Genomic DNA, 230686 nt, shown 5'->3' with positions numbered 1-230686 from the left:
AAATATCCCAGAAGGTTTTTCAATTGATATTGATGAAATAAATGATTATCCACCAAATGAAATAACTATAATAACTACAGGTAGTCAAGGAGAGCCAATGGCTGCATTAGCTAGAATAGCTTATTCTTCTCATAGGAAAATCACACTGTTGCCTAATGACTTATTTATTTTATCTTCGTCTCCTATACCTGGAAACGAAAAATTAATTTCAAGAATTATAAATGAACTATTAAAAAAAGGAGCAGAAGTTATATATAAGGATTTAGAAGATGTTCATGTTTCTGGTCATGCATGTAAAGAAGAACTAAAGCTAATTCATAATTTAGTTCATCCTAAGTTCTTTTTACCTGTTCATGGTGAGTATAGACATTTAAAACATCATGCAGAATTAGCTGAAGAATTAGGAATGAAAAAGGAAAATACTTTTATTATTGACACTGGTGATGTTTTGGCTTTAAAAGATGATAAAGCCGCTGTTATTGGAAAAGTCAAAACTGGATCTGTCTATGTTGATGGTCTTGGAATTGGTGATGTAGGAAGTCTTATTATTCGAGATAGAAAAAATCTTGCTCAAGATGGAATGATTAATATAGTTGTCACATTACATAAGGAAAGCTACAGCATTATAGCAGGCCCAGATGTTATTACTAGAGGTTTTGTATATGCAAAAGAATCTGAAGAGCTAATTAATGAAATTAAAGCTATTGCTACTAAAGAATTAAATAACTGTTTAGAAAAGAAAATTATTGAATGGTATGTTCTAAAAAATAATGTTAAACGTGCTATTGATAGATTTATTTATGAAAAAACTAAGAGAAGACCTATTGTTTTTCCAATGATAATGGAAATATAATTCTGTATAAGCCACGTAAATCATATGAAAACACTTTAGAATGAACAGATTAATTAAATATACTCAATAACTAAAAAATTGTGGATGTTCTATTTACATAGTATCCACAATTTTCTTTTCATCATCATAACAATTTAAATTTACATATTTAAGATAAGTAAACCACATATCATAGAATAGATATATCATCTGTTATGATATCTTCCTAATGTCATAAAACTTCATAAAACTAGCTATAAAAGTTAATGCTGTAATAACTAGTAATGCAATTCTCAAAATAATACTACTATATCTAACTTCAAAATAAATTAATAATATTGTAATTAACGGTATAACATAATATATTCCACTTACTATTATACCTAATTTATCGTAATAATACTTTTTACTCTTCCTATTTTGAAATTTTCCCTTAAAAATTTTTGATGTTATAAGGAATTCTACAAACTTATATACTATAACAATAATAAAATAAGAATCTATCTTACTATACTTAATCAATATAGATATAGCTATAAATATATATGCAAAATCAAAATATATATCAAAGCTTTGTCCAATTTCTGTAGAAACACCATACCTTCTAGCAAACTTTCCATCTATAAAATCTGAAAGAATAATAAGTATTGAGATAATCATTGAGCAAAAGCTATAAGCTTGTATACCTGTTGTTAAGTACTGTATCAATTGATATGAAAAGAATACTGTCATTGGTCCTCTAGAAAGAGTTATGAAGTTTATCAATAAAATTGCTACTATATTTCTATTACATTTATTTGGTACCATTTAAAATTCCTCTCAAATATTGATTATAGATTAAACTTTATATTAATTATGGCTACTAAATAGCTTTTGTATATATGTTTAAAGTTTATTTATAAACTCTAATTTAAAAGCCATAACTTATTTCAGTTGTGGCTTTAATAAATGGTTTTATCGATCTCTTTTAGCTATAAACTACTACTTTTCTATATAAGTCTTCTTGGTATTGCAAACTTTATTTCTTTTTCTATCTCTTCTAAAAGCCTTAAATCTTTTGGATCTACAAACAAGCATGTATATCCTTCTTCCCCTGCTCTACCAGTTCTACCTATACGATGAATATATGTTTCCACCTTTTCTGGAATATCATAATTATATATATGACTTACCCCACTGATATCTAAGCCTCTGGAAGCTACATCTGTAGCAATTAGATATTGAATATCTGCGTTTCTAAATGACTTCATAATTCTTTCTCGTTTATTTTGTGGTATATCACTATGAATAACCTTGCAATTATAACCTCTCTGGTGCATTACTATTTCAAGTTCGTTGGCTCTTCTTTTTGTCCTGCAAAATATGATTGCCATAAACGGATTATCTTCATCTAATACAGTACATAATGCATCCTTTTTCCACCTATCTGTAGTTTCTACTACTTCTTGTTTTATATTTTCTAAAGTTACTTCTTTTTTCTTTATAGATACTATCACCGGATCATTCATATATCTATAAGCTAATTTTTTAACGGCAGCATCCATTGTTGCAGAATAACATAAAACTTGAACTTTTTTAGGTCTTTCTTTCATAATCGTATCTATTTCGTTTCTAAAACCCATAAGTAACATCTGATCAGCTTCATCAATGACAATAGTCTTAAGTTTCTTAAAATCAACAGTTTTTCTCTTTATATGGTCAAGAAGCCTTCCTGGCGTAGCAATAACCATTTGAATATTTCCTTGTAATTTTTTTACTTGGGAACCAATATCCTTTCCTCCATACATAGCTAAAACACCAATGTCTTTTCCTTCTTTAAGCTTCATAGCTTCTTCAGTTATTTGTATAGCCAATTCTCTTGTAGGCGTTACTATTAAACATTGAATATCCTTAGAGCACGGTGAAATTTTTTCGAATATAGGTAAAAGAAACGCTAAAGTTTTACCAGTTCCTGTTTGTGCTTCTCCTATAACATCTCTACCATTTAATATCTCTATAATACTTTTATCCTGAATTTCTGTAGGTACTGTAATTCCATTGTTTTTTAATATTTTTATTAGATTATCACTTATTCCTAATTGCTTAAATGTCATAATTTATATTTACCTCATCTTATATATTTCGAATAATTATAACATAAAAAATTTTAAAAAAAATATTTTAATATATAAAAAAAGATTTACTTATAAAAAGTAAATCTTTTACTGAAAAGCTTGTTTTATTTTTTTACTACTAAATTAACAACTTTTTCACCGTATGGTAAACAAAGTTGTATAAATGGTCCTATTGCTAACATTGCAATTATTGTTCCTAACCCTATAGTTCCTCCTAACAAGAAACCTGTTACTAGTAAAATTGCATCCATTGAAATTCTGATCCAACGGTATTGAAATTTTGTTTTATCTTGAATAATAAATGGAATAATATCATTTGGTGCCACACCTATGTTACTAGCTGATGCAATAGAAAATCCTACAGCAATTATAAAACAACCAACTAAGACTAATACTGATCTAACTAGAAATGGGAATGTGTCGATCTGGAAATATGAAACTACTTTCATTGATAAATCAATTATTGGTCCAACTCCCGCAACACATATCAGTGTTCCTATTTTTATACGTTTCTTATCAACCAATAGAATAATAATAAATAAAACTATTAAAATAATCATATTGGCTATTCCAGGTGTCACTTCATGTTTCCCTGCCATCATTTCAACTAACGCAGTGTTTGCTAAAGGCGTTTTACTCAATACCTTTGCTAAACCTTCTGTAAAAACTGTAAATGGATCAGATCCTATACTTGTTTCTAAAAATATTGCTACTCCAAATTGAATAACACTTATTCCTAAGAAAAACAAGATTAATCTTTTAATAAAATTACTTAGATTCTTCAAATTTTTTCACCCTTTACTAAAAATATTTACTACGATTAATTTCTAAATTCATGAATCATCTCAGTAATTTTTTAATATACAATATGCAACGTTTTCTGTCAAGTTATTCTGATCTTCTAGTGACCTTTATGTTTTTCTTTCCTCTTTCTTTTCTTCAATTGAAATTTTCTTCTTTCTTCAGCTTCCTTCTTTTCCTTATTATTTTTCTTATTCTGTATTTTACTTTCTTCATGCTGTTTTTTTATTGCAATCTGTGCTTTTGTACCAATTTCTTTGTTTTTTAACTGTCTTTTTATATTTCTTTGTTGCCTTTTGGGATTAATATTGTTCTTTAAATTTCTTGTTTCATAGAAATCTTCTTTAAAGAAATTCATCTTATAATAATTTTTTAAAATAAATTGATAAATATCTGATTCCTTAGGTTCCGCACCAAAAGTGACCTTACTTACTTTATATTCACCTTCTTCTACTTCAAATACACCAACCCAAAAAGGCTCCTCAAAAAATACAGTTAATTTTACTGACGTTAACATATAACGTTCCCTCCCTAAAATAAAAACTTCAAGAGAATGGACAACCCAGGAGGGCAGGTTACTGCTATAAATCTATTATAGGTTCTGACTACCAACAGAACTGTGTTTTTATCTCTACTTTATATTATACCTAATTTTTGTATTATTAAATATTCAAATAAAAATCTTGTTACTATTCATATTTCCATCTATGATGGAAGATAATGAAAAATCATTATTTTTATGATAAAATATCCTCAAATAAAATATTAATTTGATTGGAGTTTATAATGAGCAAATTTACAGAATATATAGGTTCACAATTTGGAAATCCACGAGGTGTTCTTGGTAAAGTTTGTTGTTTACTTATGAATATTATTAATAAAGAAATGTATAAAAGAACAGTCTCTCTTATTTCTATATCATCAAATGCAAACTCTCTAGATATTGGATATGGTAATGGCTATTTTCTAAAACAATTGTATAAAACCCATAGACCAAATATGTATGGAATTGATATATCAGAAGATATACAAAAACAAGCATCAAAGAGAAATTCTCTTGCAGATGGTGCAGGAAAATTGCATTTAACCGTAGGAGATTGTTGTTATTTACCATATGACAATAATTATTTTGATGTAGTAACATCAATAAATACTATTTACTTTTGGAATGACACTGTGAAAGGCTTATCAGAAATAAATAGAGTCTTAAAGCCAAGAGGTAGTTTTTTTAATGTAGTATATACAAAAGAATGGTTACAAAAGCTATCCTATACAAAAAAAGGATTTAGATTCTTTGAAAAAAATGACTTTTTGTCAATGGGAAAACAAGCTGGATTTTCAGATATTAAAATCCAGGAAATTGTTAAAAACAAAAGCTTTGTGGTTATTTTTTCATCAAGTGAAGATAAATTATAAAAAATGCAGGTATGATTTATAAAATCATTCCTGCACTTTTTAGTAAGTAGTTTGTTTTATTTCACAATTATCAAAATATATCATTATTAATCAATATACTAATAAATCCATTTTTTAATACGATCAGCTACTTCCGGATTAGTTTCCTTTAGAATATCATATTGCTTCTTTCTATGCTCCATAATATATTTATGTAATTCTGGATTTTTCTTTTGTAGTAACTTTTCATACTTTTCACGTTTTTGAACATATACTTCATAAAATACTCTATTTTCTTTTTTCATCTTTTCTTCTAATCTAATTCTATGTTCCATAATATTTGCTTCTACGGCATCAACTGGCTGACCTAATCTTGCTGCAAATTCATTTAGATGTCTTTCTAAATGTTCTAGAAGTCTATCTTGATCATAGCTATCCAAATGTCTCCATGCCTTTGTTTTAAGATCTATTTCAGTTTCTGGAGTCAACTCAGATGTAAATATTGATATATTAGCTATTATTTCTTCTACATGCTTTTCCATCTGCTCCTCTGCATCTTCTCCAAATGCCCATTCAAATTCTTGAAGAATCTCTTCTTGTATCATCAAATTTTTCATTTGCGATTCATTTTGTTTTTCTCCATCAATAGAATATGGATAATGAATACCAGCTTCTCTTAATGCAGACTTAATAGTTCTACGTACTACTCCTTCTTCAACAAGATGGCCAAGATCAAGCTTTCTCATCTCATCATTTAACTCTCCAATATGCTCAGTAATATAAAATTCAATTCCTTTATCATGGAAATTTTTATTAATAATCTCTAATCTATCTGCAGCAGTAATATCAATACTACCAATTCCACCAGCATCTATAATTACAACTTTAGTATTCTCATCTACTGCCTTATCAAGATCATTTTGAAATGTGTTTATATTAGCAAAAAACAAACTGCCACTGAAGCGATAAATTACAGTTCCTGAAATTGGTTTTGCATCACGATTTCTATGTAAATCATAAAATCCTTCTTTACCTTGTATAACTCCTAAAAAACTTCTTGGAGGTACTGCTGATTTTATTATCATTGCTGCAAAGGATAATACCACCCCTATTACAACACCATATATTGTTCCAAGAACTAGCACTGCTGCAAAAGCTCCCATAAAAATAAAAAACTCTGTTTTATTAATTTTATATAAACGCTTTGCAAGATGTATCTCTAACACACCTATTAATGCTGAAATTACTATAGCAGTTAGAACCGGTACTGGTAAATAACTAATAAATCCAGTGGCAAATACTAATACAACTGCCATTACAATTGATGCAGTAATTGAAACAATTTTTGTCTTTGCTCCATATTGCTCCATCATAACTGTTCTTGATACACTACCATTTACTGGACAACATCCAACTATTGCCGCTGATAAATTACTTAGAGAAAATGCTAAAATCTCTCGATTATCTTTAATTTTATAATTATTCTTGTTTGCAAAACTTGTTTCAGCCAATAAAGACTCTGCCAATATAACTACTGCAATTGGAAGGCTTAACATAAATCCATCTTTAAAATGTATTAACGAAAAATCTGGAAATACAAACTTTGGAAGCCCACTTTCCACCTGTGAAAGTAATGCAACTCCATATTCATCTACATGTAAAAATGCTGTAGATAAGGCTCCTAGTGCCATAACAACTAAACTCATAGGAAACTTAGGTGCAATTCTCTTACTCACTAATATTATCGCAAGAGATCCAAGTCCCATTGCAAATGAAATCCAATTTATATGTTCTACTGCTATAATTATATGCTCTACAAGTTCAAATAGCTCACCACTACCTGCTGCACTTCCCATTAATTTAGGGATCTGCATTAATATAATAGTAGTTCCTATTCCAGTTATAAAGCCACCCATTACAGGTGTTGATATATAATTTACTAATTTTCCAGCTTTAAATATATAAAATGCCAAAAGCCATATAGCAGTATATAGCGTTAACACAGGTATTATCTCAACAGCTTCCTTAGTACCTGCCTCTATACCTAAAGATACTAAAACTCCTCCAATTAATGCTGCTGGTGCCGCATCTACCCCGAATATAAATTGAGGAGAAGATGATATTAATGAAAATATCAAAATTGGTAGCACTGATCCATATAATCCATATACTGTTGGAAGCCCTGCAATTTGTGCATATCCCATTCCTATTGGAATAGATATAGCCGCTATAATAATACCTACAAAAATTTCTCTTGATACTGTTTTTATATTTATTTCTTTTTTCATTATCTCCCTCCTTCTTTATTATCTACAATTTATATATCGTAACATGTAAATGTGATTTTTAACATATTAATAACTTCTACTATTGTTATTATGTGTATTATTTCTTATAAAAATCATAAATAATATAAAATTTCAACACTATCCTTCAATTTCTTCAGTAAGTTTAACTATCTCATCAATTATACTACCGATATACTCAATAGTATCAAGAAGTGGTTTATCTGTAGTAATGTCTACCCCAGCCATTTTTGCAAGTTCCACCGGTGTTTTAGTTCCACCTGCTTTAAGAACTTCTATCCAATCATCAATAGCCGGTTGCCCTTCTTTTAATATTCTCTTACTTACTTCTGTTCCAATAGTTAGCCCAGCGCTATAAGTATATGAATAAAGTCCCATATAATAATGAGGTTGTCTCATCCAAGTTAACTCAGCACCATCAATTATTTTCACATCATCTCCCCAGAACTTTTCAAGTACTTCTTTTTTAATACTATTAAGGGTAGCTGCTTGTACAGAGCCTCCTTCATCTATTATTTTATAAACTTCTCTTTGATAAGCCGCTTCTAAAAGATGTGTTACAAAGTTATGATAATAAGTATTAGTAATCATAGATGATAAAACCCATCTTCTAAATCTCTTATCATCACTTGTACTTAGAAGATAATTTGCCATAATAAGTTCATTCATTGTTGAAGGCGCCTCTACAAAATAAGTTGAAACATCAGTATCAAATATATTTTGATTTTCATTACATAACTTAAAATGTCCTGCATGACCAAGTTCATGTGCTAAAGTTAACACTTCAGCCATCCTATCAGTCCATGATAATAATATAAAAGAATGACTTCCATAAGGACTTGCACAGAATCCACCTGTTGATTTACCCTTATTTTGAGCAAAATCAACCCATCTCTCATCATAAGCCTTTTTCACCATATCTAAATAATCATCACCAAATATAGATAAAGCGCCTTCTATATACTTTTTAGACTCCTCAATGGTAATACGTGGATCATATTCTGGATCAACAGCAATCTTTAAATCTGCAAAAGTCATTTCATCAAGATTATGTATTTTCTTGAGTAGTTTTGCATATTTTCTCATATGTGGTGCTAATTTTTCCATTATCAAATCTATCTGTCTATTATATAAATCTCTATCTACTTTTTGAGAAAATAATAAACTATCTATAACAGAATCAAAGCCTCTTAAATCTGCCAAAGTCTTTTCCTTTTGCACCTGTAGTTGATAGGCTGTGGCTGTAGTATTTTGATATTGTCTTAATTTGTAAGAAAATACCTTAAATGCTGCTCTTCTAACTTCTGTATCATTCTCATATTCATATTCATTTTCAAAAAGAGCATACCCGAGAGGATATTCTTTTCCACCTACGATAAAAGTATTAAAGTCCATATCTGCATGTTTAGCTTGCTCATACACTTGATAAGGACCTTCTAAAGTTCCACTTAAAGCAGCTAAAACTCTTTCTACCTCTGGATGAAGTGCATGTTTCTTAGCTCTTTTCTTTTCCTTTAAAAAATTAGTATTTTCTTTAGAATTTCTTATTGCCTCTTCTAAAACTTCATCTTTGACTTCAATGATTTCACTTTCTACAAAACTCAATCTGCTTTCTATATCAGACACCATATTCATAGCCTTTGAATACTTATCTTGATTCTCATTATTTGTATAATCTACAGATACTAAAAGTTCAACATAAGAACCTATAAGTACTATATATTCATATAACTTTCTAAATTCATCTAAACATTCATTTATCTTATCTGCAGTATTCAATTCCCCTTTATAAGTTTTTTCTATCTTCAAAGCAAGTTCTTTCATCTTCTTTATATCACTTTGAAATTCTTCTTCTGTGGCATAAATTGCTGATAAATCCCAAGTAAGAGCTTCCTCTACATCTTTTCTTTCTTTTAATGCTTTTGACATTACCCTCTCCCCCTTTTAATTATGTTTAATTACAATAAATATTTTATACTTCTATTCTAATCTTGTCCATTTTCATTGCTTTATTAATTAAATTCAATTTTTTCTACATCAATACTTTTAACTATTATTATCTATTCATTAATCTTTCTATTCTTTTACATACAATACACATCTTTATCTCTCCACCCTATATAAACTTATCATTATATTGCACCATTTATTACCATAGAGCGAATCCATATTCCATTTACACGCTTCTATGTATACATAAAAATAGCACTTATAGAATCTATTATTCTATAAGCGCTATCTCTTCTTAGTAAAATAATATATAAATATATTCTAATTAATACTTTTTGTTTATACTATCCTTATATAATCTAGATGATTTACAAATAAAATAAATATAGATAATTATACATATAGGAAAAACAATCCAAACAAATCCTCTGCCTAAAGCAAATGGTGTTTCAAACAAAAAACTTCCTAAAAAGTCTAAACCTGATTTCTCCCATAAGCCAGGTGTATAGTATAATGCTTTAGGATTAATAATTGTTTTTATATTTATATCATTATTACTTATAATTGAAATAAATATTGTAAAATAGCACAAAGTCATTGTAATCCAAAAATCAGATAATCTCTTATATCTAGCTGCTTTTGACAAGTCGTCAGAAAATATATCATCATTACAATTATCTGATATTTTCTTGAAATACTGATTTCCACTTGATTTAGAACCTGCAATATGCTTCCATCCAGAATCTTCAAACAAAGTGCAGTAATCAATAAAATCTTTTTTAGTTTTAAATGTTCTATAAGTTATATCCAAAAGTATTTTTAGTTATCTCATAACCCTTTTTAGCCATTTCATTAAGCCACTTTTCTTCTTTAGTACAATCAATAAAGAATTTTAAAATATACATACTTTTACCCTCCTAGATTATTTTAAAGCTTCTTCAGTAACTTCAGCCATATGCTTAATTCTATCTAAATCAAGTTTTAGTATTTCACGGCCTTTATCTGTGATTTTATAAACCTTTCTTCTTTTATCATTGGTAGGTACTAGTACTATAAACTTTTGTTTTATTAAATTTTCAAGCGCCCCATATAGAGTACCTGCTGCTATTCTAACATGGCCATCACTTAATTCTTCAACCTTCTGCATTATAAGATATCCATGTGCTGGTTCTAATAATGCTAAAAGGATATAAAATGTTGTTTCTGTTAATGGTAAATTCTTATCTCTTCTCATAAGCACCTCTATATATAGTTCAACTTTATACAGTTTAACTGTATAGTTTAATTATATATAGTTAAACTATATATTGCAATAATAATTTTGATATTTATACCAAATTATTATATTTTTTAAAACATAACTATTAATTAATTTTTACTTTTATTCTTTGTAAAATATTAATCTCTTCACCCTATATACACTTATTATTTTAGTTATATCATACCATTTATCCTGCATATAATTTATAATGAAAATTTATTGGAGGGTTTATAGATATTTAACAAAGAAAAACGATTTATAACTAAGGAAGATTACTCATTAGGATTAGGTGGTGGTATATATATTATTGTGGATGTTAAAACAAGAGTTAATTATTTATTAACTCTTGGAACTGGATTTAATGGGATTACACCATTATTAGATTTAGATGGCAATGTTGTAATTAGTTAACAATAATGTATAATCATCACTTTCCACAAACTCTTACATATATCTATATAAAAAATCTGAATTCAAATAGCTAATGCTTATCTGAATCCAGATTTTATTAATTATTTAACTTTTATATATATACCAATTCCAACTGTTAACGTAATAATTGCTCCAGCAATATAAATTATAAAGTTATTTGATTTAGACTTTTCTTTATTTAAATCAGCTTCATCATTTACTTGGCTAATATGATTCTCATTATCTTCAGATAGAATCTCATTTTCAACATCTTCAAAATCATTGCTATCATTTAACATATGATCCTTTTCATTAGATGAATCAATATTTTCTATCATTTCATTGTATCTATTACCATCTGAAGAGTTTGTTCCTGAATTTGCTTCAGTATTATTATTTAAAGCTATAGTATTCTTGTTTTCTTCTGATGTACTACTTCCTAATTCATTTGAATCCGAAGGTTGTCCACCATCTTCCGGAGTATTATTTTCAGGTTTATTTGAATCTATTGATGGAGTATCCCCAGGGAACACAAAATCACTTTCTCCTGCTATTGCCATATCTGATATAACTATTTCTTTATGTCTATTTGAAACTAACTTTAAGGCTCCAGTAGCTTTCTCTAAATTAGGAACAATATTAAAACTTCCCTTTTTAGTTCCTGCTACTTTTAATGTTCCTATTACTATTTCACCACTTTTACTTACTAAGTTTTCTTTTGATGTAACATAAATATCTAATATATTATCATTGGAATTATATTTAAAGTTTGTCTTAACATTTTTATTTAATTCCTTGCTCCAAACTATATCCTTTAACTTTACACTTCCCTCAAGTCTTAAGCTAAGTTGAAAGGAACTAACAATTGTGTTTACATTATCTATTGAAACCTCAACGCTATCTGCACTTGTATAAATTCTCTTTAATGATATCTCAGAATCTGCTTTAGCTACTACTGAAGTTAAAAGCATAAATGTAATTGCAAAAATTACAGACTTTATTAAATTCTTCATCATTTGTTTTCTCCTCTGTTAGTTTTCATCTTTATTGAAATCTATTTCTGGCAGCTTTAATGGAACTTTTACATATAAACTATCACTTACAAGTCTTTGTCCTTCTAAAGTTATTGCATCATTCACTCTATATAACTCTGCCATAACCTTAGTAGTTAATGATGATACTTCTGATGGTGAAACCCATGATATCCAAGTACCACTACTTATTTCTCCTAAATGAGCATTTGTAGGAATCTCTGCTAATAAGATAGTTTCTGAATTTATTACGTATCCATACTCATTCTTTAATACTGGAATATTATATGCTGGATTTCCTCTGTACTCACCAGTTATTACTACTGAACCTGCTGGTATTACTTCACCGTCAGCATATTCATAATCTGATTTTAAAGTTCCAATTACATCAATATCAATATTATCTCCTGGAGGTGCTAATATATCAATTTCCGCTACTGAAATAGTTGATTTTCCTTTAGCTACAACCTTAACATAAGATGCTTCATAAGTATAAAGTTGTCTTCCACCTTCTGAATCTTCCTTATTAAAGTACACTATTGCTGAATTTTCATCATCGCCATTAGCTCCAAATTGGAACTTACCTGAAGAAGCTAAAGTCCATTCTTCCCCATTATTACTTACATAAACTTCATAATCTTGTATCGTAGAAGATGAATTTTTATCGTCAGTGGTATATTTAATACCTACAATTGAATTTATCTTATTCATATCAATTACTATTTCAGGGTTGTTATTACCACTCTTATATCCAACATAAACCGTATCACTTTTATTATCTATTACCTTATCTATTGCTGGATTTTGTATTGGTCCAGTTGTATCCATATTATTGTTAACATCTTCATCATTACTAGTATTAGTTGAAGCTATCCATGAAGTTTTGCTCATTGAACCATCATGTGATATCTTTAATGAACCAACCTCATACTTTTTAGTTACATTTAGTAAATAATCATATGCTACTACTTCATATTTAAATACTCTATTATTTACTGCCCCTAAAATATCTGTATAAGTATCTTCTGTTGTGAATCCTACTGGAACTCCATTCCTATATATTTCGTATCCTAAAATCTTGTCATTATCTCCTGATATTCCAAGATTTAAGGTAATATTTTTAGCATTCTTTACATAGTCTCCATCATTATATCCATCAAAGCTAGCAATAACTTCTGTTGAACTATCCATGGCAGTAATTCCTGATAATCTCTGTCTTCTAGCTTCATCATTTAAATATTGAATTTGTCTAGTTTCTTTTTCATAACCTTTTGATTTGATATATTCGTAAGTTTCTTCTGTAGGTCTAATTCCCCACTTATAGAAGAAATCTGTTAAGTCTTTATTGGCAGCATCTGATGCTAATCTAACTAATATTTGATCTTTATCTAAATTTTCCATATCAGATGGCATATCTCTATAAAGCTTATTCAATCTTCCATAATAAGTATCATTATTCCATAGCATTTCATATGTATGATTATCTTCATAAGCTAAGTGTAACTGCCAGAACATACCTAATGTTGTAAATACATCTGATGATAATGATATAGTATCTGATGTTACCTTATTATAAATTTTTTCATACACATTACTATCTTCTAATCTTGAATGATTTTCATCATTAAATGTTTGAATTATTAAAGATAATATATTATTAGTAGTTTCTGAATATGTTCCCTTTGGTTTATCTACTACATGTCCTATTTCATGAGCTATACCCCATCCAAACAAGCTACCATTTTCCTTAATAGTTCTATCTTCATTAAACACATATGGTTTTCCATGCATTAATGGCGCTGATGAATCAAATTCAATACCAACATGATTGCTAGATGCATACATAAACGCTTTCGCAAACATTCTTTGATATTTAATATTCATTCTACTTCTCGGTTGTAATTCTGTACCTAGTACTCCTTTTTTAGCAAAAGTAATTTCCATAACTTGTTCCCAAGCAAGTAATGTATTATATAATCTTTCTACCTCTTCATCTTCTGATTTTAAACCTTCTGTAATTCCTTTTAAAATCTCTGTTGCTGGTAGATTTAAAGTAACTTTATCAGTCTCAATATCAGTGGTATTTAATACACTTGCTTTTTCATCATATTTATAAACATTATTACTTCTATTGGTAAAAATTGATGGATACATATCTTCTATATTATCAACATAAGTTTTAAGTTCTCTAATATAAGTTCTTGCAAGATCCTTAACTTCATCAACTTTACTATCATCATTTATTAAGCCATAAACATTAAGATGAGGAATTTTTACTCCACCACTTACTCTTACCTTTATTTCATTATTTGATGCTGAACTATTAGGATATCTAATATAAATACTTCCACCTTTTTCAACATCTAAATCATGTATTTGAGGTACTTCAATGACATTTCTACCTTTTTGAAGTTTAATAGACTTCGCAAATTTTCCGCTTTCTCCATAGAACTGTGTAAATATAAGTTCAGGAAGTATATTTCCTTTTGTACCTACATATACAACTATCTCTTCACCAGCTCTAACTGAATATCCAAGAGCCTGATAGTCATTTCCCATTCCTAGATTAAACGTTCCATTACTTATATTTTGCTCTACTGTAAATACTTCTTCTGATAATCCTTTATCATTTAAAATATCTTCTGCAAGCTTTAGTTCTTTTTCTAAAACCTCTTTATTCCAATGGTATTCTCCACTTACTTCATCAGCAGTGTTTAATCTTTCTTTAAGTTCATCAATTATCTTTTGATTAACTGACATTTTAAGTTCTACTTGCAAGTCATCTTTAAATAAATTCTTTATATCATTTTCTATACTATCGTAATTATATAACTTTAATTCTGATATACTTACTTTTTGGCCACCATAAACACTTGGGTTAACCTGTATTTTTCTAGCAGTAATAGGTTCTTCAAGCTTTAATAATGCATATTGTCCATTATTATTTCTACCTTGAACACTAGCCTCTATATAAGTCCATTTGCCACTTACTTCATCATATACACCAATATTTGCTCTATAAGGAATTGTGAATCCTGGTTCTTGCCTTGGTATTAAAGCAATTGTGTCTATTGTGTATTCCTTATCTAAAGTTAAAATTGGTCCTCTTTTTGAATATACACCTGAATCCCAATCATTTAGATACCAATATGTAGAATAGTCATTATCTACAACTCCTATCTTCCTTGATGGATATGATTCTTCACTTACACCTTTGTCATAATCAACATCAACAATATGATTAGTTATCTCTCCAATAGCATCTGCTGTGTTAATTAATTTATAATTAGGTGAAATTGGAGGATCTATTGATAAAGTCTTACCGCTATATATATTTGATTTGTTACTAATACCAATATCATTATAAGCAGTTAAATAAATTTCATATGTAACTTCGTCTTCTAAATCAGCTATAGTATATGATGTTCCAATAATATTTTTAATTTCTGTATAACTATCTTCTGATCCAGCTATTCTATAATAAAGATTTTGTCCTATAGCCATATCATTCTTTTTCCATGTAACCTTTAACCCCTTATAAAGACTTTCAACTGTTATACCTTCCGGTACTGTTGGTCTTTCCTTAGGCTTCGGCACTGCAATAATTGGTGTTGAGTAATCACTAGACCACTCACCATTTACTGATTTTATACTAATTTTATATTCTTCATAATTAGTTAAATCACTAAACTCTACAGTATTACTTGTTGTTTCTCTTACATATTCTTTACCGTCTTTAACAGCTACGCAACGAACTTCATATCCTGTTACATTTGCTTCATGGTTCCAAGAAACAGTAAGCTTTTCATGATCTGGATTAATCTCTCTAATTGTTGGTATATTTAAAACTGGTTCTGGAATTTCTTCATATACATTATTCAAAAATTCTACCTTTGCAATTTCTGCAAGCTTTGGATCCTTTGTAGTTTCTTTAACTACGATAGTGATTTTTTTAACAGCAACTTGCTTTCCTAAATCAATTTTTATAGTTCCTTCATCACTTGTTGCCACTGATCTAGATAATAAACTATATCCGAAGGCTTCTCTTAAAACCTCTTTATTATTTTCATCAAATAGTACAATCTCTCCACTTGCTGGAGCACTTCCATCTACTGGAACCTTTATAACTATTTGCTCCATTAAAGTAGATTTGCCTAAATCCATAGTTAATTCTACTGGATTTTCTGGAGTAATATCAATGTTATTATCATTTTTATCTTTAGCAGAAATCTGGATTATTCCTTCTTCTTTAAATAAATCTGCAATTGTTCCTATAACTTCTTGTCCTTCTTTTGTTTCTAAAACAACATTAGATGGATTGATAATAACATCTGTATTTATAATTTCACTATTCACTTTTTCTAAAGATAGATTTTCATGAACATAGTGCAAATCTAAAATATCTACTATTCCATCTCTATTAAGATCATATTTCTTTATTAATTCATTATCTTTTGTTTCAATATTATCAAATAAATCTTTATAATCTTCTTCATCTATCTTATTATTTCTATCAAAATCTCCAAATAGCATTGAGCCATGATTACTTAAAATAACTCTTTGCGAATAATCTTCAATTTTAATATTCTTTTCTACAACATCAGAAAATCCGTTACCACTAACTTCAATATCATAGTTACCTTGAGGCAAGTTACTAAATACAATGTTATAGTAGTATACTTCTGTATCTGTTAAAGTTGTTAACCCTCTATTAGAGTTAAGCTTTTTTACTGTGTAATTAATGGTATGTCCATCTATAATTGCATCTTCTTTTTCAATAGCTTTATCACCACCAAGCTCTATAGATAACTCGCTGGCTTTACCTCTTAATAATACTCTAATTTCAGTTTCCTCTTTCGTTGTATTCTTAATTGGCATATCTAAATTAATATCAACTTCCAAGTTTCCTGAAACCGATGCCATAGTAACTGATGATTGATAATTATCATTTAAACTTTCAGCCCCTATTGCAAAAACATTAATTTGCAATGCTAGCATAGTAATCAAAATGATTGCTGCTATTAATCTTCTCAAACTTTTCACTTCCTTTATCTTTTGTTAATAAAATAATTTTTCCAATCTTTAGACTACAATAATAATTATCGTTTAACAAGTATTACTTTTAAGGTTTGTTTATAAAAAAAAGCATATCAATTTAAAATTAATATGCTTTATATATACTATTTATTAATTCTTATGAGCATCTCATAAGTCATTAAGGCTCTTATGCCCAACTATTTCATATTTTTTAATGCTTCTATGTTACCAGACTGGATATACTGAATACTATTTGATATTTTATCAACAGACCAATTCCACCATTTAAGTTCAAGTAGTAATGCGATGTCTTCATCTGAAAACCGTTTTCGAATTGGTTTTGCCGGAACACCACCAACTATTGTATAAGGTGCTACATCTTTAGTGACAACTGCTCGTGTACCGATAATGGCACCGTCACCAATGGTAACACCTGCTAAAATAACAGCATCATAACCTATCCATACATCATTTCCAATAATAATATCCCCTTTATTGTCCCATGCTTCTGTAAGATTCATTTCCTGTTCCCATTCCTCATAAAACAGCGGGAAAGTATAGGTTGATAAAGACTGTAACCTGTGATTTGCGCTATTAAATAAAAACTTTGCACCACAAGCAATGGAACAAAACTTTCCAATAACAAGTTTGTCTTTATTGATAGGATAATGATACAGAACATTATTCTTTTGAAAGTCCCTTGGATCATGAACAAAGTCATTATATATTGTAAAATCACCAATTTGTATATTGGGGTTTTCTATTACATTTTTTAGATATACAATTTGTGTATCACCAGTTCTTGGATAAATCTTTTTACTATCTGGAATAGTCATAATATTTTCCTTCTTTCATCATATTATTCTCTTAAACTATTCCAGCTAATACAATGCAACGTTTCATATATATCACCTCTCCCTCTTTATTTCTAAATTTTACCATTACATAAATTATCACATAATATTATTACAAAAATCAAAAATAGAAATTGGCCTTTTCCAAAATCCTTTATACCCATCTTCATATGGTAATGGATATTTTAGAATCTCATATCAGTATAAAACTCTTCACCATATTTAAGTATTACGCTTTTCAAATCTTTCCCACTAAAAATCTTACTTAATTTATAATCTTACTTCAATTATGATAATAGCCACTTTTCTGCATCTTCTAAAGTATAATGAACCCTAAAATTCTCTCCTTTATTTATATCTTCTAAATCTATAACACTTGATACTTTTATTGAACTATTTTTTCTTTTTCAATGTATTTGTTTGAAAACTCTATTTCTTCACAATTACTAAAAACTTCATTCTCCATAATAGTTTTTTATCAATAGCAAATAAATCTAAATCAACTTGTGATATCCTCTACTGTTTACCTACCTCATTAGCTTTAAGTTTCCCTTCTTTTATAAATTTCCTTACTTATGATACAGTTCTCCGTAACATCACTAAGTGAGTTTTTTTATATCTTAAATATTATAAAATAAAAGAAAAGTCCCATCTTTTATTTGAACATCGTTCTCCACTTTATATAACAATTTTAGAAATCAGTATATTAACTTTGTTTAAATAAATTACTAGTATTTATACCTTCATTCATTAATAGTAGATACTAATCTGCTTCCACTATTTTTTTACATTCATTCGATTCCAAATAACGTTCTTTTAAATTCAAAAATTTCGTTAACCATCTTTTTCGGATCCTTGCATCTGTTTCAATATAAATATTATCAACAATTATATGTATTAGCTGTATAAATTGAATTTTATTTAAATACTCTATTTCATTTAATTCTGTATTTTTATTTAGTACATATGATAAATATTCATATAAATCATTATATATTTTGCCTTTTGAATTTCCCCTCATTTTAGTATGTTCATTACTATTTCTCATAAGATATTCGAAATATTCCATCGGTAATAACTTCTCAGGATTTGATAAAATATTATTTTGATTTCTCAATATCTGTAATATTTCTTCAATAGCTTCTCTATTTTCATTTATTTCAGTAGTCTTTTTGGGGTTCTTTATTGATTCTGAATCATATTCTTTTATTAAATTATTAATTGTCACATTTATTTTTTCCCACATGACTTCAAATGTTCTTTTTAATATTGACTCCTCTAATTTTGTATCATTATTATTATTTATCGTTTCTAATAATTTATAAAAATCTTCTTTAGTAAATTTAGTTGCTTGAAATCTTGATAAAGGTCCTTTTATATCAGATGGATTGACATTTAACATTAAAGCTGAAACTTTATCATCTAAAGCTTTACTTAATGCTCCTGCTTCAAAGTGAATCCAAGGTGCACTCACATTTTGACTAGTTAAACATACAATTCCAAATTCGCTTTCACTTAATTCACCTGATATTTTACTATCCCATTTTTCACCTTTTTCTATATCCTCTGTAGAAAAAAATACTTCAATTGATTGAATAACACATGGCAACCATTCTTTTAATGCACTTGCTACTTTTTGACTAAATTCACCTGACCAACTAATAAATATTTTCATGTAATTAAATCCCCCTTAAACAAAAAATAAAAGCGTGCTAAATCTATAATATTGATTATAAATCTTCACTTTAAAGTATCCTAATTTAATACTTTATTATATTTTATCATTTTAATCAATTACTTCCTATAGCCTTCTGTTATAAATTTGTAAATATAACAAATACTTATATTAAAGTATCAACAAAACAAAGATATTATATAAATTAAATTTCATACTCTAAAAAACAATCAATTGGTCTATACTTAAACAAATTTACATTGCTCTATTGCTAGCTTTTATGTATTATTCATTATATTTTGTATTTGTAATTCTTAATATTATGAACTATTTCCTATATTAAAGAATTTTTATTTTAACTTTAATTTTATTCATTATAATCATTCAAACAAATATTAAAGTTTAGATTATATTAAAATCCAACTTTAATATAAACCTTATTTACTTATTATACGGTTCTCCATATAGTAATCAAAAAATTAATAGTTTCCCATCATGTACTCATCTTACTTTTTATAAAAAGTAAATAGTAGAATCCATTAAAATTCTACTACTTATTTTAAATTAATATTTAACCAATTAGGTATTTTCTTATCTTTCCAAATCATTTTACCATCATTAAAAACCATTACTAATTTAAACATTTATGCATTATTTAACCACCTATCTTAAAGTATGGATTTTTATATCTTCCCTTTTTAATAGTTCCATCTCCATATTGAATTGCTTTCTTTGGGCATAGGTGAATACACGCTAAGCATTGAATGCATTCTTTTCCCCAAACTGGCTTTTTGTCTACTAGCTTTATAGTATTACAATTACATACCTTTTCGCAAAGACCACATCCAATACAAGAGTCTTCAACATAAAACTTAGATGAATCTGCTGCATACTTAGTAAACATTGGACTAACTAATGCTGTTAATAACGGCCCAATCAAACCTTTAGATAATTTAAATACATTATCCTCTTTATTTTTGATAACTGATAATATTTCATTTACAGTTTCCCTTGATGCCTGAAGCTTCTTATCTTCGACCTCTTTAGAATCAACATCTCCCATAATTATATAATTATTAGGCATACTTATTGAATATCCACAATTAAGCTTTAACCCCTTTCCCTTAATAGCTTTATCTATTATTTTCATAGTGCCACCAATATTTCCTCCACAAGTTGCAACTGAAAATATATAGTTGTTTTTATAATTTTTAAATTTTACCTTATTAATAAAATCAGTTACCATAGTTGGAGGTGCCCAAGCATACACTGGGAAAACAAATCCTATATTTTCTCCATCTTTCAATGTAAATTCTAGATTTTCTTTATTGTTTATAAGTTTCGATATAGAAACTATATTATCATTAGTTCCTTTAGCAATTTCATTTGCTATATATCCTGAATTTCCTGTTCCAGTAAAATAAAAAATCATTTTTCTAATACTCCTTAAACTATTTCGCTTCTTTTACTAATACTATTTTATTTTTAGTACAAAATACACTTAATAAAAATAATACTAAAGTTAATAATAATAGACAACCTAACAATGGCAATATGCTCATAACACCTTCATTTGCACTTAATTTTTCAAGTATTATATAAAACCATCTTATTGGCAATACATTACCTACTCTTTGCATTCCTTTGCTCATCATTTCAAAAGGCCAATATGAGCCACTTAGCATAAACACTGGTATAGTAAAAGTAGTCATCACTAAAGAGAATATCATTTTATTTTTTATAATCGAAGAAAGGAATAAGCCTAATGAGATTGCCATTAATACTAATATAAACAACAGTAATAGTACAATAAAATCATTTTTAAATCCAAAATCAAAGTTACCTAATTTACAAATAATATAGTATTCTATTGCAGGTATACAACATGTTAAAAAATATACTACTAATTGCGCTCCATAATATTGTCTTTCACTTACTTTACTTAATAATATTCTTTCTTTAGTGTTTTGCCTTTCATCTTCCAATATAAACCCACAACTCATTGCTGCTGTAATAAATATAATATATAAAACCATCCCCATAGCATTGTAAGGATTTCTACTTTTATTAACTTCACTTATATTATTATATTCTGGTTTAGAAGAACTAAAAGTATCTAAAACCTTCTCTATTCCTTCTTTTTCAACATCTACATTATTGCATATCATTGCTAAAGAAGAAACTTCCCCTTCTAAGTATGCTGTTACTATAGGTGCCGCTTCTCCAGCATTAATTGATTTTACTTTTATTATATTTTCTTTTCCATTTATAATATCTTCAGTAAAGTTTTCATCTATTATTACAACTACTGAACATTCTTCAAAAATTAAATTGCTAATATATTCCTCTTCACTATCTACAAAGCTTATATTAGCTCCATTCATCTTTTCTAATCCCTCTTCTATAGCTTTACCAAAGTCACCTTTGTCTTTATTATAAATACCAATATTAATAGAACTCATTACCTCCCCAGCAGATGAAAAGAAAAATATTAAAATAGCAGGTAAAACAAAGGTTACAAATAAAAAGCTTTTTCTCTTTAATAATATTTTTAATGTATTCTTAATTATTCTAAACATCTATTGTTCCACCTTTCTTCTTCATAACTACACTATAAAAAATTAATAATAAAAATGACAATATAATTGGAATCATTATTGCTATTAAATATAAGTTAGATTCTAATCCACATATCATTGTACTTGTAGCTGTATTAATCCAATAAATAGGACTTAAATACATTAATTTATTCAGTACAGGTACTGTAGTAATCATTGATCTTGTAGAATAAGAACCTCCCAAAGCACAAATTACAAAAGTGGCACCACTTAATATTCCACCAGTTGCAGTATCTGTCTTACAAGCTATACCTACAATAGCTCCAAGCATTGATGAGAATAAACCAAATACAACAAATAGTAATATAAATTTCAAAGTATTTTCTCCCCAATTAACTTTCAGAATTAGAGTTGTATAAATATAAACTAATAATGTTTGTAATATACTAATTATTGTTCCTAATGCTATCTTAGAAAATATCATAGTTCTTTCACTAGCCTTAGACATTTTTATTCTATTAATAGTATTTAATTGCTTTTCCTTATAAACTAATTCACCAATTACACCGGCTAAATTTAAAATAATTAATGCAAGTTCTGCAAATGTATAATATTCTGCTGCTGTTACTGTTCTTTTACCATTAACATCTTCACTAACTACATATTCATCATAAGTATTTTCCACTAAACTTCTCAATGCTTCTGGGTTAAACTCTGCTATAGTTTCATAAGCACCATACTTATTAAATAGTGATTCTAGCATACTTTTAAATACTTTAGACTTCATTGTATCGCCATTTTTTGATGTATATATATCAAAATTATTTTCATATAATGATACATAAGCAATAGCTTTCTTTTCATCTATATTGGCTCTAACTTCATCCAAAGCATCTACTTCTTTAAACTCTATATTAATTTCTTTTTCTATTTCTTCAGTGAACATTAAAAATCCATCTTTATATTTTGAATCCTCATTGACTGAATAATAAACCATTGAATCTTTGTCATTTTCTCCAAATATCTCTACTTCTGCACTCATTATATTATTTAAACTTAAACTTAAAGTAGTTATTAATACTATTGGAAAAAGAAAAAGCATCATTACATTTCCTTTTGATCTAAAGAACATTTTCAGTTCCTTTTTTAGCATTACGAGAAACATAGCTTCACCTCCTAGTCTCTAAGTTTTTTACCTGTTAATGCTAAGAATACATTTTCTAATGTTGGTTCTAAATTCTCAACATTAACAATTTCCCCGCCTAAACTTAATGCAGTTTCTATTATTTTAGTAAGTAAATTGGCATTTTTTATAGTTGATATCTTATATTGATTTTCACTATAAGCGACTTTTTCTATACCGGTTATTTCTAATAGTTTGTCCTCAAAATTATCTATTTTTTCTTTAACAGTTATATTTAAAACCCTCTTATCTCCTATTAAATTTTTAAGCTCTTCACTAGTGCCTTCTGCAATTACATTTCCCTTATCAACGATTGCAATTCTATCACAAATATCATCTACCTCTTGCATATAGTGAGAAGTATAAATTATAGTTGCCCCTTCATCTCTTAACTTTAAGACTGATTTTAAAATATGATTTCTTGACTGTGGATCAATCCCTACGGTTGGCTCGTCCATAATAATAAGCTTTGGAGAATGTGCTATAGCGCAACCAATATTTAACCTTCTCTTCATACCACCGGAAAATTCAGATGCCTTTTTCTTTCTTACATCAGTTAACCCAACAAAATCTAAAACCTTATTAACTCGTGTTTTTAAATCCTTCCCTCTAAAACCATATAGTGAACAGAAAAACTCAATGTTTTCTTCTGCTGTTAAATCCCAATAAAGTGCAAAATCTTGAGGTACTATTCCTATATTTTCTTTAAACCTTCTTGTATTAGTTTCTTTTTCTTCATAAATTATTTCTCCTGAAGTTCTTTTTATTAATCCACATATCATTCCAATTAAAGTACTTTTACCTGCCCCATTTGGCCCTAATATTCCAAAAATTTCACCTTTATTTATCTCTAAATCAATATCATTTACAGCTATCATATCTCCATATTCTTTAGATATCTTTTTTATTTCAAGCATTTTCATAAATACTTACCTCCACCACTCTTTATATCTTTATTATATAAAAAAAGGTGATACCTCCATACTGAAGAATATCACCTTTCTTATATTACATTTGTCATATTTATAAATTTCCTTTTAGATAATTGACTGCAATAGCTGTTCTATGCTCTAAATCTGTTTTATCTAATATCATAGTTATATAATTTCTAATAGTACCTTCTGAGATAAATAACTTTTTACTTATCTCTTTATTGCTAAGGCCTTCACTTATTGCAATAATAATATCTTTTTCTCTTTCCGTAAAATCATATTTAGTAAATTGTGGTCCACCCTTGTTACCTTGAAATTTATTTAACACATTTTCATTCATCACAATAGTATTGTTATAAACAGAAGTAATACTTTGAACTATTTGATCCGGTGTGCTATTTTTTAAAATATACCCTTTAGCACCATACTCCATTGCTTCATTAATATAATCTTCTTCATCAAAGGTAGTCAAAATCAAACATTTTGTATCTGTTTTACTTGCGATTTCCTTTACTGCTTCAACACCTGACATCTTAGGCATTCTTATATCTAAAAGTGCTACATCTATTTCTTCTGTAGCGCAAATGCTTACAGCTTCTTCTCCATCTTCAGCAACAGCTACAATTTCAATATCGCCTTTTAACGGTAACAGTACTTTTAAACTTTCTCTTATTAAGCTATCATCATCACAAATCAATACTTTAATGCTCATTTTTTTCTCCCCTTATTTATAATCATATTTACTACAAATCCATTATCATTATAATATTCAACTCTACCGTTTATTTCTTCTAATCGTTCTTCTATTCCTCTTAACCCTAACCCCTTAGATAACTTTTCTACACCTCTGCCATTATCTCTTATTTCAACTCTATAAAACATATTAAATACTAATATGGATACAGTAATTTTTGTTGCATTAGAATACTTAGCTGCATTAGTTAATGCTTCTTTAATGTTATCTTCTATAATTCTAAGCTCCATTAATTTAATAGTTGAAGTATCTCCATCACATAAAAATGCTGTTTCTATTCCAGTAACATATTGAAATTTTAATACAAGTTCCTTTATATTCTCAATTCCTATAACTGATTGACCTGGCTTAACTTGTCTTAAAAAATCTCGTATTTCTTCCATCCCTTCCCTTAAATTATCCATTGCTGTAACTAAAGATTTTTTTGCTATTTCATCATTGTTTCCTATCATTTCTTTAGTGACTTCTAACTGCATAATAGAACTTGTTATTCTATGACCTAAGTGATCATGAAGTTTCTGCGCTATAAAATTACGTTCCTTTAATACTGTAATAATATTACTTTGATCTAAGTATTTCTCTAACTCATCAATCTTTTTTTCCATAACTATTTTACTGTTACTACTGTATTTATTTAATCTCTTATACTTTTCTTCCTCATTTAATTTATCCTTAATTTCATATAAATATAAATTAGTAATAATTATAATTATGCTTATAATTATTAACTCTTTAATACTAATATACTCTAAACTAGTAAGATACAATGTAAAAATTGATATGGCTACATTTGTATATAATTTAAGATTATCTTCAAATAAATCAAATAATAGTATAGTGAACAATAAAGCTGTATATGTATGTCCAATAAACATACTAAAAACAATCAGCACAAGCTCTATTAGTGTTATTATTTTATAATTTATTTTAATTATATTTTTGATAAGATGAATACAATCTATTAAAAGCATAAATAATATTGAATAAATAGTATATTCAGTGCTTGTCCACGACACTCCTGTTAATATAATAATTCCAATTGATATTAGAATTATAAATGCAGTTATTGACTTTTTCATATGAAACTCCTATTTTCCCATTATTATCATTATATTAACGCAAACTTGTCATTTATCTATTATTTTTAAATTCACTCCTCAATAAAGAATAGTACATTCTACCAACATATTGATTATCCATAAAAAAATAATCTCGTAAAGTACCTTCATAAAGGAAACCACATTTTTCGATAACACGTTGTGAAGGCTTATTTATTGTCTTTGTGCATATCTGTACCTTGTGCAGATTCATTCTTTCAAATCCATATTTAATTACTGCTTTTGTAGCTTCTGTTGCTAACCCTTTGCACTGAAAAGCAGAACCAATGCAATACTCAATTTCTGCAAAATGATTCTTACTATCAACAAGAAAATATGCAATTTGACCAATACATTCCTTTGTTACTTTATCAATAATTGCCCATCGATAATAGTCACTATTTTCATAGGAAGATATATATTTATCCAATAGCCCCCTTACTTCATCTTTTGTGTTATATGTTGGTTCTGAGTAAAGTGATTGGATTTTTTCATCAGCAACCCAATATTTCAACATTGCATCATCATCACTGTATTTAAAACGACGCATAATCAATCTTTCAGTTTCAATGACCTGTGTTCCCATATGTGTCAACATTATCTTTCTTCCTTTCAAATTCTTATTTTAGTTACCAACTTTCTAATCACTAAAATTACATATATCAACAAGTTTATGATTTATACATTTTATTATACATGCCTTTACTTTCCTGGTAAATAATAAAACTGTTTATCTAGGAGGGAGCTTTTGTATGAATAAATATTCTCCATAAGAAAAGATTAAATTAGTGATGGTCATATATTTTTTTATTTCAAATAACAAACATATAATGCCAAATTGTAATCTTTACCCACTGAAACACTTTCTACATATTTAAATCCTTGCGCTTCGTACAAGTTACATAACTTTCTTCCATTTACATTACAATCAAGTCTTATCTCATTAATTTTTTCTGCATATGCTTTTTCTTTTATAAAATCAATCATCTCTTTAGAAATTCCATTTCCTCTAGCTTCTTTTTTCACTGCTAACTTATGCAAATATAAAGATGAATTTTCTTCTACATTGGGCCAATACTTTAAATCTTTATTTGTTATCGCCATACATGCAACAGGTTTATTTTTATCAAAATAAATATAGAAATCATCAATTTTGTACTCTCTCGATAAAGCGACCCATTTTACACTTTCTAAACTCCAAAGATTTGAAATACCATTAGATTTCATCCATATAACTGCATCAAACAATATCTCTTCAACAGTGCTAATATCTGTATTTTTTGCCCTTCTAATCATTTTTACACCTTTTTTCTCAAATTCCTATTTAGCTGTAGTTTTTATCGCCACTGAAATTTTATATACATTAATCAATTGGTAATTTATACATTTAATTATATATCGCTTTAATTACTTGGTAAAAATCTCTTTATTTATGATCAAGTTCTCCACAACACAGTAAGTGTGGTTTTGTACTTCTGTCCTTCTGTGCATATTCTACATAATTTCATTCTTAAATATTATCCCAAGTACTAATTAATACTCTAGTTTTTATTTGAATTTTTTTTTGAGTACTTTACCCATGTATAGAATATAAGAATTATTCCTAAAACAAGACAGCAACCACTTATAGCTTCAATAAATCCCGAAAAAAATTGTTCATAAGCCTTTCTTCCCGGTTGCCATATAGCAGAATAAATTGCTGTAATAAATGATATTGATATGGCACATAAAGCTCCTATCAATGATTCATTTCTTTTCAGTTTTTGAATTTCATAAAGTAACGAGTTTATAGTTTTATTACTTTCTATCTCTACATTTTCTTGTTCAATATATTCTCCCTTTAATAATTCATTCATTGAAACCTCCAACACTTTACTTATCTCTTCAAATAATGAACTATCTGGTAGACACTTTCCACATTCCCATTTGGAAACTGCTTTATCAGTTACATTTAGATATTCTCCAAACTCTGCCTGTGTATAATTTTTCTTTTTTCTAGCCTCTGCTATGAAGCGTCCAATTTTTTGCGTATCCATAATCGCACCCCCTTTAAATAGTATTATAATTTCAAAGTCACTATATCTAAACCTACTACAGGTAGAATAGGTAGAGTAAATGTAGAATATGAATATTTTAGTAAAAACTCATTTATTTGTGGTATTATTCTCCATATCATAAGTTAAATATAATTCTATTCATAAGGTAACCTTATTAATATCTCAGTATATCTTCCAAGCTCGCTATCTATATGTATTTCTCCTTTTGACAAATCAATTATTCTTTTACAAATAGATAATCCTAATCCGTACCCTTCACCTTTTCTAGAACTATCTCCTTGATAAAACTTATGGAATGCCCTCTTTTTAGTTTCTTCATCCATTCCTAAGCCATAATCTTTTATTTTCACAAAAGCATACTCCGAGTTTCTATAGCAACAAATATCTATATTACTATTTTCTTTTGAAAATTTTATAGCATTATTTATTAGGTTTATCCACACCTGCATTAAATACTCTTCTTTTCCGTAATATGATATACTTGGTAGATTTAAATTGAATGATATATCTTTATTAGTCCATTGTTTCTCAAGCAATATAATGGTTTTTCTAATTTGTTCATCTAGAAAGAACTTTTTATTATCTTTAAAGTTATCTATATTGTCAAGTTTTGAAAGTGTTAGTATATTAGAAGATAATTCTGATAATCTGCTAGCTTCATCAGATATAATATCTAAATATTCTGTCCTTTCTTCTTCTGATAATTTTGTATTTTTAAGTATTGTCGCAAACCCAGCTATAGCTGCTATTGGCGTCTTAAATTCATGAGATACATTATTGATAAAATCCGTTTGCATATATTCTATATTCTTTAATTCTTTAGCCATAGAATTAAATTTTTCTACAAGCATACCTATCTCATCATTACTTTTAATATCAATATTTATATCAAAATTACCTGCAGATATTTCATTTGTAGCATCTGCTAACTTTTCAATTGGCTTTGTCATCTTTCTTATTACAAAACTTATTATAATTGAACAGATTAATATATTAATAAATAGTATCAATTTATTTAGTCTAGCAGCGAAAAATTCCAAATCTGAAAAATGCTTTAATTCTATTGTAATATAAGTATCCTGTATCTTTCCTACTGCCTTTGCACGAGTTTTTTTACTTAGTAAACATATAAATTTATTATTTTCACTCAACTTCTTTTTTTGAAATTTTGTCAGATTTAATTCATCTATATTTTTATTTACCGTTAAAATATATCCCAATTTTTCACAAGTATCTATTAAGCTATCTAATTTCTCTTCATAATTTTCCGCATTTTTTAATTCAGAAACAATTACTTCATATCTATTAGTTAATACTTCTTCTATCTTGTTATCTATATAAGGCAATAATATTAAAAATGATATTATATTTCCTACTATAATAGATATAATTAAAGCTAATATAAATTTGAATTTTATTGTATTTTTTAATTTTCTAGAACACTTAGTCATCTTTTCTTACCGCCTTATAACCAAGCCCTCTTACTGTTACTATTTCAAATTCATTGTAATTTGAAAACTTTTCTCTTAATCTTCTTATATGAACATTTACCGTTTGTTCATCACTTTTTACATCCATTCCCCATATATCATCCATCAATTGCATCCTGGTGAATATTTTGTTAGGATAGCTAAGGAGCTTGTATAACAAATAAAATTCTTTCTGTGGAAGTTCTATTTTTTCATTCCCTTTTGTAACTGTAAGCTTGTCATAGTCAAGCACAACATCTCCTATAGTTAATTTATGTTCATTATTTATATTTGCCCTTCTGAGTAATGCTTTCACCCTCATTAATAGCTCTTCTAAATCTATAGGCTTTACCATATAGTCATCACTGCCTAGTTTAAATCCTAATATTTTATCTTCTTTAGATTCTTTTGCTGTAACTATAAGGATTGGCAAATTAGTATATATTTCTCTTAATTCTTTTATAAGTTCAAATCCATCCATATTGGGCATCATGATATCACATATTACTAAATCTATCATATTATTATTTATTATATTCAATGCCTCAAGTCCATCTGTTGCATTATAAGTTTTATATCCATTGTGAGTTAAATATACATCAATTAATTTTCTTAGTTTATTGTTATCTTCAACTATTAATATCTTTACCACTCTACCACTCCTAAATTATATATAATAGGATTTTACTATATTTTATATCTAATATTAAGAGGCTACCTTAATTTATAACTTAAGATAGCCTTTATAATTACTTTCTATTCACTTCTAAGTGCTTCTACTGGATTTTTTCTAGCTGCCATTTTTGATGGTATCCATCCACCTATCATTGTAAGTGTAAGATTTATTAATAATAGTGCTACTGCATGTACTGGATTTAGCTTTGCTATTGACTCTAAATCTGTCATTTTGTATAAAATATTATTTATTGGTATAGTAAGTAACCATGCAATTGATATACCTAATATTCCTGAGCTAGCTCCTATTATAAATGTTTCAGCGTTAAATACTCTAGTAATATCTTTTTTTCTAGCTCCTAACGCTCTTAATATACCTATTTCTTTAGTTCTCTCTAATACTGAAATATAAGTTATAATACCAACCATTATTAAAGATACAACTAGTGATGTAGCAGCAAATGCAACTAAAACTATAGTTATTCCATCCATAATACCACCAGTCATATCTGATATTGTCTTCGATAAATCAGTATATACTATTTTATCCTCTGAAGACTTATCTTCATTATAATCATCTAAATATGATATAACTTGATCTTTTTCTTCAAAACTAGTTGGATATAACATAATTGCATATGGAGTTGCATCCCCTCCAAAATGTGCTACTAAATTATTTTTAGTTTCTTCATCAACAGATTCTCTTGTTATTACATTATAGTCTGCATCTTTTTGAGCTTTTACTATATCAGATTCTTTAGCCCTTTCTATAACTAATTCAGTTAAATCATCACTATATGCTATTCCTTCATTAATCAAAGACATACCTACATCATCTTTAATACGTACTATACCACTTAAAGTTAATGTAACTGTATCATTTGAGTTATACATTTTTTCATAATCACTTGAAGGCATATATGTATTAAATTGTGTTTTTTCATAGTAATCATTGTTTGATATTAACTTGAATTCCATACCTACTAAGTCTTTAAATTTAATACTCTCTATATCTGTTGTATCTATTCCAAGATTTTTCATAGCATTTACATCTACTCTATTATCAGAATCTACTATAAGTACTAAATCAGTTTCTGATTTAGGATATTCTCCTTCTAATAGATCATAATTTTTTTCTATAAAAGATGCACTATCACCTTTTATAGAGCTTGGATAAGAAGCTAACCCTGATGACATTTGGCTATGTTGTGATGAATTACTATTGCTTTTATCATCAGCACTAAATGTTATCGGCTTTATCTCGTCACCAACTTTTCTTAAAAGATTCATAGATGCTATTCTTGTGTAACCTATGCTATCAACGATTTCAGGGTCAATATTTTTGATATATTCTATATAATCATCTGATATGTTATTTGTATGTGTTATCATATCCTCACTTGAATCATATAGATAAACTTCATCTGAATCAACCTTTTCAGATGATCCACTAAGTTTTTTCTTCATTTCTTCTCTTCTAGATTCAATAGCCTCCTTACTTATTTCTTGAGCTTGTCTAGAAATAGTAATTGGATATTCTGATAGTGTATCTTCCTGCGTTTCTGCTATCTTTTTATCAAATCCATTTGATAAACTAAGTATAACAGCAATTCCTATAATACCAATGCTTGATGCAAGGGCTGTTAAAAAAGTTCTTCCTTTTTTAGTTTTAATATTCATTGCAGATAATTTTAAAGCTGTGAAAAAACTCATACTAGTTTTCTTTAATGAATATTCCTCTTTTTTTGTTTCACTTTTTAGTGGATTTGAATCTGATACTATATTTCCATCCCTAAACTCTACAATTCTATCTGCATAATCTTCAGCTAATTCTGGATTATGCGTAACCATTATAACTAACTTCTCTTTTGATATTTCTTTTATCAATTCCATTATTTGTACACTAGTTTTTGTATCTAGTGCACCAGTAGGTTCATCTGCAAGAATTATCTCTGGATCATTTGCCAAAGCTCTTGCTATTGCAACTCTTTGCATCTGACCACCTGATAGTTGATTAGGCTTTTTATGTATATGATTTTTTAAACCTACTCTTTCAAGAGCTTCAAGGGCCTTTTGTCTTTTTATTTTAGATGATATTCCACTTAAAGTCATCCCCATTTCAACATTTGATACTATATCTAAATGTCCTATTAAATTATAGCTTTGGAATATAAATCCTACACTATTATTTCTGTATGAATCCCATTCGGAATCTGAAAATTCCTTTGTTGATTTTCCATTAATTATTAAATCACCAGAATCATACTTGTCCAGTCCACCAATAACATTTAAGCATGTTGTTTTTCCTGATCCACTTGGTCCTAATATAGCTACAAATTCATTTTCTCTAAAATTTAAAGATACTCCATCTAATGCTACTTGTGTAAAATCACCTGTAGTGTAGCTTTTTTTAACATTTTTTAACGTAAGCATGCATATACCTCCTCTAACATTTATAAATATACACATGCTACATTAACTGAACATTAACTTTTTCATCAAAACTATGTTGCTTATCTAGTTAATGATGAAATCACTTTTTTATATGCTTTAGGCAATGCTTTCTTTATGATTTTATCACTAATGTTAATAGAATTTTTAGAAAGTCTATTATCAAATTCATTCCACATTGCTGGGTAAACATATACTTCTTCTAATAAATTTCCATGCTCAATATAAAATTTATTATTTTTACTTATTAATTTTATATTAGTATCTAGTTCAACAAGTTCTTTTAAAGGTTTAATGAGCTCTTTTTGCTTTGTAAATGTTAAAGGTAAAGATAATTCATTGTTCATAGCCCAATTTAATAAATCAAGTGCAGCAAATCTATCCAGATTATCTTGAATTCTTTGATTCCAATAATGTTTTAAGCAATCATGACATGCTGTATCACAATTATTTTTACAACTTATTAATGTTTCCTTTGTTAATTCAAATAACTCTATGCTTCTATTAGCAAGAGAAGAACTATAACCAGCTCCACTGGAAAGACTATCAAAAATGAAGATATCTATAAATGTTTTATTTTCATCATATCTCATTCTATAACCGCTCTTTATATCCTTAAAGTCTATATCTAACAATCTACCAGCAGATAAGATTAAAGCTTCTGAAAGTGTTTGTGCTGCAGATTTAATCCATAAACCATCAAAACTAATATTAATTTTATCTGGATCTAATGCTATTTCATAAACAACCATATCAGTTAAAAATTGATGACCTAAAAAAACATTTTCTATTACATTATCAGAATGATAGCATCTCTGTTTATTATTTGGATGTTTAAATGGTTTACCTATGCCTTTTAATTTATTTATATCATCACCTGGAATTGCAGCCCCACAATCTTTACAAACCGTGAAACCTTTTGACTGTGGTCCTTTATTTAAAATAATTAATGGTTGATCCGAACGATTAGCAAATCTAATGTTAAATAAACCGTCACATGTTTTCATATCATCATCATTAGGAGTAGCAGAATAACAAGGTTCTTCTGCATAAGATACTTCATTTTCAGCTTGTGATTCTTTTATGGAAGCACCATCTTGTGGTGAAAATCCCCATGGCTTAACTAAAACATGAGATTTTACATCTGACTTTCCACAAAATGGACATTTGTTTTCAGAAGGCTCCTTTAATCCAAACCAATTACAAGAAGCATTATTACAATAAAACAGAGATCTACAGTAATCTTTACTATTAAAATAATGCCTAGCTGGAGTGTAACTATTTTTAGTAGAAAACTTTGAGTGGAAATTATAAATACCACCAGATTTATAAGTTTTCTTATCAACAACAATGATACGTCCAGGTGCATATTCAGTAATTGCTCTATCTAGTGATTGTTCAGGTTTTTGTTCTATTTTACTACCAGTATAGTCCTCAATATAGAAGCCCACTACATCTCTTGGAAAAGAATATGTTGGGAAAACCCCTTCCTCTAACATAACATCTAAAACAGATTTGTCTTTCCCAGTAGAATTCTTATAGTTTTCAGGAAAATCACTAACTTTTAATCTAATAGTTTCTAAATCTTTAACAAATACACTTATATAATTATTAAATACATAATCCATTTTACTTGGTACTAATTGAGTTATATCCTTGTCTGTTAATTTTCTGTTATTGAGGAAATCTACAAACTGTTCATAGTAGCTATCAAAAAATGTATTTATACTTAAATTATTAATATCTTCTGAATTATTCATAATGAACTCTGCAAAATCTACAACATGTAGATGGCGATTTATTAATTTTTCATTTTTTATATCAATCCAAGGTAAGCTGGGAGATCCTGATATTATTTTTTCAGGATTATTAAAATAATAATTATCATGTGGACCATTATCAGTATAAGTGACAATAGTAGATATTGCAGCACTTCGTCTACCAGCTCTACCAGCCCTTTGTTGGTAATTTTCACGCATTGGAGGAACATTTCTAAGTCCCACAGCTGTTAATGAGCCAATATCTATACCTACTTCCATAGTAGTAGTACAACTCAATACATCTACTGGTTTTACATTACCTATATATATATCTTGAAATTTCATTTCATAGTCTTCAGTAGTAGACCACATCTTTTCTTTTTGGTCTTTATGTGAAAGTTGAGCTGTATGTTCTTCAGTATTAATTCTTGTCATTAAAACACTTTTATCACCATGAAGTGCTTTAATTACTGGAACTCTCCAAAAATTAACACCTTCAAAATCATCAGAATTCATTAATTTAGGTGTCGAATTACAACAAATAGCACATTTATCATATAGCTTGAAAGGAAATATACGCCCACATTTATTACATTTATACCATTCGTGTTTTTCTTCATATTTTAATTGAATTTGTGATAAATTTAAGTATGATGAATTATTTTTATTACCATTAGCTAAAAATATTTCCAAATTTTCCGAAATAACTTTTATATTATCATCAGTAAATCCGTTATTTTTTAATAGTTTAATATATTTATCTGGGAGTTTTAGTGGAAGTTGAACACCAAAACGGTCAAAACCAGTAATATTTTTCCTAATATCATCTTCAATATCGTTGCCTAAAGCATAAGAGTCAGTAAGAATTTCATTGCACCATGCTGCAAAGAAAACTTTAAAATCTGATATACTCATATTAACATTATTTTCATTAAAACTATCTTCAACATCATCTAAGTCATCGTCATCACTAGGTTCTAACCAACATAATCCTATATCTGTTAATGATCTAAAGTTACTGCAAAGTTGTTTTAATAATTGTTCCTTATATAATCCTGGAACATGAGTAAATTTGCTTTTTTTATTATCATAATCTATATTTCCATTAGTTCTTTTATAGAGTTTCTCCATTTTTTCAAGGGCTTTTCTTAAATCATCTTCGTCTTTACCATAAAAAAATCTTAAATTATTTTCATAAGCTATTTTTAAAAATACTATATATAATAAATCCATAGATGCTTGTTTATTATTCTTTTTAGCCCATGATTGTAATTCACTTGCAGCAACAGACAACGCTTTCTTCATAGCATCTTCATCAGCAGCACGAGTTAAGTCTTTTGCAAGCGTTGCAGCCCGTTGACGACTATCTGAAAATAGAAGGACTTTCCTTCCAGCATTAGGAGTTTGTTTTATTTGACTTTCATCAAACATAGTTGGTGGTTGAATATATAATTGTTCTGATACTAAATTAAAAAATGGTTCATTACCCTTAGTAGAAAAATCTGTTACTTTTAATTTGTGCTTTTTACATTTAGGACAAGAGTTAAATGTATACAATGTTGGATTTTCTTTATTTTCTTCCTCATTATAAGCAACTTGAAGATAGTTTAGTTCATTAGCATGAGAATCGTCATAAAAAATCTTCCCAGTGATACTATTTATCCAACAAATTTTAATTTTCTTTTTTCTGTTAATGTCTTTGATATCGTTATTTTGAACGATATAAAAATGAACTTCTTTATAGAATTCATCCGTTAACTCACTTTTTTGATTCCATACAAATTTATCTCCAACTTCTGAAGTATCTAGATATCCTCTAAAGAATAATGCACCACATGTTCTATCATTTAGTAGTTCATAAATCTTACCGCCACATTTACAAGTAGATTTACTCGAATTAATATATACTTTACCAATGTTTAAATTGTTAGTAGGATGTTTCTCACTACAATTTGGATTACTACAAGCATATATACCAGAAAGGCCTCGAAACATAAGATGCAATCTAGAAGGAAAAAGCACTTCCTCTTTATCTTTTGCTAAAGGTGCTATTGCAAGAAAGGCACTAGTAGCTTTTTTTGCTGATCTCTTATCATCATTAGGAAATGCTATGTAAGCTAAGTTATCGAATTGCGTTGCATTGCCTCGACACTTTTCCATGATTCTAATCATTGGTAACGAAGACTTTAGCTGATCATAAAGCCAACTTTGAACTGCATTGTTATCACTAAAATCACAAGTGTTTAAATTATAGCCGGCACAACATGAAAATTCTTTTATTGCCTCAATTTGTTCATGTGAGAGTCCTTTTCCTGTTTTAGTTTGCAATGAGCTAATATCAAAGTCTTTAAAATTAGAAGCACTAATATCATTGGCATTTTCATATTGTAATTTTTCCTTTTCTCCAGTTAATAAAATAAAATTGTTGTTTGTATATTCATTAGCACTTAAATTATTAGCAAATTCTAATATTTCTTTTTCACTATTTTCTGGAATAGAAGCACTGGTCATGATGAAACGTATTTTAGAGCGATCTATATCTAACTTATGCATCAGTCTTCTTATTAATAGAGCAACTTCTCCACCAGAACACCCGCGATACATGTGAGCTTCATCAATTATAAATAATAGTTTATTATCAGGCGATAAATTTAACCATTTCTTTGTTTTATTCCATATATCTGCTTCTGTAGATCGAATAAGCATAAATTCTAACATAGAGTAATTGGTAATTAAGATATCAGGGCAACATTTTTGCATTTCTTGCCTAGTAATTAACTCTGTATCATATTTATCAGTAATATGATTTCCACACCTAAGGTTATCAACAAAGGATTCTAAATTAATTTTAGATGGATATTTACCTAACTTAATTAATTCCTTTTTTATATTATCTTTTAAATCTGGATTATTGAGTTTTAATTCCTTTGTTAAAGTATCTGCTAATTCAATATCTCTTTTTTCATTTTGTTCACCAGCATAGGGCGTACGACCAGTATACATACCAAATTTTGGAACACGCTCGCATTCAGTCAATTTTTTAAACATATTATGAAACTTTTTATTATCGTCCCCAATCATTTTTCTAAGTCTTCCAAGCTGATCAGAAACTAAGGCATTCATTGGATAAAGCATGAGAGCTCGTACACCTTCTTGCTGCCAAGTAGATTTATTATTAATAGCTTCTGAAACAATACTACTTACCATTGGCCACATAAAACACTCTGTTTTCCCTGAACCAGTCCCCGTAGCAATAAATAAGTCTTTATTATCACAAAATCCTTCTAATGCAGCTATTTGATGTTTATATGGTGAGCTAAATACACCTATATCAATTTTTATCATTTCTAATAAAACATCTTTTATTTCTGGTGTAATATAGGGACTATTTTTTATGCCGCCTTCTATTTTTAAATATGCTGGATTTCCTTCAATATAAGGTTCTTGAAATAAAATTCCTGGTTTACTTAATTCTTCATTACAAGCTTCCAGTAAGTCTTCATTTTTTCCGAGGTATATTGTTTTAATATAGTTAATCATTTTATTTTTTAAAGCTTCATGTGTACTTTCAATAGTATATTTATCCATAATACTCCTCCATAATTATATTTAAACCTTCAAGGATAGTTTTTATATATGGCCATATATCTGAAGTAAATAACCAACAGAATTCATCATCTATACTTTTACATGGCCATCCTAGAGTATATAAGGAGATTTCTTCACTTAAAGGTAGTTTCGCTTTAAGATGAATCATTATATAATCTCCATGAAATTCATAATAGGCTTTAATTGGATTCTTGTATATTGCACGAAGTCCATACATAATTTTAGTAGGTATTCTTTCGTGAACACTTAATTCGTCTATTCTATAAATAAATGTAGATGAGTTATGCTCCTTTTTTATATAGTAATTATAATTATAAGTATAATCATATACTTTTTCTCTTAGTAAAGTATATTTTTCTGATATCAAAGAAGGTTTATCCTCCCAACAATTATACATATTTGATGATTGTTTATGAGGATTAAAAAACTCGTATCCTTCAATAACATTTTTTTCAGTATATCTTAATGAATTAAGATAATTATTAGTAAAGTTAATTATATTTTCATTATTATTAATTTCTACCACATTATTATCTTTTACAATCCATGTTAAACCAGACATTTTTCCATTTGCAAAATCTAAAGGATATCCATATAATCTAGAGATACCATCAATCATTTGATTTAAGTAAGGCTCTTGAGTAGCTACATTGGTAGAAAATCCCACATTAATCAAATTGCCACTTTGAAGTAACCTTGTCCTAATAATTTCAATTGGATTGCACTTGGAATTAGGATAAAACCATTGTTTAGCATCAGAATATAGTAATAAATATTCATTAAGTAAATTCGATGATTTATTATATAGATATCGTTTACTAACACCAATAGTATCTTTATCAAAAGGGCTCTCTGAGTCAAATGTACATGCTAACATAAGTAAAGAAATTGCTGAATATATAATCCGACCTCTATATTGATATACTGGTTCACTTTCATATGTTAAAATTTTCAAATCTTTACTAACTGACGATAATAAATCTATGTTATTCATTCATCAAACCATCCTTTAATGAATTTATATAATCTTTGATAATAAGATTATTAAAATCTATAGAAATATTTTTCATACTTAAAACTTTAGAAAGTGTTACTAAGGATTTATTTGATAATGTTATATCATTACCAAAGTTTCTTTTTATAACTTTATAAACATCAGATAATTTATCAGCTGAATACTCATTACGTATTTTATTATAATCAAACTTATATTTATATAAGGTGTTATCTGTTGGGACTTCAAGATAATTACTTGTATTTATAAATAAAGAATAATTTGAAACTATATTCTGTATATACTTAATATCTACAGAGTTATTAACAGTAAATATAAAAAGCTTATTTTTACAATGTTTTGTTAAAATACTATAAGCATTAATGTTTAAGCTATCTAAAACACCTTCAATAAGTAATACTTTTGAGTTAATTGAATTTATACGATCTATAAGTTGATTAAGATTGTTGTAATTACTTGGAAAATACAATTTTGAACTAGGTTTCCCATCAATTACATATGAAATAGCATCAGATAACTCATCAGCAGAATCATTAACAATCAAGCTAGTATTTGTTGCAATAGAAGCAATAATTATATCTGCTAAAGGATAATTGTAATCATTAGATACTCCCATTATTCTTAGATTATCTGCAAGGTCATCTACTAAATCATCGATATCATTTCTAACTTCTAGATTAACCATCGTATCAATATCCTCTATTAAACATAAATCACTTTGAACTGAAGATATTTCAATATTATTTGATGTAGGAATTATGCTTTCAATTATTCCAGTCATAGCAACAGAATGAACTATATTATCTTTAAATAGCTTTAATTCATTATCTATATCCTTTTCTATTTTATTTTTTTTTTGATTTAAGTTCATTATGTTCTAAAGTTAATTTCTTTATAGAATCTTCAAGTTTGGATGAATGAGTTTTACACCTTTTTAGTTTATCATTGTTAATAACTATTTCTTCTTTTATCTTATTAAGTAATAGAGTATGTTCGTCTATTTCTTTTTCAATAGTATACCTTTCTGAATCTTTTTCTTTTAGCCATATTTTTTTAGCTGCTTCAGTACATTTTTCAAAGATATTTTCTTGTGATAAGAGCCATTCTTTAATAAGAATATCCATATCATTATCCTGTAAAAAATCATCTTTAAAACTAGCTGTCAATTTTTTGATTGTAAATGATAAATCTTCTGGTGAAATGAATGAAGAAGAAAGAAAATCATTCATTTCCTCATTTTCTATACAGAGATCCTTAAAGGTATTTATAAATTTCTTTATTTCTGACATAGTTAATTGAAAAATATCTTTTTTTTCTTTTAATCTTTTTTTTATATATACTATGGCATATTCACTTAAATCCCTTAAATAAAAACGTTCATTTGATTTATTAAGTTGTAGATATTTATAGAAAAATCTATTAGGTATATCATACCTTTCTATAAAATGATCTATGTTGAGAATATCATTTTCATTTATTATATGAACATTAAAATAATGTGTAGTATGCGCCATATCATTACATTCTTTATTTATTGAAAATATATGTTCTTTTTGTAAGAAATTGTTTATATTGCATTCTAATGTAATATATTGAGAATTGTTTTTTCCAACAACTAATAAAAAATTATTAGTAATTTCATGTGGAATAGAGATACCTTTATACAAAAAATCTCTTATTTTAGATTCATTTTCTTTTAGAGAACCTAAGAATAGATTATTTAGAAAAATTATTTCAATTGGTGAGTATATACACTCTTTTGAATAAGATTTTGTAATATCATTCTCATAAGAATCCCATTCTCTACATTCTGCTTTTCCAGTCCAAGTAGCTACTCCGCCTATTATAAATGGATTATATTTATTAGAATATTCATCATATCTTGAACTATATTCTGCTATATAGAATTCAGACTTATCTATATTTAGATCTGCAATTCTGTAAAATTGACATATTTCATTTTTAGGATTTTTAAGATTTAAACATAATGAATATCTTTTGTTATTCATGTAACCCCTCCTTAAATTCTTGTTTAATAATATACCATGTACCTATTGGAATTTTACCTTCATCAGAATATCTTTTAATTAAGTAATAACACATAGGATAATTGGATAATAAAATTAATATTTTTTTTATTTCTATTGGTATTGATATTTTAACAGTATGCGAAGTAAGTAATAACTTATGATATAAATCTGAATCTATAATCTTTTTAGATATAATTTTATTAACAAAGCAAATTTTTCCAATCAACTTATAGGAATTAAAGAAAAGAAGTTCATCATTTAATTGTATGTTTGATATTCTTAATTCCTTATCGTTTAATAATTCATATTTCCTATAAAGATAATTAGTTTTATGATATATGTTCAATTTATTATTTGATTTAGCAATCAAATCAACGTACTTTTTTGATAGAGTATATTCAGTATTAATATTAATTATATTATTAGTATTATCTATATCATAAAGTATGCAGTTAAGCTTGCCATATATTAATTCTTGATGTATATTTGAAAAAATAACTTCGTTACCAATATACTTTCTATCTACAGATAAGAATTTATTTGAGTTAGGATAAACTTTAATCTTAAAACAATTATCCCCAAATGAAGGAATAAACAATTCAGTTACTTTATCTTCAATATATGAATATATCTTTGGCACATCATTACCAGTTTTCACAGTGCAAATTAAATCTTTATTACTATGAATTAAATTAAAATTACTATCTTTCTGCACCACTGGTGGCCATAAAGGAATTATCTCTGGTTTACAATATAATAAACCTATTTTGAAGTTTAGAAGTAGATATTCTGCTATTCTCTTAAATTCAATATCATCATAAGGTGTAATTTGAATTGTGTAGACGTTATAGTTTAAATTATTAATAGGTAACGAACCAATATATTCTTTTTTCATACCTGGTGGAATATTAATGAGATTATTTTTTGATACCATATAATATTTTTTTTCAGTATAAATTGAATCATTTCTATGAATTTTCTTTCCACCACTTTCTCCATATGAAAATATTGCATTATCTTTATAGAAACCTTCAGAGTACTGTGACCAGTATTTAAGTATTTCTTCATTATATTTTGAAGTAGAAAAATCAATTATAAAGTTCGAGTTATTTTTGGGTATAAAATTAATAGGAAGTAAAGTTGATGCATCATTTAAAAATCTATTAATTGCAAATTTTTGTTGTTTATTTTCATAATATTTATCTGTATCTTTTATTGTAATATATAATTTCTCTTCAATGAGTTTATCTAGAAGATTATCCTTTAAAACAGGAAAAGAAATATATAATTCAAATGAACTATTAGATCTTTTAATGTATAATGGTAGTCCTATCCTCTCATATAGATAAGTTTTTACAAATCCATCAACTCTCTTCTCACATTCTGGAGAGATTTCAGTTTTTTTATAGTGTTTAAAATGCGGAAGTTGTTTCATACCAGAAACAAAGCGTACTTTCTCACCACATTCAGGACATATAAACAATTTTAATCCGTCAATCTTGTTTACTTCTGAAGCATCAATTTCTTTTTGCTTTCCAGTTGCATAATTGTGAATAGCTTTTCTCATAAAATCACCATACTATTATTGGATATTTTGCTATTATATTTCTTAATAATATAATTTTACATATATCTAAATTGTTATTCAACATTAAGATAACTCAATATATTGTTATCTTCTATCCGATATATTCCTCTAAATAATTTCTCTTACATATTTATAAGTAACATGAATATAATTGCTTTAGTAAACTTTCGTAGTCTAAGATTTTTTATACTATTCTTATTGATTTTTTTCTCAATATTAAAATTTCATATTATAGAGAAGTTTATATTAGATATTTTAATAGTTTCTTGTATTTCCTCTCCCTTCTATGTCTATATTTTCACATAAAGGTTATAATATAACATTGAGTAGTGAAATATTATGTGACGAAACATTTAAAATAAATCATGCAAGATTGTTTATCTAACTTTTATATTCCTAAATAATTTTTTCTAATTTTATCTTTGCATTCTTCACCAACTTTATCGAATATATCTAGTAATTCACTATACGTATTATCATCCATACCAATTTTATTCCATAAATTTTCTCCAATTAATACATTATTATCACAATCCATATCAAATAGTTTATAAGGTATAGAATGAATAGACTTATAAGACTTGTCTTCTCCTGCTGGATTGTAAGGTAGAGCAAAATATGCTTGTGCATTTTTCTCAGATGTCATTAACCTTAATATGTCTTTTTTTGCAGCTTCCGTCTGATCTAAATTAGGTTTTACAGTTTTTAATGAATAATATTCTTCTGTTCCATCTTTACGTTTTATATATAAGTCAAATAGTACATTTACATCTTGATATCTATCAGTATCTAATTTTCTTAGAAACTCTAACTCTTCACTTATTGTCTTTAATTTTATACTATTTTTAGATTTAGTTTTTAAATTTTTCTTTCTTTGATTTTCTAATATATTATCTATTCTCTCTAATTGCCAAGAGTTTAATCTTATTATTTTTTGATATTGGTTTATAGCAATAGCACCAGATCCTTCAGCTATAATTCTAGCTATCTGCTCAAAAATACCTTGTCCTAAAGAAGTTACAAATGAACGTTCAAACTTAGAGCCTTTCCATACTTCTATTGGTACTAATCTATATCCGAATGGATTTTTTCTTTTTATTTCATCTTCATTAAATGGTTCATAAATTGTTCTCTTTTCAATAATTCGATTCATTACTTCTCTTAAATGTTCCTCAATCTTGCTTTTTGTTTCAATATTCATATATTTCTCCCATCCCCATTGCTAAATATAATTATATTATACATTAAAATTACCCAATTAAGATAATAAGTAGAAGATTATCCCTTCTACTTATATAATATTTCTATTAATTTACGTCCTAATATTTCAGCTAATTTTACAGGAACTGCATTTCCTATTTGAGTATATTGATCACTTATACTCCCATTTATCTTATAATCACTAGGAAATCCTTGTATTGCTAAGTATTCTTCTATACTTAATGGCCTATCTTCATATGGATGACCTATATTTGTACTCTTTTGTATAGGAGAGGTTAATAGTGTAGGACTAGGTTCATCAGCTTTTATTCTTCTAAAATACCCGGTTTTACCACCACCAGATTTATATGCTCCTCCCATAGCTTTTTCTATTATAGATTCATCTAAATCTCTCCAATTACCTCCACCCAAAGGTATTAATTTCATATATTTTAATCGTTCTTCTGAATACTTTACATAATTGTGCTTTATATTTCCTAAATTTTTTATTACATCACCTACTGTATTAAATGGATTTCCAGTACCATTTCCATGAGTTACTTCTGGAAATATATATGTTTTATTTAGATCTTTACGTATTCCTACAAAAATCACTCTTTCTCTTTTTTGCGGAATACCATACTCGGCTGAATTTACCACTTTATATTTTACATCATAATCCCTAACTTGACTTAGTAAATATTTTAGTGCGCTTCCCTTCTCTTCGTCTTCATGTAGTGGTGGAAACTCTTTACCTCTCTCATTTAAAGGTCTATGCTTTAATGGTGCAGAAAGTAACCCTTTTACGTTTTCTAGTAAAAACGCCTTAGGTTGAACTTCTTCGATTAAATCGATAAATTTTAACATTGCTTTTCCTCTTTCATCCGAAAAAGCTTTCCTCTTTCCCGCTGTACTAAAACTTTGACATGGACTTCCACCAAAAATTAAATCTATCTCATCAGTATCTTTTAACTTAGCATCTTGATAAATTTTTTCTTTAGAATAATCCATAATATCTCCATTTACTACATTAAATGTAGGATTATTTTGTTTTAGTGTTTTGCAGTATTTTTCTTCTAATTCTACACTTAATTTTACATCAAAGCCTGCTTCATGTATTCCAATATCTAATCCACCAGCTCCTGCAAAAAAAGAAATTGCAATTTTACTCATTTTTACACCTCTTGTTATTTCACGTCTTTGTAATTATATCATTTTTCTTATTATCGGTCCATAATTTTTGTTATGAATTATTTTATAAACTATAATAATTTACCTTGTTAGATAAAGATTTATTTCTTGCCCATATCCATTATGTAGTTACCCACTAGAAGCTCTACTATATATACTATTTAGTTTATATAGTATACTTTTACCATCACAAAGCATTTTAAACTCCTATCAATCTATCCTGATATTTTTAGTATTAAACTAAGCAATGTATAAATATGTTAATATCTTTCTCTATTTACTGTATAAGAATAATATATACAACAAGTAAATTATTGCATTCATTTCCACTATGTTTTGTTGTTATCTTAAACATCATTGAATTTTACTTCTCTTATTCTCTTATGTGATTTGCAATTGTTTCTCATTTAATCCAACTATAATTCATAATATCCATCAGACTAATACTGCCAATTCTAAAATTCATATTCCGAATTTAATACCTATAAAATATCTCATAAATTGAGATATACCAAGTTTAGGTTATATACTTACTAGCATATCTACATTATCTTTACATGCATTTGCTTCTATTATTTCTACTCCTTTATATTCACATAGCTTTCTTAATAACTTTCCTATATCCGCTTTTTCTTTCGATATATTATTCGTCTTATATACGTTGATCGAAATACTGTATGATATTTACAATTTCATTTACTGTGTTATTAATTACTGTTATCCATATGAATAGCATCCTCTGTAATTATAATTATAGTCAGCAACCCTACTATTATTTTATATTGAAAGTTTTCTTTTTTCTACTCATTGCTAAAAGCTATTTTAAATCAAAAATATACCCTATGATATTCATAATATAAATAGAGCCACCGCAATATTAAATAAAAATTTCTTTTGCAATGGCTCTTGAATTTATATCTCTATCTATTATATTTAAGTGTTATTATATTAATTTATGACTTCCTTATCTATATATTTTCTAAATTCTCTTAATAATGAAACACCTATTATAAAATTAGATGAAAAAAGAGCTGTTGCACAATAGATTAACCTTGTGCTTCAGACTCCTTTTCTTATGACCTTTGTTATATAAAAATCTATTCTGGTAACCCTAACCTTTTAATAGATAATAAGCATCTATAAATATCATTAAATGCCTCATACTCTTGTTTTAAGGTACTACTTAATATTTGTTGTGTATCTAGGGTGCCATATAATACACCTTCTGTAATTTCGATTTTTATATCTTCTACTTTATTACTTGAAAATATCATCAATTCTTCAATTCTTTCAGTACTAACATTTGCTAATAATTGTTCTAAAATTTCTTTTTTACTCATATCTACAGTTCCCCTTATACTATTTATAATAATAAACTAAAAAGTTCCCATAATAGTATTATATCATATTTTTACATAATTTTATTATTTTTTACAAAAAATTATTAATATTTTATTTTGAACTGCATTTTTTTTATGATTCAGATTAAGTTTTAAGCTATTTTCTATATGATTTATAATAAAATTAAACAACAATTTCCCTATCATAGAAAATCATTGTTTTGATAATTAATAATTTAAAAATTCTAACTCGTCAATTATTTTAATACTTTGTCCCTTTTCTTTAAGATCAACAGCTTTTCTAAGCTTATTACTCATTTCATTTCTTCTTAAATTTTCTATATCCTTTATATTTGTAACAAGAATAGTAGTTTTTTTAGTTACAGAAGTTCCTACTGTCCCTCCTAACCTTCTTACTAAAATCATTGCATCAGATCTATCCATACTTGATAATTTACCAGTAAAAACAACTACCTCATTTTCAAAAGCCCCTGGCTTAAAGTTATCTAGAATATTTCTGCAACTTCTCACTTCTTCTCTGCAAGAAGTTCTATAAACTCTTCCCTTAGTAGAAGAAGGCGTATATCCTGAATTATTAACAGTACCTATCGTAACACCTAGTAATCTTGATATTTCATTAATATCTTTTATCTCTAATTCATTACTAATATTTAATAATATATTGCTACAAGCCAGTGCATCATCTAAAGCATCATGGTGCTTAAATTCATATCCTAAAAAGTTATTTACTGTATTTAATTTTGCATTATCAAGATCTCTATAGAAGTTTCTAGCAAGCTTCATTGTACAAATATAATTGAACTCCGGAGCTTCTATTCCATATAGATCTAATGTATTTCTAAGTACAGAAATATCAAAAGAAGCATTGTGAGCTACTACTAAGTTATTATTAAAGTGATGCTTAACTTTATCCCACACTTTATCGAATTCTAATTCATTTTCAACCATAGCAGGTCTTATACCATGTATACCAATATTTATTGGCATAAACCTCATTTCCTTTGGTCTTATTAAATGATGTATTTTTTCAACGACATTTCCGTTCTTTACAACTATAATACCTATAGAACATGGACTATTTCTTTTTTCATTTGCTGTTTCAAAATCTATTGCGATAAAATTCATTTATTTTCTCCTATAATTCCTTAATGTTTAATTTCCTAATTAGTACTATCAAAGTTTTTCAGAAATATTATATCATTATTCTTTTTAATATTATATCTATTAACTTCACTTTCTTCCGCTTTTGTCTGTGTAACTTAATTTTCATAAATGTACGTGACGTAAATAAAAAAATAGAAGCTATTGTAACAGCTCCTACTCTATTATTTATTTTCTATAAATTCTTCACATACAACTCAATAGAATTGACTATTTTAACCTTCATTAGCTTATTACTACTGTTGCTATTTATATATCCATTATCTATCATAAATTTAACCTTACTTCTAGATAAATTCAAATTATCACTAAGAAACTTGTCCATCCTTATTTCTAATGGAAATTTAGTAGTAATAGTTATTATTGAATCTGCATTAATAAAACCTTCTTCTATAATATATTTATTAACCTTATATGAAATATTCTCTAATATTACTTCAGCTTTATTTTTTCTATATATCCCTATATCAAAACTATACATTTTAACTAGGTCTTTATCATTAGAAAGAAAACTTTTATACTCTTCCTTATCTATTTCTCTAGGATTTACTCTTTCATAAATAGCCATATTCCATGTAGACTTACATTTCTCACATTGGTATATAAGCCATACATCAATATTATTCTTATTTGCATTTACTCTAAACTTTTCTGTATTTATAAATGAAGTCTTACATTTACATTTAGGACAACTTCTTTTTACTACTGGCAAATTATTCGGTACCAGCTCCCATCTATATCTATTAAAACAGCTCATTTTGCATCTCCATATTATTTATTTTTTATGGATTTAGCAAAGGCCATTTCATTATAATATTTATTTAATGCAATAACCTTCGCTATGCATTAATAGTGATTTCTTTCATAATCTAAACCTCCTTTTCCTTATCTAAGATTAATTTTATCATTACTATATTACAATATATACCTCATATTCTTTTTATAAACAAAAATAAGGCATATAAAATAAAAAAGCTGTAGTAAAACTAACTTTACTACAGTAATTTTCAAATATAATTATAAAGTGTCATTTGGATCAATAACTAAGAATTTCTCAAATATGTTTTTAATTAATCCATATCCATTTGTAATAAACCAAATATAAAGAGCCCCCAAAATATTAGCAATAATACGTAATAATATTGCATTACTCAAACCAAATATAGTTACTGCAGCAGATAGCGCTCCAAATGTATTAAACACCACTTGCCATCTATATGTTGCTGAAAATCCAACCATAATACCACCTAACATTCCAATGACAGCAACAGACTCCTTTGGAATAGCAAAGTAAATAACAGTAAATACTACACATCCTAATATTGAAAAAATTGGTCTCTCTATCATTCTACCTATAACTTTATCTTTTTGTGGTTGCATAATGGACATACAAGCAAAACCTATCCACATCGTTCTTTCTAAATGAAGTAATTCACCAATTAAAATACCTGTGGAAATTATTATACTAATTTTTATTTGCCATCTTGTTCTAGGATCTCTTATATCTATATCTTTTAAAATATCTAAAAACCTATTTTCAAATTTCTTTTTTCTCTGTTTAAAATAGAATATAGAAGCTACAATTAGACCTCCTAAAATTAAGGCAAAAATACGATTTATATAGACCTCTTTACTATTAACTTTATATCCATATAGTAATAAATATGATAATACTATAGTAGATTGATTTGATAATTGAATATTATGACAAGATATAATAATCAAAATCAGAATTGAAATAAAGTTAATCATTAACGCCAAATACGGATTGCTTATAGATGCTAAATATGGACAGATAGCATAAATCGCATATATTCCCAAAATAGCAAAAACAGTTTCTTTTACATTAAAATCTAAATTAGAAAATCTAAATGTTAATAATAATATAACAGATACCACACCAACTATACTATTATCTTCTCCAAAAATTGCCGAAAAGATAGATACAAAACTAATGCAAAATATCAAACATAAAACAGATTTTAATATAAGTGCAGCAATATATTTTCTTTTTTCTTTACTATCTTCGCTTTCTTTTATCTTTGGCTTTAAAACTGCCGGACCTAATTGCATCATTTGATAAAATGACATATCTTTCCCACCTTCCAATATGAAGTTTTACTCTTTTGTTTCTTTATCTTTATGATAATATGTATTAGCTTTTTCAATATATTTCATAAGATTTTCAAAATCTTTATCTCCCAGATTTCTATATAATTGATATATAGGACTTAAATAATACTTATATATATCTTCAATTTTTTTCTTTCCTGCATCAGTTATAGAAACGTAATATCTTCTCTTATCAATCTCATCTTTTTCTTTTACTAAATAGCCACTTTTATTTAATTTCTCAATTACTCTACTAATAATAGCTTTATCTAGACCCATATAATCACTTAATTCCATTGGCGTCATTTTCCTTTTACTTATTGCAAGTTGAGATAGTAAGTCAAGGTGTTGAGCAGGTATTTCATATTCTTTTTTATTACGAAGAATTAGATTTCTGCTAAAAAATCTTATTTCTTGCATATTCTTTATCATATTAACCCAATTAGGATCTTTCAATTTATCACCTCATAAAATTAATTTAGTTGACTTTATCAACTAAATTAATTTTATTATATTTACAAATTTCAGTCAATTATTTTCATGAAAATAATTGTTAACAATTTAAGTACACTAATTTCGTAATAAAAAAATAGGGATCATTTCTATTTTTGATCCCTATCTCTTTAATTGTTGTATTAATTCCTTTCTAATACAGCTCTTTTTTCTTGTAACACTATTCTTTCTATGCTTTTCATTGATAAGAAATATTTTTCAGCTATTGCTTTTATTTTCATCCCTGCTAAATAATCTTTATAAATATTTTTATTTCTTATCTTTAACGTTTCCTTTGTAGAGGTATTACTTCCCCATGATAATTTATTCTCATCCTTTTTAGGTATATAAATACACTGTCCATCAATATATTTTTGAATCAATTCTATTACCTCTATTGGTAAAATATCTTCTGCTTTTTTATAGCTCATTTTGCCCTCCTAAATAAATTAATATTTTAGGAATAGCAAAGGCTATAACTATTTACTTCTTAGTGTTTGCTATAGCCTCTACTATGCAAACAAAAAATCTCTACCCATAAAATACTTCCCTCCTTATATATTTCTTAATATATCACTTTTTAATTTTCTTGTATATGATACTAATTAATTTTTATTTCAACTTTATATCAATATATTTAATTACGTAATTTTCACTATTACATAAATTCTTTTCATATTACACCGCTTCTCTTAATTTATTTTTCATATGATTCTATGCATTTTTCAATGCACTATTTATAATTATATTAAATTGTATACGTATTCTTTTGTAATATTATCTAGTTTTTTCACTTTATTTACATTATTTTCTTCTTTTATGATAAAATTTATTACTAAGGAGGGGTTTAAATGAAAAAAAGAGTATTATCAATTTTTGTAACAACTGCAATGGTTTTTTCACTTTTTTCTACAGATATTCAAGTAAAAGCTGCTGAAAAAACTAACATTTCTATTGAAAATTCTAAAAACAATTCAAACAAAATCTGCTTAGATCATGGAAGCTTTGGTGCTACTGATCTCACAAAAGAAGAAGAAAAACGTATTGAAGAAAATTATGAAAAAACTACTACTGAAAATTTAAACGATTTAGGTCGTGAAAGATTAGCTGAAGAATCACCGAATTCTTCACTTTTTAAATCAAATGATTTTGATACTACAACATTACCGCAATCAGTAGATAACAGTGAGGAAATGTGGTTCCCTGAAATAGGTAATCAAGATCGTATTGGATCATGCACTAGTTTTGCTAGTACATATTATCAAATGACTTATACTGTAAACAAAACTGAAAATAGAAATGGAAAAGATTCCGCTAATGTCTGTTCTCCAAAATGGACATATAATCTTATTAATGGCGGAGACGATAACGGAAGCTGGATTTCAAGTAACTTTGCAGCAATCAAAAGTGTTGGAGTCGCTTCTATGAAAGACTTTCCATATATAGGTTCAAAGTCTGATCCACGTAATTATCGCCAATGGTGTACTGATGAAGCAACTTGGAAAGATGCTCAAAAATATACAATTGATGAAATGGGATATGTACCATTATCTAATCATATTAGTGGTCCCGATGATGAAGATTTACAACCTTTAAAAACTAAATTAGCAAATGGAGAGATTTTAACTTTTTCAACCTACTGGTACTCATGGAATTTTTCTTATATAGATGATATTGAAGATGATAGCTCAGATGATGACCATGTCGGTGAACTAATTGGAATCTATTGTGACAATACCTATTCTGGTGGACATGCCCTAACTATAGTAGGTTACGATGATAACATTTGGGTAGATATTAATGGTAATAATAAAGTTGATCAAGGTGAAAAAGGTGCCCTTAAAATTGCAAACTCTTGGGGATCTAATTGGGGAAATGATGGTTTTGTTTGGGTAGCTTATGATATGCTAAACAGATATACTGAAGTTCCAAATAACCCATTATCAGATAATAATCGTCACCAACTAACAAAAGATATAAATGGTGCATATTGGATAACAACAAAACCTTTTTCTGAAAAATCCAATTTATTTGCAAAAGTTAAATTAAATACAGCAAAAAGAAGTGATATCCAAGCTACAATAAAAGCAAAAAATAAAGAAACTGGTACTGAATATACATATACACCATATCCATTAAATCGTGTCGGTGGATCTTATTCTTTTGATGGAACTACTTCAGCTAGCGATTGTACTTTTGTTTTTGACTTATCAAAGTTAATAGATGGAGTAACAGAAGAAGATTTATATAAAAATGACTGGTCTATTGATATTCAAGACTGTTCCAATAACAATAATCCCGTTATAGTAGAAGACTTTAAAATTCTAGATGACTTTTCAGGTAAAATCTACAATTCTAATATTACTTCTTCTATAAAATTAGATGGCAGTGGAACCACACTAAAAGTTGAATTCAACAAAACTTCTGCACCAACAAACTTATATGCTACAAAAGTAGATAATTCAAATATTAAATTACAATGGACAGCACCTAAAAGTGATAACACTTCAATATATGAAGTTTATTGTAATGATTCTTTATTAGGAACAACTAACGAATTATCATATATCGATAAATATAGCAATGATGGTTCTATAAAAAAATATGAAGTAATAGCTGTCGACAATAATGGCAATAAATCAAATAAGTCATCCAAAACAACAATTGGTGGAAAATCAGTAACTATTTATTATAATAAATACATAAATCCTAATATTCATTATTCCATAGAAAATAACCAATGGACTACTGTTCCAGGAGTAGCAATGAATCCTTCAAACACGTTAAATGGATATAGTGAATTTACTATAGACTTAGGTGATGAAATCTCTGTAGAAGCATGTTTTAATGATGGTAGTGGAAATTGGGATAATAATAACTCAAAAAATTATATATTTAATAGTGGTTCTTATATTTTAAATGATGGTAAAATAACATCATTTACAGTTCCTTTAAAGATAAATGAATTTAAAACTGTTAATTACTATAATCCATCGGAAGACAAGTCATGGGGATACATTTATGATTCTGTAGGTTTTTCTGTTAATACATCTGGCGGATATGGTAAGTATAAATATAGATTTGGATACAATATTCTTGGTACATATTATATGATTCAAGATTACTCTGAAAACTCTTCACCATATTTCTACCCCACTAGGGTATTTCCTTATACAATGATTGTTGATGTAATGGATGAAGAAGGAAATGTTACTACAAGTAACTATATCTACAACTCATTTGATCATCTAACTATGGAAGATCTATCAGTTGAAGGAGAAAAAGTAGCTCATAAACCTCTCACTATTACTGCTACTACATCTGGTGGAAGTTATGGTGAAAATTGGGGACGTAAATATACCGTATACACTATTTTAGGTAACACAAAAACTATACTATCAGATAATTCTTCAGATAGGACAAAGCACGAATTTAACTGGACTCCAACTACTGCTGGTGATTATATAATAGGGGTAGAAATAACTGATACTCTAACCGGGGAACATGTAACTAAAGAAACTAATATTACTGTGAATAGCGCAACATATGAACCATTAGAAATAAAAGACTTTAAAACAGTTTCTTTTTATGATTTTTCTAAAGATCAACCTTGGGGCTATACTAATGGTAAAGTTAGTTTTTATGTAAATGCTACTGGCGGTTATGGTTCATATAAATATAGATTCGGATACAATAACAGAGGTATTTATCACTTGATTCAAGACTATTCAGAAGATACTTCTTTATATTTTGAACCAAATGAAGTATTTCCTTATACAATGGTTGTAGATGTAATGGATGAAGACGGTAATGTTGCTACAAGTTACTGTACATATAATGTATATGATAGAATGAAAATAGATGATTTTACAGTACAAGGATCTAATAAAGTTAATAGTCCTGTTTCACTTACAGCAAATATTAGTGGTGGCGGATATACTGCTAGCGATAAACACTACTCATTCTACGTAATCCATAACAATACTAAAACTTTCATTGCTGAAAATTCTTCAGAGAACAATACATCATGGATACCTACTAAATCTGGTATCTATACATTAGGTGTTGAAGTAACCGATACTGCAACAAATTCTACTGTAACTAGCGAAACTCAATATACTGTAGAAAGTGATAATATAGCTGTAATATATTATAAAAATTCTTCAAATTGGACCAATGTATACTTCCATTATAAAAAAGGAAATGGTGAGTGGACTACTGCTCCAGGAGAGTTAATGAAGGATTCTACTACTAAGCCAGGTTATAAAGAAATCACTATAGAACTAGATGATAGCTCAGAATTAATAGGTTGCTTTACTGATGGTTATGGTAACTGGGATAGTAAGTATAGCGAAAACTACTCCTTTGGAAAAGGATCATATATATGCGAAAACTGGGAAGTTACCAAAATTGATTAATAAATAATAATAAAAACCAGCGAATTTACAATACTTCGCTGGTTTTTTATACTACATATTCTATGTTCCACAATAAGTTCTATACTTACAGCCATTTGACTTCGGCAACATCGAATAATACTCATTTATATTTGAATAATCATAAGGTCTAGTAATAGCATCTAATAAAGATTTCATTACAGTGAAGTCATTATTTTCTGTGGCAGCTTCCAAAGCTTCTTCAACTCTATGGTTACGAGGTATCACTATAGGATTATTTTCTTCCATAAGTCTCTTTGAAGCTTCTTCATCTTCCTCTTGTCTTGATAACCTTTCTTTCCATAAATTATTCCAACTTTTAAATTCTTCCATCTTAAATATGTCCATTCCTTCTAATTTACTAAGTGTTAAACTACGAAATGTATTAGTATAATCAGCTTTAGATTTATACATTATTGCTAATAAATCATCAATTAAATCCTTATCTTTTTCTTCTTCATTAAAAATACCAAGCTTCTTTCTCATTCCTTGGTACCAATATTTCTTATATAAGTTACCAAAATTTGAAATAGATTTTTCCGCTAATTTAATAGCTTTCTTTTCATCTTCATCCAACAATGGTAATAATGATTCTGCAAATCTTGCTAAGTTCCACATTGCAATATTAGGTTGATTACCATAAGCATATCTACCATAGGTATCAATAGAACTAAATACTGTTTCCGGATCATAAATATCCATAAAGGCACAAGGTCCATAATCTATAGTCTCACCACTAATAGTCATATTATCAGTATTCATAACACCATGTACAAATCCTACAAGTTGCCATTTTGATATAAGACTAGCTTGTTTATCTACCACTTCATTAAGAAGATATATATACGGATTACCTTCATAATCTTCTTTTTTATAATGCCTATTTAAAGTATAGTCTGCTAAGGTTCTCAGCTCTTCTACACTTCCCCAATTTGCTGCGTATTGAAAAGTCCCTACACGAATATGACTACTGGCAACTCTAGTTAGTATTGCACCGTCTAATATTTTTTCTCTAATTACCTTTTCCCCTGTAGTAACTACCGCTAAACTTCTTGTAGTGGGTATACCCAAAGCATTCATTCCTTCACTTATAATATATTCCCTAAGCATTGGTCCTAATGCTGCTTTTCCATCTCCACCACGAGAATACTTTGTTACTCCTGAACCTTTTAGTTGTATATCATATCTATTTCCATTTTTACTTATATATTCACCAAGTAGTACTGCTCTACCATCTCCTAGCATAGTAAAATGACCAAATTGATGACCAGCATAACTTTCTGAAATAGGTGTAGAGTCTTCTAAAATCTTATTTCCTGATAGAAAATCTACTCCTTCTTTACTTTTTAAGAAGTCTTTATTTAACCCCAAATCATCAGCTAAAGAATCATTAAATATTACTAACTTAGGTGAAGGACTATCACTTGGCTTTTGCCTAGAGTATAATTTTTCTGGAAGATTTGAATATGTATTTTCTAATTCAACACACTTTGTTATAATAATATCTTTATCTTTCATGATATCTCCTTTTATCTTTTGTAATTAATTTATTACTATTTAGTCTATACCTTGAAAGCTTAAATATTCTAAACTATTACTTTTTCATAAGGAACAGTAACCTTAAAAACTTCATATGCCCCATAAAAATCTTCTTCAGTTAATTCTACTATTTTAATATTCTTCATTTTGTTCTCCTTATAATATTGTACGTGACGTATTTTTATTTCATTTTAATCTTAATATTCTTTGTTACTTAAATGACGATTTTATTTAAGATTTTTTATAATCTGTAATGTTTTTTCTACTGGATCGTCATCAAAACTTACTTCTATATCAGGCTCTAATACTAACTCATTCTCTTTACTAGTATCAGGTCTAATAAATTTCTTATGCGAAACCTGACATTCTATATTAGAATTTGGCAATTGAAAATTTATGACGTCTCCATAATGTGAAGACCTATTACTACTAGCAGAGCCAACTATTGTCCCTAAACCTCCATCTCTTACCAATGTAACTAACATTTCTGCAGAACTAAAAGTAGCACCATTATTAATTACATACAAATTTATGTTTTCATTTTTCTTATAATGATTATTACTTGTATAATTTATACTTCCTCTACTTCTTAAATAGCCACGCCTCTTTTGCGCTAGCGGTGAAAATCTTGTTGTTCCTCCAAAAGAACCATATTCCATATCCATAGCCTCTAATAAATTATCACAAACCATAGAATTACCACCAGCATTATCTCTTACATCAATTATTACATTTGATGCACCTTCTTTTATTGCCTTCTTTAAATCTTTCACTATAGCATCTGAACTATTGTCTACGATACAAGCTCCTAATCTAATGTAAAATGTATTATCATCAATTTTCCTATCACTTATCTCATAACTTCCAACACCGTCATTATTAACATATTTTATAAAAACATCACTAAATTCTTCTTTATTTTTTATTGTTAATTTTACTTGATTTTCATCTTGAATTCCTAAACTTTTTAAAATGGATTGATTTTTTAAATTTATAGTTATATTCATATTCTCAGCTACATAGTTTTCTGCCGGAAATATCTCTTTAATCCCTTCAACTAGATCATTAATACTTATATCATTTATTTTTACTACTTCTTTATCCGTTAACTTTTCATTCTCATCTAATAATATAAGCTTTCCTTCTAAATACACCCACTTTATATCTAAAACACTGTTCTCATTCCACCAAAGTCTAGTATGTCCATCTTCTATTGATGAAAGATATTTACTTACTTCAATTTGAAGCTTTTCTGTAGTCATTTCACTGTTACATATCTTCATTAAATTTTCCTTAGCAACTTTGTATTTACTACTTTCACCTTCTAAAAAGATTGGATGAGTTTTTTCAATATTGCTAATTAAAATATTAACATCTTCTTTTATTTCGCCTCTTGTCAATTTTTTATCTAAATCAACTTTCCCTTTTGATTTATACTCCTCAATTTCACGTATTTGAATAGGCATAGTATAATATAAATATATACAACTTACAGCAAAAATAAATACTAATATTAACACTATGTATTTTCCTACTTTATAAGCTATTTTCATAAGTAAGTTTCCTCCTTGTATTATTAATTATGTGGAATACCTTAATAAAACGTTAAATTGGTAATCTTTTTAAATTATACCATATAAATCAATTGCTTTTCTTACTTTATAATAGCTATATATAGTTATTTTTATTTAATTAATCCACCATGAAAATAACATTCATAAACTTTAATATTATCAAAATATATTTCTTCATATCCTTGAAACCACTTAAATTCACCATTTATCATACAATGATATTTATACTGTCCATTCTGATAAATAATAGGACCTCTATATGGATTTTCTTTCTCCACTAAACTCAAAGCTTCTTTTTAGAAAACTCACTTTTAATCACCTCAATTTTTAGTATACCAGTTATATAATTTTAGCTCTATCAATTAATTGTAACAAATTAGCAACTATGAGTTGCTTAAGTATCAGAACATAAAGCAAAACACCAATTCTATAAAAATTGGTGTCTAAAGCATTATAAAAAGAAAACACTCTTTAAATCTTCTCAACTATTAATATTTATTCTATATATGAAGATATATACTTAGCAGTTACATCTGTGATAAATTCTCCTATCCTTGTATATATGCCAGCTACCTTATCACCAGCTATGTAAGCTCCTATTATCGGAAACTGAAATTTTTCTTCTTTTCTTATACTCGAATATACATTCATTCTAAGAGGTTTTATATTAACTCTATCCTGAAATATATAGTCTTTGTCATTATCAATAGTTTCAAAATTACTTACTATTCCTTCACCTTCCCTAGATAAATAAGGCTTGGCTAAATAATCATTAGAAAGTATTGCATCTTTTTCTAATGATGTATATGGTATATATTTCTTTATAAATGCCTCTTCATCATTGTTCAATACTTCTCTACCAACAATCTCATATAAAACTGCAAATAAAGCCTTAGATTGAGTAATAATAGTATGTCCTGGATTTATTAGATATTCCTCAACACTCAAAGGTTCTATTAACTTTCTCATTTCTTCCTCATAATAAAACCAATCTAAGGGATAGTATCTATAAATAGCATCTATCTCTTGACCATATAGGTAGATCTTTTTATCTTTTACCTTCATATCATATATATTCCCAAATATCACATGAAAATCTCCACATTCTTTTATAATATCACTTATTATTTTGGTATTATAAATATCTTCATAATACCAAGAAGTAACCACTGCAATATTTTTTACACTTTTATTTTTCTTGATTTCTTCTATAATATTTTTAAGAGTACTTTTGATACTCTCTCTTAAATTTTCATTTGGATTATCATATGGTACATCAAACCTTGTTTTCAATATAGAATTTATACCTATAGATTCTACAATCCCTGCTGGTGTTTCTGAATTAAATTCTAATATCTTTAAGTTACCAAAATTATCAACTACAAAATCAATCCTTCCAAGAGCACATAGCTTTGAAATAGAAGACTTTGTTACTACATTGTACAAACTTTCTGGTATACCAAGTATAGGTCCAAAAAGCTCTAAATTGCTTTGGATATGAGGATATATTTTCTTTAATATTTCACAAAATTTTGAACCTACATTCTCTATTTCATTAAATAAACTTCTTTTTATTATCATCTTATCTAATGAAATATACTCATTACTATTAGTATATGCTCCTGTAAAGTCATATTTAAAAGAAAGTTCTTCGTTTAACTCCTCATATATTTCCTGTCTTTTTTCTTCATTGATAATATTACTTCTTTCTATTTTTAGAGGATATTCATCTTTTCCAAGTGGTGACATCCATGTATAATTATCATCTGTTAAGAGCTCTCTGCTCCATCTTACAAGATAGCCTTCCACTTTCCTATCCATAATATAAACACCAAAATTTCCGTAAGCTAGTATAGGAGTATTTCTATTTTTATAATCCGGTCCATAAGTATATTCTTGCCTTATATTAATAAGATCCTGAACTATATGAATTTTCTTTGATTCTAATATATATCTAATTTGTTCTTTCCATTCATCTTCTTCATAAGATTTTCCTATATAAACTTCCTCACTATATCGTCCAAGAGATGATTTAATTACATATCTATCTTTATTTTGTAATACTTCTTTAGCATTTTCTTTATCTAAAATTTCAGTATATGGAATACATCTTCTTATTATATCCTTATCATGCTCATTTAGTGTATTAGAATCTTTCTTAATTAAATCCCAAAGATAAGCAAAAAAACCCTTTGATTGAATTGCGATTATCCTAGGATCATTTAAAATAAGAACTTTTCTATTATTAAAAGAATCTAAAATTTCTTCAATATTATTAATTTCATGAAAAAACTCTGTTGGAAATAATCTCAAAATAATTTGAATTTTTTCCTTTGAAAATCCATATACATATCCATCTTTCACAGATAAATTATTGTTTCCAACTGGAATAATATTTATTTTACTTTCTTTAAAAATTTCTTTAAAAAAATAACTGTGGTGCAACTCTTCATAATGACATGGATCAATTAAAAATCCAACATTCATCTTTTCACTACTATCACAAAATTCTTCACTTATATCTAAAAGAAATTTTATTAGTCTTTCTATGAATCCTTTATTTAGATTTCCTTTAAAATCACACTTTTCTGCAATATTTATTTCCTTCTGTCCACATGGTTTATCATAATTAAATTCTGAAAAATAAATATTATCTTCTTTATCAATGAATGTATCATATCGTGTCCAATACATTGGAGATAAAGAACATCGTAAACTAAAAATCATTTTCTTTAAAGGAAAATCATCAAAATACTTTAATAAATCTTTATGTTTTCCATTTATATTATTTAATACTTCTAAAGATATCCTATTAACTTCTTCTGCATAATATTTCATATTTTCACATAACTTTTTTTCAATAAAAAAAGGAATCTGTGAATGTACATATTCTTCTCCTAATGCACTAACCATATAATTATTAAACAAGATTTCTTCTGTATATTTAATTTGATTTTTCATACATTATCTACCACCCGAACTCTTAACTTGACGCACTTCCACCCTTAACACCTGAATATCCAGAAGACTTGCTTCCAGTTGAAGACTTTGAGTTGCTACTTTTACTTTTTGAATTAGAGTCACTTCCACTAAAATTGTACCAATGACTTCCGCTACTTCCAGAAGAACTAGTAGTATTTGTATCATCCTCCTCGTCCTCTTCTTGTTTCTGAGATCCACATCCAACAAGTATACTAGGTGCAGATACTGAAAAAGCTACAGTTACTGCCAATGCTAAAGCTCTTTTTTTGTTTTCCTTTAATATTTCCTTAAACTCATTCATTATTTATCCACCCTCACTAAAATAACTTCAGTTTTTTCATTAATAGAATTTATATACTCCATTAAATCATCCTTAACTCTATCTCTAGTAATTACTTTTACACCTTTATAACCTAATTCACTTAAAAATTCACTATCTGGGAAATCTTCTTCACCAACTGCATACTGATTATTTAATTTATCATACACTTTGGTTACATCAATGTCCTCTTTATACCTGTCATAAGGAATCATCATAATATATCTATTGCTTTTTATATCTATTAAATTTAGTCCACAATTAATAAGTTTACTTATATTTTTCTTACTTCCTATAAGTCCAAAAGTATTAAATAATAGATTAACATTAAGAATTGGCTTAATATTATTTTTATTATTAAGTTCCAATGCTAAATCAATTATCTCATCTAATTCTAAATCTACTATAGTAAAATAATCATCTTCATACTCTTCTAATACTTTTTTTACCAAACAGCCATTAACTTCGTTTTTATATTCATAAAGAGTAAAATCATCATATGTCTTTAAAGAGACAAATGGTGTACTTCTAAAAAAGCATCTAAATACACCTAAATTTCTCTTCCATAATCTGTATATTTTTCTCAAATCTATTTTCTTTAAATTCATAGTCATTGCCTTTCATAAGTTACTGCATAAATATTATCAAGCGACACATAATGTTTATATCCATTTTCATCTATAAACACACATCTTCCTTCACTACATTCATCTTCACATATTTCTCCCTTAAAAGATATTTCCGGTTTAGATTTTTTCCATGAGTCGACTTCAGCATAAATATTTATTTCTTTTGCAAAAGATAAAAATCCATAAGGAAGTTTATATAGCATTGCAAAATTATTCTTCGTAGAAAATAGCTGCCTATAGCTTTTCCCATCGATAAATGTATCAATTGCTATAAGCCCATTGTACAAATTTACAATCTCGCCTTCTATAATTTCCGTGGGCTTATCCCTATACCAATCATTATAGGTTTTATAAATAAATAATTCCATATTTTCCTCCTATTTTAACTTATTTATATATTATACATATTTTTATATGTATACACAAATATATCATATCTACAATTCGATAAAATATCTGATTAAAACCGAAAAGGTACTATAAATTTACCAGCCATATCAAAACTTCTATTTACAATTCAAAAAAATTCAGGCCATTGCAAAAACCTAACTAAAAAGTTAATTTTGTAACAGCCTTTTAAATTTCTTAATTTATATTATTTACTAGATTTTTTAATTGGAATCCATATTTCACTTAAATAATTGTCACTGTTCATATCTCCATTAGAATACCATTCTATTTCTGGTCCTTCATCATGGTCATAACCTGAATTAGGAAGCCATTCTGTAAATATTCTCTTCCATACATTTTGTTGCGCTTCTGGCATTTTACCTCTACATTCAAACTTAACCCAAGTAAGTTCTGGTACATCTAACACTTCATATTTTCCTTCAACATTTTTATTACTGTTAACTGCTATCATATAATCAAATTCATCTGTTCCAAAATTATAGCAAACTCCGTACATAATTTTATTACTATCATCACATAATTCCATTAGCTTATCACAAGTACCATCCTCACATGATTCGTTCCAAAACTTAGGTATTTGTATAAAGCTTTCTCCATTTTTTGTAGTAACATTCTTTTTCTTCCCTACTAACTTAAATCCTTTTCCTTTTTCAATACGATAGTTCATTTCCTCTACCCCTTTTATAGATATTTTGAAAGAGATTCTTGGATAAGATTTCAAAGTAACACCTTCTTTCTTTGCTTCACTTGGTTTTATACCATGCAAAGCAGTAAAAGCTCTTGAAAATGAAACTGGAGAATCATAATGATACTTAAGCGCTATATCTAAAATTTTACTATTTTCTTGTTGAAGTTCTAAAGCTGCTTTAGTTAATCTCCTACGTCTTATATATTCCCCTAACGAAACATCGGCTATAAAAGAGAATATTCTTTGAAAATTATAAGATGAGCAACAAGCTTTCATTGCAATAACATCATAATCAATTTTATTCTCTAAATTATCTTCTATATAATCAAGAGCAGCATTCATTTTATCTATCCATTCCATATTTCCATCCCTTTCATAAGTATATTCTATAGAATCTTATAACTTAATTCTCAACTATCTCTGCACATTTAAGTCTCTATCTAATATTAATCTCTTGCTAAAAAACAAATAAATAAATGCCAAACCAATGTAATATAGCACCTGCTAAAACAAAAAAGTGCCATATAAAATGATTATATTTTTTATCTTTTAAAAAAGGTATCATACCAACAGTATATATAACCCCACCAATGAAAATCATCCATAACAATGGCAAATTATTTTTATAAAAATCTGGCATAAGTATAAGACCGCTCCAACCGATAATGAAATATAATGAGAAATGTAACCATTTAAATCTTCCTGGTCCAAATACACCTAACATTGTGATTCCAACAACAATTAATGCCCAGTCAATACAAAAAAGTACTATTCCTAAAGTATTTCCCCAATATACTAAATATAATGGAGCAAAAGTGCCTCCTATTAAAAGATATATTGAAGAGTAATCAAATCTTCTCCACAATCGTTTTACTGTAGAACCACTCTTAAATGCGTGGTATAAACAACTCATTAACATTAGGAAAAATAAACTAATTCCATAAAAACATGATGCCATAACCTTCATTCCAGTATCAGATTTCAATAAAAGTAATATAAATCCTACTAAAGCTAACGCTGCTCCAACTCCGTGAGTTACTGCATTTCCAACTTCCTCTAAAATAGTAAGATGTGGTGGCTCATTTAATTCCCTAATATACTGTTTTCTCTCTTCTTTATTATTCAATTTATTTTTCATACCTCACTCCCCTTTATCTCTATCTCTTCCACCCCTTAAGTGTCTTTATTGTTACTTTTAAAAAACCAGAAATTTTTCTTAAATTTCTGGTTTTTTATATTCTATTTACTGTTTATAAAAATTTATATAATGCTTTTTATTATGTTTTAAGAATACTAGTAATCCATTCTATTTAAGTTGTGTTCTATATGATTTATATACTTATATTTTCTATTTTACCTCTGTTCCACCCCATTCAACTACAGCAAAGCCTTTTCTTTCCCACTTTTCTAACTTTTGCTCTTTTATTTCTATAGGTTTATCAAGTGGCTTATACACCATCATTACCCTTAGTATAGAGTCTGGTGTTGGCGTTATCTCAAGTTTTGCATTTTCATTATATTCTTCCCCAGCAAAATATATTAAATTATATTTGTTTTCTTGAAGCTTTGGTAACCAATATACTATAAACTCATTGTATTCCTTCGCTGTTAATCCCATGTATTCTAATTTTTCTTGTAGAAATTCCTTAGTATCCTCACCTTTTACAACAAAGCCTTCTGACATGTCCCATTTTTCCCTTGAACTTCCTTCCCAATACAAATATGAATATTCTCTACCCTCTTCTATATTGGTTAATTTTCCTTCTGGTGTTGCTGTTACACTCCATACATCATTATAATCTGGATATGTACAAGTGAGCTCTCCTTGGAAATCTAATTTTACTTCTACATCTGTAACCTCTGTTGGATATAAATATATCACTGGCTTTTCTTTACAATTATTGTAACATCCTGTTGTTATAATAATTGTCATTATAATTAGTAGTGTTAATAAAGCTTTTTTCATCACTTCACCTCACTTATGATATAGGTATTAATTTATCTAATTCTAGTCTAAGCTTTTCTTTAAATTCTATCACATATAAAACACATATTTACTCTCCTTTATCATCTCACAAATTGTTATCAAAGGCTTTTTACATATTATATATTATTTTTTCATAGCAAACTTTATACTATCATCTTTTCATATATACACTATTCCAATTTCTCTATAGCATCCTCATATAAATTTATTTAGTTTTCTTTATTGAGTAGTAAATGCAATGATGTAACTTATCGTGATAAAACATATCTTCTTCTTTATCTATTCGTTCCATTCCGCATTTTTCCATTACACGACAACTTGCCTTGTTACTTATAAAAGCCCCTGTTATTACCTCACAGAATCCTTTTTTAAATAAATCCTCAATTACTGCAGCTAGTGCTTCTGTTGCATATCCTTTATTATGAAAATCAGGATGAATAACATAACCTATCTCAATTTTAACATCATCCATATCAACATCATTGATAAATCCAATTAAATGTTGATCCTTATAAATTCCAAGCTCATAATGGTTCTCTGAAAGAGAATACTCTTGTAGTTTCTTAAACATAGATACAGCTTCATCCCTCGTATTAAAGTCAGGAATTATAAATGTTTCCTTAATTTTCTCGTTAGTTAATAATTCAATCATGTCCTCTTGATCTCTTTCACTATAAGGTTTTAATACTAATCTTCTAGTGGTAATCATATACTTCACTCCTAAATTAAAATTTATCTAGCTCACGCTATAAAATCTTAACTAAATCCTCAGTCTCGCATTATACATTTAAATAATTATCAATAAAATTACTTAATCTATTTCTTAAACCAGGTACAAATAAATCTGTTTTATAGAAATCTAAAAACTCCTTCTTCGATACCCATCTATAAGCAATAGTTTCACCTTCCTGTAAAACAATACTGCTTTTATCTATATCAACTTTACACATAAATCCAGTATAAATTGTATTATCTGTTATAACATAATATATTTCCCTCATCTCAGTACAATTAATCCCTGTCTCTTCTTTTAATTCACGAATTGCCCCTTCTAAGAATGACTCTCCTTTCAAAAGGCTACCACCAGCTCCACTTTCAAAAAGTCCTGGAGAATTAGGCTTATTTAAATCTCTCTGCATAAGTAGTACACTACCATCAATGTGTGAAACAAATACCTCTGCTACTCCATGATATAATCCTTTTGGGATTTCCTTTCCACGAATTAAATCAATTCCTGCCAATGATCCATCCTTGTTATATGCATCCCATATTTCCATAACACACACTCCTTTAAATATAAATGTTATAACTATACATGTAATCTCATTTATCTAATACTTCTTATGCAAATTATAAAATTCTTTTAATTCTGCCTTCCGTTTATCACTTAGTTGACTTTTTTTAATACCATTCAAAGCTCCTTCTAATGCTAGTAATCTATTTATACAAGCTGATTCATCAATTTCCTGTATTTTAAGCCATGCCTTTTCAGCTCCTAACTCTTTCAACTCCTCATATGTATTTATACCGACTTCATTCAATTGACGTTCTACTTCTTTACCTATATTAGGTAACTTTGATAACTCACCCATTATATATACCCCCTCTACGAATTCTTATATACCTTTTAATTTACTAAATAGTATTTGTATATCACATCTATATTATACAATATTTTCTATGCAGTTTGTATGTCTCTTACCAGCTACCGTACCGATTCCTACCTAATCTCTACTATTTCTTTACATGAATCCTATACTTATAAACTTCAAGAACTCTTTATCCAAAGTTTCCTTTTACCTAAACAAAAAAAGAATGGTTACAGCATACCATTCTTTTTACAAATAAAAAGGGAAATAATTTGAAAAAACTAACTACTATTATTAACTACACTTATAATATATCAATCTTTTGTGACAACTCTATGACCATAAGAAGGATTTCATGTGAATATAAAAAGTTATATCATATACATTAAAATCAGTTCTTATAATTGCACTATATTAATTTCAAATTCTTTCTACTCTATATCTCCCAGAAACATATCCTCTAATTCGCACATAAACTTCATATATGTTAACATAAACTTAAGCCATGCATCGTATCTTCCAACTCTTAAAGATGATTCTATAGCATCATAATAGAAACCTTTGTCTTGATTTCTAATAATTATTCTAGGATATCCCTTAGCAGTTAAAAGGCCGTTCATTATAAGTCTTGATAATCTTCCATTACCATCCATAAACGGGTGTATCCTAACAAAATCTAGCTTAAACTTTAAAATATCTATTAATTCTCTATCACTATTATTGAACCTATCAATAGCGTCATTGAATTGTTCTATAACTTTATCTGGACTCGGAGGCACTATGGAACTGTTGGAAATATATACTTGTTCGTTTCTGATTTTACCTTCCCAATTACTATTTTCTAATGTATTAAATGTAATATCCTTATGAATGTCCAAAATAAGTTTCATACTTAAGTCATCTTTGATAGAAAAATTATCCCTTATTGCTCTATTTAATTGTATAACTTCTGTCTGAGACCTTAAATCAGCATCTTGAGCTATTCCCTCCAGAATCGCCTTAGTCTGACCTTTCGTTAATGTATTTCCCTCTATCTTATTAGATGTATATACTTCTAAATATGCTACTCTATCATTAAACGGTCTGAATTTATAACCTTCAATAATTTTTATCATTTCATTCTGTGAAAGGCTACAATTTTTTGCATTATAGCTTTTAAATTTAACTTTTTTGAAATTAGTAAAAAATTGAATGTCCTTTGCTTTGAAATCATCCATTCTGGTACTCGCCTCCTAACTATTTATCTTATGAAAAATTGTTCTTATATCCTAATCTATACATAAACTACATATTTTATATTGCTAAAATAATTACTATACATCTTATATTTTAATTATTATCTCTATTTATTTCATTATAACATCAAGAAGTCAACTTATTAATTATATTTTTTTATTTTCCCTTCATTTCTTTTTTGCTATTTCATTCATAAAATAACTAATATAACAATCGCATCTTCTAAAATGTACGTGACGTATAAATTAATTTATACTAATAATTTATACTAATAATCTATTCTATAATTCTAAATTATTAACAAAAGTATTATAAGGAGAACTACCATCAAGTATATTACCATATGTATCAATCCAATATGGTATATAACCACTACGATTAGCAACCATCTGAGAACCAAGATTAGTCACTGAAGCAGAGTAAAAAGGAACAATACCTTGTTTAATAATATCTACTGTTAAGTTAGAAACTAATTTTGTTCCTAGCCCATTGTTACGATATCCAGATTTCACATCTATTCCTATTTCCCACAGCTTTTCTGTCTCCACTGCTGCACTTGCTAATCCAATAATTTCATCACATTTTTTAGCCAGAAAAACATCTTTGTTGATGTATTACCGTCGCAATCAAAAACTAGAGAATTATCAAACCCACTAATACCTCTTAATTTATAAATATCATTTCCTTGTAATAATTCATATGAATACCCATCGGGTAGTGATAATCTTTGAATCTTTTTAACATCGGGTATATAATGTATTGTTTGTCCATATATAAATGGAAACTCAAATATCTCATCTCTATTTTTGCCAATCAATGCTGACTTGACTTTTAAATGTATAGATTCAGACGTATTTATAATTACACATTTATTAAATGCCATAATTTTAATAAATGGTAATTTACTTAAACTATTTATAGTAAAGATAATATTATCCTGATCTAATACTGATAAATGACAAAAAAACTGTTCTGCCAAATATTCCTTAATTGTACTATCTATAAATGATCTTTCCATAAGACATATACCCTAAAGTAATTAATTCCTCCATCAAAATGTACTATTAACCCTAGATGTCATAATAGTTAAGCATTCGTATAGCCTCTTCCACATTTTCTTTTGTTAAGCCTCTAACTCCATCTGTCTTTATCTGAAACATTTCAATTCCCTTATTATTTAAATCTAAATCATCAAGAATTACGTATTTTTCAATATTATCATGTTGGTCTAACCATAATAAAATTTCTTGTGCCTTTACCATACTAAATTTTTTAGATTTTCTAATTTCAACAGTTGTCAAATCTGGTGTTTTATCATATATATTTAAATCATAATTCTTAAATACTTCTACAATATATTCTGCTTCTTTTCTTAATGGCATTATATTGCCATCAAACCAAAATCTCCAACCAGAATGTAAAACAATCTTAGCTTTTGTTTCATTAATAATTTTAGATAAGAGTCTAACCTTTTCCGAATCAATAAATTTACCTTTGCTAATTTCCATTTCGTTGTCTTTATTCCAAAGTTCAGAGTTCAATACACCATCAATATCTAGAAATATTATTTTCATTTCTGTTCCCCATTTCTTTAATCATCAAGTAAGTAATTAGTCATATTTTTCTTAGTTATAATCTCTTTGTTTCTAAAATAACAAACAAATCACCTAACTATACTTATAATTCTTGTATATTTTCTATCTGAATCTTCCACTATTTTAATCTTATTATCTTTTATCATTTTATCAATCCTTGATGCATACCACCAATCACTAATTCCTAAACGATACTGTCCAAGAATATCACCAATTAGTCTAATTTCTTTCATAGCCCTTTTTGAGAGGCTTTTATAAATTAAATAATCATAAAAATCTTCCGGTACTCCTATCAATTGACCATTTACTACTGCTCTCAAAGGACTATTGTCATTTTTAAGTTCTAGCCAATAGTTGCTAAATACCTTCTTTTCTATTTTAGATATCTTCTTCTCATATTTAAGAAATATATCAAACTTCTCCAATGGAACTTCTCCCCATCTTTTATATTCTATAACTGTATTCTCATTTTCTTTGGTATAATCAGGTAACTTAACTGCAAAAATTTCATTAGAGATATCTCTTAATAAATTGCATACATAATAAAAACCACAGATTGAATATGGTGCATTACTATACCATATTCGGATTTGCTCTCCTTTTGATACATACTCCATAAACCTCTTCTGTTCATTAGCATATATACTTCCAATTTTCTTTAGTCCTTTCAATGTTTCTGGACTATTATCATAATTATCTTGTGTATACATTTCATAGATCAGATTTCTTCTATACTGGCTATCTATACTTTTTCTAATATCGCCAATATCTAACATCAATGCAAGACAAATCACTTTTTCTCTATCACCGTTTATAATACCTTCTTTTTTTACCATTTTCATAGTTGCAGCTGCACTTTCATCAAATAATACTTCAATCATAGATTTCCTCCTCAAAATTAGAAACAGAACAGTCTGTTGAATTTTAAAATAGTTTTATCGCTTTCAATCCTTATTTTTTTAATTATACCATACTTTGTAAACGATTTATTATTCTTACTATGTTTTTATATTAAAACATAAAAAAGATTCTTTAGATTTTAAAAATTCTACATACCGAGGAGTTTCTTATGCATATCCTCTACCCATGAAATATATCTGTAAGCAAAATCATTATTTGACAAGATAAAACTTAATCATCAATATCCTCTTAATAAAAAATAGTTAGTAAAATTTAATATATTTCACTAACTATCATTACAATATTATTTTTGCCCAAAGCGGAACATTATCGGCTTCATTTATATTTATTCTCTTTTCATCTTTATTTTCATTATAATAAATAGATTTATATATTGATGTTTTACCTACACCATTAACACCAGCAAAAATTGTACATCTTATTCCTACTATATAATAATTTCAAAATCAAAATATTTTTCCTGAAAATACACTTGATTTTTTATTTCATCAACTGTAAATTTCATGCCTTTCGGAGCTACTACCCACTTATCTTCGATATCATTTTTCCTATGAATAATAGCGATTACTTCTCCTGTAAATTGTTGTACTGGTTCTGTTACTCCTAAAATATATGCATCTTGTTCCTCACCATCTGGTGCGATTATACCTTCAATATACCCATAATTAATAGGATAATAAATATCACGATGTTTTGGATGATATGTTCCAAGTTCTCTATCAACTATCACTGTAACGGTATCACCAATCATTTATTAACCACCTCTCTTAACTCTAGATTACTATTATTTTATCCATAGTTAATCTCGTATAAACGGTGCCTTTATTTCTGGATTAAGCAATTCTGAATAGGCCTTCACCTTCCTAAAAGTATTACCCATCATTTCAGAACTTCTATATTTACGAAGTCGTTCTAAATCAAATTCTGCATAATATATTTTTGATGTTAACTCATCACCGATGAATATTGTATTATCAACACAATTTCCATCTTCATCCCAACATATTGGAGAAAATGCGCAGGAACATCCAGCATTTTCTTCTGGTGGATTTGCCATTATTACACCAACCATATTTTCATACGCTCTTGTTGATAATGCTTGAATACGAGGTCTCATTGCACCACAATAATTTTTATTTTCCAAGAACAACTAAATCTCCAAGCATCTTAAAACCATTTTTCTCGTAAAACTTCCTAGATGGATAATCTTTTTCAGTATTTAATATCATTCCATCCATTTCTCTATGTTTAATGTCTTCCTCTATTGCTTTTATAAACCAACTTCCTATACCTTTACCTTGCATTTCATAGCTGACGCAGAATTCATCTATGTAATACTCAAATCCTTCTATCCAAGGTTTCTTCATACCAATACTTAAAGCTACTACTTTCTCATCTAACATAGCTACATAACCTACAAAATAATTATTATTTAAATGATTATTAAATAATTTAACTACTTGCTCTCTAGATTCGTAAACATCATTCCAAGGTTCCTTAGAAAAGGTTTCTATATATAAATCTACACATTTATCAACGAGTTCCTTATTTATTCTTTGTAATTTTAATCTTTCCACTTTATCTTATCTCCATTGTGTAATTTAATCTATTTTATTATTTTTTCAAATGTTACAACTTCAACTTTGCCATCCATTTGTTTACCAGTAATACTATAACCACATTTTTTATAAAAATAATGATTTCTTAATTTATCTGCTGGCGTTACCAAATACCAACTTTTAATACATTTGTAGTAGTTTTCTATATATCGCATAGCTTTCTGACCTATCCCTAGATTTTCGTATTCTGGAATTATACAAAGACATCCTAAATAATTTCTTTCTCTATTTTCTTTCACTACACTAATCTTACCGACTACTTCACCATCACATAAAATTGCAAATACATCTCTTTTCGGATCAACTATTGTTGTACAAATTTTCTCAATGGTTTGTCCATACCCTGGGCATTCTCCATATTTTACATAATCGGATAAAAATGCTTTATCAGAAACTTCTTTTAATTTCTTTGCATCTTCTTTATTAGCTTTTCTTATTGTAATCATCATATAATTTTCCTCACATAACGTTCCAATTCTAATTTACTTATTCAATATTAATCACTAAAGTTTTTTCTTTTTTAAGTTCTTAATTCTATAGTAATTTATTTCATGTTACTTCATAGAAATTTCATTACTACAACTTTTTAACATTACCATCCTTTAGAAAATATATATCCCCATAATAAACACATTGATTATCACGAATTATAATAGCACTTTCATCACACATTGCATAAATAGAATAATCATATGATAACTTTTTTAATTCATCAGTATAATTATCTAATGTAAAATGTGGCTCTACACTTTTATCAACAATTCCTACACCTTTATAAATTTCTTGTTTATCATGACCACACGTCATTGTCAAAATTGAGATTTCAGCCATATTTATTGCTCCAGCACTTAATCCCATTATTAAGCAATCTACATTACGTATCGCATTAACTAATTGATTGTCTAATAGAAATTTCATTTGTAAAGGTGTTGTGCCACCCATTAAATAAATTAATGATGCATTATTAATTGCATCAATCATCTTTTCAGAATTTATACGATTATCTAATACAACTTTACTATTAAAATGTATACCAATTCTTTCAAACCACTCCAAATACTTTTCTACGTATTTATCAGTTACTTCACTAGCTGTTGGGCATGATGCAATAAAGACAATCTGATTATAATTTTTAATATCTTTCTTAAAATCATCAGCTACTAATGAAAACCCATTTTCTTCACTAAAATCACTAAATAAATAATATTTGCCCATTTTATCTAACCCCTTTCTACAAACTTGGGTCTATTAAAACACTAGTTCATTATACTCTCCTCAAATGTTCATTATTGCATTTTATTCTCATTCTTCTTACATTATCAAAATATCATCTTTTTATGAATGTTCTTCAACATATTTTAAAAATTCCGGTGTCTTTGACCAATATTTCACTCCCCAGTTTTCAAAATTCCACTCCTCCATATAATTATTACACTCATAATCTATATAAAACATTTTCTCTTGATTTACTACAAAATTAGTTGGAAAATAATCAATATTAGTATTAGCTGCATACAATAATTTGCACATATTCTTCATCTGATCTATATAAGCGTTTTCCATTTTGTCATTTAGTACCAATTCATAAATCGTTTCACCTTCTATATACTCCTTTAAAATTCTTTCATTTTCCATATCTACATCTAGCATTTTAGGCATCCTTATTCCTATTTTTTTAAGTTTCTCATAATCAGTCAATTCTGCTTGAAGCTTATTTCCAAAATTATAATATTCACAAGGTTCATGATGTATTTGTTTCAATACAAAAAAGTTTTTTTCATCATAAACTAAATAAGAATATCCACCTTTTCCCTTACCCAATAATCTATCAACTGTGTATTCTCTATTATTCACCTTAAATTTTTCCATTATTAATATTTCCCCCTATTTCTTCTACTTTAACTATTAATATAACTTATATTTTTATTACCTATATGAAAATTTTACCACCTACAATTACTATAAACAACACACTTGTTATATTTATCTAAAAATATACAGTTATTAGTTGACTTTCTGTAAAATAATATTGTATATTTAATAAAGAATTAAATAAGAACTTAACTAGAAACGACACATGTAGTGCTTTGCACGTAAATCTGATTACGGTACAAGCACTACATGTGTTTCTTTTTTATGGAGGAACTTTATGATTACATTTGAAAAAAATAAAGAAATAGATTTATCAATGAAAAACCTCTTACTATCAATGTTTGAGGTCAATGAATATCTTTCATCTATTCTTGATTATAATGAGAAATTCCTTAGCACAGAAAATGAAAAAGAATTAATGCATATATTAAAAAAATATAATATTCCATATAACAATTTGAAATATGACTCTAAAATTCTCACTGATAATCCCTACTATAAAAATATTAAACTTGAGAATGTTCATTTTGGTAATGTTAGATATGAGAAAACAACTATTAAAAAAAGAACTTTGATGAGTATGAACTTTCATAATCCCCTAGGGAAATACCTGTTCCACTATCATCCTATAGGACATTTTGAAACAGATGTTGATTTACCGGCATTAAAAGAAGATGATAAAGTTTGGATGTCTCCAGCTGTTAGTGAAATAGAGAGTATGAGAGATGGCATTGATAAGGGTCATGGGAAATGTCTTACTATGGGTCTTGGAATAGGAGTTCTCCCTTACCTTTGGCTCCTTAAAGATGAAGTTGAAAGTGTAACTATAGTTGAGTTTAATAAAGATATTATTAATTTATTTGATACTTATATAAGACCACAGTTTAAAATTGATAAGAAACTTAAAATTATTCATGGTGATGCTTTTGACTATTACAGAGAAGACTTTCTAAGCCAATTTGACTATATATACGTAGACTTTTGGGAATCTACTGAAGATGGCTTAGATTTTTATACAAAACTTATGGAAAAGAAAGTTGATATATCTAATATTGATTACTGGATAGAAGATTCCATATTATATGATGTAAAATACATTGTAGCTTTATATCTATTTGCAGTGTATGAAGGAAAAAGTATATTGGATTTTATCTCCTCTATCGATGAAGATTTTAAAGCAATTGCTAAGAAAATTAATAAATATTTTAAAACAAGAAATGATATTATTAAGACTGAAGATGAATTATTAAACATTATACATAGTAAAGAAATTCTTAAAAAGATATTATCTATTTAATATATTTATAAGATTATCAAAGATAACCTCAAGCAAATATGCTGAGGTTATTTTTTTAACATAAGTAATGTACTTATATCATCTATTCATTCTCAAATGATCTTCTTTAAAAAATAAATAAATTCCTTCATATATTAGAAAAGAAAGTAAATATGGAAAGTATGATGAGTATGAAGATTACTATTTAGATGTAAATAAATTAGATAGTTGCTCTGCATATACATCTGAAGAATATGAATTTTCAAATTAATGATCTAATAAAATATCTTAAGGAAGGACCTCAAAAATTTAACTTTTGAAATCTAGAAGCTTCGCATTCTGTTGTAGCTCAAAGGTTGCTTCAAGATAAGAAAAATCCTAATATGTATTACTTAGAGATATATGATAGTAATTCCCCATATAATTCTGTACTTGGATATGATATTAGTTATGTGACTATTGAAAAATATCATGAAAATGAAAATCGTCCATGTTATAAATATGATGCGGTAGATTATAATTTTGATTATATGTTTGGGATTACTAATGTAAGAAACTTAGAAGAGTATATTAAAAATTACTAATATTGTTAGTTGATAAACTAGTTGCCTAATAATTAATATTATTAGGCAACTTTCGTTTATGAAATAGATATTAATGTATTAATAATAGAAACAAAAATAGTAGTATTATTATTGTAAAAAGTAAAAATAATATTGATAATAATATCATTAATACTGTTTTAATTTTTCTATTTATATATTTAAATTTAGTTAGAATGTATACTAATATAATATTTATAGTGGGTAAAAAAATAAAGAAGTCCTGCAATCTGAATGTTGATCCGGCATAACATATAATTGTAGAATAAATAACCAAAAGAATTATTATAGTAAAAAATATATCCTCAACTATAGATTTCTTTGTTTTCTTTATATAATATCTTATAATAAAATATATAATTATATTAAAAAAAGCTAATAACAATAAGTAATTATCTGTACCATCTATTTTTTTTGATGCTTCAAGAAATAACCCCAAAAAGTTACATGACATTATCCAAGAACAATTTATTATTCCAATTTTCTTTATTATTTCTTTAAAAAAAGTTTCTGTATATTCTTTCTTAAGGTATTCTCGTAGCGATTTTATAATCAATGTGCTTGATGCTATTGCAGCATAAATAGATATAGATATTATCCCAAATAACATTAAAATAAATGCAAACATATTACTATTACCTCCTCAGCACATATCCTTTAAATAGTTTTCTTAGTATATAATAAAGTAATTACATTCTAAGTATATATGAATTTCGATTCAAATACCATAATATAGAAATAAGAATGTACGTGACGTACATTCTTATTTCTATATATCCATATTATTAAGTAACTCTTTTAATGCTTTTAACTCGTCTACAGTAAGCGTACATTCTGTAAGTAGTCTTTCTTTAAGAATTTTTTGACTATTTTCTGTACCAAATAAAAAGTTATCAGGAAGGATTATTCCTACTTTACCGTTTTTCTTTAATCTATAAAGAATTAATGTCACAAATAAATCTGCTGTTTCACTTGTTTGAAGCTCTGTTGGGAAATTCATTTATATAGCTTTTTCTTCTGTTCCACCATAAGGAGGATTCATTAAAATTTGAATTAACAGCACATTCAGTTGTTGCACAAAGACTGTTACAAGATAGAGAAAATCCTAACATATACTATTTAGAAATATATGATAGTAATTATCCATTTGATAAAGATCTTAACTATCATAGAGAATATGTAGTTATTGAAAAATACTTTATAAATCAGAATACTACTCCTAATTATAAATATGATGCTGTTAACTATACTTTTGATAGTGTTTTTGCCATAACTGATATACGTAAATTAGAAGAATATATTAAAAACCATTGATTTAATATAAATGCTATTGATGCTGTTACAAAACTAATTTTTTAGTTTTGTAACAGCATTTTTTTATGATAATATCACTTAATTTTGATATAAAACAATTATATTTAATTTTAAGGTAAAAAAAATATATCAGTAATTGCTATTAAAATAGCAATTACAAAATACAATAAAGAATATTTTAGAAAATACTTTTTATTGTAACCATTTGATACGATATAGCTAATAGGTATTATTATTATTGGTAGATTTAATTTTATTGTAAATATAAGATCTTTTAGACTGACATTAAATAATGGCATGTATCTTATTATAATATAAATTTCTGTAATAAAAGCTATGATAAACAATATATGATTTATAAACATACGTTGTGGATTTTTTATAGATTTAATTAGAAAAATACTACAGAAAATAATAAAAAGAAGTGTTAACAAATTAAGTTGATTGTTATGTATTTTCATACAAACAAAATAAGGTATATTAATTCCAGAAATCCAAATACAACAAAGAATACCAGCTTTTTTTAGTTGTTCTTCATACAATTCTAGAGATGAGCCATTCCTTTTATAATCAATAAATAGATTCTTAAGCCATAAAATAAAAGCTATTACTACATATATATAATCAATAACCATAAATGGAAATGTAAGAGCAATTGCACCCATTAACATAGCCCCCCTCTATTAATAAACAAATACACATATATTATATCAAAAATGTAAATTCTACCTAAGAGTTAATTAAAAAATCATTCATTTTAAAATGTATACTTTCTTGAACCACTAAAAATATATCGAATTTTTGTACATTATTGTATACATACGCACTTTGCGGGCATCCGAAAAATTCTTTATATTTATGTCCACCTTTGATAAAAGATTAGTATTAAAAATATAATTATGAGGCACTTTCAACTCTATCTGAAAAATTTCCTGTATCTTTATATATATGTTGCTTTTGATTCAACTTTAAATAATGCCCAATCTACTTTAGATCCTTCTTCGCTTTTTAAGATAGTTAGTTCCAACGTTAACTTCCCATTATCCAATTATATCCTTTATTGGATAATGTTATTATATCACATAAATTATAAGGAGGATTTTTATGTATATAGCTGCTATAATTCTTGATAAAAATATATTTAACAAAGAGATTTCTTTAGGGTTAATGTATTAAAAAATTTTCGTCTTGATAAAAATATATATTTAAAATATAAAAATGAAGATAAGTTTAAAACAATAACAATTAAAGACACACGTTATTATGGAAGAAGACTTCCATTAAATTTCTGTGAATGTGGTTATACATTTGAAATGTTTTTATAAAAAATCTTCATATGAAATTTAAATTTGAAGATAAAAAAATTAAAAGTATAGATATATGGAAGCACCTAGAGGAAGATGATTTACATTGGAAGTCTTGGAACAAAGATAGAATTAACACCGAAGTTAATTCATTAATAAATTGGTTATTCAAAAACTTAAAATCCACAGGCAATATTATACATTTATCAGATAATAAAAAGGGTTATGAATTCACTTGGGGAAATATATGGTGTGCAAACTATTATGAAGTTGGAGAATATACGATTATGATTAAGTACAACTAAAAAAATCTGATGTTTTTAAAGATAAGAAGATTAGAGTTATGATCTAAGAACTGCTAACAGCACTTTATATGTATTATTAATATATACTTCCTTCTACTATAGTAAATGTATATTTTTTATCAAATATTTGAATGCTTAAAAAGATATAATAAATGATGTAAAAAATATAATTCCAAATTTACTTAATAACTTCTTTAAATTAGATTTCATACTTTTTTCTCCCTAGTGTAATTTATATTCAATTATATACTTTCATATTAAGAATATAATATCAATAAAACTGTAATATTGATAACTATTAATTTAAATAAGAAATAGATTTTAATTTTCCAATTCTATTAAAAGGATATACTATAAATTGTGCTTTACCTTCTATATCTTCACCTTTTATATATGGACTTGTTTCCCACTTTCTAGAGTCCTTAGAAATATTTCTATTATCGCCTAAAAAGAAATATGAATCTTCTGGTACTTCATATTTTTGATACACATCAGTAACATACTCTCTTTCATATATATATGAGTCATCTAATAATTTACCATTAACTTTAACACTACCATCCTCAAAAATCTCTACTGTATCTCCTGGTGTTCCAATAAGCCTTTTTACAAATTTCTCATTTTCTTCTTTAAAATCAAAAACAACAATGTCGCCTGTTTTTAACTTTTCTGGATTATGTGTCCTCGTCACAAGTAACCTATCACCTTCCATTATCGTTGGTCTCATAGATGAACTAGGAACAGTAGCTATCATAAATACATATTTATTTATGATAGTACTTAAAACAAGAGCCGCTATTATAGGCAAAATCCAATTTATAAAAATTTTTTTCATCTTATATCTCCTTACATGTTATAAGTTTATTAATTTTTTATATTAACTATATATAATTTAAATAAAGTTTCTTTATTTATTATACAATATTTTACAACTGAAGCAATATTTTATATTGCGACTTGTAAAATTTAATAATGCATGGTGTCATACTTATATGACAATGCCATTATATAGTCATAAATATATGCTTATTGAACTTTATGCAACAATGACACAAGCAGAAGTAGAAATGATAAAGGGAAGTAATTGAATCAATGAAAACACGAGGTGAATGGGATAGGTACGGTAGACCAAAGATACAGCTACCTGAAAACTTTGATAAAGTAGTAGGAAGATGGAAAGCTGGTGAGATAACAGCTGTAAATGCTATGGAGCTTACAAAATTAAAGAAGACTACTTTTTATAATATAGTAAAAAATCGTTAAATACCTAAAGTTCATTAATATCTACATTTTTTGAGTAAAACTCCAATATTTTAATATTATGTTCATCTTCTAAAACGAACTTTATTTTTTCATTATTTTCTCCTGAATAACTAACCTCAAGTATTGTATCATAATCAATATTTCCCTCAATAAAATCAAATTTACAACACGATACATCTTTAAAAATTACTTCAATTTCTTTCATTTCTGGCTCATTTTTTAAGTATCCTTTTTGTTTCCAATTACATAATTCAATATTTATCTTTACTTCATTGTTACCAGAACTTATATTAGTCACTAAACTATCATGAAAATAATATTTATTAATCAGCTCGTTAATTTTCATTTTGTTCATACCTCAATTCTCTATAACTATATGTGATACATTTGATCCTTTTCCTACAGGATTACCATCTATATCAAAATAATAATCAACTTTTTTAATAATACATTCTGAACGATCCTATTTCCCTCATATATAGGGGTTCGTTATCATAAAAAATCCTTCGATACATTTTGATCACAAAATTTAACAAAGGATTTTTATCTTATATAGTTTTATTATTGTCTTTTTCCCTAATATTACTAAGTTGCATAATTAATATAATAATTAATTTTATTCTAATATTTCTTTTACCTTTTCTTCAGATATTTCACATATCTTTGCAATGTTACTTATAGATTCACCTTTATTAGCAAGCTTAAAGACTTTTTTAGTAAGATTAATACCTTCTTCTCTACCTTCTTCTTTTCCTTCTACCCTACCCTTTTCTTCTAAATATTTTTCTCTTATCTCATCAATACCCATTTTAATAACACCTCCTGCACTATCCTTAATTTCCTTAAACTTATCAGATAAATTGTCATCTTGTATTAAAAATAAATATTCTAAAAAATATGTTAATGCTTTTCTTTGATCTATTGTTTTTACCTTATTGTAATTAACTAGCTCATTAAATAATTCTACCTTTGCTAAGAATATATCATTATCATTTGCATCAGTATATAATAGCCTTTTTGCAATTTTGAAAACTAGTTTTAATGGATTATCATCATTAATATTATTTAAATCTAATTCTTCTACATCCATTGTTCTAAAATTATATACTAAAATATCATCATCTAGATCTGGAATCTTATATACATATCCTTTATCCTTACCAGCAGAACCTTTATAAGTATATATTGCAGAACCTACAATATCAGATTTATCTTTGTACTTATATCTAAATTTGTCCCAAATTCTATAGAAATACCTAAACATTCTTTCAGCAAATATATTTTCATTACTACTATAACTTTGTACCTCTACATGAATAAATAGTATCTTGCTGTCATTATCCTTCATTGTTACTTTTATAATTTTATCAGATATTATCTTTTCAGCTTCTTCCTTACTGAAAATTTCCTTTTGAATTTCTAAAAGTTCATTATCTAATGCTTCACTTTTAATTTCCCAATTTATTTTATTATATATTTCAGGAAATAAAAGCTCTACTATTTCTTCTTCAAAAGCTTCTAATATGGTTTTCCAAGCAGCATCATAGTCGTGTTTCTTTGTCATTTTTTCACCTCCAATACTATTTAACGTATATATAAGTATTTCTATTTATCTGTAAATTTAATGATATTATATCATACAGAAATATTACTTTTAATATATAAATTAAGTCTTCTTAAATATTGTTTTAAGCTCAAAAAATGAATTGCTAGATTTACGACCTTTAGAATATTTCTTAAAGAATATAATTAGTTTACATTTCATAAATAAGATTATGTTAACTAATATGATATTAAAACTTTTTCTCGCACATAAGTTAAAAAAAATCTTACGTCACGTAACTTTTAATTTTTATATTAAGAAGAATTCTATGAAAGAAACAAGAAATCTAAATATAATCTTTTGTCAAAATGGAAAAAGTACTAGACAAAAAGAAAATAACAGGCATTTTCAGCCTGTTATTGGTAAGATTTATTGTATGAAATGCGACACAATACTAATTAAAAAGAATAAATCTTAATTATTTTTCTTTTTATCCCCTCCCATTTTCCCACCTTCCATCTTCTAACAATTCTTTTATTTGCTCCAAATCATAGCAGATGAAAAATTGAAATACTATATCCCTATCTCTGTTAAAGTATGCTAACAATTCTATAAAATCTTGTCTACCATCATTAGTATTCATATCTGCTTTAACTTCTACGCGATATATATTATCTTCCAAATCATCGTTATCAATTTCTTTTGTGTCTACCAATTCCACAACATTAGTTCCATCTTCATATTTATCTGCACATGTTATAATTACAGAATTACTTTTAGAAAAGTCCATGCTTTTTACTTTTTTAACTAGTGCTAAATCGTTAAAAAGATCTGATTTTTTAAAATTAGCATCTATAGCTTCAGTGTTCACAATGTTAGCCGGAAATATGTATCTATCTTCATCTATTTTCACAGCCATAAATTTGTTATATGCTTCTCTTTCTATTTCTTCAATTCTTTTACCATTTAAATCTAATATATTATCCATTAGTAATACCTCAATACATTTTTTGTACATAATATCATGCTAATATATGGTAAGTCAATATTTTTAAATGTGTACTATAATACCTGTATTTTTGTATGCATGACTATATCTTTAATGATGAAATAACCTTACATTTGTAAATGCCATAGCTATATCATATTTATCACAGACTTCAATAACATTATCATCTCTAATTGATCCACCTGTTTCTGCTATATACTTAACGCCACTTTTCCTCGCACGTTCTATGTTATCTCCAAATGGAAAAAATGCATCTGATGCTAATGAAACATCATTTAGATTCTTTAACCATTCTATTTTTTCTTCTCTACTTAACGGTTCTGGTTTACTTGTAAAAATATTCTCCCATACTCCATCACTTAATATATCCATATAATCCTCTGATATATATACATCTATAGCATTATCTCTATCTACTCGCTTAATATTTTCTTTAAAAGGCAAATTTAATACCTTTGGATTTTGTCTTAAAAACCATATATCTGCTTTATTTCCAGCTAATCTTGTACAGTGAATTCTTGATTGTTGTCCTGCCCCTATTCCAATTACTTGTCCATCTTTTGCATAACATACTGAATTAGATTGAGTATATTTTAATGTTATTAATGCAATAATTAAGTCTCTTTTAGCATCCTCTGTTAATGTCTTATTTTTAGTTGGGAAATTACATAGTGTATCCTCAGATATCTTTACATCATTTCTTTTTTGTTCTAAAGTAATCCCATAGACATCCTTTGTCTCTATATCACTTGGTTCATAATTGCTATCAATTTGCATTATAAGATAATTACCTTTTCTCTTCTTTTTCAATATCTCTAAAGCTTCTTCAGAATAAGATGGAGCTATTATCCCATCTGAAACTTCTCTTGATAAAATTTTTGCTGTTTTTTCATCACATTGATCAGATAGTGCTACAAAATCTCCATAGGATGACATTCTATCTGCACCTCTTGCCCTTATATATGCAGTGGCTATATCTGACAAATCATTATCATCAACAAAATATACCTTTTTTAATGTCTCTGATAATGGTATAGCTACAGCTGCTCCGGCAGGACTAACATGTTTAAATGAAGTTGCTGCTGCAAGTCCCGTAGCAACCTTTAATTCCTTTACTAATTGCCATCCATTTAATGCATCCAATAAATTAATATAACCGACATCTCCATTAAGAATTTTTATAGGAAGGTCACCTTCCCTCATATAAATCCTAGCTGGTTTTTGATTTGGATTACATCCATACTTAAGATTCAATTCTTTCATTATTACACCTCTTATAAAACAAAAAAGCCCACCATCTGGACTTTGCCCAGACGGTCGGCTTATAATTTGTTATACTTCATGTGGTTAATTCCACTTCCGTCAGTCATATAACTCTAAGATGAAAATACCACCTAACAATTACCTTGTCAAACATTTTTTAATGACTATTTTTTATTTTGATAGTATTCTTCTCTTTTCTTATTCCAATAAATTTTATCCTCTTCAGTTATTTTTCTTAATACTCTACAAGGGTTTCCAACAGCTATAACATTATCAGGTATATCTTTTGTAATAACAGAACCCGATCCAATTACAACATTATTTCCTATAGTTACTCCAGGATTTATAACAGTATTTCCACCAATCCAAACATTATTTCCTATAGTTATTGGTTTCCCAAATTCCAATAATTCATTTCTAACCTCTGCATCAATTGGATGCCCTGCTGTAAAAACTGATACCCTTGGAGCAAACAAGACATTATTACCTATATTAACATCACATACGTCTAATATTATACAGTCATAATTTGAATAGAAATTATCCCCTATAGATATATTGCTACCATAGTCACATCTAAATGGAGGCTCTATATATATGTTTTTTCCTACAGATTTAAAAAGCTGTTTCAATAAATCTGTTCTATATTCTAAATCCTCTTCATTAGAATTATTAAATAAGCGAGTTAATCTTCTAGATTTCCTACTATCTTTGAATAATTCATCATCAAGTGCTTTATATAACTCACCTGATAACATTAATTCTTTTTCACTCTTCATCTTTTATTCCTCCTACTTAATTTCTAATACTACGACACCACATGACTCTAACTTAACATTATTATTATTTATTGTTATATTATCCATATTACTCAATAGTATTTTATTTTCTTTATTTTCCAATTTTATTATAGCTTCTTCTTCACCAAAATTAGCTATTACAATCACTGTCTTATTATCTAATTTTCTATAGTAGCTATATATATTATCTTCATCTTCATAAGCTGCAACAAAGTTACCATAAGTCAAAACTTCTTTATATTCTTTAGATTTTCTTAATGATATCAATTTTTTGTAGTAATTTAACACAGAGTTTTCATCATTAAGTTCATCTTCAACATTAATACAGATATAATTTGGATTGACTTTAAGCCATGGTGTTCCAGTAGTAAATCCTGCATTTTCACTATTACTCCATTGCATTGGTGTTCTAGCATTATCTCTACTATGATGATAACATACTTCTAGTGCTTCTTCTTTACTAAAACCTGCCTTCAAAGCATTATCGTATTCGTTTACTGTGCCAATATCATTATACTCTTTAATATTATTCATTCTACAATTTCTCATACCAATTTCTTGCCCTTGATATATAAATGGAATCCCTCTAAGCAATATATTTACTGTTGCCAGCATCTTAATCCCTTTATCATTTTGCCCATAACTAGGTAAATAAGTAGACGCTCCTCTTGGCTCATCATGATTCTCAATAATATTTGCTAAAAATCCAATATCATTACATTTTCTTTGTGCATCAAAAGTTGCTTTTCTATAGTTTTCGAATTCCACAGGTTTACTATCATACCAACCATGCTCTCCATTAGTTAATAAATGAGCTGAAAAATCAAACATTGTTGAAAAATGACCATTTTCACCTATAAACTCTTTTAAAGAATCTTCTTTCATATTAAATACTTCTGCCACAGTAAATGCATCATATTTTTCAAAAGTGTTTTTCTTAAGATCCTCTAAAACTTCTCCTATGCCATAGGTACTGTCTATCATCTTTGTCACTGAAGTTAATCCATCATCTCCATCTGCTGCAAAACTAGGAAATGATAAATCTTTTTTAACATTTATTATTGCATCAACTCTAAATCCAGCTAAACCTTTATCAAGCCACCAATTAATCATTTTATATAATTCATCTTTTACCTTTGGGTTATTCCAATTAAGATCTGGTTGCTCCTTTGCAAATGCATGAAAATAATATAAATCAGTGCCTTTTACTGGTTCCCATACACTACCTCCAAAATATGAACGATAGTTACTTGGCGGATTTCCATCTTTTCCTTTTCTAAAGTAGAAATAATCAGCATATTCACCATATGGATCTTCTAACGCTTTTTGAAACCAGATATGTTTATCAGAACAATGATTAATAACTAAATCCATTACAATATACATATCTCTTTTCTTTACTTCCACAAGCAATTCATCAAATTCCTCCATAGTACCAAACTCTTCTGCTATACTATAATAATCTGATATATCATAACCTTGATCTACAAAAGGTGATTTATATATCGGTGAAATCCATATAATATCTATCCCTAAATCTTTTAAGTAATCTAACTTTTCTATTATTCCTCTAATATCTCCAATACCATCCCCATTAGTATCATTAAAACTCTTTGGATATATTTGATACGCTACTTTATCATGCCACCATTTCTTTTCCATAATAAAACCCCTCCTTATTGTTTATACTTGTATTATATATACATAAGGAATGGATTTCTTATATAATTTTGATAAAAAGTTGTACTATTTTGACTTTCTATATTCTGACGGTGACATATGCTTTTCCTTTTTAAAACGTTTTATAAAATAGCTTATATTATCATAACCACAACTAATAGCTATATCAATAATTTTCATATCACTATTAACTAAAAGTTCCGTAGCCTTACTTATTCTAATATCATTTATATATTCTGTTGGTGTCTTTCCTATAAGCTTTTTAAAATAACGACAAAAATACTGCGGGTTCATAGATACCTGCGATGATAAATCTTCTGTAGAAATCTTTCTACTATAATTATTATGAATAAAAGATAATACCTTTTTAACATTTTCAACCTTATATATATCAGCATCTTCCATATCTTCTGAAGATATAAATCTCTTATTCTCGTAAAGTAAAGCAATAAACTGATAAAAATATCCTTTTACCCTTAAAAATGAAGAAATATCTTTCCCCTTTGATTCTTTTAATATCTTCTTATAAATCCTTTCAGTATCTTTCCATATTTCATCATCTATAAAAATAAACTGTGGAAATTGAATTTTACCTTCTATTAACGGTCTTATGACTTTATATTGTATTCCATCAAAATACTCAAAACTAAGCATTTTAAGATCAAAAACAACAACACTTTCCCTACAGCCTTCTTCTCCTACAATTGAGTGAATATCTCCAGAGCTTATAAATACAAAGGCTGGTGCTAAAACTTTATATTCTTTCATGTTTATATGAATAGTAAATTTGCCTCTTTTTAAGTAAATTAATTCAGTCTCATCATGCCAATGAAGATTAACAATAAATTTTTTATCGCTATTCCATCTGTAAGTAGCTAATGGAAAACTTACATTCCCATGAGCTATATCTTCTTTAAGTTCTTCTTTCCCCATATTTCTTCTCCTCTACTACATATACTGATTATACAACAATCTCTAGAAATTATCATAAAAAAAAGAATAGCCCATTTCTAGAGGACCATTCTTTTATATGTTTAAAAAGGAAAATGATTTGAAAAAAACTAACTATTATCATTAACTACAATTATAATATATCAATTAATTGTGTCAGTATTATGGCAAAATTAGAAAGTATTTATGAATACGTATTAAAAAATTAATAGCAACTCTTTATACTTCTTATTCCATAAACATCTTAAGATCATCTTCTACATTTGTTATTCCACCGATACCAAAGTTTTCAACTAAAACCTTAGCCACATTTGGTGATAAGAATGCTGGTAGAGTTGGCCCTAAGTGAATATTTTTAACACCAAGATATAATAATGATAATAAAACTATTACAGCTTTTTGTTCATACCATGCAATATTAAATGCTATTGGCAATTCATTTATATCTTCAAGTTCGAATACTTCCTTAAGCTTTAATGCTATTAATGCTAATGAATATGAGTCATTACATTGCCCTGCATCTAATACTCTTGGAATTCCACCAATATCTCCTAAATCAAGCTTATTATATTTATATTTTGCACAACCTGCTGTAAGAATCACAGTATCCATTGGTAATGCTTTTGCAAAGTCAGTATAATATTCTCTTGATTTTGCTCTGCCATCACATCCTGCCATTACAAAAAACTTCTTAATAGCACCAGATTTAACAGCATCAACTATCTTATCTGCAAGAGCCATAACTTGATTATGTGCAAATCCTCCAATTATTTCTCCTTCTTCTATAGCTGTTGGAGTTTGGCATCTCTTTGCAATTTCAATTATTTCTGAAAAGTCTTTTTTACCTTCTGCATTAGCCTCTATATGCTTACATCCTGGATATCCAGCAGCACCAGTAGTGAACATTCTCTCTTTGTAACTATCTTTAGGTGGTACAATACAATTTGTAGTCATAAGTATAGCACCATTAAAGCTTTCAAATTCTTCTTTTTGTTTCCACCAAGCATTACCATAGTTACCTACAAAGTGTGAATACTTCTTGAATGCAGGATAATAATGAGCTGGTAACATTTCTGAGTGAGTATAAACATCTACCCCTGTTCCTTCAGTTTGTTCTAATAATTGTTCTAAGTCTCTTAAATCATGACCTGATACTAATATACCTGGTTTACTTCCAACACCGATATTTACTTTTGTCATTTCTGGATGTCCATAAGTTTCAGTGTTCGCCTTATCTAAGATTGCCATACCATCAACACCAACTTTACCAGTTTCTAATGTTAATGCAATATATTCTTCAACTGTTAAATTATCATTTGTTGTAGCTGCTAAAGCTTTTTGCATAAATGCGCATATTTCTTCATCATTATATCCTAATGCATTAGCATGCTTCATATATGCTGATAATCCTTTAATACCATAAGTTATTAATTCTCTAAGACTTCTTATATCTTCATTTTCAGTAGCAAGAACTCCTACTGTTTTGGATTTTTCATCCATTTCTGCTTCTGATAAAGTTGTCCATAAAGCAGCCTCACTTAAAGAAGATTTATCACATATTTTTGCTAATAATTCTTCTTTTTTTACTAAAGTTTCTTTAACTCTATCATAAAAAATATCATCATCAAAATTAGCATTTGTAATTGTTGTAAATAAGTTCATAGTAACTAGTGAATTGATTTCATTTGAAACTACTATTCCTTCTTCTCTAGCTTTTGTTGCAACTTCAGAAAGTCCTCTTGTTGTATATATTAATAAGTCTTGAATTTTTGCAAGCTCTGGTGTTTTTCCACATACCCCTCTAACTGTACATCCAGAGCAACCTGCAGTTTCTTGACATTGATAACAAAACATAAGTTTATCCATACTTGTTTCCTCCAAGTTTCTAATTTTATACTATGTTCACATTATATATGGAGGCATAAAGAAAGTCCGTAACATATGTTACGGACTTTTATTTCTTTATACAATTGTTGATATGCAACATAAAATAAGGTAGTCATCTAGCTTATTTTTTACTTTTAAACCTATTTCCTGTATTTGAATATATTACTGCAAATATTACTGAACCAATTATTATTGTGACACCAATATTAAGCAATATCTTCATCATCAATATATCACTTAAAACAAATAATGATATAGAAAAAGCAATTACAAACATAAGTTTTCCCATGAATTTACACATAGCTTTTACATCATATTTTTCTTTTTCTTCTTTACTCATTGTATTAAATCCTGCTATCAAAAATGACCCTTTACCTAAAGATAACATTGTCCCAATAAGTACAAATAAAGAAATCATTAATATCTTACCAACCATAAAATCACCTCACAATAAATTATATTTCACTATATAGTTTTATATAACTTATTATAACTTATTTTATATCATATTCCAATCATTTTGAAATATTGTAAGTTTAATTTTCTTATTTTGTATCCCTCTATTTTAATATCAATAACATCCATAGATACTTATTTAAACTATTTCTGCTCCAATAATCTAATATAATGATTTGCTTCTCTTAATACATGGTCTGCTAACAATGGAACTATTAAACTACGAATTGTGCAATCATTAATTCCCTTTGTACCAGCTAATTTAAAATCACGATACTTTATAGTCTCTTCAATTGTCTTATCTGTAACACTGCTAATCGTCCTATCTGTCATATTCCTAGCATCACACAATAACTTAGCATATTGTTGTGCAAAATTATCAGCAGTCATAATCAAATCATTTTCTGTCGGATCCAACAATCCTCGAATAAACAAAGCGTGTTCCATCATGATTTGATTCCAAAATAACTCGATTTCCCTCAAATCTTCCTGGTTACACCTGTTCCCCTCTTCTAAGTTCATAATATATTTTTGATACAATTTTGCTTCACGGATAATGTGCTCTATTAATAATGGATAATTCATTGTAAACATCTTACATTGCAATACATTCTCTAATGTCTGCTCTTTAAAGGAAATTAATCCTTCCAGCAATTCTAAACAACGTTGATTAATTCGTTCTACTCTTTTTACCAATCCACTATCGATTTTACTTCTTTGGTACCCACTCTTTTCCCATAACTTCGCTTCGAGCTTAGTTATATTTTCATCAATCTTACTTCCTGTAAGATGGCTTGTTTTTACTTCAGAAGGAAGGGTATATTCCGTTATTACCTCACCTGCTTTAAATATCGTGTCATCTACAATACCTTCACTACAGCTGATTACATCATACAATAATTTTTCAAATGCTTTTTTAAATTTATTTGCTTCTTTTATATAATTACAATTAGCTTGTGTATATCCCACTTCTAAAAAAAATGAATGTTCTTTCATGATTCTTCCAAAAAATAAATGTAGTTCTAAAGATGATTTTACATAATAATTCATAATTACTCCTTATTTAATATAATCATTCTTTATAGCATATGCATATAATTACCTTTTGTTATCAAGTTTCTATTAATTTTTTCCCCTGAAATGGATATGCGAAATAGAGGTAGACCCCCTTACTAAGTCCATTCTTTAAGCTAATAGTTTCATTAACTACGACTTTATCATTTTATTATCTTTCTCCAATATAACGTAGATCTATCCTATTATTTCGTTTATACAAATACATAGTAATACCTGCTATTATCCCAGTAATTATTGAGATAATCAACTGCTTATTAACGCCCTTAAAAACTACAATGATAACAATAGGAGCAATAAAACTAATGCCCCCTATTATCATACCTACTAAGGTAGCGATACTTTGTTTTACAACAACAACCTCATTATTCCAATTAAATTGAGGTAGTTTTGCATTAATAGTTATTCCTACCACAGCTGCGAATATACAATATACTATTGGTGTTACATAAAGTAATATATACCCAACCATATTAAAATCTATTGTTAATGCAACTATTGTCGACGTAATAATACTAGTTGGAATTGATAATGTGAGATTCACTAAAATCTTACTATCAAATATTAATTTTGTTGGCACTGGCATCGTCAATGGAATCCACCATTGTTTTCCTTCTAAAGAAATAGAGCAAACCGTTGTAGAAGTTATAGAAATCATTGCTGCAATTACTAATGGTTCAAACTGTCCAATTATATCTGAAACATTTGGTAATTGTAATATTTCTGCAATTCGATCCTTTCCCAGTATCAACAAAGCAATGCTGGCAACTAATAACATAATATATCCAATTCCAGTATTCATTACATAAATAGATGAAGAAAAATATCTCCTTATTTCTTTTTTATATAATGCTTTTAAAGGAGATGAAGTTAATGCTTCCTTTAAAATATAATTACTTTTTGTTCTATGAGATTGTAAAGCTGTCATAATCCATGAATATTTCCATGCAACAATAGCTATAAACACTATAAATACTCCAAGTGAAATTCCAATAAATTTAACAAAAGCTATAAAGTCGCTATATACTATTGCTTTTGTAAAAATACTAGCTACTGGATATACCTGATTAATTTGTTCTGACATAATCTTAGAAATATCCCTAATTTGCTGTGGCTCACTATTCTTAGTAAAAAACGAAAGCCCAAATACAGCAATAATCAGTGCGATTGATAATAAAACACTTACTATATTTTTATGCTTTATTCGTGCAGATACTGCAGTGATTAACACACCTATTGTTGATGCTATTGTCATTGGGATTAATGGAATAGCTACTATACTTATAAATATATATAGATAAAATATTGGTGATGGATTAGCAAAGATTATATAAACAACTACACTAGGTAACATTGTCAGTAATGTAAATACAAGATTTCCTATATACATAGATAAAAATCTACTTGCAATGATTGTACTCCTCCTTATTGGAAATGACATTAACATATCATAATCCTTTGTTCCAAATAATACACCACTTGCCTTAAATATAGTGAATACTAATATTATTATACTTGTATTGGCAAGGATACTTGCTGGAATTAACTCTGTTAACTGTAATATTGCTAAGGAATAAGCTGAACTAGCACAAAATCCTATCAATACAACTGCTAAAATAATAAAAGTAACTCCAAGGAGAATTCCATTGTTTCTTCTTTTCTTGTCTTTAGTGTATCGAAGTTCATTAAAATTGAAAAAATCAAGCAACTGTACTGATAATAATCTTATACAATCTTTAAACATCTTTGGCGACCTCCATAAACACTTCTTCTAATGAACTATTCTTCACTACATCTGCTGTTTTTCCTGCAACTATTAATTTTCCACCTTTAATAATTGCAACTTTATTACATAACTTTTCTGCTACATCCAGTACATGAGTAGAAAAGAAAATTGCACTACCCTCACTGCATAACTCTTTCATAAAATTCTTTAACAACAATGAAGCTTTGGGATCTAATCCTACAAAAGGTTCATCTAATATTAATAACTTTGGTTTATGAATTAATGCTGAAATAATAGCTAACTTTTGCTTCATACCATGAGAATAAGAAGAAATCAAATCTCCTAAACTACTAGTTAATTCAAAAGCATCTGCATATTTTTTTATTCTCTCTTCCCTATCTTTCTTATTAACACGAAATATATCTGCAGTAAAACTCAAAAACTGAATTCCTGTTAAGTGCTCATATAAATCTGGATTATCTGGAATATATGCAATCTTTGATTTACAAAGAATCGGTTCCTCTTTAATAGAATGTCCATCAATAAATATTTCCCCTTCTTCAAAATCTAATATCCCTACAACGGATTTAATAGTTGTTGTCTTTCCTGCACCATTATGTCCAATAAATCCATAAATATCACCTGATTCAATCTCTATATTCAAATTAGATACAGCTGTTTTACCACCCTTATAGATCTTAGTTAAATCTTTAATTTGTAGCATATGTTTCACCTTCCTCTTGCTTATATCCTACTATCTAAATCATAAGTTTTATTAAAAAAAACATTAAGAAAGTATTAAGTTTATTATTTTATCCTTATATTCTTTTATGATTCGTTTTTATAACTACAATTTAAAACGGAAATAGTTCACAATAAGATAAAAGCTATTTAAAAATATTTTCACTAATATCTTTAAATAGCTTACTTTAATATTATACATTTAACACATTGATCGATACTTTTCCAGCAATTGTTTAAACTCTGGGACATGACGCAAGAAATCATAACTTGCACTATTTTCTAATTCTTGAAGTAAAACTGGAATCATTTGCTCTCCTAAATTAGTTTCTGTTGGTTTCTGTTGAATATGTCTACAAATTGGTGATTTTTTCATATCCCAAGGAATCAATAATGCAGAAATCATAGCTTGCAATACTTCTAAAGTTTCATCTATATCTTCATTTAAAACTGCATTTTCTAGTGGAACAAGAAAAGATGAATATTCCCATAATCCAAACATTTCTGCTACTTTTTTACCACACTTAGCAAGATAATTACCGTTCTCCTTATCCCCTTCCTGAATTGCTATGTTAACCAAGTTTGTTAAGATAATTTGTATATCTTGAATATTTGCTAATAATTTATATTCATATATTTTAGCTGCTTCTTCTATTTTTCCTTCTTTTAAGTAAAGACTTCCTTGTAAATTTCTCTTATCTAGAGCATTATATTTTGGTAATTGATCCAAAAGCTCTTGTGCCTTAGTGTATTCATCATTATTTATTAACCTTGATGCAATCATATACTTAGCATTATCAGAATACTTGGAATCTCCACTTTCAGCAATCCGTTCATACAATGAATTAATTTGTTCATCATAGAATTCTTTTTCCTCACTACTTATTTCTGTCATAATCAAACACCCCTGTAATACCAACGTAAGAGAGTTAATTAATTCTATACTTGATGGATATTCTCGTATCTTTTCCATTGCTATATCAAAAGCTAACTTGAAACCCTTCTTTCGGAAAATCTCAGTAACTCTATTTATAAATAACCCAATTTCTTTTTCTGAAAGTTCTTCTTCATAACAAAGTAATGTATTTAAATCTGTTTTTAATAATCTAGCTAATGCCGGTAAAAGTGTTATATCAGGGTAAGTTAAACCAGCTTCCCATTTATTCACTGCCGGAGTAGAAACTCCAAGATAATCTGCAATCTGTTTTTGTGTTAAGCCAAGTTCTTTTCTTTTTTCTCTAATAGTTGTATTCATGGGCATTTAGAATCATCCTCTCAAAAGTATATTAGAAAAGCTTTCCTTTGTATAATTTTATCAAAGCAATTACTCCTTCACAATTGAGAGATAGTTAAATATTATGTAATATAATTAACTTTAGGTTAATAGTCAAAATTCACATAATTAATTCTTATTTATCTTTAAACATATTACCCGATAATTTATAGTTCTATCTTAGAAATTGGATTTTATATCATATTGACGTTTCTATTTCAAATCCAAATTCATGTAATACAAGATCATCGTCAATTATTTCATCATAGATTCCATCAACTCTTTTAAATCCATTTTTTATATAAAGATTTATCGCAGGTTCATTTATATCCACAACAAAAAGCCTTAAATATTTAGCCCCATTACTTCTTGCAAGAGTAATTGCCTTATTAAGCATTAAACTGCCAATTCCTTTTCTCAAATAATTGACATTAACTCCAAACCTATCAATATATACTGCTTTATCATACTTGTTTTCCCATTTAACGTACTCCGCTCCTGCATTTGAATTACATAAAGCAAAAGCGGAAACTATCTCATTGTTTTCCTCTAAAACATAAAGACGATTATTTGCAATATCATCACCAAAAAACTCGCATGGATAAATTTCATCCCAAATCTGGATATTGTCTTTATTCATATTGTCAATTATTTTTTCATATACAGCCTTAAGCTGTGGCAAATCATCCATGTTAGCCATTCTTAAATTCATATTAACACCTCTGCAAATTCCTATTTATCCATTACTCAATATTAATAACTTATTAATATCCCATTGCTTCTTTTACAAGTTTCATTTTTTCTTCTGATGTAAGCATTTCAAGTAATCTAAAAGCCACATCTGGTACTGTCTGAGGACAATAAGATGTTATAATATTTCTATCTACTACGATAGGTTCATTAATAACATTAACTCCAAATTTAGCTAATTCTTTTTGTTTATAACCACCTCTTAGATGATATGTAGTAGCATTTCTTCCTTTAAGAACTCCACTTTTAGCTAATGAGAAAGCTGCAACACAAACTGTAGCTATTGGCTTATTTAGGCTATCAAAGTCCCTAATTAATTTCAGTGTTTTCTCATCATAAGCTTCATCATAAAAACCATACTCTTCGAAACCTCCTGGAATAGCTAATGCATCATATTCTTCAGGACGAATATCATCAATAAGTCTATCAACAGTAATTGGTATTCCAAATGTACTAGTTACTATCTTATTAAAACCACATGTTTCTACTTCAATATCACACTGAAAGTCGTCGTGAGCCCATCCCATTACATCAACAAATACACTAAACTCCATTGTTTCAAAAGCCTTTGCACATAAAAGTAAAATCTTCATAATACACTCCTTTTTATTACAAATTCTATATACCATTTTAACAATTCTGTAATATTATATATGTTGATTGTACACTATAATTTTATCTATTACTATAATAGAAAAAAAGAACGATCTCTAATAAAGACCATTCTTTCGACAAAAAGACTATTTAACTGCAATCATTTCATGATAAGTTTGCTATTCCGCTTGTTCATATTCATAATTTCCACTTTCACTTCTATATCATTAACATCTATGTAATGACGCGGTATATCACATATTATACTCATTTAATACCTATAATCCACTAATAATATCCAAGGACTTTTGAATATCTTTTACAACTAATGGCTGCATACTTTCTTTATATTTTTGCGGATTCGCTTTATAAAGTGCACTTATAACATCTTCCTTTAAGTCTGGCTTATATTTTACCATCAGTGGTAATGATTTGATACATTGCCTTGCTGTAATAGGTTTGTCATCCATAATATGTTTTAAATATTTATCTATAATCTCATCAATCTTATAATCAATATCCCACTTTGCATTGGCAGCTATAAGAATAATACCCCTTGTTCTTATATAGGAGTTTACATTATCCAACATCTTTACAAAAGTTTCGAAAAATTTATAGACAATATCAGAATCATTACTCTCAATTTCAAGTTGTTTTAAGCATTGATACGCCTGCTTATCATCACTGCTCATTAAGCCATTAACTAAACTCTGAATATCTTGCACCCTCATTCACCTCACAAAATATAATCACTAATTAATATGATTACTTAACCAATATCTAAATGCATTTAATTGTTCTTCTGTATGAAAATAATGCTCTCCTACCTCCACAATTTCTAAATTACAATGAAACTTTTGAACAAAATTATTAATCATTTCAATTTCACATAAATTATCCTTCGCCCCATACATAATACATGTATCAATATTCCACATGTCAATAGGATGCTCTTTTACATAACATAAGTAATCCCAATATAATTTCTCACCAACTGGCGTCTCTATCATAATTTCTTCCTTTAAACGTTCTGGTGTTACATTAAACCATTTCATCATGTTTTCAATAATTCTTTCCATATTAACTACCGGAGACAAAAATAATGCTTTTTTTATAATATCATTTTGATAAGCTAGAAGACTAAAATAAGCTCCCATACTACAAGCAAATAAACTTATCTCCTTCCAATGTTCTTTTGCATACTTCCCAATTATAGTTAAATCCTCAACGCAAAATTGTACCTTACAAGGAGTACTATCACTTTTTCTTTCTCCATGTTCTGGTAAATCAAAACTTAGTACTTGATACCCCTTTTTTACAGCTTCTTCAGCTAAAATTTTAATCACTGTATCTTCCTTATTTGACATATTTCCATGTACTGCAATAAAAAGTTTTTCACTCTTGTCTCCCCATAAAACTACGGGAATATTATTAATCTTAAATTTATCTTTAATCATATCTTCTCCCTATTTATATATGTGAAATCTCCATAATCTCATTCATCTTATTACGCTATATTTCTATACAAATACTTTTTTCTAATGTAATCTACTTATTATAATTTATCAAAGCATTGTTATCTTTCTGTTTGCTCGGTCATTAATCCCCATCTAAATCCAAATTTATCTATAAAGACAACTCTACATGAACTATATGTAGTACTGTCAAGAGGATATATTGTTGTACTATTTTCTTTTAAGACATCATATGCTTTTTGCACTTCTTCCTTAGTATCAAATATTACTGTAAGAAATGTTGCATAACTGGTCATAAATGGAACATCAATATTATCACTCAACATAATCCTCTGATTTCCAATCAAAAGTTCTGAGTGATAAACATATTTCTTCTGTTCTTCTGTGAGCTCCCAATGATAGTCCCTCTTGTCAGCATCTGAATATCTGAGCATACATAAAAGTTTAGCATCAAATGCCTTTTGATATAATTTCAATGCTTCTTCGCATTTCCCTGAAAAATTAAAAGTTGGTATCAATATTGGCACTTTCTTATACCTCCATAAATTCTGTTTTTGTTAAATTATAGCATATAAATTTGAAAACATTAACTTTTTATGGAAAATTATTTAATCTAATACTCACTTTAATGAAGAATGTTAAAAAATTTCCTCTATAAATTAAAATTTATCCCAATAATGTTTCTTTAAATATCAATGTCAAAATATCCTTTGGTATATTCTGATTGATATAAATTTGTAGCATACCTTTAGGAGTTATCTTAAATTCTTTCAATTCTGCTCTATATTGTACTACTGCTTTTGCTTCAACATTTATGTGATCTTTAAATGGAATAATTCTTATAAATCTATCTTCAATATAATAACTAGGCAATTTTGCCCATAGTTTTTCATCTACTGTTTGAGAAACACTATCAACAACCAACTTTCTCAAATCTGTAAAGAGTTGTATTATTTCATTAGAATATTTATTAATATAGCTCTGAATATCTTCATTCATACATTTATTCCCCCAAATTCATATTTACACATTTTTCTCCAACCCAGTCACCTTTCCATCAATCGCTATCTATTGTTAAATTATAACACATGAGCTTGAAATTATTTTCTTTTTCTATTTATTCTTATATAAAATTTATTACATTGCCTCACGTAAGGCTATTATTTTTCTATAGTTACGTCACGTACATTTTAATTTCAAAAATAATAAAAAAGAAATGATTCTAAAACCATCTCTTTTATTACGAAATTATATTTTACTTCTCTCACTGTTGCTTAATGATATATAGGTTTATTATCCTAGTAATGGTATTTTACATAAAGTTTACGATATATTTTCTTATGATTTACTTTTATCTGCAACAATGTTTTAATATCCTCTAAATGTTCATCAATCAATTCTCTATTTTGAACCTATTAACATTAATTGGCTGAATTATCTAAAAGCACTTTCAAATAATCCACATTAGGATTTGTATATCTCTTTTTCTTAGATGTTTTTTTACCATATTGTATTGCCTTTCTTGGACAATACTGTATACACGCCATACATTGTTCACATTTTTCTAACCATCTTAATGTACCACTTTCAACATTAATATTTTTAACAGGGCAAATCTTTATGCAAATTCCACAATTATCACACTTATCGTCAACTCTAAAGTTCACATCATAGCCTGATAATTTTTCAATCCGCTTCTCCAAAAAATTAGAAAATGGTCTGTCAATTATATATGGACTTTTTTCATATTGCAAAACCTTTTTAGATATAATTAACTCTGTGACTTCTTCTATTTTTTTATCGGCCCTTTTAAAGTTTCTTATCTGTACACTGCTTCTCCTAGCACCATTTCGAGGAAGATAATTTCCTGGCATATTCACTAAAAATCCTGATCCTAAAGTTCCCTCTTTCTCCTTCAATATTCTCTCTAAAATCTTAAATGGATTCCCTGGCATTCCCCCATAAGTGGATAATGCAAATATATATGGCTCATTGTAAAACTTCATTTTACTAATTATTCCATTCACTATTTTAGGAATTCCACCATAATATATTGGGAAAGCAATACCAATAGTTTCACATTTAATTTCTAATTCCTCTTCTTCAATTAAAGATGCAATATTAATAAGTTTTAAATTACATCTCTTTGCTAATTTACTAGCTACATCATAAGTATTTCCTGTTCCTGAAAAATATAATATACTATTTCTTTTAATAATCATAGTTTCAACTCCCTTACAATTGATAAATTTAGTATAAGGGATGTACTATAGTACAATGTCAAGCTAAAGATTTACTATTTCTTCTTTTGACTTTCCAAAATAGCAAGCATTTTTGTTTATAAGAACATTATTCTTAACTTTAATTAATACCTTTTTTATAATCTTTAATTCATCTATCTTTTTATCAATTTCATCAACTTTATCATCCACTATCTCTATTATTTCATCTTGTTTTAGACCACTACTCTTAGGAAATACTTTTTTCAGTAAAATCGCTATTTCCTTAAGAGTAAAATAATATTCTTTTGCCATTAAAATAAACTTAATTCTCTCTATATCATCATCTGTGTATATTCTATATCCATTACTATCTTTCTTTATCTCTTCTAATAATCCTATTTTTTCATAATACCGTATAGTTTCTTTATTTATTTTAAGTTCTTTAACTATGTGTCCAATATTGTACTCCATAAACCTCACCTTTTATAAAAATAATATTATTGGATCCTGCTCTGACTTTAATTGTAACATATTTTGTAAACACAACATCATTCCAGTATTCTTTTCCCATGCCACAAATAGAAATTATAACTTATTCAAAGAAAAAGGTACTGAAAAGTTTAAGTTTTTAGTACCTTTATATTTTTTCAACATTATACTGCATTAAATAATTTTTCTTTTGGATTAATCTAATAAAATTTCCTCTAACTTATCTAAATGAAGTATCTTTATAGTTTTTCTATCAAAACTAATAAGTCCCATATCTCTTAAGTTTATTAATTCTCTAGAAAATGACGGTCTAGGTATACCTAGTAATGCTGCTATATTTTCTTTATTTCCACTAAGATATATCTCGTTACTATTTTGTCTTTTTCTTTCTTCTAAAATATAATCAACTATTTTATGCTTTATGCTCTTAAACGATAGTATTTTTATTTTAGAATTTAACATAATAACCTTGTCACTGAGAAGAGACATAAAATTTTCTAATATTTTTTCATATTTACTACAAAGTTTTATCATATCAACTTTAGTAATATAAAAAATTTCTGTATCTTCTAAAGCTACTACTGTAGCAGGATAATTATGATTTTTAGAAAAAATTAATGCCTCTCCAAAAACTTCTCCTACTCCAAATTTATTTAATATAATTTCTTTTCCACAACTATATATTCTTTTGATTTCTATTTTACCACTAAGTATAAAACCAAGAGCATTACAATTATCTTCTTCTTGAGCAATAATTTGACCTGCATTATATTTATTTATATAGTAGTCTACTTCAGAAATTATATCTTCTATTATCTTACTATCAATTTCATTAAAAATTTCATTCTTCACTAGTTTATCAATTAACTTATCCATTATTTTATCTCCACTTTAATATATATAACTGTTTAATAACTCCGTAAATACCATTGATCCTTTATAATTAAGATGTCCAAAATCATAATAATATTCTCGGTTTGCAGATATATCTTCGCAATCCTTAAAATCTAAAATTTCGAATTTATATTTTTCTCTAAACTTTGATAAGATATCGTAAAACTTTGGTTTCCACTCTAAATCTTCTTTTTGTACTTTTATTTCTCTTTCTATATATTGCGGAATTAAAACTAGATACACTTTCATATCTTTATTTAGTTCAAATATTGTCTCTAACAGTTCATTGAATATTTCGATATTTTCTTTCACAGTTTCACTAAACATATTAACAGCAATACTATTCGGCATATATTCAGATTTTAACTTTTCAATTTCCTCATCAGTAATTATTCTTTCTCTTTCAATTCTAGTAGAAAAATCACTTACATATCTATCATATATACCCATTCTTTTAAAATCTTCATTTACATCTACATTATCCATATCAAACAAAGAATTATAAATATCTTTCTTTTCTTTTACATCTTTTCTTGAATACTTCTCTATACCTTCCTTCTCATATCGCGCTTGTATTTTTGCTAACTCTTCTGAAATAGTACCATCAAAGTTCTTATTTTTAGCAAAATTATGACTTTCATCATCTCTATAGCCACTTAATTCATAATATAACACAGCATTTTTAGTCAATGATATATCATAATTAAAATATATATATGTAAACATATCTATTACAACATATTGCAATTTCTCTATTTTATCTTTGTAATTTTTAATTAAATGTTTCAACTGCTTTAAATTATAATATAAATCCTGAGAAGGTATCGCTAAATTACAAAAGTTTTTTTGCAGATATTTAGGATTAATACCACACAATCCATGACTAATTCCTAATATAATTCCATCTAGTGGCTTATTAACATTAGACATTATCCTATCTATCTTTTTTAATGGAATATCTAGTCTATAACTATAACAGTCCATATATATATCAAAAAAATTAACTATTTTATTACTTTCAATACCTAACTTTAGTAAATCCTCATATGCTTTCTTTCTTTCTCCCACAGACTCAATAGCTATAACAATATAATCAAATTTCAAATCATTAATAGAATCTTTCATATAAACATCTACTTCATTATATTCTTTCCCTTTGAAAAATTCATCGACATAGCCTACAATCTTATGATTCTTTTTTAAATATTTTTCTACGATTAAATGACCTTTTTCTAATCCGTACAATAATATTTTCATCCTTAATCACCTCTAAAAAATATAATTACAATTATAATTATAATACATTTATTACTGTTTTTGACTAATTTTTTTAATAAATATACTAAATGTAACAAAAAATATTAAAAATAGTAATTTTACAAACTACTAATATTAAAAAATAAGGCTGTTATAAAACAATTAATTGTTTTATAACAGCCTTTACCGCAACCATTATATTTTAATCAACATAATTCATATATTCGCCTAAGTCCTTAAGGGTCTTAATATACTCTCCAACACCATATATTATCCAAGATAAAGGCATGTATAGAATTAAAAAACCTACTGATGCTAAAATTCCAAAAATTAATTCTCCTGTAATTGTTTTTACTAAGAAACATGCTCCAACAGAAGCTATAATAGATACGATAAAAATAACACCAGCTAATTTTGTAAGTTTATTTCCAACATCTTTAATAAGCATTGTAGTCTCCCCCCCTATTTCTTTTTAAAAAGCACTAAACTTTTCGTTTAGTGCCTAACTTATACTATTGTGCTTTTATATTAAACCATCCTTGAACTTCACATTGTCCATCATTATTTTCTCCTGTTGCTACTACTGTTCCATCTTTTTCAATACCAACAGTATGAACATCTCCAGCATCAATAGCAACTATATCAGACCACTCTGAAACTTCACATTGTTCATAAGCATTATATCCAGCAGCTAATACCTTTCCATCAGCTCTTAAACCAACAGTATGATATCTTCCACATTCAATACCTATGATATTTGTCCAACTTGATACATTACATTCTTCATACTTATTTGATCCAGTTGCTAATACTGTTCCATCAGCTCTTAAACCAATAGTATGATATCTTCCACATTTTACTGAAACTACATTAGTCCAATCTGCAACATCACATTGCTTATAAGTATTGCTACCAGTAGCTACCACTGTTCCGTCAGCTCTTAAGCCTACAGTGTGATCATTACTAGTAGATACTTCAATAACGTCTGTCCAAGTATCTACATCACATTGTCCATCCTCATTATATCCTTTTGCAAATACTGTTCCATCAGCTCTTACCCCTATAGTACTATATTCAGCAATAGCTATAGATACCACATCTCTCCAAGTGGACACATTACATTCTTCATACTTATTATATCCTACTGCTAATACTGTTCCATTACTAGTTAAACCGACAGCATGTGAGTTACTAATCTTTACATCAATTATATCAGCCCATTTATCTACTTCACATTGACCATCTTCATTACTTCCAACGGCGATTACACCACCGTCACTCTTTAATGCGATAGTATTATAATCTGATGATGATACTGCTACTATATCTCTAAATTTAGCAACATTACATTGATCATATTTATTATATCCTGTAGCTACTACAGTACCATCTTCTCTTATTGCTGCAGTATGATAACCACTTGTAGTTATATTTTTTTTGATTCTATTGTAGGCCTCCATGTCTTCGTTTTTTTTAACACTTCTTATAGAATTGTTTATCGAGTTCTCATTTTGGCCTAATATGGGTGACCTCCTAGATCTAGGATCATCTATAGGCTCTCTTCTGCCTCTTAGATCATCCATGGAATCGTGCCTGCCTCTTAGGTCATCCATAGGCATAGAATCTCTTCTACCTCTGATATCCTCTACAGGCTCCCTAACGGATCTTAAATCATCCATAGGTTCTCTTCTGTTTCTTAAATCGTCCATTGGCTCTCTCATTGATCTTAAGTCATCCATTGGTTCTCTCATTGATCTTAAGTCGTCCATTGGTTCTCTTCTGTTTCTTAAGTCATCCATTGGCTCCCTCATTGATCTTAAGTCGTCCATTGGTTCTCTTCTGTTTCTTAAGTCATCCATTGGCTCTCTCATTGATCTTAAGTCGTCCATTGGCTCTCTTCTGTTTCTTAAGTCATCCATTGGCTCTCTCATTGATCTTAAGTCGTCCATTGGTTCTCTTCTGTTTCTTAAGTCATCCATTGGCTCTCTCATTGATCTTAAATCGTCCATTGGTTCTCTTCTGTTTCTTAAGTCATCCACTGGCTCACCCATTGATCTTAAATCATCCATGGATTCTCTTGGTACTCTTACATCACCTGTAATTTCTCTTCTATTTAATCCATTTGTATTAAAGGTATCATTTCTTCTAGCATTCCTCATTGCTTCTCTATCCATATAGTCATCATTTGCATTTACTCCACCATATCTTCCATCATCTTCGATATCTTCTATAGCTCTTACATTAATTCTACTAGTAGCCTCTTTAACTTCTTTTCTAACTTCTTTAACTTCTTTAGCTATTTCATTAGTTAAAATATCTTGCATTCCCAAGATATCCTTAGTAGTAGGTGTACTAGATTGTCTAAGCATCACTTTCTCTAAAGTTTCTTCATTCCTTTTCATTGATTGTGACATTTCTTTTGTAGTAAGTAATAACTCACCTAAACCACAAACGGACCAAGAAACTGGGACATATATTATCATAATAGCTACAACAGCAGCAATCCCATATATAGGATTCCCTGTAACATTTGATACTAATGCGAATGCTCCCCCAGACACTACAATAGAAACCCAAAAGAGTCCTTCGCCTAACACTGTTAGCTTGTTCCCAACATTTTTAAACATTTTTCCTCCCCCTTTATTGTTAATGTTCAACGCCCTTATGCAAATTACCTAACTATTTATTTTTTTACAATACCTACTATAAATTCTACAATATTTTATTGCAATTTACAAGTATACCTATATATTTTATTATTTTCTTTTTCATTAACCATATTAATGCATTAAATATCACTATTTTTTTATTAAAATCTATACAAATCATCATTAAGTTTCTATAGTTTCTATATTGATTTTAAAATTTTATATGAATATTGTAATTTATTAAATAGTCCGCAATATATTTATCGAATTTTTTTTCTTGGCCTTAACAATTTTTCAACTATTTTACCATTTTTCTTATAGAACAATTTTTTGAAAATATAAAACAAAAATCCCAGAGTATAACACTAGGATTTTCATTTATTTTATTCTGAAATTTCTTTTTTTAGTAAAATCTTTTCTTCGATAATTCACTTCTATCTTCTTGTATATCATTATACTTTTTCATAATTTTATTACATCTATCTTCATATTTCACGCCTGTATTTTCTCCAACTTTTCTTAACATATCACAATAATTTTCATAGACATTTAAATTATACTTCTGCAATTTTAAATTCTTTTCATAATAATATGAAGCTTTATCAACATCATTTAATTCTCCATATGCCATAGCAAGATCACCATAAATGTACAATTGCCTATTATTTATATTTACCCGATCTTCTATAACTTCTATTCCTTTTTTTATGTTTTCAGTATCATCGCTATCTGAATAAAGTCCTACATAACCTTTAAATTGAAATTCTGCTCCTATATTATCACCTACAGTAATATTTTCTAGAACCTTTCCAACCGATATAGTTGCTTTATAATATCTATTTTCAAATAGCATCTGAGCTGAAAAATTCATAATGGATATTATAGATATATATAATGCTATAACTGCAACTGGAATAAATATAGGTTTAGTATTAAATTCTACATATATATTTTCATTTCCAGAAAACCCTACAATAAGCGCTATCGCAAGTATAGTAAACATGTAAGCAAAATTGAAATCAAGAATACTATGACAATATATTGTAAGATATAATGCTAAATAATATAATTTTCTCTTATGTGATCCTTTTAAGATAACAACAAGACCAACTATAAATACAAGTATAAATGATATTAATCCTATCCATCCCATATCATATAAAGCTTGTCCAAATGCATTATGAACATATCTAACATCATAAAATCCAGTTTGGAATGATCCTTGATTATACATATATGTATTAATTCCTCCTCCAAAAGGATTTTTACATACATATCTTATAACATCCTCAAAATATCCTATTCTAAGTTGAAATTCAGGAGAACTTATAGACATTGCTGATAGTCTATTTATCAAATTATTATTTGTAAAAATAACAACTATAATACTTATAGGTACTGCTATGACAGTTATTATATTTATTATCTTCATATATTTATCATTGATAAGGTAGTAATACATAATTATTAGTATAGGCAATACTAGAGCTATTGCTAATCCAAGCTTTTCTATTAAAAGATACATAGCTGTAGATATCAACATATTAAATACAAAGATAAAATTCCACTTTTTATTTTCTCTTTTATAAATTAATATATCAATAACTAAAAATATAGCTAAATATAACAAAGAATTCCTTGATCCAGTAAATAATAGCCCTAAAACAAAAACTATATCTAGGATTTCTTTTAATGAATCTCTTTCTCTTATTCTATTAAAATATAATGCCATAAGCATAACTAAAGCATAACTATTAGCATATCCTATATTTCCATCAATTCTTCCTTCTAATATGCCACCCCTGGATATAGCCCCTTGCAAAACAATATAAAATACAGATCCTATAGCAATAGTATATGTTAATATTTTTAATAATTTTTCTTCATCCTCTTTATAGTACGAGAAAATTAAATACAAAAGAACTAAGGATATATATATGGCAACTCCCTGTAACGAATCTATAGTTAACGATGTCCTAAATAATGATAGTACTGATACTACCCCTAAAACTAAAATAGAAACTAAATATGTTTTATTCCCTTTTATTTTCTTTAAACCAAATACCGAAAAAGCAGCTATTATAAGTATCAATATTCCATTAACATTATCTTGATTCATATACTTATACGGCGCTAAAAAAATCATAGCTGTCATAATGTACAAAAATATATTTCTCATTACCTTCCCCTTCTACAAAAATAATGGAGTAAGAAAATCTTACTCCATTATTTTATATCATATTTCCATTTATAACAATATTATATACGTCTTCTAAGGAAAATAAATGCTCCAATTGATATTAAAATAAGCGATGCCATTGATATTGTCTTTATATTTATTAATGATCCTGTTTCTTCAAGAGTATCTGGAGTCGGTACCGCTACTGTCTCTGCTATAATAAATTTTGAAAAATGATTAGTATTAAATGTAACATCATTTCCATTAACTCTACTAGACATCATTTCAAATTCTTCGCTGCCTTCATTATAATAAAATACAACTGCTTTCTCTTTATCTAATGATTCTATTTCATTTTCTAGTAAAGTTAATTTAATATCACTAGAACCATCAGCGAAGTTATGTATATCAATTTCTCCATTACTATTTACAATAGATAGATTAAAATTAAATATCTTATTTACAGCTTTTAAATTTTTAATTATTTCAGTATTATCTTCTGTATAAAATCTAAATCTAATACCTTCTGCTCCATCTAACAATTTTTTATTCATTACAGAAAAAGGAATGTTAATTGTTGCATTGTTACTGATTTCTACTATTAAAGAACCTACTCCATTTTTTATAGATTCTATATCCTTTATAAATAGTTCTATTCCTCTCATTCCTTCTTCTAATGTTATATTAAATCCATTAGCAGTATTAGGATCAAGACTTTCTATCGTTGCTTTACAGAATCCGCTCCCTATATTTTCTACATTGCTCTCTTCAATAATTTTTGTACCTTCTGGAAAGTTATTTTCCTTTTGAATCTCCGATACACTTGCACCATTTTTATTAATTGATGTATATCCATAAGGTGACGCTACTATAATATTTTTTTCATCATAAACAAATAAACGATTCATATCAACACAAATTTCATATTTCCTTGAAAGAATATCATTTTCTATCTTTGAAACATATTTTTTATCATTAACTCTCTCTATTAACCATATATTATCATCAATATCTTTTGAAAACGTCTCAATATATCCTCCAAATGTTTTATTCAAAATATATTTGTTATTTTCAAAAATATATTCATAAAGACATGTTTCTTCAGAGTCTTTTTTTATGTATACTTTATCACCAATTACTGCTATACTATCTCTATTGTAAAAATTACAATTTTCTATAATTCCTCTTGTAAGTATTTCATCATCTTTAATTCTAGTAATATAATAACATGAATCGCTTTCCATAAACTCAACTATATCTATAGTGTTATCTTTTTCAAAATATATGTCCAATGAATTACTTTTAGATACATAATTGCATTTTTCATTTAATACTACATTATATTTTTCTGCATTGCCTTCATTATATATAGTTAAAGTATATACATCTATTGTGTTACCTTCATTATCATATTTTGTATTTTTATTAATAGTATATTTTTCAATGTTCTCTTCAGTATAGTTTGTACTATATTTCTCATTTACCTTTAATAGTGTATTTTCTAAGTTTCCATTATAATTTTTTTCTTCATTGTTTATCTTATCAGCTCTCAAACTATTATTATCAAAATCAAACTGAATTTTTTTCATATTTATATCATCACTATATATAAATTCGCATTTTTCACCTTTACCTTGAAAATCACTAATCCAATGCTCTTTAGAAATTTTAGTAATAGGCTTTTCAATATTATTATCTAGTAATGATACATTTGTTGTATAACTTTCCTCATCAGCATTTTCCTTCTCTATATATTGAATTATAGATTTATTTTTATACATTATTGCTGACTTTAAATAACCAATATTGTAATTTAGATATTTTTCAACTTTAATAGTATCATTTTGATCTACTGCTAAAATATCTATTGGTATACTTACAATAGCTAATATGTAGGCCATCATTATAGCTATCATTTTTGTAATTTTCCTCACTATTACATCCCCCTATGTCCTTCATACACATAAGGAAATGATACCATATACCACTTTGTTCTTCAAGTTTTTGACACATTTTGTATCATCTTTCTTTTGGATTCTTATTTCTTTTTTATGATTTTAAGAATACAATACTTTACTTGATTATCTGGTAATACTCCACTATCTAAATATCTTTTTACCATTGAAATATAAGCTTTATCAATAGGATCTATAATATATTTATTGACATGATAACCATACCCTATTATATTTCCAAAAGATACAATTATGCTTATTATATAAATGAATATATCACCAGTAATGACCCATGAATGATATCCTGCCCCTGTAATAATTAGCACCATTAGAATAGCAATTGAAACTATTAGTAAATATATAGTTTTTCTCATTATTCTAAAAGGCAATGTTTTACTTCGAATTTCAAAATCTTCTCCCATTTTCATTACTCCTTTATATAATTTTTTTTATTCCTATATAGGTTATATAATACTGTATTAAGTATATAATTATACACTTTATATTTCAATATTGTTATTTTTTACCTCATGCTCATATTATCAATTTATCTCTTTAAAGCTCACTAAAACATTATTTTTCTTATGTTATTAACTTCTAATATATTTCTATATACAAAAAGATTTTGCATAATGGATTATATAAATTTAAGTTTAACAGTGCACAAGTAATAGGGCACAAGGCACAAGTAAGGTGAAAATTCCTCTTTAGGAGGAATTTTATTATAGTCCTGCGGACAGCAAAGTATTTTCATATTTACAATAGATACAAAAAATTATGTTATAATTCGTAACCCAAGCCTCATAAAAGTACAACTTTCATTAATCCCCTGTAAGATATCATCACAATGACAATTTTAATAATAAAATAAGTGCGGTGATACCAAATTTTAATATCACCGCACTTATAATCTAAGAAATTCCGTAGGAATTTCCTCCAAACCTGTGCCATGTGCCTTGAAACCTGTGCACTGGTCTACAAATTTTCATATTTGTCATAGCAAAAGCCTCTTTTTAAATCTATATTCCATTATATATTTTATAAAATCTTTCAATACTAATATTAGTACTTATAGCCTCTTTTCTCCAATGCTTATCACAACCACAATAATTTAAAGGAACACATTGTGGAATAAATCCCATTCTCAGTGCTTTCCATCCTCCTGATAGAAGATTAAGAGGACATGCTATACCAATAATACCAACAGCTTTTTTACTTGACACCGAAAACAGTGCCGTTTCATGAGGTATTATTATTGTATCAAAGTTTTTCTCTAGTCCTAATTTAGTAATTCTATGAATACTACACGATTCCGTACACCCCTTGCACTTATATCCTTGTTTGGCTTTTTCTCTCATACATTTTCTTTCATAACCTCTCATACAATCTGGTAAAAAAACAATTCTATCTTTACATTTTTTAAATTCTTCTCTATAGACTTTATTCATTATTTCCGCTGCTACCATATTTAAATGATATTGTACCTCGCTTCTTCCACAATAAATAATATCTTCTTTGTTATTATGATCTTTTTTATATTGTTTTAAATAACTATCAACATTCTCAGTGTATTTTCCTAAGTACTCTTTGCCTATACTTATAAACCACTGATTTAATTTGTTACAATAAGCAAAAAAAACACTATTGTAATTATCATCTTTTTCTTTTAAAAAACTAATCCACTTCTTTATTCTTTCTACTTCTTCCTTAAAGTCCCCTGTGGCTTCCATCCATCTTGTAATATACTCAAGTTCTTTCAATGACATAGTTCCTTTAAACTCCGTCGTTCTAATTAAAACTTTTGTAGCTAATCTTCCCCTTAGTTTATCTACTTTTTCTTTATATTTTCCATTTCTAAGCTTTATTAAAATATTAAAAATACTTTTAGGTATATTTTTAAATTCCACACCATTCCCTATATATTCATTAATAATAACAGATATAAAAAGAATCTCTATGCTATACTCTTCCTTACTTCTTCCTTCCCTAGTTTCCTTCATAAAATCATTAATATATCTACCCGCTTCATCTATTATTTTTTTCGATACAATATCTGATAATTTTTCTACAGTAGAATAATATTCTGAGCAATTATATATCTCATAGGTATTCCCATTCATAGCCCTCACCCCAAATAAATTTATTTATCATATAGCTTATATATTAATTATATAGAAATGTCGTATAAGAGTGTATTATTCCTATACGACATTTTCTATATTATTTTCTTTTTATTGCCAATACTATTCCTGCACTACTTAGTAATGTTCCTACAAGTAAAAGAATACTTCTACTAAATGCTGAACCCGTTTTAGTTAATGTATCCAAGTTACTCTTTTTATCATTTATATTTGTTACTTTATCATCATTATTACCGTTATCGTCTATAATTTTATTATTATCATTTTCAGTTGGATTAGAAACTTCATTTTTATCAGGATTTACTTCTTCCTCATCTTCTTTATCGTATGTTTCATTTCCTACATTTATTGCTGTAAATTTCTCATCTCCTGATACAATTACATTATTATCATCATATACATTAATAGTATTCATATCAATTAGTACTTCAAATTTATTTATCATTTCTGTGCCATCTAATTTAGAAACAAACATACTATCATTATCTTTATTTAGTACCCATATTTTATTATTAATATCTGTAGTAAAATCAGATACATTTTTAATAGTATCTTTCTTCATATATTTCCCGTCTTCTAAAATATATTTTTGTAATCCATCTTTATATAAGAAATATAAATCATTATCTACTATTTCACTTCTATACCATTTTTCAACTTCACCTTGAAGATCAAAATCGGTAATACTATCTTTTTCTATTTTAGAAATATAATCTTTTGATCCATTTTTACTATCAGTACATCTAAATGTAATTACATTATTATTATATGATATTAATGATGGATATCCTTTTACAGGATAGACTTTAAAATCATCATAATTTTCACTAATAAAAATGTATTCACCCATCGGTGTTATTACCTCATTGTTTACATCAATTATATATGCATAACAATAATCTAACCTATTTCCTTTTTTATCATAAGATATATAGTTTACTACATTTTCAGCTACCAATCTGTTATATTGATTTTTATATTTCTCAGAAAATATTTTTATAAGTTCATCATTAGATAATTGATTTTTATCAATTTTACTAGACTTATTAGTAACAAGATCATAACTAAAGTCCTCTTCTTTTGAATTTTGGATATGAGTAATATAAGCTTTTTTTCCAATTTTACTACTTAATCCTACTCCTACATTTCTACCTAAGTTCATAATATCCTTACTTGTTCCATCATTAAGTAAGCATAAGTATCCTTGCATTTTGTTCAAATCTAGCAACCCATTATTTTCAGTTTTATCGCCTTCATATCGACTTTCAATATATACGGCTCTATCCTTATACATTGATACTGAACTAATGCTTCCTACATTGTAGTTAAAATACTGTGGTGCCACAGTTTCAATAGTTTTCGCGGATACTATATCCCCTATTGGAAATACTGATACTACTATTATATATAGCAATATCCATCCGAGTATTTTTTTCATCTTTCCCATTTTCTACCTCCATTATTTGTATATTACTTCTAGATATTATCATTTTTTACCTTATATTTCAACTTAATCTCGTACAAAGCAGAAAATAGTCGATAATTATAAAATTATCGACTATTTAGGCAGTTTCTTATTATTCTCTATATCACTTCTCTTATCTCCTTTGTAGCTTTTACCATATTCCTTAAACTTTCTATTGTTTCCTTTTCTCCTCTAGTTTTTAAACCGCAATCAGGATTTATCCATAAATCTTCTTTGTCTATATTCTCTCGTAATTTTTTAATTAAGCAAATTATTTCCTTTTTACTTGGTACCCTTGGAGAATGAATATCATAGACACCGGGGCCAACTTCTGTCTCAAAATTAACTTGTTTTAGATATTCTACAATATCAAGATTTGATTTTGATGATTCAAAAGATATTACATCAGCATCCATGTTATCTATATCTTTTACAATATCCTTAAATTCGCTATAACACATATGAGTATGAATCTGTGTAGTAGCTTCAACTTTACTATGCACTAATCTAAATGCTTTTATAGCCCAATCTAAATACTCAGTATACCAATCTGCCTTTCTAAGTGGTAACTTTTCTTTAATAGCAGCTTCATCTATTTGAATAATCTTAATTCCCGCCTTCTCAAGATCTAACACCTCATCTCTAATAGCACCTCCTATTTGAAATGCCATATCTCTTAGTGATATATCTTCTCTTGGGAAAGACCAATTAAGAATAGTAACAGGGCCTGTAAGCATACCTTTTACCGGCTTCTTAGTTAAACTTTGTGCATATTTACTATACTCTACAGTAATAGGCTTTATTCTTGTTATGTCTCCCCATATTATAGGTGGCTTAACACATCTTGTACCGTATGATTGTACCCAAGCCTTTTCAGTGAATAAATATCCATTAAGATTTTCACCAAAATATTCTACCATATCATTTCTTTCATATTCTCCATGTACTAATACATCTATATCTAAGTCTTCTTGCAACTTTATAACATCTTTTATATAGTTCTTTATCTCTTTATCATATTCACTAGATGTTATCTCACCCTGTTTATATTTCTTTCTTATAACTTTCACATCTTTTGTTTGTGGAAACGAACCAATAGTGGTAGTTGGTAATATTGGCAATTTAAAAAATTCCTTCTGTATTTTCTTTCTCTCTTTTCTAGATGGTTTTCTATTAAAATCTTCTTCATTTAAAACTATATGTTTATTCTCTTCCGCTATTCTTCCTTCCTTAAATAGTTCTTTATTCTTTACAAGAAGATTTTCTTCTTTACCACTTAGTATTTTTGATAATTCCTCTAACTCACCTAATTTTTCTTCTGCAAAGGCAAAATATTTCTTCTTATCTTCTTCTAAATTTGTTTCATTATCTAATGTATAAGGAACATGTAATAATGAACATGAAGTATTAAGTACAATTTTATCTGCATAGTTTTCTATTTCTCTTATTAACTCTATTGTTTTACTATAATCATTTCTCCATATATTCTTACCATTTACTATACCTGCAAATAATACTTTTTCCTTTGGAAATCCTTTTTCTTTTATCAATGAAAGTGATTGTTTTCCTTCTATAAAATCAATACCAATACCATAAAAATCTAATTTACATACTTCTTCATATATATCTCTTATATCACCGAAATAACTTTGTAATACTATTTTCAATGATTTACTATTTGTAAACAATCTTGTATACAAATCAGTAAATAATTCTTTATCTTCTTCATTTAAATCCATTACTAAATATGGTTCATGAACTTGTACAACTTCCACTTCTAAACTTACTAGCTTTGAAAGAACTTCATTATAAATATTTAATATATCATAACAAACATCATTTATTCCCTTTTTGCCATTAAATCTAGCTAACTTTAGAAAAGTAAATGGTCCTATGATGCTAGGTGTAGTACGTATATCTAATGATAAAGCTTCTTTGTAGTACTTAACTAAATTATCTACATTACAAGTAAATTTCATATCATCTTCTATTATAGGTACTATATAATGATAATTAGTATTAAACCACTTTTTCATAGGTAATGCTTTAACATCACCTTTTTCTCCTTGATATCCTCTTGCCATAGCAAAATAAGTATCTAGCATATCTACTTTAAGGTTTTTATACTCCTTAGGAATAGCTCCTAAAAGAATTATTGTATCTAACATATTGTCATAGAAAGAAAAATCATTAGATGGAATAAAATCTATACCTTTACGTTTTTGTAGAATCCATTGCTCTTCTCTTATAGATTTTGCAACAGCCTCCAGCTGTTCTTTACTTTCTTCCCCTCTAAAATATTTCTCCGTAGAAAATTTTAATTCTCTTAACTTTCCAACTCTAGGATAACCTATTATTGCTTTGCTATACATATACCTCTTCCTTCCATTTATAACTTAAAGATAATATATCATAACAAAGACATTATAAGATAATTCCAATTTTCTTTAATTAGTTATAGTTTTAACCTATAACCCTTGTACATATTTTCTTGTAATATTCTCTAAAATATTAATATACTCTATGGCTAATTGAGTTAACTTTATATTTTTTTGATTTATCCATCCCACTGTTATTGTTTCTTCACTTTCTATAGGAACAGCTATAATGTTGGGGCCATTTAAATCTTCACTTATAATACCTGTAGAAATTGTATATCCATTAATACCAATAAGTAAATTAAATAAAGTGGCTCTATCATTTACATTTATACTTTTTTTATGCGAAATAGTACTTAGTATTTCTTCTGAAAAATAAAAAGAATTATATTCACCTTGTTCAAAGGACAAACATGGGTAATCTTCTAACTCTTCAAGTTTTATAATCTCTTTCTTGGCTAATGGATTACTTTTACTAATAAATACATACGGTTTTACTGTAAAAAGTTCATGAAACTCTAAATTATAATCTTTAAATAATTTGTTTAAGACCTTCTCATTAAATTGATTTTTATATAAAATACCTATCTCACTTCTAAGATTTCTCACGTCATCTATTATTTCATAAGTTTTTGTTTCTCTAAGATTAAATTCATACTGATCTAATTGATAATTTTTAATTAAATCCACGAAAGCATTTACAACAAAAGCATAATGTTGCGTTGATATAGAAAACTGCCTCACTGACGGTTTAAAATTTATATATCTTTCCTCTAAAAGCTCTGTTTGCTCAATTATCTGTCTTGCATAGCCTAAAAATTCTATTCCTTCCCTAGATGGTCGTACTCCCTTAGTTGTCCTCTCAAAAATACTAATATTAATTTCTTTTTCCAATTCTTTAATAGCTGTTGATAACGTTGGTTGTGAAATAAATAACTTCTTAGCCGCCTTATTAAATGATCCATATTTTGAAATGACTAGAGCATATCTTAATTGTTGTAATTTCACACTATTCTTCCTTTCCTAGATTCATTTTATATTTGGTTAAAATTATACCATATAAATAAAATTGGATAGGCACCCATTAGACATTACTCATAATTTTTGTTTCATTATTTTTATATTTTTTAACTATTTTTAGTATTGATAATAATTTTCATTTACAAACGTTTCTCAATTTGATATATTTAATACAGGCTTAATTTATCGCGGCAATCTTATTAGGAGATGATGAATATGTCAACAATGTTTGGACCTAGGTTTAAGGTCTGCAGAAGATTAGGATTAAATGTTATCGGACATCCTAAAGCCATGAATAGAGCGGTAAAAGGTACTGCAAGAAATGATAAAAAACTTTCTTCTTATGGTACTCAGTTACTAGAAAAACAAAGACTTAGAGCTTACTATGGTGTTTACGAAAAGCAATTTAGAAACTATGTAAAAAAAGCACTTAAAGAAAAAGATTTAACAGGATATGCATTGATTAAAATGCTAGAATGTAGGCTCGATAATATTGTATATCGTCTAGGTTTTGCCTCCTCAATAGCGCAAGCTAGACAAATGGTTAACCATGGACACTTTTTAGTTAATGGAAAGAAAGTAGATATTCCTTCATTCCAAGTTTCTGTGGGAGATGTTATTACTTTAAAAAGTAAATCCCAAAAAATTGAACTTTTTAGAGATAATTTCTTAGATAATATTGTAAACACATTACCCTATTTAACAAAAGATGAAAATAATTTTTCAGGAATCCTTGAAAGATATCCTAATCGTGAAGAAGTGCCAATAGAGATTAATGAAGTTCTAGTGGTAGAGTTTTATTCAAAACTTCAATAAAGTATAAGTATTATGTTTGCTTAAAATTTATTCAGCCAAATTTTAAACATTCTATCTAAACAATAAGAGTTTATATTCTCCTACAAGTTTTTAACTCTTAAGATTTTATACAATACTTTAAAATCACTTAACATTCATTATATCTATACTATAAAATTAAGCTATTTAAAGTACACATTTTAATAAGTAACGAAAAATAACCTCCAGACCTTCAACACCTCTGGAGGTTATTTTTTTCTATCTTCACAGGAACTACTTATTTTTGCCATTAAATTGCCATATTCATATTATATACTAAAAATACAGTAAATAATGTTTGTTAAGTTTTTTCATAATTTTTCCTCTTAAAAGAGTGACTTCTACAAAGGTCATTCTTTTTTATTATCTATCAAAAAAATTTATTATTCCCCTTCCTATCATTAATATTATTTCAAAAATTGCTTCAATAGTTGAAACAATGTCATATGATCTATCAAAAAACCGCTCTCTTTTCTCTCTACGTTTTCTCTCTTCAATAGTTTCATATCCTATTTTATCCATACGTTTTTTTTCTTTTGATCTTCTATGTCTTTCTATTCTTTCTAGTAATGTTAACCGTTCTTTATACCTATTCTTATTCATACAAAGCCCCCCTAAGTTAACATTATTTTACTCGATACTATTAATAAAATCCACTTTAATTATTAACTATTTTATAATAGGTTCTAGCTGTCAGCCTATATACTACAATATATATTATTGCAAAAACTACGCTAGTGCCAAAAATACATTGTATAAATATCTCCGTGCTTCCCACACCAAATAATGCTAACATCTTATTCATCATCTTAAAAGCAAATCCTACATGAATAATCGCTGTTACTAATGGTATAAAAAATACTAATAGAATTTGTTTCTTAATAGATTTTTTTACCTCATAATCACTAATACCTACTTTTTTCATTATCTTAAATCTTTCATTATCTTCATAGCCTTCAGAGATTTGTTTATAATAAATTATAAGCACCATCGCCATTGTAAATAATATACCTAAATATGCTCCAATAAATAGGAAACCACCGTTCATTGCATAATAAGCTTCTCTATCCATAAAAATACTTTGAAAACTAATATTATCACTATTAATTTTATTATAAGTGTTATTACAAAAATTAATACAATCTTCCTTAGATCCCTTTATATCAAATGAAATATAATATTTGTCTTTGTTTAATTCTTCTGTATTAAGACTTTTACCTATTTCATTTAATATTTCTTCATCTTTTACAACTATAAAATATGATTTAATATTAACACTATCTTCTTTGTTCACAAACTTTAATGAAGTAAGTTCTTCCTTTACCTTATAGCTACTATTTCCTAACTTTACAGTATCTTTTTCATACTTCCCTTCATTGGTATAGATAAATATTTCATTTTCATTTAACTTTACATTCGTATTTTCAACTTTTTTATATTTATCTAAAGTAATAAATGCTACACCACAAACACTACTTATATTACTCATAATATTTTCTTTTTCGACAACATTAAATCTATTATTATCTAATGTTGCAATAAATTCTTTATAGTCAAATTCTATTGTATTTTCTTTTACTAAATTGTTCAAATTTAATTCGCTATTAACTGCATCTTCAACAGTATTTTTATCTCCTTTATAATCTCCAAATGTTATTTGAATATCTTGAGGATAACTATTTTTAAGACTAGATTCTTCACCCATATATAAACATACTGTAGTTGAAATAGTTAATAATACAGCTGTACTTAATATACATATATTAGCTAATCCTGCTGCGTTTTGTTTCATACGATAAATCATAGATGAAACAGAAATGAAATTATTTGTACTATAATAAAATTTCTTATTCTTCTTTAATATTTTTAAAAGCGTTATTATTCCTGCTTTGAAAGTGAAATAAGTACCTACTATAACAAAAATCGTAGCTATAAAAAACTTATTTATTGCTGCTAAAGGTGACTCTACAGCAAGTGCTATTTCATAACCTATTATAAGAAATACAACTCCTAATATTGCAGAAAACCATGATGTCTTCGGCATTCTTTCTCCTTTTTGTCCACTTTTTAAAAGTTCAACTGGATTTGTCACTTTTATTTGTATTAAATTCATTATTAATATGGCTATAAAGGTTACTAGAATTAATTTTATTGTCGATATTATTGCCTTAAAGGATATAGAAAATGATAATGTAATATCAAATTTAGCTAAGTTAAGCAATATAAGAAACATCAATTTTCCTATTATAAATCCTCCTAATAACCCCAGTACTATACTAATTGTTACTACTATTACAGTTTCAAAAAAGAATACTTTTGCAATATGCTTTTTTTCCATTCCTAAAATATTATATAATCCTATTTCCTTTTTTCTGTTCTTAATTATGAAACTATTAGTATAAAATAAAAATATCACCGCAAAAATTCCGATAATTGTTGTAGCAAATTTCAGTAACATTTTTACTTGTATACCACATCTCATCATATCTATACCTTCATTAATTGAAATAGCCTTCATTGTATAAAATGTCATAACTATAGCAATGATTGCTAAAATATATGGAAAATATATTTTCCTATTTTTATTAATGTTTGTTTTTGCTAATTTAAAATAGAAAATACTATTCATTTTCTTCTCCTCCTGTACTTAATACAGTAAGGGTATCTGAAATTTTTTCATACATTTCATTATTACTCATTGTTCCACGATATAGTTGATGAAAAACATTACCGTCTTTAATAAATAGCACCCTACTTGCATGACTAGCTGCTTTTGTACTATGAGTTACCATAACAATAGTTTGACCAGCTTCATTTATATCTGCAAATAACTCTAATAGTTCTGTTGCAGATTTTGAATCTAATGCTCCTGTTGGTTCATCTGCCAAAATCAACTTAGGATTTGTAATAAGTGCTCTTGCAACAGCCGCTCTTTGTTTTTGACCTCCTGATACCTCATATGGATATTTTTCTAATATATCCTTAATACATAGTTTTGTAGCTATTGGTTGTAATCTATTATCCATATATTGAAAATCTTTACCTGATAAAACTAATGGTAAAAATATATTATCCTTTAATGAAAAAGTATCTAACAAATTAAAATCTTGAAATACAAATCCTAAATGATTTCTACGGAATGCTGAGATTTCTTTTTCTTTTATATTAAGTATACTATTACCTTCTAATAAGACCTCTCCACTACTTGGTTTATCTAATGCTGCTAATATATTTAACAATGTTGTTTTACCTGATCCTGACTCTCCCATCACAGCAATATATTCTCCTTCCTCAACGGAAAAAGATATATCTTTTAAGGCTTCAACTTTATTTCCCCCAAATCTTGTTGTATATATTTTCTTTAAATTTTTAATCTCTAAAAATGCCATCTCTTTATCCTCCAAATCTTTCTTACAAATTAAGTATAATAAAAAAAGAAATGTATTGCCTTAACCTTTGCTTACATTTCTTCATTTAATCTTACATCTATGTAAGATTACAATATTTCTATATTTTTTCTTGAAAAATCAATGGCAACAGTAGTTCCTTTACCTATTTCAGAATCTATAGTAATTTTATGAGATAAGTTATCTAGTATTTTCTTGCATAAATATAACCCTATCCCCGTGGACTTCCTATCCATCCTTCCATTATATCCTGTAAATCCTCTTTCAAATACTCTTGGAATATCTTCTTTAGCTATACCTATTCCTGTATCTTCTATAACTAAAGTCTCTTTTGACTTACTATCCATATATATTGATATCGTACCTTTCTTTGTATACTTCAATGCATTAGATATAACCTGCTCTAATACAAAAGAAATCCACTTCTCATCAGTTATTACTTCAATATCAATATCTTCTAAATTTAATTTTATCTTTTTATTAATAAAAATTGTTGAATACTTTTTTATCACATCATTAACAATAGATTTTATAGAATAACTTTCTAACCTTAAATCACTAGACATTGTACCCATTCTTACAAAATACAATGCCATCTCAACATATTGTTCTATCTTAAATAGCTCCTGTGATATAGCTCTCTTTTCTTTCCCCAATTCCATTGACTGCAATATCATATGTAATGCTGCAATAGGAGTTTTTATCTGATGTACCCACATTGTATAATACTCTATCATCTCACTAATATTGTTATTAGATGTACCCTCTATCCTCTTGTTTCTTTCGTATAAATTCTTTATAATTTCCTGATAATACTGTTCTAAAAGACATCTACTTTCAGGTAAAGAATCCTCTACATATTGAATATCTCTTAGTATACCTTTCACCTTTATATTATTAGTATAGTATTTGTAAAAATCATATATTGAAAATATCATGGTCAATGTAACTATTAATATAGACGAATATAAAATAGGCTCAAAAGAAATATGATACAAACTATATACAATAAAAAAGATAACTATAAAAGTAACGAAAGCTATTATGATTTTAAATCTCTCTTTTAAATATGATATAAATATGTTACCTTGCACATTAACCACCTATTATATAACCTATTCCTTTTTTTGTTTTTATAAAATCTTTTAGTTCTATATCTTCAAGCTTCTTCCTAAGACGAGTAACATTAACAGTAAGAGTATTATCATCAATAAAACTATCGCTTTTCCAAAGGTGGGTCATAATATCCTCCCTTGAAACTACTTTATTTTTATTTTCTAGGAGTATTTGCATAATCTTAAATTCATTTTTACTTAATTCTAACTTCTTATCTTTATAAGTTAAAATAGCTTCTCCCAAATTCAAAATTACTCCATTATTTTCTAATATATCAACTTGTCCTTGAAAAGAATATGTTCTTCTAAGAAGTGCTTGTATTTTTGCTATCATTACATTTAAATCAAAAGGCTTTGATATAAAATCATCAGCTCCCATATTTATCGCCATAATTAAATTCATATTATCACTTGTAGATGATGCAAATATTATCGGTACCTTAGACACTTTTCTTATTTCACTACACCAATGATAGCCATTATAAAATGGCAATGTTATATCTAAAATTACTAGCTGGGGATCAAATTCTAAAAATTCTTCCATAACTTTAGTAAAATCATCTATTACCTTTCCTTCATATCCCCATTTACATAAATTATCCTTAAGTAGTGTTGCAATAATTTCATCATCTTCAACTATTAAAATCTTATACATGTCTACCTCCTCTGTTATTACATAATTTTATATCACATGTAACAAATTGTAAACTATGTCCATTGTTACAATAAAATTATAACTCATCTTAAATCTACTACTCTTTAATATAAATAATGCTGTTGCAAATCTAACTGCAACAGCATCATATATTTTTATATTAAATTATTAATAAGTATAACAAGAATAATTTTCACCAAAGTTACTATCATAATAAGTTTGTCCATTTACTGTATATGAAATATAATACTCAATAGTCTTTCCTTTTATTTCTGAAGGTACATCCCCATTCCATATCTCATTTCCATTTTCTAAAGTTTTCTCATATTCTAATTCATAGCTACCTTGAGTACTCCAATCGTCTACTGTGTAAATTACTTTTACAGTTTTCTCATAACCATAGTTCTTTAAAGTTACCTTAGGATTGCCATCTCCATAATATGGTGATCTTATTACATGAATAGGTGCTACGCCTAAAGTATCAGTAATAGAATAATTACTTCCACTGTTATTATCCCAATAAGTCTCGCCATTTACTTCATATTTAATGCAGAAATTTTCAACACCTGTTCCAAAGTTTGTAATCCTTGCTACCCATATTTCCTCACCATTATTGAGGCTCTTAACATAAGTTGCAGAACAATCATACCAAGTATCATCATCAGCATTCTTATAGTGAACAACTACGTTCTTATCATAAGCTATATTTTTTACTTTTATGTAAATATCATTTTCTACACCGCCATGATAAAATCCATAATTATCAGAATAATAGAAAGACACATTATCAGTAGCTGCTTCAGCTTTTACAGGTGTCCCTACAAAAGCAAATAAAGTTGATACCAATACAATAGAAAGTACTACTGCTAATTTATTTTTTAAGTTTAATAGTAAATTCATACAAAATTTCCTCCTTTATTGATTAAATATCTTAAAATTATTATTAATATAATCCATAACTTGAATCATAGTTTAATCCAAAATTACTATCATAATAAGTTTGTCCATTTACTGTGTATTTAATATAATATTGAATAGAATCTGTCTTATCTATATTGGCTGCCCATATTTCTTCACCATTTGTATTTGTTTTTTTGTATACTAATTCCTTACTCTCTTCAGTTGCCCAATTATCATAACTATATACAACTTTTACGCTTTTCTCATAACCATAATTTTTCAAATTAACTTGAAGGTTATTTTCAGAATCATAATATCCTCTCATTACATGTAATGCTGCAACACCTAATGTATCTGGGTAATTATAATTTTCACCATCATTATTATCCCAATAAGTATTACCGTTCACTTCATACTTTATACAAAAATTTTCAACATTTGTTCCATAATTTGAAATACTTGCTTTCCATATTTCATATCCATCACCAAGATCTTTTACATATTCTGCTGATTGATCAAGCCATTGATCACTACTAAAGTTTTTGTAATGTACAGTTACATCCTTTTCATAAGCAATATTTTTTACCTTTATGTAGATATTCTTAATAGTTCCATAACGATAATAATACTGAGAATCTAAATAGTAAAAAGACACATTATCAGTAGCTGCCTCTGCCTTTATCGGAGCACCAGTAAAAGCAAATATAGTTGACAATAAAATAACCGAAAGTAATAATGCTAATTTCTTTTTAAGGTTTAATACTAAGTTCATAATTTTTCCTCCCTACATTAAATTATGTAATTCCTTACATTTGCTATTATACCATTTATTATTTTAGTTTACAATATTTTGTAATATTTTTTACATAAAAATATTGTAAATAAAAAATTAACATAGTATTAATTAATTTTTTACAATGAAACATCCTGAAAATACTTAATGTATCTTCAGGATGATAAACCTATCTATAAGATTTTTTTAATGAAACAATTCTATTAAAAACTAACTCTTTATCATTGTCTCTAATAAAATATCCATGTCTCATGAATTGCACTCTTTCTTTAAAATTTAAAATTGACTTTTCTATCATAACATTATCTTTTATTATTAAAGAATTTTTATTAATATATTTTTCAAGCTCACTAGTTTTAAGTTTCACTAAAAATAATGATTCATATAAATTTACTTTACATGATATGAAATTTTTTTCACTAATCCAATGAATTGTTCCTTTTACTTTTCTTCCTGTAAATCCACTTCCACTTTTAGTCTCAGGATCATAGGTACACCTTATTTCTTCTATCTCGCCATCATTATTCTTTATTACCTTATTACACTTAATAAAATATCCTCCATAAAGTCTCACTTCTCCATCTAATACTAACCTATTATATTTCTTAGGTGCTTTCTCCATAAAATCTTCTTTTTCTATATAGATAACTCTACTAAAAACTACCTTCCTTTTACCTAAGTTGGGATTTTCTTTATTATTTATAACCTCTAACTCCTCTGTGTAATCTTCTGATAAATTTGTTATAACAACCTTTAGTGGGTTTAGCACTGCCATAACTACAGGAACCTCTGTTTTTAAATCATCTCTTAATGAGCTTTCCAACATAGAAATATCTACAGTACTTTCACTTTTAGAAACACCTATTTCTCCTAAAAAGTTTAATATAGAATTTCTTGTATATCCTCTTCTTCTTAAACCCTTTATTGTTGGAAGTCTTGGATCATCCCATCCTTCTACTAAATTCTTTTCAACTAATTCTTTCAAATACCTTTTACTTGTCACCACTCCACTTAAGTTCATTCTTCCAAACTCAATTTGCTTAGGTAAATTTCCTTCTAAATCTAAATTCTCCAATACCCAATTATATAATGGTCTATGATCCTTAAACTCTATAGAACAAAGAGAATGAGTTATACCTTCCATATAATCTTGAATAGGATGTGCAAAATCATACATTGGATAAATACACCACTTATCTTTAGTCTTATAATGCTCCTTATAACTTATTCTATATATAACTGGATCTCTCATATTTATATTGCCACTATTCATATCTATTTTAGCTCTTAAAACCTTCTCACCTTCTGAAAACTTTCCTTCTTTCATATCTTCAAATAACTTTAAGTTTTCTTCAATTGACCTATTTCTATACGGACTATCAATTCCTGGTTCTTTTAAAGTTCCTCTATATTTTTTTATTTCATCTGGTGATAAATCACAAACATAGGCTTTACCTTTTTTAATCAAATATACAGCATAAGAATATATATCTTCAAAATAATTAGATCCATAATATTCTTTTCCTCCATAATCAAATCCTAACCATTTCATATCCTCTTTTATAGCATTTACATACTGAATATCTTCTTTCCCTGGATTTGTATCATCAAGTCTTAAATTAAATTTGCCCCCATACTTCTTAGCTATTGAATAACTAATATTTATAGCATAAGCACTACCAATATGAAGATATCCATTAGGCTCTGGTGGAAATCTTGTGTGAATCTCACTACAAATCCCATTGTCAAAATCTCTACCTACTATTTTGTCTACAAAGTTTAAACTATTTTCTTTACACATCTTTACTTCCTCCTTTTTTTCTTCAACTCTACCTTTTTTCTCTCCCTCTGGTAAATTTGAAGAACATAAAAAGAAGTAACTTTTCTTATTGCCCCATTTTTCTTTCCTCCTAAAAAATAAAAAGCTTTCGTCCTAAAATCAAAATTATGATTTTAGAGACGAAAGCTTACTTCGCGTTGCCACTCTATTTTACTAATATATCACTATAATAGCCTCTTCAAGTACGGAATCTGAATTACAGAAACTTATACTCTAATCTTGTAACGTAGATAAACGTCATAGCATCACTTTCTTTATGAAAGATCCGTATGAAACTCCAAGGCTTGGTTCAATAGACGTTTCTTTACTTCCTTTCACCTTCCGAAGCTCTCTTTAAAAGAACATATCTATCTACTCTTCTTTTCATAGTCTTTAATTATATTTACACCATTTTATTCCTAACATTATCAAAAGTCAATATATTTTAATAATGATATACCTTTTTATATTTTAATATATAAACTAATCCAACAACTATAGTAGCACATTCTGCAATTGGTACCACAAGCCAAACACCATTAACTCCAAGTAATGATGGCAATATTAATATTCCTATGATAAAAAATACAAAAGTTCTAAGAGTTGATAGTATTGCAGATATCTTTCCATTTGAAAATGCTGTGAACATTCCACTGGTGAAAATATTAAACCCACATATTAAAAATGTCATAGAAAATATCTTAAATCCACTTAAAGCTATATGATATAATTCTGATCCTCTTTCTGTAAACAATGTTACTATAGTAGAAGAAAACACCATTGATAATATAAACGATATTACCGATAATATTGCAATAAACCTAAAGCTATATTTTACTATTTTATTTAGCTGCTCCCTATCATCTTTCCCATAATTATAACTTATCCTAGGAGCTACTCCTGATGTAAATCCGAGATATGCTGAAACCATTAAAAATTGAGCATATAATACAATAGTTATTGCTGCCACTCCATTTTCACCAAGAAATTTAAGCATTACTATATTAAATAAAAATGTTGTCACTGCTGAAGAAATCTGCGTTATCATTTCTGAAATACCATTTGAGCAACTTTTTATAATTACGCTACTTCTAAATTTACCTTTTTCGAAATATAAAATATTTTTCTTATTAATAAAGACTATTATCCCAATAATACAAGGAAGTGTGTATCCTATACAAGTAGCTAGTGCAGCACCTTTTATCCCCATCCCTAATGGAATAATAAATATATAGTCTAAAATTATATTTGTAATTCCTCCAAGAATAGAACTAAGTAATCCTAATTTAGGATGTCCTGCTGTTACAAGAAAATAATCAAAAAACACTTTTAGCATTATTACTGGTGAAAATGCTAACATTATAAAAAGATAATCAAAACTATAGCTATATAATCTCTCTGTTGACCCTAAAGCATATATTATTGGTTTAATAAATATTATCCCAACTATTGCTATAGTTATTCCAACTACTATTGAAGTAGTAATAAGTGATGTAAAGCTTTCTCTTGCTTCTTTATTTTTACCTTCCCCCATAAGTTTTGCAACTATGGCACTTCCTCCTGTTGCTAGCATTATCCCAAGTCCTAGTAATATATTTATAACAGGATATACTATATTTGTTGCTGAAAGAGCATCAGCATTAACAAATCTTGAAATAAACATACCATCTATAATAGTATATAATGAAAAGAACAACATCATCATAATTGTTGGAAAAGTATACTTTATAAGTGATAGAAAAGTAACTTTTTTACCTAATGAATTATCCATTTTTACCTCCATTTTGTCGTGATTTAAATGTCATATTGTTTTATAATAAAGTATACAGTAACAGTATAGTCAAGAGGTGAATCGAAAATTTGAGTAAAATAATAAAAGAATACTTTACTACTGGTGAATTTGCTAATCTCTGCGGTGTAAATAAAAAAACTTTATTTCACTACGATAATATAGGTCTATTTAAGCCAAAAAAAATTTTAGAAAATGGATATCGTTATTATTCACATAATCAATTTGAATTATTTAATGTAATATCAGAACTGAAGCGACTTGGTATGCCCCTTAAAGAAATAAAAACCTTCATTGACAATAGAAATCCAGATATTGCTTTAGATTTATTTCAAAGAGAAAAAGAAAAAATTGATAAAGAAATTAAGGAATTAGAAAAACTTAAAGAGCTTATGGAAAATAAAATCTCTATTACTAAAGCAGGTAAAAATATAAATGACGACATTATTTTAGAAAATAAAAAAGAAGAGTTTTTTGTTTTGAGCAATGCAATAAAAGATGTGGCATATGGCTATGATATTTCTACATATACCGACCACTTAAAATATTGTATAAATAATGACTTATATAAAGGTTATCCTGTGGGAGTAATGATTTCAAAAGAAAATCTTCTAAATGAAGATTTTTATAACTACAGTTATTACTTTACAGAAGTTGATAATAAAAATATAGAAAATCTATATATTAAGCCAGCTGGTCTTTATGTTACAGGATATATCCAAGGATATTATGATAAAACAAAAGATTTATATGTAAGACTAATAAAATTTATAAAGGATAATAATCTAACTATTATTGGCTATTCATATGAAGAAGTATTAATCGACGAATGCGCTACCAAAAATCCTAATGAATATGTAATAAAAATATCTATACATGTTTCATAAAATATACGTGACGTAACTTTCAAAATTTATTTTTAAAAATTACGTCACGTACAAATCTATTCTTTTACCCAATAACTGCTACAATCATTAGAACGCTCTAAAAATCCATATTCTATCATTGCTCTTCTAATAGTTACATAATCTTCATGAATCCTTTTTAAAATACGATTAATTTCTTTTTCTGAATACTTTTTACCACTAGCAAAATTCTTTACAATTTGTGATAACACTATAACTTTCTTCTTTTCTTTAGCTGGATATGACTTTAAAGCCCCATTTTCTGTGAAGTAATTTTTTATAACTTCTTCTCTTTCCTTATCAGTAATATTATATCTGTCATCAATAGTAGTGGCTGTTTTATGAGCATCACATAATTCTTCCTTATCTAGCTTTGTTAATTTTCTATTTGAACCTTTTGATATCATATCCATCATTGCTAAAAATAATCTTCCTTGCTTTTCTTTTTCCCTAAGCTTAAATCTATGGTTTCTTATAGTTGACTGCGATACCCCTAGCTTTGATGCAATTTCTTTATCTGAAAGACCTTCTGCCATAAGCAGTAGCACCTCTCTTTGAACTTCTGAAATACCAGTAAAACTTGTATTCATTCCTAAAAGATACTGAAGTGTGGATCCATGTTCTTTTTCTATATGAATTTCTGTGGCTTTTTTAGCATCATATAGATTATTTTCTATTTCGTAAATTCTACCCTTCGTAAAGCTTTCTTCACAAATTATGCACCTATATTCTTCTTCATACTGCTTATACCCACTTTTTAGCTCTTCAATATTAGAATCCCAGAATATTTCTTTATTGTTCTTATCCATAAACAATATCACCCCTATCATCAATATACTTATATTGTATGACAATCATTGTAATTTGTCTATATATTTATAGACAAATTTATATTTTGTTTATCGATGTAATTCACAATTAATGTTAATTTGCCCCTATAGTGAAAACATTGTAGTCCTGTGGATGGTCAGTATGAATAAGGGTGATAAATAAAAAATATGAAATCCTTTACCACTACTTAACTAGAACAGATGCTAATATGACCTTTAACTATATATTCATTCCATACAAATATATCAAGTTATATGAAAGTGCAACTTTCATTAGTTCCCTGTAAGAGAGAATTATAATAGTTTAAATAATTCAGTTTTCTCTAATATTTTTCCAATAGGTATATCTTTTAATGGTTCATTATCTAATCCTAAACAAGTCTTAGCAGCATTTGTTAAAACTCTTATATCATATTGACTAGGGAATACTGGATCTACTTCTTTTCCAAGATTCATTAAACCATATACAGCCATCATTGCAGTTCTTATTGAATATTCTACTGTAAATACACAATCATTAGGTACTTCAGCATATTGACCAAGAAATCCGAAATTAACACTTCCTTTTGGTATTACATCCGGTCTATCACCTTTAACACGTGGCATAAATTGTGATGTTATATAAGGCATCATACTTGGTATTACATTTACTGTGTGAGAAAGAATTTCTGGAATTTTATCTTCTAGACCCATGTGATACAATAATTCTTCAAACATCTCACGCCCAGTAGCTTCTGACATTGTCTTATCTACATAATCTCCTTTTACATCTAAATTTAATGCATATGCCCATAAAACTTTAACATTGTCCGGTTGATTAATAAAGTGAGGATGTTTTGGTACAACCCAACTCATAAACCAGCTAGAATCTTTTATTGTTACGAGACCTCCCATTCCTGGTTTATCACCAGTTAAATTTAATAAGTATGGAAATACTATGTTATCATCTTTTAAAGTAACAGTAAATGATAACCATTTAGTCTTATCTATATCACTACAAAATACTTCTGGATGTCCAAAATCTTCAGATTTTTTAGATATTTTTTCCCATACGCTAAAGCATCCTTTATCTTCTGAACGATTAATTACTGCTGGATGATTTAAATCACCTCTTGTCGTATTTTGAGTCATTGATCCATTAGTAAATAAAACTAAATCATCTCTATTAACTGCTATAGTATTTTTACCATGGTTATCCTCATAATATATTTTTGTAGCTACTTTTTCACTAGTAGAAAAATTGAAATCTATATCTGTTACATTACAATCTTCATCAAAGCATACACCTTTTTCTTCTAACCACTTAATTAATGGCAAAATCAATGAATCATATTGATTATATTCTGTATGCAAAATTCCTTTTAGTCTATTCATTCCACCAATAAGATGCATGAATCTTTCCATATATCTCTTAACTTCCACAACACTATGCCACCTTTCAAAAGCAAACATTGTTGCCCAGAAATACCAGAAGTTTGTCTTGAAAAATGAATCTGAAAAGTATTCTGCTATAGTTGTTGCTCCTAGTGTTTCTTCTGTAACTATATGAAGTTTTGCTAATTCCATTGCATTTTCTTTTGATAATCCTAATGTTGAAAAATCTGCCTTTTCACCTTTGTTATGAATTAAACGACAATGAGATTCTATTGGTTCTTCAATATTTAATTCTCTAAATTCATCTAATACACTTCTATTTTTATCTTTTAATGATGGAATAAAGCTATATAGATCCATAAAACACTCAAAATGTTCTTCTATCTCTCTTCCACCCCTAGCTGTGTAACCAACTTCAGCAGTTCCCGCTCCGTCCATCGAACCACCATAAATCTTAGATTGTTCTAGTATATGAATATTCTTCCCTGGCATATGAGCATCACGAATTAAAAATGCCGCTGAAGATAAAGATCCTATTCCTCCCCCAATTAAATAAGCTTTTCTTTCTTCTATATTTTTAGGTGCAAGTGGATTTATTTTTTGATAATTTCCCATAAAAATCACTCCTTATTTCATCTTAGCTTTATAATAGATTTTCATATTTATTTATACAATAAACAAAAAAGAGCAACTGTGAAATTATTACACATATAACTTTAACTGTGTAACTTTTCCCATTGCTCTCTCAAATTTTTTACTATAAATTTTTATTATTTTTAGATAAAATACAATAAAGTGTTCCATTCATCATTCTATCTATTCTATCTAAGATTGATTCCGGATCTTCCTTTAGTCCTTTTCTTAGCCATATTATAAATTCACCTACAATAGCTATTGTAAAAAATCTTGCTACTTCTTCCTTCACTTCCTTTTCAATATTCATTTCTTTAGTTAAATCCTCTATAACTCCTCTAAAAGCATTACAAAATATATCATATAAAAACTTCTCTAAATGCTCCCTTCCAAGAGAATTGAAGGTATTTAAGCATATTATCTTATTATCTAATGTATAACTTAAAACACGCCTAACTGCTGTTTTCCATCCTTCTAAATTATAATATTGTTCTAACTCCTCTATTACCTCATGTTCATATAACCAACCAAGTAATTCATATGTATCATTAAAATGATTATAAAAAGTTCTTCTATTCATATTACATTGATCAGTAACTTCCTTTACTGTAATCTTCTTAATTGAACGAAAAAGCATTAGTTTCTTAAGCGAATCAGCTAATGCCTTCTCTGTTATGTATGAATTAGACATAGACTCTCACCCCTCTATATCTAATTATATATTTTTATCAAATTACTACCAATAATTAACTTTTATTTATTCTTTCTATTTATCAATAATACTATTAATATTACTTGTATTATACCCAGTATAAAAAATGTAATATGTAAGTTAAACACATCCCCTAATAATCCACACACTGGAAATAAACAAACCATTGTAAATGAAAATATCATACTATCTATTGAAATAATAGTAGCCCTTTGTTCTGATGGTATTAACTTATTTAATGATGCAGACTGTATAGGATATAACACTGAATTAGCATAATTCATTATTGCAAAAAATATTATCGATATTACTATATTCTTGCTACTTATCATTACTATACTTACGCCCATTAAAATTGATATTGCATATTTTGTATTTTCTTTAAATACTGCAATTACCTTCTCACAAGTAATAGAACCAACACAAGAAAATATACCACTAAATAACATAACAATACTTATCTCAATTTTGTTTAGACCTAATTCTGAAAAATATTGTTGTCCGTAAAAAAACACTATTGTATCAAAAGTAAATATAACTGGAAAATAGATTAAATTTTTTAATATTTCTTTATTATCTTTTATAATGTCATAACAAACCTTAAAATGTTTCTTTATTGATACTTTATCATTATTATCTTCCCTGTCCATTGGAACTTCCTTAAATAACATTGCTGGAATCATTGATAGTAACGATATGATAATAACAGTAATGTAACAATATACATAAGAATATTCTGCTAATATCCCACCTATAAAAGTTGCTAAACCTTGAGAAATTTCTATAATTAAATTCAATCTACTATTAACTTTAAGATAACTCTTTTCTTCCCCAATCTTTTTAAGGCTATCGTAAACTAAAGCCTCTTCAGAACCTGAATTCAAATTATAACTTAATGCAGATATAGTAAATCCTATTGAAAATCCCAAGATATTATTAGACACTAGATTTATTACTGCCGATATTGCACTACATAAACGACCTACAATTATAACGTTCTTTCTACCAAATAAATCTGCTAAAGCTCCAGATGGTACCTCAAATAAGAAACTTGCTATATGAAATATTCCTTCTACAATACCTATTTGCCATAGTGGTAATCCTTTATGAACCATATATAACACCCATATAGCGCTCGATATGTCGAAATTTTTTATAAAACAATATATATAATCAATATTTACATTTCTTTTTAATTTATTATTCATTTTCTTACTCCTGTCTTTTTTTATTTTTTACACGCAAAAAGAACATATCTTTATTTAGATATGTTCTTTACAGGAGCTACTGCATATAAAAAAGGACCTTTTTATGATGACTTACCTTAAAAAAGGGCGCAGTAATCCTGTAAATATGATAAAGTACCATTTTTTGTAATAGAACTACAACTGCAAACAGGTGTATAACCCAAGCCATTCATAAAATTGTCCCCCTCTCTCTTAAAATATACACTGATAATATCATGATTTTATAATTTTATCAATATTTATACAGTTAATTTATGCAAAATTTATCCTATATAAACACAAAAGAGAATGACCTATGTGGCCATTCTCTTTCTTAAAAAAGGAAAATGATTTGAAAAAAATTAACTTTTATTAACTACTACACATTCATTATATCAATTAATTGTGTCAAATTTATGTCATAGTCTAAAATTTTCTATGAATTATATGCATAATAATTAGAAAATTCAAAAATATATAGTATAATATTGGTAAGGTGGTGAAAGATATGGATGTTGATTTAAATTTTCAAAAAACTTCAAAAGAATTTAATACACTTATGACAATTCTTAAAGGATATATACAAGGCTTTATCTATGAAGTTAAAGAAAGTGATAATATATATTACTGCGACTATATAGCTGAACTAAAAGCACTATTAACTAACGAGAATGTTACAGCTAAAATGGGATTTAAAGTTGCAAATGAAGATATCGGCATTTTATCTGCTCTAACTTTAGATATTTTAAAATACCAACTAGAAGATCAATATGATATATATGCAAACGAAAAGCCTCAAAGATTCCTACACAATGGCAAAATAGAAGAAATCAATAATGAAATAGTATTAATAAAACATAATTCTTAGGGTTAGAAGTGATTTTATGAACTTCTAACCCTGATTTATTTGAATCAATTCCATTTTGATTTTATATAAAACAAAATTATCAAATTTTGTACAAGCTAAATAACGTTAGCTTGCACAAGCTTTTATAAGCATCGAAAAAATCTTTTCCTGAAACTCATCCTCAGAAAACATAAATTCTGGATGCCATTGCACTGCCATCGCAAATTTAGCTTTTGGAATTTCTATTCCTTCAATAAGTCCATCCGTTACTATTGCATTAACGACAACGTCATTACTAATAGTTTTTATACCTTGATGATGAAGACTATTTACTATCAATTTTTCTTCACCCAAAGCATCATATAGTATAGTGTCTTTTTGTATATTTACTTCATGAGTACCTTTGTTATATGGATATTGTTGTTTATGTACTAACTTTATACCTCTATTGAGTTCTGTATCTATATCTTGATACAAAGTTCCACCAGTTACTACATTTAAAAGTTGAACTCCTCTGCAAATTCCTAATAAAGGTTTATCTAATTCTAGAGCTTTTCTCATAAGATAACACTCTTGATTATCTCTAGTATCACATTGATAACCACACTTTTCTTTCTTCTCCTCATTGTATAACTGTGGATTTATATCTTGTCCACCCGTAAAAAGAAATCCATCTACATCATTAAAAATTTCATCTAAAATCTCTTTATCATCAGTAAGGGGAATCATAACAGGAATTCCGCCTACTTTTAATATAGCTTCCATATATCCTGGCACCATCCACCATATTCTTTTATCAGCTTTAAACAGCGGTGTTACCCCTATTTTAACTTTCATCGAAACTCCCCCTTTTCTCTGCCAAGTACCTATATAAATTTTTATAACCATTATATATTAACTTCCACATTATATGTTGAAAAAACTTAATTTCTTAATTTTTTTAACTTATCACATTAAAAAATGGCCATACAATGACCACTATTTTTGTTTTATTACATTCATTTTGCTTTTTTTATTGAATCAATAAACTCTTTTTCTCTAATGGTTGCTTCTAACCTCTCTTTTTTTACCCCTTTATATATTTTAAATATAGACATTATAATTGAAATAATGGTTACAGCCGAAAATAACATAAGTACTATTAATAGTTTTGACAACATAAAATCACCTCTATATCTAATCTTTACCATATATCAGTAATATTAATCACTTATGTACTTATTTCTCACTGAATTTCTAACATCAGGTTTGTTTTTTATTAAAAAAGATATATAAGTTCTATTTATTTTCTATAATTGACACTTTTATAGTTTCATGCAATAATTTGTTAATATATATGGCTATTTATTAAAAGGGGGACTTCATGTGTTAAAGAGAAAAGAACTATCAGAAAATATGCCAGCAGATGAAGCTATAGAGATTGGTATTTTATTAGCTTTAGTAGGTGGTTTTTTAGATGCTTATACATATATTCTTCATGGAGGAGTATTTGCTAATGCTCAAACAGGAAATTTAGTTCTTGTTGCAATGAATATAGCAGAAAAAAATTTTTTTAAATCTCTTTACTGTCTATTTCCAATCTTAGCATTCTTTTCAGGCATTTTAATAACGGAATATATTAAGAATCATTCAACTCTTTATGAAGAAATTGAATGGACTCATATTGTAATTATTATAGAGATCATAACTTTATCCATTGTTGCATTTTTACCATTAATCCTGCCAAATGGTTTAATAAATATAATAATATCCTTTGTCTGTTCTCTACAAGTAAATAGTTTTAGGAAAACACAAGGTATGCCTTATGCTACTACTATGTGTACAGGTAATTTACGATCTGCCGGTGAACATTTCCACAGCTATATACATACTAAAGACAAAGAATTTATAAAAAAATCTATTCTATACTTTATTATAATTATATCATTCTGCTTAGGTGCAGTTCTTAGTACTATACTTATACCAGTATTTAAAGAGAAATCTATTTTTAGCTGTTGCATAATACTATTAATAGTTTTGATAATAATGTTAACTAGGAAAACATCACAACAATAGTAGCATTAATATGATAAGAATACTATAAAATAAAAATAGGCATTGCAATTACAATGCCTATTTTTATTAGAAGCCAATACAATTTCCTTTTAATGTTGCTCCCTTTATATTATTGCTTCCATTTTTTGAAGTACAATCTTCTATAATAGCCTTTCCAAAAGTAACTTCATATCCTAATGCTGATGGTTTACCCTTTAATGGCCAGTTGTAGTTTTTACCTTCATTACCATCAGCAACACAATTTTTCATTGTTACAACCCCGCTTTGATTATTTCTATCAAATCCATTCTTTTTATTTCCTTTTGCAGAACAATTTATTAATAAGTGATTTAGTGGATCTAAATGAGCAGCTTTACCTGATTCTTTATTATCTACGCCACCAAGCTTAAATCCATTACCATCACCAGTTACACCATTTACTTCACCATTGTAGTTTGCTTCACAATCTACTAATGTTACTGCACCATGTGCAGCATAGAAATCCCAACCATCATCTACATTATATTCTGCTTTACATTTTTCAAAAACATTTCCTTCACCAGAATGAAGCTTTACTGCAAATCCATCTGGATTTTCTCCCTTTGAATCATAATTATGATGAGAGTAACAATTGTACATATAATTGTTTGCTCCACCATTTGAAATTTGTAATCCAGTATCTGCATTGTCATGGATGTCTAAATTTTCAAATCTATTATAGCTTCCACCATCTACATATATAGCATTATCTTTAGCATTATATATTTCAAGATCTTGTATAGTATTATTTTTACCTGTTATTGTGATACCTCTTCCTCCAGAAGATGTGCTAGAGAAATCAATTTTTGCACCACTTTCTCCTTTTATTGTGATATTATCACCTTTTAATTTTACTGATCCAGACTTAACAGTACCTTTTATTAATATAGTATCTCCTGATTTTGCTTGAGAAATTGCTTTTTCAAGTGTCGTACCTGATGATGTTACTGTTATTGTAGTACCATTGGCTGTAGCACCTGTACCATTACCATATTGACCTGTTGATGTTGAACTATTTGATGAACCATTTGATGTTGAATCACTTGAATTAGATCCATTTGATGTTGTATCATTTGATGAATCTGTTGATGTTGAACCATCAATAGACTTTACAACTACATTATCATATTTAGCAGCTGTCTTTGCAGTAAATACAGATATAGCACCTTTACTAATAGCACTATCTGTAGCAGTTGCCTTTACCGAACCATTTACATAAGCCTTTATTGTTTTACCATTCAATTCTAACTTTATTTTATAAGTTTTCTTTGTCTCAAACTTCATACTTACAGTCTTTAAAGTTGTTGTTACTCCATTTACTCTTTTTCTTAACTCTAATCTATCACTCTTTATTGCTACTGCATAGTGATTGTTTATATCTGTAAATCTACCACAAAGCATAACTCTATTACCGCTATTGAATGAATCTACAGTAATTTCTGATTCCACAGAATAATTTGTCCAAGAAGCTTCTCCTGCCTTACTTATTGCATTTACAGTTTTATCACTTTGTTTATAAACCTTACTTCCATTATATGAAGAAGTAGTCCACTTACCTTTTGTAGTTGTCCACTTACTTGTACCTTTTTCAAAATTATCTGAAAACAAGTTGCTAGCTGCAAAAGCTTGTGATCCTCCTAAAACTGTTGTTGTAAATATCGATGTAGCTATAAAAATACTAGCAATTTTATTTTTATTCATTCCTTTACCCCCATGTTTCTCTTTATTAACTACTGAATTTAATTTTTGAATATTCCCCTAGTTTATCCTTCGTTAATTTTACTTAATTTACATATTTTAATATACGACTATAATAATTCATATTTTGTCATTTTACAACACTTTTTGCTGGTTTTTTACATGCGATAAAGCTTTTTTTCTTATTTTCTTCTTTATTATAAAAATTATTTATTTCTATTTAATTTTCATTCTCGCGAAAACCAAATTATAGAATTAAATTGATAGTTTAATGTAGAAAATAATATTCTCTACTTCTTATTAATATATCCAGTCTTGTACAAAAGTTCTGCTGATAGTATTCCTCCTCCTGCTGCTCCTCTCACTGTGTTATGTGATACTGATATAAATTTATAATCAAATAAAGAATCATCTCTTAATCGCCCTATTGTTATCCCCATACCATTTTCATAATCTCTATCCAGTCTTGTTTGTGGTCTATCTTCTTCTTTTAAGTATCTTAGAAACTTCCTTGGTGTACTTGGTAATGAAGCTACTACATCTGGTATTTTATACTCTTCCCATGCTCTTAATATATCTTCCTTTGATATCTTATTTTTTAAATTAAAATACACTGCCGCTAAATGTCCATCTTCCACAGGAACTCTTACACATTGAGTAGTTATTATTGGATTACTTGCATTAACAATCTTATTATTCTTTATACTACCCCAAATTTTTAATGGCTCCTTTTCACTTTTTTCTTCTTCCCCACTTATATATGGAATAACGTTATCTATTAATTGAGGATAATCACTAAGTTTCTTTCCAGCACCAGATATAGCTTGATACGTACAAGCTAAAATAGATTCTACTCCTTGATTTAGAAGTGGCGTTATAGCTGGTACATAACTTTGAATTGAGCAATTTGGCTTCACTGCAATAAATCCCCTTTTTGTTCTAAGTCTTTTCCTTTGCTCATTAATTATATCTATATGATTATAATTTATTTCTGGTATTAACATAGGTACATCTTCAACATATCTATTAGCTGAATTATTTGATATCACCGGTGTCTCATGCTTTGCATAAGCTTCCTCTAAAAGTTTTGTTTCTTCTTTATTAAGCGAAATAGCACAAAATACAAAATCTACTTCCATGCAAATTTCTTCTACACTTTCTCCATCTTTTACTATCAGTTTTCTTACTGATGCCGGTATATCTTCTTTCATCTTCCACCTTCCCTTCACTGCTTCTTCATAAGTTACTCCTGCTGATTTTTTACTTGCCGCCACTAATTTTACTTCAAACCATGGATGATCCTTTAATAATGTAATAAATTTTTGACCTATCATTCCTGTGGCTCCAATAATTCCCACCTGCAACTTTCTTTCCATATTAATCACCTCATACATTTTTTCCTATTTATATGGTATTATATTCCTACAGATATCATTAGTAAAATTGATAATTTAAATTAAAACAATCAAATTTTTCGATGGCGGTGATAATATGGATCTCAGGCAATTAAATACATTTTTAACTATAAGTAAACTTCAAAACTTTACAGCAGCAGCTAATGAATTAGGCTATGCTCAATCAACTATAACTACACAAATTAAATTATTGGAAGAAGAACTAGGTGTTCGATTATTTGAAAGAATGGGAAAAAGTATCTCCTTAACTTACGAAGGAACTAAACTGATACCTTATGCAAAACAGATGTTAAAATTAGATAATGAAATAAGGACTGCTGTTTTTAACGAAGAAAAACCAAGTGGTACATTAGTTATCGGTGCAGCAGAATCTTTATGTGTACTACGGCTTCCTAAGATTCTTAAAGAATACAAAAATCTATATCCTGAAGTAGATATATCATTAACTTTTGGAAACTGCTCTACATTCCGAGATATGCTAAAGAACAATTTAATTGATATTGCTTTCTCACTAGGTAGGAAAATAGATTCAGAGGACTTTATTGCTGATACTGAGATAGAAGAAGAAATGCTATTACTTTCAAATACATCTAATCCTCTTGTTCATAAAGATACAATCTACCCTATAGATTTAAAAGATCAATTTTTTATTCTTACAGATAAAGGCTGCAGTTATAGAGCTGCATTGGAAAACATATTAAAAGAAAATAATATAAAACCTAAAATTGCTCTTGAAACTTCCAGCGTACAAGCAATAAAACAATTTACCATAAGTGGATTAGGTATAACTATGCTTCCTAAAGTAGCAGTAAAAGAAGAACTGGAAAGCGGTAAACTAGTAAAATTAAATTATTGCGGTCCAAATCTAAATATAGTTTCTCAAGTCCTATATCATAAAGATAAATGGATTTCTCCTGCTATGAAAGAATTTATGATTCTTTCAAAAAAATATTTAGGGCAATAATTTTCTAATGAAGATACTATGAATACCGAAAAATCACGATGCAAAGAATATTTGCGAAGAAAAAATCAAATGTAAAAGAACCATTGCTAGACTTATATTAATATTAAAACCATAATGTGAATCAAGGAGGAAATTTATGAAAATCGGTGAGACAATGTTAAAAATTAGAAAAGATCAAAATATGACTCAATAATTACTCACTATCAAGAAGAGTTAAAAGAGGTTTAGAAATCTATGATTCTGTGTATATGAACGAATGGTACCCTGTGACATAATTTATGAAATTCATATGAAATTCTTGCACTAATCATATTGTTATCACAAAGGACTGTTATATTATAGTTGTTGTTAATAACAATAGTAGTTTTTTTATAGTATTTTCCTTTTAAATATATAGCGAAAGAATGGCCCTTCCCTTAGACCATTCTTTTTGTTTTATAAAATGTACATTATTAACCCCAGTAACTATTTTATATTATATACATTAATGGTAAAATATATAATATATTCCGCACTATTCATCTAAATATTCCTTTTATTAATAATAATTAAAGTCAGATTTTAAATATTATTATCTATATATCTCACTAATTAATGCTAAATTTAAAGAGGTGATAAAATGACAAGAATAGCCGTTGTTGGTGGTACCGGAAAACTAGGTCGTATGATTATCAATACTATTTTAGAAAATGATGATGTTAAATTAACATATGTTATTGGAAGAAAAGATAGTGAATATATTGGAAAAGATATTTCTTCGCTTATTAGCACTAGCTTTAAAGACATCCCTATTATAGATGAAATTCTTGAGGCAAAAAATTGTGATGTATTTATCGATTGTACAAATGCAAAGAACTTTATGTCTAATAACTTTGATAAATACATGAAAATGAGAAAACCACTTGTGATTAGTACAACTGGATTCAATATAGAAGACATAAAAAAAATTGAAGATTTAGCTAATACTATTCCTGTATTTAAGACAGGAAACTTTAGTATTGAATTTCATAATTTTATCGAAACAATAAAGTTTATAGGTAAAAAAATTAGTAAAGACACAGATATCAGCATAATCGAATACCATCATAATCAAAAAAAGGATGCCCCCAGTGGAACTGCAGAAATGATACAAGATGCATTAATCAAGGCGAATACAAAACTTACTAAAGAAGATATACCTATTTTTAGTATACGCGGTGGAAATATTGTAGGGGAACATAAAGTAGTTTTTTCAAACTCAAATGATGAAGTTATTGAATTAAAACATCAAATTTCATCAAGAAAAGCATTTGCTAGTGGTGCTGTATCAATAGCAAAATGGATAAAAAAGCAACCGGTAGGTTTATATGATATGGATGACTATTGTAAATAATATCTACTATTTATAAGAAAGGAGTAATTATATATGAATAATAATGAAAAACCAGACTATGATAAAATGGGTTGGCTATATAGTGCTTTATATGGCGACATGTCTACTGAGGAGTTGCGTGAATTTGAATATGCCAAGAACCATATGGAGTTATTACAATCTTATTCTAATAAAAACATCTCTATCTTAGATTCTGCTTGTGGTAATGGTATCCAAGCTACTGCTTTTGCACTAAATGGATACAATGTTACAGCCACTGATATAAGTTATGAAATGGTAGCTCTTACAAAAGAACTTGCATCAAAACATAATGTATCTATAAATACAATGGTTAAATCATGGTCAGATTTACCTAGTATTTATAATGAACAATTTGATATTGTTTTTAATACAGGAAATTCCATTGTTCATTCACAAAATTCAATAACTAGAGAGCATGATATTTTTGCTTTAGTGCAAGTGCTTAAAAGTAAAGGAACTCTTGTTATTGAAACTCGAAATTGGGAAAAAGTTATTAAGGAAAATAAAAGATTTACTGTCTATGATAAAAAAACATATCTTAACAAAGATTATATACCAATGTATTATTGGCAATTAAATGGCATCGAACAGAAATCAAATGTGGAAATTTTATTGCAAGAAATTTGTGAAGACAATCATGTTGAAATTTATGAAAGTTCATTAACCTTCACTCCATTTACACATTCAACCTTATTAAATATCATGAAAAAATTAGGTTTAGAGATTACAAAAGATACTTTTGATGAAAATTGCGATTGGTATATTGTCTATGGAGTAAAAAAATAGAATTATAACTTAAGATATAAAATAATTGACAAGGTAAATAAATAGCAATTTATATGCCAAAAAATACTTCTACAAACTCACTAGATAAATAAGAAATCATATGGAACAACAAGTCACTAATTTCAATACATATACAAGCTATAGTTCTTATAGCTTGTTCTATTTTTTCTTTATTCTAGATCTATTTTATCTAACTTCTATAATTTATTTACTACTGTCTTGTCTTTTTTGATTATTTCTCTCTTATCAATTCCATCAGGAACAAATCTGAATACTACAAATTTAGTTTCTTCATTTGTATTATTTGCAAATGTATGAACAGAATTTTTCACTCTTATAATTTCATCTTTGCATAATGTTCTTACTTTCTCCTTTTCCTCTTCCATCCATCTACAAGTTAATTCCCCTTTAATAATTAATATTGTTTCTTCTATCTTAGAATGAAAATGCCATTCTTGAACACTATAAGGAGCTATCTTATTAATATGAATCTCATATTCATTAAAAATAAAATAACTAACACTTGTCCCATTATCTTTATTTACATTTATAGAGTCATCCTGCCCCAAAAACTCAATAATATCCATATTATCCCCACCTATACACTATTATTGTGATTTTTACTATAGATTGAAAACTTAAACTTATCTTGAAAATCAATTTTATTTGAAATTATGTTTACTTTATTTAGTTTTTGCTGTTGCAATAAAAAAGAACCTTGGAAATCTAAAAATAATATTTCCATTTTTCTGTTTTGGATATTCTTTAATAACTCTATCAAAAATATCTTGTTCAAATGCCCTCTTTTTCTCATCTGATAAAACATTCAAATATGGTCTTAATCCCGTACCACGGTACCATTCCATAATATCCTTATGAGATCTTAACTTGTGACAATATGTAGTTTGCCACATAGAAAATTCTGATGAAATTTCTGAAAGCAAATCAAAATATTCACTTTGTGTTAGATTGTAAAACTTTCTAGGATTAATAAACTCGGATTTCCATTTTTCACTGGACGAAACTTCTCCGATAATTTTGTGAATTGGCTCTTGATAATTCATTGGTGTTTGTACTGCAAGTATTCCATCTGGTTTTAATAATCTAATCATATCCTTTAAAAATTGATTATGATTAGGTATCCACTGAATACAAGCATTTGAAAAAACTATATCAAAATCCTTATCTAGAATTGATAAATCCTTATCTACATCACAAATCTTAAACTCAAGATTAGGATAATGTTTTTTAGCTGTTTCAATCATATTGGGAGATTTATCAACACCAAGAATATAGGCGTTAGGAAATCGTTGTGCTAAAACCTGTGTACTATTTCCTGGTCCACATCCAATATCAAGAATCTTTTTAGGTTCATTAATATGAATGCGATTAACTAAATCAATTGCTGGCTGTGTTCGTTCATCTTTAAACATTAAATACTGCATTGAATTCCAATCTGCCATAATATCATCCCCTTAATTTTTATAATTATTTTGTAAATTTAATATTCACTTCCGCATTTAACAAAACACCTTTTAGTGTATTTTATAACACAAAGTGGTATAATTTACAATTATAGTGTTGATATAGAAATATCATAGGTAAGTTTCGACTATAAAATAATTATTAAGAAATATAGAAATGAAATGAGTTTTAAATTTGACATGACTCTACTATCTTATAAATAAGAATAAAAAGCTTGAGTACTAAAATACTTCAAGCTTTTCTTATACTATTCTAGTTTTGTACTTAAACGCTACTTAATTTAAAAAAATTCACAATAACTATCTCAAGATTTGCAAAGTAATACCGAATATACAAATATTACACTGAAAAATTAAACGGAGGTAATAAGTGGAAAATAAATTCGAAGACACTTTACTTACAATTATTAATGATTATAATGAAAAAATTAGAAGGTCAGTTGATAATGAGACAAAAGCTAGCATTGCCAATGATGCTATGACAACTTTTTTGTTTGAATATAATAATCCTTTAGCTGCCCTCATTTATGGTGAAATAGCTTTAAAATCAATATCACAAACATCAAATATATCAAAAGAAATACAAATTAGAATTAATATTGGTGGATGCTACCATAGAATTGGTGATGATGCTAAAGCAATAAGATATATAGAGCCTTTAGTAACAAGCAACTTTAATAAATTAGAAAAATCGTTTAAATATAAATTGCTATTTAACTTAGTTAGTTCTTATCTTCGTCTTAATAATATAGAAAAAGCGACAATTTATATGGAATATTTTGAATCCTTGTATTATAAAAACAAAGATTCAGAAGAACAACTTATTCATTATCTCTTCAATATGATGAAAGCAGATTTTATTTCCTCAGCAGGTAAAGATTTTCTCAATGATGCTTTACAACATATTAATAATTGCAAGAAATATTGTGAAGAATTCGCTTCGGATATAGATAAGCCTTTTATAATAGTTGAGATAAATAGAATTGAAGCTAATATCTACAGCAAACTTAAACAATATGAAAAATCTCATAAGTTACATTTAAAAACTTTAGAATACATATCAGAAACAAATATTGAAACTTATTCTATCGATTTATATATGTTATTATCAAATGACTATAAGCGACTAGGTGATTTAAAAACTTCTGTGAAATTTATTAAGGAATATATACTTAAAAGTGAAAAAAGATACTATGATCAAATTAATCAATATTCAGATATCTTAACAAGGCAATATGGAATTAATAATAAAGAAAATCAATTATATAAATTAAATCTTATGAGAGATAAAATTTCTTATAAATATAATAAAGATTCATTAACTGGATTATATAATAGAAGATTTTTAGACACAGTCATTAATAATACCAATATAAATAATACTGAAAAATCCATAGCTATGATAGATGTAGATTTTTTTAAAAAATATAATGATAACTATGGTCATCTTAAAGGTGATGAAATACTTAAAAAAGTTGGAGAAACAATTTCTAGCATCTTTAAAACAAATGAATATATCCCTATTAGATATGGTGGAGAAGAATTTCTTATTATTATGAACAATACTTCATATGATAAATCTATTATTTTAATAAATAAGCTTATTAGAGAAATAAGAAATAAAAATATACCACATGAATATTCAGAAGTTAGTGATAGAGTAACAATCAGTGTTGGCATAAAAACTACTAATATTGTTTCTAGCTCTGATTTTTGGAATGCAATTAAATCTGCCGATGAAGCGCTATATGCAGCTAAAAATCAAGGCCGTAATAGATATATTCATAGTAAAGATATTACAAAATAGTCGTAGGAGATATTTTTTATGGAAAAATTCCTTAGTAATATAGACAACCTTATAGACGAATTTGAATTTCAAGATATACGCTTTATTAATAATCAATTTTTAAAAACAACAGAACAAGAAATTAATACTTTTTTAAAAGAGCACAAAATGAGCAATACAATGCTAGATATAAAAATTAACTATATCCTGGGATTGATAAATAAATTAAAATTACAAATAACTTGTAGTTATAACTTTTTTCTTAAAGCATTAGCATTAGCAAAAGAAATAGAAAATGATCTTTGGTTATCCAGAATCTATTCTAAACTATCTTTAATATCAATATATAATAAAAATTTTTCTGAAGTTGAGTCTTACTCATATAACGCTATACAATGTTTTAAAAATATTGATTCAACTAAAATTAAGGCTTATCTGTATCTTGAAAAAATACAGACTACATATCTTAAAAATAAGCCTCTTTCACCTACACAACCATATATGGATGAAATTAATAATATGTTGAAGAACTCAGAAGATAAATATACTGTACGTATATTTATGATTTTAAGTTATCTTAAAATATACATTTTAGAAGATGTAAAACAAGGAGTAATGTGGGGTGAAAAAGCACTCCACCTCTCTTTAAAACATAATATGTTAAATGAAGAAGCTATAATAAATCTATATACTGCAAAAGTTTATATGACTTATATAGTAAAACCTAAAGATGTAATTAGAATTTTAGAACCGATGATCTTAGAGGGTAAATATAAATCCATAAATATTGAAATACAAATTTTAATTTTTCTAGAACTAACAAAAGCATATTTAGAAGAAAATAGAATTTCTAAAGCTGAAGAAGGAATTACTTTTATTATAAATAATCTTGACTCAATTTCACCTATATTATCAAAAAATGTGGTAATCGCTTTATTATACTTTAGATCTAAAATAGAACTTTACAATAAAAACTATAAAATTGCTTTAGAATATGTCTTAGAATGTGAACACAAGTATAATAATCTTGAAGACAATCATATACTACTGGATTATGAATTTGATTTTAAAATTACTTTATGCGAAATCTATAGTAAGCTTGATAATCACGAGAAGGCATTAAATTATTGTAATAGTCTTCTGGAAAAGGAAGATACTTTGAGTATCATACGAAAAAAGAGACTTTATTTTTTCTTAGGTGAATTGTATGAAAAAACTGATGATTTCTATCTATCATTTTTATATTTTAATAAATATGTATCTATACATACTTCAATGATACATGATGACTTTATTCTGCTTTATGAACGTTATCAGAAAAAACTAGAAAACAAATACAAAACTCTTGTAATCGAAAGTTTATATAATTCAAACACAGTAATGATTAAAGATGCATATATAGATAAACTTACAAAAGTTTTAAACAAAAATTATCTTTTAGAAAATCAGTTAAAACTTCATGATGCAATTAGTATAGGTATAATTATGCTAGATATAGATTATTTTAAAAAATATAATGATGGATATGGGCATATAAAAGGAGATATTATATTATCATCAGTAGCAGGTAAAATTAAAGATATCTGTGGCGATAACAATATTATAATTAGATATGGTGGTGAAGAATTCCTAATCATATCTTACAACATTAATAAGTTATCCTTAAAAATCTTAGGTGAAACTATATGCACCCAAATACATGATATGGGGCTAGAACACAATTTCTCAGAGGTTAGCAATTGCGTTACTGTCAGTGTTGGCTGTTACTATAAAATTCTAGAAGAGACTGATACTTATATAAAGCTTATAGAATTAGCTGACAATTGCTTATACAAGGCTAAGGAAAATGGACGAAATCAATGTATTATCAATTAAATATCGGGCTATCACTATACATTTTAACTTCGTAAGCAATATCCCGTTTTTTATAATTTAGTATTTTTAGGATGAAGATATGTAATAAATCTTCATATCTTCATCTGTTATAGTTAAGTAGTGTGGATCTACTCTTTTAAACTATTAACAAAATCTTGACCATACATATATTCCAAAATTTCTGACTTTCCTATATTTAATGCCGATCTACTTGCCAAATCAAACTTGTTTTTCACAATATTAATTATCATAACTTTTTATAAATTATTTATATACATAACTATAGGCCAATAAATATACTTTAAACATCATTATATTTTACAAGTAATACCATAATATTAATGGGTAGGAGTATTACTAAATGCGATATCATCATCCGTTATTAGTAAGTAGTGTTTTTTGATAATATTTCTCTTGTTTCTATCATAAGTTACAATTTACATTGCATAATTTTTTTCATTAATAAGTTCTCTGAACGTCTTATAAAAATATTGACGTGTATTGGTATATTCTCCATCGTTAATATAATAAATTCGAAACCAATTAAGATAATTAGTAATATATCTAAAGGATATTCCCCAAAAACCACTTATCCATTCTTTCATTTCTCTTGCATAGAAGAAAAGCTCTGAATCTTGCGGCACTCTTATAACTTTTTCTACACTCTTCTTTGCATATGTAGTTATAATATTATTGCCGTAAATAGCCACTTTTTTTATATTACTAAAAACTATAGCCAAATTTTCTTTTAATGTTTTTCTTACTAATGGATATTTATCAAAAGGTAAAAATTCTATATTACCATTTTTATCTTTAGTAAAGAAAAAGTAAAACTTTTCTCCTAATTTTAATGTAAAAATCTTATTATTAACATTTTCTATAGCTGATTCTTTCTCTTTTTTAGAATTTTGTACATAAGTTTTAACCAAAACTTCTGCTTCATAGTCTAACTTTTTTCTTTTAAAAAATTTAAGAAAATATCCAAGAATTTTATGTCTCCAAAAAAATGCTGTAGTCTGTGCAATACCAATCATTTCTGAGCATTCTCTTATATTGTATCCGATCCACATATTTTCAAAATATTTTCTCCATAACTCGTCATTCTTCTTACTACGATAAAATGGAGTCCCAATCGTTTCTACAAATCTTTTTTTGCACTCTTTACAGTAAAAAATTTGAGCATTATTGCTTTTTACCTTTCCATATTTTATTACATTCATCCCATGGCAATGTGGACAACTCTTACTTGTAATAATTTTAGTATCTTTCATCATATCACTAATATAAGTTAAGACTGAGTAATATTTTGATTTATCTGTTAATAGAATTGGGCACTCCATTTAAACAACCTCCAAAACGTATTTTTTAAATCCTTGCCCTTTTTGATAGAAAATATTCATTGTATTTCTATCCTTTTATTCCATGACAATACATTTACCACTACTTATCTATAACAGATTGATATATCTACTAAAACAACATATCGCTCCCCCCACATAAGTTTTTTCAAGAATTCCATGTAAATACATAATAAAAAGCCTTGCATATAATTCTATGCAAGGCTTCTGTTCTTTAATTGTTCTTTTTATTCCTAATGTAGATTCTACAAGTCTTAATTAAAAGGAACACAACATAACTAACTAAACTAATTATACCAATAGCTAAAATAATATTAATACATGCTACTATAGTACCAAACAATGAAGTTTCCATGATTTAACCTCCAAACTTTACTACTACTTCTTTAAAATTTCTTTTATACTTTCAGTAAAGTTTTCCACTGTATCGATTAATTTATTAACAATTTCTATAGTTTCATCAGTTATTTCAATTTCTTCTTTTTGTAATTTCTTTATAGTACCAAGGGTTGGATCTATTTTACCCATAATAGATTTAACCTTTGTAATAACTTCTTCATTAGCTTTAATTACTTTATATTCTTCTGAATTTTCTTCAGTTTCTTTTATTTTTTTCTTTTTAGATTTTGCTTTTAATTTTGAATCTTCCAGTTCTTTCTTAATCTTTTCTGCTTCTTCTTTTTTAGCTTTTTCTATCTCTGCCTTTACCTTAGCCTCTTCAGCATGTAACTTAGCTTGCAACTCTTCTCTTTCTGCTTCTAAAGCTTGTCTACTTTCTTTTTCCTTTTCTTTATCGAAAGAAAGATTTTTTATTTTATTATCCTTTTCAGCTATTTGCTTTTCAAATTCAGCCTTCATGGAATTAATTTTTCTTTGCATCTCTTCTTCTTTTTCTTTTTGATCTGCTTCCATAGCTTTCATCTTTTTCTTTAGCTCTTCACCATCTTTTTTAGTAAGCTCGATATCCTTATTTTTAACTATATCTACAAGCTCCTTTTGAGATTCTTCAGTTAATGCCGCAAAAGCTTCCCCGTTACTTATACTTAACTCTTTGCTATCAATTAATTCCTTTAATTCTGGAATTAATCCTCTATTTATCTTTTCATATCTTCCTACTTGTGTTGATGATAATCCTAAATCCCCTGCTATTCTCTCTCTTATTCTTCCTGGAACCGCCTCACCTTTTGCCTTTTTTTCCTTATATAAAGCTGTTAATCTTTCAACTTGTTTTAATTTTTCCGCTTCAGTAAGTTCACGATTTTGAGCATTATCATTAATAAGAGCAATTTCTGTATCGATATCATTTAGATCCCTAACTTGACATGGAACTATTTTAAACTTCTTTTCGCCCTCACTAACTAACTTTGATAATGCACTATATCTTCTATGCCCACCTATTAATTCGTACTTACCTTCATCTCCAATAGGTCTAACAAGAAGATTAGAATTAAGTCCATTAAGTTTGATATCTTCTGCTAATTCTTCTATATTAACTAACTCATAAAAGTTTTTAGGATTTGGTACTAGATCCTTCAAAGCTATGTATTCTATTTTATAATTTGCTTTCGTATCAATCTCGTCTATCTTTTTTACACTCTTTGATATATTATTAAGCATTCCTGCAGAAATTCCTATCTTCTTTGCCATGTCCTAAAATACCTCCTCAACCAAATTTCTATAATCTTTACTTGCATTAGATTTATTTGCATAATATATTACTGGCTTTTCTTCTAATGTAGATTCTATTACTTTTACATTATCTCTTATAGTTGTATCAAATAACTTATCTTCCAATATTGACTTTAATTGATCCTTAACTAATTTATTTACACTTGTAGCTTTATCCATAGTTATAAAACATCCCCCGAAATCTAACCCTGGATTAAATTCATCCTTAATTTCTTGTATACTCTCTAATAAATATTCAAGGCCATCAAGAGCAAATTTATCTATTTTAATAGGTACAAGTACTTCATCAGATGCTACCAATGCATTTATTGTAATCATATTTAAGTTTGGAGGACAATCCATTATACAATAATCATATTCATCTCTAAGCTTATCCAATGCCTTCTTAAGTCTATTTTGTTGATTTCTAGTTGTATCTAGCAAAATCTTCTTTTCAGCAAAAGCTAACTTTATATTTGAAGCTATTATATCTAAATTTTCATATTCTGTAGATTTTATCGCTTCTCTTGGGTCCATATTCTTCTCAAGCAATATATCCTCAACAGATTTAGCATCTATATCATAAGCTTTAAAGATCTTTGTTGTGTCAGCTTGGCTATCTAAGTCTACTAATAGAACTTTTTTCCCCTTGTCAGCTAAACAAGCAGCAAAATTTATTGAACTAATTGTTTTAGCTACACCGCCTTTAATATTAAATATACTTACTATTTTCATACTCTCATCCTTCCCTCTTAACTTTTCATTCTTCAGGTTTTTAGAAACTATAATCTCATCATTTTCAATGTTGATATTGACTTCGTTATCGCCCCTAGTTATTTTTAATCTTTGTAACATATCAACAGGGATAATAACTTTTCCGCTCCTACTACTTTTACCACTGCTATAAAAAGTTACTACCGATGAAGCTTTATTATATGTATCATCGTCTACTTTATCTTTCTGCTTTTTTATCCTAATTTTATTATCTACAAATGAGATAGAAATTCTTCTATCAGTATCTTCTTTAGAATCCTTTATGTCTAATATCTTTAACATCAGAGCTGGAATAATAAGTCTTCCTGTCTCACTTCCACTTCCACTTTTATTAAATGTAACCTTAGCCACAATCCAACCTCCTTATGTTAATATACTATAATAATAACGTACTTTGATAAGTACGTCAATCTTTTCTAAAAACAGTTTAATTTTTGTATTTCTATATAAATAAAAGGGCCTAAACTGCCCTTTTTGTAATATAATAACTATTTCGCTAAGTATTACCCCATCACGCTAATTTATATATTTAATTGCATTATATTCCAAACCTACAACACTTTCAATATAAAATAATAATAAACAATACAAATTAATAATTTTGTGATATAATGCTTTTATAACTTTGCTTAATGGAGATGAGTATCTTGTTTTTAGAAGAACGATATGAACAAATAGTAGAATGTATTGAATCTGAAGGAAGAGTAACCGTCAAAGCTTTGGCTGATAAATTCAAAGTTACTGAAGATTGCATTAGAAAAGATTTACGAGTGCTAGAAAGTAGAGATAAATTAAAAAGAGTCTACGGTGGTGCTATTATTCAAAGAGGCCACAATGATATTAAACCTCTTGATGAACGTAAAAATATTAATTTAGACAAAAAAAGAAAAGTTGCTATCAGTGCTGCTAAATTAATAGCGCCAGGAGAAGTGATATTTTTAGATGTATCAACAAATAATTTGGAAATAGCAAAAATTTTAAGAGAAAAAGACATTAAATTAACGGTTATAACAAACATGTTAGAAATAGTTTTAGAACTTAAGAAAAGTAACAATATCCGAGTAATTTCAATTGGTGGAGAATTCAATAAAAATATTGGTGCTGTAATAGGTGCTGCTGCTAATAAACACATTGAAAAATTCACTTTTGATAAATCTTTTATCGGGGTATGCGGAATTAATATGGAAACAGAATCCATAAGCACAATAGATATCGAAGATGGAAATACTAAAAAAACTATTATAGAATGTTCACATAAAAGCTACCTAGTTTCTGAGGATGAAAAGTTTAATTATGATGAATTTTATAAATTTGCATCAATATCAGATATAGCTGGTATTATTACCGAAAAAGGTATACTCCGTAAATGATTTAAAGGATAGCTACCTAAACGTAAGCTATCCTTAATACTAATTTAGTAAAGGAATTGTGACTTTTAAGTATTACATATCTTGCAATATTAATATATAATTTAATTGTTACAGATAAATGACAAAAATATGAAATTTTTATGTATTTTCTAAAATAATATTTGCAATTTTCCCATTATGAATAATATAACTACCATGATCTTCACCATCTAGTATTTGAAGCTTACAATTTTTTATATTATCAACTATTAATTTAGTATGATTTTCCTTTATAACATCTCTACTTCCTACTAGGACCACTGTTGGAATTTCTATTTTATTTAACATTTCTATTGATATATTAGGCTCTTCTAACATCATTTTTACTTTGGAATCTTTTTTTATTAAATACATTACTTTAAATAATATAATCCATTTAGCTTTTAATCCTTTCGGATTTATATTAGCTCCACTTACTATTATCTTAGATAATAATTTAGGGTACATAGAAGCTAGTAGTAAAGCTATTATTCCTCCATCACTAAAACCATAAACAATTGGACCAGCGATATTTTCACTTATAATAAATTCTTTTATATCTTCTACCATATCTAAATAATGATATTCCTTTATCTCTTCACTACTACCATGCCCTCTTAAATCTATTGCATACACAGTAAAATGTTTTTCTAATATAGGTATGGCCTTATCAAAAATTTTGTTATCCTCACCATTTCCATGAAGAAGTATAAGTGCTTGACCATTTCCACTCTTTTCGAAATTCAGCTTTATATTATTTACACTTACTATCATCATAGTCTCCCTTCTATAAATCCTTTATATACCATACATCACAAGCATAATGCTCTGTTTCTACTAAGGGCTTTTCTAACTTAACAAAACCATGTTTATTATAAAACTTATTAGCTTCTATCATATTGCTAAAAGTTTCAAGATAGCACTTATCATAATACTCTTTTGCAAATTCTAAAGCTATGTCTAAAAGTTTCTTCGCTATTCCAGTACCTCTTACCTCTTTAAAAGCATACATCTTCTGTAACTCACATACTTTATCATCACCATTTAATGGACCAACACCACATCCTGCTACTACCTCCCCTTTATCCTCTGCTACCCAATATCTACTTCTTTCATTTTGATATAACTGATAGAAACTTCCAAGATTCGGATCACTCCATGCACACCCTGGTTTGTTAGCTCCATATTCTATTAAACAAGTTCTTATAAGATTTTCAACTTCCTTATTATCTTTTTCTTCTATTTCTCTTATTATCATGATTGTCCTCCAAATATTCTTTAACTAATTATATCACTTACAAAATAGTGCATGGTCTCTTTTATTTAATAACATAGCCTCTACTAACTTATATAGTTTATCCTGATATCATCATCTGTTACAGTTAAGTAGTGGTGACAAGCTCCTAAATATATCATCATACTAAACCATTAACTTCTACCACCACTTAAGTATAACAGATACTAATATCCCCTTTACCTATATACTCCCCCGCTCTTAACCCATGAATTGACTAATCATTATTTCAATGCTATATAAATATTTATATTTGAATTTTCAAAATCGCTATTAAGATATTCCTCAAAATCTCCAGTAAAGCTTTTATCTAAATTCATATACTAACCTCCATAATTTTTCTTATGTAAGTAGTATATATTAATAAAGTTGACTACTATATGTCATATTAAAAAATACGTCACGTATATTCAAAAAATGCTTTTAGAGATATACGTGACGTATTTTTATTATTAACCTTTGTACATATTTATCATTATATTTAAAACTTCATTTATGTTATTTCTATTTTGCTTTACAAACTCTATTATTTCTTCTATGGATGGTTGTTTATAAACATGAGCAATTCTATTTCTATATCTGCGATATTGATTTAAAAATAAATATAAATCTTCTGTTAAGATTTTACTCTCGTACAATTTATTAAGCGACTTATTCATATCATCACTGATTTTATAAAGCTTTAATTCCTTCAAACATAAAGATGTAAAACTTTCTACTAAAATAAAATATTCTAAAAAACTTTGCTTTACTGAAGATTTAATAAGTTCTTTTATATCTTCATCTTCAACAATTTCAAGCTTTTCTAGGGCTTTATCTAAAAGAGATAATGTTTCTTTTAAATTATTTATTATTTCAAATAATCTTTCCTTATTCATCATAAATCACATCTCTTTCTCTAAAATATCTAAATTCCTCATTATTTTTATATATTATATCCGTTTTATTATAATCCTTACTATATAAATCTAATTTATCATTATATATTACAATTCCACTATCATACACAGAAACTTTAAACCTTAAACTTAAATTTTCATTATTTAAATCAATAATATCTATTTCCCTTTTTAATATACTACTTAATGACTCTTCCAATTCCATTATATTATTCAATGAAATCTTATTTTCACTTAATATTGCAATATCAACATCTGAATAATCTTCAAACTCTTCTGTTAGAACACTTCCAAATACTACAACAGAATTTATATTTTCACTTTTAAACTTTTCTATTATCTCTTCTGACTTAAGTAATTTTATTATCTCTTCTTTATTATATAAATCATCATCCTCAACTAAATTCATCAATCTCACCTCTATTAGATAGATTTTAAAATTTCCTATACTCCTTTAATTAAAAACACTAATTCTAACAATACAATTATATATGAAAATAGAATTATTTACACTAAAAAATATATAACATAGTTTAGAATATACGTGACGTAACTTTCTAATATAACTGTATTTTATCTTTAATTCTTTCAATCTCCATTACTTTTTCTATATCTAAAGAATGCAGAAATTCCTTCAACTCTTTGATCCAAACTTTATCACTGTCTTCATAAGCATTTTTCATAAAAAGAGCAATTTCAATATCTGATAAGGTTTCAAAATACATCTTATACTCATCATAAAATAAGCATTCTGCTTCCAACATGTCTATTAAGTCATAGATGCTTTTAAAGTTTTCCTTTATCAATGTAATTTTATCATTAATATTTTTGCAATCTCTTATTTCTTCTGTTATAGCTTTAAAAATAGAATTACTAACCTTTTTACCATCAATATACTTTATATTTTCTTTTATATCTTTAAAAGATATAATTATTTTATCTAATGACTTATTTCTCAATTTTGAAGTAACTTCTTTCCCTATTTTTATAGAAGTTTCTTTAATATATAAACGTATATTTTTATCTTCTATTTTCAACAAATCACAACAGTTATTTCCTTCAAAAATAAAAATATCTATTATCTCACTTATGGATAACCCCTGAAGCCTAGATATAATTATTTCTTTATCCATATCAGTAACATTCAGTCCTTTTATATCCTTACCCACAATGGATAATGCTATTGCATTAGTTAATACTATCTCAAAAATATTCAAAAGCAAACTTTCCCACTGATCATCATAACTTCTAAGAAGTGTTTTTATTAGATTTATATCAAAATAGCTACAAAATGTATTTTCTACATATAGTGCTGTAAGATAATTTTTAATATATTCAACACCAATATAATCCATGAAATCAATAGAAAGTTGATAATCCACAGAACATGGAGCAATATGTGCAGCAAAACGGCTATCATACTTCTTGAAAAATACGTCAAGACCATAATCAATTGTATCATCATAAGAATAGTTTGTAATATTCAGTTTATTATTTTTAACCTTATCAAATAGACTTTTGCACTTTATTACTTCAATATCAATGAATTTTTTTCCCTCCTTAAAAATATCCTCTAAGCAATCATGCTGCAATTTTTCTATAATAAGTCCTATATCATCGAAACTCTTTAAATAAAATCCAATGGTGAAATCTATTGATTTCATTATTTCCTCAGCTACTTCTACCATAACAGAACTACTTTCGTTATTTGTGTAATAAGTTAATTGCTCCCTTAATAATTTCATTCTTTCATAATTAATACGTTGCAATAATTCATGATCTACTAAATTATTTTCATAAGATTTTTCCAAAAAGTCTTTAAAAAATTCATCTTTACTTAATTTTTTTATAATGATAGGATTATATTTCTCTATACTTTCACTGTTATGCACTGACATTACTCCTTTTCACCATCAATATTTTTATAATCTCTAACCCCATTTCTTATATTGTCAGAAATCCTATATAGTATTTTCCCCTCTAAAAGTTCTAATGAACCTTGACAATAACCATCAAAAAACTCATTCATTATTTCTATTAGTTCATCATCACTTAAATAATCTAGCATCTCATTTTTGTAGTTATAAAAAATTTCAACTAGCTCATTTATTGTGTCATTGTAGTTATATTGAGAAATAAATGGTGACTTGCAAAATTTCAAAATTATTTTATCTATAATCTCACCATTAAACTCTATCCTTCCTGTTTTCTTAAGAGCTATGTTTCTAGTTTTAATTAATTCCTTAACATCTTCTTTAGTAAGCTTTAATCCATATTCGCTAGTAACTTCATTACATGACAATATCTCATTTTCTATTTCCTTTTCAATTAAACTGTTATTAAATATTGAAAGATTTTTCTTCATTTTAAAACTTCCCTTCAAAAAAGTATTGACTTTTAACCCTGATTGTGATATGATATAATTGATATAGTGTCATAATTTTATATTATATACCTTTTATCTAATTTTATCAATGATAATAAAAGTATCTTCTTTTTGAGGGTACTATTTTTATTGCTCTCTATTAATAAATATCATTATATACATAAAAAAAGTTGCCAATAGGCAACCTCTTATCCAATTTTATAGTTTAGTTTTATCACTTCATTTGAAGTTTCACTTAGTAAATATTACATTAATATTTGCCAATAAAATTGGTAACAGTAATTAGTAGTTACTAGTTATCTAATTAAGGAAACTGAGGAGTGTATAAATATGACATATATATTGCTAGCTATTATACTTCTATCTTACAGTGGAATTCCAACTATATATTATCGTATAAAATTCTTTTGTAAATCTAAGCTTTATAATAATTCAAAAATATTATGTCTTACCTTTGATGATGGACCTCATGAAGTTTATACTGACAAGTTACTAGATCTGCTCCTACAATATAATATTAAAGCTACATTCTTTGTAGCGGCAAAATTTGCACAAAATCATCCAAAATTAATAGAAAGAATGAAAAATGAAGGTCATACCATAGCATTTCATTCTTTAGAACATAAAAACCCATTAATAAAAAGTCCTTTTTATACTGAAAAAGATTTTAATTGTTCTATAAACATAATGAATAATCTTAATTCACCTCTAATCTACTTCCGCCCTCCGTGGGGCTGTGTAAATCTTACTACTATAAAAAATATAAAAAAATACAATCTTAATTTGATATTCTGGAATGTAATGGTTGGCGATTGGCGAACTACAATTTCTTCAAATAAAATAGCTAAAAAACTTTTAAAAAGAACTAAAGTAAACCATCTTATCTGTTTACACGATGGTCGTGGGAGAAATAAAGCTCCTTTAAGAACTATTAGAGCGTTAGAAAAAACTATCCCTCTTTGGATTGAAGAAGGATATACCTTTGTAAAAATAGATGACTTAATTAAGACTACTATCACAAGTAACTAACTTAAATTGTGACAGTAGTCTATATCTTTATTCTTAATCTTCAATATATTCTATTATATCTCCTGGCTGACATTGAAGTTCTCTACATATAGCTTCTAATGTAGAAAATCTTATAGCTTTTGCTTTATTATTTTTAAGTATAGATAAATTAGCATTAGTTATACCAACTTTTTGTGCTAAATCTTGCAAGGATATTTTTCTTTTTGCCATCATTACATCTAAATTTATTATTATTGCCATATTTCATCACCTATATTGTTAAGTCATTATCTTCTTTATATTTTACCGCTTGTTCAAATACTTTTGAAAGTATTCCTATAAAACATCCCGCTAAAAGAAACACAAATAATTCATAATCTGTATGAATTCCTTTTCCATCTACATAAATCATTTTAAACCTATCTTTACCTATATTCACAAGAAAATTTACAAAGTAACATCCAGCTACAGTAAAACAGCTTCCAGCTATTCTTTTTAAGGATTTTACGTTACCCAATGTAAATGGATTTTCTAAAACCAATGTTTTAATTACCTTTTTTAACTCAAGAACAACTATAAAAATTGAAATTATACCTATAGTTAATAAAAGAAACGCTCTGATCACTGTGATATTTATAATATCATTATTAGTAATAGTTTGATAATAAGTAATAGCTGTTAAAATAATTCCTCCAACTAATACAATTGTAAGAATAAAATCTAATAAACTAGCTAAAGATTTTTTACCATAGTATCTCATTTTTTCCTCCACAATATTTTAAACATTATATAAGAATATAATAACATATAATTTGTAATTAATTTGATTTATTATTGTAATAATTATATTCATACCATTTTGATGTATTTTTTTTCTGAGCCTTGTATGATTTTAATTGAGAGTAATGTATTTTTCCTTCATTATATGCCTCTATGATAACATCATAGCTATCTAATGATAATGTTGTAATATACTCCATATCTACCTTATTCCCTTTTGATTCTATATTAACCGTTGCTATTATTTTATCAACATTACTAAAATTCAACGATAAGTAAATTGCGCTTCCTATTATCATAGAGTACTTAAATATATCAATTTCTCTCCATAAAGAAAATATTATCATTACTAAAGTAATTATAATAAAGATCATAAAAGCAGTAGTAATAAATCTTAATCTTGTAATGCCAAATTCATTTATATATAGACCCATTTTATATATTGATGTTACTGACATATTTATACTTATAATTGTCATCAAAGTACATAATGCTAATTTAAGTTTACTATTTTCTGATTTTTTATTAAAAAATAATATTATTGCCACATTGAGAACAACAACTATGACCAATTGAAAAAATCCACTTCTTGCATAACTTGAATAACCTTCAGCTGTAAAATTACTATATCTCATTATAAACAAGTATTTTACTTGTATATAAGTAAAGATCAAATACAGAATATTTATTAAAACTAGTATAGTATTGACCATTTGACTATCTAACATCTTCACTTTTTTCTTTGAACATTTATCTATCCTAACTTTCAAACTAGCAAAAATATAATGAATATATATAAAAGTTATTATAAAGATTATTAATTTTACTAATACCCCTTTTATGCCTACTGAAAAGATATATTCTACAAAATCAGCAAATAAATTTCCAAACATCTCATCTGCGCAAGATAATAATATTGTTAAAACTATTAATATTGGTATAGAATAAATAAGCCCTTTAATAATACCCTGATATTTTGAATCCTTATTCTTAAATTTGATTTTCTCTTTAAAAACCTTTCCTATTATATCTAAATAAGAATTATCTAAAAATCCCAATGTAATCTTATGAATTATATAAGTAAAGAAATCAAGGCTACCAAGTTTTATATCAGGATAACTAATCATGTAAATAGATACTGCAATCGTTACTGGTATAAAAAACATGTTTATAATTCTAAACAAACTATTAGTATAGATACCATAAGTTGCACCGAGCAGTATCGCTACTATCATAAAATAAATAGAACAATAATTTATCTTCTCTATCTTTCCTATAGAAATAAGAGCAAAACTTGAAATTAATACTACTAATACAATTGCCGATATACCAATATAGTTAAAATTTTCTTTCCCCATTACAAAAAAACTAGTTATAATTGATATAATTGCTGCCATTATAATATTGCTAAAAGCTGATTCCTTCTCCTTTGAGGTTAACGCTATATCCTTAGTTTTCTCCTTTCTATATTGATATGGATAAAATATCTTTATTAGATTCAAATCTTTATAATCTAATTCTTTATCAGTTAATGAATTAATAGATACTAATTCACTTTTATCCTTAAAGTTTTTTAGAGAAATAACTTCTAAGTTAACTACTTTATATTTTTCCCCATAATAAGTTACATATCGTTGTCCTCTTACCTTTAATTCTGCAAACTCCATTTTTTCACTTAAGCACTTTTCTACATCTTTTATATTTTCTCCTTCAAAATACTTTAACTTATTATTTTCTAATAAAACCAATGGTAAATTTTCATTCTTTATGACGTATAAACTCTTAATCATAATCCACCTCACCAAATATTACTTAACTAGATATTACCACTTTATTTTTTCTTTTTCAATAATATTTTATCGTTTTACAATAAAATATTATTGATTAGCATTTTGAGTATAGATTGCAAAAATGAAATAAGCTGTGCAATTTATCATGCACAGCCTTTAACTATAAGATTTATTAAAAGTTTGTTTTTATTATTGAGCTATTTATGTCTTTATCAGCAAAATCTACAACTGTTATACCAAATCTTCCTTTAGAATTTTCATCAAAGTATTTAACGATCTTTGGATTAATATAGCTTTTTACTTTTCGTATATTAGGAATCCCTAATATAGATTTATACCCACTACCATAATTAATATATAAGCAGTTATCATCTCTAGTACTAGCTTTTTCATATAAACTAGTCATCTCTTCCCACTTTTCACTAGTATCTCCTACTTTGTAGCAATCTTGTATAGCTAAATTTGAAGAATTATTTATATCAAAAGTAGTATTATCTTTCCAAGAAGATGCATCTATACCTTTTTTATTATTAGAAACAAATCTCCTAACTAATACTATTTTACCTCTTACTTCATCTAATGTAGGAATACTATCATTTAGATACCATAATTCTCTATTTTTATTAATATAAGAATCAAAAATTTCTTCAAATGATTTTGTACTATTCTCGGCTTTATATTCTTCTTTAATACTCATAATAATTGTTTCACTAGGGTTATTTCTTAAAAACTCACTACAACTATTAATAACATCATCAAAATTCAAATGCTGATAAACAAATCCATGATGTATAGTAAAAGCATCATCAATTATTCTACATCTAATATCTAAATATCTAGTACCAGCCTTCAATTGCTCGTCAATAGAAAGTTCTTGGCACTTAGCAGTTCCATATACCGGTTCATATAACGCTCCACTATCATGTGTCCCTGGAATTGATAATTGTGATAAATACTTATTTCCATCAACATCTTTCATCCAATCATTTGTCCTAAATTTGACATTTTCATTAGCAGCATTAACATTAACTTGAAAATTAAAAAGAACCATAAAAGTAATTACCATTATTGATATAACTTTTTTCACTTATACTCCTCCTTCTAAATATATAATCCTAAATTTTAAATTAATTATATATTACAGTATATAACATAATAATACATTTTTTACTAAATTCGAAGGAATATAAGTAATCTTTTAAAGAATATATATTTTTATGTTTATAAATACATTTATAGTATATTTTATTTATAGTGAACATTTTCTTGCTTTGAATTGTCTAATATATGAAATACTAAAAAAGGAGATTATATATGGAATATACTATAACTAAAAACATCACTTCTACTATAGATATGGTAAACTTAGCCAAAAATGGTGATAAAGATGCTTTTGTAACATTAATTCAAAGTAACACAAATTCTATGTACCGCGTTGCCATGAGCATATTACATAATGAATCTGATACAGAAGATGCTATACAAAATACAATATCTATAGTATTTGAAAAACTAAATAAATTAAAGAAAAATGAATTTTTTAGAACATGGATGATACGAATCCTGATAAATCAATGCAAAAATATAAGTAAAAGAAATAACAAAACTACCTCATTAGAAAATATCAAAGAAGAATCAATTCCACCAATTGGCTGCACAAATATTGATTTATACAATGCAATCAATAAATTACCTACTAATCTTAGGCTAGTTATAACTTTATTCTATTTTGAAGATATGACTAATAAAGATATTGCTAAAGCCATTGGTATACCAGAAGCAACCGTTAGAACTAGATTATTTAGAGCTAGAAAAAAATTATCCGATGAAATGAAAGGAGTCTATTAATTATGAATGATAATTTGAAAAAAGATTTATTAGAAATAAAAAAAGATTTTAATGCTCCAGAAAACATCCATAATTCTGTGAATGAAACACTATTATCTCTATCATATAAAAAGAATAGTAATCATCATAATATTATTTCTATAAAGACATTGATTGCTGTTGCTATTATAACAACCTTAACAATAAGCACTGTTTTCGCTGAAGACTTAGCTCAAGGTATTATGTCTTTCTTCAAAGGAAAGCCATCAACTACCCTTGGAATTAAAGATTCAATACAATCTGTTAATTCTGTTGTAAATATAACTGATACACAAAATGAAGGTTCTTTAACTTTGAATGACTTTTCTATAGATGATAATTTTCTAGTTTGTTCATATAGTTTATCTTTAACCTCTTCAGATTTAAAAAATGATGATACTATCGAAAAATTTGGATTTACTCCTATTATTTATTATAACGTTGATGGTAAAGATATATATTATCAATGTGATTCTGAAGAAACAGATTACTATTTTGAATCTGATAATACAATAAAGTTTATGCAAAGAATAGGATTAACTTCTTATAATATTAGTGATAAAGGAAATATTAATATATCTCTTGAATTACCAAATTATGATTGTTCCAATACTTGGAGTTTAAAAACTAAATATAATAAGACTAGCGCTTCTTCTTTAACTAAAACTATAGATATTAACAAAAATATTACATTAAAAAATAATGCTCTTAATATTAAAGAAAATACAACTGAAGATTTTACTAAGAACTTCACAATAGAAAAAGTAAGTTTTTCTCCACTTGGTAATATAATTACTATTAAAAATACTGACTCTAATAACAAAGAAAAAATCGGTTCTTGTAGCTTCTTACTAATAGACAATAAGGGAAATTACTTAAATATCGTTAATGAATATGAAACTAGCAATGAATCTTATATTACCTATGAATTTTTATCTAAAAATACTGATATATCCTCAATAAAAATTGTACCAATAAATGAAATATATCATGCTCCAGCAACTTTAACTAAACTATATGATTTAGATAATATGCCACCATCAATAAAATTAGGGGACTCTAGTACATTACAAATTGATAATATAACAACAAAAAATAATGAAATCTCAATAAAATTCCACTTTGATGATTATTCAGGTACTACTTTAAATCAATTACCATGTTTCTTCTATGATGAAAATAATAATCCTATTGAAGCAGGTGGGTATTTAAGAAATATTATTGATAGAAATACTAATAGCTTTACTTGTACTTATGGTTTCTACACTCAAGAAGATTTTGATAAGGTATCCAAAATTAGATTTGATATTAATAACAGATACAAAGTTAATTTTGATAATGCAGTGACTGTAGATTTAAAATAAAATAATAAAAAAATAGATTTCAAAAGATTTAATAGAACAATAACAGCAAATATATTCTTTCTTAGAGCCAGTATTTATCTAAAAATATATATTATCTTGAAGTTAATGTTATAATCATATTGCAACTCATTACATAATTGTAAATTATTAAGTAACATGAACTAAAAGTATCAAAAGGAGAATTTTAAAATGGAATTCTTGATAAATAAATTGAAAAATGAAGATATTTATAATAAAGTATATATTATTGGAATTGATGGCTTAGGAGGAGCAGGTAAAACTACACTTGTTAATTCATTAAAATTACAATTGCAGAATGAAAACTATTCTTCTTATGTGTTACATATTGATGATTTTATTCACCGAAAACGTATTAGATATGATTCGTCTAGAGAAGAATGGTATTGCTATTATAATTTACAGTGGAGATATGATTATTTGGTGAAAGAAATTTTGTCTCCTATAAAAAATGGTGAAATAGTTGATAAACAAATAGAAATATATAACAGGGAAAATGATGAATATTTTACCCAAAGAGTCAATTTAGTTCATGGATCTGTATTAATATTAGAAGGAATATTTTTGCAAAGAAAAGAACTAAAAGACTATTTTGATTTTGTAATTTATCTTGATGTACCACGGGAAGTGAGATTAAATAGAGTTTTAGATAGAGATAATTATATCGGTGGATCGGAAGATATAAAATGTAAATACGAAAAACGATACTTCCCAGCAGAAGAAAAATATATGTTAGAATATTTCCCCATTGAAAATGCCGATTTTGTATTAAAGAATAGTTAAATCCATATTTTATTATTACTTTTTTTAAAACCAAATATATTATGATATTATTTAGTACACAGTTTTTCTTAAAGGCTAATAAGGGGCCGTCGCCCAAAGTAGTGTGACAGCTTTTTCAGCAAAATAGAGCAAATGAAAGGTATAGTACAGGACACAAGTATGAGGGCACAAGGCACAGGTTATGATATTTTCCCTATAGGAAAAAATTAACCTTACTTGTGACTTCTAACCTGTGCCCTACATTGTGTCATAATAAAAGGAGGCATCGCTAACAACTTTTCATTTGTTATTGCTACAACCCCATTATAATAGCTATTAAAAATCAAGATAATTTGTATTCTCCGGAACCCCTGATACAGATACATTATCCCCTTCATTCAATGAATCAATAATATTCATATCTTCCCTTGAAATTTCAAAATCAAAAATATCAATATTCTCTTTTATTCTTTCTTCATTTGATGATTTTGGTATAGGGATAACTCCTCTTTGTATATGCCATCTTAATATTATTTCTGCTATTGTCTTTTTATACTTTTCTGCCAAAGCTATTATTGACTCATTAGAAAATACTTTTCCCCTCATTATAGGACTCCAAGCTACTAATTGAATATTATTTTTATTACAATAATCTAACAGAGTATCTTTTGAACTTAAAGGATGTATTTCTACTTGATTTACCATCGGCATAATTTCTGCTGTTGCTTTTAATTCTTCTAGATGACCTATTTTAAAATTACAAACTCCAATAGCTTTTACTTTTCCTATCTTGTATAAGTATTCAAAAGCTCTCCATGTTTCAGCATTTAGTTTATTAGGCCAATGAATAAGATATAAATCTATATAGTTAACTTGCAACTTCTCAAGAGATTTATTAAAAGCTTTAATAGTATTTTCATAACCATGATCATCATTCCAAAGCTTTGTTACAAGAAATATTTCTTCTCTTTTTATTCCACTCTCTTTTATTCCTTTACCTACTCCAACTTCATTGCCATAAAAAGATGCTGTATCTATTTGTCTATATCCCACTTCTAATGCATATTTTACTATCTTTGCAGTATCTTCATCATTTCCAGATTTATATGTACCAAATCCTATAGATGGCATCTTTATATCATTACTTAGTATTCTATATTTTTCATTCATAATATTTCCTACCTCCACTTATATTAATTATAAATTACTTAGCAATTTTTTATTATATAATATTTTTGTAATTATGCATCATATTTTTCACAAAAAAATAGATAGACATATTGCCTATCTATATTTTATATATTAGCTTTTTCTCTCTGCCAATGCCTTAGATTGATCTTTTATATCTTCCATTATATTTCTACTTTTATTTGCATAACTTATAATATCATTTATTGCCTTTTCTATTGAATTTATATTTCTATCATTATATTGATTCTTCTCTAGTAATACTTCCATATTCTCACTTATATTTTTACCACTTGTAGAAAACTTGTCCATAGATTTAATAATATTATTAACTTTAGATTCCATATCACTTTGTACATTTAAAAAATAATCAAATGATTTATTTGTATCTTCTACATATTGAATACTATCATTAACTATATTACTATTACTTTTTATAGATTCAATCGTCTTTTCTGTATCTTTTTTTATTTCTTTCAATACTTCTTCAACGCTATTAGCACATTCAGTAGATTCTATTGCAAGCTTTTTAACCTCTTCTGCAACTACACTAAATCCCTTGCCATATTCTCCTGCACGTGCTGCTTCAATGCTGGCATTTAAAGCTAACAAGTTTGTTTGCTTAGATATCTCCACTATACTAATAAATTTTTGAGATATCACATGCATTTTTTGTATTAATTGATAAATTATATTTGCACTTTCTTCTGTACTTTCTTTAATATTACTCATTACATACATAATCTTATTCATATTACTCTTATTTTCATTGTTAATGTTTTGCATAGTATCCCTAGTTAATTCCATTCCTTCAGTTTCTTTCATAACCAATGATATCTCATCAACAAAAATATCTACATTATTATTTGTATCTTCTGCAAATTGTAGTACTTCTTTAGAACTTTCAGAAATATTATTTATGGATTTACCAATTTTATCAATACCATTATTAGTTTCAAATAAATTATCATTTAAATTCTGTATAGCATCATCTAAAACCTTAGATGACTTCATATTATCAGCCAACATTATTTCGACCTCTTTTTTTAGGTTATATGCTTTCATCAACTGACTATATGATCTTTTAGCTAATGGTATAAAAGTTACCGCTAAACATATTAATTGAATTATATATGAAAACATATGAAATAAAATCCACTTCATTTCTGCAATAAATTCAACCTTATTTATACTAGCAAAAACTTCTGATACTACTAATCCTGGTATTACTAATAAGATTGTAAATATTACTAACCTTTTATCAAAATACATCGATGCAATTATTATTGGTACAACCCATAATAACATTATATTTGCATATAATAATGAATACATTACTGTAATATTTATTATCATCAATATAATTGTTACCCATTTGAATTTTTCCCTATCAAGATTACTTTTATAATATAAAGGTGGTAATAAGCTAATTACGACCCCTACTATAACTAATGCTAGTGTTCTTTTAAAAGGAAGTGTACCAAAAAATAACGATGGATAAAAAATAATAAAACAATAACATATCTTTAATAGTACTTTATCAATTTCATTTTCATTCTCTTTAAAGATTTCGTTCATTTGTTTTCTCCTTACTCTCGAAAATCTAGATTTATTTAAATTATCGTCAAGTAATTTTATACCTTTATGTAATTTTAAGTATTTTTTATAATTTTATTTAATTTTTTCTATATTATATAACCCAAATTTTTTAATAATATTATTTTTTATTATATTCTCATATAATCGTTACTATTTTTGTTTCTTTTCAATAAATGTGTTTATCAACCCAATGCTAAATATTAATAGTCCAATTAACATATATGAATGGATAAAACCATTTAACAATAGATTAAACTCTCCCGCGAGATTTTTTCTTCCAAAAATGATATTAAGTGTTCCATATCCCAAAGGTGAACTAAATAAGATTATAATGATTCCAACTAAATAATACTTAACTTGATTTTTCATAAGACCCCATCCCCTTAAAGCGTTTTCCATATTTTTCTTATATGTACATTATATATTAATATACCATAATTTAGAAATGTTGTTTTAAACTCATATAGCTGGCCAATGAAGTATAATGATTTTTTATGATAAATCAACAAAAGATTAGTAGTATATTATAATACTCCTAATCTTTTTACAGTAACTATCTTATTTTCATTTAAACAATAATTGTCTTGAAGTTTTTCCTTTATTATATCTAATGTTTTAAAATATATTATTTTAATCTCATCCTCATTGAACTCTTTTCCTAATCGTTCAACTACATGCTCATTATTAAGCAACGCTCTAAGATCCTTATCGTGATTAAATCTATATATTCCTTCACTTTCTCTTATCTCATATATAACTCCATCTATATAACTTTTTAGTATTGGTCTTAGGACATTAGAGCAAACTACTTCATTTCGTTTCATCTTACCCACTCCTATATAAATAATTATATACTTATAATTATTATATCATAAAGATATATTTATTATAAAAAATACCGCCTATTCTTTCTTCATAATACTGTATTTCTATTTCTTTACTAACAATATAGATTTTCGACTTATATATTTAATATTATTTAATAAATTTATCTATAGCTTGATTTAGTTGTTTTACTACCTCTTCATCTCCAGTTTCTATAGCATCGACAACACAATTTTCTATATGATCTTTCAATATAATCTTACCAATATTATTAATTGCTGATTTCACTGCTGATACTTGTATCAATACCTCACTACAGTCTCTACCTTCTTCAACCATTTTTTTTACTGCTTCTAAATGTCCTATTGCTCTTGATAGTCTATTTACTACAGCTTTAGTATTTTTATGATTGTGATTATGTGTATGCTTCTCACTCACTCTCTTTATCTCCTTTAAACTTTTTAATTAATTATATATCTATTTTCTGCCACTTTCCATCTAAAAATCGTTTTAATAATATAAGTCCTCTCAATATTATATCGAAAGCATATCCCATCCAAACACCTAGTAATCCTAATTTAAATACTACTCCTAATAAATATCCTACTCCAACCCTTCCAATCCAAATACCTATTAAAGTTGAATACATAGGAAATTTAGTATCACCTGCACCTTGTAGTGCACCTGTAATTATTTGAGTTAGTGCAGCAAAAGGTTGAAATAGTGCAATTAACCTTAAAACACTAACCACCATACCTTGTATTTCTTTAGTTTCAGTAAATAAATTCGCAAACTGCGGTGCAAAGAAAAAAAATATAATTGCAATTATAATCATAAAAATTGTAGCCATAACATCTGATAAGTAGACTATATTCTTTGCTTTTTTTATATTACTTTCTCCAATACTTATTCCTACCAATGTAGCTGTAGCAATCCCAAATGCCATTGCAGGTATATACGTATAACCCTCGATATTCCCTGCAATATTATGAGCTACATATGCTGATATTCCTATAGAAATTATCATACTATTATATACTAATTGACCAATTCTCATCACTAATTTTTCTATTCCTGCTGGAATACCTATCTTTAAGATAGAAATTATCATCTTCTTATCTATTATCATATTTTTATAATTAAGTTTAACTTCATTACCTTTCATTAATTTTACTAAAAGAATTATCACATTTACTATTCTAGAAGTAGTAGTAGCTAATCCAAGCCCTAATATACCTAATCCTAAATTAATAAAAATAGCATTAAAAATTATATTTATTATATTTGAAACCCCCACTGCTATCATAGGTGTCTTGGTATCTTTAATGGCTCTTAAACAACTTGATAATATAATAGACAAACATAGAAATATTAATGGTACTGTTACAATCATATAATATGGAAGGGTATATCCTATAAGATCTATTGATAATCCAGAAATCATAAGAATTGGTTTATAGAATGCAATACTAATTACTCCAATTATCAATCCAAGAACTATACCTATTATACTGGATTGTTTTATGGCATTATTGACTTTCTCATAATCTTCTCTACCAAAATTTCTAGAAACAATAGTTCCTGTTCCAATACTAACTGCAGAAAAAAATGCAATGAATATATTTACTATTAAATTAGTAACACCAATGGCAGCTATAGAATTATCATTAATATGTCCAGCAAAATACGTATCTGTTGTTCCTAGTAATGTTTGAAGAATATTTTCTACTATAACTGGTATAGCTAAACTAAATATAATAGTAATATCTTTTTTATTATTTTTATAAAACCCCATAACACACCCTCCTAATATCCCCCTATGAGGGATATTAAAATGATAGCATTACAACATAAGTATTGCAATAAAAAGTTACGTCACGTATATTTAAATTTACATAAAAAAATAGAGCCTCTCTATTTAAAGGCTCTATCTATAATACTATATGATTCAATTAATTTTCATTAGTCTCTTCCTTTTTTATCCCAAATATAACAACTAAAACACCTATTATTGAAATAACAGCAGTTAATAGGAATATTCCATTAATACCTGCTTGGATATTGTTCTTATTTACATCAAAAACAATACCATCTATTGCTGCTGCAAATAAAAGAGAAAGTGAATTCATAAATGTTAATAAGGAAGTTCCTATTCCCCATTCTGATGGATCCAATGCAGCTTGTGCTGATGGTGTAATTGAAACTGCTCTAAAACTTTCTGCAACTCCTGTTAATGCTAATGCTACAAAATAAACTATTACTGGTGTGTTACTAGTTGTAAAGCCCATTACCAAGAATGAAACTGCTACTAATCCAGTTGCAATAACCATTGCTTTTTTCGCATTTCCTGCTTTTTTACTAACCCATGCTCCAACGATAACTGGTAATATCATTATAAGTACCATACGTGGAAATTGAAGTGTTCCTGAAATTGTTGCAGATTGTCCCATAACCTTTTGTACTGATAATGGTGCATACATATTCATTGCTTCTTGATAGAAATATGCAATTACACCTATTATTATTAAAGTTCTATATCTCTTATTAGTAAATAAATTCATTGGTATAACTGGTTCTATCGCTTTCTTTTCTACTTTAACTAATAAAAATCCTAAAATAATTGCTACTATAAATCCTATTATTATTATTGGATTTGCCCATCCAATTTTGGGTGCATAATTTAATGATAACAATAATGAACTTAAAAATAATGCTAGCAATATAACACCAGGGAAATCAATAATTGCTTTTTCTTCTCTCTTCTTATTTGGAAGATTGAATCCAATAAGTAATACTCCTATTAATAATGGAATAACTGGAAATACTATTCCTAGCTTTAACAATCCTGCATCTGTTAATATACCTGCTATAATACTTCCTGCAAATCCACCAACTGCAATAGAACTTGAAAGTAATCCCATTCTTTTTGGTACATCTTTTGGTTCATAGATTTCACGTATTAAAATATATGGTGCCGCTGTAAATGCTCCTTGTGCTGCTCCTAGAATAAGTCTTAATATCATAAATGGAACAACTGTTTTTACAATTCCCATTCCTACACCGCAAATTATCCCTACAATACCAGCAATTACTATAACATTTCTTCTTCCAAATAAATCGCCAAGTTTTCCTCCAATTGGCGTTAAAATTGCTAAACCTAATGAAGCAAAAATTGTTAACGTTGAGAAATAATGCATTCCATTCATTTTTTCCAATAAAGGCCCTTGAATAACTGCTAAACTAAGCCCAAAGAATGCAATTGATAACATTAGACAAATACATCCTATAGTTACTAAAGTTTTCTTTGTTTTTGATAATGGAATTGCAACTGTTGGTACAGCATTATTTTCTTTCTCCATAAGTTTTCCCCCTTTTTATTTATTAATTCTGTTATTTATTATTTTCAAGCCATCTTGTTGCACAATGTGCTAAATATGCTGATCCTATTGGAAGTACATCTTCATTAAAAATAACTTTAGGATTATGACTTGGTGCCACATCCTTGTCAGGATATCCTGCTGATAGGAACATATATGCACCTGGTACCTTTTCCAAGATAACAGAAAAATCATCTGACGCACTTGCTTGTATTCCTGGAACCCCCATTTGTCCTGGAACGTCAAGCTCTGACATATATGAAAGAATTTCTTTTGTAAACTCTGGATTACAAATAAGTGGCGGAACTTCTGAAATCATTTCTACTTCAGCAGTACCTCTATAAACCTCAGCTATCTTACAAGCAACTTCTTTCATCCTTGATACCATAATTTCTCTATTTTCTACAGAAGTAGTTCTAATAGACCCTTGAATTTCTGCTGTTTCTGGTATAATGTTATTAGCTTCCCCCGCTGTTAATTTTCCTATTGTCATAACACAAGGACTAGAACTATTCACCTCTCTCGCAATTATCTCTTCTAATCCAAGATAAATTTGAACTGCAATATGGATTGGATCCACAGAAAGGTGTGGATATGCACCATGAGCACCTTTACCATGTACAGTAATTTTAAAACCATCATTTGAATACATCATAGTATTTTGATCATTATACATATGTAAGCCTACTGGCATTTTCCCAGGTCCAACATGATAAGCAAGGGCTGCATCTACTTTTGGAGATTCTAAAATTCCTTCTTCAATTAATGCTTTTGACCCTTGAAATATTTCTTCTCCAGGTTGAAATGCTAATTTTACTGTTCCTTGTATAGATGCTTCATTTTCCTTAAGCATTTTTGCAGCTCCTAATAGCATAGCGGCATGCAAATCATGACCACAGGCATGTACTGCTTTACCGTTTTTACATGCAAAAGGTTCTCCACTCTCCTCCTTCATCGGCAACGCATCCATATCTGCTCTCAATAAAATTGTTTTTCCTTGTCCATTTCCTACTGTTGCAGTTACACCACTTCCACCTATTACTTTAGGTTCATATCCCATCTCTTTTAATTTTGACATTACATACTGACAAGTATTTGGTAACTCCATACCAACTTCTGCATTTTCATGTATGTATTGTCTGTTTTTTGATAATTCGTCTTTTAACTCATTTGCTCTTTCAAAATAGTTCATACAAATACCTCTCTTAATTTTTATTTATTAATTTAATCAAGAATATGATATAATTCCTATTATTTCATCATTATAATCTAATATTTTTACTATGTAAACTTATTACTTTTTATAAAATTTTCTGAAATTCAACACTATATTAACTATTTTTCATTACATTATTAAGTTTAAACACTTTTTATTACTTTTTTATCCTACTATGTATACTTTTCCCAAAAGCATCTTCTACTGCTTCAACTAAAGCTTCATTATATGTAGGATGCGCTTTCATAGCTTTTGTCAAATCTTTATCTGTTAATTTATTAGCTATTGCTGTTGATAATTCACCAATCATATCAGTTGCTCTAGAACACATCATCTGAGCACCAATAATTGCATGGTAATCCTTCGTGAAAATCACTTTGATGAATCCTCTTTCGTCATTTGATAAAATTGCCTTACCATTAGATGATGTAATTGTTTTTCCTACAACAACTGGTATGCCCATGTCCTTTGCTTCTTCTTCAGTGATTCCTACACTTGCAATTTCAGGATCTGTATATACACAACTTGGTATAACATCTAAATTTAAGGTAGGAACTATACCATTCATTTTTTCAACTGCTACAATGCCTTGCGCTGAAGCTACATGTGCTAACTGAATTCCCTTAATAACATCACCAATAGCATAAATACCTTTAATTGATGTTTCGAAGTCTTCATTTACTAATATCTTATTTCTTTCTGTATCTATACAAATGGAAGTATCAAATAAATCATCAATAGAGGAACTTCTTCCGATGGCTAAAAGAATTGAATTACCTTCAACTGTATGTAATTTTTCTTTTTCCTTAAAACTACATATTAGCTTATCATTTTCTTTTGATATACTTTCAACCATCGCATTTGTATGAATATTTACATTTCTTTTCTTTAATATCATTTTTAAATTCTGAGAAATTTCTTTATCCATACTAGGTAATATTCTAGACATTGCTTCGATTATAGTTACATTTTTACCTAAGGAAGCAAATATAGTGGCAAATTCTACACTGATAACTCCTCCCCCTATAATAATTAAATTGTCACAATTGATATTAGGATTTGTTAATAAATCATCACTGGTAACTACCCCGGGAGTATTAACTCCCGGAATTTTAGGTATAGCTGGTTTAGATCCAGTAGCAATCAAAATTTTAGTTCCTTTAAGTTCTATTAAATCATCACACGTTCTTACCTTAACAATATTATCTTTGAAAATCTTTGCCGTACCTTTAAATAAAGTTATATTATTAGCTTTAAATAATTGACCTATTCCACCTCTTAATTTTTCAAGAACTCCATCTTTATATGAAAAAATCTTTTCTATATCATAACTTATTTCACTATGTATAATTCCATATTCTTCACTATGCTGCATTTTTCTATATAATTCTGTAGCATGAATTAAAGATTTTGTTGGTATACATCCTCGATTTAAACAAGTTCCACCAAGTTCTCCTTTTTCAATTACCGCCACCTTCATTCCTAGCTTTGCAGCTTTAATAGCTGCAACATATCCGCCAGGACCAGCTCCAATTACTATTAAGTCATAATTAGTGTCCATTTACTCTACACCTTCTCTCTATATGTCTTGCTCTTTTATCAAGTCTACAATATCATTTAGCATTTTTTCTTCTATAGCTTCTTTACATTGATACTTAGATAATTTCTCACAAATTGCTGTTTTGTTAAAAATTGTATTGTTAATAAGTTGTGCGAGATTTAATATAAAGTCTTGTTCCATAGCATCAGAATATACTCCTATTTCATCTATAACCCCACTTTTAACACCAAACTGTAGTTGAATATCTCCCCAATCGAATCTATTACTTATCTCATATTGGAAATTTATTTTTCTTCCATACTTCCAATCCCATGATCCGAACTTTTCGATTTTTTCTTGTAGCAACACCTTATCAATACACTCTTCATCTAACCTTTCTGGAGTACAATTATAAGTTTCACCAAAAGCTTCGAAGAGCTTATCTTTTAATGATGATATTGTTATCTCTTCACATAAGGAAGATAAATTTATTACTCTAGACTTTACAGAGTCTACCCCTTTAGATTTTAATTTATCTTTTGACACATTTAAATATTTAGATAAATCCTGCATGTTTACATTAACCATTAATGTACCATGATGATAACAATTATCTTTTACTTGATAGAAAGCATTTCCTGAAAATTTTCTTCCATCTATAGTTATATCGTTTCTACCATTTTTCTCCGCCTTTAATCCAAATTTCTCTAATGCCTTTATAATCACTTGAAGTTGCCTTTCAACACTGTAATTTTCTTTATGCACAAGAAATGTAAAATTTAAGTTACCTAAATCATGAAATACTGCGCCTCCTCCAGATAGTCTTCTAGCTAAATTGCCTCCGTTTTCTTCTAAAAACTCTACTTTGCATTCCTTCCAACTATTTTGATTTCTACCAATAACCACAGTATTCTTATTTTGCCATAAGTATAAAATACACTGATTTTTTTCTACATTCTCTAGCAACATTTCTTCTAGAGCTAAATTATGATATGGATTTGTGTTCTCAGTTTCTATATAAGTAATTTTTTCTATCATAATAACCACTCTCTTTCAAGTCTTATTTTATTTATATCTTAATATTGGATTACGTGCCGCCTTAACTTCATCAAGTCGTCTAACTGCTGTTGAAATCGGAGCTTCATGTAATTGATCTGGACTATTTTTTGCTGTATTATATAAATCACGTAAAACTTCAATAGCATTATCTAATGTTTTCTTTGATTCAGTTTCTGTTGGCTCTATCATTAAAGCTTCATGTACTATTAATGGGAAGTACATTGTTGGTGGATGAATATCTTTATCTAACAATCCTTTTGCTATATCCATAGCAGATATTCCTGTTTCTTTCTTTAATGACTCAAGACTCATAACAAATTCATGCATACATGTCTCGTTATATGCCATAGTATATAAATCAGATAATTTTGCCATCATATAATTTGCATTTAACACTGCATTTTTACTTGCCTCGGGAATTCCCTCTTTTCCTAAAGTTGCAATGTATGTAAGGGCTCTAACAACTACAAGAAAATTTCCGTAGAAGCTCTTGACTTGTCCTATACTTTCTAATCTATATTCAAATTTTCCATCCTCATCTATTGAAGGGTTTGGTAAGAATTTAGATAATATTTTCTTACATCCTACTGGACCACTTCCTGGACCTCCACCACCATGTGGTGTTGAAAATGTTTTGTGGAGATTAGTATGAATAACATCAAATCCCATGTCTCCAGGTCTTGCTACACCCATGATAGCATTTAAATTTGCACCATCATAATATGCTAATCCACCAGCTTCATGTATTATTCTAGTGATTTCAAGAATATTCTTATCAAATAATCCTACTGTATTAGGATTAGTTAACATTAATCCAGCAGTATCATCTCCAACTACTTCTTTTAGTTTTTCTAAATCTACTAATCCATCTTCTCCTGATGGAATACTTACAACAGTAAATCCAGCCATTACTGCACTAGCAGGATTAGTTCCATGTGCTGAGTCAGGTACTATAATTTTTTTTCTTTTAAAGTCTCCTCTGCTCTCATGATATGCCTTAATAAGTAATAATCCTGTAAACTCACCATGTGCTCCTGCTGCTGGTTGTAAAGTCATATCATCCATTCCTGTTATTTCACATAAATATTTTTTTGTTAACTCCATTACCTCAATACAACCCTTCATAGTATCTTCCGGTTGTAATGGATGTATCTTTGTGAATCCAGGCAACTTAGCCATATCTTCATTTATTTTAGGGTTATATTTCATAGTACAAGATCCTAATGGATAAAATCCATCATTTACACCATGAGTTTTCTTAACTAATTCTGTATAATGTCTACTTAAATCATTTTCTGAAAGTTCTGGTAATTTTAATTCTAACTGTCTCTTATCCTTATCTCCAACTTCATAAATATCAACATCACATTTAGGTAATAGAGTACAACCAGTTCCTTCGCAACTTTTTTCAAATATTAATTCCATACCCTACACCTCCTTAAGTATTTCAACAACTTTATCTATTTCTTCTTTACTGTTCATTTCTGTACAACACCATAATATTTCATTATCAGATAAAGGATATCCACCTAAAATTCCGTTATCCTCTAAAGCTTTTAAAACACTTCGTACCGGTGCTTCAGATATTGTTACAAATTCATTGAAGAATGGCTTATCGTATTTTAGTTTTTGTCCAACTTCACTTAATTTCTCAGACATATATTTAGCTTTTGACATACTTTGAGATGCAACTTCTTTAATTCCTTTACTACCCATTGCTGCTAAATAAACTGATGCAGTTAATGCACATAATGCTTCATTTGAACATATATTACTTGATGCTTTTTCACGTCTTATATGCTGTTCTCTAGCTTGTAGTGTTAATACAAAAGCTCTTTTACCTTCTACATCAGTTGTTTCTCCAACTATCCTTCCAGGTAATTTTCTCACCATTGAATCTATGGAAGCCATAAAACCAAGATATGGACCTCCACATGATAATGGCATACCTAATGGTTGACCTTCACCAACTGCAATGTCAGCGCCATATTCTCTAGGAGTTTTTATTACCCCGAGTGAAATAGGGTAAACACCCATAACATACTTTCCACCTACACTATGTATACACTCTCCTAATTCTGATGCATCTTCAATATTTCCATAGAAATTAGGTTGTTGTACATATAAACATGCAGCTCCAGCTTCTAAATTATTTTTAAGAAATTCTATATCTGTTACTCCATCCTTTTCTGGAACTATAACAAGTTCCATTCCACTACCACTACAATATGTTTTCATTGTTTCTATAACTTGAGGATTTGTTGTTGCTGAAACATACGCTTTATTATGCTTTCTATCTCTACACATTGCTAATGATTCAGCAGCTGCTGTTGCACCATCATATACAGATGCATTAGATACGTCCATCCCTGTTAAATTACATATCATAGTTTGGTATTCAAAAATTGATTGTAATATTCCTTGACTTATTTCCGCTTGATATGGAGTATAGGCAGTGACAAATTCTTCTTTACTTGTAACACTATTTACTATAGAAGGTATATAGTGATTATAAGCACCTGCCCCTCTAAATATTGAACAAAAAACCTTATTTTTATTAGCTATACTCTCCATAAGTTTCTTGACTTCCATTTCAGAAAGTCCATCTGGTAAATTTAGTTCCCCTTTAATTTTCACTTCTTCAGGAACGTTTTTAAAAAGATCATCTATACTATTAACGCCTATTGCATCTAACATTTCTTTTTCTTCTTTAATAGTAGTTGAGACATATGATCCCATACTGTTTCACCTCGCTTTTGTTCTTCACTTACGATTATTACTCTTGTTCACTTTCAACAAACTTAACGTAATCATCTTTTGAAAGTAATTCTGATTTATCTGTTATATTTCCTACTTTTATAAACCATGCATCATATGGATTTTCATTTACCATTGCAGGATTATCTAAAAGTTCTTCATTTATCTCAATTACTTCTCCAGAAACTGGTGAATAAACATCTGAAACAGCTTTTACAGATTCTACATCACAAAATGCTGTTTCTACTTCTACTGAATCTCCTTCTTCAGGTAAATTAATAAATACTAAGTCCCCTAATTCAGATTGTGCATAATCTGATAATCCTATTAAAGCTGTAGCATCATCAATAAACTTTACCCATTCATGAGATTTTGTATATTTAATATCATCTAATAATTTCATAATAATACCTCCTAATTTAACATCCTCAGTATTTCTCTCTTATTTTTCTCCCTTTTTATAAAAAGGTAATTTAACAACTTCTGCTTCTATTTTTCTGCCTCTTACTAAAACATCAACTTTAGTGCCTATTTCTGTATAATCTATATCAATTAGTGCCATAGCTATTGGATAACCTAAATAAGGACAGTGTGTTCCTGAAGTAGTATGTCCAATTAGCTTTTCACCTACATAAACTTCTTCATGTTCTCTGATTATTCCACGTTTTAAGACTTTTAGACCTACTCTTTTTCTTGTAAAATCACCTTTTGCTTCTATAGCTTTTTTACCTATAAAATCATCTTTTGTCATCTTAACTGCAAATCCTAGTCCAGTTTCTAATGGATCTACTGTATCATCCATTTCATGTCCATATAGGGGCATGGCTGCTTCTAATCTTAATGTATCTCTAGCTCCTAATCCGCATGGAATTAATCCAAACTCTTCTCCAGCAGACATTAAACTATCCCACATCTTAGGTGCATCTTCATTACTTAGATATATTTCGTATCCATCTTCACCTGTATATCCTGTTTGAGAAACTATGCACTTCATTCCATCTACTTCTGCATTAAAGATACAATGATAATATTTTTTAGGTATATTTTCTTCTGAAGTAAGTTTACTTAAAATTTCAAAAGATTTTGGTCCTTGTAATGCAATTTGAGAAATAGAGTCCGATATATCTTCAAATATTACATTGCCAAATTGATGATCTAACATCCACTTATAATCTTTATCTTTATTAGCTGCATTAACTACTATGTAATAAATATTATCTTTATATTTATAAACAATTAAATCATCAACTGTCCCACCTTTTTCATTACACATTGGACTATATCTAGCTTGTCCATCAACCATATTTGTAAAATCATTTGTAAGAATCATTTGTAAATTCTTTAAAGCATCTTCACCTTTGCAAATAATCTCACCCATATGAGATACATCAAACAAACCTGCTTTAGTTCTTACTGCCATATGTTCTGATATTACTCCTGCTTGATATTGAACAGGAAGTAAATAACCTGCAAATGGTACTATCTTTCCGTTATATTTAACGTGTGTATCGTATAATGGTGTCTTTAACTCCATATTTTCATCTCCTTTATTGGTATAATGGATACTTATCACATATTTTTGTTACTTCGCTTCTTATATAATCAGCTTTTGTATCAAAATCAGTTATAGTTAATTTAATTAATTTCGCGATAACTTTCATATCTTCTTCTACTAATCCCCTTGTTGTTACAGCTGGAGTTCCTATACGAACACCACTAGTTACAAATGGACTTTCAGGATCATTAGGAACTGCATTTTTATTTAATGTTATATATACTTCATCTAATCTATTTTGAAGTTCCTTACCTGTTATATTCATATTTCTTAAATCAACTAACATCAAATGATTATCTGTTCCACCACTTATTAAATTGAATCCCTCATCAATTAATGCATCTGCAAGAGCTTTAGCATTTTTTATTACTTGTTGTTGATATACTTTAAATTCTGGTTTTAATGCCTCTCCAAGACAAACTGCTTTTGCTGCTATAACATGCATTAATGGTCCACCTTGAGTTCCTGGGAAGATAGCTTTATTAATTGCCTTTGCATATTTCTCCTTACACATTATTATTCCGCCTCTTGGCCCTCTTAATGTTTTATGTGTTGTAGTTGTAACTATATCTGCATATGGTACTGGACTTTGATGTAATCCTGCAGCAACTAAACCTGCAATATGTGCCATATCTACAAATAATATTGCTCCAACTTCTTTTGCAATATCGTGAAATACATCAAACTTAATTTCTCTTGGATATGCAGAAGCACCTGCAACTATCATCTTAGGTTTATGTCTTATGGCAAGTTCTCTTACTTTGTCATAATCAATAACACCAGAATTTTCATCAATATTATAAGGAATAAAATTATATAAAATGCCAGATTGATTAACTGGACTTCCATGTGTTAAATGTCCACCATGAGCTAAATTTAATCCTAATACAGTATCTCCTGGTTTTAAGAATGCTGCATACACAGCCATATTGGCATTAGCCCCTGAATGTGGTTGTACACACGCATGTTCACATCCAAATAACTCCTTAGTTCTATCAATAGCTAACTGTTCAATTACATCTATTTCCTCACATCCACCATAATATCTCTTTCCTGGATAGCCTTCAGCATATTTATTAGCTGGTACAGTTGCCATTGCCATCATTACAGTTGGTGAAATAATATTTTCAGAAGCAATTAGTTCTAAATTCCTTCTTTGCCTTTTCATCTCTTTTTTTAGAGCTTCCCCAACCTCTGGATCGCATTTAGAAATCGATTCCATAATTTCATTAATCATATACAAGTTCACCCTTTCTGTTGCACCTTCTGCTATCTCAAAATAAAAAAACAGAGATAGCAGAAGATATATTTAATATCTTCAACTATCTCTGTCCTTAAACCTGAAAGATTCCTTCTTAATATATAAAAAAGTTGCTTCGTCGGTACGCCATTGTTCTCCAGAGTTTCGTCCAAATTTGATCCCTTTGCCTGAGAGTTTTTAAGCCCCTTCGGCGTTGTATCAACATTACAATCTCTCTCAAATTCTTCATCCGAACTTATTTTGAATTTATATTTATTGTAATCAATTCCTTATTTAACGTCAACGATTTTTATTTATTTATTAATAATTTTAGGTTTTCACTACATTAAACTTAATAAAATAAATTATTTATTATCTATTTGTTATTTTTTAAAGAATATCCCTTGTTTTCGATACTATATTACAAATTTAATCTTACAATAAATTTTGTGATAATAACCTGTATCCTTTGGGAACACAAATAAAAATGCACCTACAAATGATCGATATATTTACTATCATTTGCGATGCATTCCATACTGCTATTATTATTTTAAATTAAATTATTTTTTTATCTTATATCTATAAAAAACAAACCTCTGAATTAAATAGCTGAGAAAAAATAAAGCAATATCTACAAATATTTTAATAAAAGTCGCATCTATAAATTTTGTAGACAATATAGATACTAAAAATCCACTACAAAACATTTGAGAAATTACTAGTAATATATATTTTATTACATCGGAGACCCTATCAACTCCATTAAATACCCATCTTTGACTTAAGAAAAAATTTAAACTTCCAGAAAAAATTCTAGATATGATTGTTGCCTCCATTACATTCATCGGTATACTAAATAAAATTTCATTAGTAAGTACAGTAAAAATAGATAAATCTACTACAGCACTAATTATTGATGAACCAGCAAATTTAAAAAGTCTATTAATTATATTAATAATTTTTCCAATATTACTACTATCTTCATCATTGTTTATCTTTTCTTCCACTTTTATCACCCTTATAATTTAATTGTCAAAAATATACTTACCCTAACTTTGATATTATACCATCATATTTAACTAATTATAAATAAATTTTTATAAAATTTTTTGTAAAGTAATTGTTTATTCAATTATTAAAACACTTATTGATATAATAATACATAACCATCCTATAAGAGTATAAACCATCAGATAAAATGAAGATGTTCCGGCAATCTCCATTACTCCTCTTAATAAACTTCCAACTGTTAATATTGCAATACCTGAATTATAAATATTATAAAAAAATCTATATTTCTTTTTATTTACTATACTTGGTATAAACAACATAATAATTCCATAGAAAAGAACGCCTCCTACTAAAGGATATAGAAACATATATGTCATGTAAGGCGAAGTAACTCCATGTCCGAAAATGCCATAGACCTTATTAAAAATAAATGCAAATATAGTTGATATTACAAAAATTACTATTGTTTTTAAAAACTTCTTTCTAATATCCGATATAAACAATATCACTAACCTCCCTTTCTTCAATTCTCTTACCATTTGTTGTAGGCTTATTTATTACTTCCCCCATAAATACCATTGATGAAGATCCTCCACCATCTAAATTATATGCGACAGTGCATCCTTTTTCTTTAAATACTTCTGCTAACTCTTCAAGAGAGAATCCTTTACTTTCACTAGTTCTACCATCTGATACAACAGCAATATAATGTAGCGGTGCAACTTGTCCTATAGCAGTTCTTGGATTACTATTCATAGACTTAGCTACTTCGTCATTAGCATCTACTACAATTTCCCCATCTTTAATTAATGCTGGTCCAAAAGAAATTATTTGCCATATATCACTACCTAATTCATCCATATCAGTGTTATTTTCATTTATAATTTTAAAGTTACCATCGTTATCAATTACCAAAGCTTCATCATTATCAGAAGTTCTCTTTGTTTCCCTGTATGATATTCCATTACGTAAAACATAACCAGCATCCCTAAATCCGTAAAAATCTCCATTTATAGCAAGAATAGCATTATGCTCTTTTGCAATTTCCGATGTTTTTTCCTTAATATTTCTGCCATAAGTATTTTCCGCAAAAGCTGTTTTTAGTAAAGCCTTATCTTTTATTGTAATATCCGCAACATAATAAGTTGTTTCATCCTTTCTCTCTGTTTCAATAGATATTTCAATATTGTCATCAGAGTAACTATTCTCTGAAACCACAGATTCCGTTTCTTTTGTTGTATCACTTTCACTCTTATTAGCTGATGTTGTATTACTATCACTGTTATAACTTTCAACAGTTTCTTTCGATTTAGGTATAACAAAGGTGTCTAGCAACACAAAAGTTGAAAAAGATATTATTATAATTGTGACTATTATTGCCCACCTATATGGTTTTTTAAAAAACTCCAACTTTTTTTCTCTCCTTACTTCTTTTTTTAAATATGAAATGTTTTTGAATAAAATAGCTAATAAAAAATAATATACTATCAACTATTATCTTAGTTACTGTCAAATTTACGAACTCGGAAGATAATCTAGATACTATAAATCCACTAGCCCCCATCTGAATAATAAAAAGCATTCCATATTTTATAGCTTCCCTAGTATCTTTATTTCCGTTAAATACCCATCTTTGATTAAGTAGAAAATTAATAATCCCAGAACATATCCTTGCCATTATTGTTGCTTCAATAATTCCTAGTGAAGATGTATATAGCATTCCACTAGTGAGAATAGAAAACACTGTTAAATCTATTATTGCACTTACTATTGATGATCCAGCAAATTTAAATATACCAGTAAAAATGCGGAAAGAATCTTTTATAGCATTATAATGAGAGGACTTATTTTCTTCTAAATAAATTGTTTCAATAGGTACTTCTGTTATACCAATATGTTTTTTTGCAACATTAATAAGAAAATTCATTTCAAACTCATATCTAGTACCCTCAGAACATAAAAATTCTTCTTCATTTTTTCTTGTTATTCCTCTGAGCCCTGTTTGTGTATCTTTGCACCTAATTCCTGTTACAAAATAAAACATTAAAGAAGAAATAGCATTTCCTAACTTGCTTCTAAATGGCACATTATCAGAAGAAAAATCCCTTGTTCCTATTAATATTTCTTCTTTATTTTCTGTAATACTATTAGCAATCCTTATAATATCCTTAGCAGAATGTTGTCCATCAGCATCAGCAGTAACATAGCCAAGATTTTTAGGATATCTTTGCGATGCAAGTCTAACGCCATTTTTTAGTGCACTACCTTTTCCTTGATTTTTTTCATGATAATAAACGATACAGTTGGGCACTTCCTCCACAGCTAAAAATATCTTTTTATACTTTTTGCCACTTCCATCATCAATAACTACAATAGGTAAATTCTTTAGCTTGTGTATCTCAATTATTAACTTTAGTAGCCTTGCATCAGGGCAATATGCTGGAATAATTATTATCGGTTCACTTTTGTTTAATTCTTCACTCATACAATACCCTCCCTTTACTTTTTATAACAAATAGCTAATCATCGTTAAATAATCACCTATAATTGTTTTCTTATTTTAACTTCATAATATCACTAGATATAATCTTCACTCTATCAACCTATGGTGTTTTTTATATGTATTCTATGTGTATTTTTATATTAAAAAAGAGAGGGTTCAAAATAATTGAATCCTCTCTTTTTGCACATAAGAAGTACATGAACAATATACATCAATTTTTATTACTTTCCTTTGGCTATTATATAATAAAAAAAGAGACAACAGTCCCTTTTTTATTTCTATATTAACTTTATAAATTCTTCTACTCCAACTCGTTCTACAACCTTAGATAATCTTTCTCCAGGATTACCCACCTTTTCATAGGCCGCAATTATTTTATCTACTGTTTCAATAATTTCATCCTCTTTTACGATTTTTCCTATAGAATTCCCAATTCTCATTTCTCTACCAAATCTACCACCAACAAAGATTTCTGCTCCTTGTTCTTTTGAAATAAATCCACCAACTTTACATTCTCTTATACAATCTCCACACTCTACACATTTATCTCTATCAAAAATAATCTTCTTATTTTCTAGTGTCAATGCTTTTTGTCTACACACCTTTGTACACATACTACAGCCAACACATTTTTCTTCTACATACTCTGGTACATTTCTTCCTATAATACCTATATCGTTAATATTTGCTTTAGCACAGTTATTAGCACATCCCACAACATTTATTTTAAATTTTGCTAATGTATCTTTTGCAAAATACTTGTCCTCTAATTCTCTACATAATTTTTGAGTATCAATATTTCCATGTAAACAAACTGTACCTTTACAAGCTACTAATGGTCTTATCTTCTTTCCAGTTCCACCATGTCTAAGTCCTAAACTTTCAGCTTCTTCAAGGGCAGTTTCTATGTCTTCATCCTTTATCCAAGGAATCTCCATTTGAAGTCTAGTGGTTAATCCCATATAACCTCTTCCATATTTATTTGCAATAATTGATAATGCTTCAATTTCTTTTGTCGTAAAATTTCCCGCTCTACTTAAAAATCTAACAGCAAAATGCTCCTTGTCATTTTGTAATAGTGCTCCTACTGCCTTTAATTCACCTTGTCTTTTCTTATTTACAGCCATAGCTTTACCCCCAATAAACTAGTCTAATATTATTTTTTCATTCTTTTCAATGGCTACCAATTCTCCATTTTCTACAATAAGTGTTATAGTTCCAGAGTTAATGTCCTCTATTTGATTTTTAACAATTTTTAACTTATTGTCAAGGTTTGTTTGTATTTTATCCTCATCGTTATCTCCAACTGTAATTTTTTCAATAACACCACAAGCAGAAGTCATATTAGTAATACGGTCTATTAAAATAAACTCACCTAAAGTTTTATGATTTTTAAATTCATCTACTATTATTTTTTCTGAAATCTTAATATCACATAAAGCTATTTCGTTTTTCACCAATTCTTCAGCATCTAAATGTTCCCCAGTATTTATATCAATCTTATATATTATGTCCTTTACTTCTGCTACTACTAATTTTGTACCTATCTTAATAAAATACTCTCTTCCTGGTACTAAGTTATTATCATCCATCCATAAGATTTTTGTTGTTATTAAATTGCTGATATTTATATTAGCACCCTTAGATATTACACAACCTCTTGATATATCAACTTCCTTGTCTAGTTGTATAGTTACAGCTTGGCCCTTATAAGCTTCTTTTACATTCTCGCTTCCGTTTAATATAGTCTTTACTACTGCCTTTTCTTTACTTGGCAATGTAACAACCTCATCCCCTACAGCAATAGCTCCACTTTCAATTTCTCCTTGAAAACCTCTGAACGTGTGGTTCGGTCTACAAACTCTTTGTACTGGTAAATAAAATCCTTCTTCCTTATTATCATCTTCGATATCAACATTTTCTAAATAAGTTAAAAGTGGCTCTTCCTTATACCATGTCATATTAGAAGATTTAGTAGTTAAATTATCTCCTTCTGTTGCAGATAAAGGAATAATTTTTACATTTTCTAATGATAATTCTCCTGCTAACTTATATATTTCTTCCCTTATATTATTGAAAGTTTCTTCATCGTAATTAACTAAATCCATTTTATTTATAGCAAATACAAAGTATCTAATTCCCATTAGTGAACAAATACGACTATGTCTTCTTGTTTGAACTTGAACACCTTTCTTTGCATCTACTAATATAATACTTAAATCAGCAAAGGAAGCACCAACAGCCATGTTTCTTGTATATTCTTCATGACCAGGAGTATCAGCAACAATAAAGCTGCGGGCATCGGTAGTAAAGTAGCGATAAGCTACATCTATTGTAATACCTTGTTCACGCTCTGCCATAAGTCCATCTAATAGTAATGAATAATCTATATCTCCTTCTCTACTTCCAACTTTACTATCTAGTTCTAATGCTCTCGCTTGGTCTGCATATAAAAGCTTTGAATCATATAAAATATGTCCTATTAAAGTAGACTTTCCATCATCAACACTACCACATGTTATAAATTTTAATAATCCTTTCATTAGAAATACCCCTCCCTTTTTCTTCTTTCCATACTTCCTGCTGCCTCATTATCAATTACACGAGTTGTTCTTTCTGAAGAAACAGCACCTAAAGTTTCCTCTATAATTTCATCTAGAGTATCTGCTTCTGACTCGCATCCCCCTGTTAATGGATAACAACCAAGAGTTCTAAAACGAACTTTTTTATACTCTACCTTTTCTCCTGGCAAAAATTTAAATCTATCATCATCAACCATTATAATATTGCCATCACGATATACAACGGGACGTTCCTTTGCAAAATATAAAGGTACTATATCAATTTTTTCTCTTTTTATATATTGCCAAATATCTTTTTCAGTCCAATTTGATAATGGAAATACTCTTATGCTCTCCCCTTTATTTATTTTTGTATTATAAAGTTTCCACATTTCAGGTCTTTGATTTTTAGGATCCCAAGCTTGTGCTTCATTACGGAAAGAAAACACTCTTTCCTTTGCACGAGACTTTTCTTCATCACGACGTCCACCACCAAAGGCTGCTGTAAATCCATATTTCTTTAACCCTTGTTTTAATGCTTGAGTTTTCATGATATCTGTATATGCTGACCCATGTTCAAAAGGATTTATTCCATTTTTAACCCCTTCCTCATTACTATAAACAATCATATCTATACCTAGTTCTTTTGCTGTCTTATCCCTAAACTCAATCATTTCTTTAAACTTCCAAGTTGTATCAATATGCATAAAAGGAAACGGTGGCTTTTCTGGATAAAATGCCTTCATTGCCAAATGTAGCATTACTGAACTATCCTTTCCTATTGAATATAACATTACTGGCTTTTCGCATTCTGCTGCCACTTCCCTAATAATATAAATTGCTTCTGCTTCTAATTGATCTAAATGTGATAATTCCCTCATCTTATTGCCCCCATTTCTTAATACTTATTAGAATCTTTTCTATTAATATTTATCTCTTCAATATTTCCATTGCCTTCTTCTATTTTCCAATGAGCAATATCTCCTTCGATATTTACTGATAGCTTACTACCTCTACCACCAATATCTGCTCCTAAATATAAAGAAATTGCGCTAAATTTACATTCTTTTATGCAAGAGCAACAGCCCCAACAATCTTTAGGATATTTTATATAAGCTTTATTATTTTCGTCTATTTCCAATAGGCTTCCTGGACAAACCTTCGTACAGCCTTTACATCCAACACATTTTTCTTTATTAATTGCTATGCTCATATACTTCCCCCCTGCCTACTAAATCTCTTAAAATAATTTCAATCTTTCCATCAACAACCTTAGAATTTACATATTTAAGCCATTTATCATCTTTATTAGGATAATCAAGATTTTCTGCAAAGCTATGCCATCTTGTCTCTTTTCTAGCATTTAAATGAGCTATAACAGATTTACAAATTACTAGCCTCTCCTTTATTTCATATATAAACATAAGTTCATGAAAATCATTAGCTTTTAGACTATCTGTAAGTTTTTCTATTTGATTTATTTTCTCCTCAGCTACTTTTAATTGCTTTTCATTATACTGATAATTAGTACTTATACCACCAGCATAACTATCCATTACCTTTTGCATTGCTTCTTCTATAGCCTCTATAGAAAATAATCCTTCTTCATTATTTAAGAAGCTTTCTACCTCTTTTTTCTTTTCTGCTACAAAATTATCTATTTCATCTACTACTGTGGCAGTATAATTTTCTAAATCCTTTATAACAGCTTTTGCAGCTATTTCTCCTTCTACTAATGCTCCTGTTACATATTTTTGAGGACAACCTCCAGCAACATCTCCTGCTGCATAAAGCCCTTTTATAGTAGTTCTTCTATTACTATCAACCCAATATCCACTAGCAGTATGTCCACCAACAATATAAGGTTCTGTACCTTCTATTTCTACATTAGCCTCACTAGGATTTTTACCAGATTCAACCCATTTTAAAGTTTGGCTTGGTGCCATATTTAAATATGCTTTCTTAAGATCATCATTCTTACTATTATCAATACCTTCTGTTCTTAAATAACACGGTCCTCTACCTTCTTGATTTTCCTTAACTGTTCCATAAACCCTTTCTGAAGTTGTTAAACCATACTTGTTTTCATAAACCTCACCTTTTGAGTTTACTTGTTTTGCCCCTACCCCTTGAGCTATAGTTCCTGTAGGTGCTATAGTATCTTTACACCTAAGAGCAATAAATCTCATTTCAAAAGTTGTCATCTCTGCCCCTGCTCTTATTCCCATTGCATAACCAGCTCCTGTATTAAACGGTGGATACCACATCTTATGTCTAGAAAATCCAGGATTATTTGGTCTATAAAGTCCTGCTGCACCACCAGTGGCACAAATTACTGCCTTAGCAGAAATTTCATAAAGAATATTATCATCAACAGCTACACCAATAGCTCCATAAATCCTATTGTCCTTCACAATAAAATCTGTGATATTTACCTTATTTAATATAGATACATTTTTTTGTGCCTTAGTTGCTTCTGCTAAAATTGGCTTTATATTCTCTCCATTTATCTTTATATTTCTAGTTCCTCTTGCTACATATTCACCATTTTCATCTTTTAATATAACAAGACCTAAATCCTCTAGCTTTTTTGTTACCTTATTTAATCCTTCAGACATTGTTAAAAGTAAATCTTCCCTTACAATACCATCAGCATCTTTTTTAGCATAATCTACATAGTCTTCTGCTGTCTTTCCTTTAACTATATAGGCATTAATAGCATTAACTCCTGCTGCTAAACAGCCGCTCCTTTTTATATTAGCCTTTTCCACTACTAATACATTTAGATTAGATTCTTCACCTAATGTAATAGCACTATAGCATCCTGCTGTACCTCCACCAATTATTAATACATCGGTAGTTATTTTTTCTATTCTAACTTCCTTCATAATTTCCCCCTAAATATAAACAGAGTTATTATTTTCCATCTTTCTATTTTTAATTAATATTACCTCTTCATTGTTAAAAGCATATAATTTATATATTAAAACTTGTACTTTTTCTCCAACTTCCACTAATTCTTCTGATAATTGCACTGTTGTAGTAACTGAAATATCACCAATTCTAACTTTCACTTCAAGGTAACTACCTCTATAAGCAACAGCTTCTACTACTCCTTCTTCTGTTGCACTAATATGCTGATTTATTGCACCCTTTTTTAATACTTTTATAAACTCAGGTCTTATCACCGCTTTTGAATAATGAGAATATTCATCAAAGCCTCTTAATTTACCAAAATCATTAATAACGATAGATTGTCCAATAAACTTTGCAACAAAAGGTGTTGCCGGTTTATTATATATCTCAAGTGGAGTTCCTTTTTGTTCTACTCTTCCTTTATTAGTAACAATTATTTCATCAGCTACCTCTATTGCTTCATCTTGATCATGGGTAACAAATATACTTGTTACTCCCACCTTATCTATCATTTCTCTAAGCCAAGTTCTAAGTTCATGTCTTACCTTTGCATCAATAGCTGCAAAGGGCTCATCTAAAAGTAATAATTGCGGATTTGGTGCTAATGCCCTTGCAAAAGCTACCCTTTGACGTTGTCCTCCTGAAAGTTGATGAGGATATCTTTTTTCTAATCCCTCTAGTCCAATGAGACTAATAAGTTCTTTTACTCTTTCATTAATAAACTTTTTATCTTTCTTTTGTACTTCTAATCCAAAAGCTATATTATCAAACACTGTCATGTATCTAAATAAAGCATAATTTTGAAATACAAATCCAATACCTCTTTTACTTGCTTCAACATCATTGACACGAACACCATCAATAATAATATCTCCTGAGTCTGGTGTTTCAAGACCTGCAATCATCCTTAAAATAGTAGTCTTTCCACTACCACTGGGCCCTAATAGCGCAATAAGTTTTCCTTTTTCTATCTGAAAATTAACATTATCGGAGGCTTTATAATTTTCAAACCCCTTATTTATATTTTTTAGTTCTACGTACATATATTAAACCTCCTTATTATTTACTTACCTTACTATATTTCTTGCTCTTATGCTCAGCAATATTTCTTAAGATTAAAATTATAATGGCTAGTATTACTAAAATTGATGACACTGCAAATGCTGCATTAGAATTAAATTCATTATATAAACACTCTATATGCAAAGGCAGAGTATTTGTTTTACCTTTAAGATGGCCAGATAAGACTGATACAGCCCCAAACTCTCCCATCGCTCTTGCTGTACATAATATTATTCCATAAAGCAATGCCCATTTTATATGTGGCAATGTTATCTTAGTAAAAATTTTGAATCCCTTTGCTCCCATAAGAGCTGCAGCCTCTTCTTCATCCTTCCCTTGTGCATTTAATACGGGAATTATCTCCCTTGCTACAAATGGAAATGTCACAAAAATAGTTGCAAGTATTATTCCTGGAACTGCAAAAACTATCTTAATATTAGCAGCCTGTAAAAAATCATATGCCCACCCTATTCTTCCAAAGGTTAATATAAATATCAATCCTGCTATTACTGGAGAAATGGCAAATGGAATATCTATTAGTGTTGTTAAAAGCTTCTTACCTCTAAAATGAAACTTTGTTATAGTCCATGCTGCAAACAATCCAAAAACTGTGTTTATAACTACAGCTGCTATTGTTGCCTCTAATGTAAGTATTAAAGCCTGTATAGTATATTCATCAGTTATTGCATCTTTATATGAAATAAGACCTTTTTTAAGAGCTTCTATAATAACGACAACTAATGGCATTATAAGCATTAAGAATAAAAATATAACTGTCACTGAAATTAATAACCACTTAACAAATTTTGACTTTTCCATTTTCTCACCTCTATTCCTTTACAAATTTATTTGTATAAACTTGAATTGAATTAATTAAAAATAATATTAGGAATGATATTACAAGCATTACTAATGCAATGGCATTGGCACCAGTATAATCATATTGTTCTAATTTACTCATAATAAGTAATGGTGCTATTTCTGTTTTAAATGGCATATTTCCTGATATAAACACAACACTTCCATACTCACCAACTGCTCTAGCAAAGGCTAATCCAAACCCTGTTAATAATGCTGGTAATATTTCTGGAAAAATCACTTTAAAAAATATACGAACTCTTGAAGCGCCTAACATAGTGGCAGCTTCTTCATATTGTTTGTCTATACCTTCTAGCACTGGTTGAATTGATCTAACAACAAAAGGTATACCTATAAAAATCATTGCAGCTATTATTCCTACTCTTGTATAAGAAATCTTTATTCCTATAGCATCGAAATATTTTCCAATCATTCCTTTATCTGAATAAAGAGTTGTTAGAGCAATACCTGCTACTGCTGTAGGAAGAGCAAAAGGTAGTTCTATTAGTCCATCAATAATTCTCTTTCCCTTAAAGTCATATCTCACTAATGTCCACGCAATGATAACTCCAAAAAAACTATTTACTATTGTAGCTATAAAAGCACATAAAAAACTAACTTTATAAGCTGCGATAACTCTAGGGTTCGTTACTGTACTAATGAATTTGTTAAATCCCATTCCCGATGCATTAATAGCTAATGAAGCCAGTGGAATTAATACTATTAAGCTTAAAAATGTTATTGTTACTCCCATAGATACTTTATATCCTGGAATTACTGCACGTTTCTTACTCTTCCCCATTTCATTCACTCCTTAACCTTGTTCGCCATCATATATTTCATCAAAAATACCACCATCATCAAAATGTTCTTTTTGCGCTTTATCCCATCCGCCAAAAATCTTATCATCAATATTTATAAGTTCCATATCTAAGTTAAATACATCAGAAAACTCCTTGGCAATCTCTTCATTAGTTGGTCTATAATAATTCTCTCCTGCAATTCTTTGTCCAATGTCAGAATATAAATATTCTAAATATTCAGTAGCAACTTCTCTTGTTCCTTTCTTATCAACTACTTCGTCTACTACTGCTACTGGAGGCTCTGCTAACATACTTATACTTGGTGTAACAATTTCAAATTCATCAGGATGTTCCTTAAGTGATAAATATGCTTCATTTTCCCAAGCTAATAGCACATCTCCTTGTCCATTTTCAACAAAAGTAGTAGTAGCTCCCCTTGCACCAGAATCTAGTACTAATACATTTCCAAATAGATCTTTCATATATTTCTTTACTTTTTCTTCGTCACCATTGTTTTTCTTATAACTATAAGCCCAAGCTGCAAGGTAATTCCAACGTGCACCACCAGAAGTCTTAGGATTTGGTGTTATTATTCCGACATCTTCTCTTACTAAATCATCCCAATCATTTATATTCTTAGGATTACCTTTACGAACTAGAAAAACAATAGTAGAAGTATATGGTGAACTATTCTTATCAAATTTTGATTGCCAACCGCTCTCTATTAATCCAGCTTTTTCTATTGCAGAAATATCATAACCTAAAGCCAAAGTTACAACATCTGCCTCATTACCTTCTATAACTGCCCTTGCTTGTTTACCTGATCCCCCATGAGACTGAGTTATAACAACATCTTTATTCGTTTTGTCCTTGTAATACTTTTGAAATTCTTTATTATAAGCTTCATATAACTCTCTTGTTGGATCATATGATACATTTGTTATTTCCACAGTATCTTTATTCTTATTTTCATCTGAACAACTTGTTAACAATGTGCCCCCAATTATTGCCACAAGTAATAAACTCACTACTTTCTTAATTTTCATATAATCGCCCCCATTTACTTTATTTTCTATTTTGTACTAATATATTCCTAAATTCATAGTATGTCAATAGGAATAGTATATTAAACAGAAAAATTTTTTATTAATCCCATAAACTTACTAGGTTTTTTCTTGTTTTTTTATAAATGAAAGAACCATTGCATAAATTTATTTACTTACGCAATGGTTCTTTCAAAATTTTATTCTGAAATTAAAATGTACGTGACGTAGATTTTAAAAATACTATTTATTTTTTTCAGTCCTATATTTGCTTTAATTTGTTCCATTAATCTTTCTCTATTCTCTTCTATCTGATTCACTCTATTTACATTTTCACCAGAGGGATATGATATTCGGACATCCTTTTATAAAACTATGAATCATAAGTACTATTTTAAGTAAAACATAAGTTATATTAATTTTATTAAAATAGTTATAACCCCAAGGATTCCAAGGCATGTACCTACAACTTTATTTAACTTTTTAATCTCACATTTATTTGCAAATTTTGCACTAAAATAAGCAGCACTAACACAAAAGATTATAACTAATAACATCGGGATAAGTTGTATTGTCGCTCCCATATAAAAATGACTTATAGTACCAGTTAAAGCAACTAGAGTCATAATCATAGTGCTTGTACCGACAGCGACTTTTAAATTATATCCAAGAAGTAATGTAAATACTGTAAGCATCAAAATACCTCCACCACTTCCAGTAAAACCACAAATCCAACCTATACCACAACCAAAAAACATTGCCAAAATAATTTTTTTCTTACTTATTTGTTCTGAACCAGAATCTGCATCATAACCTTCTTCAATAGGTTTTACTAAAAACTTTATACCTAGAAATATTGTAGTTAACATAGAAATGTAGCCTAACCCATCTGGTTGTGATTGTGAGAAAAGAAATCCACTATAGCTACCAATGATAGTTCCTATAAAAGCTGTAATTGTAACAAGCATTCCATTCTTCAAATCAATATTTTTATTTTTATAATATGTGTATGCGGTAAGTAAACTAGCAAGAACATCCGCTGCAAGAGCTACCGTTACAGCATCATAACTCTTCCAGCCACATATACTGACAAGTAAAGTTGTAATAACTACTGCTGCAGAAAGACCTGCAAGCCCTGTTACAATCCCTGCCCCAATTCCTGCTAAGATATAAATTACATATAACATAATATATTCCTCCTTTAGTGAATCTATTCAGGCTCATCTTCATTATAACTGTGGCACAATAATAAATGTAGTCAAAACATATAAAAATAGTAGGTGCCCTGGATAAAAAATATAGAAAAAATATTTTATTTTCATACCTCGCTGCCCATTGTATAATACCATTATAAACAATGAAAGTAATGCCATCCAGAAATATGGATCTAAAAGACCTTTCAAAGAATAATCAAGTTCACACAAATACATAACTACAGCGGTCAATAAATATTTCATAAATTTATGTCTTCTAAACATATACATTACTGTAATCATGATAGCCCCATAATACCAGCCATCTAAGTTTAAAATATATGCTACTGAACCACTTATAAAATTGAAAAATATTGCAACCCAAATGTTATCATTCAATTTTTTTATGCAAGTAAGCGTCAAAATCCCAATTAATAATGTAAATAAAACATTCTGACCTTCACTACTAAAAACACTCCCATAAAAAGTTAAATCGTATATAGGCTCTGAAACTATGGCAAATAATCCAAGATTAAGGATATATCTTCTCAGATTATGTGTATGAATAAATCCTTCAACAAGTAAATAACAAAACAGAGGAAATGCAACTCTTCCCAACATATGACACAAATCCACTATACTTAGAAGCGCTGAAAATTGTGCATCACTAAAAAATTTATAAGGTGCATTCATTACAACTCCATTTTTTAATACTACCTGTCCAAAATGGTCAATACACATTGTTATAACTGCTATAATCTTAATGGTACTACCGCTTAATATTTTTTTGTTCATATTCTTTTTCGCCAACGATTTATATTATTTTTTAATTATTAACCTTTACATGATACGTGAGGCTAACAATATCTTCGGTGTAATCATCAGCTGTGACTTGAATCATATAGGAGCCACTGTTAAAGTATACAGATTGAGAATCTTCTATTTCCTCTCCATCTATTTGATAATAAATCTTTTTATTTTTATCATCTGTAATTACAATATGTAACTCTCCATCGTCCGTATCTCCTATTGCTTTTATATCTACTTTTCCATCTTTAATCAATGTAAAATATCCTACTCCGGCATCCAAAAATGACCTATTTGTTTCTTGTGTATGATAAGTTTTACTTTTATTCATCTCAAATGATATCTCATTCTTTTCTTCATATTTTATATAAAAACAAAATACAAATACAATAACTGCAAAAAATAATATTCCAAGCAGAATCAATAAATTGCTCTTTTCTTTCTTCTCTGAATTAATTTTTCTCACAATTGTCTCATTATTTTGCAATAACTCATCTACAGAAATTCGAAACTTATTACTTATTTTTAGAGTCATTTCTAGATCAGGATAGCTCTTTCCATTTTCCCAATTTGAAACAGTTTGTCTAGTGACATTAAACAATTCTGCAAACTGGTCTTGACTAAGATTATTCTTCTTACGAAGATCATTGATTTTCTCTCCTATACTCATACAAACCTTTCTCCTCCTTCATAAGTATTATTGGATATTTATTGATCAATATCTATCAAATACCCTTTACATAACAGCAAAAAAAATTTTACATTATGTAAAATAGGCTTTCCATTGACCAATTTGCCAAATAATCAATGTGCATCTTCAATATCTTCCCAATTTATTTTTCACTTAAAACTTATTTACTCTTTTCATTGTAACATATTTTGTAAATTCAATTATCTCTAATCCCTTTCTCCGTATTGGTATTAGGTTTTAAAACTTCTTAAAAATAAAAACTAGACTCACGTTAATTTAAATATAGTATTAAATATACCGTATAGATAGTTTAATTTAACTACTAATACGGTATATTTTTATATGCATTACAATAACTAATTAGAGTAAAAGATATAAGTATAGTTAGTTTAATATGTTTGTGCCTAAAAGCAAAATAAAAAAGACTATAAATCGTTGTAAAGGCTAGACCAATAGGTCTATTCAATTCAGCCTTTATATAAGATTTCATAGTCTTTTATAACATTAAAAAAGCACTTACATATTATACATATGTATTATATTAAACATATTGGATTAACTCAATGTTTTAATATTTACTCTTGATAAACGTAACTTAGAAGGTGTCCTTAACTTATTTACTTTAACCGATAATCAAAAAGAAAAAGACCTTATGGTCTTTTAAAATGTTACATTAAAACATCTTATGTTATTGTTCAACTAAAACTACTGTTAGATATTTTAGTAAAAGTAGATGATTTAAAAACATCACATGTTATTGTTCAACAGTGATAAACTAAACATGGATTACCTTTTCCAATAATTTAAAAACATCACATGTTATTGTTCAACCCTTTTCCAATATGAGGAAATGAAAAACCTTGTTAAATTTAAAAACATCACATGTTATTGTTCAACAACTGTAGCAACTGCAAAAGATAAATTAAGTGATTAATTTAAAAACATCACATGTTATTGTTCAACGAGAGTTGGCAAGGAGATAATAGTTATTATAGTTTATTTAAAAACATCACATGTTATTGTTCAACCATAAAAAATATAATTTACCACATAATCCACTTTAATTTAAAAACATCACATGTTATTGTTCAACCAGAACCGCTATATTGTGCCACTGCTTCTGGTGTAAATTTAAAAACATCACATGTTATTGTTCAACGTAGCCATCCTACTACAACTTGAACATCCTGTAGTATTTAAAAACATCACATGTTATTGTTCAACAATAGTCGCTCCACTACTTAACTCCATCATTAAAATTTAAAAACATCACATGTTATTGTTCAACGTAGGAGGTTCAACCTCTTGCCACTTATCATCAAGAATTTAAAAACATCACATGTTATTGTTCAACCTAGCTACGATTAAGAAGTTTATATCCTTACCATATTTAAAAACATCACATGTTATTGTTCAACTATTATTCAGTAGAGTTAGAACTTATCTAATTCTACATTTAAAAACATCACATGTTATTGTTCAACGTTTTTACTAGTTCTTTTTTTATGCAAAAAGTGAGGATTTAAAAACATCACATGTTATTGTTCAACGGCATGGCTATTTATTCGAAGAATTAGGGACAACAAATTTAAAAACATCACATGTTATTGTTCAACACTATTGAATTATTAGGCACATTAAAATTTACAAAATTTAAAAACATCACATGTTATTGTTCAACGCAAAATACTAAAGAATATGAAAATTATAAAGTTGCATTTAAAAACATCACATGTTATTGTTCAACCACAGTATCTCTCACGTTCGTCTAAAATAACTATCGACATAAAAGCTGTATTCATAAAGGTTTATCAAAATTTTTACCAGCTGAGAAGCTTTTTCATAAATGCAGTTATATAACTATTTTGCTAAAACCGCCTGGTAAAATTCAATACTCTAGCACATATCCACTTTATATATTACAAAAACCAATTTAAATTCCTACAAAACTAACAAAAAACTCATAAAAATAAATATTTCATTTAACTTAATTTAAGTCCGAGAATTCAATATCAGCTTTGTAATCCACTGAAGACATATCTGTAGCCAAAACTCCACTACTATCGCCCTCAATAGTATATAAAGGTAATTTGAAAATAACCTCAGTTCCTTTACCAACTTCACTTATAATATTTATCTCTCCGTTATGAAGCTCAACTATACGTCGAACAATATATAACCCTAATCCAGAACCTTCACATTCCCTAATTAAACCATTATCAACATCGCCTCTTTTAAACTGTTGAAAAACCAAATCTACAATATCTTTAGATATACCTATTCCATCATCTTTAACAGATACAGAAACATACCTTTCATCTTCAGTTACATTAGATATAGATACCATCACCAATATATTACTACCATCACCAATATATTTCACAGAATTAGATAATAAGTTCAGAATTACTCTCTCTATCTTATTTTTATCTATTGCAAGAATAATCTCCTCTTCCTCAGAATCAAATACTACTTCAATCCCTTTATTTTTCGCAAAATTTATAATCGTACCAACACTATCTTCTACAACCTCAACAATATTATAATTATTTAAAGATAAGTTCAAATAACCATTGTTTAATTCAGAAGTATCTATAAGATTATTAACTTGCTTCAATAATCTATTTGAATTTTTCTTCATAAGACTGAATTTTTCAAGAATATATTCCTTTTCATAATTACCTCTATCCACAGTTACCTCTAAAAGCTTAAGACAACTAGATATTACATTTATAGGAGTTCTAAATTCATGAGAAATAGCAACTATAAAATCACTTCTTACCTTCTCTCTATACATAGCTTCATCAATGATATATTTTGCATACCGCATATCTCTAATATGTCTATATATCATATAAAATAAAACCATTATAATTAATGCCGCTGAAATCCATAGTATATTTTGGATATAAAGAGGCACCATCAACTCATAGCTTCGCTTATTCATAACAACACTATCTTTAGGCAATAACAACGGATTAATACCATATTCTCTAAGCGCACGAAAATTAACAATTGGAACACTTAATTTATTGTCAGGATTAACACTTACATGTATATCCCCGTGACTTAATACTGAATCCACCATCTCAGCCAATACTTTACCTGATTTATATGGGTTCCCTACTACTCCCCCAATTGCACCACCTTCAATATAAGCTTGCGCTGTAGAATATATTGGCACATCACTTTTCGATTGTATGCTTGATATAACACTCTTAGATTCCATGATGACTCCAACATCATCAACAAACTTACCAACTAAAAGAATTGCAGAATCTTCATCTGATATATCTTTAAGTCGTTCTTCTACATTCCCTAGTCTTGAATCCTGAATTATTTCAAACTCATAATCTCTATTAGCAAACTTTCTAAAGAAAGGCATCTTCGAAGCCATAGCTTCAGCATACTTACTTTCGCCTGCAACTAAATAAATATTCTCGATATGTTTATCAGAATCCAAAATCAAATTGATAGCCCCTACTTCATCTGTATCATCTATAATTCCGCTTATATACTGCTTTTCATCTTCACTTAGATTCATATCAAAATTTACACCTAAAAAAACTATAGGTTTTTTATACATAACAGAATTTTCATTAAACAGATTGGCTCTGGCAAACATAAATGATTCATCATCCAAAGTCACTATACAATCTATATACTTTTCGCCATACTTTTCTTGAATCATTTTATTTACGCTATCCACATAAGTCTTTTCGGCTATACCCTCAATTCCATCAAAATATAGCGAAACATTTATCAAATTAACCCCTAATTCATCTGAATCAGTAAATCCTTCTAAGACCCCTTTTTCCCATTTACTATATCCATAATACGAACTAATTACTAACACATTTATTTCATCATCATTATTATCTATATCACCAAAAACATCATCTATATCACATATAAATAGAAACATATATAAAGTTACACATACACTTATAATTGCTCTATATTTATACCTCATTTCTTTTCATTCCTTTTTCATCCGTTTAAAATTTAACACAATACAAGATTGTATAACAACAAAGCTACCTGTGCAATTTAATTTTAAAAGAAATTATAAAATTCCTATCAAATTATTTACTAACAAACTCGTAAACAGAAGTATATTTGAAAATGCGAAGTAAATTTGAGATATCAACAGAGCTTTAACCAATTTAAAAAGACTCAAATACCCAGTAAGATATCTACCATTTTCTATATTGTCCGCATCTTAATAACATGATACAATTAATACATATTCAGAAACTGTATAACTCATAATAGTTTTAAAAATATACATAACATTAAATTAAGTACGCTTATAGCATAATAGTAGATTTAACGATTTTAGACTAAGAGAAGCACTCTATCTGAGATTAACATGAGTCTAGCTATACACATTTATTATATATTATTTATTTCTTGATTCGTAGATTTCTTTTTCAACATCTATAAATATTTTAGCTATCACTTCATAAGCTTTACCCCAGGCATCAATAACCTCATCTGTCGCTGCATCACCTAAAACTTCTTTGATTGCTACTAAAAGGTTAGCTCCAACTATTGGATAATGTTCTTCTTTAATTTGAACATCACAGTGTCTTTCTCCTATTTTCTTTACTGCTGGTAATAAAACTTCTAAGTTATCTATATTCTGAGCAGCTGCTAATATTGTCATAGCTAACGCCTTTGGTTGCTCTCCTGAAGCTTGTCTATCCATATTGAATAATCTCTTAACTTCTGGATTATTTTCAAACATATTTTTATAGAAAGTTTTTGTAATTTCTACACCATGCTCCTTTAACGCCGGTACTGTGCTTTTAACTATTTCAATTGTTTTTTGATCTAACATATCTTTTCTCTCCTTTAATCTTTTGTTTTCTAATATTAAATTTATATTACTTAATAATTATTATTACTTTGTACATTTAATATAACATAACATTTTAAAATGTGCAATTTAAATACACATTTTATTTGAAAAAATAAAATAATAATATAAATGCATATTTACTCATTTGTAACTCTTCCTTGATTTATAAAAGTAATTTATCATAAAATATAAAATTGTAAATTAAATATATTTTTTTTATTTCAATATAATATATCCAAATTCTAAAGGAGATTAACTATGCAAATATCTAAATTCACAGACTATGCTTTTAGATCCTTAATATATCTAGCTAGAAATAGAGATGAAACTACTACAGTGGATAAACTTGCTAAGTATCTAGAAGTATCCGAACACCATATGAAAAAAGTTATACATAAGCTTGCTAAAACAGGATATATCATATCAACCAAAGGTAGAAATGGTGGATTAAAATTAGGTTTAGAGCCAAGTGAAATAAATCTTGGCAAAGTTTTAGTAGCAACTGAAGAAAATCTAAACTTAGTTGAATGTATGGCTAACCCTAAGCTTTGCCCACTAATGACCAGTGATTGTAATCTTAAAAGAATTCTTTCTAAGTCATTACAAGCTTTTATTAATGAGTTATCTAAATATACCCTAGAAGATATACTATAAGTCTATATAGTCTTTATTAACTACAATATAGCAATATCTAAATTCAATACACTGACTCCACCTTTCTTAACATAAAATAATAAGGTGCTGTAGCAATAACGAATGAATTTTCGTGAACATTTCTTTGTAACATATTTTATAAATATACTATTGCTTATAATACGTTACTTCTAACTATATAAATAGCCTTAACCATTGATATTGTTTGGTTAAGGCTATTTATCTCATTTGCTTATGATACGGTTCTCTGTAACATCTTGAAGTGAGGTTTTTCCACCTTGGGTTATTGGTGATTTAAATCATAACTTAAGGGGGGTGGTGTTGGATATGCTAGAATTAATAATAAAAAGTTTTGCTACAATCTATATTATTAGGTTAGTTTTAAAACATAATCTTTTTATTTCTAAGTTAATTATCAAGATTAAATTTCTTGGTATTCATATAGAACTTAATGGCAAAGAGAAAAAGCACCCATCCGACCAAGAATAGTGCTTTAAACTCTTAAATTCATATAATAAATTTTATCCAATAGCCCTAAAACAAAATAAATGTTCTAAGGATTGCTTAGTGCTACCAACACTAAGCTTTTCTTATTTATATTATATCAAATTTTTATAAAAATAAACATTAATTTTTTTAGAATTGAACTCACCTACAAATTGGGATTTATCGATTTGTATAGTATTCTTTGATACCTGCTTTTGTATCAGGCTTTAGAACAAACTGACGAAACAGCCAATTTCCTTTCACTAAGTCATCTCCATAAAAGTGAATATTATTTTTAATTTTCTTAGAACTTAAAGAAATATCCATTGCTATGACCTCAGCCACATCAACCTCAATACTTTTTCCTGATGGAGCATAAATCTTCGATTTACCATTCATCATAAATCCTGCTTCTGCCATCATTCGTCCCATTATTCCTGGCATATATTCCAATTTTCCCTTGCTGTTTACATATACCACAGGTATATCAAATGCTTTCATATAAGTTGTGCAGAAAAAATCGTTGTTTTCAATTTCTTCTTTGCTTTTCTTTGGGTCGGCAGGACATCCATGTGGAAAAATAATAAGTGATAATTCTTTTGTCTTTACACTTTCATAAAAGTGCTTACGTTTAGAATCATAGCATATTGCAATACCAACGTTACCAAATGGCGTAGAAATAGTATTTTCAAACCAACCTCTTTTGAAGACAGCTGCTTCCCCCTCTGATTTTGTAACAGTTCCACAGACACCCTTCTGACCAGCAATCATGTAGCGATTATAATAATCTCCATTTTCTTTATCGAGATAACCAACACCGATATATGTATTATATTTACGTGATATTTCGGTTGCCCACACGGCAGTATCTTTTCCACAGTCATCAGCATATTGCCATATATCTTGACTTGCCATATAACTGCAAATTGCAAGTTCTGGAAGAACAACCAAATCAGGTGATGGTAATTTTGCAATGAGAGATTCTATATATTGTTTTCGATTTTGAATTCCTTTTATATCATTGTTCAACTCTAAAGCAAAAATTCTCACAATGATCACCTCCACAAATTCTAATTTCCCTTTTACCTTAAATATATTACTTAATTCATTATAACATATTTTGTAAATTTATATTTGCTCATGATACGTTATTTTCAAATTAAAAAATAGTCTTAACCAAGTAATTTCAATAGTCAAGACTAAAAATCTCATTTGCTTATGGTACGGTTCTCCGTTACACCTCCAACGGAGCTCGTTTTGATAAAATCATTTAAATATATGGTCTCATTATATTTTCTAGTTCATTATACATAGCTCTACTATTAATAACTCTCCCAAGGTCTAAATATGTTGTTCCTTGTCTCAGTATAGTTTCTGAAATAATTCCTACAAATAAAAGCCGACTTCCTATAGAAATTCCATCTTTAGTAGGATAACTCCCCTGATTATAAATAAAAACTGGACTACCACTTGAACCTGGGAATACTCCTGCATCTATAAGAAAAATAGGTTCTCCTTTAAAATCATTCCAAATAGGTGTTGCTGTAATACCTTGGCGAATAAGTGACGTTTTATTATAATTATCATAAAGTCCACTAGGGTATCCTATAAATGTTATTTGCTCTAAAGCTGATAATTCTTCTACTTGACTTGTAGTAGGAATCATTTCTTTACTAATAGTCCTATAAAATACATTAATATTATTCTTATTTAAATTGTTTAATGCATCAGCTAATGGTATAGCTATTAAATCTAAGCTCCCTAATTTATTTTTAAGTACATCTCCATCAAAATTTATTCTGATACTTTTTCCCTTTATAGGCATATTATTCTCTGCTAAAGAAAATTCTATAAATCCATTAATAACATCTTCCATAACATGGTAATTGGTTATTAATAAAGGTATAGATTTAGAAGTGTCGTCTTTATCAAAAATTGAAAAAATAAACCCAGTGCCGCTCACTTGAGATCCATCACTTTTTATCCCAAATATAGGTACAGTGGTATATAGTAACTGAGTACTTAAATCATTTATATTCATAATAATTCCTCCCTCTTATATATTATCTGGATCAACTATGTACTCTTTAACTTTATCTGCTAAATCATTAACATCACTAATTGAACCTCTACGTATAAATAAGTATGCTACAAATGTTCCTGATGCTATTACCAAACTTACTACATACATAATAATTCCTTTTAATGAATTCAATTCAACATTTGATGTAAGTGCTCCTAAAAAACATCCTATACAAGTTGTAGATATAGCTAAAAGTATCTCACTCCAAGGAAACTCACTCTTTTTTGCATCTTCACAATATTTCCTAACTTTTCTAATTTCGCTTGCCCTTAAGCTAACCATAAAATCATTAACATACTCTTCTGGCTGCCTGATTGGGTACGTTAAGGTAGTTGTAGCACTTCCTATATTAGTATCATTAATGCTTACATCTGCTACTGTACAATTTGTAGTTGTATCTATTGGTTCAAAAGTATTATCCAATAACATTCCTCCTTTTTTATTTCTATGTGTTTTTAATTATTATATTATATCATATAATAAAAAACCGTATCCCTTACTTGTGATACGGTTCACCATACCATAATCAAAACAGCAAGATTTTCATATTAAAACAAATGAAAATATTAATTCTATTCTTGCTTTTTTCGTGATTTCAAGTCCATTACTTTATAAAATGATAAATATTACTCATGTAATTCTAAAGGTAATCCATCTGGATCAAAAAAACATCAATCCTATAATTCTCTCTAATAATTTCAAAACCTAATTTATTTACATAAAAGTCTTTAGATTTTTCATAATTAGTTATTTAACCTCTAAAATCTAAAATATAGAAATGGATTGTATGAGCTATTAACTAAAGAAGCAGTAGAAAGAATAAGTATGCCTAGTATATATACTGATGTAACAATAGAGAATGTCCAAGAATTTTCCTTGCCTTTTAGAAAATATCTAGTAATTTTCTTTGGAATACTAGTAGATGCAATAATACCAATTACTATAATAGTTATATTAGAAGTTAATATGTATAAAGCATTGCTATCTATAAATACATTGCTACTAATTGAAAACATAGATTTTATATATATTAATCCATGTTGTAAATTATCGAAAGCAAAGATAACCCATCCAATTAAAATTAATAATAGAGCATATATTCTTGAATTTATGTTGAAAAACTTCTTTAGTATAAACTTTTCTAATAACAGTGTTGAGCCAAAATATATTCCCCATATTACAAAGTTCCAGCTAGCCCCATGCCATAATCCTGTTAGTAACCATACTATACAAATATTTCTTACTTGATATCTTCTGTTTCCTCCTAGTGGAATATATACATATTCTTTGAACCAAGATCCTAATGAAATATGCCATCGTCTCCAGAACTCTGTAATGCTTTTGGATTCATAAGGATAATTAAAATTTTCTTTAAATTTAAATCCAAACATATTTCCAAGTCCAATTGCCATATCCGAGTAACCGGAAAAATCAAAATATATCTGTAGTGCAAACATAATTATTCCAATCCATGATGATAGAACAGAGATAGTACTTAAGTCACTTGAGATTATCTCTTCCCATATAAGTCCAACATTGTTTGCAATAAGTACTTTTTTCCCAAGTCCAGATACAAATCTAATTATTCCATATGTAAATTGGTCTAGACTTTCTTTTCTGTTCCTTAGTTGATGAGCTATTGTCTTATATTGAACAATAGGTCCTGCTATTAATTGGGGGAATAGTGCAACATAAGTCCCAAAATCAATTATATTTCTTTGAGGAGTAACGGTACCTCTATAAATATCTATAGAGTAGGACATAGTTTGAAACGTATAAAAAGATATACCAATTGGCAAGCTTAAATTTAATAATTTTAAATTAGAGCCGAATATAGTATTTACACTTGATATAAAGAAATCAGAATACTTAAAAAATACCAATAGTGATAAGTTTATGAAGATAGACGATATCAAAATTAGTCTAGATTTTTTATTATTATCACATTGCTTATATTTATAGATTAACATGCCATGGAAGTAATCTACTATTGTAGAGAAAATCATTATTAAAATATATATAGGTTCTCCCCAGGCATAAAATAATAAACTGAATAGAAATAGTGTTAGATTTCGTACTGCTTTTGGCATGATAAAATAAGCTAATAAAACCATGGGTAAAAAAGCAAACATAAATGTTAGACTACTGAAAACCAATTTATATCACCTCATTCTTTAATTTAGTTAAATATTTAAAAGAAGACTATACACAGGTATATTATATAATTATAAGTTCACTTTATATTATTATAAACATATCGTCAATTGTTGAATTAAAATGTATAATGTAACTATAACTATTTAAGTAATGCTAAACAAAAGAAAGTTGAGGAAAACATATGAAGAAAAAAATATTAGTGCTATTTTTAGCAGCTACTTTAGGGGTTACATCTTTAGTAGGATGTGCTAAAAGTGATGTTACTTTGAACAATCAGCAATCTACTGGAATTGAAAACAGTGAAAATAATGATGGGGTCGTAGCAGAAAAAAGTGTTGAGGCAATTCGTAAAGCTGTTGTAGATGCTTATGGAGATAAATATTTAGCTACTATGTCTTTAAGTAAAGAAGAAATTAATGAAAGATTTGGTTTAACTGATGATATGTACAAAGATGCAGTAGCAGATATTCCTGCTATGAGTACTCATGTTGATACTTTTGTTGCTGTAGAAGCTAAAGAAGGTAAAGTAAACGAGGTTTTTGATGCTTTGACTGAGTATAGAGATATGTTAATTAATGATACTATGATGTATCCTATGAATGAATTAAAGACTCAATCATCTGAGGTTTATAAATATGATGATTATGTATTTTTTATAATGCTTGGTGGTTATGATGATTCTTTAGAAGAAGATAGTGAACTTCTAGCGTATTATGAAGATCAAAATGATATTGCTAAAAATATTATAGATGATATGTTAAATACTAAGTAGTTGCTATATATTAAGTATTATATAGCACTTTAAATTGTTATTAATTAATAAAGAAAAGCAAATTATTTTATCATCATCTTAGTGAGTAAAATAATTTGCTTTTTTCATATATATTATCTTGTTACTTTATATAGATTTGTATCCTTTGCAATAGAATTAATATTGTATAAAACTAATAACTCGGAAATATCATTATCTTCAATATAACTTTCGAGGCTTGAGTTATAGTATCTTAAGTCTATTACATGAATCTTTTCATACTCATCTGCAATGAATGGTATAAAACAATTGGCGTATGAATCTTTTATTATGAGAAGATTTTTACCATTGGTGTTTGAAGATGTTATGGTTACTAATCCATGATTACCATCTAAAAATACTGAATATTGGTCTTTCTTTTCTAGGTATTCTAAGTTATATAAACTAGTGCTACTAGAAGTATTTGAATCATAGTTTACGCTATATTTTTCTTCTGGATTGTAAATAGTTATGATATCAGGCTCTTTTGCATAATTAATTTTTGAATATATAGTACCTAAAAAATTAGTAGAAACTATTTTTGTATTATCTGATGAAAATGTTTCTATTTCATGGTTTGTTTTATCAGCCCAAGCATTGTATGCATAATATGCACCAAGAGTAGTCCAGTGATGATCTGTTTTATAGTATATGTACTTAGACTTATTTCTTTTTAGAATATCGTATGTGTTGATGAAATTATCCTTATACATAACTTCCGCATCTTTTAATATCCTTTGCTGGTCTAAAACTGTAGCATATTTAGGAAGCTTATCTGATAAAATCTCACTACCATTAGGAATCAACATAATATTAATATTATTTTCTCCAATTGAATCTTTATATTTAATTATTAAATTTTTCAAATGGTCCATGTTTTTATATAGTTTTTTTGTATCGTATGACGATGTATCTTCAAATAAGTAATTGTCCTTGCCTAGATATACGTCATTTATATCTTTGTTCAGAGATAAGATTTTATATTTTGTGTTTAAACTAATCCAATTATCTCTAAATACAAATTGGTCATTGAAGTATTCTTCGTATTCTCGTGTAAATTTTCCTGAGAATATTGTTTCTTTATTTAATTCCGGTGATTGAGCTAGTTTTCTTTTTTCTTTTTCCGAGTATATTTTTGTTGGTGAGATAATGTTTAGTAATGATACGATAAAAATAAAAACTACAAATACACCTGCCACTATAAAATTCTTATTCTTCATATCAATCACCTTCTTTCTACCAATTTATAATTCGCTTTTATAGCTTATTAATAATTATCTATTCTTATTGGCTCCATTTCTATACATTTTTTGTTTAACTCTTTTATCATCCTTCTAATTTAATTATCAAAAATATTCTACTCTAGTTTTGATATTATATCATCATACTCCACTAATTATAAATGAATTTTTGTAAACTGGAATAATTATTACTGTTTCACTTTTGTTTAATTTTCACTCTATCGACCTATGGTGTTTTTTTATATGTATTCTATGTGTGTTTTTATATTAAAAAAGAAAGGATTCGAAAATAATTGAATCCTCTCTTTTTGCACATAAGAAGTGCATAAACAATATACATCAATTTCTATTTTTTAAATTTATTCATTTCAACTTCATCAAATGGATAAGGAGAATTTACATCTTCAAATGTCTTATTAATAATGATACGTACAACAACAACATACCATAAAACCATGATAACTGTACCTATTAAATAATCCCATCCACTAGCTAAATTGTGTACCGTAATATAATATATATAGCATATTGCTATTGGTACATGCCCAAATAAAACAGCTGCTAGTCCCGCATTGTAGAATTTTTTTAATACTATATTATTATAAATTCCATGCATAAGAAGTTGAGCTACACCACCAAATAAAATTGGTGCAAGACCAAACCAAATTACATCTGGAAAAAATATTGGTGGTAAATATAATACTATTGCAGTTACCCAGTTAGTTAAAAAAGCTGACATTTGATTAAGTGGGTATCTGTCAGGTGCAGGACTGTTTTTGCAAGCAAATATCGTATTGCAAAACTTAGGAAACCCGCCTGGAAAACCAAATTCTTCAAAGAAGTGAAAATTGATTACTGCAAAGTTTAATACAGCTAGCCCTTGTAGAAAGCTCATATCTTTCCAAAATATAATAGCACCAATAAGTACAACTATTCCAATACCTAAGCTTATATTATAAAAATGTCTTAGTAAAAATTTTTTCATAATTTATACATCTCCATATTTAAGTTTATTTACAATAAAGAACATGTAGTAAATACTTATAGGAACAAATAAGAAAATTACTGATGCTAATCCAGGATTATACCAAGTCTTCATACCTTTATTCATTTTTAAACCATGACCTATTAATTGGAACAAATTAAAGAACATAGTTCCAAGCCCAAGCCAAATAATTTTAGGAAAAATTATTGCAGATATATAAAAGATATATGCTAAATTATTTACAATCATAGCTGATTGCATATTTCCAGGATAATTACGATAATTAACTTTTTCACCAAAGTTAGCTTTATTAATTACTACAGGTCCACCACCAGGTAGTACATATTCTTCAAATTGATGAACTAGTAAAGCCATAAAACTAAACATAAGTTAAACTGTCGGATTTTAGAGAGGCGAAGAAGATGAATAAACAACCAGAAAAATGTAAAGTAACGAAAGATAATTTATTAGAGGCATTTTGGAAAGTATATAAAGAGAAATCATTGTATAAGATAAAAATTAAAGATATAACAGATATAGCTGGATATAATCGTAGTACATTTTATGAATATTTTCTTAATATTGATAATTTGCTTGAATATGCTGAAGAAACACTTATAAATGAAATAATTGAAGAATTAGATAATACAATTGATAATTTAAATTCAGAAGAACTTATTGCAAAGGTAGCACAAGTATATGAGTATTATGGGTATTATCTAAGTATATTACTTGGTGATAATGGCGATCCTTCTTTTGCACAAAAATATAAATCAGCAGTTAAATCATTATTTATTAAAAAATTTAATTTAGAAGAAAATGATTTAAGAATTGATATTCTATGTGAATATAGTTTTGGTGCAATTTTATCAACTGTTATTTACTGGTATAACAATAATAAACCTTTTTCAGCAGAGAAATTAGCATCATTGTTACATAGTTTAATGACAAAGGGGATATTTTCAGTATTAAATAAATGTTCGCAGTATTAATATATTATGAACAAATTATATAATAACCATACCTTATAATTTAAATTATATGATATGGTTATTTTTATTATAAAATTATCACAAAGTTAGCTAACATAGCCTAATAAAAAAGTCCTATGCCTTTACACATAGAACTTCTTCTATTCTTTCTAATTCACTTTCTATAAACATCTACATCTTTACGGAATCAATCTTTTCCTATCTCTTGTAATAAGAGTAGCTTCTCTTACATTTTCTAACCCTAAAATTTTTATTCATTAACTAAATTGCCATCCAGCTACGTGATAACCTTCTCCACGGAATACAAAGTACAAATCATGAACATTTGATACACTCTTATTAAGAGTAACTTCTACTTTCTTATAACTATCTTCATTTGAATCAGAAGCAAGTGTTACAGTTAATTTCTTAACATTTGATCCAAAGTCTACAGATTTAACTCCTAGCCAATCCCCAGTATGAATAGAGTCAATAACCATAGATTTTTGAGAATTAGAATACTTTGTCTTTAACCCACCATTCCATGCCATTGTTGATGCATTAGTATATTGACGTCCATTTAAGTTACTTACGCTATTTGTAATTCCTTTATAAGTTCCTTTTGCACTCATTGTCTTATTACTAGTATTTACTGTTAGTTCATCTATTTGAAGGGAACGATATCCTGCAGTAGAATTATATGCTGCTTTTTCTAAAACTACTGTATGGTATAGTATATAGTATTTGCCTTTAAATTCGAAAATCTTATGATGATTATTTCCACCTAAACCATTAAATTGAGATCCTGTACTTGCAAACACTTCTCCTTTTTGTTGCCATCCAGTCATAGGATTTTTGCTTGTCATTAAATATATTGCACCTTTATTGGTTGTAGTAGTACTAAAGTTTGTACAATATGTATAGTAATAAGTATCTCCAATTTTATTTATCTCACTATCTTCAAATAAAGATGCAGGACTCATTTTAACAGGATTTCCAGCAAGACTAATCATATCACTACCAAGTTTTACGACTCTTGCTGTTCCTGGATTATTCTTATCTTTTCCATCAGTTCCACCACCAAAGTAAAGATATCCTGTACCATCATCATCTACTAATACTGCTGGATCGAATAACCAAGGGACTTCTGAACCAGAACATCCTGGAGTACTTCTTGAAATTAATTCTGAAGATCTTGGAGATTTCCAAGGACCAGTTGGAGAATCAGCTGTTAAAACGCCTATTCCGTTAGCTCCATTTGCAAAATACAAGAAAAATTTATAGGATCCATTAATCTTTTTCTTAGCTATTGAAGGTGCCCATGCATTATTTGCCCATCCAGTCACAGATTTTACATCTATTTCCCCTTCATCTCTCCAGTTAACTAAATCTTCAGAAGATATTACTTTTAATGTATGTGTACTATAACTATTATTCTTTGCTTTACCATTTGAATCAAATGTAATTTTATCTCCTGTACCATAAACATATAATCTTCCATTATATTCAACACAAGTAGGATCTGCTGCAAAACTTTGTGTTATTAGTGGGTTCCCCCCTAATGTACCATTGAATTCTTTAAAACTCTTAGTTAATTTTAAAGATGATGTATCTTTATTTTGAGTAGTTGTTGGTGTAAATGGATCTTCTGTATTACTGGTTTTAAATCCAGAACCAGTTACCGGAACTGTTACAATTTTATTGCTAGATGAATTTGCTTTATCTACATATACCTCTATAGAACCAAGTTTATTGCTACTATTACTTGTAGTATTGTCATTAGTTGTATTATCACTACTATTTGATTTTATAGCTTCAAATTTCCATTGTTGATTCTTTTTATCTTTTCCGTATTTCCATTGAAGGACATTTGTTCCATCTGCAGTACCCTTTCTTTCTGCATCTAATACTCTTTTTCCATTACTACTCTTAGTTGCAATAGTATATACTCCTTTACTTGAAGTAGTATCTATAGTAAATTGTTGTGACTTTCCGGAATATCCATCATATATTTGTATATTAGCTCCATCTTTATTTTCTCCACATTCTACATCAAGCATATAGTTACCTAAGTCACTTTTTAATGTAACATAACCATTACCTACATTCTTTAAATACCATTTTTGTCCCTTCACTCCTGAACCTTTACCTAGCTCAACATTTTGTGAATTTTTACCCTTGTTATCTTTTACTTGAAGATATTTTTGTGCATTTACATTTTTAATATAGTACCATCCATCATCTAAAGTCTTACTTGATACTGCCATTACAATATCCGGTATGCCATCTAATAGCCCAATTAGCATACAAAGCACACAAAAAATACTTATAATTATTTTTTTCATATATCATCCCTCTTTTTATAACATTACAATTATTGCCGTGAATTTTATTAATCTTCACGGCAATACTAAAAATTAATAAGTAGAACTTGCTTCTATTACTGAATAATAAGCTTTCTTAGGATTATCTAAATCTGAGAATAATAATGGAGAAACATCCTTTATCCAAGAAGTCTTATCAGAAAGCCCCCAATATGTTAATCCTGTTATATTAGCACCACTTTTCTTTTTACTAATTAACATCTTCATTAAATCAGAATAGTACTTAGCTTGTTCTTGCTCCTTAGCACTAATACTATTACCTTTTCCAATTGAAACATCTAATTCTGTAACTTGAATTTCAAATCCTGCATTAGTAAATTTTTGAACTGCTTCTTCAACATATGATATACTTGGCCATGTTAATCCTAAATGAGATTGCATACCAACACCATCACAAACTTTACCATTAGAATTTATATATGAAATCATACTTACAATTTTATCTGCTACTTGATATGTATTATAGTCATTGTAGAATAACTTTACCTTGCTACTAACGTTATATTCTTTTAATATATCATTTGCAAATTGGAAAGCTTTCTTAACATAAGTTGGTTTTGTTCCTTCGTCACCATAAATTCTTGTCCAATCGCTTGTACCACTATCGGAATTATGTAAATATTCATTTACTACATCCCATGCATATACAACACTACCATTACTACTAGAATAAACATGTGTCATAATATTCTTTATATAATATTCTAAACGAGCATCCATTACAGATTTACTTACATAACCTTTACTATTATCAAAATTACTCTTAAAGAACCATGATGGAGTTTGTTTATGCCATACAAGAGTATGGAATCTTACACTTAAGTTATTATCCTTAGCTATTTTTAATGCTTTATCAATATTAGTGTAGTTTATTTCAGGAACATATTGTTCTGTATATCCACTTGGTATGATATATCCTTTTTTCTTTGCTTCTGCCACTGTTATCTTTTTTGCACTAGATCCTAATAAAGCATCTGGCTTCATTTCATTTTCCATAGTTATACTATTATAATGTTTTTTAATAAAATCCAATGATTTTGAATCTTGTAATTGCGCAAGCGTTACTGCTGAACCAACTTTACCAAATATGTTGCCATAAGCTCCCTTTAAATTATCTTTTGAAACAGTTGTAGTATTATTGTTGCTATTTGTGTTATTGTCATTTGTATTACTGCTACTTGACTTTATAACTTCAAATTTCCATTGTTGATTCTTTTTATCTTTCCCATATTTCCATTGAAGGACATTTGTTCCATCGGCAGTACCCTTTCTTTCTGCATCTAATACTCTTTTTCCATTACTACTCTTTGTTGCAATAGTATATACTCCCTTACTTGAAGTAGTATCTATAGTAAATTGTTGTGACTTTCCGGAATATCCATCATATATTTGTATATTAGCTCCATCTTTATTTTCTCCACATTCTACATCAAGCATATAGTTACCTAAGTCACTTTTTAATGTAACATAACCATTACCTACATTCTTTAAATACCATTTTTGTCCCTTTGCACCTGAACCTTTACCTATCTCAACATTTTGTGAATTTTTACCCTTATTATCTTTTACTTGTAAATATTTCTGTGCATTTACATTTTTAATATAGTACCATCCATCATCTAAAGTTTTACTTGATGATGCTAATACACTATAAGATATTCCATCTAAGAATCCTATTAACATAAGCATAGTACATAATATACTTATAATTTTCTTCATATCATTTATCCTCCTAAATCAACTTTTTATATTTTTTAATAAATATCTTTTATTTCTTAAATTACTTCACTTCTTCAAATTTCCATTGTTGATTCTTTTTATCTTTTCCATAAGCCCATTGAAGTACATTTGTTCCATCGGCAGTTCCCTTTTTCTCAGCATCTAACACTTTTGTTCCATTACTACTCTTAGTTGCAATAGTATATACTCCTTTACTTGAAGTAGTATCTATAGTAAATTGTTGTGCTTTTCCAGAATATCCATCATATATTTGTACATTTGTTCCGTTTTTATTCTCTCCATTTGCTACATCTACCATATAATTACCTAAACCACTCTTTAATGTAACGTATCCATTACCTACATTTTTCAAATACCATTTTTGTCCCTTTGCTCCTGATCCTTTACCTAATTCAACATTTTGTGCATTTTTGCCTTTATTATTTTTAACTTGAAGATATTTTTGTGCATTTACATTTTTAATGTAATACCATCCATCTTTTAATGTTGCATTTTCATTATTATTGGTATTGTTGTCGTTATTACTTGTATTATTATTGTTGTTATTGTTGCCTGTTGTAGATGATAAGTCACATACAAATGTTGAAACACTATTAGCTGGAAGATTAGCCCAGAATCCGTTGCTATCAGCTTTTAAATTTGATGTTTTTGCTAAATTCTCATTTCCTGAAGTTCTATATCTATCTACCTTTTTGATATTTCCGTTATTTACTACAAATTTTTGATTTACATCTGATGATCCTTTATTAATTGCCACAATAACTGCCTTATTATCGCCTGTATATGCTGATACAGTGACATTAGTACTAGGATTTTCAGTTGCTCCAACTCTTATATAACCGGGACGTACAAACTTTGAAAATTGTGCCATACAATAACCACGTTTACTTATTGTTCCATCTTCCTTCATAGGTCCATAACTTCTACGTATATACCACCATGTATAAGTTTGGAATCCATTAGTTAAAGCTTTATTCATATGATATGAAACCTCTAATGCTTCTGGCCATTTGTCTGCTGAGCTGCTACTATTTGGATGATATACTTCTGTCATCCATAATTCTTTGCCATTTCCTTTTTCTTCGAAAAGAGGGTAAGCAAAATTATTGTAACTTGTACCATATAAATGTGCACCAAGAATATCCATATTAGCTAATGCTTTTGAATCTTTTAGTATAGGATCTGACATACTTTTGTTATATGAAAAAGATTCTGGTGCAATTACTTTACAATTAATTGATCCTGCATAATTTTTCATAAAATTTAAAACTTCATCAGCTGTCCACCATGTCCAATCATGTCCATAATCTGGCTCATTTGCTATAGAAATTGCATAAAGGTCAACCCCATTATTCTTCATATATGTAACAAAATCATTAAGATGCTTTGCATAATCAGCATATTTATCATGCCTAAGTCTTTTTGCTTTCTTTCCATCTTTCGTAAAAGTTTCAGTCATACTACTTGGTGGATTCCATGGAGTGGCAAAAACTATAGCCCCTTTTGCAATTGCTGATTTAGCTGTTGCTACTTCTTTATACCAATTATCTTTGTTATCATCTACATAAATTCTTAGTACAGAAAAACCTAACTGATTTTCACCATTACCAAATGCTGTATTTCTTTGTGACTCTGTTAAGTCACCAGCCCAAGAAGGATGATTCATACCTCCAAATCCTCGAATTGTCTGATATTTTTTTGATAAGTTTATTGTTGCATCGTTAGCTGCAAATACCTCAACTGGTGACAATGTTGTTAATCCCATAGATATTGCCATTATCCCTGCCAATAATTTAGTAGTGGTTTTTTTCAATTTTAAAAACATTCAATCATCTCCTTTTTTTATCTTCCAATCGATTAATCTCAGCCAATTAATCAAGAAATGTTTTCTTTATGTTACTATTATAAAAGGATTTTTATGTGTTTTTTGTGAATTTGTCGTAAAAACGGTTTTTTTGTTCTTAAATGCATAGTTTTATATCTTTGCAATTTTACTTTTTAATACTCTTGGAGATTTTTAGCATATTTTTGCGAGATTTTATTTATTTTAATTAATATGATCGTCACATAAAAAATTAACGCCAATATACTTATAGGTAAATTTTAAGATATAAAAATCACATATTAACTAATGTCAATATGCTCCGAAAACTATATACAAAAAATCACCACTACTTAACTAGAACAGATACCGATATGAGATTTTACTTTATATACAGCACCTGAAAAACATATATGATTTATCAACTACATAGAAAAAAGGAGAGACTTCAATTAATTTTGAATCCTCTCCTTTTATTCATAACAAATTACTTTTGATATAACTTTATTCTAATTAAAATTATTCTGCTAATTCAAACTTCCATTGTTGACACTTGTGTCCATTATTCTCCCATTGTTGTACATTTGCTTTATTAGCCTTACTAGCATTTTTTACTTCTACTAAAGATTCACCTTTTGTAACTTTAGTTCCAATAGTATATTTATTAGTTCCAACTTTAGTTATAATAAATTGTTGGTTGTTACCACCGTTATCTTTGTATATACATATGTTAGTACCATCTTTTTTACTCTTACCTTCAACATCTAAAACTTTGTTCTTATCTCCAACTTGTGATACTAATTTATAATATCCATCTCCTAAAGCTACAACTTTAAACTTTTGAGCGTTTTCACCATTACCTTTATGTTGTTGAACATTAGTACCATTTTTATCTTTTCCATTATATACATCTAGATACATATTACTGTTTATGTTCTTAATATAGTACACTCCACCGTCAATTAAACCATTCTCATCTGTTGTAGTACTACTGCTTGAATCGTCATTAGTATTATACTTGTCATATGTACTTATTAATGCTTTTTGTATATCTTCATGGTACCATGTTAAATCATTTCTATTGAAAATACCAAAAGTTTCGCCTTCATTAACCTTAGAATAGTTATTATCCCACCAAATACATGGTATATTTCTAGTTGTAGCTACTTCTATGAAATCTTTTGCATGTTGTACTCTATCTGAATCATTACCTTTATTTATAGAACCAAATTCACCAATTACTACTGGAATACCTTTTGCAACAAACTTGTTGTAATATCTATCAAATTCTGCTTCTAATTCTGCTTTATCTGTAGAAGAATTCCACGAACTTGTTCCACTAGCATTCATAGCAAAGTTATATGGTGAATATGCATGGATAGACACTATTAAATTATCATCATCTGGAAGAACTAAATCATTAAGAGCTACCTCTAATCCCGTTGCTGCATTTGTAGGCATCATTACTGCTCTTTTAGCATTATTTCCACCAGTACTTCTTATTGCTTCTAGGGCAACCTTATTATATGAATTTATTACTGTTCTAGTTTCAGTAGTTCCACCATTCCACTCTTCTGCACTTCCTTGAACTCTTGGTTCATTTAAAGTCTCAAATATTAATTTATCATCATAGCTTTTAAAACGAGTAGCTATTTGAGTCCATAATTTTTCAAGCTTTGGCTCTACTTCTGATTGACTACTATAAGTTGGAACAATCCAATCATCATGATGAGTATTTAATACAACATATAAATCATTATCTATACAATAATCTACTACTTCTTGTACTCTATCCATCCATGCTTCATCAACGGTATAGCTTGATGCTGAACCCATATGTTGTCCCCAACTTACTGGAATTCTTACTGTTTTAAATCCAGCTTCCTTTATTTTATTAATCATCGCCTTTGTTGTCTTAGGATTTCCCCATGCTGTTTCATAACTTGTAGGATCTCCATTATTCCCCAACCATGTTCCTGTTGAATCTAAAGAATTTCCTAAATTCCAGCCTACCCCCATATCCTTAACTACTTCTTTTGCAGTTTTCATTTGAGCAGCTTGAGCTTTTTCTCCATTCCCCATCAATGCTCCTCCAGACAGCATCATAACCATCGTGGTACATACTGCTGCCATTTTTAATATTCTTTTTTTGATCATAGAAGTTCCCCCTTATATAAACTTTGTTTTTCACAACTATCACTTAAGTATATCTTGTAACTTAATTTAAAAGATTTTCTTTATGCTAAAATTATAAAAAAATTTTTGTGTAATTTCTGTGAATTTGTCGTAAAAGAGGTTTTTTTGTTCCTGAACGTATACTTTTATATATTTACTATCTTATTTATTAATATACTTAGGAATTTTTAGCATATGTTTGCAAGACTCTATCTGTTCTAATTAATAAGTTTCTTGCATAAGAGATTAACGGCTATGTAATTATAATTCAAATAAATTACTAATTAAAAAAGAGGTTATCACAAACAAATTTTCATTTCATCCATATCTAGTGATATAATGCATTTGTTATTGCAACAGCCTCTTTTCATATTCTTTTCAATTTTATATAACGTACATTTTATTCCACACTTTTTAATGATTCAATCATGTCTATCTTTTTCAATTTACCACTCATCACTAAATTAACGATAATTGAAAATACAAAAGTTAAAATACCGCTAATAATATAGCTTATTACACGTATAGATCGTCCGAACATAATGGTATCGACTTCGGCGCATTGAATTACATATTGATGTAATAATGAACCTATTAAAAAACCAAATATTATTCCAATTATAGTCAGTATAATATTTTCACGATATACATATGATGATACTTCTTTATCATAAAAACCTAACACTTTCAATGTTGCTAGTTCACGTTGACGTTCCGCAATATTTATATTATTCAAATTATATAAAACTACAAAAGCTAATAATCCCGCTGATAATACTAAAATATATACTACTAAATTTAAAGAACCTAGCATATCATCAATACTTTTTACGATATCAGAAGTAAATGAAACTCCCTTCACTCCATCTAATTTTATTAATTTTTTCCCTAATGACTCTTCAAATTTTTCAGAGGTATCATTATAATTTACAAGGATCTGATTATATTCTGGTGTTTTCTTATATAAAGTATCGTATTGGCTCTCAGACATAAAAATATAATGTCCTAAATAGTTCTCATAAATAAATTTAATTTGAACTTCCACTATATCTTCACCACTTTTTATTTTTACAGTATCTCCAACGGAAACATTAAGCATCTTAGCAGTTTTTTCACTTATAGCCGCTCCTTCTTTAGGAAAATTATATTTCTCCTTTGTTTTACGACTCTGAAATATAAAATAGTCTTCAATATCTTCATAATTTGAAGGAACATTCATTGTAACATCAATAGATTTATCTTCACCTTTAAGTTCTATATTTTGACTATAAATTTTAAATGTTTCTTTAATACCATCATAATTATTTATCTCTGACATTAACTCTTTACTTTTCTCTTCTGAACCCTCAGTATCTATTGCTAAAATTGCATTATACTTTGTAAACTCTTTGAATTGATTTTTTGCAACAAAGGTTATAGAATCATGAAGCCCAAGTCCTACAAGAATTAACCCCATGCATCCGCCTATTCCTATAACAGTCATAAAGAAACGCTTTTTATATCTAAATAAATTTCTAATGGTTGATTTTCCTGTAAAACTTATATGAGACCATAAAAAATTAATTCTCTCTAAAAATACTCTTTTTCCACCCTTAGGTGCTTGTGGCCTCATAAGCTCAGAAGGCTTTGCCCTAAATTCCTTACTACATGCAGCTAGAGTTGCAACCCCATTGCAAAGCACATTAACAACTATTGCAAAAAGACCTTGTTCCCAATTTAACGGTATTACATAATCAGTTAACCCTGTATACATTATAGAATATGCATCCATTATCACAAAAGGTAGCAACTTCTCTCCTATAACTACACCTATTACCGAACCTAAAACTGTAGGTATCATTGCATAAGCAAAATATCTCATGGCAATAGTACTATTACTACAACCTAATGCTTTTAATGTACCAATTTGTTGACGTTGTTCTTCTACCATACGTGTCATAGCTGTAAGACTGACAAGAGCAGCTACAAGAAAAAATATAACAGGAAATACTTTTCCTATATTTGCAATCCTTTCAGCATCAGTATTAAAACTGGCTACAGATGAAATATCATTTCTATCTGTTATATACCATTGTGGTTTTTCTACTTTTGGTATATCTGTCACCAAATTAGTATCATATCCTATACTGTTTATTAGTTGATTATATATTTCATCATATCTACGTTGTACTGCATCATTTGAAATATCCTTAAGTTTTTCTTCTACAGAATCTACCTTATTTTTATAACTATCATCAAAGCTATCTAGTTCTTTTGCTCCCTTAACTTTTATGTATGCTTCAGTATATATTTCTTGCTTAAATACCTCTGGCATAACAACAACAAAACTATCTATGCTTCCATCCCCTATAGATCCAATTCCACGAGTAAAATCCATATACTGTGGTAAGTTTCCACTTCCCACAATCTTATAGGTATCATATTTCAACGAATTTGATATCTCTTCATCAGTACCAGAATAAAATGTTATTTTATCACCTATTTTACGTCCACTTTTCTCAAGATATTCAGTATCAACAAAACATTCATCTTCCTTATTTGGAAGTCTTCCTTCAATTACAGTAGGCTCATTTATCCCCTCTGTATATCCAATTAAATTTACTACTTGTTCTTTGTTATTCTCCTTATTTAAAACTTCTTTAGAGTAACTAGGAAAAACTTTTTCTATATCCATTACTTTACTTATATCTTCAATATCATCATCAGTAAGTCCAGCTGTACTTATTACTTTTATATCCATTAAGTTTTTTCCATCATAATAGCTTTCTGCTGAAAGTTCCATATCAAATTTACTAGACCTTATACCAGAAAAAAATGCAGCTCCCAGCATTACAATGAAAAATACTGAAATAAATCTACCTTTATTTTTCTTTATCTCACGAAAAAAATCACGTTGAAGCGCTTTCATTATTATTACCTCCAAGTACTACCATTCAATATCTTCTACAGATGTTGGATTTTCATTTGTTTCTATCTTTGCTACTTTACCATTTCTAACATGAATAACTCTATCTGCCATAGGAGTAATTGCAGTATTATGGGTAATAATTATAACAGTCATATTTTTTTCACGACAAGTATCTTGAAGTAACTTTAAAATTGCCTTTCCCGTTACATAATCAAGAGCACCAGTAGGCTCGTCACATAAAAGCAATTTAGGATTTTTAGCCAAAGCTCTCGCAATTGAAACCCTTTGTTGTTCTCCACCAGAAAGTTGAGCCGGAAAATTGTTAATTCTATCACCAAGGCCAACATCTTTTAATATCTCCATTGCATTTAAAGGCCTTTTACTAATCTGAAGAGCTAATTCTACATTCTCCAATGCAGTAAGATTTTGCATTAAGTTATAAAACTGAAAAACAAATCCTATATCCTCTCTTCTGTATTTCACTAGATTTTTACCACGTAATGAACTTATATCTTTTCCATCTACAATAACTTTTCCACTAGTAGCAGTATCCATGCCACCTAAAATATTTAAAACAGTAGTTTTACCAGCACCACTTGGTCCTACTACCACGACAAATTCACCTTTATTAATTTCAAATCCTATACCATCGGCAGCCTTTATAGAAACCTCTCCCATTTGATAACACTTTGTAACATCTTCTAAAACGACGTATTTATCCATTCTTCAACCTCCGAATTAAACATAACTATAATATAAACATCCTATTTACATACTATACTATATTATATTTCGTTTAATTTTATTAAATTTTCAACTAATTTTACAAATTGTTATTTATATCTATAATTTTTCTCATTAAAACATAAAGCAATGATATTTATATATAATTGCTTTATGTTTTAATCTATTATTTTATTTCTATCGTAAATTCTTCTCCCACCTGATGATAATTATCATTGATCTTACCACTTTTCTCAGAATATGCTACAGCATATGGAGTTAATACTAGCTTACTTGCATAAGCTGAAATTTCACTCTCATTTTTCATAACTCCATCATTTTTCCCTTCGTAACTACTATAAAAACTTACTTCATTGCCTAAATCATCATATCCTCTAAGAATTATATCATATGCTTCATCTTTATCTTTCATATCATAGTAAATCTTTGTCCCTACGTCATTACTTCTATACTCATTTAAAATTACTTTTTGCCCATTGTCCAATTTAAAAGAATTATTTAATTTTATATTTGTTGTTTTAGCTACTAATGTATCCCCACTAGCCTTAAATTCAAATTCCCATGGTCCTTTAATCTCCTCGCTATTTGAATTTTCTCTACTAAGTAATGCCTCTCTATACTTTATCTTTATATCTAGTTCTCCATTTGGCAAATCATCTTTTAAGTTATATTTTAAGATACTTTCCATAGTGTATTGGTCAATTTGTTCTTTACTTCCTTCAGCGCCTTCAGAAATCTTTTTACCATTAATATATACGTCACCAAATACTAATAAACTTTCATTACTTTCTATAGCCGTATCTATTTTTGTAGTAGTTGAAACTATTAGTTCATCCCTATCTAAAATAACTTCATTTAGTTGCACAGTTATGCCATTTTTAGTAACGGAACTATCAACTACTGTAGTATAGTCTTTTAAATTCTTATTTACACCAATATAATTACCGATATCAAAAGCCTCTAACCCAATATTAGCTAATACTCTTTCCCCAAAACTTGTCCCAGATAATGTTATTCCTATACTCCCTACAATCACTACTGTTATTGCTAGCTTTTTCAGTATACTATTCTTATTATTAACATTTTTATACCCTTCATTAACGGCATTATTAATAACCTCATCTAATCTTAAAGATACTTTTATATTATCAATATTTATATCATTCATTCTTATCTCGCCTCCATATGTACTTTTAATCTCTTTAAACTTCTACTCAATCTACTTTTTACTGCACCTACTGGCATATCAATTGTCGTTGAAATATCTTTAAGCGACATATCTTTTAAATATCTCATTACTATCAGTTCTCTTTCCTTGTCACTCAATTTTTCTAAAGCCCTTTGTATATCTTCCATATCATCAAACTCTTCATTTTCAGCAACTAATTTATTTTCATAATCTTTTATATCTACTGAAACAACCTTATTAGATTTTTTAATATAATCTTTACAAGTATTTATCGTAATTCGAGTAATCCACGTATTGAAATATTGAGGTTCTTTTAAACTACTAAGTGATTGTATAGCTTTTATTATAGATTCTTGAATACAATCTAATGCATCATCTTCATTTTTTAGATACATGAAAGCTACCTTATATAAACTTTCTTTTATCGGTTCCAATAACTTAATAAAACATTCTTTATCCCCTCTTATTGCTTTTTTTAATAATAGTTCATCAATCATTCAATATACTCCTCTCCGAATCGATTCATATAATAGACGATTCTCCTATCAAAAAGGTTCCATATTAATTTTATTCTAAATTTCAATATCCTTGATTTCCTTATCAACCTTTGTGGTACACTTTATTATAACTTTAAGTAAAAAAATCTATATTTTTCCTATAATGGGTTATAATATAAATATGGTCAGTTTTAGTAGTGATGAATTTCCTTGGTGTAGACTCTGTTGATAGTATAAAGTTTTCTTTGCTAATTCATATAAAGGAACTAAACCTGAAAATATGCCAAGATCTTATGGCAAAATAAGTATAGTTCAATAGCGACTCTATTTGGTTTTTGGATGACTACAACAACATTGATTATATATTTTAGTTGTTCAAATAAAAATGCAGCTATTAATGTATTTCTATATTTAGCAAGTATGAATTTTAACTTCTATTTTTTACAGAGTGTTTTTGAAATAATCAACTCACAATCTGGCGATGTGTATTTTATTAATTGGGGATTGTTAAATACCTATAACATTATTGCTTTGGCTTGTGCATTAGTTGGTTTTGTACTTTATTACTGGAATAAACAAAGTAAACTAAGCAGCTTACTGTACGCTTTACCAATAAGCGGATTACTTGCTGAAACAATTGGAGTAAGTATATATTTATACAATTATCACACTTTTCTAGGACAATTTGTTTTTGATTTTCTAAGTTTTATAGCCTTAGGTTACTGGTTCTATAAAAAAGCAAATAATAAGTTTCTTTATATAATTACAGTTATCATTGTATCTTCAATAGGATATTTTCTAGTTTATCATTCTTTTCTTTGAATTCGTTAAATATAATATTTATCATTAATGTTATAATAAAGTTTAGTTATAGCTAAATATTTGAATTAATGAACCAAATAATTAACATTGATTTAAAACAAATCCTATAAAAGTAATATAGCTTTAGTTATTTATTAACTATATAGAAAAAAGGAGACACTTCAATTAATTTTGAATCCTCTCCTTTTAGTTTTTTATTATTTTTAATTCTAAAACATATTAGTGCTATTGATATCGGGAAAATACTATAATAGCTATATATTAGAATAGTATTTTCTCTATTTCCTCTAAGCATATATAATTTTTAAATGTATTATCCCGTACTGCCTTAATACATTCTTCTAAATCCATCCATATAACTGAAGATACTTCTTCCTTTTGTAATGTTAAATTTTCAATATTTATATCATTTCTCTTCATTCTGTAAACCCTTGTTACTTGATTATCTCTAAATTCCTTACCATGAAATATTGCTTCATACCTTACTCTTCTAACATAGCACTGAACTAGTTCCTCCTGTGATGCTTCTATTCCAAGTTCCTCTCTTAGCTCTCTTATAGCTGAATTTAAATATCCATCTCCTGCTTTAATATGTCCCGCAGAAGATATATCATAGCACCCCGGATTAGAATCTTTATTGTCACTTCTTTTCTGAAGTAGGACATCTAAACCACCTTTATCATTATCTCTTACTATCCATAGATGAGAGGTTCTATGTAACAATCCTTTTGAATGAATCTCTTCTCTATCCCTTACTTCTCCTGTTGGTTCCCCATTTTCATCAACTATATCTAATAATTCCATACTATTTCTCCTTTAATTCACTCTATGAAAATTTAACATATTCTTTATTATAATTTCCCCACCAAGTACTTTTATTGTTTATAAAATAGAAAGTAGAAAATAATATCTCTCTTGCATTAAGCTTTACTACAATCTTTAAAAGTGCTTGGTCAAATTCAAAATATATTTTATCTGTTTCTTCTGGCTTTATACCTTGAATGAATACTATTTCCTCTTTAGTTAATTCTTTTTCTACTATCTTCCTTGCTTCATCATTTAGAGTAAAATAATAAAAATCAACATAGCAATTTTTCTTACCACTGTCTATCCACATTTCTTTAAAAAACTCTTCTGCTTCCTGCTCTGACAACGTTAATATTTCTGATTTATAATTATCAAAACCAAATAATATATCTTTTATATAAATTGCACCTTTATCTTTTAATTCTTCTAATGATAAAACATTCATCTTCTGTCCTCCAAACTTTTCTTAATAAATATGTGCTACATTTTTATTATGTCTCTTCTGTTGTAAAGAGTGTAATTTCTGCACTTCTAACCTTAATCTTTGCATTTCTATTAGGAATTCTATCATCTAATCCATTTAATTCTTATCATACTATATTTTCTCATTCTTTAATAGCTAATGATAAAGACTAAATAAAAAGCTATGCCTAAAATTAATAAGCATAGCTTTCTTATATATTATTTAAATTTCTCAGGAAATTGTTTTACTATTCCATCAATAAGCATATCTGCAAACATAATCATATGATCCTCACCTTTATCAAATGAATTTATATCTGCATTCCAGTCTTTATTTAATCTAGTCACCACTTGATCTGTAACAAACTGTAAATGCTTGTGCAACATATCTTCTAATTCTTCCTTTGAATAATTAGGATTGGCAGCACTTAAAAAATCTGATATTTCATCAGCATTTTTATACCATAACTTATTATACTTATCTAGGTTATCTTTGTCTCCACTTTTAGCAGCATTTGTAACTTCACCAGCAAGTTCTATATGTTCTCTAAGTAAAGTGGCAAGTTTATTCCCTGCTTCTTCTCCATAGTAAGGCTTAATTGAATTACCAATATCATCTTGATTTTTTAGCAATCTTTCTAATACCGGTCCCTTATCCTCCAATTCGCTTAAATCACTTACAATAAAACTTCTAGTCCATAAAACATGATCTATCCAAAGTTTTCTTTCCGCCATTCTTAATTGACAAGTAGCTTTATTATAAGGTACTTCTTTGATTTTATTACCAAAAGCTTCAGCCTTAGATGGCACTAAAATTAAAGATAATACAAATAATAAGATTAATGAATTCCTTAAAATCTTTTTCATTTCTATATATACTCCTTTAATATTATATCTTTATTTTAGTTTGTTCTAAGTTTTATTTATTATACAAAACACCTTCATTAGGCTATAAATCATAGAATTTATATTGAGCTATAACTACAAAAAGGAGAGGATTCAATTATAATTTTTGACTCCTCTCCTTTTGTACATAATAGTCCATCATTAATAATATCATCAATTTCTTAATTCACAGCTAATGGTACTTCCGATATCAATTTCCCATTTTCCGCGTCAATAAACATAACTTTGTCTTTTGTTGTATTTCTTATATTAGTATATCTTATCATCCATGCTACTTTTGCTGAATTATCTCTTTGTATATATACAACTTTTTCTCCTTGATACTTGGTTCCGATACCACTAGACGAGTATTTTTTTGCAACTTTAATTCCCTCTTTTTTGTTAATCTTATTGTTAAAACTAATATTAGATAGAGGCGTATACTTTCCTGATATAGATGTAGCTTGTCCTTTTTCATTTACTGTTACAATGATTTGATTTGAATATACTAAATATCCATTATGTATTTGCTGTAATCTATATATTACTTGACCTTCTTGCTTCGTTTCTTTATCTACTATAAATTCCTTAGCTGGATCAGAAATCCCCATCAAATCTTTTATATTATACAAAGAATGAATAGCATCTTTACCATTATTAATAGTCATATCTGTATACTTTCCATATATTGCTTTAACTGAACCATCTTCATTATAATATATAGTTGGATTTTTATTATCATTCAATATCTTTAAATAATCTATGTCATAAGATTTTATGTTTTCTAAATCATTAAAGTCATATGTTGTATATCTCTTTTTTTGCTCTTCACCAGTAGAGTTTTTATTATAGATAAATAAGCTTATACCAACTATTAAAATAATTAGAACAAGTCCATCAATAACCATCTTATTTCTAATAATATATCCTCCTTTAATTTATATATGTATTATTCTAAGGTCTTTACACTGATACCTACTTCATCAAATGCATTATTTATTATATCTAACTCTTCTGAACTCATACCTAAATTATTAGCTGCACTAGTTACTGCGATTCTACAATCTTGAAAATTAGCAGTGGAATTCATGATAAATAAAGAATTATAGAATAATTTTGCTAATTTGTCTTTATCAGATATACCATTTTCCCACATTAAATATGCAGCATGATTTAAAATACCACTATTTATATGAACGCCACCATTATCATATGTTGTATCATTAGGGTCTACATAATATTCACCACCAATTACACTTGGTTGATGTAACTCTTCAGGATTAGCCATACTTCTTATAGCTATATCTCCATTCTTCATAATGTCTTCTCCTACTAACCATTGTTCATCATCTTTTCCTTCAATTATATTTCCTAATATATCTGCATAAGATTCATTTAAGGCGCCGGACTCTCCTTGATATTCTAAACCAGCGGTATACTCCACTACTGCATGGGTATACTCATGTCCTACAACATCCAATGCACCAATAAGAGGTGTACATAACTGATAACCATCTCCAAAAATAAATTGTGAATTAGTTGATGACCAAAAAGCATTATCCAAGCCTCGCCAATTATATATATCTTTATAATGAATACTTGCTACTATTGAAGCACCTTTATTATCAAAAGATACTCTGTTAAATTTATTATAGTAATAATCATATACATGTCCAAAATTATGTATAGCTGATACCGCTACTGGATCATTCCAAGTATTATTTCTACTTGTTATCGGAATTCCTGGTATGTATCCAAGGTTAGCCTTGTATATTTTTATATTTCTTTCTGTATCAAATAACTCATAAAGTGTACTCATTAAAATATCTTTTTTATTAACATTAAATGTTTTAGTTTCTCCTTTTAAATCTACTCCTGTCCCTTGTTCAGCGCCTTTTGTTATTAATGATACTTCATTTACTAATTCCCCTGTTTTAGCATTAATAAAAGAGTTTACTGTATAAAGTTCTCCATTCTTAGCCCCTTCAACTGTAACTTTCCAACATAATGTTGGTTCTACATCATTCAATGAATATATAACTAATTCCTCATTATTAACTTTTGCATCACTTCCATATATTTTTGTAATGTAACTTGCAATATTCTCTTTACTAATTTCAGCATTTGTATCTACACTAACACCTTCTAAATAATTTCCTCCTACAGAAGTTGTATTTCCTTCCCCATCAGTAACTACCACAATTTCTCTTCCGTATAAAGGTATATCATTATATATTTGTTGTAATTTATATGATACTAAATCTCCAGTACTATTTACTTTTGATACCTCAAATTCATCTTCTGGATAATTTATTTTCATTAGTTTCTTAATGCTATTTATAGATTCTATGGCATCATCTTCATTCTCAACCTTTATATTAGTATAACTCCCATCTATAAACTTGCAACTATCTTCTTCGTCTAAATAAACCTCTGGAGCTTCTCCATTATTGATAGTTCCTAAATCTCTAGTATTAGAATATTCCTTAACTCCTTTCTCAAATATTGAACTAATATTAGTAGTTAAAAAATTTCCTCCTGACATAGCTTTTGCTGTACTACCATTGAATGTTACCATAATAGATAAACACACAGTAATAAGTGATAATAATCTTTTTGTTCTTTTTCCCATACAATTCCCTCCATCTACATTATTTCACTTTTATTATACCACTATTTTAATATTTTTACATATTATGGTTTATATTTCTTTTTTTTGAATTTTTTCTTCTGTAATAGCTTTTTATTTCTAAATTATCAAAAAATCCAATAAAATAAAAAAGAGAGAGTAAATATAACTTATTTATTCTCTCTTAAATACTATTTCAATTTTGCTTCTAACTCATTTAATATTGTTAAATTATAAATATATGAATTACTAACTTCATTTATAAAATCTGTTTTCTTTTCCTACTGTGATTTAATACCATCTAACATATTATGATAATTCATTACGTATCCCTTTAGATATTTCTTCTATTCTTGAAACACATGCCTCAGTTGATGCTAAACTCTTAGCTGAATCTATTTTTTCTCCTAAAAGAAATTCTAAATCTTTTCTCATTACCTCTGAACGATATAGTTCTCTAGTAACAAATGGCTTAGCAATAATACTTAGTGACTACTTTACTTTTAAGTATCTTTGGAAGCTTATCATATATCTTTGGTGAAATAGTGTCCAATTCATACTTTGTAATACCACCAATAAATAGCAATGCTAAAAAATATATTATTCCACCAACTGCTACTAATGATAACATTACTATCCCAACATTAACTCTTGTATAGTTATCCATTATGAAGTTATTTAACAACTTATATCTTATTAACACTAAAACAATCGTCATAATTATTGAAGCAATTAATGATCTTTTTCCTTGCTTTATAAGCGGTATTTTAACCTCAAAAGATTTTTCTAATTTAATATGATTTAAGTATGAAACTATTGCCAATGACACTATTGTAGAGATAACAGAGCCAATAACATTTATATTATCAATTCTAATAAGTATTAAATTTAATGCTGTTTTTATTAAAATAGATAAAAGTCCTACTGATATAATATACTTTAATTGATTTATACCTTGAATAATTATATTTTGTATTGTAGAAAAGGACATAAATACTAATGAAATAGCACCTATTATTAATATTTCGCCACCAAAATCCCTTCCATATAAAAACTTAAATATATCTTTAGCGAAAATCATAATACCGCATATTGATGGTATGGTAATAGTATAAATTAATTTATAACAATATGATGTTTGAACTATTAGCTGATCTTTATTTTTTTCAACATAACCTTTAATTATTTTAGGGAAAATACCAATCCCTAAAGAAGTTATTATT

The 230686-nt window shown here is 27.9% G+C and carries 210 protein-coding genes, 5 pseudogenes, 1 CRISPR repeat array, 3 riboswitches and 1 other annotated feature (2 of these 220 only partly in view); of the genes and pseudogenes, 27 read left to right on the top strand and 188 right to left on the bottom strand.

What is annotated here, in order from left to right; all coding sequences use genetic code 11:
- Positions 1–853, top strand: partial view of a ribonuclease J gene (locus CM240_RS14650; RefSeq protein WP_044040244.1) — the 3' portion only. It extends 809 nt beyond the left edge of the window; 853 of the gene's 1662 nt are visible here — the last part of the coding sequence; its start codon lies beyond the left edge, outside the window; the stop codon is at positions 851–853.
- A 192-nt stretch (positions 854–1045) separates the two neighbouring features.
- On the opposite strand, the gene CM240_RS14645 is transcribed toward CM240_RS14650, so the two are convergent.
- From CM240_RS14645 to CM240_RS14630, 4 genes are all read right to left on the bottom strand, one after another.
- Positions 1046–1639 carry a CDP-alcohol phosphatidyltransferase family protein gene (locus CM240_RS14645; protein ID WP_044040243.1) on the bottom strand — a complete coding sequence of 198 codons (594 nt, stop codon included), beginning with the start codon at positions 1637–1639 and terminating at the stop codon, positions 1046–1048.
- A gap of 182 nt (positions 1640–1821) precedes the next feature.
- Entirely contained in the window at positions 1822–2925 is a 1104-nt protein-coding gene (locus CM240_RS14640) for a DEAD/DEAH box helicase (protein WP_044040242.1), read from the bottom strand.
- 125 nt (positions 2926–3050) lie between these two features.
- Positions 3051–3731 (bottom strand): YczE/YyaS/YitT family protein, encoded by a 681-nt coding sequence (locus tag CM240_RS14635; RefSeq protein ID WP_044040241.1) that lies wholly within the window; start codon positions 3729–3731, stop codon positions 3051–3053.
- Positions 3732–3847: 116 nt separating this feature from the next.
- Positions 3848–4264 carry a YjdF family protein gene (locus CM240_RS14630; protein ID WP_044040240.1) on the bottom strand — a complete coding sequence of 139 codons (417 nt, stop codon included), beginning with the start codon at positions 4262–4264 and terminating at the stop codon, positions 3848–3850.
- A 269-nt stretch (positions 4265–4533) separates the two neighbouring features.
- On the opposite strand from CM240_RS14630, the gene CM240_RS14625 reads away from it, so the two are divergent.
- A complete protein-coding gene (locus CM240_RS14625; RefSeq protein WP_051483885.1) occupies positions 4534–5163 on the top strand; it encodes a class I SAM-dependent methyltransferase in 630 nt (209 codons plus the stop codon).
- A gap of 98 nt (positions 5164–5261) precedes the next feature.
- Here the strand turns inward: CM240_RS14625 and CM240_RS14620 are convergent, their stop codons facing one another.
- The 4 genes and pseudogenes from CM240_RS14620 to CM240_RS14605 all read right to left on the bottom strand — a co-directional run bounded on the left by CM240_RS14620 (position 5262) and on the right by CM240_RS14605 (position 10632).
- Positions 5262–7430 (bottom strand): SulP family inorganic anion transporter, encoded by a 2169-nt coding sequence (locus CM240_RS14620; RefSeq protein WP_051483884.1) that lies wholly within the window; start codon positions 7428–7430, stop codon positions 5262–5264.
- 138 nt (positions 7431–7568) lie between these two features.
- The gene (pepF, locus tag CM240_RS14615) at positions 7569–9377 is read right to left on the bottom strand and encodes an oligoendopeptidase F (protein ID WP_044040239.1); all 1809 of its coding nucleotides are present in this window, start codon (positions 9375–9377) and stop codon (positions 7569–7571) included.
- 346 nt (positions 9378–9723) lie between these two features.
- Positions 9724–10246, bottom strand: a pseudogene (locus CM240_RS14610) (DUF2812 domain-containing protein).
- Positions 10247–10320: 74 nt separating this feature from the next.
- The gene (locus tag CM240_RS14605; RefSeq protein WP_044040238.1) at positions 10321–10632 is read right to left on the bottom strand and encodes a PadR family transcriptional regulator; all 312 of its coding nucleotides are present in this window, start codon (positions 10630–10632) and stop codon (positions 10321–10323) included.
- Positions 10633–10893: 261 nt separating this feature from the next.
- On the opposite strand from CM240_RS14605, the gene CM240_RS18060 reads away from it, so the two are divergent.
- Positions 10894–11070 carry a DUF6440 family protein gene (locus CM240_RS18060; protein WP_341349780.1) on the top strand — a complete coding sequence of 59 codons (177 nt, stop codon included), beginning with the start codon at positions 10894–10896 and terminating at the stop codon, positions 11068–11070.
- Positions 11071–11171: 101 nt separating this feature from the next.
- Here the strand turns inward: CM240_RS18060 and CM240_RS14600 are convergent, their stop codons facing one another.
- From CM240_RS14600 to CM240_RS14460, 30 genes and pseudogenes are all read right to left on the bottom strand, one after another.
- Complete coding sequence (locus CM240_RS14600) at positions 11172–12086, bottom strand: hypothetical protein (protein WP_156930612.1); 915 nt, start codon at positions 12084–12086, stop codon at positions 11172–11174.
- Positions 12087–12101: 15 nt separating this feature from the next.
- The gene (locus CM240_RS14595; RefSeq protein ID WP_051483883.1) at positions 12102–17135 is read right to left on the bottom strand and encodes a M60 family metallopeptidase; all 5034 of its coding nucleotides are present in this window, start codon (positions 17133–17135) and stop codon (positions 12102–12104) included.
- A 200-nt stretch (positions 17136–17335) separates the two neighbouring features.
- Positions 17336–17974: a CatB-related O-acetyltransferase gene (locus tag CM240_RS14590; RefSeq protein ID WP_044040236.1), complete on the bottom strand. Its 639-nt coding sequence runs from the start codon at positions 17972–17974 to the stop codon at positions 17336–17338.
- A 781-nt stretch (positions 17975–18755) separates the two neighbouring features.
- Positions 18756–19667, bottom strand: coding sequence for a toll/interleukin-1 receptor domain-containing protein (locus tag CM240_RS17000; protein WP_051483882.1), 912 nt, complete (start codon positions 19665–19667; stop codon positions 18756–18758).
- A gap of 655 nt (positions 19668–20322) precedes the next feature.
- Positions 20323–21099 carry an EFR1 family ferrodoxin gene (locus CM240_RS14580; RefSeq protein WP_044040235.1) on the bottom strand — a complete coding sequence of 259 codons (777 nt, stop codon included), beginning with the start codon at positions 21097–21099 and terminating at the stop codon, positions 20323–20325.
- A gap of 19 nt (positions 21100–21118) precedes the next feature.
- Complete coding sequence (locus tag CM240_RS14575) at positions 21119–22246, bottom strand: ABC transporter permease (RefSeq protein WP_044040234.1); 1128 nt, start codon at positions 22244–22246, stop codon at positions 21119–21121.
- Positions 22239–23390: an ABC transporter permease gene (locus CM240_RS14570; protein WP_044040233.1), complete on the bottom strand. Its 1152-nt coding sequence runs from the start codon at positions 23388–23390 to the stop codon at positions 22239–22241. The genes CM240_RS14575 and CM240_RS14570 overlap by 8 nt, the downstream gene beginning before the upstream one ends.
- Before the next feature lie 11 nt (positions 23391–23401).
- Positions 23402–24331 carry an ABC transporter ATP-binding protein gene (locus CM240_RS14565; RefSeq protein ID WP_044040232.1) on the bottom strand — a complete coding sequence of 310 codons (930 nt, stop codon included), beginning with the start codon at positions 24329–24331 and terminating at the stop codon, positions 23402–23404.
- A gap of 100 nt (positions 24332–24431) precedes the next feature.
- A complete protein-coding gene (locus tag CM240_RS14560; protein ID WP_044040231.1) occupies positions 24432–25052 on the bottom strand; it encodes a response regulator transcription factor in 621 nt (206 codons plus the stop codon).
- Entirely contained in the window at positions 25049–26173 is a 1125-nt protein-coding gene (locus CM240_RS14555; protein WP_044040230.1) for a sensor histidine kinase, read from the bottom strand. The genes CM240_RS14560 and CM240_RS14555 overlap by 4 nt, the downstream gene beginning before the upstream one ends.
- A gap of 52 nt (positions 26174–26225) precedes the next feature.
- Positions 26226–26789, bottom strand: coding sequence for a GNAT family N-acetyltransferase (locus tag CM240_RS14550; protein WP_044040229.1), 564 nt, complete (start codon positions 26787–26789; stop codon positions 26226–26228).
- Between the two features lie 209 nt (positions 26790–26998).
- A complete protein-coding gene (locus tag CM240_RS14545; protein ID WP_044040228.1) occupies positions 26999–27487 on the bottom strand; it encodes a GNAT family N-acetyltransferase in 489 nt (162 codons plus the stop codon).
- A gap of 245 nt (positions 27488–27732) precedes the next feature.
- Positions 27733–28227: a helix-turn-helix domain-containing protein gene (locus CM240_RS14540; protein WP_051483881.1), complete on the bottom strand. Its 495-nt coding sequence runs from the start codon at positions 28225–28227 to the stop codon at positions 27733–27735.
- 155 nt (positions 28228–28382) lie between these two features.
- Positions 28383–29699, bottom strand: coding sequence for a HAMP domain-containing sensor histidine kinase (locus CM240_RS14535; RefSeq protein WP_044040227.1), 1317 nt, complete (start codon positions 29697–29699; stop codon positions 28383–28385).
- Positions 29692–30369, bottom strand: a complete 678-nt coding sequence (locus tag CM240_RS14530) for a response regulator transcription factor (protein ID WP_044040226.1) — start codon at positions 30367–30369, stop codon at positions 29692–29694. Before CM240_RS14530 ends, CM240_RS14535 begins: the two co-directional genes overlap by 8 nt.
- Before the next feature lie 104 nt (positions 30370–30473).
- Complete coding sequence (locus CM240_RS14525; protein WP_044040225.1) at positions 30474–32825, bottom strand: ABC transporter ATP-binding protein/permease; 2352 nt, start codon at positions 32823–32825, stop codon at positions 30474–30476.
- 80 nt (positions 32826–32905) lie between these two features.
- Complete coding sequence (locus CM240_RS14520) at positions 32906–38191, bottom strand: DEAD/DEAH box helicase (RefSeq protein ID WP_044040224.1); 5286 nt, start codon at positions 38189–38191, stop codon at positions 32906–32908.
- Positions 38184–39206, bottom strand: a complete 1023-nt coding sequence (locus tag CM240_RS14515; RefSeq protein ID WP_044040223.1) for a hypothetical protein — start codon at positions 39204–39206, stop codon at positions 38184–38186. The genes CM240_RS14520 and CM240_RS14515 overlap by 8 nt, the downstream gene beginning before the upstream one ends.
- Positions 39199–40098 carry a hypothetical protein gene (locus tag CM240_RS14510; RefSeq protein WP_044040222.1) on the bottom strand — a complete coding sequence of 300 codons (900 nt, stop codon included), beginning with the start codon at positions 40096–40098 and terminating at the stop codon, positions 39199–39201. Before CM240_RS14510 ends, CM240_RS14515 begins: the two co-directional genes overlap by 8 nt.
- Complete coding sequence (locus CM240_RS14505) at positions 40073–41236, bottom strand: hypothetical protein (protein WP_044040221.1); 1164 nt, start codon at positions 41234–41236, stop codon at positions 40073–40075. The genes CM240_RS14510 and CM240_RS14505 overlap by 26 nt, the downstream gene beginning before the upstream one ends.
- A complete protein-coding gene (locus CM240_RS14500; RefSeq protein ID WP_044040220.1) occupies positions 41229–42824 on the bottom strand; it encodes a competence protein CoiA family protein in 1596 nt (531 codons plus the stop codon). Before CM240_RS14500 ends, CM240_RS14505 begins: the two co-directional genes overlap by 8 nt.
- A 409-nt stretch (positions 42825–43233) precedes the next feature.
- The gene (locus tag CM240_RS14495; protein ID WP_044040219.1) at positions 43234–44046 is read right to left on the bottom strand and encodes a TdeIII family type II restriction endonuclease; all 813 of its coding nucleotides are present in this window, start codon (positions 44044–44046) and stop codon (positions 43234–43236) included.
- Between the two features lie 86 nt (positions 44047–44132).
- Positions 44133–45218, bottom strand: coding sequence for a DNA cytosine methyltransferase (locus tag CM240_RS14490; RefSeq protein ID WP_044040218.1), 1086 nt, complete (start codon positions 45216–45218; stop codon positions 44133–44135).
- Positions 45219–45761: 543 nt separating this feature from the next.
- Positions 45762–45928: pseudogene (locus CM240_RS18055) on the bottom strand (transposase); the annotation flags it as partial.
- Between the two features lie 405 nt (positions 45929–46333).
- Positions 46334–46576 carry a hypothetical protein gene (locus CM240_RS14485; RefSeq protein ID WP_044040217.1) on the bottom strand — a complete coding sequence of 81 codons (243 nt, stop codon included), beginning with the start codon at positions 46574–46576 and terminating at the stop codon, positions 46334–46336.
- 228 nt (positions 46577–46804) lie between these two features.
- Positions 46805–47722, bottom strand: a complete 918-nt coding sequence (locus CM240_RS14480; RefSeq protein ID WP_044040216.1) for an exonuclease domain-containing protein — start codon at positions 47720–47722, stop codon at positions 46805–46807.
- A 211-nt stretch (positions 47723–47933) separates the two neighbouring features.
- On the bottom strand, positions 47934–48515 hold the full coding sequence (locus CM240_RS14475) for a DUF1062 domain-containing protein (protein ID WP_044040215.1): 582 nt from the start codon (positions 48513–48515) through the stop codon (positions 47934–47936).
- Positions 48516–48775: 260 nt separating this feature from the next.
- On the bottom strand, positions 48776–49849 hold the full coding sequence (locus tag CM240_RS14470; RefSeq protein ID WP_051483880.1) for an FUSC family protein: 1074 nt from the start codon (positions 49847–49849) through the stop codon (positions 48776–48778).
- A 27-nt stretch (positions 49850–49876) separates the two neighbouring features.
- Positions 49877–50326: a MarR family winged helix-turn-helix transcriptional regulator gene (locus CM240_RS14465; RefSeq protein ID WP_044040214.1), complete on the bottom strand. Its 450-nt coding sequence runs from the start codon at positions 50324–50326 to the stop codon at positions 49877–49879.
- 179 nt (positions 50327–50505) lie between these two features.
- Positions 50506–50793 (bottom strand): CD3324 family protein, encoded by a 288-nt coding sequence (locus tag CM240_RS14460; protein WP_044040213.1) that lies wholly within the window; start codon positions 50791–50793, stop codon positions 50506–50508.
- Positions 50794–51213: 420 nt separating this feature from the next.
- On the opposite strand from CM240_RS14460, the gene CM240_RS14455 reads away from it, so the two are divergent.
- Positions 51214–54780 (top strand): carbohydrate binding domain-containing protein, encoded by a 3567-nt coding sequence (locus CM240_RS14455; protein WP_044040212.1) that lies wholly within the window; start codon positions 51214–51216, stop codon positions 54778–54780.
- A gap of 60 nt (positions 54781–54840) precedes the next feature.
- Here CM240_RS14455 and CM240_RS14450 read toward each other — a convergent pair whose 3' ends face one another.
- The 25 genes and pseudogenes from CM240_RS14450 to CM240_RS14345 all read right to left on the bottom strand — a co-directional run bounded on the left by CM240_RS14450 (position 54841) and on the right by CM240_RS14345 (position 73756).
- Complete coding sequence (locus tag CM240_RS14450; protein WP_044040211.1) at positions 54841–56316, bottom strand: protein adenylyltransferase SelO; 1476 nt, start codon at positions 56314–56316, stop codon at positions 54841–54843.
- A gap of 248 nt (positions 56317–56564) precedes the next feature.
- Complete coding sequence (locus CM240_RS14445; RefSeq protein WP_044040210.1) at positions 56565–57890, bottom strand: S41 family peptidase; 1326 nt, start codon at positions 57888–57890, stop codon at positions 56565–56567.
- Between the two features lie 131 nt (positions 57891–58021).
- Positions 58022–58207: pseudogene (locus tag CM240_RS17295) on the bottom strand (DUF5680 domain-containing protein); the annotation flags it as partial.
- A gap of 199 nt (positions 58208–58406) precedes the next feature.
- Complete coding sequence (locus CM240_RS14440) at positions 58407–60872, bottom strand: glutathionylspermidine synthase family protein (RefSeq protein ID WP_044040209.1); 2466 nt, start codon at positions 60870–60872, stop codon at positions 58407–58409.
- Positions 60873–60894: 22 nt separating this feature from the next.
- Positions 60895–61194 (bottom strand): hypothetical protein, encoded by a 300-nt coding sequence (locus CM240_RS14435; RefSeq protein ID WP_044040208.1) that lies wholly within the window; start codon positions 61192–61194, stop codon positions 60895–60897.
- The gene (locus CM240_RS14430; protein ID WP_044040714.1) at positions 61194–61820 is read right to left on the bottom strand and encodes a hypothetical protein; all 627 of its coding nucleotides are present in this window, start codon (positions 61818–61820) and stop codon (positions 61194–61196) included. The genes CM240_RS14435 and CM240_RS14430 overlap by 1 nt, the downstream gene beginning before the upstream one ends.
- Positions 61821–61822: 2 nt before the next feature.
- On the bottom strand, positions 61823–62209 hold the full coding sequence (locus CM240_RS14425; protein WP_044040207.1) for a hypothetical protein: 387 nt from the start codon (positions 62207–62209) through the stop codon (positions 61823–61825).
- Positions 62210–62436: 227 nt separating this feature from the next.
- Complete coding sequence (locus CM240_RS14420; RefSeq protein WP_044040206.1) at positions 62437–63300, bottom strand: AraC family transcriptional regulator; 864 nt, start codon at positions 63298–63300, stop codon at positions 62437–62439.
- 97 nt (positions 63301–63397) lie between these two features.
- Positions 63398–64078, bottom strand: a complete 681-nt coding sequence (gene trhA, locus CM240_RS14415; RefSeq protein ID WP_044040205.1) for a PAQR family membrane homeostasis protein TrhA — start codon at positions 64076–64078, stop codon at positions 63398–63400.
- A 210-nt stretch (positions 64079–64288) separates the two neighbouring features.
- Positions 64289–64906, bottom strand: coding sequence for a hypothetical protein (locus CM240_RS18050; RefSeq protein WP_044040204.1), 618 nt, complete (start codon positions 64904–64906; stop codon positions 64289–64291).
- A 226-nt stretch (positions 64907–65132) separates the two neighbouring features.
- Positions 65133–65636, bottom strand: a complete 504-nt coding sequence (locus CM240_RS14405; protein WP_044040203.1) for a GNAT family N-acetyltransferase — start codon at positions 65634–65636, stop codon at positions 65133–65135.
- 70 nt (positions 65637–65706) lie between these two features.
- Positions 65707–66204 carry an NUDIX hydrolase gene (locus CM240_RS14400; protein WP_044040202.1) on the bottom strand — a complete coding sequence of 166 codons (498 nt, stop codon included), beginning with the start codon at positions 66202–66204 and terminating at the stop codon, positions 65707–65709.
- A 54-nt stretch (positions 66205–66258) separates the two neighbouring features.
- Complete coding sequence (locus CM240_RS14395) at positions 66259–66519, bottom strand: TfoX/Sxy family protein (protein WP_044040201.1); 261 nt, start codon at positions 66517–66519, stop codon at positions 66259–66261.
- A gap of 428 nt (positions 66520–66947) precedes the next feature.
- A complete protein-coding gene (locus tag CM240_RS14390; protein WP_044040200.1) occupies positions 66948–67733 on the bottom strand; it encodes a Fic family protein in 786 nt (261 codons plus the stop codon).
- Between the two features lie 300 nt (positions 67734–68033).
- Positions 68034–68300: a GNAT family N-acetyltransferase gene (locus CM240_RS18045; RefSeq protein ID WP_242838518.1), complete on the bottom strand. Its 267-nt coding sequence runs from the start codon at positions 68298–68300 to the stop codon at positions 68034–68036.
- Positions 68301–68311: 11 nt separating this feature from the next.
- Positions 68312–68770, bottom strand: coding sequence for a hypothetical protein (locus CM240_RS18040; protein WP_242838517.1), 459 nt, complete (start codon positions 68768–68770; stop codon positions 68312–68314).
- 52 nt (positions 68771–68822) lie between these two features.
- Positions 68823–69326, bottom strand: coding sequence for an HAD domain-containing protein (locus CM240_RS14380; RefSeq protein WP_044040199.1), 504 nt, complete (start codon positions 69324–69326; stop codon positions 68823–68825).
- Between the two features lie 89 nt (positions 69327–69415).
- Positions 69416–70228 carry a DUF1835 domain-containing protein gene (locus CM240_RS14375; RefSeq protein WP_044040198.1) on the bottom strand — a complete coding sequence of 271 codons (813 nt, stop codon included), beginning with the start codon at positions 70226–70228 and terminating at the stop codon, positions 69416–69418.
- Positions 70229–70582: 354 nt separating this feature from the next.
- Positions 70583–70690 (bottom strand): annotated as a pseudogene (locus CM240_RS18035) (ATPase); the annotation flags it as partial.
- Positions 70691–70695: 5 nt separating this feature from the next.
- Entirely contained in the window at positions 70696–71019 is a 324-nt protein-coding gene (locus CM240_RS14370; RefSeq protein WP_044040197.1) for an inorganic pyrophosphatase, read from the bottom strand.
- 48 nt (positions 71020–71067) lie between these two features.
- Positions 71068–71412 (bottom strand): carbon-nitrogen hydrolase family protein, encoded by a 345-nt coding sequence (locus tag CM240_RS14365; protein ID WP_044040196.1) that lies wholly within the window; start codon positions 71410–71412, stop codon positions 71068–71070.
- A complete protein-coding gene (locus CM240_RS14360) occupies positions 71402–71845 on the bottom strand; it encodes a GNAT family N-acetyltransferase (protein WP_044040195.1) in 444 nt (147 codons plus the stop codon). Before CM240_RS14360 ends, CM240_RS14365 begins: the two co-directional genes overlap by 11 nt.
- A gap of 29 nt (positions 71846–71874) precedes the next feature.
- Entirely contained in the window at positions 71875–72336 is a 462-nt protein-coding gene (locus CM240_RS14355; protein ID WP_044040194.1) for a GNAT family N-acetyltransferase, read from the bottom strand.
- A 127-nt stretch (positions 72337–72463) separates the two neighbouring features.
- On the bottom strand, positions 72464–73102 hold the full coding sequence (locus CM240_RS14350) for a Type 1 glutamine amidotransferase-like domain-containing protein (RefSeq protein ID WP_044040193.1): 639 nt from the start codon (positions 73100–73102) through the stop codon (positions 72464–72466).
- A gap of 120 nt (positions 73103–73222) precedes the next feature.
- Positions 73223–73756, bottom strand: coding sequence for a BUD32 family EKC/KEOPS complex subunit (locus CM240_RS14345; RefSeq protein ID WP_044040192.1), 534 nt, complete (start codon positions 73754–73756; stop codon positions 73223–73225).
- A gap of 280 nt (positions 73757–74036) precedes the next feature.
- Between CM240_RS14345 and CM240_RS14340 the strand changes: the two genes are divergently transcribed.
- Together CM240_RS14340 and CM240_RS14335 are read left to right on the top strand one after the other, a co-directional pair.
- On the top strand, positions 74037–75056 hold the full coding sequence (locus CM240_RS14340) for a hypothetical protein (RefSeq protein WP_044040191.1): 1020 nt from the start codon (positions 74037–74039) through the stop codon (positions 75054–75056).
- Positions 75057–75391: 335 nt separating this feature from the next.
- Complete coding sequence (locus CM240_RS14335) at positions 75392–75619, top strand: hypothetical protein (protein ID WP_156930610.1); 228 nt, start codon at positions 75392–75394, stop codon at positions 75617–75619.
- Positions 75620–75689: 70 nt separating this feature from the next.
- Here the strand turns inward: CM240_RS14335 and CM240_RS14330 are convergent, their stop codons facing one another.
- The 3 genes from CM240_RS14330 to CM240_RS14320 form a co-directional block, all read right to left on the bottom strand.
- Positions 75690–76265, bottom strand: coding sequence for a hypothetical protein (locus tag CM240_RS14330; RefSeq protein WP_044040189.1), 576 nt, complete (start codon positions 76263–76265; stop codon positions 75690–75692).
- A gap of 141 nt (positions 76266–76406) precedes the next feature.
- Entirely contained in the window at positions 76407–76637 is a 231-nt protein-coding gene (locus tag CM240_RS14325) for an N-6 DNA methylase (RefSeq protein ID WP_044040188.1), read from the bottom strand.
- 424 nt (positions 76638–77061) lie between these two features.
- Complete coding sequence (locus CM240_RS14320; RefSeq protein ID WP_044040187.1) at positions 77062–77616, bottom strand: hypothetical protein; 555 nt, start codon at positions 77614–77616, stop codon at positions 77062–77064.
- A gap of 671 nt (positions 77617–78287) precedes the next feature.
- On the opposite strand from CM240_RS14320, the gene CM240_RS14315 reads away from it, so the two are divergent.
- Positions 78288–78560 (top strand): hypothetical protein, encoded by a 273-nt coding sequence (locus CM240_RS14315; RefSeq protein ID WP_044040186.1) that lies wholly within the window; start codon positions 78288–78290, stop codon positions 78558–78560.
- Between the two features lie 298 nt (positions 78561–78858).
- Here the strand turns inward: CM240_RS14315 and lepB are convergent, their stop codons facing one another.
- Entirely contained in the window at positions 78859–79395 is a 537-nt protein-coding gene (lepB, locus tag CM240_RS14310; protein WP_044040185.1) for a signal peptidase I, read from the bottom strand.
- Positions 79396–79652: 257 nt separating this feature from the next.
- On the opposite strand from lepB, the gene CM240_RS17635 reads away from it, so the two are divergent.
- The gene (locus tag CM240_RS17635; RefSeq protein ID WP_156930607.1) at positions 79653–79823 is read left to right on the top strand and encodes a hypothetical protein; all 171 of its coding nucleotides are present in this window, start codon (positions 79653–79655) and stop codon (positions 79821–79823) included.
- 4 nt (positions 79824–79827) lie between these two features.
- Here the strand turns inward: CM240_RS17635 and CM240_RS14305 are convergent, their stop codons facing one another.
- A complete protein-coding gene (locus CM240_RS14305) occupies positions 79828–80178 on the bottom strand; it encodes a hypothetical protein (protein WP_197537951.1) in 351 nt (116 codons plus the stop codon).
- A 261-nt stretch (positions 80179–80439) separates the two neighbouring features.
- On the bottom strand, positions 80440–81387 hold the full coding sequence (locus CM240_RS14300; protein ID WP_044040183.1) for an Rpn family recombination-promoting nuclease/putative transposase: 948 nt from the start codon (positions 81385–81387) through the stop codon (positions 80440–80442).
- Positions 81388–81694: 307 nt separating this feature from the next.
- On the opposite strand from CM240_RS14300, the gene CM240_RS17630 reads away from it, so the two are divergent.
- Positions 81695–81844 carry a hypothetical protein gene (locus tag CM240_RS17630; protein WP_156930605.1) on the top strand — a complete coding sequence of 50 codons (150 nt, stop codon included), beginning with the start codon at positions 81695–81697 and terminating at the stop codon, positions 81842–81844.
- 12 nt (positions 81845–81856) lie between these two features.
- Here CM240_RS17630 and CM240_RS14295 read toward each other — a convergent pair whose 3' ends face one another.
- The 30 genes from CM240_RS14295 to CM240_RS14150 form a co-directional block, all read right to left on the bottom strand.
- On the bottom strand, positions 81857–82354 hold the full coding sequence (locus CM240_RS14295) for a hypothetical protein (RefSeq protein ID WP_044040182.1): 498 nt from the start codon (positions 82352–82354) through the stop codon (positions 81857–81859).
- Between the two features lie 111 nt (positions 82355–82465).
- Complete coding sequence (locus tag CM240_RS14290) at positions 82466–83638, bottom strand: phosphoribosylaminoimidazolecarboxamide formyltransferase (protein ID WP_044040181.1); 1173 nt, start codon at positions 83636–83638, stop codon at positions 82466–82468.
- A gap of 37 nt (positions 83639–83675) precedes the next feature.
- Positions 83676–83755, bottom strand: a riboswitch (ZMP/ZTP riboswitch).
- A gap of 47 nt (positions 83756–83802) precedes the next feature.
- On the bottom strand, positions 83803–84417 hold the full coding sequence (locus CM240_RS14285) for a sugar O-acetyltransferase (protein WP_044040180.1): 615 nt from the start codon (positions 84415–84417) through the stop codon (positions 83803–83805).
- 12 nt (positions 84418–84429) lie between these two features.
- A complete protein-coding gene (locus CM240_RS14280) occupies positions 84430–86100 on the bottom strand; it encodes a glycoside hydrolase family 13 protein (RefSeq protein ID WP_044040179.1) in 1671 nt (556 codons plus the stop codon).
- 84 nt (positions 86101–86184) lie between these two features.
- Complete coding sequence (locus tag CM240_RS14275; RefSeq protein ID WP_044040178.1) at positions 86185–87051, bottom strand: helix-turn-helix domain-containing protein; 867 nt, start codon at positions 87049–87051, stop codon at positions 86185–86187.
- Between the two features lie 246 nt (positions 87052–87297).
- Positions 87298–88935 (bottom strand): hydroxylamine reductase, encoded by a 1638-nt coding sequence (hcp, locus tag CM240_RS14270; protein ID WP_044040177.1) that lies wholly within the window; start codon positions 88933–88935, stop codon positions 87298–87300.
- Between the two features lie 142 nt (positions 88936–89077).
- The gene (locus CM240_RS14265; protein WP_044040176.1) at positions 89078–89392 is read right to left on the bottom strand and encodes a DUF3784 domain-containing protein; all 315 of its coding nucleotides are present in this window, start codon (positions 89390–89392) and stop codon (positions 89078–89080) included.
- A gap of 164 nt (positions 89393–89556) precedes the next feature.
- Entirely contained in the window at positions 89557–90462 is a 906-nt protein-coding gene (locus CM240_RS14260) for a DUF2935 domain-containing protein (RefSeq protein WP_044040175.1), read from the bottom strand.
- Between the two features lie 175 nt (positions 90463–90637).
- The gene (locus CM240_RS14255) at positions 90638–92230 is read right to left on the bottom strand and encodes an ABC transporter permease (protein ID WP_044040174.1); all 1593 of its coding nucleotides are present in this window, start codon (positions 92228–92230) and stop codon (positions 90638–90640) included.
- On the bottom strand, positions 92223–92936 hold the full coding sequence (locus tag CM240_RS14250; RefSeq protein WP_044040173.1) for an ABC transporter ATP-binding protein: 714 nt from the start codon (positions 92934–92936) through the stop codon (positions 92223–92225). The genes CM240_RS14255 and CM240_RS14250 overlap by 8 nt, the downstream gene beginning before the upstream one ends.
- 219 nt (positions 92937–93155) lie before the next feature.
- A complete protein-coding gene (locus CM240_RS14245) occupies positions 93156–94214 on the bottom strand; it encodes a helix-turn-helix domain-containing protein (protein WP_044040172.1) in 1059 nt (352 codons plus the stop codon).
- Between the two features lie 211 nt (positions 94215–94425).
- A complete protein-coding gene (locus tag CM240_RS14240) occupies positions 94426–94938 on the bottom strand; it encodes a GNAT family N-acetyltransferase (protein ID WP_044040171.1) in 513 nt (170 codons plus the stop codon).
- A 52-nt stretch (positions 94939–94990) separates the two neighbouring features.
- Positions 94991–95569 (bottom strand): DJ-1/PfpI family protein, encoded by a 579-nt coding sequence (locus tag CM240_RS14235; RefSeq protein ID WP_044040170.1) that lies wholly within the window; start codon positions 95567–95569, stop codon positions 94991–94993.
- Positions 95570–95848: 279 nt separating this feature from the next.
- Positions 95849–96295: a SufBD protein gene (locus CM240_RS14230; protein ID WP_341349779.1), complete on the bottom strand. Its 447-nt coding sequence runs from the start codon at positions 96293–96295 to the stop codon at positions 95849–95851.
- A gap of 27 nt (positions 96296–96322) precedes the next feature.
- Positions 96323–97027 (bottom strand): alpha/beta hydrolase, encoded by a 705-nt coding sequence (locus tag CM240_RS14225; protein ID WP_044040168.1) that lies wholly within the window; start codon positions 97025–97027, stop codon positions 96323–96325.
- A gap of 119 nt (positions 97028–97146) precedes the next feature.
- Positions 97147–97572 carry a VOC family protein gene (locus tag CM240_RS14220; RefSeq protein WP_044040167.1) on the bottom strand — a complete coding sequence of 142 codons (426 nt, stop codon included), beginning with the start codon at positions 97570–97572 and terminating at the stop codon, positions 97147–97149.
- Positions 97573–97711: 139 nt separating this feature from the next.
- The gene (locus CM240_RS14215; protein WP_044040166.1) at positions 97712–98044 is read right to left on the bottom strand and encodes a hypothetical protein; all 333 of its coding nucleotides are present in this window, start codon (positions 98042–98044) and stop codon (positions 97712–97714) included.
- 422 nt (positions 98045–98466) lie between these two features.
- The gene (locus tag CM240_RS14210; RefSeq protein ID WP_044040165.1) at positions 98467–99267 is read right to left on the bottom strand and encodes an EFR1 family ferrodoxin; all 801 of its coding nucleotides are present in this window, start codon (positions 99265–99267) and stop codon (positions 98467–98469) included.
- 63 nt (positions 99268–99330) lie between these two features.
- The gene (locus CM240_RS14205; RefSeq protein ID WP_051483879.1) at positions 99331–99738 is read right to left on the bottom strand and encodes a MerR family transcriptional regulator; all 408 of its coding nucleotides are present in this window, start codon (positions 99736–99738) and stop codon (positions 99331–99333) included.
- 213 nt (positions 99739–99951) lie between these two features.
- On the bottom strand, positions 99952–100632 hold the full coding sequence (locus tag CM240_RS14200; RefSeq protein WP_044040164.1) for a Crp/Fnr family transcriptional regulator: 681 nt from the start codon (positions 100630–100632) through the stop codon (positions 99952–99954).
- Positions 100633–100647: 15 nt separating this feature from the next.
- The gene (locus CM240_RS14195) at positions 100648–101907 is read right to left on the bottom strand and encodes a hypothetical protein (protein WP_044040163.1); all 1260 of its coding nucleotides are present in this window, start codon (positions 101905–101907) and stop codon (positions 100648–100650) included.
- Between the two features lie 202 nt (positions 101908–102109).
- The gene (locus tag CM240_RS14190; RefSeq protein ID WP_044040162.1) at positions 102110–102355 is read right to left on the bottom strand and encodes a hypothetical protein; all 246 of its coding nucleotides are present in this window, start codon (positions 102353–102355) and stop codon (positions 102110–102112) included.
- A 64-nt stretch (positions 102356–102419) separates the two neighbouring features.
- Positions 102420–104534, bottom strand: a complete 2115-nt coding sequence (locus CM240_RS18030) for an RCC1 domain-containing protein (RefSeq protein ID WP_051483878.1) — start codon at positions 104532–104534, stop codon at positions 102420–102422.
- A gap of 424 nt (positions 104535–104958) precedes the next feature.
- Positions 104959–106734, bottom strand: coding sequence for an O-antigen ligase family protein (locus tag CM240_RS14180; RefSeq protein ID WP_044040161.1), 1776 nt, complete (start codon positions 106732–106734; stop codon positions 104959–104961).
- An 80-nt stretch (positions 106735–106814) separates the two neighbouring features.
- Entirely contained in the window at positions 106815–108668 is a 1854-nt protein-coding gene (locus CM240_RS14175) for a hypothetical protein (RefSeq protein WP_044040160.1), read from the bottom strand.
- A 104-nt stretch (positions 108669–108772) separates the two neighbouring features.
- Positions 108773–109111 carry a hypothetical protein gene (locus tag CM240_RS14170; RefSeq protein WP_044040159.1) on the bottom strand — a complete coding sequence of 113 codons (339 nt, stop codon included), beginning with the start codon at positions 109109–109111 and terminating at the stop codon, positions 108773–108775.
- Between the two features lie 597 nt (positions 109112–109708).
- The gene (locus CM240_RS14165; protein WP_044040158.1) at positions 109709–110809 is read right to left on the bottom strand and encodes a DUF116 domain-containing protein; all 1101 of its coding nucleotides are present in this window, start codon (positions 110807–110809) and stop codon (positions 109709–109711) included.
- Positions 110810–110909: 100 nt separating this feature from the next.
- Positions 110910–112277, bottom strand: a complete 1368-nt coding sequence (locus CM240_RS14160) for an LPXTG cell wall anchor domain-containing protein (protein WP_044040157.1) — start codon at positions 112275–112277, stop codon at positions 110910–110912.
- Positions 112278–112414: 137 nt separating this feature from the next.
- Positions 112415–114667: a 5-methyltetrahydropteroyltriglutamate--homocysteine S-methyltransferase gene (metE, locus tag CM240_RS14155; RefSeq protein ID WP_044040156.1), complete on the bottom strand. Its 2253-nt coding sequence runs from the start codon at positions 114665–114667 to the stop codon at positions 112415–112417.
- Positions 114668–114763: 96 nt separating this feature from the next.
- Positions 114764–115681, bottom strand: a complete 918-nt coding sequence (locus CM240_RS14150; RefSeq protein ID WP_044040155.1) for a LysR family transcriptional regulator — start codon at positions 115679–115681, stop codon at positions 114764–114766.
- 228 nt (positions 115682–115909) lie between these two features.
- Here CM240_RS14150 and rpsD point away from each other — a divergent pair, with 228 nt between their 5' ends.
- Complete coding sequence (rpsD, locus tag CM240_RS14145) at positions 115910–116509, top strand: 30S ribosomal protein S4 (protein WP_044040154.1); 600 nt, start codon at positions 115910–115912, stop codon at positions 116507–116509.
- 381 nt (positions 116510–116890) lie between these two features.
- On the opposite strand, the gene CM240_RS14140 is transcribed toward rpsD, so the two are convergent.
- From CM240_RS14140 to CM240_RS14100, 9 genes are all read right to left on the bottom strand, one after another.
- Positions 116891–117130 carry a hypothetical protein gene (locus CM240_RS14140; RefSeq protein ID WP_044040153.1) on the bottom strand — a complete coding sequence of 80 codons (240 nt, stop codon included), beginning with the start codon at positions 117128–117130 and terminating at the stop codon, positions 116891–116893.
- Between the two features lie 55 nt (positions 117131–117185).
- On the bottom strand, positions 117186–119156 hold the full coding sequence (locus CM240_RS14135; RefSeq protein ID WP_044040152.1) for an ABC transporter permease: 1971 nt from the start codon (positions 119154–119156) through the stop codon (positions 117186–117188).
- Positions 119149–119916, bottom strand: a complete 768-nt coding sequence (locus tag CM240_RS14130; RefSeq protein WP_044040151.1) for an ABC transporter ATP-binding protein — start codon at positions 119914–119916, stop codon at positions 119149–119151. Before CM240_RS14130 ends, CM240_RS14135 begins: the two co-directional genes overlap by 8 nt.
- 107 nt (positions 119917–120023) lie before the next feature.
- A complete protein-coding gene (locus CM240_RS14125) occupies positions 120024–121028 on the bottom strand; it encodes a sensor histidine kinase (RefSeq protein WP_051483877.1) in 1005 nt (334 codons plus the stop codon).
- Between the two features lies 1 nt (position 121029).
- Positions 121030–121704 (bottom strand): response regulator transcription factor, encoded by a 675-nt coding sequence (locus CM240_RS14120; protein WP_044040149.1) that lies wholly within the window; start codon positions 121702–121704, stop codon positions 121030–121032.
- A gap of 168 nt (positions 121705–121872) precedes the next feature.
- Positions 121873–122604: a carbohydrate-binding protein gene (locus CM240_RS14115; RefSeq protein ID WP_044040148.1), complete on the bottom strand. Its 732-nt coding sequence runs from the start codon at positions 122602–122604 to the stop codon at positions 121873–121875.
- 43 nt (positions 122605–122647) lie between these two features.
- The gene (locus CM240_RS14110; RefSeq protein ID WP_044040147.1) at positions 122648–123376 is read right to left on the bottom strand and encodes a hypothetical protein; all 729 of its coding nucleotides are present in this window, start codon (positions 123374–123376) and stop codon (positions 122648–122650) included.
- Positions 123377–123566: 190 nt separating this feature from the next.
- Complete coding sequence (locus CM240_RS14105) at positions 123567–125198, bottom strand: glutamine--tRNA ligase/YqeY domain fusion protein (protein WP_044040146.1); 1632 nt, start codon at positions 125196–125198, stop codon at positions 123567–123569.
- A 151-nt stretch (positions 125199–125349) separates the two neighbouring features.
- Positions 125350–125613, bottom strand: a binding site (T-box leader).
- 48 nt (positions 125614–125661) lie between these two features.
- The gene (locus CM240_RS14100) at positions 125662–126987 is read right to left on the bottom strand and encodes an MATE family efflux transporter (protein ID WP_051483876.1); all 1326 of its coding nucleotides are present in this window, start codon (positions 126985–126987) and stop codon (positions 125662–125664) included.
- Between the two features lie 89 nt (positions 126988–127076).
- Here CM240_RS14100 and CM240_RS14095 point away from each other — a divergent pair, with 89 nt between their 5' ends.
- Complete coding sequence (locus CM240_RS14095) at positions 127077–127892, top strand: MerR family transcriptional regulator (protein ID WP_044040145.1); 816 nt, start codon at positions 127077–127079, stop codon at positions 127890–127892.
- Between the two features lie 56 nt (positions 127893–127948).
- On the opposite strand, the gene CM240_RS14090 is transcribed toward CM240_RS14095, so the two are convergent.
- The 4 genes from CM240_RS14090 to CM240_RS14075 form a co-directional block, all read right to left on the bottom strand.
- Complete coding sequence (locus CM240_RS14090; protein WP_044040144.1) at positions 127949–128719, bottom strand: DUF2087 domain-containing protein; 771 nt, start codon at positions 128717–128719, stop codon at positions 127949–127951.
- 315 nt (positions 128720–129034) lie between these two features.
- On the bottom strand, positions 129035–130729 hold the full coding sequence (locus tag CM240_RS14085; RefSeq protein ID WP_044040143.1) for an oleate hydratase: 1695 nt from the start codon (positions 130727–130729) through the stop codon (positions 129035–129037).
- Between the two features lie 142 nt (positions 130730–130871).
- Entirely contained in the window at positions 130872–131438 is a 567-nt protein-coding gene (locus CM240_RS14080) for a TetR/AcrR family transcriptional regulator C-terminal domain-containing protein (RefSeq protein ID WP_051483875.1), read from the bottom strand.
- Positions 131439–131500: 62 nt separating this feature from the next.
- Positions 131501–132667 carry an MFS transporter gene (locus CM240_RS14075; protein ID WP_044040142.1) on the bottom strand — a complete coding sequence of 389 codons (1167 nt, stop codon included), beginning with the start codon at positions 132665–132667 and terminating at the stop codon, positions 131501–131503.
- 526 nt (positions 132668–133193) lie between these two features.
- Here CM240_RS14075 and CM240_RS14070 point away from each other — a divergent pair.
- Positions 133194–133553, top strand: a complete 360-nt coding sequence (locus CM240_RS14070; protein ID WP_044040141.1) for a hypothetical protein — start codon at positions 133194–133196, stop codon at positions 133551–133553.
- Positions 133554–133658: 105 nt separating this feature from the next.
- On the opposite strand, the gene CM240_RS14065 is transcribed toward CM240_RS14070, so the two are convergent.
- Positions 133659–134369 carry a gamma-glutamyl-gamma-aminobutyrate hydrolase family protein gene (locus CM240_RS14065; protein ID WP_044040140.1) on the bottom strand — a complete coding sequence of 237 codons (711 nt, stop codon included), beginning with the start codon at positions 134367–134369 and terminating at the stop codon, positions 133659–133661.
- A 161-nt stretch (positions 134370–134530) separates the two neighbouring features.
- Positions 134531–134692, bottom strand: coding sequence for a hypothetical protein (locus CM240_RS17620; RefSeq protein WP_162148697.1), 162 nt, complete (start codon positions 134690–134692; stop codon positions 134531–134533).
- 205 nt (positions 134693–134897) lie between these two features.
- Here CM240_RS17620 and CM240_RS14060 point away from each other — a divergent pair, with 205 nt between their 5' ends.
- Entirely contained in the window at positions 134898–135587 is a 690-nt protein-coding gene (locus CM240_RS14060) for a YoaK family protein (RefSeq protein WP_242838516.1), read from the top strand.
- 66 nt (positions 135588–135653) lie between these two features.
- On the opposite strand, the gene CM240_RS16990 is transcribed toward CM240_RS14060, so the two are convergent.
- Positions 135654–137306 carry a right-handed parallel beta-helix repeat-containing protein gene (locus tag CM240_RS16990; protein WP_044040139.1) on the bottom strand — a complete coding sequence of 551 codons (1653 nt, stop codon included), beginning with the start codon at positions 137304–137306 and terminating at the stop codon, positions 135654–135656.
- Positions 137307–137593: 287 nt separating this feature from the next.
- Positions 137594–138679, bottom strand: a complete 1086-nt coding sequence (gene asd, locus CM240_RS14050) for an aspartate-semialdehyde dehydrogenase (protein WP_044040138.1) — start codon at positions 138677–138679, stop codon at positions 137594–137596.
- A 115-nt stretch (positions 138680–138794) separates the two neighbouring features.
- Between asd and CM240_RS14045 the strand changes: the two genes are divergently transcribed.
- The 3 genes from CM240_RS14045 to CM240_RS14035 all read left to right on the top strand — a co-directional run bounded on the left by CM240_RS14045 (position 138795) and on the right by CM240_RS14035 (position 141861).
- A complete protein-coding gene (locus CM240_RS14045) occupies positions 138795–139682 on the top strand; it encodes a LysR family transcriptional regulator (RefSeq protein WP_044040137.1) in 888 nt (295 codons plus the stop codon).
- Positions 139683–140301: 619 nt separating this feature from the next.
- The gene (gene dapB / locus CM240_RS14040) at positions 140302–141054 is read left to right on the top strand and encodes a 4-hydroxy-tetrahydrodipicolinate reductase (RefSeq protein ID WP_044040136.1); all 753 of its coding nucleotides are present in this window, start codon (positions 140302–140304) and stop codon (positions 141052–141054) included.
- Positions 141055–141087: 33 nt separating this feature from the next.
- Positions 141088–141861, top strand: a complete 774-nt coding sequence (locus CM240_RS14035; RefSeq protein ID WP_044040135.1) for a class I SAM-dependent methyltransferase — start codon at positions 141088–141090, stop codon at positions 141859–141861.
- 197 nt (positions 141862–142058) lie between these two features.
- On the opposite strand, the gene CM240_RS14030 is transcribed toward CM240_RS14035, so the two are convergent.
- A complete protein-coding gene (locus CM240_RS14030) occupies positions 142059–142448 on the bottom strand; it encodes a cupin domain-containing protein (RefSeq protein ID WP_044040134.1) in 390 nt (129 codons plus the stop codon).
- A 96-nt stretch (positions 142449–142544) separates the two neighbouring features.
- On the bottom strand, positions 142545–143324 hold the full coding sequence (locus tag CM240_RS14025) for a methyltransferase domain-containing protein (RefSeq protein ID WP_044040133.1): 780 nt from the start codon (positions 143322–143324) through the stop codon (positions 142545–142547).
- Between the two features lie 391 nt (positions 143325–143715).
- Between CM240_RS14025 and CM240_RS16985 the strand changes: the two genes are divergently transcribed.
- A complete protein-coding gene (locus CM240_RS16985) occupies positions 143716–145152 on the top strand; it encodes a tetratricopeptide repeat-containing diguanylate cyclase (protein WP_051483874.1) in 1437 nt (478 codons plus the stop codon).
- A gap of 18 nt (positions 145153–145170) precedes the next feature.
- The gene (locus tag CM240_RS14015) at positions 145171–147006 is read left to right on the top strand and encodes a diguanylate cyclase (protein ID WP_044040132.1); all 1836 of its coding nucleotides are present in this window, start codon (positions 145171–145173) and stop codon (positions 147004–147006) included.
- 437 nt (positions 147007–147443) lie between these two features.
- On the opposite strand, the gene CM240_RS16980 is transcribed toward CM240_RS14015, so the two are convergent.
- From CM240_RS16980 to CM240_RS14000, 4 genes are all read right to left on the bottom strand, one after another.
- On the bottom strand, positions 147444–148346 hold the full coding sequence (locus CM240_RS16980) for an IS1/IS1595 family N-terminal zinc-binding domain-containing protein (protein ID WP_051483873.1): 903 nt from the start codon (positions 148344–148346) through the stop codon (positions 147444–147446).
- A 232-nt stretch (positions 148347–148578) separates the two neighbouring features.
- Positions 148579–148719: a hypothetical protein gene (locus CM240_RS17615; protein ID WP_156930601.1), complete on the bottom strand. Its 141-nt coding sequence runs from the start codon at positions 148717–148719 to the stop codon at positions 148579–148581.
- A 23-nt stretch (positions 148720–148742) separates the two neighbouring features.
- Positions 148743–150011 (bottom strand): ParB N-terminal domain-containing protein, encoded by a 1269-nt coding sequence (locus CM240_RS14005; protein WP_044040131.1) that lies wholly within the window; start codon positions 150009–150011, stop codon positions 148743–148745.
- Positions 150012–150014: 3 nt separating this feature from the next.
- Entirely contained in the window at positions 150015–151157 is a 1143-nt protein-coding gene (locus tag CM240_RS14000) for an AAA family ATPase (RefSeq protein WP_242838515.1), read from the bottom strand.
- Between the two features lie 296 nt (positions 151158–151453).
- Here CM240_RS14000 and CM240_RS13995 point away from each other — a divergent pair, with 296 nt between their 5' ends.
- Entirely contained in the window at positions 151454–152176 is a 723-nt protein-coding gene (locus CM240_RS13995) for a DeoR/GlpR family DNA-binding transcription regulator (RefSeq protein WP_044040130.1), read from the top strand.
- A 138-nt stretch (positions 152177–152314) separates the two neighbouring features.
- Here CM240_RS13995 and CM240_RS13990 read toward each other — a convergent pair whose 3' ends face one another.
- The 6 genes from CM240_RS13990 to CM240_RS13965 form a co-directional block, all read right to left on the bottom strand.
- Entirely contained in the window at positions 152315–152971 is a 657-nt protein-coding gene (locus CM240_RS13990) for an alpha/beta fold hydrolase (RefSeq protein ID WP_242838514.1), read from the bottom strand.
- Between the two features lie 10 nt (positions 152972–152981).
- Complete coding sequence (locus CM240_RS13985) at positions 152982–153452, bottom strand: GNAT family N-acetyltransferase (protein ID WP_044040128.1); 471 nt, start codon at positions 153450–153452, stop codon at positions 152982–152984.
- A 488-nt stretch (positions 153453–153940) separates the two neighbouring features.
- On the bottom strand, positions 153941–154369 hold the full coding sequence (locus tag CM240_RS13980) for a HepT-like ribonuclease domain-containing protein (protein ID WP_051483872.1): 429 nt from the start codon (positions 154367–154369) through the stop codon (positions 153941–153943).
- Positions 154359–154796 carry a type VII toxin-antitoxin system MntA family adenylyltransferase antitoxin gene (gene mntA / locus CM240_RS13975; protein WP_044040127.1) on the bottom strand — a complete coding sequence of 146 codons (438 nt, stop codon included), beginning with the start codon at positions 154794–154796 and terminating at the stop codon, positions 154359–154361. Before mntA ends, CM240_RS13980 begins: the two co-directional genes overlap by 11 nt.
- Positions 154797–154944: 148 nt before the next feature.
- Positions 154945–156279, bottom strand: a complete 1335-nt coding sequence (locus CM240_RS13970) for a DUF6179 domain-containing protein (protein ID WP_051483871.1) — start codon at positions 156277–156279, stop codon at positions 154945–154947.
- A gap of 5 nt (positions 156280–156284) precedes the next feature.
- On the bottom strand, positions 156285–156752 hold the full coding sequence (locus tag CM240_RS13965; protein WP_044040125.1) for a DUF6323 family protein: 468 nt from the start codon (positions 156750–156752) through the stop codon (positions 156285–156287).
- Between the two features lie 351 nt (positions 156753–157103).
- On the opposite strand from CM240_RS13965, the gene CM240_RS13960 reads away from it, so the two are divergent.
- A complete protein-coding gene (locus CM240_RS13960; RefSeq protein ID WP_044040124.1) occupies positions 157104–157802 on the top strand; it encodes a polysaccharide deacetylase family protein in 699 nt (232 codons plus the stop codon).
- 33 nt (positions 157803–157835) lie between these two features.
- On the opposite strand, the gene CM240_RS13955 is transcribed toward CM240_RS13960, so the two are convergent.
- From CM240_RS13955 to CM240_RS13940, 4 genes are all read right to left on the bottom strand, one after another.
- Positions 157836–158042, bottom strand: a complete 207-nt coding sequence (locus tag CM240_RS13955; protein WP_044040123.1) for a helix-turn-helix domain-containing protein — start codon at positions 158040–158042, stop codon at positions 157836–157838.
- Positions 158043–158052: 10 nt separating this feature from the next.
- Positions 158053–158541, bottom strand: a complete 489-nt coding sequence (locus tag CM240_RS13950; protein ID WP_044040122.1) for a DUF2975 domain-containing protein — start codon at positions 158539–158541, stop codon at positions 158053–158055.
- Between the two features lie 58 nt (positions 158542–158599).
- Positions 158600–160351 (bottom strand): DUF4153 domain-containing protein, encoded by a 1752-nt coding sequence (locus tag CM240_RS13945; protein ID WP_044040121.1) that lies wholly within the window; start codon positions 160349–160351, stop codon positions 158600–158602.
- A 172-nt stretch (positions 160352–160523) separates the two neighbouring features.
- Positions 160524–161438, bottom strand: coding sequence for a phosphatidylinositol-specific phospholipase C (locus tag CM240_RS13940; RefSeq protein WP_044040120.1), 915 nt, complete (start codon positions 161436–161438; stop codon positions 160524–160526).
- A gap of 227 nt (positions 161439–161665) precedes the next feature.
- On the opposite strand from CM240_RS13940, the gene CM240_RS13935 reads away from it, so the two are divergent.
- The 3 genes from CM240_RS13935 (at position 161666) to CM240_RS13925 (ending at position 164382) form a co-directional block, all read left to right on the top strand.
- Complete coding sequence (locus CM240_RS13935) at positions 161666–162199, top strand: RNA polymerase sigma factor (RefSeq protein ID WP_242838513.1); 534 nt, start codon at positions 161666–161668, stop codon at positions 162197–162199.
- A 2-nt stretch (positions 162200–162201) separates the two neighbouring features.
- The gene (locus tag CM240_RS13930) at positions 162202–163581 is read left to right on the top strand and encodes a DUF4179 domain-containing protein (protein WP_044040119.1); all 1380 of its coding nucleotides are present in this window, start codon (positions 162202–162204) and stop codon (positions 163579–163581) included.
- A gap of 189 nt (positions 163582–163770) precedes the next feature.
- Positions 163771–164382, top strand: coding sequence for an AAA family ATPase (locus CM240_RS13925; protein ID WP_044040118.1), 612 nt, complete (start codon positions 163771–163773; stop codon positions 164380–164382).
- Positions 164383–164697: 315 nt separating this feature from the next.
- On the opposite strand, the gene CM240_RS13920 is transcribed toward CM240_RS13925, so the two are convergent.
- The 33 genes from CM240_RS13920 to CM240_RS13760 all read right to left on the bottom strand — a co-directional run bounded on the left by CM240_RS13920 (position 164698) and on the right by CM240_RS13760 (position 201011).
- Positions 164698–165531: an aldo/keto reductase gene (locus tag CM240_RS13920; protein WP_044040117.1), complete on the bottom strand. Its 834-nt coding sequence runs from the start codon at positions 165529–165531 to the stop codon at positions 164698–164700.
- Between the two features lie 132 nt (positions 165532–165663).
- Positions 165664–167127, bottom strand: coding sequence for a methyl-accepting chemotaxis protein (locus CM240_RS13915; RefSeq protein ID WP_044040116.1), 1464 nt, complete (start codon positions 167125–167127; stop codon positions 165664–165666).
- Positions 167128–167298: 171 nt separating this feature from the next.
- Complete coding sequence (locus tag CM240_RS13910; RefSeq protein ID WP_044040115.1) at positions 167299–167517, bottom strand: hypothetical protein; 219 nt, start codon at positions 167515–167517, stop codon at positions 167299–167301.
- Positions 167518–167672: 155 nt separating this feature from the next.
- Complete coding sequence (locus CM240_RS13905) at positions 167673–167972, bottom strand: hypothetical protein (protein ID WP_044040114.1); 300 nt, start codon at positions 167970–167972, stop codon at positions 167673–167675.
- Positions 167973–168123: 151 nt separating this feature from the next.
- On the bottom strand, positions 168124–168411 hold the full coding sequence (locus CM240_RS13900; protein WP_044040113.1) for a metal-sensing transcriptional repressor: 288 nt from the start codon (positions 168409–168411) through the stop codon (positions 168124–168126).
- 31 nt (positions 168412–168442) lie between these two features.
- Positions 168443–169768 (bottom strand): MATE family efflux transporter, encoded by a 1326-nt coding sequence (locus CM240_RS13895; protein WP_044040112.1) that lies wholly within the window; start codon positions 169766–169768, stop codon positions 168443–168445.
- A gap of 157 nt (positions 169769–169925) precedes the next feature.
- The gene (locus CM240_RS13890; protein ID WP_044040111.1) at positions 169926–171332 is read right to left on the bottom strand and encodes an MFS transporter; all 1407 of its coding nucleotides are present in this window, start codon (positions 171330–171332) and stop codon (positions 169926–169928) included.
- 31 nt (positions 171333–171363) lie between these two features.
- Positions 171364–172542 carry a M20 family metallopeptidase gene (locus CM240_RS13885; RefSeq protein ID WP_044040110.1) on the bottom strand — a complete coding sequence of 393 codons (1179 nt, stop codon included), beginning with the start codon at positions 172540–172542 and terminating at the stop codon, positions 171364–171366.
- A gap of 181 nt (positions 172543–172723) precedes the next feature.
- Complete coding sequence (gene lpdA, locus CM240_RS13880; RefSeq protein ID WP_044040109.1) at positions 172724–174127, bottom strand: dihydrolipoyl dehydrogenase; 1404 nt, start codon at positions 174125–174127, stop codon at positions 172724–172726.
- Between the two features lie 18 nt (positions 174128–174145).
- Positions 174146–175144, bottom strand: coding sequence for a lipoate--protein ligase (lplA, locus tag CM240_RS13875; RefSeq protein WP_044040108.1), 999 nt, complete (start codon positions 175142–175144; stop codon positions 174146–174148).
- A 27-nt stretch (positions 175145–175171) separates the two neighbouring features.
- Positions 175172–176590, bottom strand: coding sequence for an aminomethyl-transferring glycine dehydrogenase subunit GcvPB (gcvPB, locus tag CM240_RS13870; RefSeq protein ID WP_044040107.1), 1419 nt, complete (start codon positions 176588–176590; stop codon positions 175172–175174).
- Between the two features lie 3 nt (positions 176591–176593).
- Positions 176594–177904 carry an aminomethyl-transferring glycine dehydrogenase subunit GcvPA gene (gene gcvPA / locus CM240_RS13865; RefSeq protein ID WP_044040106.1) on the bottom strand — a complete coding sequence of 437 codons (1311 nt, stop codon included), beginning with the start codon at positions 177902–177904 and terminating at the stop codon, positions 176594–176596.
- 37 nt (positions 177905–177941) lie between these two features.
- Positions 177942–178325, bottom strand: a complete 384-nt coding sequence (gene gcvH / locus CM240_RS13860) for a glycine cleavage system protein GcvH (RefSeq protein ID WP_044040105.1) — start codon at positions 178323–178325, stop codon at positions 177942–177944.
- Positions 178326–178364: 39 nt separating this feature from the next.
- On the bottom strand, positions 178365–179456 hold the full coding sequence (gcvT, locus tag CM240_RS13855) for a glycine cleavage system aminomethyltransferase GcvT (protein WP_044040104.1): 1092 nt from the start codon (positions 179454–179456) through the stop codon (positions 178365–178367).
- A gap of 13 nt (positions 179457–179469) precedes the next feature.
- Positions 179470–180714: a serine hydroxymethyltransferase gene (locus tag CM240_RS13850; RefSeq protein ID WP_044040103.1), complete on the bottom strand. Its 1245-nt coding sequence runs from the start codon at positions 180712–180714 to the stop codon at positions 179470–179472.
- A gap of 89 nt (positions 180715–180803) precedes the next feature.
- Positions 180804–180880, bottom strand: a riboswitch (glycine riboswitch).
- Positions 180881–180883: 3 nt separating this feature from the next.
- Positions 180884–180967: riboswitch (glycine riboswitch) on the bottom strand.
- 313 nt (positions 180968–181280) lie between these two features.
- Complete coding sequence (locus CM240_RS13845; RefSeq protein ID WP_044040102.1) at positions 181281–181727, bottom strand: GtrA family protein; 447 nt, start codon at positions 181725–181727, stop codon at positions 181281–181283.
- A 117-nt stretch (positions 181728–181844) separates the two neighbouring features.
- The gene (locus tag CM240_RS13840) at positions 181845–182234 is read right to left on the bottom strand and encodes a hypothetical protein (RefSeq protein WP_051483869.1); all 390 of its coding nucleotides are present in this window, start codon (positions 182232–182234) and stop codon (positions 181845–181847) included.
- On the bottom strand, positions 182215–183141 hold the full coding sequence (locus tag CM240_RS13835; protein ID WP_044040101.1) for a phosphodiester glycosidase family protein: 927 nt from the start codon (positions 183139–183141) through the stop codon (positions 182215–182217). The genes CM240_RS13840 and CM240_RS13835 overlap by 20 nt, the downstream gene beginning before the upstream one ends.
- Positions 183128–184216 (bottom strand): bifunctional glycosyltransferase family 2/GtrA family protein, encoded by a 1089-nt coding sequence (locus CM240_RS13830; RefSeq protein ID WP_044040100.1) that lies wholly within the window; start codon positions 184214–184216, stop codon positions 183128–183130. The genes CM240_RS13835 and CM240_RS13830 overlap by 14 nt, the downstream gene beginning before the upstream one ends.
- 296 nt (positions 184217–184512) lie before the next feature.
- Complete coding sequence (locus CM240_RS13825) at positions 184513–185361, bottom strand: 4Fe-4S binding protein (RefSeq protein WP_044040099.1); 849 nt, start codon at positions 185359–185361, stop codon at positions 184513–184515.
- An 18-nt stretch (positions 185362–185379) separates the two neighbouring features.
- Positions 185380–186777 (bottom strand): DUF2292 domain-containing protein, encoded by a 1398-nt coding sequence (locus tag CM240_RS13820; protein WP_084485531.1) that lies wholly within the window; start codon positions 186775–186777, stop codon positions 185380–185382.
- Positions 186777–187676: a sulfate adenylyltransferase subunit CysD gene (gene cysD / locus CM240_RS13815; protein WP_044040098.1), complete on the bottom strand. Its 900-nt coding sequence runs from the start codon at positions 187674–187676 to the stop codon at positions 186777–186779. The genes CM240_RS13820 and cysD overlap by 1 nt, the downstream gene beginning before the upstream one ends.
- A gap of 17 nt (positions 187677–187693) precedes the next feature.
- On the bottom strand, positions 187694–188008 hold the full coding sequence (locus CM240_RS13810; RefSeq protein ID WP_044040097.1) for an indolepyruvate ferredoxin oxidoreductase subunit alpha: 315 nt from the start codon (positions 188006–188008) through the stop codon (positions 187694–187696).
- Positions 187992–189683 (bottom strand): adenylyl-sulfate reductase subunit alpha, encoded by a 1692-nt coding sequence (locus CM240_RS13805; protein WP_044040096.1) that lies wholly within the window; start codon positions 189681–189683, stop codon positions 187992–187994. The genes CM240_RS13810 and CM240_RS13805 overlap by 17 nt, the downstream gene beginning before the upstream one ends.
- Before the next feature lie 9 nt (positions 189684–189692).
- The gene (locus tag CM240_RS13800) at positions 189693–190754 is read right to left on the bottom strand and encodes a sulfate/molybdate ABC transporter ATP-binding protein (RefSeq protein ID WP_044040095.1); all 1062 of its coding nucleotides are present in this window, start codon (positions 190752–190754) and stop codon (positions 189693–189695) included.
- A 16-nt stretch (positions 190755–190770) separates the two neighbouring features.
- Positions 190771–191592 (bottom strand): sulfate ABC transporter permease subunit CysW, encoded by an 822-nt coding sequence (gene cysW, locus CM240_RS13795; RefSeq protein ID WP_044040094.1) that lies wholly within the window; start codon positions 191590–191592, stop codon positions 190771–190773.
- A 10-nt stretch (positions 191593–191602) separates the two neighbouring features.
- Positions 191603–192433: a sulfate ABC transporter permease subunit CysT gene (gene cysT / locus CM240_RS13790; protein ID WP_044040093.1), complete on the bottom strand. Its 831-nt coding sequence runs from the start codon at positions 192431–192433 to the stop codon at positions 191603–191605.
- A 12-nt stretch (positions 192434–192445) separates the two neighbouring features.
- On the bottom strand, positions 192446–193480 hold the full coding sequence (locus tag CM240_RS13785) for a sulfate ABC transporter substrate-binding protein (RefSeq protein ID WP_044040092.1): 1035 nt from the start codon (positions 193478–193480) through the stop codon (positions 192446–192448).
- Between the two features lie 407 nt (positions 193481–193887).
- Positions 193888–194664 carry a sulfite exporter TauE/SafE family protein gene (locus CM240_RS13780; protein WP_197537950.1) on the bottom strand — a complete coding sequence of 259 codons (777 nt, stop codon included), beginning with the start codon at positions 194662–194664 and terminating at the stop codon, positions 193888–193890.
- A gap of 42 nt (positions 194665–194706) precedes the next feature.
- Positions 194707–195465, bottom strand: coding sequence for a TraX family protein (locus CM240_RS13775; RefSeq protein WP_044040090.1), 759 nt, complete (start codon positions 195463–195465; stop codon positions 194707–194709).
- 31 nt (positions 195466–195496) lie between these two features.
- Positions 195497–196147, bottom strand: a complete 651-nt coding sequence (locus tag CM240_RS13770) for a helix-turn-helix domain-containing protein (RefSeq protein WP_044040089.1) — start codon at positions 196145–196147, stop codon at positions 195497–195499.
- 691 nt (positions 196148–196838) lie between these two features.
- Positions 196839–197915: a CRISPR direct-repeat array (repeat unit 30 nt; unit sequence ATTTAAAAACATCACATGTTATTGTTCAAC).
- Between the two features lie 240 nt (positions 197916–198155).
- The gene (locus CM240_RS16975; protein ID WP_051483868.1) at positions 198156–200141 is read right to left on the bottom strand and encodes a sensor histidine kinase; all 1986 of its coding nucleotides are present in this window, start codon (positions 200139–200141) and stop codon (positions 198156–198158) included.
- A gap of 429 nt (positions 200142–200570) precedes the next feature.
- A complete protein-coding gene (locus tag CM240_RS13760) occupies positions 200571–201011 on the bottom strand; it encodes a globin domain-containing protein (RefSeq protein ID WP_044040088.1) in 441 nt (146 codons plus the stop codon).
- A gap of 279 nt (positions 201012–201290) precedes the next feature.
- On the opposite strand from CM240_RS13760, the gene CM240_RS13755 reads away from it, so the two are divergent.
- Positions 201291–201686 carry an RrF2 family transcriptional regulator gene (locus CM240_RS13755; protein ID WP_044040087.1) on the top strand — a complete coding sequence of 132 codons (396 nt, stop codon included), beginning with the start codon at positions 201291–201293 and terminating at the stop codon, positions 201684–201686.
- Between the two features lie 321 nt (positions 201687–202007).
- Positions 202008–202175 carry a hypothetical protein gene (locus CM240_RS17795; protein WP_044040086.1) on the top strand — a complete coding sequence of 56 codons (168 nt, stop codon included), beginning with the start codon at positions 202008–202010 and terminating at the stop codon, positions 202173–202175.
- A gap of 177 nt (positions 202176–202352) precedes the next feature.
- Here CM240_RS17795 and CM240_RS13745 read toward each other — a convergent pair whose 3' ends face one another.
- The 5 genes and pseudogenes from CM240_RS13745 to CM240_RS13730 form a co-directional block, all read right to left on the bottom strand.
- Positions 202353–203222 (bottom strand): carbon-nitrogen hydrolase family protein, encoded by an 870-nt coding sequence (locus CM240_RS13745; protein ID WP_044040085.1) that lies wholly within the window; start codon positions 203220–203222, stop codon positions 202353–202355.
- Between the two features lie 220 nt (positions 203223–203442).
- Positions 203443–204213: a S1 family peptidase gene (locus tag CM240_RS13740; protein WP_044040084.1), complete on the bottom strand. Its 771-nt coding sequence runs from the start codon at positions 204211–204213 to the stop codon at positions 203443–203445.
- A gap of 15 nt (positions 204214–204228) precedes the next feature.
- Positions 204229–204678, bottom strand: coding sequence for a hypothetical protein (locus tag CM240_RS13735; protein WP_044040083.1), 450 nt, complete (start codon positions 204676–204678; stop codon positions 204229–204231).
- 247 nt (positions 204679–204925) lie between these two features.
- Positions 204926–205006, bottom strand: a pseudogene (locus CM240_RS18025) (VOC family protein); the annotation flags it as partial.
- Positions 205007–205013: 7 nt separating this feature from the next.
- Positions 205014–206411, bottom strand: coding sequence for an MBOAT family O-acyltransferase (locus CM240_RS13730; protein ID WP_044040082.1), 1398 nt, complete (start codon positions 206409–206411; stop codon positions 205014–205016).
- 182 nt (positions 206412–206593) lie between these two features.
- Here CM240_RS13730 and CM240_RS13725 point away from each other — a divergent pair, with 182 nt between their 5' ends.
- Positions 206594–207184, top strand: a complete 591-nt coding sequence (locus CM240_RS13725; RefSeq protein WP_051483867.1) for a DUF4358 domain-containing protein — start codon at positions 206594–206596, stop codon at positions 207182–207184.
- A 113-nt stretch (positions 207185–207297) separates the two neighbouring features.
- Here CM240_RS13725 and CM240_RS13720 read toward each other — a convergent pair whose 3' ends face one another.
- The 3 genes from CM240_RS13720 to CM240_RS13710 form a co-directional block, all read right to left on the bottom strand.
- Positions 207298–208422 (bottom strand): DHHW family protein, encoded by a 1125-nt coding sequence (locus tag CM240_RS13720; protein WP_044040081.1) that lies wholly within the window; start codon positions 208420–208422, stop codon positions 207298–207300.
- Positions 208423–208789: 367 nt separating this feature from the next.
- A complete protein-coding gene (locus CM240_RS13715; RefSeq protein WP_044040080.1) occupies positions 208790–209428 on the bottom strand; it encodes an HXXEE domain-containing protein in 639 nt (212 codons plus the stop codon).
- A gap of 3 nt (positions 209429–209431) precedes the next feature.
- Positions 209432–209815: an HXXEE domain-containing protein gene (locus CM240_RS13710; protein WP_084485528.1), complete on the bottom strand. Its 384-nt coding sequence runs from the start codon at positions 209813–209815 to the stop codon at positions 209432–209434.
- A 35-nt stretch (positions 209816–209850) separates the two neighbouring features.
- Here CM240_RS13710 and CM240_RS13705 point away from each other — a divergent pair, with 35 nt between their 5' ends.
- The gene (locus CM240_RS13705) at positions 209851–210420 is read left to right on the top strand and encodes a TetR/AcrR family transcriptional regulator (RefSeq protein WP_044040079.1); all 570 of its coding nucleotides are present in this window, start codon (positions 209851–209853) and stop codon (positions 210418–210420) included.
- 257 nt (positions 210421–210677) lie between these two features.
- On the opposite strand, the gene CM240_RS16970 is transcribed toward CM240_RS13705, so the two are convergent.
- The 15 genes from CM240_RS16970 to CM240_RS13630 all read right to left on the bottom strand — a co-directional run.
- Complete coding sequence (locus CM240_RS16970; RefSeq protein WP_051483865.1) at positions 210678–212744, bottom strand: family 43 glycosylhydrolase; 2067 nt, start codon at positions 212742–212744, stop codon at positions 210678–210680.
- 72 nt (positions 212745–212816) lie between these two features.
- Positions 212817–214502: an endo-1,4-beta-xylanase gene (locus CM240_RS17600; protein WP_051483864.1), complete on the bottom strand. Its 1686-nt coding sequence runs from the start codon at positions 214500–214502 to the stop codon at positions 212817–212819.
- Between the two features lie 61 nt (positions 214503–214563).
- Positions 214564–216348, bottom strand: coding sequence for a glucuronoarabinoxylan endo-1,4-beta-xylanase XynC (xynC, locus tag CM240_RS13690; protein ID WP_084485524.1), 1785 nt, complete (start codon positions 216346–216348; stop codon positions 214564–214566).
- A 516-nt stretch (positions 216349–216864) separates the two neighbouring features.
- Entirely contained in the window at positions 216865–218502 is a 1638-nt protein-coding gene (locus CM240_RS13685; RefSeq protein ID WP_051483863.1) for a cellulase family glycosylhydrolase, read from the bottom strand.
- Positions 218503–218920: 418 nt separating this feature from the next.
- On the bottom strand, positions 218921–221428 hold the full coding sequence (locus CM240_RS13680) for an ABC transporter permease (protein WP_044040078.1): 2508 nt from the start codon (positions 221426–221428) through the stop codon (positions 218921–218923).
- Between the two features lie 18 nt (positions 221429–221446).
- Complete coding sequence (locus tag CM240_RS13675) at positions 221447–222151, bottom strand: ABC transporter ATP-binding protein (RefSeq protein ID WP_044040077.1); 705 nt, start codon at positions 222149–222151, stop codon at positions 221447–221449.
- Positions 222152–222338: 187 nt separating this feature from the next.
- A complete protein-coding gene (locus CM240_RS13670; RefSeq protein ID WP_044040076.1) occupies positions 222339–223340 on the bottom strand; it encodes a DUF4179 domain-containing protein in 1002 nt (333 codons plus the stop codon).
- 2 nt (positions 223341–223342) lie between these two features.
- Positions 223343–223858, bottom strand: a complete 516-nt coding sequence (locus tag CM240_RS13665; protein WP_044040075.1) for a sigma-70 family RNA polymerase sigma factor — start codon at positions 223856–223858, stop codon at positions 223343–223345.
- 1083 nt (positions 223859–224941) lie between these two features.
- The gene (locus CM240_RS13655; protein WP_044040074.1) at positions 224942–225484 is read right to left on the bottom strand and encodes an NUDIX hydrolase; all 543 of its coding nucleotides are present in this window, start codon (positions 225482–225484) and stop codon (positions 224942–224944) included.
- Between the two features lie 22 nt (positions 225485–225506).
- Positions 225507–225932 carry a hypothetical protein gene (locus CM240_RS13650; RefSeq protein WP_044040073.1) on the bottom strand — a complete coding sequence of 142 codons (426 nt, stop codon included), beginning with the start codon at positions 225930–225932 and terminating at the stop codon, positions 225507–225509.
- Positions 225933–226168: 236 nt separating this feature from the next.
- On the bottom strand, positions 226169–226816 hold the full coding sequence (locus CM240_RS13645) for a hypothetical protein (protein ID WP_044040072.1): 648 nt from the start codon (positions 226814–226816) through the stop codon (positions 226169–226171).
- 200 nt (positions 226817–227016) lie between these two features.
- A complete protein-coding gene (locus CM240_RS13640; RefSeq protein WP_044040071.1) occupies positions 227017–227742 on the bottom strand; it encodes a hypothetical protein in 726 nt (241 codons plus the stop codon).
- Between the two features lie 41 nt (positions 227743–227783).
- On the bottom strand, positions 227784–229466 hold the full coding sequence (locus CM240_RS16960) for a M4 family metallopeptidase (protein ID WP_051483861.1): 1683 nt from the start codon (positions 229464–229466) through the stop codon (positions 227784–227786).
- A gap of 306 nt (positions 229467–229772) precedes the next feature.
- Positions 229773–229898: a hypothetical protein gene (locus tag CM240_RS18160; RefSeq protein ID WP_278246589.1), complete on the bottom strand. Its 126-nt coding sequence runs from the start codon at positions 229896–229898 to the stop codon at positions 229773–229775.
- Positions 229899–229935: 37 nt separating this feature from the next.
- Positions 229936–230686: the 3' end of an oligosaccharide flippase family protein gene (locus tag CM240_RS13630; protein WP_044040070.1), read on the bottom strand. It continues 836 nt past the right edge of the window; 751 of the gene's 1587 nt are visible here — the last part of the coding sequence; the start codon falls outside the window, past its right edge; its stop codon occupies positions 229936–229938.

The sequence above is a fragment of the Clostridium bornimense genome (assembly GCF_000577895.1).
In the GTDB taxonomy this organism is placed as follows: Bacteria; Bacillota; Clostridia; order Clostridiales; family Clostridiaceae; genus Clostridium_AN; species Clostridium_AN bornimense.
Note: the sequence above shows the minus strand (reverse complement) of the source record. Positions and strands in the feature narration are given on the sequence as shown.

Coding starts and splice junctions, on each gene's coding strand:
- CM240_RS14645 (WP_044040243.1), bottom strand. CDS start 1,639: ATGGTACCAAATAAATGTAATAGAAATATAGTAGCAATTTTATTGATA.
- CM240_RS14640 (WP_044040242.1), bottom strand. CDS start 2,925: ATGACATTTAAGCAATTAGGAATAAGTGATAATCTAATAAAAATATTA.
- CM240_RS14630 (WP_044040240.1), bottom strand. CDS start 4,264: ATGTTAACGTCAGTAAAATTAACTGTATTTTTTGAGGAGCCTTTTTGG.
- CM240_RS14625 (WP_051483885.1), top strand. CDS start 4,534: ATGAGCAAATTTACAGAATATATAGGTTCACAATTTGGAAATCCACGA.
- CM240_RS14620 (WP_051483884.1), bottom strand. CDS start 7,430: ATGAAAAAAGAAATAAATATAAAAACAGTATCAAGAGAAATTTTTGTA.
- pepF (WP_044040239.1), bottom strand. CDS start 9,377: ATGTCAAAAGCATTAAAAGAAAGAAAAGATGTAGAGGAAGCTCTTACT.
- CM240_RS14605 (WP_044040238.1), bottom strand. CDS start 10,632: ATGAGAAGAGATAAGAATTTACCATTAACAGAAACAACATTTTATATC.
- CM240_RS14600 (WP_156930612.1), bottom strand. CDS start 12,086: ATGATGAAGAATTTAATAAAGTCTGTAATTTTTGCAATTACATTTATG.
- CM240_RS14590 (WP_044040236.1), bottom strand. CDS start 17,974: ATGACTATTCCAGATAGTAAAAAGATTTATCCAAGAACTGGTGATACA.
- CM240_RS17000 (WP_051483882.1), bottom strand. CDS start 19,667: ATGAAAATATTTATTAGTTGGTCAGGTGAATTTAGTCAAAAAGTAGCA.
- CM240_RS14580 (WP_044040235.1), bottom strand. CDS start 21,099: ATGATTTTTTATTTTACTGGAACAGGAAATTCAGGATATATAGCAAAT.
- CM240_RS14575 (WP_044040234.1), bottom strand. CDS start 22,246: ATGTTTAGAATAATTAAGAATACATTAAAAATATTATTAAAGAGAAAA.
- CM240_RS14570 (WP_044040233.1), bottom strand. CDS start 23,390: ATGTTTCTCGTAATGCTAAAAAAGGAACTGAAAATGTTCTTTAGATCA.
- CM240_RS14565 (WP_044040232.1), bottom strand. CDS start 24,331: ATGAAAATGCTTGAAATAAAAAAGATATCTAAAGAATATGGAGATATG.
- CM240_RS14560 (WP_044040231.1), bottom strand. CDS start 25,052: ATGAGCATTAAAGTATTGATTTGTGATGATGATAGCTTAATAAGAGAA.
- CM240_RS14555 (WP_044040230.1), bottom strand. CDS start 26,173: ATGAAAAAGTCAATAACTGCATTTATAATTCTAATATCAATTGGAATT.
- CM240_RS14550 (WP_044040229.1), bottom strand. CDS start 26,789: ATGTTGACACATATGGGAACACAGGTCATTGAAACTGAAAGATTGATT.
- CM240_RS14545 (WP_044040228.1), bottom strand. CDS start 27,487: ATGATTAGAAGGGCAAAAAATACAGATATTAGCACTGTTGAAGAGATA.
- CM240_RS14540 (WP_051483881.1), bottom strand. CDS start 28,227: ATGGATACGCAAAAAATTGGACGCTTCATAGCAGAGGCTAGAAAAAAG.
- CM240_RS14535 (WP_044040227.1), bottom strand. CDS start 29,699: ATGACTAAGTGTTCTAGAAAATTAAAAAATACAATAAAATTCAAATTT.
- CM240_RS14525 (WP_044040225.1), bottom strand. CDS start 32,825: ATGCTTACGTTAAAAAATGTTAAAAAAAGCTACACTACAGGTGATTTT.
- CM240_RS14520 (WP_044040224.1), bottom strand. CDS start 38,191: ATGGATAAATATACTATTGAAAGTACACATGAAGCTTTAAAAAATAAA.
- CM240_RS14515 (WP_044040223.1), bottom strand. CDS start 39,206: ATGAATAACATAGATTTATTATCGTCAGTTAGTAAAGATTTGAAAATT.
- CM240_RS14510 (WP_044040222.1), bottom strand. CDS start 40,098: ATGAACTTAAATCAAAAAAAAAATAAAATAGAAAAGGATATAGATAAT.
- CM240_RS14505 (WP_044040221.1), bottom strand. CDS start 41,236: ATGAATAACAAAAGATATTCATTATGTTTAAATCTTAAAAATCCTAAA.
- CM240_RS14500 (WP_044040220.1), bottom strand. CDS start 42,824: ATGAGAAAAGCTATTCACAATTATGCAACTGGAAAGCAAAAAGAAATT.
- CM240_RS14495 (WP_044040219.1), bottom strand. CDS start 44,046: ATGAATATTGAAACAAAAAGCAAGATTGAGGAACATTTAAGAGAAGTA.
- CM240_RS14490 (WP_044040218.1), bottom strand. CDS start 45,218: ATGAGTAAAATTGCAATTTCTTTTTTTGCAGGAGCTGGTGGATTAGAT.
- CM240_RS14485 (WP_044040217.1), bottom strand. CDS start 46,576: ATGAGTAAAAAAGAAATTTTAGAACAATTATTAGCAAATGTTAGTACT.
- CM240_RS14480 (WP_044040216.1), bottom strand. CDS start 47,722: ATGAATTTTATCGCAATAGATTTTGAAACAGCAAATGAAAAAAGAAAT.
- CM240_RS14475 (WP_044040215.1), bottom strand. CDS start 48,515: ATGAGCTGTTTTAATAGATATAGATGGGAGCTGGTACCGAATAATTTG.
- CM240_RS14470 (WP_051483880.1), bottom strand. CDS start 49,849: ATGTCATTTTATCAAATGATGCAATTAGGTCCGGCAGTTTTAAAGCCA.
- CM240_RS14460 (WP_044040213.1), bottom strand. CDS start 50,793: ATGAGCTATAAAAAAGCAGAAGATATTTTACCAATAGAGGTAATAGAA.
- CM240_RS14455 (WP_044040212.1), top strand. CDS start 51,214: ATGAAAAAAAGAGTATTATCAATTTTTGTAACAACTGCAATGGTTTTT.
- CM240_RS14450 (WP_044040211.1), bottom strand. CDS start 56,316: ATGAAAGATAAAGATATTATTATAACAAAGTGTGTTGAATTAGAAAAT.
- CM240_RS14445 (WP_044040210.1), bottom strand. CDS start 57,890: ATGAAAATAGCTTATAAAGTAGGAAAATACATAGTGTTAATATTAGTA.
- CM240_RS14440 (WP_044040209.1), bottom strand. CDS start 60,872: ATGAAAAATCAAATTAAATATACAGAAGAAATCTTGTTTAATAATTAT.
- CM240_RS14435 (WP_044040208.1), bottom strand. CDS start 61,194: ATGAATGAGTTTAAGGAAATATTAAAGGAAAACAAAAAAAGAGCTTTA.
- CM240_RS14430 (WP_044040714.1), bottom strand. CDS start 61,820: ATGAATTTAAAGAAAATAGATTTGAGAAAAATATACAGATTATGGAAG.
- CM240_RS14425 (WP_044040207.1), bottom strand. CDS start 62,209: ATGGAATTATTTATTTATAAAACCTATAATGATTGGTATAGGGATAAG.
- CM240_RS14420 (WP_044040206.1), bottom strand. CDS start 63,300: ATGGAATGGATAGATAAAATGAATGCTGCTCTTGATTATATAGAAGAT.
- trhA (WP_044040205.1), bottom strand. CDS start 64,078: ATGAAAAATAAATTGAATAATAAAGAAGAGAGAAAACAGTATATTAGG.
- CM240_RS18050 (WP_044040204.1), bottom strand. CDS start 64,906: ATGAAAAAAGCTTTATTAACACTACTAATTATAATGACAATTATTATA.
- CM240_RS14405 (WP_044040203.1), bottom strand. CDS start 65,636: ATGATTACCACTAGAAGATTAGTATTAAAACCTTATAGTGAAAGAGAT.
- CM240_RS14400 (WP_044040202.1), bottom strand. CDS start 66,204: ATGGAAATATGGGATGCATATAACAAGGATGGATCATTGGCAGGAATT.
- CM240_RS14395 (WP_044040201.1), bottom strand. CDS start 66,519: ATGGGTGAGTTATCAAAGTTACCTAATATAGGTAAAGAAGTAGAACGT.
- CM240_RS14390 (WP_044040200.1), bottom strand. CDS start 67,733: ATGGATGATTTCAAAGCAAAGGACATTCAATTTTTTACTAATTTCAAA.
- CM240_RS18040 (WP_242838517.1), bottom strand. CDS start 68,770: ATGGAAAGATCATTTATAGATAGTACAATTAAGGAATATTTGGCAGAA.
- CM240_RS14380 (WP_044040199.1), bottom strand. CDS start 69,326: ATGAAAATAATATTTCTAGATATTGATGGTGTATTGAACTCTGAACTT.
- CM240_RS14375 (WP_044040198.1), bottom strand. CDS start 70,228: ATGATTGAAGTATTATTTGATGAAAGTGCAGCTGCAACTATGAAAATG.
- CM240_RS14370 (WP_044040197.1), bottom strand. CDS start 71,019: ATGATTGGTGATACCGTTACAGTGATAGTTGATAGAGAACTTGGAACA.
- CM240_RS14355 (WP_044040194.1), bottom strand. CDS start 72,336: ATGATGATTACAATAAGAAAAGCTAATAAAGAAGATGCAAAGAAATTA.
- CM240_RS14350 (WP_044040193.1), bottom strand. CDS start 73,102: ATGGGCAAATATTATTTATTTAGTGATTTTAGTGAAGAAAATGGGTTT.
- CM240_RS14345 (WP_044040192.1), bottom strand. CDS start 73,756: ATGGAAAAATTTAAGGTGAATAATAGAGAATACACAGTTGATAGATTA.
- CM240_RS14340 (WP_044040191.1), top strand. CDS start 74,037: ATGATTACATTTGAAAAAAATAAAGAAATAGATTTATCAATGAAAAAC.
- CM240_RS14330 (WP_044040189.1), bottom strand. CDS start 76,265: ATGTTTGCATTTATTTTAATGTTATTTGGGATAATATCTATATCTATT.
- CM240_RS14325 (WP_044040188.1), bottom strand. CDS start 76,637: ATGAATTTCCCAACAGAGCTTCAAACAAGTGAAACAGCAGATTTATTT.
- CM240_RS14320 (WP_044040187.1), bottom strand. CDS start 77,616: ATGGGTGCAATTGCTCTTACATTTCCATTTATGGTTATTGATTATATA.
- CM240_RS14315 (WP_044040186.1), top strand. CDS start 78,288: ATGAAATTTAAATTTGAAGATAAAAAAATTAAAAGTATAGATATATGG.
- lepB (WP_044040185.1), bottom strand. CDS start 79,395: ATGAAAAAAATTTTTATAAATTGGATTTTGCCTATAATAGCGGCTCTT.
- CM240_RS17635 (WP_156930607.1), top strand. CDS start 79,653: ATGAAAACACGAGGTGAATGGGATAGGTACGGTAGACCAAAGATACAG.
- CM240_RS14305 (WP_197537951.1), bottom strand. CDS start 80,178: ATGAACAAAATGAAAATTAACGAGCTGATTAATAAATATTATTTTCAT.
- CM240_RS14300 (WP_044040183.1), bottom strand. CDS start 81,387: ATGACAAAGAAACACGACTATGATGCTGCTTGGAAAACCATATTAGAA.
- CM240_RS17630 (WP_156930605.1), top strand. CDS start 81,695: ATGAAAGAAACAAGAAATCTAAATATAATCTTTTGTCAAAATGGAAAA.
- CM240_RS14295 (WP_044040182.1), bottom strand. CDS start 82,354: ATGGATAATATATTAGATTTAAATGGTAAAAGAATTGAAGAAATAGAA.
- CM240_RS14290 (WP_044040181.1), bottom strand. CDS start 83,638: ATGAAAGAATTGAATCTTAAGTATGGATGTAATCCAAATCAAAAACCA.
- CM240_RS14285 (WP_044040180.1), bottom strand. CDS start 84,417: ATGAAGAGTGAAAAAGAATTAATGTTATCAGGTGAGTTATATAAAGCA.
- CM240_RS14280 (WP_044040179.1), bottom strand. CDS start 86,100: ATGGAAAAGAAATGGTGGCATGATAAAGTAGCGTATCAAATATATCCA.
- CM240_RS14275 (WP_044040178.1), bottom strand. CDS start 87,051: ATGGGGAAAGAAGAACTTAAAGAAGATATAGCTCATGGGAATGTAAGT.
- hcp (WP_044040177.1), bottom strand. CDS start 88,935: ATGGATAAACTTATGTTTTGTTATCAATGTCAAGAAACTGCAGGTTGC.
- CM240_RS14265 (WP_044040176.1), bottom strand. CDS start 89,392: ATGGTTGGTAAGATATTAATGATTTCTTTATTTGTACTTATTGGGACA.
- CM240_RS14260 (WP_044040175.1), bottom strand. CDS start 90,462: ATGAATTATTATGTAAAATCATCTTTAGAACTACATTTATTTTTTGGA.
- CM240_RS14255 (WP_044040174.1), bottom strand. CDS start 92,230: ATGTTTAAAGATTGTATAAGATTATTATCAGTACAGTTGCTTGATTTT.
- CM240_RS14250 (WP_044040173.1), bottom strand. CDS start 92,936: ATGCTACAAATTAAAGATTTAACTAAGATCTATAAGGGTGGTAAAACA.
- CM240_RS14245 (WP_044040172.1), bottom strand. CDS start 94,214: ATGCCCATGAATACAACTATTAGAGAAAAAAGAAAAGAACTTGGCTTA.
- CM240_RS14240 (WP_044040171.1), bottom strand. CDS start 94,938: ATGAATTTAAGAATGGCTAACATGGATGATTTGCCACAGCTTAAGGCT.
- CM240_RS14235 (WP_044040170.1), bottom strand. CDS start 95,569: ATGAAGATTTTACTTTTATGTGCAAAGGCTTTTGAAACAATGGAGTTT.
- CM240_RS14225 (WP_044040168.1), bottom strand. CDS start 97,027: ATGATTAAAGATAAATTTAAGATTAATAATATTCCCGTAGTTTTATGG.
- CM240_RS14215 (WP_044040166.1), bottom strand. CDS start 98,044: ATGAATGAAGATATTCAGAGCTATATTAATAAATATTCTAATGAAATA.
- CM240_RS14210 (WP_044040165.1), bottom strand. CDS start 99,267: ATGATTATTAAAAGAAATAGTATATTATATTTTTCAGGAACAGGAAAT.
- CM240_RS14205 (WP_051483879.1), bottom strand. CDS start 99,738: ATGGAGTACAATATTGGACACATAGTTAAAGAACTTAAAATAAATAAA.
- CM240_RS14200 (WP_044040164.1), bottom strand. CDS start 100,632: ATGGATAAGTTAATTGATAAACTAGTGAAGAATGAAATTTTTAATGAA.
- CM240_RS14195 (WP_044040163.1), bottom strand. CDS start 101,907: ATGAAAATATTATTGTACGGATTAGAAAAAGGTCATTTAATCGTAGAA.
- CM240_RS14190 (WP_044040162.1), bottom strand. CDS start 102,355: ATGCTTATTAAAGATGTTGGAAATAAACTTACAAAATTAGCTGGTGTT.
- CM240_RS18030 (WP_051483878.1), bottom strand. CDS start 104,534: ATGTTTAAAAATGTTGGGAACAAGCTAACAGTGTTAGGCGAAGGACTC.
- CM240_RS14180 (WP_044040161.1), bottom strand. CDS start 106,734: ATGAGAAATATATTTTTGTACATTATGACAGCTATGATTTTTTTAGCG.
- CM240_RS14170 (WP_044040159.1), bottom strand. CDS start 109,111: ATGGGAGAAGATTTTGAAATTCGAAGTAAAACATTGCCTTTTAGAATA.
- CM240_RS14165 (WP_044040158.1), bottom strand. CDS start 110,809: ATGAATGGGAATACCTATGAGATATATAATTGCTCAGAATATTATTCT.
- CM240_RS14160 (WP_044040157.1), bottom strand. CDS start 112,277: ATGGGAAAGATGAAAAAAATACTCGGATGGATATTGCTATATATAATA.
- metE (WP_044040156.1), bottom strand. CDS start 114,667: ATGTATAGCAAAGCAATAATAGGTTATCCTAGAGTTGGAAAGTTAAGA.
- rpsD (WP_044040154.1), top strand. CDS start 115,910: ATGTCAACAATGTTTGGACCTAGGTTTAAGGTCTGCAGAAGATTAGGA.
- CM240_RS14140 (WP_044040153.1), bottom strand. CDS start 117,130: ATGAATAAGAATAGGTATAAAGAACGGTTAACATTACTAGAAAGAATA.
- CM240_RS14135 (WP_044040152.1), bottom strand. CDS start 119,156: ATGAATAGTATTTTCTATTTTAAATTAGCAAAAACAAACATTAATAAA.
- CM240_RS14130 (WP_044040151.1), bottom strand. CDS start 119,916: ATGGCATTTTTAGAGATTAAAAATTTAAAGAAAATATATACAACAAGA.
- CM240_RS14120 (WP_044040149.1), bottom strand. CDS start 121,704: ATGTATAAGATTTTAATAGTTGAAGATGATGAAATTATTGCAACACTA.
- CM240_RS14115 (WP_044040148.1), bottom strand. CDS start 122,604: ATGAATTTACTATTAAACTTAAAAAATAAATTAGCAGTAGTACTTTCT.
- CM240_RS14110 (WP_044040147.1), bottom strand. CDS start 123,376: ATGAACTTAGTATTAAACCTTAAAAAGAAATTAGCATTATTACTTTCG.
- CM240_RS14105 (WP_044040146.1), bottom strand. CDS start 125,198: ATGTGTAAAGAAAATAGTTTAAACTTTGTAGACAAAATAGTAGGTAGA.
- CM240_RS14100 (WP_051483876.1), bottom strand. CDS start 126,987: ATGGATAATTCATTAGGTAAAAAAGTTACTTTTCTATCACTTATAAAG.
- CM240_RS14090 (WP_044040144.1), bottom strand. CDS start 128,719: ATGGATAAGAACAATAAAGAAATATTCTGGGATTCTAATATTGAAGAG.
- CM240_RS14085 (WP_044040143.1), bottom strand. CDS start 130,729: ATGGGAAATTATCAAAAAATAAATCCACTTGCACCTAAAAATATAGAA.
- CM240_RS14080 (WP_051483875.1), bottom strand. CDS start 131,438: ATGTCTAATTCATACATAACAGAGAAGGCATTAGCTGATTCGCTTAAG.
- CM240_RS14075 (WP_044040142.1), bottom strand. CDS start 132,667: ATGAATAATAAATTAAAAAGAAATGTAAATATTGATTATATATATTGT.
- CM240_RS14070 (WP_044040141.1), top strand. CDS start 133,194: ATGGATGTTGATTTAAATTTTCAAAAAACTTCAAAAGAATTTAATACA.
- CM240_RS14065 (WP_044040140.1), bottom strand. CDS start 134,369: ATGAAAGTTAAAATAGGGGTAACACCGCTGTTTAAAGCTGATAAAAGA.
- CM240_RS17620 (WP_162148697.1), bottom strand. CDS start 134,692: ATGTTGTCAAAACTATTAATAGTACTTATGTTATTTTCGGCTGTAACC.
- CM240_RS16990 (WP_044040139.1), bottom strand. CDS start 137,306: ATGAATAAAAATAAAATTGCTAGTATTTTTATAGCTACATCGATATTT.
- asd (WP_044040138.1), bottom strand. CDS start 138,679: ATGGAAAGAAAGTTGCAGGTGGGAATTATTGGAGCCACAGGAATGATA.
- CM240_RS14045 (WP_044040137.1), top strand. CDS start 138,795: ATGGATCTCAGGCAATTAAATACATTTTTAACTATAAGTAAACTTCAA.
- dapB (WP_044040136.1), top strand. CDS start 140,302: ATGACAAGAATAGCCGTTGTTGGTGGTACCGGAAAACTAGGTCGTATG.
- CM240_RS14035 (WP_044040135.1), top strand. CDS start 141,088: ATGAATAATAATGAAAAACCAGACTATGATAAAATGGGTTGGCTATAT.
- CM240_RS14030 (WP_044040134.1), bottom strand. CDS start 142,448: ATGGATATTATTGAGTTTTTGGGGCAGGATGACTCTATAAATGTAAAT.
- CM240_RS14025 (WP_044040133.1), bottom strand. CDS start 143,324: ATGGCAGATTGGAATTCAATGCAGTATTTAATGTTTAAAGATGAACGA.
- CM240_RS14015 (WP_044040132.1), top strand. CDS start 145,171: ATGGAAAAATTCCTTAGTAATATAGACAACCTTATAGACGAATTTGAA.
- CM240_RS16980 (WP_051483873.1), bottom strand. CDS start 148,346: ATGGAGTGCCCAATTCTATTAACAGATAAATCAAAATATTACTCAGTC.
- CM240_RS17615 (WP_156930601.1), bottom strand. CDS start 148,719: ATGGAAACTTCATTGTTTGGTACTATAGTAGCATGTATTAATATTATT.
- CM240_RS14005 (WP_044040131.1), bottom strand. CDS start 150,011: ATGGCAAAGAAGATAGGAATTTCTGCAGGAATGCTTAATAATATATCA.
- CM240_RS13990 (WP_242838514.1), bottom strand. CDS start 152,971: ATGATGATAGTAAGTGTAAATAATATAAAGCTGAATTTCGAAAAGAGT.
- CM240_RS13985 (WP_044040128.1), bottom strand. CDS start 153,452: ATGATAATAAGAGAAATAGAAGAAAAAGATAATAAGGAAGTTGAAAAT.
- CM240_RS13980 (WP_051483872.1), bottom strand. CDS start 154,369: ATGATGAATAAGGAAAGATTATTTGAAATAATAAATAATTTAAAAGAA.
- mntA (WP_044040127.1), bottom strand. CDS start 154,796: ATGAATTTAGTTGAGGATGATGATTTATATAATAAAGAAGAGATAATA.
- CM240_RS13965 (WP_044040125.1), bottom strand. CDS start 156,752: ATGAAGAAAAATCTTTCAATATTTAATAACAGTTTAATTGAAAAGGAA.
- CM240_RS13960 (WP_044040124.1), top strand. CDS start 157,104: ATGACATATATATTGCTAGCTATTATACTTCTATCTTACAGTGGAATT.
- CM240_RS13955 (WP_044040123.1), bottom strand. CDS start 158,042: ATGGCAATAATAATAAATTTAGATGTAATGATGGCAAAAAGAAAAATA.
- CM240_RS13950 (WP_044040122.1), bottom strand. CDS start 158,541: ATGAGATACTATGGTAAAAAATCTTTAGCTAGTTTATTAGATTTTATT.
- CM240_RS13945 (WP_044040121.1), bottom strand. CDS start 160,351: ATGATTAAGAGTTTATACGTCATAAAGAATGAAAATTTACCATTGGTT.
- CM240_RS13935 (WP_242838513.1), top strand. CDS start 161,666: ATGGAATATACTATAACTAAAAACATCACTTCTACTATAGATATGGTA.
- CM240_RS13930 (WP_044040119.1), top strand. CDS start 162,202: ATGAATGATAATTTGAAAAAAGATTTATTAGAAATAAAAAAAGATTTT.
- CM240_RS13925 (WP_044040118.1), top strand. CDS start 163,771: ATGGAATTCTTGATAAATAAATTGAAAAATGAAGATATTTATAATAAA.
- CM240_RS13920 (WP_044040117.1), bottom strand. CDS start 165,531: ATGAATGAAAAATATAGAATACTAAGTAATGATATAAAGATGCCATCT.
- CM240_RS13915 (WP_044040116.1), bottom strand. CDS start 167,127: ATGAACGAAATCTTTAAAGAGAATGAAAATGAAATTGATAAAGTACTA.
- CM240_RS13910 (WP_044040115.1), bottom strand. CDS start 167,517: ATGAAAAATCAAGTTAAGTATTATTTAGTTGGAATCATTATAATCTTA.
- CM240_RS13905 (WP_044040114.1), bottom strand. CDS start 167,972: ATGAAACGAAATGAAGTAGTTTGCTCTAATGTCCTAAGACCAATACTA.
- CM240_RS13895 (WP_044040112.1), bottom strand. CDS start 169,768: ATGGGGTTTTATAAAAATAATAAAAAAGATATTACTATTATATTTAGT.
- CM240_RS13890 (WP_044040111.1), bottom strand. CDS start 171,332: ATGGAGAAAGAAAATAATGCTGTACCAACAGTTGCAATTCCATTATCA.
- CM240_RS13885 (WP_044040110.1), bottom strand. CDS start 172,542: ATGAACTATTTTGAAAGAGCAAATGAGTTAAAAGACGAATTATCAAAA.
- lpdA (WP_044040109.1), bottom strand. CDS start 174,127: ATGGACACTAATTATGACTTAATAGTAATTGGAGCTGGTCCTGGCGGA.
- lplA (WP_044040108.1), bottom strand. CDS start 175,144: ATGATAGAAAAAATTACTTATATAGAAACTGAGAACACAAATCCATAT.
- gcvPB (WP_044040107.1), bottom strand. CDS start 176,590: ATGGAATTAATATTTGAAAAAAGTTGCGAAGGAACTGGTTGTACTCTA.
- gcvPA (WP_044040106.1), bottom strand. CDS start 177,904: ATGGGATCATATGTCTCAACTACTATTAAAGAAGAAAAAGAAATGTTA.
- gcvH (WP_044040105.1), bottom strand. CDS start 178,325: ATGAAATTATTAGATGATATTAAATATACAAAATCTCATGAATGGGTA.
- gcvT (WP_044040104.1), bottom strand. CDS start 179,456: ATGGAGTTAAAGACACCATTATACGATACACACGTTAAATATAACGGA.
- CM240_RS13850 (WP_044040103.1), bottom strand. CDS start 180,714: ATGATTAATGAAATTATGGAATCGATTTCTAAATGCGATCCAGAGGTT.
- CM240_RS13830 (WP_044040100.1), bottom strand. CDS start 184,216: ATGAGTGAAGAATTAAACAAAAGTGAACCGATAATAATTATTCCAGCA.
- CM240_RS13825 (WP_044040099.1), bottom strand. CDS start 185,361: ATGGCTGTAAATAAGAAAAGACAAGGTGAATTAAAGGCAGTAGGAGCA.
- CM240_RS13820 (WP_084485531.1), bottom strand. CDS start 186,777: ATGAAAGGATTATTAAAATTTATAACATGTGGTAGTGTTGATGATGGA.
- cysD (WP_044040098.1), bottom strand. CDS start 187,676: ATGAGGGAATTATCACATTTAGATCAATTAGAAGCAGAAGCAATTTAT.
- CM240_RS13810 (WP_044040097.1), bottom strand. CDS start 188,008: ATGAGCATAGCAATTAATAAAGAAAAATGTGTTGGATGTAAAGGCTGT.
- CM240_RS13805 (WP_044040096.1), bottom strand. CDS start 189,683: ATGAAGGAAGTTAGAATAGAAAAAATAACTACCGATGTATTAATAATT.
- CM240_RS13800 (WP_044040095.1), bottom strand. CDS start 190,754: ATGTACGTAGAACTAAAAAATATAAATAAGGGGTTTGAAAATTATAAA.
- cysW (WP_044040094.1), bottom strand. CDS start 191,592: ATGGAAAAGTCAAAATTTGTTAAGTGGTTATTAATTTCAGTGACAGTT.
- cysT (WP_044040093.1), bottom strand. CDS start 192,433: ATGGGGAAGAGTAAGAAACGTGCAGTAATTCCAGGATATAAAGTATCT.
- CM240_RS13785 (WP_044040092.1), bottom strand. CDS start 193,480: ATGAAAATTAAGAAAGTAGTGAGTTTATTACTTGTGGCAATAATTGGG.
- CM240_RS13780 (WP_197537950.1), bottom strand. CDS start 194,664: ATGTTATATGTAATTTATATCTTAGCAGGAATTGGGGCAGGGATTGTA.
- CM240_RS13775 (WP_044040090.1), bottom strand. CDS start 195,465: ATGAACAAAAAAATATTAAGCGGTAGTACCATTAAGATTATAGCAGTT.
- CM240_RS13770 (WP_044040089.1), bottom strand. CDS start 196,147: ATGAGTATAGGAGAGAAAATCAATGATCTTCGTAAGAAGAATAATCTT.
- CM240_RS16975 (WP_051483868.1), bottom strand. CDS start 200,141: ATGAGGTATAAATATAGAGCAATTATAAGTGTATGTGTAACTTTATAT.
- CM240_RS13760 (WP_044040088.1), bottom strand. CDS start 201,011: ATGTTAGATCAAAAAACAATTGAAATAGTTAAAAGCACAGTACCGGCG.
- CM240_RS13755 (WP_044040087.1), top strand. CDS start 201,291: ATGCAAATATCTAAATTCACAGACTATGCTTTTAGATCCTTAATATAT.
- CM240_RS13740 (WP_044040084.1), bottom strand. CDS start 204,213: ATGAATATAAATGATTTAAGTACTCAGTTACTATATACCACTGTACCT.
- CM240_RS13725 (WP_051483867.1), top strand. CDS start 206,594: ATGAAGAAAAAAATATTAGTGCTATTTTTAGCAGCTACTTTAGGGGTT.
- CM240_RS13720 (WP_044040081.1), bottom strand. CDS start 208,422: ATGAAGAATAAGAATTTTATAGTGGCAGGTGTATTTGTAGTTTTTATT.
- CM240_RS13715 (WP_044040080.1), bottom strand. CDS start 209,428: ATGAAAAAATTTTTACTAAGACATTTTTATAATATAAGCTTAGGTATT.
- CM240_RS13710 (WP_084485528.1), bottom strand. CDS start 209,815: ATGTTTAGTTTTATGGCTTTACTAGTTCATCAATTTGAAGAATATGTA.
- CM240_RS13705 (WP_044040079.1), top strand. CDS start 209,851: ATGAATAAACAACCAGAAAAATGTAAAGTAACGAAAGATAATTTATTA.
- CM240_RS16970 (WP_051483865.1), bottom strand. CDS start 212,744: ATGAAAAAAATAATTATAAGTATTTTTTGTGTGCTTTGTATGCTAATT.
- CM240_RS17600 (WP_051483864.1), bottom strand. CDS start 214,502: ATGAAGAAAATTATAAGTATATTATGTACTATGCTTATGTTAATAGGA.
- xynC (WP_084485524.1), bottom strand. CDS start 216,348: ATGTTTTTAAAATTGAAAAAAACCACTACTAAATTATTGGCAGGGATA.
- CM240_RS13685 (WP_051483863.1), bottom strand. CDS start 218,502: ATGATCAAAAAAAGAATATTAAAAATGGCAGCAGTATGTACCACGATG.
- CM240_RS13680 (WP_044040078.1), bottom strand. CDS start 221,428: ATGAAAGCGCTTCAACGTGATTTTTTTCGTGAGATAAAGAAAAATAAA.
- CM240_RS13675 (WP_044040077.1), bottom strand. CDS start 222,151: ATGGATAAATACGTCGTTTTAGAAGATGTTACAAAGTGTTATCAAATG.
- CM240_RS13670 (WP_044040076.1), bottom strand. CDS start 223,340: ATGAATGATATAAATATTGATAATATAAAAGTATCTTTAAGATTAGAT.
- CM240_RS13665 (WP_044040075.1), bottom strand. CDS start 223,858: ATGATTGATGAACTATTATTAAAAAAAGCAATAAGAGGGGATAAAGAA.
- CM240_RS13655 (WP_044040074.1), bottom strand. CDS start 225,484: ATGGAATTATTAGATATAGTTGATGAAAATGGGGAACCAACAGGAGAA.
- CM240_RS13650 (WP_044040073.1), bottom strand. CDS start 225,932: ATGAATGTTTTATCATTAGAAGAATTAAAAGATAAAGGTGCAATTTAT.
- CM240_RS13645 (WP_044040072.1), bottom strand. CDS start 226,816: ATGAAAAAGATTTTAAGGAATTCATTAATCTTATTATTTGTATTATCT.
- CM240_RS13640 (WP_044040071.1), bottom strand. CDS start 227,742: ATGGTTATTGATGGACTTGTTCTAATTATTTTAATAGTTGGTATAAGC.
- CM240_RS16960 (WP_051483861.1), bottom strand. CDS start 229,466: ATGGGAAAAAGAACAAAAAGATTATTATCACTTATTACTGTGTGTTTA.
- CM240_RS18160 (WP_278246589.1), bottom strand. CDS start 229,898: ATGAGAAAAGATTTAGAATTTCTTTTAGGAGAAAAAATAGATTCAGCT.